Source organism: Akkermansiaceae bacterium (assembly GCA_017798145.1).
GTDB lineage: Bacteria > Verrucomicrobiota > Verrucomicrobiia > Verrucomicrobiales > Akkermansiaceae > Luteolibacter.
Genome location: CP059069.1, coordinates 1 through 230686 on the forward strand (window position 1 = coordinate 1; position 230686 = coordinate 230686).

At 60.7% G+C, this 230686-nt stretch carries 201 protein-coding genes and 5 tRNA genes (1 of these 206 cut by a window edge); 131 read left to right on the forward strand and 75 right to left on the reverse strand.

Annotation, left to right across the window (positions count from 1 at the left end):
• Positions 1 to 1428: a sulfatase gene (locus HZ994_00005; GenBank protein QTN30777.1), complete on the forward strand. Its 1428-nt coding sequence runs from the start codon at positions 1 to 3 to the stop codon at positions 1426 to 1428.
• A gap of 15 nt (positions 1429 to 1443) precedes the next feature.
• Here HZ994_00005 and HZ994_00010 read toward each other — a convergent pair whose 3' ends face one another.
• Positions 1444 to 2295 (reverse strand): hypothetical protein, encoded by an 852-nt coding sequence (locus tag HZ994_00010; GenBank protein QTN30778.1) that lies wholly within the window; start codon positions 2293 to 2295, stop codon positions 1444 to 1446.
• Positions 2296 to 2415: 120 nt separating this feature from the next.
• On the opposite strand from HZ994_00010, the gene HZ994_00015 reads away from it, so the two are divergent.
• Positions 2416 to 2874 carry a tRNA (cytidine(34)-2'-O)-methyltransferase gene (locus tag HZ994_00015; GenBank protein ID QTN34279.1) on the forward strand — a complete coding sequence of 153 codons (459 nt, stop codon included), beginning with the start codon at positions 2416 to 2418 and terminating at the stop codon, positions 2872 to 2874.
• A 10-nt stretch (positions 2875 to 2884) separates the two neighbouring features.
• Here the strand turns inward: HZ994_00015 and HZ994_00020 are convergent, their stop codons facing one another.
• Both HZ994_00020 and HZ994_00025 read right to left on the reverse strand, forming a co-directional pair.
• Positions 2885 to 4357: a hypothetical protein gene (locus HZ994_00020; GenBank protein ID QTN30779.1), complete on the reverse strand. Its 1473-nt coding sequence runs from the start codon at positions 4355 to 4357 to the stop codon at positions 2885 to 2887.
• Positions 4358 to 4408: 51 nt separating this feature from the next.
• Complete coding sequence (locus HZ994_00025) at positions 4409 to 5011, reverse strand: hypothetical protein (GenBank protein ID QTN30780.1); 603 nt, start codon at positions 5009 to 5011, stop codon at positions 4409 to 4411.
• Between the two features lie 132 nt (positions 5012 to 5143).
• Here HZ994_00025 and HZ994_00030 point away from each other — a divergent pair, with 132 nt between their 5' ends.
• The 4 genes from HZ994_00030 (at position 5144) to HZ994_00045 (ending at position 9530) form a co-directional block, all read left to right on the forward strand.
• Positions 5144 to 5896 carry a DUF1287 domain-containing protein gene (locus tag HZ994_00030; protein ID QTN30781.1) on the forward strand — a complete coding sequence of 251 codons (753 nt, stop codon included), beginning with the start codon at positions 5144 to 5146 and terminating at the stop codon, positions 5894 to 5896.
• 73 nt (positions 5897 to 5969) lie between these two features.
• The gene (locus HZ994_00035; protein QTN30782.1) at positions 5970 to 7676 is read left to right on the forward strand and encodes a transglycosylase domain-containing protein; all 1707 of its coding nucleotides are present in this window, start codon (positions 5970 to 5972) and stop codon (positions 7674 to 7676) included.
• A gap of 148 nt (positions 7677 to 7824) precedes the next feature.
• Positions 7825 to 8817 (forward strand): glycosyltransferase, encoded by a 993-nt coding sequence (locus HZ994_00040; GenBank protein ID QTN30783.1) that lies wholly within the window; start codon positions 7825 to 7827, stop codon positions 8815 to 8817.
• An 89-nt stretch (positions 8818 to 8906) separates the two neighbouring features.
• A complete protein-coding gene (locus HZ994_00045) occupies positions 8907 to 9530 on the forward strand; it encodes a L,D-transpeptidase (GenBank protein QTN30784.1) in 624 nt (207 codons plus the stop codon).
• 74 nt (positions 9531 to 9604) lie between these two features.
• On the opposite strand, the gene HZ994_00050 is transcribed toward HZ994_00045, so the two are convergent.
• The 4 genes from HZ994_00050 to uvrA all read right to left on the reverse strand — a co-directional run bounded on the left by HZ994_00050 (position 9605) and on the right by uvrA (position 17088).
• The gene (locus tag HZ994_00050) at positions 9605 to 9937 is read right to left on the reverse strand and encodes a hypothetical protein (GenBank protein ID QTN30785.1); all 333 of its coding nucleotides are present in this window, start codon (positions 9935 to 9937) and stop codon (positions 9605 to 9607) included.
• A gap of 24 nt (positions 9938 to 9961) precedes the next feature.
• Positions 9962 to 10381: a rhodanese-like domain-containing protein gene (locus HZ994_00055; protein ID QTN30786.1), complete on the reverse strand. Its 420-nt coding sequence runs from the start codon at positions 10379 to 10381 to the stop codon at positions 9962 to 9964.
• 66 nt (positions 10382 to 10447) lie between these two features.
• Positions 10448 to 11308: a bile acid:sodium symporter family protein gene (locus HZ994_00060; protein ID QTN30787.1), complete on the reverse strand. Its 861-nt coding sequence runs from the start codon at positions 11306 to 11308 to the stop codon at positions 10448 to 10450.
• A gap of 176 nt (positions 11309 to 11484) precedes the next feature.
• A complete protein-coding gene (uvrA, locus tag HZ994_00065) occupies positions 11485 to 17088 on the reverse strand; it encodes an excinuclease ABC subunit UvrA (GenBank protein ID QTN30788.1) in 5604 nt (1867 codons plus the stop codon).
• Positions 17089 to 17215: 127 nt separating this feature from the next.
• Between uvrA and HZ994_00070 the strand changes: the two genes are divergently transcribed.
• The 7 genes from HZ994_00070 (at position 17216) to HZ994_00100 (ending at position 23233) form a co-directional block, all read left to right on the forward strand.
• Positions 17216 to 17290, forward strand: a tRNA-Cys gene (locus HZ994_00070).
• A gap of 192 nt (positions 17291 to 17482) precedes the next feature.
• Positions 17483 to 18337 carry a class I SAM-dependent methyltransferase gene (locus HZ994_00075; protein QTN30789.1) on the forward strand — a complete coding sequence of 285 codons (855 nt, stop codon included), beginning with the start codon at positions 17483 to 17485 and terminating at the stop codon, positions 18335 to 18337.
• Positions 18338 to 18527: 190 nt separating this feature from the next.
• Entirely contained in the window at positions 18528 to 19529 is a 1002-nt protein-coding gene (locus HZ994_00080; protein QTN30790.1) for a ketoacyl-ACP synthase III, read from the forward strand.
• A gap of 307 nt (positions 19530 to 19836) precedes the next feature.
• Entirely contained in the window at positions 19837 to 20604 is a 768-nt protein-coding gene (locus HZ994_00085; GenBank protein QTN30791.1) for an aminotransferase class IV, read from the forward strand.
• 142 nt (positions 20605 to 20746) lie between these two features.
• The gene (locus HZ994_00090; GenBank protein ID QTN30792.1) at positions 20747 to 21790 is read left to right on the forward strand and encodes a sugar phosphate isomerase/epimerase; all 1044 of its coding nucleotides are present in this window, start codon (positions 20747 to 20749) and stop codon (positions 21788 to 21790) included.
• 18 nt (positions 21791 to 21808) lie between these two features.
• Complete coding sequence (locus HZ994_00095) at positions 21809 to 22891, forward strand: Gfo/Idh/MocA family oxidoreductase (protein ID QTN30793.1); 1083 nt, start codon at positions 21809 to 21811, stop codon at positions 22889 to 22891.
• Positions 22892 to 22897: 6 nt separating this feature from the next.
• The gene (locus HZ994_00100; protein ID QTN30794.1) at positions 22898 to 23233 is read left to right on the forward strand and encodes a divalent-cation tolerance protein CutA; all 336 of its coding nucleotides are present in this window, start codon (positions 22898 to 22900) and stop codon (positions 23231 to 23233) included.
• 3 nt (positions 23234 to 23236) lie between these two features.
• Here the strand turns inward: HZ994_00100 and nth are convergent, their stop codons facing one another.
• Positions 23237 to 23857: an endonuclease III gene (gene nth / locus HZ994_00105; protein ID QTN30795.1), complete on the reverse strand. Its 621-nt coding sequence runs from the start codon at positions 23855 to 23857 to the stop codon at positions 23237 to 23239.
• Positions 23858 to 23899: 42 nt separating this feature from the next.
• On the opposite strand from nth, the gene HZ994_00110 reads away from it, so the two are divergent.
• A complete protein-coding gene (locus tag HZ994_00110) occupies positions 23900 to 24667 on the forward strand; it encodes a hypothetical protein (protein ID QTN30796.1) in 768 nt (255 codons plus the stop codon).
• Positions 24668 to 24763: 96 nt separating this feature from the next.
• Positions 24764 to 26395, forward strand: a complete 1632-nt coding sequence (locus HZ994_00115; GenBank protein QTN30797.1) for a fumarate hydratase — start codon at positions 24764 to 24766, stop codon at positions 26393 to 26395.
• 9 nt (positions 26396 to 26404) lie between these two features.
• Here HZ994_00115 and HZ994_00120 read toward each other — a convergent pair whose 3' ends face one another.
• The 3 genes from HZ994_00120 to thiD all read right to left on the reverse strand — a co-directional run bounded on the left by HZ994_00120 (position 26405) and on the right by thiD (position 31901).
• Complete coding sequence (locus tag HZ994_00120) at positions 26405 to 27127, reverse strand: metallophosphoesterase family protein (protein ID QTN30798.1); 723 nt, start codon at positions 27125 to 27127, stop codon at positions 26405 to 26407.
• Positions 27128 to 27374: 247 nt separating this feature from the next.
• A complete protein-coding gene (locus HZ994_00125) occupies positions 27375 to 30968 on the reverse strand; it encodes a DEAD/DEAH box helicase (GenBank protein ID QTN30799.1) in 3594 nt (1197 codons plus the stop codon).
• A 105-nt stretch (positions 30969 to 31073) separates the two neighbouring features.
• Positions 31074 to 31901 carry a bifunctional hydroxymethylpyrimidine kinase/phosphomethylpyrimidine kinase gene (gene thiD, locus HZ994_00130; protein ID QTN30800.1) on the reverse strand — a complete coding sequence of 276 codons (828 nt, stop codon included), beginning with the start codon at positions 31899 to 31901 and terminating at the stop codon, positions 31074 to 31076.
• 41 nt (positions 31902 to 31942) lie between these two features.
• On the opposite strand from thiD, the gene HZ994_00135 reads away from it, so the two are divergent.
• The gene (locus tag HZ994_00135; protein ID QTN30801.1) at positions 31943 to 32329 is read left to right on the forward strand and encodes an ApaG domain; all 387 of its coding nucleotides are present in this window, start codon (positions 31943 to 31945) and stop codon (positions 32327 to 32329) included.
• Between the two features lie 55 nt (positions 32330 to 32384).
• Here the strand turns inward: HZ994_00135 and HZ994_00140 are convergent, their stop codons facing one another.
• The gene (locus tag HZ994_00140) at positions 32385 to 33179 is read right to left on the reverse strand and encodes a hypothetical protein (protein ID QTN34280.1); all 795 of its coding nucleotides are present in this window, start codon (positions 33177 to 33179) and stop codon (positions 32385 to 32387) included.
• Between the two features lie 640 nt (positions 33180 to 33819).
• Here HZ994_00140 and guaB point away from each other — a divergent pair.
• From guaB to HZ994_00230, 18 genes are all read left to right on the forward strand, one after another.
• Entirely contained in the window at positions 33820 to 35274 is a 1455-nt protein-coding gene (gene guaB / locus HZ994_00145) for an IMP dehydrogenase (protein ID QTN30802.1), read from the forward strand.
• A gap of 99 nt (positions 35275 to 35373) precedes the next feature.
• Positions 35374 to 36897: a glutamine-hydrolyzing GMP synthase gene (gene guaA / locus HZ994_00150; protein ID QTN30803.1), complete on the forward strand. Its 1524-nt coding sequence runs from the start codon at positions 35374 to 35376 to the stop codon at positions 36895 to 36897.
• 191 nt (positions 36898 to 37088) lie between these two features.
• Complete coding sequence (locus HZ994_00155; GenBank protein QTN30804.1) at positions 37089 to 37787, forward strand: cytochrome c3 family protein; 699 nt, start codon at positions 37089 to 37091, stop codon at positions 37785 to 37787.
• Between the two features lie 37 nt (positions 37788 to 37824).
• Positions 37825 to 41136 (forward strand): TAT-variant-translocated molybdopterin oxidoreductase, encoded by a 3312-nt coding sequence (locus HZ994_00160; protein QTN30805.1) that lies wholly within the window; start codon positions 37825 to 37827, stop codon positions 41134 to 41136.
• Positions 41137 to 41174: 38 nt separating this feature from the next.
• Positions 41175 to 42647, forward strand: a complete 1473-nt coding sequence (gene nrfD / locus HZ994_00165) for a polysulfide reductase NrfD (GenBank protein QTN30806.1) — start codon at positions 41175 to 41177, stop codon at positions 42645 to 42647.
• Positions 42648 to 42710: 63 nt separating this feature from the next.
• Positions 42711 to 43265 (forward strand): DUF3341 domain-containing protein, encoded by a 555-nt coding sequence (locus HZ994_00170; GenBank protein QTN30807.1) that lies wholly within the window; start codon positions 42711 to 42713, stop codon positions 43263 to 43265.
• Positions 43266 to 43303: 38 nt separating this feature from the next.
• Entirely contained in the window at positions 43304 to 43948 is a 645-nt protein-coding gene (locus HZ994_00175) for a cytochrome c (GenBank protein ID QTN30808.1), read from the forward strand.
• Between the two features lie 11 nt (positions 43949 to 43959).
• Positions 43960 to 45276, forward strand: coding sequence for a hypothetical protein (locus HZ994_00180; GenBank protein QTN30809.1), 1317 nt, complete (start codon positions 43960 to 43962; stop codon positions 45274 to 45276).
• Between the two features lie 18 nt (positions 45277 to 45294).
• Positions 45295 to 46068 carry a cytochrome c gene (locus HZ994_00185; GenBank protein QTN30810.1) on the forward strand — a complete coding sequence of 258 codons (774 nt, stop codon included), beginning with the start codon at positions 45295 to 45297 and terminating at the stop codon, positions 46066 to 46068.
• 13 nt (positions 46069 to 46081) lie between these two features.
• Positions 46082 to 47587 carry a cbb3-type cytochrome c oxidase subunit I gene (locus tag HZ994_00190; protein ID QTN30811.1) on the forward strand — a complete coding sequence of 502 codons (1506 nt, stop codon included), beginning with the start codon at positions 46082 to 46084 and terminating at the stop codon, positions 47585 to 47587.
• 41 nt (positions 47588 to 47628) lie between these two features.
• Positions 47629 to 48363 (forward strand): cbb3-type cytochrome c oxidase subunit II, encoded by a 735-nt coding sequence (locus HZ994_00195; GenBank protein QTN30812.1) that lies wholly within the window; start codon positions 47629 to 47631, stop codon positions 48361 to 48363.
• A gap of 42 nt (positions 48364 to 48405) precedes the next feature.
• Positions 48406 to 49173: a c-type cytochrome gene (locus HZ994_00200; GenBank protein QTN30813.1), complete on the forward strand. Its 768-nt coding sequence runs from the start codon at positions 48406 to 48408 to the stop codon at positions 49171 to 49173.
• A 33-nt stretch (positions 49174 to 49206) separates the two neighbouring features.
• The gene (locus HZ994_00205; protein ID QTN30814.1) at positions 49207 to 51108 is read left to right on the forward strand and encodes a cbb3-type cytochrome c oxidase subunit I; all 1902 of its coding nucleotides are present in this window, start codon (positions 49207 to 49209) and stop codon (positions 51106 to 51108) included.
• A gap of 45 nt (positions 51109 to 51153) precedes the next feature.
• Complete coding sequence (locus HZ994_00210; GenBank protein QTN30815.1) at positions 51154 to 52836, forward strand: heme-copper oxidase subunit III; 1683 nt, start codon at positions 51154 to 51156, stop codon at positions 52834 to 52836.
• Between the two features lie 35 nt (positions 52837 to 52871).
• Entirely contained in the window at positions 52872 to 53219 is a 348-nt protein-coding gene (locus HZ994_00215; GenBank protein ID QTN30816.1) for a cytochrome C oxidase subunit IV family protein, read from the forward strand.
• 5 nt (positions 53220 to 53224) lie between these two features.
• Positions 53225 to 53425: a hypothetical protein gene (locus HZ994_00220; GenBank protein QTN30817.1), complete on the forward strand. Its 201-nt coding sequence runs from the start codon at positions 53225 to 53227 to the stop codon at positions 53423 to 53425.
• Between the two features lie 7 nt (positions 53426 to 53432).
• On the forward strand, positions 53433 to 53636 hold the full coding sequence (locus tag HZ994_00225) for a hypothetical protein (protein QTN30818.1): 204 nt from the start codon (positions 53433 to 53435) through the stop codon (positions 53634 to 53636).
• Positions 53637 to 53751: 115 nt separating this feature from the next.
• On the forward strand, positions 53752 to 54546 hold the full coding sequence (locus HZ994_00230) for a cytochrome c oxidase subunit II (GenBank protein ID QTN30819.1): 795 nt from the start codon (positions 53752 to 53754) through the stop codon (positions 54544 to 54546).
• 285 nt (positions 54547 to 54831) lie between these two features.
• On the opposite strand, the gene HZ994_00235 is transcribed toward HZ994_00230, so the two are convergent.
• A complete protein-coding gene (locus HZ994_00235) occupies positions 54832 to 56385 on the reverse strand; it encodes a pyridoxal-phosphate dependent enzyme (protein ID QTN30820.1) in 1554 nt (517 codons plus the stop codon).
• 49 nt (positions 56386 to 56434) lie between these two features.
• Positions 56435 to 56716, reverse strand: a complete 282-nt coding sequence (locus HZ994_00240; GenBank protein QTN30821.1) for a hypothetical protein — start codon at positions 56714 to 56716, stop codon at positions 56435 to 56437.
• Positions 56717 to 56957: 241 nt separating this feature from the next.
• Here HZ994_00240 and HZ994_00245 point away from each other — a divergent pair, with 241 nt between their 5' ends.
• The 3 genes from HZ994_00245 (at position 56958) to HZ994_00255 (ending at position 60952) form a co-directional block, all read left to right on the forward strand.
• Positions 56958 to 57281, forward strand: a complete 324-nt coding sequence (locus HZ994_00245; protein QTN30822.1) for a hypothetical protein — start codon at positions 56958 to 56960, stop codon at positions 57279 to 57281.
• 59 nt (positions 57282 to 57340) lie between these two features.
• Positions 57341 to 59707: a DUF87 domain-containing protein gene (locus HZ994_00250; GenBank protein ID QTN34281.1), complete on the forward strand. Its 2367-nt coding sequence runs from the start codon at positions 57341 to 57343 to the stop codon at positions 59705 to 59707.
• Between the two features lie 378 nt (positions 59708 to 60085).
• Positions 60086 to 60952 (forward strand): 50S ribosomal protein L11 methyltransferase, encoded by an 867-nt coding sequence (locus HZ994_00255; protein QTN30823.1) that lies wholly within the window; start codon positions 60086 to 60088, stop codon positions 60950 to 60952.
• Positions 60953 to 60991: 39 nt separating this feature from the next.
• Here HZ994_00255 and HZ994_00260 read toward each other — a convergent pair whose 3' ends face one another.
• Both HZ994_00260 and HZ994_00265 read right to left on the reverse strand, forming a co-directional pair.
• Positions 60992 to 62335 carry an HlyC/CorC family transporter gene (locus HZ994_00260; GenBank protein ID QTN30824.1) on the reverse strand — a complete coding sequence of 448 codons (1344 nt, stop codon included), beginning with the start codon at positions 62333 to 62335 and terminating at the stop codon, positions 60992 to 60994.
• Between the two features lie 184 nt (positions 62336 to 62519).
• The gene (locus HZ994_00265) at positions 62520 to 63197 is read right to left on the reverse strand and encodes a DUF1080 domain-containing protein (protein ID QTN30825.1); all 678 of its coding nucleotides are present in this window, start codon (positions 63195 to 63197) and stop codon (positions 62520 to 62522) included.
• A gap of 116 nt (positions 63198 to 63313) precedes the next feature.
• Between HZ994_00265 and HZ994_00270 the strand changes: the two genes are divergently transcribed.
• Both HZ994_00270 and HZ994_00275 read left to right on the forward strand, forming a co-directional pair.
• Positions 63314 to 64174, forward strand: a complete 861-nt coding sequence (locus HZ994_00270) for a CPBP family intramembrane metalloprotease (protein QTN30826.1) — start codon at positions 63314 to 63316, stop codon at positions 64172 to 64174.
• Positions 64171 to 65049 carry a thiamine-monophosphate kinase gene (locus HZ994_00275; protein ID QTN30827.1) on the forward strand — a complete coding sequence of 293 codons (879 nt, stop codon included), beginning with the start codon at positions 64171 to 64173 and terminating at the stop codon, positions 65047 to 65049. The genes HZ994_00270 and HZ994_00275 overlap by 4 nt, the downstream gene beginning before the upstream one ends.
• A 6-nt stretch (positions 65050 to 65055) precedes the next feature.
• On the opposite strand, the gene HZ994_00280 is transcribed toward HZ994_00275, so the two are convergent.
• Together HZ994_00280 and HZ994_00285 are read right to left on the reverse strand one after the other, a co-directional pair.
• The gene (locus HZ994_00280; protein QTN30828.1) at positions 65056 to 65982 is read right to left on the reverse strand and encodes a hypothetical protein; all 927 of its coding nucleotides are present in this window, start codon (positions 65980 to 65982) and stop codon (positions 65056 to 65058) included.
• A 44-nt stretch (positions 65983 to 66026) separates the two neighbouring features.
• Positions 66027 to 66230: a hypothetical protein gene (locus HZ994_00285; protein ID QTN30829.1), complete on the reverse strand. Its 204-nt coding sequence runs from the start codon at positions 66228 to 66230 to the stop codon at positions 66027 to 66029.
• Positions 66231 to 66368: 138 nt separating this feature from the next.
• Here HZ994_00285 and hisA point away from each other — a divergent pair, with 138 nt between their 5' ends.
• From hisA to HZ994_00320, 7 genes are all read left to right on the forward strand, one after another.
• Positions 66369 to 67136 (forward strand): phosphoribosylformimino-5-aminoimidazole carboxamide ribotide isomerase, encoded by a 768-nt coding sequence (gene hisA, locus HZ994_00290; protein ID QTN30830.1) that lies wholly within the window; start codon positions 66369 to 66371, stop codon positions 67134 to 67136.
• A gap of 105 nt (positions 67137 to 67241) precedes the next feature.
• Positions 67242 to 69218 carry a transketolase gene (gene tkt, locus HZ994_00295; protein QTN30831.1) on the forward strand — a complete coding sequence of 659 codons (1977 nt, stop codon included), beginning with the start codon at positions 67242 to 67244 and terminating at the stop codon, positions 69216 to 69218.
• Positions 69219 to 69285: 67 nt separating this feature from the next.
• Positions 69286 to 69528, forward strand: a complete 243-nt coding sequence (locus tag HZ994_00300; protein ID QTN30767.1) for a hypothetical protein — start codon at positions 69286 to 69288, stop codon at positions 69526 to 69528.
• Positions 69529 to 69670: 142 nt separating this feature from the next.
• Positions 69671 to 70213 (forward strand): gluconate 2-dehydrogenase subunit 3 family protein, encoded by a 543-nt coding sequence (locus HZ994_00305; GenBank protein QTN30832.1) that lies wholly within the window; start codon positions 69671 to 69673, stop codon positions 70211 to 70213.
• Between the two features lie 18 nt (positions 70214 to 70231).
• The gene (locus HZ994_00310) at positions 70232 to 71944 is read left to right on the forward strand and encodes a GMC family oxidoreductase (GenBank protein QTN30833.1); all 1713 of its coding nucleotides are present in this window, start codon (positions 70232 to 70234) and stop codon (positions 71942 to 71944) included.
• Between the two features lie 155 nt (positions 71945 to 72099).
• On the forward strand, positions 72100 to 73317 hold the full coding sequence (locus HZ994_00315) for a hypothetical protein (GenBank protein ID QTN30834.1): 1218 nt from the start codon (positions 72100 to 72102) through the stop codon (positions 73315 to 73317).
• A gap of 52 nt (positions 73318 to 73369) precedes the next feature.
• Positions 73370 to 73714: a DUF2288 domain-containing protein gene (locus HZ994_00320; protein QTN30835.1), complete on the forward strand. Its 345-nt coding sequence runs from the start codon at positions 73370 to 73372 to the stop codon at positions 73712 to 73714.
• Between the two features lie 9 nt (positions 73715 to 73723).
• On the opposite strand, the gene HZ994_00325 is transcribed toward HZ994_00320, so the two are convergent.
• Together HZ994_00325 and HZ994_00330 are read right to left on the reverse strand one after the other, a co-directional pair.
• The gene (locus tag HZ994_00325; GenBank protein QTN30836.1) at positions 73724 to 74680 is read right to left on the reverse strand and encodes a PhoH family protein; all 957 of its coding nucleotides are present in this window, start codon (positions 74678 to 74680) and stop codon (positions 73724 to 73726) included.
• Between the two features lie 208 nt (positions 74681 to 74888).
• Positions 74889 to 75302: a hypothetical protein gene (locus HZ994_00330; protein ID QTN30837.1), complete on the reverse strand. Its 414-nt coding sequence runs from the start codon at positions 75300 to 75302 to the stop codon at positions 74889 to 74891.
• Positions 75303 to 75406: 104 nt separating this feature from the next.
• On the opposite strand from HZ994_00330, the gene HZ994_00335 reads away from it, so the two are divergent.
• Positions 75407 to 77674 (forward strand): transglycosylase domain-containing protein, encoded by a 2268-nt coding sequence (locus tag HZ994_00335; GenBank protein QTN30838.1) that lies wholly within the window; start codon positions 75407 to 75409, stop codon positions 77672 to 77674.
• A gap of 33 nt (positions 77675 to 77707) precedes the next feature.
• Positions 77708 to 78163: an SRPBCC family protein gene (locus HZ994_00340; protein ID QTN30839.1), complete on the forward strand. Its 456-nt coding sequence runs from the start codon at positions 77708 to 77710 to the stop codon at positions 78161 to 78163.
• Positions 78164 to 78219: 56 nt separating this feature from the next.
• Here the strand turns inward: HZ994_00340 and HZ994_00345 are convergent.
• From HZ994_00345 to ruvX, 4 genes are all read right to left on the reverse strand, one after another.
• A tRNA-Lys gene (locus HZ994_00345) sits at positions 78220 to 78295 on the reverse strand.
• A 67-nt stretch (positions 78296 to 78362) separates the two neighbouring features.
• Positions 78363 to 79061, reverse strand: coding sequence for an HAD-IA family hydrolase (locus HZ994_00350; GenBank protein ID QTN30840.1), 699 nt, complete (start codon positions 79059 to 79061; stop codon positions 78363 to 78365).
• 1 nt (position 79062) lies between these two features.
• Positions 79063 to 79818: a tRNA pseudouridine(38-40) synthase TruA gene (truA, locus tag HZ994_00355; GenBank protein ID QTN30841.1), complete on the reverse strand. Its 756-nt coding sequence runs from the start codon at positions 79816 to 79818 to the stop codon at positions 79063 to 79065.
• The gene (gene ruvX, locus HZ994_00360) at positions 79815 to 80246 is read right to left on the reverse strand and encodes a Holliday junction resolvase RuvX (protein ID QTN34282.1); all 432 of its coding nucleotides are present in this window, start codon (positions 80244 to 80246) and stop codon (positions 79815 to 79817) included. Before ruvX ends, truA begins: the two co-directional genes overlap by 4 nt.
• Positions 80247 to 80351: 105 nt before the next feature.
• Between ruvX and HZ994_00365 the strand changes: the two genes are divergently transcribed.
• From HZ994_00365 to HZ994_00395, 7 genes are all read left to right on the forward strand, one after another.
• Positions 80352 to 80942, forward strand: coding sequence for a DUF1287 domain-containing protein (locus HZ994_00365; GenBank protein ID QTN30842.1), 591 nt, complete (start codon positions 80352 to 80354; stop codon positions 80940 to 80942).
• 63 nt (positions 80943 to 81005) lie between these two features.
• Positions 81006 to 81239 (forward strand): hypothetical protein, encoded by a 234-nt coding sequence (locus HZ994_00370; GenBank protein ID QTN30843.1) that lies wholly within the window; start codon positions 81006 to 81008, stop codon positions 81237 to 81239.
• Positions 81240 to 81340: 101 nt separating this feature from the next.
• A complete protein-coding gene (locus tag HZ994_00375; protein ID QTN30844.1) occupies positions 81341 to 83044 on the forward strand; it encodes a DEAD/DEAH box helicase in 1704 nt (567 codons plus the stop codon).
• 101 nt (positions 83045 to 83145) lie between these two features.
• Positions 83146 to 84084 (forward strand): dihydrodipicolinate synthase family protein, encoded by a 939-nt coding sequence (locus HZ994_00380; protein ID QTN30845.1) that lies wholly within the window; start codon positions 83146 to 83148, stop codon positions 84082 to 84084.
• Complete coding sequence (locus tag HZ994_00385; GenBank protein ID QTN30846.1) at positions 84085 to 85050, forward strand: proline racemase family protein; 966 nt, start codon at positions 84085 to 84087, stop codon at positions 85048 to 85050.
• Complete coding sequence (locus tag HZ994_00390; protein ID QTN30847.1) at positions 85050 to 86300, forward strand: FAD-dependent oxidoreductase; 1251 nt, start codon at positions 85050 to 85052, stop codon at positions 86298 to 86300. Before HZ994_00385 ends, HZ994_00390 begins: the two co-directional genes overlap by 1 nt.
• 46 nt (positions 86301 to 86346) lie before the next feature.
• Positions 86347 to 87633: an MFS transporter gene (locus HZ994_00395; protein ID QTN30848.1), complete on the forward strand. Its 1287-nt coding sequence runs from the start codon at positions 86347 to 86349 to the stop codon at positions 87631 to 87633.
• A 76-nt stretch (positions 87634 to 87709) separates the two neighbouring features.
• Here the strand turns inward: HZ994_00395 and HZ994_00400 are convergent, their stop codons facing one another.
• The 3 genes from HZ994_00400 to HZ994_00410 all read right to left on the reverse strand — a co-directional run bounded on the left by HZ994_00400 (position 87710) and on the right by HZ994_00410 (position 89873).
• A complete protein-coding gene (locus HZ994_00400; GenBank protein QTN30849.1) occupies positions 87710 to 88249 on the reverse strand; it encodes a lipocalin family protein in 540 nt (179 codons plus the stop codon).
• A gap of 34 nt (positions 88250 to 88283) precedes the next feature.
• A complete protein-coding gene (gene der, locus HZ994_00405) occupies positions 88284 to 89681 on the reverse strand; it encodes a ribosome biogenesis GTPase Der (protein QTN30850.1) in 1398 nt (465 codons plus the stop codon).
• Between the two features lie 115 nt (positions 89682 to 89796).
• Positions 89797 to 89873 (reverse strand) — tRNA-Asp (locus HZ994_00410).
• 158 nt (positions 89874 to 90031) lie between these two features.
• On the opposite strand from HZ994_00410, the gene HZ994_00415 reads away from it, so the two are divergent.
• The 8 genes from HZ994_00415 (at position 90032) to HZ994_00450 (ending at position 95822) form a co-directional block, all read left to right on the forward strand.
• Positions 90032 to 90106: transfer RNA gene (locus tag HZ994_00415), tRNA-Val, on the forward strand.
• Between the two features lie 276 nt (positions 90107 to 90382).
• Positions 90383 to 90784, forward strand: a complete 402-nt coding sequence (locus tag HZ994_00420; GenBank protein ID QTN30851.1) for a DUF2721 domain-containing protein — start codon at positions 90383 to 90385, stop codon at positions 90782 to 90784.
• Between the two features lie 29 nt (positions 90785 to 90813).
• Positions 90814 to 91524 carry a YndJ family transporter gene (gene yndJ / locus HZ994_00425; protein ID QTN30852.1) on the forward strand — a complete coding sequence of 237 codons (711 nt, stop codon included), beginning with the start codon at positions 90814 to 90816 and terminating at the stop codon, positions 91522 to 91524.
• Between the two features lie 11 nt (positions 91525 to 91535).
• A complete protein-coding gene (locus HZ994_00430; protein QTN30853.1) occupies positions 91536 to 92240 on the forward strand; it encodes a hypothetical protein in 705 nt (234 codons plus the stop codon).
• A gap of 91 nt (positions 92241 to 92331) precedes the next feature.
• Positions 92332 to 92799, forward strand: coding sequence for a hypothetical protein (locus tag HZ994_00435; GenBank protein QTN30854.1), 468 nt, complete (start codon positions 92332 to 92334; stop codon positions 92797 to 92799).
• Entirely contained in the window at positions 92796 to 93311 is a 516-nt protein-coding gene (locus HZ994_00440; GenBank protein QTN30855.1) for a YbjN domain-containing protein, read from the forward strand. Before HZ994_00435 ends, HZ994_00440 begins: the two co-directional genes overlap by 4 nt.
• 242 nt (positions 93312 to 93553) lie before the next feature.
• Positions 93554 to 95086, forward strand: coding sequence for a transposase (locus HZ994_00445; protein QTN30856.1), 1533 nt, complete (start codon positions 93554 to 93556; stop codon positions 95084 to 95086).
• 298 nt (positions 95087 to 95384) lie between these two features.
• On the forward strand, positions 95385 to 95822 hold the full coding sequence (locus tag HZ994_00450; GenBank protein QTN34283.1) for an NUDIX domain-containing protein: 438 nt from the start codon (positions 95385 to 95387) through the stop codon (positions 95820 to 95822).
• 124 nt (positions 95823 to 95946) lie between these two features.
• On the opposite strand, the gene HZ994_00455 is transcribed toward HZ994_00450, so the two are convergent.
• Entirely contained in the window at positions 95947 to 96735 is a 789-nt protein-coding gene (locus HZ994_00455; GenBank protein ID QTN30857.1) for a hypothetical protein, read from the reverse strand.
• Between the two features lie 106 nt (positions 96736 to 96841).
• Positions 96842 to 97081, reverse strand: coding sequence for a M28 family peptidase (locus HZ994_00460; protein QTN30858.1), 240 nt, complete (start codon positions 97079 to 97081; stop codon positions 96842 to 96844).
• 171 nt (positions 97082 to 97252) lie between these two features.
• Here HZ994_00460 and HZ994_00465 point away from each other — a divergent pair, with 171 nt between their 5' ends.
• Together HZ994_00465 and HZ994_00470 are read left to right on the forward strand one after the other, a co-directional pair.
• A complete protein-coding gene (locus HZ994_00465) occupies positions 97253 to 98257 on the forward strand; it encodes a transposase (protein QTN30859.1) in 1005 nt (334 codons plus the stop codon).
• Positions 98258 to 98458: 201 nt separating this feature from the next.
• On the forward strand, positions 98459 to 99178 hold the full coding sequence (locus HZ994_00470) for a hypothetical protein (protein QTN30860.1): 720 nt from the start codon (positions 98459 to 98461) through the stop codon (positions 99176 to 99178).
• Here HZ994_00470 and HZ994_00475 read toward each other — a convergent pair.
• The 4 genes from HZ994_00475 to HZ994_00490 all read right to left on the reverse strand — a co-directional run bounded on the left by HZ994_00475 (position 99135) and on the right by HZ994_00490 (position 103382).
• Positions 99135 to 100040 carry a hypothetical protein gene (locus HZ994_00475; protein QTN30861.1) on the reverse strand — a complete coding sequence of 302 codons (906 nt, stop codon included), beginning with the start codon at positions 100038 to 100040 and terminating at the stop codon, positions 99135 to 99137. The genes HZ994_00470 and HZ994_00475 overlap by 44 nt on opposite strands.
• Positions 100041 to 100370: 330 nt before the next feature.
• Positions 100371 to 101267, reverse strand: coding sequence for a polyphosphate kinase 2 (ppk2, locus tag HZ994_00480; protein ID QTN30862.1), 897 nt, complete (start codon positions 101265 to 101267; stop codon positions 100371 to 100373).
• Positions 101268 to 101337: 70 nt separating this feature from the next.
• Positions 101338 to 101616 carry a hypothetical protein gene (locus HZ994_00485; GenBank protein QTN30863.1) on the reverse strand — a complete coding sequence of 93 codons (279 nt, stop codon included), beginning with the start codon at positions 101614 to 101616 and terminating at the stop codon, positions 101338 to 101340.
• Positions 101613 to 103382, reverse strand: a complete 1770-nt coding sequence (locus tag HZ994_00490; protein ID QTN34284.1) for a Na/Pi cotransporter family protein — start codon at positions 103380 to 103382, stop codon at positions 101613 to 101615. The genes HZ994_00485 and HZ994_00490 overlap by 4 nt, the downstream gene beginning before the upstream one ends.
• Before the next feature lie 341 nt (positions 103383 to 103723).
• Between HZ994_00490 and HZ994_00495 the strand changes: the two genes are divergently transcribed.
• On the forward strand, positions 103724 to 104290 hold the full coding sequence (locus HZ994_00495; GenBank protein QTN30864.1) for a transposase: 567 nt from the start codon (positions 103724 to 103726) through the stop codon (positions 104288 to 104290).
• Positions 104291 to 104555: 265 nt separating this feature from the next.
• On the opposite strand, the gene HZ994_00500 is transcribed toward HZ994_00495, so the two are convergent.
• The 3 genes from HZ994_00500 to HZ994_00510 all read right to left on the reverse strand — a co-directional run bounded on the left by HZ994_00500 (position 104556) and on the right by HZ994_00510 (position 108663).
• The gene (locus tag HZ994_00500; GenBank protein QTN30865.1) at positions 104556 to 106295 is read right to left on the reverse strand and encodes an FAD-dependent oxidoreductase; all 1740 of its coding nucleotides are present in this window, start codon (positions 106293 to 106295) and stop codon (positions 104556 to 104558) included.
• Positions 106296 to 106584: 289 nt separating this feature from the next.
• Positions 106585 to 107592: a DNRLRE domain-containing protein gene (locus HZ994_00505; protein QTN30866.1), complete on the reverse strand. Its 1008-nt coding sequence runs from the start codon at positions 107590 to 107592 to the stop codon at positions 106585 to 106587.
• Positions 107593 to 107868: 276 nt separating this feature from the next.
• On the reverse strand, positions 107869 to 108663 hold the full coding sequence (locus HZ994_00510; protein QTN30867.1) for a ParA family protein: 795 nt from the start codon (positions 108661 to 108663) through the stop codon (positions 107869 to 107871).
• Between the two features lie 206 nt (positions 108664 to 108869).
• On the opposite strand from HZ994_00510, the gene HZ994_00515 reads away from it, so the two are divergent.
• The 3 genes from HZ994_00515 to HZ994_00525 are packed head-to-tail and all read left to right on the forward strand — an operon-like array spanning position 108870 to position 112134.
• On the forward strand, positions 108870 to 109553 hold the full coding sequence (locus tag HZ994_00515; GenBank protein ID QTN30868.1) for an ATP-dependent zinc protease: 684 nt from the start codon (positions 108870 to 108872) through the stop codon (positions 109551 to 109553).
• A 24-nt stretch (positions 109554 to 109577) separates the two neighbouring features.
• Complete coding sequence (locus tag HZ994_00520) at positions 109578 to 111113, forward strand: UUP1 family membrane protein (protein ID QTN30869.1); 1536 nt, start codon at positions 109578 to 109580, stop codon at positions 111111 to 111113.
• The gene (locus tag HZ994_00525) at positions 111106 to 112134 is read left to right on the forward strand and encodes an alpha-L-glutamate ligase-like protein (GenBank protein QTN30870.1); all 1029 of its coding nucleotides are present in this window, start codon (positions 111106 to 111108) and stop codon (positions 112132 to 112134) included. Before HZ994_00520 ends, HZ994_00525 begins: the two co-directional genes overlap by 8 nt.
• Before the next feature lie 67 nt (positions 112135 to 112201).
• On the opposite strand, the gene HZ994_00530 is transcribed toward HZ994_00525, so the two are convergent.
• Entirely contained in the window at positions 112202 to 113212 is a 1011-nt protein-coding gene (locus HZ994_00530; GenBank protein QTN30871.1) for a DUF2330 domain-containing protein, read from the reverse strand.
• A 69-nt stretch (positions 113213 to 113281) separates the two neighbouring features.
• A complete protein-coding gene (locus HZ994_00535; protein QTN30872.1) occupies positions 113282 to 114127 on the reverse strand; it encodes a phosphodiester glycosidase family protein in 846 nt (281 codons plus the stop codon).
• A 529-nt stretch (positions 114128 to 114656) separates the two neighbouring features.
• On the opposite strand from HZ994_00535, the gene HZ994_00540 reads away from it, so the two are divergent.
• From HZ994_00540 to nuoF, 11 genes are all read left to right on the forward strand, one after another.
• Complete coding sequence (locus HZ994_00540) at positions 114657 to 114860, forward strand: hypothetical protein (GenBank protein ID QTN30873.1); 204 nt, start codon at positions 114657 to 114659, stop codon at positions 114858 to 114860.
• Positions 114861 to 114920: 60 nt separating this feature from the next.
• Positions 114921 to 115538, forward strand: coding sequence for an LON peptidase substrate-binding domain-containing protein (locus HZ994_00545; GenBank protein ID QTN30874.1), 618 nt, complete (start codon positions 114921 to 114923; stop codon positions 115536 to 115538).
• Positions 115539 to 115740: 202 nt separating this feature from the next.
• Positions 115741 to 116463: a MotA/TolQ/ExbB proton channel family protein gene (locus HZ994_00550; protein QTN30875.1), complete on the forward strand. Its 723-nt coding sequence runs from the start codon at positions 115741 to 115743 to the stop codon at positions 116461 to 116463.
• Complete coding sequence (locus HZ994_00555) at positions 116460 to 116915, forward strand: hypothetical protein (GenBank protein ID QTN30876.1); 456 nt, start codon at positions 116460 to 116462, stop codon at positions 116913 to 116915. Before HZ994_00550 ends, HZ994_00555 begins: the two co-directional genes overlap by 4 nt.
• 113 nt (positions 116916 to 117028) lie before the next feature.
• The gene (locus HZ994_00560; GenBank protein QTN30877.1) at positions 117029 to 117667 is read left to right on the forward strand and encodes a hypothetical protein; all 639 of its coding nucleotides are present in this window, start codon (positions 117029 to 117031) and stop codon (positions 117665 to 117667) included.
• Positions 117648 to 117887: a hypothetical protein gene (locus HZ994_00565; protein QTN30878.1), complete on the forward strand. Its 240-nt coding sequence runs from the start codon at positions 117648 to 117650 to the stop codon at positions 117885 to 117887. The genes HZ994_00560 and HZ994_00565 overlap by 20 nt, the downstream gene beginning before the upstream one ends.
• Before the next feature lie 111 nt (positions 117888 to 117998).
• The gene (locus HZ994_00570) at positions 117999 to 118904 is read left to right on the forward strand and encodes a hypothetical protein (GenBank protein QTN30879.1); all 906 of its coding nucleotides are present in this window, start codon (positions 117999 to 118001) and stop codon (positions 118902 to 118904) included.
• Positions 118905 to 118964: 60 nt separating this feature from the next.
• Complete coding sequence (locus tag HZ994_00575; protein QTN30880.1) at positions 118965 to 119648, forward strand: response regulator transcription factor; 684 nt, start codon at positions 118965 to 118967, stop codon at positions 119646 to 119648.
• Complete coding sequence (locus HZ994_00580) at positions 119645 to 120859, forward strand: PAS domain-containing protein (GenBank protein ID QTN30881.1); 1215 nt, start codon at positions 119645 to 119647, stop codon at positions 120857 to 120859. Before HZ994_00575 ends, HZ994_00580 begins: the two co-directional genes overlap by 4 nt.
• 10 nt (positions 120860 to 120869) lie before the next feature.
• Complete coding sequence (gene nadD, locus HZ994_00585; GenBank protein ID QTN30882.1) at positions 120870 to 121409, forward strand: nicotinate (nicotinamide) nucleotide adenylyltransferase; 540 nt, start codon at positions 120870 to 120872, stop codon at positions 121407 to 121409.
• An 83-nt stretch (positions 121410 to 121492) separates the two neighbouring features.
• Complete coding sequence (nuoF, locus tag HZ994_00590) at positions 121493 to 122884, forward strand: NADH-quinone oxidoreductase subunit NuoF (GenBank protein ID QTN30883.1); 1392 nt, start codon at positions 121493 to 121495, stop codon at positions 122882 to 122884.
• An 87-nt stretch (positions 122885 to 122971) separates the two neighbouring features.
• On the opposite strand, the gene HZ994_00595 is transcribed toward nuoF, so the two are convergent.
• On the reverse strand, positions 122972 to 123292 hold the full coding sequence (locus HZ994_00595) for a polymer-forming cytoskeletal protein (GenBank protein QTN30884.1): 321 nt from the start codon (positions 123290 to 123292) through the stop codon (positions 122972 to 122974).
• Positions 123293 to 123421: 129 nt separating this feature from the next.
• Between HZ994_00595 and HZ994_00600 the strand changes: the two genes are divergently transcribed.
• On the forward strand, positions 123422 to 124048 hold the full coding sequence (locus tag HZ994_00600; protein QTN30885.1) for an FHA domain-containing protein: 627 nt from the start codon (positions 123422 to 123424) through the stop codon (positions 124046 to 124048).
• A 12-nt stretch (positions 124049 to 124060) separates the two neighbouring features.
• On the opposite strand, the gene ychF is transcribed toward HZ994_00600, so the two are convergent.
• Positions 124061 to 125176, reverse strand: a complete 1116-nt coding sequence (gene ychF, locus HZ994_00605; GenBank protein ID QTN30886.1) for a redox-regulated ATPase YchF — start codon at positions 125174 to 125176, stop codon at positions 124061 to 124063.
• A 145-nt stretch (positions 125177 to 125321) separates the two neighbouring features.
• Here ychF and HZ994_00610 point away from each other — a divergent pair, with 145 nt between their 5' ends.
• From HZ994_00610 to HZ994_00630, 5 genes are all read left to right on the forward strand, one after another.
• Positions 125322 to 125855, forward strand: a complete 534-nt coding sequence (locus HZ994_00610) for a hypothetical protein (protein ID QTN30887.1) — start codon at positions 125322 to 125324, stop codon at positions 125853 to 125855.
• Positions 125852 to 127114 carry a hypothetical protein gene (locus HZ994_00615; protein ID QTN30888.1) on the forward strand — a complete coding sequence of 421 codons (1263 nt, stop codon included), beginning with the start codon at positions 125852 to 125854 and terminating at the stop codon, positions 127112 to 127114. Before HZ994_00610 ends, HZ994_00615 begins: the two co-directional genes overlap by 4 nt.
• Positions 127111 to 127530 (forward strand): YjbQ family protein, encoded by a 420-nt coding sequence (locus HZ994_00620; protein ID QTN30889.1) that lies wholly within the window; start codon positions 127111 to 127113, stop codon positions 127528 to 127530. Before HZ994_00615 ends, HZ994_00620 begins: the two co-directional genes overlap by 4 nt.
• Positions 127531 to 127580: 50 nt before the next feature.
• Positions 127581 to 128423 (forward strand): carboxylating nicotinate-nucleotide diphosphorylase, encoded by an 843-nt coding sequence (gene nadC, locus HZ994_00625; protein ID QTN30890.1) that lies wholly within the window; start codon positions 127581 to 127583, stop codon positions 128421 to 128423.
• A gap of 199 nt (positions 128424 to 128622) precedes the next feature.
• Complete coding sequence (locus tag HZ994_00630; GenBank protein ID QTN30891.1) at positions 128623 to 129390, forward strand: DUF2459 domain-containing protein; 768 nt, start codon at positions 128623 to 128625, stop codon at positions 129388 to 129390.
• Positions 129391 to 129399: 9 nt separating this feature from the next.
• Here the strand turns inward: HZ994_00630 and HZ994_00635 are convergent, their stop codons facing one another.
• Together HZ994_00635 and HZ994_00640 are read right to left on the reverse strand one after the other, a co-directional pair.
• Positions 129400 to 130890, reverse strand: a complete 1491-nt coding sequence (locus HZ994_00635) for a sulfatase-like hydrolase/transferase (protein ID QTN30892.1) — start codon at positions 130888 to 130890, stop codon at positions 129400 to 129402.
• A 114-nt stretch (positions 130891 to 131004) separates the two neighbouring features.
• Positions 131005 to 131262 (reverse strand): hypothetical protein, encoded by a 258-nt coding sequence (locus HZ994_00640; protein ID QTN30893.1) that lies wholly within the window; start codon positions 131260 to 131262, stop codon positions 131005 to 131007.
• A gap of 421 nt (positions 131263 to 131683) precedes the next feature.
• Between HZ994_00640 and HZ994_00645 the strand changes: the two genes are divergently transcribed.
• Positions 131684 to 131920 carry a prevent-host-death protein gene (locus HZ994_00645; GenBank protein ID QTN30894.1) on the forward strand — a complete coding sequence of 79 codons (237 nt, stop codon included), beginning with the start codon at positions 131684 to 131686 and terminating at the stop codon, positions 131918 to 131920.
• 3 nt (positions 131921 to 131923) lie between these two features.
• Positions 131924 to 132325: a type II toxin-antitoxin system VapC family toxin gene (locus HZ994_00650; GenBank protein ID QTN30895.1), complete on the forward strand. Its 402-nt coding sequence runs from the start codon at positions 131924 to 131926 to the stop codon at positions 132323 to 132325.
• A gap of 392 nt (positions 132326 to 132717) precedes the next feature.
• On the opposite strand, the gene HZ994_00655 is transcribed toward HZ994_00650, so the two are convergent.
• The 3 genes from HZ994_00655 to HZ994_00665 all read right to left on the reverse strand — a co-directional run bounded on the left by HZ994_00655 (position 132718) and on the right by HZ994_00665 (position 135382).
• A complete protein-coding gene (locus HZ994_00655) occupies positions 132718 to 133233 on the reverse strand; it encodes a DUF4145 domain-containing protein (protein ID QTN30896.1) in 516 nt (171 codons plus the stop codon).
• Complete coding sequence (locus tag HZ994_00660; protein ID QTN30768.1) at positions 133226 to 133969, reverse strand: hypothetical protein; 744 nt, start codon at positions 133967 to 133969, stop codon at positions 133226 to 133228. Before HZ994_00660 ends, HZ994_00655 begins: the two co-directional genes overlap by 8 nt.
• A gap of 126 nt (positions 133970 to 134095) precedes the next feature.
• Positions 134096 to 135382 carry a glycosyltransferase family 1 protein gene (locus tag HZ994_00665; GenBank protein QTN30897.1) on the reverse strand — a complete coding sequence of 429 codons (1287 nt, stop codon included), beginning with the start codon at positions 135380 to 135382 and terminating at the stop codon, positions 134096 to 134098.
• A gap of 93 nt (positions 135383 to 135475) precedes the next feature.
• Here HZ994_00665 and HZ994_00670 point away from each other — a divergent pair, with 93 nt between their 5' ends.
• Positions 135476 to 136933 (forward strand): cryptochrome/photolyase family protein, encoded by a 1458-nt coding sequence (locus HZ994_00670; GenBank protein ID QTN30898.1) that lies wholly within the window; start codon positions 135476 to 135478, stop codon positions 136931 to 136933.
• Between the two features lie 212 nt (positions 136934 to 137145).
• Entirely contained in the window at positions 137146 to 137592 is a 447-nt protein-coding gene (gene tnpA / locus HZ994_00675) for an IS200/IS605 family transposase (protein QTN30899.1), read from the forward strand.
• A 122-nt stretch (positions 137593 to 137714) separates the two neighbouring features.
• Here the strand turns inward: tnpA and HZ994_00680 are convergent, their stop codons facing one another.
• Complete coding sequence (locus HZ994_00680; GenBank protein ID QTN30900.1) at positions 137715 to 138389, reverse strand: SDR family oxidoreductase; 675 nt, start codon at positions 138387 to 138389, stop codon at positions 137715 to 137717.
• Between the two features lie 94 nt (positions 138390 to 138483).
• On the opposite strand from HZ994_00680, the gene HZ994_00685 reads away from it, so the two are divergent.
• A complete protein-coding gene (locus HZ994_00685; GenBank protein QTN30901.1) occupies positions 138484 to 140487 on the forward strand; it encodes an ABC-F family ATP-binding cassette domain-containing protein in 2004 nt (667 codons plus the stop codon).
• A gap of 22 nt (positions 140488 to 140509) precedes the next feature.
• Here the strand turns inward: HZ994_00685 and HZ994_00690 are convergent, their stop codons facing one another.
• Positions 140510 to 142525 carry a discoidin domain-containing protein gene (locus tag HZ994_00690; GenBank protein ID QTN30902.1) on the reverse strand — a complete coding sequence of 672 codons (2016 nt, stop codon included), beginning with the start codon at positions 142523 to 142525 and terminating at the stop codon, positions 140510 to 140512.
• Between the two features lie 179 nt (positions 142526 to 142704).
• On the opposite strand from HZ994_00690, the gene HZ994_00695 reads away from it, so the two are divergent.
• The 7 genes from HZ994_00695 to HZ994_00725 all read left to right on the forward strand — a co-directional run bounded on the left by HZ994_00695 (position 142705) and on the right by HZ994_00725 (position 151914).
• A complete protein-coding gene (locus HZ994_00695) occupies positions 142705 to 143115 on the forward strand; it encodes a transport protein RbsD/FucU (protein ID QTN30903.1) in 411 nt (136 codons plus the stop codon).
• 176 nt (positions 143116 to 143291) lie between these two features.
• Positions 143292 to 144101: a sugar phosphate isomerase/epimerase gene (locus HZ994_00700; GenBank protein ID QTN30904.1), complete on the forward strand. Its 810-nt coding sequence runs from the start codon at positions 143292 to 143294 to the stop codon at positions 144099 to 144101.
• Between the two features lie 62 nt (positions 144102 to 144163).
• Positions 144164 to 145102, forward strand: coding sequence for an aldo/keto reductase (locus tag HZ994_00705; protein QTN34285.1), 939 nt, complete (start codon positions 144164 to 144166; stop codon positions 145100 to 145102).
• A gap of 55 nt (positions 145103 to 145157) precedes the next feature.
• Positions 145158 to 147635, forward strand: coding sequence for a HEAT repeat domain-containing protein (locus HZ994_00710; GenBank protein QTN30905.1), 2478 nt, complete (start codon positions 145158 to 145160; stop codon positions 147633 to 147635).
• Positions 147636 to 147723: 88 nt separating this feature from the next.
• Positions 147724 to 148758, forward strand: coding sequence for a zinc-binding alcohol dehydrogenase family protein (locus HZ994_00715; protein ID QTN30906.1), 1035 nt, complete (start codon positions 147724 to 147726; stop codon positions 148756 to 148758).
• A gap of 202 nt (positions 148759 to 148960) precedes the next feature.
• Positions 148961 to 150859: a KUP/HAK/KT family potassium transporter gene (locus HZ994_00720; GenBank protein QTN30907.1), complete on the forward strand. Its 1899-nt coding sequence runs from the start codon at positions 148961 to 148963 to the stop codon at positions 150857 to 150859.
• Between the two features lie 296 nt (positions 150860 to 151155).
• The gene (locus HZ994_00725) at positions 151156 to 151914 is read left to right on the forward strand and encodes a PEP-CTERM sorting domain-containing protein (protein ID QTN30908.1); all 759 of its coding nucleotides are present in this window, start codon (positions 151156 to 151158) and stop codon (positions 151912 to 151914) included.
• A gap of 194 nt (positions 151915 to 152108) precedes the next feature.
• On the opposite strand, the gene HZ994_00730 is transcribed toward HZ994_00725, so the two are convergent.
• Together HZ994_00730 and HZ994_00735 are read right to left on the reverse strand one after the other, a co-directional pair.
• Positions 152109 to 152216 (reverse strand): PEP-CTERM sorting domain-containing protein, encoded by a 108-nt coding sequence (locus HZ994_00730; GenBank protein ID QTN30909.1) that lies wholly within the window; start codon positions 152214 to 152216, stop codon positions 152109 to 152111.
• 207 nt (positions 152217 to 152423) lie between these two features.
• Positions 152424 to 154694, reverse strand: a complete 2271-nt coding sequence (locus tag HZ994_00735; protein ID QTN30910.1) for an autotransporter-associated beta strand repeat-containing protein — start codon at positions 154692 to 154694, stop codon at positions 152424 to 152426.
• Positions 154695 to 154798: 104 nt separating this feature from the next.
• Here HZ994_00735 and HZ994_00740 point away from each other — a divergent pair, with 104 nt between their 5' ends.
• Positions 154799 to 155872, forward strand: a complete 1074-nt coding sequence (locus HZ994_00740) for a substrate-binding domain-containing protein (protein QTN30911.1) — start codon at positions 154799 to 154801, stop codon at positions 155870 to 155872.
• 95 nt (positions 155873 to 155967) lie between these two features.
• Here HZ994_00740 and HZ994_00745 read toward each other — a convergent pair whose 3' ends face one another.
• The gene (locus tag HZ994_00745; GenBank protein QTN30912.1) at positions 155968 to 156672 is read right to left on the reverse strand and encodes a PEP-CTERM sorting domain-containing protein; all 705 of its coding nucleotides are present in this window, start codon (positions 156670 to 156672) and stop codon (positions 155968 to 155970) included.
• 34 nt (positions 156673 to 156706) lie between these two features.
• Between HZ994_00745 and HZ994_00750 the strand changes: the two genes are divergently transcribed.
• Entirely contained in the window at positions 156707 to 157129 is a 423-nt protein-coding gene (locus HZ994_00750; GenBank protein QTN30913.1) for a hypothetical protein, read from the forward strand.
• 169 nt (positions 157130 to 157298) lie between these two features.
• Here the strand turns inward: HZ994_00750 and HZ994_00755 are convergent, their stop codons facing one another.
• A complete protein-coding gene (locus tag HZ994_00755; protein ID QTN30914.1) occupies positions 157299 to 157994 on the reverse strand; it encodes a PEP-CTERM sorting domain-containing protein in 696 nt (231 codons plus the stop codon).
• 157 nt (positions 157995 to 158151) lie between these two features.
• Between HZ994_00755 and HZ994_00760 the strand changes: the two genes are divergently transcribed.
• On the forward strand, positions 158152 to 159222 hold the full coding sequence (locus tag HZ994_00760) for a substrate-binding domain-containing protein (protein QTN30915.1): 1071 nt from the start codon (positions 158152 to 158154) through the stop codon (positions 159220 to 159222).
• 501 nt (positions 159223 to 159723) lie between these two features.
• Here HZ994_00760 and HZ994_00765 read toward each other — a convergent pair.
• Entirely contained in the window at positions 159724 to 161025 is a 1302-nt protein-coding gene (locus HZ994_00765; GenBank protein ID QTN30916.1) for a hypothetical protein, read from the reverse strand.
• A gap of 216 nt (positions 161026 to 161241) precedes the next feature.
• Between HZ994_00765 and HZ994_00770 the strand changes: the two genes are divergently transcribed.
• Positions 161242 to 161802: a transposase gene (locus HZ994_00770; protein QTN30917.1), complete on the forward strand. Its 561-nt coding sequence runs from the start codon at positions 161242 to 161244 to the stop codon at positions 161800 to 161802.
• A 230-nt stretch (positions 161803 to 162032) separates the two neighbouring features.
• Here HZ994_00770 and HZ994_00775 read toward each other — a convergent pair whose 3' ends face one another.
• From HZ994_00775 to HZ994_00795, 5 genes are all read right to left on the reverse strand, one after another.
• Entirely contained in the window at positions 162033 to 163130 is a 1098-nt protein-coding gene (locus HZ994_00775; GenBank protein ID QTN30918.1) for a hypothetical protein, read from the reverse strand.
• Between the two features lie 94 nt (positions 163131 to 163224).
• A complete protein-coding gene (locus HZ994_00780) occupies positions 163225 to 163854 on the reverse strand; it encodes a hypothetical protein (protein QTN30919.1) in 630 nt (209 codons plus the stop codon).
• 50 nt (positions 163855 to 163904) lie between these two features.
• Positions 163905 to 164384 (reverse strand): hypothetical protein, encoded by a 480-nt coding sequence (locus HZ994_00785; GenBank protein QTN30920.1) that lies wholly within the window; start codon positions 164382 to 164384, stop codon positions 163905 to 163907.
• 79 nt (positions 164385 to 164463) lie between these two features.
• Positions 164464 to 164919: a hypothetical protein gene (locus tag HZ994_00790; GenBank protein QTN30921.1), complete on the reverse strand. Its 456-nt coding sequence runs from the start codon at positions 164917 to 164919 to the stop codon at positions 164464 to 164466.
• A 102-nt stretch (positions 164920 to 165021) separates the two neighbouring features.
• On the reverse strand, positions 165022 to 165462 hold the full coding sequence (locus HZ994_00795) for a hypothetical protein (GenBank protein ID QTN30922.1): 441 nt from the start codon (positions 165460 to 165462) through the stop codon (positions 165022 to 165024).
• Between the two features lie 148 nt (positions 165463 to 165610).
• Between HZ994_00795 and HZ994_00800 the strand changes: the two genes are divergently transcribed.
• On the forward strand, positions 165611 to 166861 hold the full coding sequence (locus HZ994_00800) for an IS110 family transposase (GenBank protein ID QTN30923.1): 1251 nt from the start codon (positions 165611 to 165613) through the stop codon (positions 166859 to 166861).
• A gap of 964 nt (positions 166862 to 167825) precedes the next feature.
• Here the strand turns inward: HZ994_00800 and HZ994_00805 are convergent.
• The 4 genes from HZ994_00805 to HZ994_00820 form a co-directional block, all read right to left on the reverse strand.
• On the reverse strand, positions 167826 to 168446 hold the full coding sequence (locus HZ994_00805; GenBank protein QTN30924.1) for a hypothetical protein: 621 nt from the start codon (positions 168444 to 168446) through the stop codon (positions 167826 to 167828).
• Complete coding sequence (locus HZ994_00810; GenBank protein ID QTN30925.1) at positions 168443 to 171115, reverse strand: S8 family serine peptidase; 2673 nt, start codon at positions 171113 to 171115, stop codon at positions 168443 to 168445. The genes HZ994_00805 and HZ994_00810 overlap by 4 nt, the downstream gene beginning before the upstream one ends.
• A gap of 172 nt (positions 171116 to 171287) precedes the next feature.
• Positions 171288 to 171749 carry a hypothetical protein gene (locus HZ994_00815; protein ID QTN30926.1) on the reverse strand — a complete coding sequence of 154 codons (462 nt, stop codon included), beginning with the start codon at positions 171747 to 171749 and terminating at the stop codon, positions 171288 to 171290.
• A 175-nt stretch (positions 171750 to 171924) separates the two neighbouring features.
• Positions 171925 to 172398 (reverse strand): hypothetical protein, encoded by a 474-nt coding sequence (locus tag HZ994_00820; GenBank protein QTN30927.1) that lies wholly within the window; start codon positions 172396 to 172398, stop codon positions 171925 to 171927.
• An 863-nt stretch (positions 172399 to 173261) separates the two neighbouring features.
• Here HZ994_00820 and HZ994_00825 point away from each other — a divergent pair.
• On the forward strand, positions 173262 to 173411 hold the full coding sequence (locus HZ994_00825) for a hypothetical protein (GenBank protein QTN30928.1): 150 nt from the start codon (positions 173262 to 173264) through the stop codon (positions 173409 to 173411).
• Positions 173412 to 174812: 1401 nt separating this feature from the next.
• Here the strand turns inward: HZ994_00825 and HZ994_00830 are convergent.
• Complete coding sequence (locus HZ994_00830; GenBank protein QTN30929.1) at positions 174813 to 174998, reverse strand: hypothetical protein; 186 nt, start codon at positions 174996 to 174998, stop codon at positions 174813 to 174815.
• Positions 174999 to 175344: 346 nt separating this feature from the next.
• Between HZ994_00830 and HZ994_00835 the strand changes: the two genes are divergently transcribed.
• Both HZ994_00835 and HZ994_00840 read left to right on the forward strand, forming a co-directional pair.
• Positions 175345 to 176589, forward strand: a complete 1245-nt coding sequence (locus HZ994_00835) for a hypothetical protein (protein ID QTN30930.1) — start codon at positions 175345 to 175347, stop codon at positions 176587 to 176589.
• A 175-nt stretch (positions 176590 to 176764) separates the two neighbouring features.
• A complete protein-coding gene (locus HZ994_00840; protein QTN30931.1) occupies positions 176765 to 184609 on the forward strand; it encodes an autotransporter-associated beta strand repeat-containing protein in 7845 nt (2614 codons plus the stop codon).
• On the opposite strand, the gene HZ994_00845 is transcribed toward HZ994_00840, so the two are convergent.
• Positions 184596 to 186788 (reverse strand): response regulator, encoded by a 2193-nt coding sequence (locus HZ994_00845; protein ID QTN30932.1) that lies wholly within the window; start codon positions 186786 to 186788, stop codon positions 184596 to 184598. The two genes, HZ994_00840 and HZ994_00845, sit on opposite strands and share 14 nt — an antisense overlap.
• 234 nt (positions 186789 to 187022) lie before the next feature.
• Here HZ994_00845 and HZ994_00850 point away from each other — a divergent pair, with 234 nt between their 5' ends.
• Positions 187023 to 187886: an amidohydrolase family protein gene (locus HZ994_00850; GenBank protein QTN30933.1), complete on the forward strand. Its 864-nt coding sequence runs from the start codon at positions 187023 to 187025 to the stop codon at positions 187884 to 187886.
• A 3-nt stretch (positions 187887 to 187889) separates the two neighbouring features.
• On the opposite strand, the gene HZ994_00855 is transcribed toward HZ994_00850, so the two are convergent.
• Genes HZ994_00855 through HZ994_00865 form a run of 3 tightly spaced genes read right to left on the reverse strand, consistent with a single transcriptional unit; the run spans position 187890 to position 192361 of the window.
• Positions 187890 to 190100 (reverse strand): glycosyltransferase, encoded by a 2211-nt coding sequence (locus tag HZ994_00855; protein QTN30934.1) that lies wholly within the window; start codon positions 190098 to 190100, stop codon positions 187890 to 187892.
• Positions 190097 to 190882 carry an HAD-IIB family hydrolase gene (locus HZ994_00860; protein QTN30935.1) on the reverse strand — a complete coding sequence of 262 codons (786 nt, stop codon included), beginning with the start codon at positions 190880 to 190882 and terminating at the stop codon, positions 190097 to 190099. The genes HZ994_00855 and HZ994_00860 overlap by 4 nt, the downstream gene beginning before the upstream one ends.
• A 54-nt stretch (positions 190883 to 190936) precedes the next feature.
• Positions 190937 to 192361, reverse strand: coding sequence for a glycoside hydrolase family 75 protein (locus HZ994_00865; protein ID QTN30936.1), 1425 nt, complete (start codon positions 192359 to 192361; stop codon positions 190937 to 190939).
• Here HZ994_00865 and HZ994_00870 point away from each other — a divergent pair.
• Complete coding sequence (locus HZ994_00870) at positions 192360 to 193466, forward strand: hypothetical protein (protein QTN30937.1); 1107 nt, start codon at positions 192360 to 192362, stop codon at positions 193464 to 193466. The genes HZ994_00865 and HZ994_00870 overlap by 2 nt on opposite strands.
• Here HZ994_00870 and HZ994_00875 read toward each other — a convergent pair.
• On the reverse strand, positions 193463 to 193966 hold the full coding sequence (locus HZ994_00875) for a hypothetical protein (GenBank protein ID QTN30938.1): 504 nt from the start codon (positions 193964 to 193966) through the stop codon (positions 193463 to 193465). The two genes, HZ994_00870 and HZ994_00875, sit on opposite strands and share 4 nt — an antisense overlap.
• Before the next feature lie 169 nt (positions 193967 to 194135).
• Here HZ994_00875 and bioD point away from each other — a divergent pair, with 169 nt between their 5' ends.
• From bioD to HZ994_00910, 7 genes are all read left to right on the forward strand, one after another.
• Positions 194136 to 194783 (forward strand): dethiobiotin synthase, encoded by a 648-nt coding sequence (bioD, locus tag HZ994_00880; protein QTN30939.1) that lies wholly within the window; start codon positions 194136 to 194138, stop codon positions 194781 to 194783.
• Positions 194784 to 194880: 97 nt separating this feature from the next.
• A complete protein-coding gene (gene rsmB / locus HZ994_00885) occupies positions 194881 to 196116 on the forward strand; it encodes a 16S rRNA (cytosine(967)-C(5))-methyltransferase RsmB (protein QTN30940.1) in 1236 nt (411 codons plus the stop codon).
• A 72-nt stretch (positions 196117 to 196188) separates the two neighbouring features.
• A complete protein-coding gene (gene fabF / locus HZ994_00890) occupies positions 196189 to 197439 on the forward strand; it encodes a beta-ketoacyl-ACP synthase II (protein QTN30941.1) in 1251 nt (416 codons plus the stop codon).
• Between the two features lie 4 nt (positions 197440 to 197443).
• Positions 197444 to 197845, forward strand: coding sequence for an acyl-CoA thioesterase (locus HZ994_00895; GenBank protein ID QTN30942.1), 402 nt, complete (start codon positions 197444 to 197446; stop codon positions 197843 to 197845).
• The gene (rsmI, locus tag HZ994_00900; protein QTN30943.1) at positions 197842 to 198534 is read left to right on the forward strand and encodes a 16S rRNA (cytidine(1402)-2'-O)-methyltransferase; all 693 of its coding nucleotides are present in this window, start codon (positions 197842 to 197844) and stop codon (positions 198532 to 198534) included. The genes HZ994_00895 and rsmI overlap by 4 nt, the downstream gene beginning before the upstream one ends.
• Positions 198535 to 198871: 337 nt before the next feature.
• Positions 198872 to 199165: a hypothetical protein gene (locus HZ994_00905; protein ID QTN30944.1), complete on the forward strand. Its 294-nt coding sequence runs from the start codon at positions 198872 to 198874 to the stop codon at positions 199163 to 199165.
• A gap of 179 nt (positions 199166 to 199344) precedes the next feature.
• Positions 199345 to 199427, forward strand: a tRNA-Leu gene (locus HZ994_00910).
• A gap of 10 nt (positions 199428 to 199437) precedes the next feature.
• Here the strand turns inward: HZ994_00910 and HZ994_00915 are convergent.
• A complete protein-coding gene (locus HZ994_00915; protein QTN30945.1) occupies positions 199438 to 201582 on the reverse strand; it encodes a CHASE2 domain-containing protein in 2145 nt (714 codons plus the stop codon).
• A 45-nt stretch (positions 201583 to 201627) separates the two neighbouring features.
• Between HZ994_00915 and HZ994_00920 the strand changes: the two genes are divergently transcribed.
• A complete protein-coding gene (locus HZ994_00920; protein QTN30946.1) occupies positions 201628 to 202566 on the forward strand; it encodes a hypothetical protein in 939 nt (312 codons plus the stop codon).
• 20 nt (positions 202567 to 202586) lie between these two features.
• Positions 202587 to 203453, forward strand: a complete 867-nt coding sequence (locus HZ994_00925; GenBank protein QTN30947.1) for a FecR domain-containing protein — start codon at positions 202587 to 202589, stop codon at positions 203451 to 203453.
• A gap of 16 nt (positions 203454 to 203469) precedes the next feature.
• Here the strand turns inward: HZ994_00925 and HZ994_00930 are convergent, their stop codons facing one another.
• On the reverse strand, positions 203470 to 206214 hold the full coding sequence (locus tag HZ994_00930; GenBank protein QTN30948.1) for a PD-(D/E)XK nuclease family protein: 2745 nt from the start codon (positions 206212 to 206214) through the stop codon (positions 203470 to 203472).
• Between the two features lie 202 nt (positions 206215 to 206416).
• On the opposite strand from HZ994_00930, the gene HZ994_00935 reads away from it, so the two are divergent.
• The 5 genes from HZ994_00935 (at position 206417) to HZ994_00955 (ending at position 211400) form a co-directional block, all read left to right on the forward strand.
• On the forward strand, positions 206417 to 207214 hold the full coding sequence (locus tag HZ994_00935) for a hypothetical protein (protein QTN30949.1): 798 nt from the start codon (positions 206417 to 206419) through the stop codon (positions 207212 to 207214).
• Positions 207211 to 208275 (forward strand): hypothetical protein, encoded by a 1065-nt coding sequence (locus tag HZ994_00940; protein ID QTN30950.1) that lies wholly within the window; start codon positions 207211 to 207213, stop codon positions 208273 to 208275. Before HZ994_00935 ends, HZ994_00940 begins: the two co-directional genes overlap by 4 nt.
• A 120-nt stretch (positions 208276 to 208395) precedes the next feature.
• Positions 208396 to 210363, forward strand: coding sequence for a right-handed parallel beta-helix repeat-containing protein (locus HZ994_00945; protein QTN30951.1), 1968 nt, complete (start codon positions 208396 to 208398; stop codon positions 210361 to 210363).
• Between the two features lie 12 nt (positions 210364 to 210375).
• Entirely contained in the window at positions 210376 to 210735 is a 360-nt protein-coding gene (locus HZ994_00950) for a nucleotide pyrophosphohydrolase (protein QTN30952.1), read from the forward strand.
• Complete coding sequence (locus tag HZ994_00955) at positions 210732 to 211400, forward strand: spermine synthase (GenBank protein ID QTN30953.1); 669 nt, start codon at positions 210732 to 210734, stop codon at positions 211398 to 211400. Before HZ994_00950 ends, HZ994_00955 begins: the two co-directional genes overlap by 4 nt.
• A gap of 39 nt (positions 211401 to 211439) precedes the next feature.
• On the opposite strand, the gene purT is transcribed toward HZ994_00955, so the two are convergent.
• Positions 211440 to 212633, reverse strand: a complete 1194-nt coding sequence (gene purT / locus HZ994_00960; protein QTN30954.1) for a formate-dependent phosphoribosylglycinamide formyltransferase — start codon at positions 212631 to 212633, stop codon at positions 211440 to 211442.
• Between the two features lie 137 nt (positions 212634 to 212770).
• On the opposite strand from purT, the gene HZ994_00965 reads away from it, so the two are divergent.
• On the forward strand, positions 212771 to 213997 hold the full coding sequence (locus tag HZ994_00965; protein QTN30955.1) for an aspartate kinase: 1227 nt from the start codon (positions 212771 to 212773) through the stop codon (positions 213995 to 213997).
• Here the strand turns inward: HZ994_00965 and HZ994_00970 are convergent.
• Both HZ994_00970 and HZ994_00975 read right to left on the reverse strand, forming a co-directional pair.
• Positions 213994 to 215070 carry a hypothetical protein gene (locus tag HZ994_00970; protein QTN30956.1) on the reverse strand — a complete coding sequence of 359 codons (1077 nt, stop codon included), beginning with the start codon at positions 215068 to 215070 and terminating at the stop codon, positions 213994 to 213996. The two genes, HZ994_00965 and HZ994_00970, sit on opposite strands and share 4 nt — an antisense overlap.
• A 23-nt stretch (positions 215071 to 215093) precedes the next feature.
• A complete protein-coding gene (locus tag HZ994_00975) occupies positions 215094 to 217268 on the reverse strand; it encodes a PQQ-dependent sugar dehydrogenase (GenBank protein QTN30957.1) in 2175 nt (724 codons plus the stop codon).
• Between the two features lie 214 nt (positions 217269 to 217482).
• On the opposite strand from HZ994_00975, the gene cysK reads away from it, so the two are divergent.
• From cysK to HZ994_00995, 4 genes are all read left to right on the forward strand, one after another.
• The gene (gene cysK / locus HZ994_00980) at positions 217483 to 218442 is read left to right on the forward strand and encodes a cysteine synthase A (GenBank protein ID QTN30958.1); all 960 of its coding nucleotides are present in this window, start codon (positions 217483 to 217485) and stop codon (positions 218440 to 218442) included.
• Positions 218443 to 218491: 49 nt separating this feature from the next.
• Positions 218492 to 219103: an OmpH family outer membrane protein gene (locus tag HZ994_00985; GenBank protein ID QTN30959.1), complete on the forward strand. Its 612-nt coding sequence runs from the start codon at positions 218492 to 218494 to the stop codon at positions 219101 to 219103.
• A gap of 7 nt (positions 219104 to 219110) precedes the next feature.
• A complete protein-coding gene (locus HZ994_00990; GenBank protein QTN30960.1) occupies positions 219111 to 219623 on the forward strand; it encodes a hypothetical protein in 513 nt (170 codons plus the stop codon).
• A 214-nt stretch (positions 219624 to 219837) separates the two neighbouring features.
• The gene (locus HZ994_00995) at positions 219838 to 220098 is read left to right on the forward strand and encodes a hypothetical protein (protein ID QTN34286.1); all 261 of its coding nucleotides are present in this window, start codon (positions 219838 to 219840) and stop codon (positions 220096 to 220098) included.
• Between the two features lie 106 nt (positions 220099 to 220204).
• Here the strand turns inward: HZ994_00995 and HZ994_01000 are convergent, their stop codons facing one another.
• Both HZ994_01000 and HZ994_01005 read right to left on the reverse strand, forming a co-directional pair.
• Entirely contained in the window at positions 220205 to 221524 is a 1320-nt protein-coding gene (locus HZ994_01000; protein ID QTN30961.1) for a DUF1501 domain-containing protein, read from the reverse strand.
• Between the two features lie 9 nt (positions 221525 to 221533).
• Entirely contained in the window at positions 221534 to 223585 is a 2052-nt protein-coding gene (locus HZ994_01005; GenBank protein ID QTN30962.1) for a DUF1549 domain-containing protein, read from the reverse strand.
• A gap of 138 nt (positions 223586 to 223723) precedes the next feature.
• On the opposite strand from HZ994_01005, the gene HZ994_01010 reads away from it, so the two are divergent.
• The gene (locus HZ994_01010; protein QTN30963.1) at positions 223724 to 224524 is read left to right on the forward strand and encodes a TatD family hydrolase; all 801 of its coding nucleotides are present in this window, start codon (positions 223724 to 223726) and stop codon (positions 224522 to 224524) included.
• Positions 224525 to 224682: 158 nt separating this feature from the next.
• Here the strand turns inward: HZ994_01010 and HZ994_01015 are convergent, their stop codons facing one another.
• Entirely contained in the window at positions 224683 to 227109 is a 2427-nt protein-coding gene (locus HZ994_01015; GenBank protein QTN30964.1) for a DUF1553 domain-containing protein, read from the reverse strand.
• Positions 227110 to 227280: 171 nt separating this feature from the next.
• On the opposite strand from HZ994_01015, the gene HZ994_01020 reads away from it, so the two are divergent.
• The 3 genes from HZ994_01020 to HZ994_01030 form a co-directional block, all read left to right on the forward strand.
• Positions 227281 to 228141, forward strand: coding sequence for a metallophosphoesterase (locus HZ994_01020; GenBank protein ID QTN30965.1), 861 nt, complete (start codon positions 227281 to 227283; stop codon positions 228139 to 228141).
• Positions 228142 to 228273: 132 nt separating this feature from the next.
• Positions 228274 to 230058, forward strand: a complete 1785-nt coding sequence (locus HZ994_01025; GenBank protein QTN30966.1) for a hypothetical protein — start codon at positions 228274 to 228276, stop codon at positions 230056 to 230058.
• A 281-nt stretch (positions 230059 to 230339) separates the two neighbouring features.
• On the forward strand, positions 230340 to 230686 hold the 5' portion of the coding sequence (locus tag HZ994_01030; GenBank protein QTN30967.1) for a type II and III secretion system protein. The gene runs 2107 nt beyond the window's last position; only the first 347 of its 2454 coding nucleotides appear in the window; its start codon is at positions 230340 to 230342; the stop codon falls past the right edge of the window.

The following is a 230686-nucleotide window of genomic DNA, read 5'->3' on the forward strand; positions in this document are numbered from 1 at the left end:
ATGGCGGACGATCTCGGCTGGGCGGATACCGTGCTTTACGGTCACACCGGATTTTACAAAACCCCGAACATCGACCGCCTCGCAAAGCGCGGGATGGTCTTCAACCGAGCCTACTCGGACAGCCCTCTGTGCTCGCCGACACGCTCTGCCGTCCTCACCGGACTCAGCCCGGCGCGCACCGGCATCACCGCCCCGCAATGCCACCTGCCGCAGGTTGTGACGGAGGCAAAACCAGGGGCCAAGGCGGCACCGAACAAGAAATCGGTCTCGCCCGGTGTGGTGACACGTCTCGCCCCGCGGTATTACACCATGGCGGAGGCGTTCCGGGCATCCGGATACGTGACAGCCCACTTCGGGAAGTGGCACCTCGGCCCCCAGCCTTACTCGCCGCTGCAGCACGGATTCGATGTGGACATTCCGCATTGGCCCGGGCCGGGTCCGGCGGGCAGCTTCGTCGCGCCATGGAAATTCAAGGACTTTGATCCGGATCCCGGCGTGCCGAACCAGCACATCGAGGACAGGATGGCGGCGGAGGCCGTGAGCTTCATGGAAAAGCAAAGGGACGTGCCGTTTTTCCTCAACTACTGGATGTTCAGCGTGCACGCACCATTTGATGCGAAGAAGGCGCTCATCGAGAAATACCGAGCAAAGGCCGATCCGCAATCCGTCCAGCGCAGCCCGACCTATGCGGCGATGATCGAGAGCATGGACGATGCCGTCGGCACGCTGCTGGATGCCGTGGAGAGGCTTGGCATCGCCGACAACACCGTCATCGTGTTCTACTCCGACAACGGCGGGAACATGTACGACGAGGTGGATGGAAGCACGCCGACGAGCAACACACCCCTGCGCGGCGGCAAGGCAACGATTTACGAGGGCGGCATCCGCGTGCCAATGGTCGTCGCATGGCCGGGCCTGGTGGAAAAGGGATCGCGGAGCGATGAGATCGTGCAGGGCTGCGATTTCTACCCCACCTTCGTGAAATCCCTCGGGATCAAGGTGCCGCCCGGGCAGGCCTTCGACGGGATCGATATCACCCCGGCTCTGGAAGGCGGGAGGCTCACCCGCGAGGCGATTTTCAGCTACTTCCCGCATGATCCGCCGGTGCCGGATTGGCTGCCTCCCTCTTGCGCTGTGATCACCGGCGATTGGAAGCTGATCCGGATCTTCCACGGCGGCGAGAACGGCGCACACCGCTGGAAACTTTTTCACCTTACGGAGGACATCGGGGAGAAAAACGATCTCGCGGCAGTCGAGCCCGAAAGGGTCTCGGCGATGGATGCCCTCATCGCAGGATTCCTTGAAAGAACCGAGGCGGTTCTCCCAGTCCCGAACCCCGCATTCGATCCCGCCACCTACGATGCCGCGAAGGAAGGCATCCCGGCGGATCGCACCAGGCCCAAGGCGGGCAGGCGCAGTGGGAAATGATGCGGTTTTTCCCGTTCAGACCTGTTCCTTGAGCCTCCGCTCCAGCTCGCCGATGTTTTCGTCTATTGATTGCAGGTAAGGGTTGGCGATGCCCTTGGGCGATAGGTAGCGGTAGACCGCCTCCGCCTCGCCGTCGAGCAGCGGCAGGACGTAATCCCTCCAGAATCCCGGGGTGGCCTCAAGCAGGCCGCCGAGGCTTTGGAACGGGCGATCTTCCGGTGGGATTCCCTCGTGCCCATAGGCCTCCACGAACTCAAGGTAGAGCAAAGGCAGCTTCTCCAGGTAATCCGCAGCGCTCATCTGTGCAAGGTAGTCCGCCGTCACCAGGAAAAGTGCGACCTGCCGCGCCTCAGCGCTGCGGAAGGCGACGTTCCCGATGCGGTTCCTCGGCCCGGTGCACATCACCGCGGAGCAGATGTCCCCGATCTCCGTTTCCGTGATCCCCATTCCTTGCAGATATTTCCTGGCGAAGGCGCAGCTGCGTTTCTCATGGATGAAAGTGTACTTCGCACCCGTGCCGGAAAGATCCCCCTCTTGCTTGAGAAAGCCGGTGTCATGCAGCAAGGCAGCAAGCAGTGCCAGTTCGCGGTCCCGCACACCGAGAGCGGGCTTGCCCCCCTCCCTGCGATACCCGTCCAGCATGTGCGCCATGCAGACGGTGACCTGCAGCGTGTGGTCGAGGTCATGGTACTCCATGTCGATGGGCTGGTATCCCGGCCAGCCGCCCCCGAACATGCTCACAACATCCCCGACCGCATGGTCGATCAGGGTGATGCTGTCCTTCCCTTCATCTTCCCTAAAAAGCCCCTTCAGCTCCTCCGCAACGGCGATCGGATCCTTGGTGTCAACCTCATGAGGGTTTGTCATACCTATGTATGTTAGCCGTGCGCCGCATCAGACCGCAAGCCCATACATTGCAGATACCGGAGCCCGATGAGCCTCTGTGGGAAGTATGGACAGCACGCCCGCAGGCACCTATGGGAAGGCATGTTCAACATCGTCCTCGTGGAGCCGGAAATCCCGCATAACGCCGGTGCGGCGGGCCGTCTCGCCCTGGCCACCGGCTCCACCCTGCATCTGGTGAAGCCCATGGGATTTTCCCTCGATGACAAATATGTCAGGCGCACCGGCCTCGATTACTGGAAGGATGTCGATTTGCGAGTGTGGGAAAATTTCCCCCAACTGGAGTGCGCCATGGAAGGGAAGGGGAGGTGGTTCCTCTCCACCAAGGCCGGCAAAGCCCATTGGGCGGTGCGGTTCTCGCCCGGCGATTTCCTGATCTTCGGGAAAGAGACCAAGGGGCTGCCCGTGGAAACGCTCGCAGCCGCCGGCGATTCCGCTCTGCGCATCCCGATGTCCCCGGGTGGCACCCGTAGCCTGAACCTTTCCACCGCTGTTGCGATCGTGCTGTTCGAGGCAATCCGCCAGCAATCGCCGGACTGGTGACAACATGGCTTCACTTCACCAGCCTGATGTGATCGAGCGCCTTGATCTTTGCGCATATCCGCCCGCCGGGTTCCTTGAAACATCTGCCGCTGATGATAACCTCCTTGCCGACGAATGGGGCAAAGGTCTGTGGCCGGAAAAAGCCTTGGAAATCAGATTGGTGGATGACCACGACAAGTTGCTCCGGATCCGGCGGATCGGCGAAAAAAAGGTAGATGCTCTTCCCCGTGGAAGAGCTTCCCAGGCCGCGGATGGTTCCACGGAGTTTCACCGTGGAATTCACCTTGATGCCCTTCCATAGCTCGCGGTCTGCCGGCGTGAAAATTTTTCCCCCCACGGCGGGAGGAGTCGCAGGTGTGGCGGGAGGAGTCGCAGGTTTCGCAGGAGTCGCAGAGCCTGGCGGCGTGAAACCAAGCGCCTTGTCGCGTGCGGCGGCTTCCTCGCTGAGTTTTTTCGCAAGCGCATTCGCGCGGTCAGCAGCGCTGTCCTGCTTCGCCTGTTCCGCAGCCGCAGGCTCCTTTGGCACCTCAGGAACCGGTGGTGCAGAGTCTGGCGCAGGCACGGTCTCGCTGGCATTCACCGGAGCCGATTTCCTTTCGATCACCGGAGATATTTCCTGCTCGCTGTAGTCCGCCGCGATCTGCGGGGGCTTGGCCGTCTTGTGCAGGTACAGAAGTGCGCTGCCGATCACCAGCAGCGACACCAGCGCCGCAAAAATCAGCGGCTTGCCCGAGGATGGCTCCTTCACCTTGAAGCTCTGTGGATCCGTCGCCCGCGCGACGAGCACCTCCTCGGCGGGAGGCGGCTCGTTGCCTGTGGATTCCGCCAGCATTTGCAGGGCTTCGGCCAGCCGTGCGTCGGGATTGTTTTTCAGCCACTTCAGCCATCCGCCCAGCCCATGGCCAGCATGGTCGCTGACCAGCTTTCTCTTCCAGCCCGTGAGTTCCTCGCCAAGGTTCACGATGGAGGAAAGCTTGCGCGTTTCGAACTCGGCTCCCAGCCACTTGAAGGGCGAGATCCAGAAAGTGAAGCCCCGTCCGCTCTCCCTCGTCCCAATGATGATGGAATCGACTTCCGTCTCCACCCACACCGCCTCCTCGCCGAGCACGTGCGAGATCACGATGGAGACCTCCAGCGCGATGCGCAGGACGTCGATGACCAGAGCCGGATCCAGCTTTTCGCCCGCGAGGATTTCATTCAGGGGCATGCCTTCCACCCACTCGGTAACCAGGAAGGGGATGCCGTCGATGGGATCCACGGAGCCTGTGATGACGGAACGCAAGGCGATATGGGAAACGTCCGCTAGCCGCATGGATGCGATCCCGAAAGCTTCCGCCTCGTCCTTTTCCAAGCCCCCACCTTCCTGCCCGAACGGCAGGAACCTGCGCAGCGACACGGTCTTTCCGGATTCACTGTCATGCGCGCGGTAAACGATCCCGTGCTTGTCCTGCCCGGCGATGTCTTCGATCTGGAAGCGGTTCATTCCGCGGAAATCCTAATGGTTTGTGCGGTCGCGCCAAGCCGTAAGCTCGGGTCAGTTCAATGTCATCTTGCGCGGGATCAGGCGCGGGAAAAACTTCGGCTGATGGAAGTCCGGCGCATCACCCGGAAGCCTCGCCGCCGTATGGAACGTCTGCGCCGGCGAGTTCAGGATGAAGGCTGCGTTCGCCCGGCTGCCGAGCCCGAAGCGGATCTGCTCCCTGAGGAAGTCCAGCGGCATGCACAGCGCGGCCAGCCACGATGCTGGGTCGGCGTCGTCATGGTAAGTCTTGATCGCGGCAGCGAAATCCGGCTGCCGCTCCGACGGTTTCCTTGCCGTCTCGAACTGGCACGCCCACCAGGCTCCGTTTGCCGCGAGGTTGAGCTCCAGGTAGGCACCGCCGTCAGCGTCTGCGATGAAAAGCTCCGCGACATCATGCTTCCAAAGCTCCGGGGTGAATGCGCCTGGTGCCGCCCCGGGATGCATCTTCGCGGGTGCCTGCCTTGTCGCCACGAACCAAACCTTCTCAGCATCCGCCGCCAGCGCGAAGCCCGCAGGAGGAATCAGCGCCCGCCTGTCCCAATCCGTGGATATGCCCATCAGCGGCAGATCGAGGGAGCCCCATTCCAGCCGTGTCTCCGTGGTGAAAAGTTGCATGACAGATGTTTCACTACGGATTCCGTTGAAAAGCCAGCAGCCATTGACGCGTATGAAAAAATCATCCGAGGCGGATATTTTCATCGCCATCCGGAATCCGCTTTGCTTATCTCAGGTCAAGTTTTTTTAAAAATGTCTCGCCCCCGCTCAGGATATTACAGCGCCATTGAATACATCGGCCCGCGCCCGCAGAAGCCGAAACGGCAGAATTTCTTCGGTGGCTGGGTAATCGTGGCCATTGCGGTGGGCGCCGGGATCTTCTTCGGCAAGCCGCTCATCGGCGGCGCATTCGCGGCGGACAAGGGTCCATCCGGCGAAGACGCGGAGGTCATCGTGTCCCAGCTCAAGGATGCGGGTGGCTTCGGGAACAGCCTTGCCGCAGAGGCGCTGCGCTACTCCGGCACCCCGGTCAGTTACGATCCAGCCTACTATAAAATCCCCAGCCCCGGCGGCGATGTTCCGGCCAACAAGGGGGTCGCTGCGGATCTCGTCGTCCGCTGCTACCGCAAGCTCGGCATCGATCTCCAGCAGGAAATCCAGGACGACATGGCAAGGCATTTCCGCGTCTATCCCCAGCTCTGGGCCGCCCAGGGTCCGGACGCGAACATCGATCACCGCCGCGTCCAGAACCTCCATCGCTTCTTCAGCCGCAAGGGTCAGACACTTTCCACCAACAGCGACCCCTCCGGATACAAGCCCGGCGATGTCGTCGTCTGGGCTCTCGCCAATGCTGCGGACATGCATGTCGGCATCGTCGTCCCCGGCCCTGTCGGCTCCGGGGATGCGCCGTGGATCGTTCATCATCCCGCAGGCGGTGGCGTGAAATGGGAGGAAGCGGTCTTCCAATACCAGATCCTCGGCCATTTCCGTTACCCCGCCGAGTGAGCCAGCCCGGCGCTTTGGTGTTGGTGATCCAGGCTTTGTGTGATTCCGTCCACGCCGGACGATACTTGGAACGATGTCAACCTGGCGACCCATTGCGAAAACCCCACTTTGGAAACGGTGGCTCCCGTCATGGCTCCATGCCCCCTTTGTCATCCTTTTCCAGCTTTCCATTGCGGCCGCACTGATCCTCCTTGGGCTGGCCTTCTTCTATTTCACCATTTCCTCGAGGTTCGACCTCGCGGAGATCGCGAAGTTGCCCGGAGGCATCGTGCTTTATGACCGGTATGGCAAGGAAATCGATGCTCCGGGAGCCACAGGCAGGCGCATCGTCTCCCGCGGCGAGATCCCGGAATTCATGGTCGAGGCGCTCGCCGCCCGAGAGGATGCCCGGTTTTTCGAACACGGCGGGGTTGATTTCCGGGGCCTTGCCCGCGCCACCGTACGCAACGTGAAGGACAGGGATTTCACCCAGGGTGCCTCCACGCTGACGATGCAGCTCGCCCGCAACACCTACGACATGCGCGCCAAGTCCCTGCATCGCAAGGCGCTGGAGATCGCGCTGACCCTAAGGATCGAAGCCCGTTACTCAAAGGACGAGATCCTCACCAGCTACCTGAACCGCATCTACTTCGGCTCCGGTGCCTACGGCGTGGAGCAGGCGGCCCGCACCTACTTCGGGAAAACCGTTTCCCAGCTCAATCCCGGCGAGTGCGCCATGCTCGTCGGCATCATCCGCGGACCGCATATCTTCTCCCCGCTCCGCGATCTGGATGCCGCCGAGGAGCAGCGCGACCAGACCCTCTCCCGCATGGTGGATGCGGGCTTCATCACCCGCGAGAGGGCGGATGCAGTCAGGGTGATCGAGATCCGCCTGGTGAAGGGCACCGCTTCGGAAAACCGTGCCTCCTATGCCGTCCGGCAGGTGAAAGCCAGGCTGGAGCAGGTGATGGCGCAGGAACAGATCACGTCCTCGGGCCTGAGAGTCCACACCACACTCGATGCAGGCTGGCAGGCTCGGCTCGAATCGGAACTCGCCCGCGCCGTCTCCGCGCTGGAAGCCGAGAAGGGCTGGCCCCACCCAAGCCACTCGGCGCATGAGCCTGGAACGGAGGCCGGATACCTCCAGTTTGCCGCCGTCACCACCGAGACGAAAACCGGAGCCGTGCTCGCATTGATCGGTGGCCGGGACTTCGCCGACTCGCGTTACGATCGCACCCGCTCCCAGCGCGATCTCGGCTCCGCCTTCGAGCCTTTCGTCGCCGCCGCCGCGGCAGAAAGGGGGAAACTCGTCCTTCCCGGCAAGCCTGTCCAGACCGGCAGGCAGATCGGCCCGGCGGAGGTGCAAAGGCTGGCGAAACGCTGCGGGTTTTCAGGCCCCTTCCTCGATACGGAAGACCTTTTCCGGGGCGCTGTGGCCGCCACTCCCATGGAAATGTCCGTCGGGCTGGCTACCCTCGGCAACGGCGGGAAAAAGCCCAAACCATACCTCATTTCACGAATCGCGGATGCCGATGGGAAGACGATCTACAATGCCCGCCCGTCCGTAACCCAGGCACTCAGCAAGGAGGCTGCGGCGGAATCCGTCCGAGTGCTGAAAAACCGCTCCGGAACACGCTGTTTCACCGGCGCGACAGGATCTGAGCGCGACGCCTGGACATTGCGCCTCGGCCCCAGCGGTTCCACCGCAATCTGGATCGGCTTCGATACGCCGACCCGCATCGCCGGCGAGGCAAGGCTCAACGCACTCCTCGATGAATTCGTCGAGCGGCTCGGAAACTAGCTCCCTGCACGATGTTTTCCCGCAGGCTGGCATTCGGTCGCATTCCCGCAGCATAACATCCACCAGCCGGCATTTTCCACTTCAGCGATAAGAGGGCATCGCTCGCTTTTGGAAGTGCAAAGTCATCCCGGCTGCACGAGAACCGGATATGCCGCTTGTCTCTGTCGTTCTTCCTTTCCGCGACGCGGTGGTGACCCTGGCGGATGCCGTCCGCAGCATCCTGCGGCAGGAATTCCGCGACATCGAGCTCATCGCCGTGGATGACGGCTCCCGAGACGGCTCCGCCGCGTCCCTGGCCGGGATCGGCGACACCAGGTTCAGGCTGGTTCGCAACCGGCTTCCCTGCGGCGTCGTGGCAGCCACGGCGACAGGGCTTGGCTTGGCCTGTGGTGAATGGTTCGCGCGGATGGATGCGGATGATATCTCGCTGCCACGGCGCATCGGCGAACAGCTCAAGGCTGCGGATGAAAGTGTGGGGGTGGTGACTTGCGGGGTGGAATCCATCGGCTGCAAGGGAGACGGCATGAGGCGCTACGTCGATTGGACGAACAGCCTGGCCGATCACGATGCGATGGCGCGCTGCCGCTTTGTGGAGTCCCCGGTCATCAACCCCACGGCGCTGGTGCGCATGGATTGGATGCGGCGCGTGGGCGGCTATCACGATACCCCATGGGCGGAGGATCATGATCTCTGGCTCAGGCTTTTCGCGGCAGGCTGCCGCTTCGCAAGGGTGCCGGAAATCCTATTCCAATGGAGGGACTCACCGGGGCGCCTGACCCGGCGCGATCCCCGTTATGGCAGCGTGGCAAGAAGCCGCATGCGGGCGCACCATCTGAAAATCCTCCCAGGCGTCCGCGAGAACGGCATCGTCATCGCAGGCGCCGGGCCGATCGGCAAACGGCTCGCGCTGGATCTCCTTGGCGAGGGGGTGGAGGTGAAAGGGTTCTTCGATGTGAATCCGGCGCGTGTCGGTCAGTGTATCCACGGTGCCAGGGTGGCCGCAGCCGGGCAGATGGCCTCGAAATGGCGCGAAAGCATCTTGCTGGGTGCCGTCGGCCTCAAAGGGGCGCGCGACTCGGTTGCCCGAATGGCCGCTTCCGCTGGACGCCGCGAAGGCGAGGACTTCTGGGCCGTTTGCTGAAAAGCGGATATCCGCCTCCCAAAAGAACGTAATTGAACAACGTCCGCCTTCCGTCATATTGGCGCGTAAGAATCCATCCCAAGCAATCCATGAAACAACCAATCCGTATCCTCGCATCCATCGCCCTTGGCGGTGCCGCCATCCTCCTGAGTTCCTGCGGGAACATGAGCTCCAGCTCGGGCACCGCCTTCTCCTTCGACCCACCGGCCAAGAAACCCGGCAACCCTTCCGCCGTGAAAGTCCACATCAGCACAGGTGCCGGTAAACTCTATGTGACGGAAGGGAATGAAGTGCTCCTCGCCACGCCTGTCTGCGTCGGCACAAGCGCCACGCCCACGCCCCATGGGAATTTCAGGATCACCTCAAAGACACGCCACCGCCGCCGTGCTAGCAACCCCGGCGCAGGCTATCCGATGACCTACTGGATGTCATTCTACAGCCCCGCATACGGGATGCACTGGGGTTTTGTGAAACCATATCCCTCCACCCACGGCTGCGTCCGAATGCCGCTCAATTCCGCCCGTAAGGTTTTCGACATGACCCGCGTCGGCACCCCTGTGAACGTCGCCAGCTCCCAGCCATGGGACTCCACCATTGGCGCGAAACTACCCCGCCTCGATGACGGCCCGCTGCCCAATCCACCGGATTCCTACATGAAGAGCGCCAAGGTCTTCGAGGATCACGAAAAAGGCAAGATGTGGGACTTCCGGTGATTTTCCGGATTTTCAAAAAGCCGTCGGGATAGAGATCCAGATCCCGGCGGCTTTTTTGTATTCCGGGGAAACCTTCAGTCCGCCAACGAGAAACCCTTTCGGGAATGCCTGCATCGAAGCGGTTCGCCCTCCTCGTTTGGATTCCAGCCGTTCGCGTTGCCAAAATCGATGGCTTCCCCGACGAGCGAGAGCTTTACGATGCGGGGTAGCTCCGCGATCAGTTCCCGGCCACCGATCGCAGCGTTCGTGTAGATCGAGACCTCGTTTACGCCGTTGCGCTGCTTCATGAGCCAGCGGTATTGGACGTCGCGATGGTTCAGGGTCCTGTAGCCTTTCTGTGAAAATGACATGGTCGTAGCAGCCATCATGAACCACAGCCCGGAGGATGAGAATGCTTTTGTCCGCATTTCTCTGCGGCGGTTCCGTTGGAGCTAGGGCTTGTCCGCTTGCTTTCCGGTATCATGCGGCGTGCCCTTTTCCACCGGTTTCCCGGCCTCAACCCAGGCAGTGATCCCGCCGGATATCTCATGTACGGCATATCCCGCCGCCCGCAGTTTTTCCGCCGCAATGGCACTTCGTTTGCCGCTCCTGCAATAGACAAGCACTTCCTTTTCGGGATCCAGCACGGCCTTGGCCAGGAAATCGTCTTCCGTGACGGTTACCAGCTTCGCGCCTTTCAAATGGCTCTCGTCCCACTCTTCCTTTGTCCGAACATCGATCAACTGGACATTCGCGGCGAGAAGCTGCTCCGCACGGTCGATCTGCAGAGGCTCGGTTTTTTCATTCCCTCTTGCCGGCAACATGAGCAGCGAGGCAATCAGGCAGGAGCGGATGATTTTGTCGATTCCCATGATGGAAACATGGCTTTGATTCGAATCCCGCGCAAGTCCCATGCCACAGTGCGGAACGATTGCCCGCTACCCCCGCACCCTCCTGCGCCAAACCACAAACGGGATGGTGACCAGATACATGATGATGCTGTAGACCGCAGACGGGACGGTGGTGGGAGGCAATGCCTCGGAAGAACCAAGGGCTACCAGCGATCCGACCGCAATCCCCAGCGTGCCGTTCTGCACGCCCGCCTCGATGGATACCGTTGAGGCATCCTCCGATCCCAGCCCCATGACACGGCTGGCTGCAAGGCCTATCGCCAACATGCCGATGTTGAGCAAAACCAGCGCCGGCCCGAGGTTCGGCAGGTTGCCGGAAAAAACCGCCCAGTTGCTGGCCAAGGCCGCCACGATGATGACGAAAAACAGGATCATCGCCGTCCTGGAAACCGCGCCGGAGATGCCCGCAACAAGCTGCGGCGCAAGGGCTGTGACGAGCATCCCCAGCGCCACCGGCACCGCAGTGATGAGGAACATCGTCATCCCCAGCGCCAGGATATCCACATCGGGCGCATCCTTCCCCATGAAATGCCCCACGCTCAGGGCGACGAGAACCGGCACGGTGACGATGGCCGCCAGGCTTGTGACGGCCGTGAGGGAAATCGAAAGGGGCGTGTTGCCATTGCTCAGGCGGGTCAGGACGTTGGAGGTCACGCCGCCGGGGCAGAAGGAGAGGATCATAACGCCCACCGCGATATCCGGCGGAAAGGAGAATGCCGTCACCAGGCCGAAGGCAAAGGCCGGCAGCAGCAGGAGCTGGCAGGCGGCACCGGTCAAAAACGCCCTCGGATACCGCAAGATCCGGGTGAAATCCGTCTTCCGCAGGCCCAGACCCAACGAAAACATGATGAAAGCAAGGATGAGTGGCAGTCCAATTTTGACGATCATTTGGCGCAGGTTTTCTTAGGTCGCACTCCTATCCCGGAGACGGCGCACAGGCAATGCATCTTCTTTGTCCTGGGTTCCAACAAGGATGAAGATGGTGCAACAGCAGGACATCTGGAAGATCCGCGGTGGTTTTTCATGGCAAGCCAACGACACAGGAATATGGGTGGATGGCAAGCTTATGCCTTGTAGCCTTCCAGGGCGTTTTTCAGGAACGGAGCGGTGCGTGAAGTCTTGGATTTCGCCACCTTCTCCGGTGTCCCCTGCGCCACGATCTTCCCACCGTTTTCTCCGGCTTCGGGGCCGATGTCTATGATCCAGTCGGCCTCGGCGGCGACGGCCATGTGGTGCTCGATGACGACGACGGTGTGGCCCTCTTCCACGAGGCGGTGGAGGATGTCGATGAGGCGTTTCACGTCCTCCAGGTGGAGGCCGACGGTGGGCTCCTCGATGAGGTAGAGGTTCCGTGTCTTGAGCTGGGCGTTGTTGAGGGTGGCCTTCATGCCGCGGCCCTTGATGAGCTCGGAGACGAGCTTGATGCGTTGGGCTTCGCCGCCGGAGAGGGTGGGGGAGGCTTGGCCGAGTTGGAGGTAGCCGAGGCCGGTGTCGGCCATGAGTTTCAGGGGGTGGGAGATGCGCGGCTGGGATTCGAAGAAGGCGGATGCCTCGTCGATGGTCATCTCCAGCACCTCACCGATGTTCTTGTCCCGGAAGGTGACCTCGAGGGTGGCGGGGTTGTAGCGCATCCCGTCGCACTCGTCGCAATGCACCCAGGCGGACGGCAGGAAATCCATCTCCAGTTTCACCCGGCCGTTGCCCTTGCATTGGGGGCAGCGGCCGCCATCGGTGTTGAAGGAAAAGCGCGAGGCGTCGAAGCCGCGCATCCGGGAATCGGGAAGCTGGGCGAAGAGGGAGCGGATGTGGTCGAAGACTTTCACATACGTCGCCGGGCAGGAGCGGGACGTTTTCCCGATCGGGGATTGGTCGACCTCGTAGACGGATTTGATGTCCTTGTTTCCGGTGGCGTACCGGAAGGGTTTGTTCTTCGCCTTCTTGTCAAAGGCGGCAGCGATGCACCGGTGCATCAACGTCGATTTCCCGGAACCGGAAATGCCTGTTAGAGCGGTGAGGCGGGCGAGGGGGATGGCGGCGTCGATATCCTTGAGGTTGTTGGCGGTGCAGCCCTTGATTTTCAGGAACTGGTGGGATTTCGGGATGTTGCGGCGTGAACCGCGGATGGGATGGGTGATCGGGTTGGCGAGGGCGCGGTAAGTGGGGGAGGTGGCAAGTGCCGAGTGATCAGTGATCAGTGAAGACCGTGTGCTCTGCTTCTTTCCTCTTCCACTGATCACTGATGACTGATCACTCGGCACTTGCGGCGGCTTTCCTTCGTAAACGATTTCACCACCCAGTCGCCCCGCCCCCGGCCCGAGATCGATCAAGTGATCGGCAGCCGTAATCGTATCCTCGTCGTGCTCCACGATGATGAGGGAGTTGCCTTGGTCGCGGAGGGCCACCAAAGTTTTGAGGAGTGCGGCGTTGTCGCGCGGGTGGAGGCCGATGGTGGGCTCGTCGAGGACGTAGAGGACGCCGCGGAGGTTTGAACCGAGCTGGGCGGCGAGGCGGATGCGCTGGGACTCGCCGCCGGAGAGGGTGTTTCCGGAGCGGTTGAGGTGAAGGTAGCCGAGGCCGACCTCCTGGAGAAAACTCAGACGCTGGCTGATCTCTGGGAGGATGTCGCGGGCGATGAGCTTTTCGCGGGAGCCGGGGATCTTGAGTTTGCTGAAATGGGCGGAGGATTCGTTGATGGAAAGGCTGGATAGCTCCGAGATGGCCGTCCCATTCAGCTGGACGGCGGAGCCGACGGGGTTGATGCGCGAGCCGTGGCAGGAGGGGCATTCGATGAGTTCGTCGTTCTCCATGCGGTCGATCGAGCGGTCGGCGTCGAGCTCGGCTTCGAGGACGGAATCGAAGCGGGAGGTGTCGAGATGGCGGTGGCGCTTCGGGATCTTGCCGTGCCCCCGGCATACCCGGCACCAGCCATGCGGGGAGTTGAAGCTGAACAGGCGGGGATCGAGTTCCTCGAAGGAGCGGTTGCAGGAAGGGCAGCTGCTGCTGGTTGAGAGGAGGGTGAACTTTTTGTCGGCGGTGAAGAGTTTGATTAGGCCTTTGCCGATTTCGAGCGCGCGGGAGATTTGGGTGCCGAGTGCCGAGTGAGAAGTGGGAAGTGAAGAGTCTGCGACGACTACGTCGATATCGTGTTCTACGAAGCGCTCTAGGCGGGTGAAATCCTCCGCGGACTTGAACTGACGGTCCACCAGGAGTGTGGTGAAACCTTGTTTGATGGCCCATTGGGCGATTTCCGTGTGGTAGCCCTTTTTGCCGCGGATGAGGGGGGCGAGGATTTTCACCGGGCTCTTTTTTATCTCAGCACGGATCGTTTTCTCGATGGCGGCGAGGGACTGCTTTTCGACCGGGACGTGGCAGTCGGGGCAGTGGATGGTGCCGAGTTTTGAGTAGAGAAGGCGGATGAAGTTCCAGAGCTCGGTGACCGTGGCGACGGTCGATTTGCCGCCGCCCTGGGAGACGCGCTGCTCGATCGCGACGGTTGGGGGGAGACCCTGGAGCTGGTCGATTTCGGGTTTCTCCAGTTGCTCCGCGAACTGGCGGGCGTAGGCGGACATGCTGTCGAGGAAGCGGCGCTGGCCTTCGGCGAAGAGGATGTCGAATGCGAGGGTGGATTTCCCGGATCCGGAGAGGCCGGAGATGACGACGAGCTTGTCGCGGGGGATGTCGACGGAGATGTTCTTGAGGTTGTGGTGGCGGGCGCCCCGGAGAGTGATCAGTGCCGGGTGATCAGTGATCAGTGGAAGGGCTTTTGAAGCGGGGGCTGAAGCCCGCGGCCCCTTCAACGCGCTGCGGAGGTAGGCGGCGGTCGGTGTGTCGGCTTTTGCGACTGTTTCGGGTGAGCCTTCGGCGATGACCTGGCCGCCGTTCTTGCCCGCTTCGGGGCCGAGGTCTAGGATCCAGTCGGCGGATTTGATGACGTCGAGGTTGTGCTCGATGACGAGGAGGGAGTGGCCGGAATCGACGAGCTTCTGGAAGACGGCGAGGAGGTTCTCGATGTCGGAGAAATGCAGGCCGGTGGTGGGCTCGTCGAGGATGAGGAGTTTGTTGCCGCCCGATGAACCGGCGAGCAGTTGGCAGAGCTTGAGGCGCTGGGATTCGCCGCCGGAGAGTGTGTTGAGCGCCTGCCCCAGCTTCAGGTAACCGAGGCCGACCTCGACGAGTGGGGAGAGGAGCTGGATGATCTGGTGGTGCCGCTTGGCATGTGAAGGTGGGATGCCCTTTTTGTTTTCATAAAATCCGATGGCTTCGGTAACGGTGAAGCTGAGGATGTCGTGGATGGATCTCCCCCTGTATAGATATTCGAGGGTGGAGGGTTTGTAGCGCTTCCCTTCGCAATCCGGGCAGGTGACGTAGAGGTCGGAGAGGAACTGCATCTCCACCTTCTCATAGCCGTTGCCAGCGCAGCGGTCGCAGCGGCCTTCGCCTGAGTTGAACGAGAAGAAGCCGGTTTTCAGGTCGTGCGCCTTCGCGTCGTCCGTGCAGGCGAAGAGCTGGCGGATGGGATCGAAGGCACCGAGGAAGACGGCCGGCGTGGAGCGCGGGGTGCGGGCGACGGCGGTCTGGTCCACGAGTTCGACGCCACATAGATGCTGGGTTCCTAGCATCTCCTTCAGCGGTGCAGGATCTTCGTTGGTCTCGATGCCGAGCTTGCGGGCGATGTTCAGGTAGAGGATCTCGTGGGCGAAGGTGGATTTCCCTGATCCGGAAACGCCGGTGAGGCAGACGAAGAGCCCGAGCGGGATCTCCGCGTCAAGCTTGCGGATGTTGTGGCGGGATGCGCCTTTGAACTGGAGCTTTTGCTTCCCGGGTTTGCGGCGCTTTTTCGGGATGGCGATGGATTTTTCGCCCTTGAGCCAGGGAATCGTGCCGAGTGCCGAGTGAGAAGTGAGAAGCGAAGAGTCTTTTGCGTCGCCGTGGAAGATGACCGTGCCGCCGTGTTGGCCGGCTCCGGGGCCGATGTCCACGAGGTTGTCGGCGGCCTCCATGACGGTCTGCTCGTGCTCGACGACAACGAGGGTGTTTCCCTTGTCGCGCAGGCCTTGCATCACGCCGACAAGCCGGTCGATGTCGCGGGGATGGAGGCCGACGGTAGGCTCGTCGAGGACGAAGAGCGTTCCGGTGAGGGATGCACCGAGGCAGGTGGTGAGGTTGACGCGTTCGACCTCGCCGCCGGAGAGGGTGCGGGTCTGGCGGTCGAGGGTGAGGTATCCCAGTCCGACCTGGTCGAGGTAGTGGAGGCGGGATTGGATTTCTGTGAGGACGAGCCTGAGTGTGGAATCAGTGCTGGGTGCCGAGTGATCAGTGAGCAGCGAAGAGGAGAAGGGGAGGAGTTCGCTGATGGGGAGCGCCCAGAGATCGGGGAGGGATTTTCCTTCGATTTTGAAACAAAGGGACTCGGGCTGGAGGCGTTTTCCGCGGCACGCGTCGCAGGTGGTGTAGGAGCGGTAGCGGGAGAGGAAGACGCGGACATGCATCTTATAGGCTTTGGTTTCCAGCCAATCGAAGAAGCCTTTGACTCCGTACCATCCTCCGGATTGCCAGAGTTCCTCAAGCTCCTCGGGGGTGCTTGTCCTACGGTCTCCGTAGTAGATCCATTCGCGGGTGTCGTTGTCGAACTCCTCCCACGGTGTGTTGAGGTCGATGTCGCGTTCGCGGCAGTTGCGGACGAGGTCGCGCTGGCATTCCTCACCACGGTCTCCTTGGAAAGGCTTGATGGCTCCCTGCCTGATTGAGAGTGAGGGGTCGGGGACGGATTTCTCGAGGTCGATCCCGATGACGCGCCCGAAGCCACGGCACTGGGGGCAGGCGCCGAGGGGGGAGTTGAAGGAGAAGAGGGCGGGGGTCGGGGCGCGGAGGGTGAAGCCGGTTTTCGGGTTGGTCCAGGTGGTGGTGAAGGTTCGCGGGGTTTTCGGGTGGGAGATGGTGGCGTGGCCTTTTCCGAGGTGGAAGGCGGCTTCGAGCGCTTCGAGGAGCCGGGATTGGTTTGCCTTGGTGACCTTGAGCCTGTCCTGGATGACCAGGATCGCGGCGCGGAGGGGAGGCATGTCGGCGGGCGGCGCTTCGTCGGTGCGGCAGGTTTCACCGTTGATGAGGACTCGGAGGTAGCCCTGGGAGCCGAGGAATGGGAAAAGTTCGGCCGGTTCGGTGCCGGACGGGATCGGGATGGGAAAGGTGATCAGGACGTTTTCGCCGGAAAGATTTTCTGTCGCCCATTCGGCGGCGGATTCCGGGGAGTCGGGCTGGATTTTTTCGCCGGTTCTCGGGTCGTAGCCGATGGCGAGGCGGGCGTAGAGGAGCTTGAGGTAGTCGTTGATCTCCGTGAGTGTGCCGACCGTTGAGCGGGTGGTGCGAACATGGTTTTTCTGCTCGATGGCGATGGCCGGCGGGATGCCCTCGATGGAATCGACCAGCGGCTTGTCCATGCGGTCGAAGAATTGCCGGACGTAGGGGGAAAAAGTCTCGACGTAGCGCCGCTGTCCCTCGGCATAGAGGGTGTGGAAAGCGAGCGAGGATTTCCCGGAACCCGATGGGCCGGTGACAACCGTGAGTTTCCCGAGCGGGATATCGAGGTCGATGCCCCGGAGGTTATGCTGGCGGCAGCCGCGGAGTGCGATAACTGGTTGTTTGTCAGGTGTTTTCTTCTTTCCGGGCACGGCGCAGGATATGCCTGAAATTCCTCTCCGCCAGCGGAAGTGCGGCCTGCTGGGAATTTTCGGGGAATCCGGTGGTTGACAGGTTGCTGTCGAGCGCGTAATCAGTCGCCCCGCGTTTTATAACAGCGGCGGAGTAGCCAAATGGTAAGGCAATGGTTTGCAAAACCGTCATGCGTGGGTTCGATTCCCACCTCCGCCTCCAACCTGAAGATGTATGGTTTAGTAGCGAACTCTGGCTGTTAGGAAATCAGCGGAAAAAGCGAAAGACGTTAGCGGGCGTCCGAGGGCGGTCTCTGCTTCCAGCGAGTCAGCAAAGTGTGCCATGGTGGGCTGCCCATGAATGGATTGTGGATTTTCATCGCCAGCCAGTGGGCTTGAGGGAGTAGGATCGTGCATGGAGCGCAAGGATCGCGATGGCAGGAGTGGAGGCGGCTTTTTCCCGAAAAAGACCGAGGCCGGGAAATTTCCGGTAAAACGGTCCCTGGGAAAAGAGCAGGGCTGGGACGGGGTTGCCGGCTGGTATGACAAGCTGGTGGGGGCGGATGGTTCGGACTACCATCAGAACGTCATTTTGCCGGGGGTGATGGATTTGCTTCGGGTGAAACGGGCTGAATCGGTCGTGGATGTCTGCTGCGGCCAAGGTGTCCTGGTGAGGCATTTGCTGGGGGCGGGTGCGTCGCGGGTTTTTGGGGTGGATGCGAGTGTCAAGCTGATCGCTGCGGCACGGCAGCGGCATGGTGGCGGAGGAAATGTTTCGTTCATGGTGGCGGACGCCTGTGCGCCGGGGGATTGGGCGGATGGTAGCTTTGATGCGGCGGCCTGCGTGATGGCAGTCCACGATGTGCCGGACGCGGCGGGACTTATGAGAAACCTGGCGGCGGCGTTGAAACCCGGGGGGCGGGTTGCGATCGTGATGATGCATCCGTGTTTCAGAATTCCACAGGAAAGCCACTGGGGTTGGGATGGGGATCAGAAGATCCAGTTCCGACGCCTCGACAAGTATGGAAAGGCGCTGGAGATCGGGATCAAGACGAGGCCTGGGCTGGGTACCGAGGAGTGCACTGTTTTCCATCACAGGCCGCTGGCGGAAGTGATTTCAGAAATGGGCAAGGCCGGACTGGGTGTGACGGAATGCACGGAACTGTTCTCGCACCGCAGGTCACAGGGAGGCGGGCCGTTCAGCAAGGCCGAACATCTCGCTGCTGAGCAATTTCCGCTTTTCCTGGGCTTGGGGGCGGTGAGGCTTTGAAAGGCGGGCCGATAGAGCATTCCCGGCCTCCACGTGATGGGAGGAAGCTATTGGCGCATAGCTACGCCCCGGAGCTTGTCATGGGACATCGCATGAGCTCTTCCCACCTGTGCAGGACTTCCCCTTCGAGGATGGGTGGCGGGAAATTGGCGCTTGTTTGTGCGCCATCGCGATTCAAGGCTATTGGCACATGAGCGAGGCGGCGACGAATTACCAGGTATGCATTGCGGGGACGGGAAGTTACCTGCCGGAAACGGTGATGACCAACGACGAACTCGCCAAGCGGGTGGATACCAGCGACGAGTGGATTTTTTCCCGCACCGGCATCCGCGAGCGCAGGATAGCGGCCGATGGCGAGCACACCTCCCACATGGCCAGCGCCGCCGCCCGCAACGCCCTTGAGCAGGCGGGGCTCGATGCCGCGGATGTCCAGCTCATCATCGTCGCCACGATCACTCCCGATACCCTCACGCCCGCCACCGCCTGCTACGTCCAGCAGCAGATCGGCGCAAGCAGGGCTGTCGCCTTCGATATCTCCGCCGCCTGTTCCGGCTTCCTCTATGCGATGAAAATCTCCAAGCGCCTGATCGCCGACGGAGCCTTTGAGAACGCGCTCATCATCGGCGCGGAAAAACTCTCCGCCTTCGTGAACTGGGAGGACAGGACGACCTGCGTGCTCTTCGGCGATGGTGCCGGTGCCGCCGTCCTGCGCCGCGCACAACCGGAAGAGGGTTCCATCCTTGCCACGGAAATGGGCACCGACGGGAGCCTCACCCACCTTCTCAACATCCCAGGCGGCGGCTCAGCCTGCCCGATCACGGCTGACAACGTAGGCACCCACCTCGCCACCCTCGCCATGCAGGGAAAAGAGGTGTTCAAGCACGCGGTCAACCGCATGAAAGAGGCGGCGGAAACCGTGATCAGCCGAGCCAAGCTCCAGCCCGAGGACATCGCCTGCGTGATCCCGCACCAGGCGAACCTGCGGATCATCGATGCGATCGCAGACCGCCTCTCCGTCCCGGAAGGCCGCGTTTTCGTGAACCTCGACAAATACGGCAACACCTCAGCCGCCGCCGTCGCCATCGCCCTGGACGAGGCCAATCGCTCCGGTGCCTTCAAGCGCGGCGACAACATCGTGCTTGTCGTCTTCGGAGCCGGCCTGACATGGGCCGCGGCTGCGGTGCGGTGGTAGGATTTCCATAAATCGTTGGAAACAAACGATGTGAATTTTTCCTGTTTTTTTTCGTAAAACCAGTTGACGACACCCCGGAGCCGTGGTTGCTTACAGCCGTCGCAAGACAAGGCGGCTCGACTGAACGTCCCTTTGGGTTTTTGGGTTTTTCCCGGGGATAATCGGTCGGGTCGCTTCTTTTTTTGCCGTTTTCGATCCGACGTTCTCGGTTCTTGCCTGTCGCCGCCTCCACGTTCTTAGTTGGTGCATGGGTGTTGTCTGGTGTGACGGGAAATTTTTGGAAGAGTGCGAATTCAGGGTTTCCCCGTTGGATCGCGGCCTCTGCCACGGCCTCAGCCTTTTCGAGACACTGCTTGCGGTGGGGGGGAAGCCGCGCCTTCTGCGCGAGCACCTCGCCCGCCTCCGCAGCGGTCTTGAGCGTCTCGGAGTGAACAGCATCGCGCTGGATGATGCCGGTCTAGGCAAGGCGATGGCTTTGCTCCTTGAGCGCAACGGCCTCGAAAAAGGCATGGCGCGGATCAGGCTTACCCTCAGCTTCGGCCCGGGGCCGCTCGACCGCACGGATCATGGCACCGCATGGGCATGGATGACAGCAGCACCGGTGGATGGAGAGGTGCAGGACATCCGCATGACCCTTGCTCCGTGGCGTCGCGACAGGGAAAGCGTGTTGCGCGGCATCAAGACCGGGAACTACGCCGAACACCTCATCGCCCTCGATATGGCGCGGCTCGAAGGCTTCGGCGAAATGCTGTTCTACAACACCGCCGACGAGCTGTGCGAGGCCGCCATGGCCAACGTGTTCCTCATCCGAAAGGGTGAAATCTCGACCCCAAGCCTCGACAGCGGATGCCTCGCCGGGGTAACCCGCGCCCTCCTGATCCGCCTTGCGGCCGAGCACGGCATCGCCTGCAAGGAGCGCATCCTCCGCAAGGCGGATCTGGAAAAGGCGGAAGCCATGTTCCTCACCTCCTCCGTGAAAGGGCCGGTGCGCGTCTCCGCCCTGCAAGGAAAAACATTCCCCGAACACCCTCTCTTCGATGCCGTCCGCTCGCTCTGGGCCGAGGCAATGGCTTAGGGAAGCGTCTTTCCAGGCGGCTTCAGGGCCAAGCAAAACCAAGCCTCCCGGATGAATGGCTTTCCCCATTCCCTCTCTTTTTCCTTTTCCCCCCAAAGCCCCGCACCCAACATTCCCCCCGCAACCCAACCACCACCAAACTATGTCACGACCAGTCACACTTTTCACCGGCCAATGGGCCGACCTGCCGCTTGAGAAACTCGCGCCGCTCGCCGCGGAAATGGGCTACGACGGCCTGGAACTCGCCTGCTGGGGCGATCACTTCGACGTTGATCAGGCGATTTCCAAAAAATCCTACGTGAAGGAGAAGTGGGAGCTTCTTTCCGACAACGGCCTCACTTCCTACGCAATCTCCAGCCACCTCGTCGGCCAAGCGATCTGCGACAACATCGATGAGCGCCACAAGGCGATCCTGCCGCCGGATGTGTGGGGCAACGGCGATCCGGAAGGTGTCCGCAAGCGCGCCGCCAAGCAGATGACCAAGACCGGCAAGGCCGCCCGCCTTTTCTTCAACGCGAAGCCCGGCCGCAAGAACAAGGACGAGTTTCCGGCGGTCGTGAACGGCTTCACCGGCTCCTCGATCTGGCACGGCCTCTACGCATTCCCGCCCACCAGCCAGGAATTCTACGACAAGGGATTTGAGGATTTCGCGAAACGCTTCACCCCCATCCTCGACGCCTTCGAGAAAGAGAACGTGAACTTCGCCCTCGAGGTGCACCCGACGGAAATCGCCTTCGACATCGCCACCGCGCAGCGCGCGCTCAAGGCGGTGAAAAACCACAAGCGCTTCGGCTTCAACTACGATCCCTCCCACCTCGGCTACCAGGGCGTGGACTACATCAAGTTCATCCGCGAGCTCGGCTCCCGCATCTACCACGTCCACATGAAGGACGCATGGTGGGGGCACGGCGACGGCTCGGTCGGCGTGTTCGGCGGCAGCACCGATTTCGGCGATTCCCGCCGCTTCTGGGATTTCCGCTCCCTGGGACATGGCGACATCGAGTTCGAGGACATCATCGTCGCCCTAAACGATATCAAATACGCCGGGCCGCTCTCGGTTGAGTGGGAGGACATCCGCATGGATCGCGTGCACGGTGCCACGGAGGCCGCCGCTTTTGTCCGCAACGTCGATTTCCCCGGCTCAAACGTCGCCTTTGACGCGGCTTTCGATAAGAAAAACCAATAACCCGGAATCTCGTACATCATGTCAGTCAAAGTTGGAGTGATCGGTGCCGGTTGGATGGTGAAATACCATGCCGAAGGGTTCAGGAAAGCCGGTGCGGAAATGGTTGCCGTCGCGGATCCCGCGCCGGGCGCTGCGGAAAAGGCGGCGAAGGAATGGGGGATCCCCAAGACCTTCGATTCCGTGGATAAGATGCTGGCCGAGGCATCCGAGCTGGATGCCGTCAGCATCATCGTGCCGAACAAGTTCCACGCCCCGCTGGCCATCCAGTGCCTCAAGGCGGACAAGCACGTTTTCTGCGAAAAGCCCCCCGGCCTGAATGCCGGTGAGGTCGCGGAGATGATCCGGGTGGCGGAGGATTCGGGGAAAACCCTGATGTTCAACTTCAACAACCGCGCCCGTCCCGAGTCCCAGGCGATGAAGGGATACGTCGATGACGGCACGGTGGGAACGATCAACTCCGCGCAGGCAAAATGGATACGCCGCACCGGCATCCCAGGCTTCGGCGGTTGGTTCACCACCAAGGCCATGGCAGGCGGCGGCGCGACGATCGACCTCCTGCACATGATCGACCTTGCACTTTACCTCATGGGCTACCCGGAGCCGGCCCACGTGCTCGCAAACACCTTTAACGACCACATCAAGGATCCCGGTTTCAAGGGGCCGTGGGGCATCCCGGATCGCGAAGGTGGCACCACGGATGTCGAGAACGCAGTCCACGGCTTCGTGAATTTCAAGAGCGGCCAGGTGCTAAGCCTGCAGGTTTCCTGGGCGGAAATGGTCAAGCGCGAGGAGGTTTCCGTCGTTTTCCAAGGCACCAAGGCCGGTGGAAAAGTCGAGCGCCTCTTCGGCCGCGACGGCCTCGACGAGACCGCCATCGACACCTGCGAGCTCTACGTCCAGGAAAACGGCAACAGCGTCAACCGTACGATCATCACCGAAGCCTGCGAGGACATGGGCCGGATCAACTCCGCGGCCAACTTCATCGATGTGATCAACGGCGCCGCCAAGCCCTTCAACACCCCGGACCAGGCGCACAAGCTGATGCTCGTCATCGATGCGCTCTACGAATCCGCGCGAACGGGTGCACCGGTCGCGATCTAACAGGCCATGGGCGGTAACGGCCATGCAGGGGACGGCTTGATGCTTGTCCTCTGCACATTTCCCGATCTGGAAGCGGCGCGCAGGATCGGCAGCGCGCTCGTCTCCGGTGGCCTCGCCGCCTGCGTGAACCTTGTCCCCAAGGTGGAATCCATGTATCTTTGGAAAGGGGAGATGCAGACAGAAAACGAGGTGCTCGCGATCTTCAAGATCGTGGCGGGAGGGTTTGCGGAGTTTGAGCAAGGCCTTTTGGGAATGCATCCCTATGAGGTTCCGGAGATCCTTGGCATTGAGGCGGATGCGGTGAACGCGGGCTACCTCGGCTGGGCTCTTGGCGGGAACTAGCTTTCAGGCTCGGATTTCCTGGCACAGCAGGCAGCTCTTGCCATCGCAGCCGCGGGCGCTGCAGTGCTCACGGCCGTAGAAGATGATCTGGAGATGGAGCTTGTTCCATGATTCCCGCGGAAAAAGTCTCTTCAGGTCGTGCTCGGTCTGCTCGACGTTTTTTCCCTGCGTGAGCTTCCAGCGCTTCGCGAGGCGGTGGATGTGGGTGTCCACCGGAAAGGCCGGAACCCCGAAGGCCTGCGCCATCACCACCGAGGCGGTCTTGTGACCCACCCCGGGTAGCGCCTCCAGATCCCCGAAGCTTTGCGGAACTTCCGAACCGTGCTTCTCGACGAGGATTTTCGAGAGTTCGGAAATCGCGGCAGACTTCCGCGGCGAAAGGCCGCAGGGGCGTATGATGGCTCGAATCTCGTCCACCGGCACATGCATCATTTTCCCCGGCGTATCTGCGAGAGCGAAGAGCGCGGGCGTGACCAGGTTGACGCGGGCATCGGTGCACTGGGCGGAGAGCAGCACGGCAATGAGCAGGGTGTAGGGGCTGCTGTGGTCGAGCGGGATCGGGGTCTCCGGATAGAGCGCATCAAGCCTCCGGTGGATGTGTGCGGCGCGTTCTTTTTTCAGCATTGGGGGATTGATGGGGGCTGCTTTGCCAACGAAGCTACCTGCATGAAGCCCGCCCTGAAAGCCGTTTTGGCAGCGATCCTGCTCGGCGGGATTGTCGCTGTCGGGTGGTGGGTCTGGAAGGCCGAAAGGGATGGCACCTTTCAAATCCTTTTCACCGGGAAACAGCAAGCGGTGCCGGATACGGCGAGATACGAGGTGCTTGTCGCCGAGTTGCAACGATGGCGGGAAGAGCTCGCCCGGGGATACGCCAAGGCGAGGACGGACGAGCAGAGGCAGGCCGTGGAAAAGGACGCCCGGGTGATCCTGGAGATCATCCTCCCGGAAATGATGCGCTGCTGGGTCGGAACCCCCTATGATTTCAACGGAACCGCCGAGAAACCGGGCAAGGAAAGGATCGCATGCGGCTATTATGTCTCGACGGTGATCCGGGATGCCGGTTTCCGGGTGGACCGTTACAAGCTCGCCCAGCAGCCCTCGGAAAACATCCTGCGTACTTTCCTTCCCGGCGATTCCTGCATGCTCAGGGTGGGGGAGGATTATCCGAAATATGCGGATTGGGTGGAACGCCTGGAGCCGGGGGTCTATCTCCTCGGCCTGGACACGCATGTCGGCTTCATCGTCGTGCGCTCTGACGGCATGCATTTCTTCCACTCATCCGGTGCCGACGAGGTAGGGGTGGTGGAGGAAAACCGCGACAATGCCTGGGCGCTGCGGAAGTCGAAATGGCGCATGCTCGGCCATCTGACCGCAGACAGCGGCGTGATGCGCAACTGGCTGACGGGCGAAAAAATCAAGGTGCGGACGCGGTGACTGCCGCCCCTCTCCTGTCGCACGTTTCCCAAATCGCGTCCCTTTCTGGGATTTTCGGTTTCACGTGCGCCATCCTCCGCCTAGGCTTTTCCCGCGATGAGCGACAAAGAATTTTTCTATCAGGATCCGTTCCCCCTGGGGCCGGATGAAACGGAGTACGAATGCATCCGGGAAGGCGGGGTGGAAACGGAGCAATGCTGCGGCAAGACGGTTATCAAGGTCGGTGGGGACTCCCTCACCTTCCTCGCGTCCGAAGCGATCCGGGCCATCAATTTCACCCTTCGCAGCGGTCACCTCGCACAGGTTGCCGCGATCCTCGATGATCCCGAGGCCTCGGAGAACGACCGCATGGTCGCGCTCATGCTTCTGAAAAACGCGGAGATCGCCGCCCACGGGATCCTTCCCGCCTGCCAGGATACCGGCACGGCGACGATCATCGGGAAAAAAGGCCAGCAGATCTGGACGGAGGGAGACGATGCGGAATTCCTGACAAAAGGAATCTACGATACCTACACCAAGGAAAACCTCCGCTATTCCCAGACCGCACCGCTCAACATGTATGACGAGGTCAACACCAAGACCAACCTTCCCGCACAGATCGACCTCTATGCCACGCAGGGCGACGAATACAAATTCCTCTTTGTCAGCAAGGGCGGCGGCTCCGCGAACAAGACCTTCCTCTACCAGGAAACGAAAGCACTGCTGAACCCGAAGCGTCTCAAGGAATTCTGCATCGAGAAAATGAAGTCGCTCGGCACGGCGGCCTGCCCGCCGTATCACCTTGGCTTCGTCATCGGCGGCACCTCTGCGGAGAACAACCTCAAGACCGTGAAGATGGCCACGACACGCTACTACGATGCTCTGCCGACGAGCGGCAACGAGCACGGCCGCGCCTTCCGCGACCTGGAGCTGGAAAAGGAACTCCTCGCCGCCGCGCGTGAGATCGGGATCGGCGCGCAGTTCGGCGGGAAATATTTCGCGCTCGATGTGAGGGTCGTCCGCCTGCCGAGGCACGGCGCGTCCTGCCCGGTAGGGATCGGCGTTTCCTGCTCCGCCGACAGGCAGGCCAAGGCGAAGATCACCAAGGACGGGATTTTCCTGGAGAAGCTGGAGAAGAACCCCGGCCGTTTCATCCCGGAAAAATACCGCGACTGGAAGTTCAAGGGCGTGGAGATCGACCTCGACCAAGGGATGGGCAAGACATTGGAAACGCTTTCCAAATACCCCGTCACCACCGCCCTGTCCCTCAGCGGCACCATCATTGTCGCCCGCGATTCAGCCCATGCGAAGCTAAAGGAAATCCTCGAAGAGACCGGCGAGCTCCCGGAGTATTTCAAGAGATATCCGGTCTATTACGCGGGGCCAGCGAAGACACCGGCGGGGCTGCCGTCCGGATCCTTCGGCCCCACCACTGCGGGGCGAATGGATGGCTATGTGGATCTTTTCCAGTCCCACGGCGGCTCCATGGTCATGCTCGCGAAGGGCAACCGCTCCCAGCAGGTGACGGATGCCTGCAGGAAGCACGGTGGATTCTACCTCGGGTCGGCCGGTGGCCCGGCGGCCTTGCTGGCCACGGAACACATCCGCTCGCAGGAGGTCGTCGCCTTTCCCGAGCTCGGCATGGAGGCGGTCTGGAAAATCAAGGTGGAGAATTTTCCCGCCTTCATCCTAGTGGATAACAAGGGCAACGACTTTTTCCGGACGATCAACCAGTGCCCGGTGTGCTGAGGAGAGCCCCTACCTCCCTTCCGCCAAACGTTCGGCGAGCATTTCAGGCAGGCCGGCATCGAGGATCTTCTTCTGGGTCGTCGCCATGTCGTATTCGATGCGGCGAAACACGATGAGATTGGTGTCGTGGTCGTAGATCGCGTAGCAGGCGCGGGGATCGCCGTCGCGGGGCTGGCCGACGGAGCCCACGTTGATGAAATACTTCGCGTCCGGCTCGATCTCCACGGATTCGGCGGGCACCTCGCGCACCTTGTCGGACTTGATATAAACGCGCGGCACATGGGTGTGGCCGTGGAAGCAGAGCTGAGTGAACTGATAGGAAAAGTTCGACATCGCATCGAAGCGGTTGGTCACGTAATTCCAATGCACCGGCTGGTCGAGCGTGCTGTGGACGATGGTGTAGTCCGAGACCTGGCGCACCATCCTCAGTCGCTTGAGCCATGTCCGCTGATCCTCGTCGAGCTGCTCGCGCGTCCATTTCAGGGCGGTGGCGGCGACGGGGTTCATCGAGTCGAGCGAATGGTTCTCGGAGGCGTCCTTGTCGTGGTTTCCCTTGACGGTGGGGCAGCCCATCTCGCGGATGATGTTCAGGCAGGCGTATGGATCGGCATTGTAGCCGACGACATCGCCGAGACATACGTAGTCGGTGACACCTTGGCCCGCCGCGTCTTCCAGGACTGCCTCAAGAGCCTCCAGGTTCGCGTGGATATCGCCGAATAATGCCGTCCGCATGGGGTGGGGGAAAAGTGTGGCCAGAGGTGGCCTCGTGTCGAGATGAAATCAAGCAAGGCCCTCCTGCTGGCATTGCGGGGGGGCGTAAGCCAAGCCTGCGGCGGGGAAGCTCTTGACTGCGCAGGAGCTGCGGGTGGGTATGGGGTTAGATCCTTCGGGCAAGGGGAACACAAGCATCTGGCAATCCCGTTTCCGGGAGGCTTTTTGATTGGCGGTGGGGCATGGCGGACGGGGTTCGCCTTTCCGATCAGAGGTTGTCCTTGCTCTGCTTCTTCGCGGCCTTTTTGGCGGGTTTTTTCTCTGCTTTCGCGGCCTTGGCTGCCTTGGCTGCCTTTTCCTTTTCCTCATCCATCTCGTCGTCGTCTATGGTGTGGGTTAGGATGAACTGCAGGTCTTCCATGCCGAGGTTGGAGGCGAAGCCCTCGTCGCCGAGCACGTTGGTGACGAGCTGGGTTTTCTGGTGCTGGAGGATGCGGATTTTCTCCTCGACCGTGTCACGGGTGAGCAGGCGATACGCGATCACCTTGTTTTTCTGTCCGATGCGGTGCGTCCGGTCGATCGCTTGGTTCTCCACGGCGGGGTTCCACCATGGGTCGTACAGGATGACGTAGGACGCGGAGGTCAGGTTGAGGCCCGCACCACCCGCTTTCAGGGAGAGCATGAAGACGGATGGGTCTTTGGTGGTCTGGAAGCGCTCGATCTCGCCCTTGCGGTCCTTGGTCTGGCCGGTGAGGTAGTGGAAGGGGCGGGCTTCGAGCTCCAGGCGCGCCTTGATGAGGTCGAGCATGGAAACGAACTGGGAGAAGACGAGAACCTTGTGGCCTTCCTCGTGGAGCTGGTCCAGTAGGTAGAAGAGGGATTCCATCTTCGCGGATTCATCCTTGAGGTATTTCGGGTCGATGAGACCCGGGTGGCAGCAGATCTGGCGGAGACGCATGAGACCCTGCAGGATTGCGAAGGAGTTCTTCTTCACCGCCTCGTCGGAATCGAGTCCGAGGAGGGCTTTCTGGATGCGCTTGAGCTCGTTCTTGTAGAGCTCGAGCTGCACGCCCTCCATTTTCGAATAGACCTCTTCCTCGGTCCTTGGCGGGAGATCCTGGGCGACCTGGAGCTTGGTCCGGCGCAGCAGGAAGGGGCGCAGGCGGGAGGCGAGGCGGGTCTGGGAAAGGGGATCCTTGCGTTTGTCGAAACGCTTCTTGAAGTAGGCGCGGTTGCCGAGCACACCGGGCATTGCGAAAGCCATGAGCGACCACATGTCGAGCAGGCGGTTCTCGATCGGCGTGCCGGTGAGGACGAGGCGGTTCTGCGAATCGAGCTCGCGGGCGCACTTGGCGGCCTTGGAGTCGGGGTTCTTGATCTGCTGGCCTTCGTCGAGGATGGTGGTGAGCCATTTGATGCCGGAGAGTTCCTCGCCGCAGACACGGAGCTGGGCATAGTTCAGGACAAGCATGTCGATGTTGTTCTGGATGTTCTTGACGTTGATGTCGTCCCGGTTCTTGAGGATCTTGACGCGGAGCTGCGGGCAGAATTTCTCCGCCTCGGAATACCACACATCGAGCACGGATTTCGGGCAGACGATGAGGGCCGGCTTGTGAGGCGCGCCGGTGTCCTTGTGCCTTTGGAAAAGCCAGAGCAGGTAGGTGAGGGACTGGATGGTTTTGCCGAGTCCCATGTCGTCGGCAAGGATGCCGCCGAAGTTGTTTTCCGAGAGGTAGGCGAGGAAATGGAAACCATCGACCTGGTAGGGGCGGAGGGTTGCATTGAGCCCTTCCGGAAGCGGGGGCGTGACCTCCAGCTTGATGTCGTTGGCACGGTTCTTGATGCGCTCCCATGCCTTCGGATCGAAGACCTCCGCCGCCTTCGGGTCGGCAAGCTGGAGGGCGTGCATGCGGTGGGTCTCGCCGGAGAGGTCGAAGGGATCGAGCCCGAGGCGTGTGACGGCCTCGCGCTGGTCGGCGTCGAGCTTGATTTCCAGGCGCATCCAGGAGCCGTCGTCCATGCGGACGTAACCGCCGCGGGCGGCGACGAGCTGGCGGATCTGGGACTTGGAGAGATTGACGCCCTGCACATCGATGACGATGCGGAGGTCGAACCAGTCGATGTCCTGCCCGACGACCTCGAAGCGGACGGCCGCAGTGACAGGGTCATCGAGGATGGATTTCAGGCGCAGGTCGATGTCTAGCTCGATTTCGGGAGGCATGGCGCGCACCCACTCGGCGAATTTCTCAGGGAACTGCTTGGTGATGCGGGATTTGAAGGCGTTGAGCTTCTCGTCATAGGCGAGGGCCATTTCCTCTAGGATGGGGGGGATGGGGTGTAGGGGCTCGCGGGCGAAACGGAGGAGTTGCTTGCCCTTGACCGGCTGTTGCTCGACGAGTTCCCAGCCTTCCTTGGTGAGGCGCTCGGTGCGGCGGCCTTTCGCCTCGATCGCGGTGACGTCCGTGACGAGGTGCTCGGTCTCCGCGGCGGTGAGGCCGGCGATGAGCTTGAGTTCCAGCTTGGGCTTCAGCTCAAGGTCGACGACGCGCTTCTTGAGGGATTCCGGCAGTGTTGCGCCGATCTTGCGGAGGAACTCCACGCCCTCGAGGGAGTCGATGACTTTGCGCGGGATGAGGTAGCGGGGCATGACCTCGGTTTCCTCCAGCCAGCGCGGGGGGCCGGGGAAAACGGTTTCGTCGGACTGATAGAGTTCCTTCCGTCCGGGCAGGAGCCGGACGGAGTGGGAGACATTTTCGCCGGAGGCAGTGACGAGCTGGAGGGCGAAGGAATTGGGGTCGAAGGGTTCGTCCTCGCAGACCCAGGAGAGGGACTCCTCGGAGACGCGGAACGGCCTTTCGTCGAGGTTGACGAGGTAGCCCGTGAGCGCGGGTTGCTGGAACACGCGGTTCATGAAGCGGCAGGATTCCTCCTGGTCGAAGTCCAGAGTGGTGTCGCCGTGCTTGCGGTAGAAGGCGAGGAAATGCTCCCAGAGAGTCTGCGAGGAGGCATCCATGAGGAGCGCGCCCTCCTGGTGCAGCGCCACGTAACGGTCAATGTCGGATTTCTCGCGCAGCTGTAAGAATTGTGCGTTCGGCCTGCTTTCGCGGATTTCCATACGGGCTTCGTTGATCGTGGCAACGAGGCGGAAATGAACGGTGAGGGGAGCATCCTGCGGAGGGCGTTCGTTGACCTGCTCGATGCGGTCATACCATGCGGCGACCTCGCGCTCCTGCTCCCACTCCGCCATTTTCTTCTGCACCGCCGAGAGATCGGTGATGACGGACATGAACTCGGGGTAGGGGAGTTTCCGTTTGTAAAATGCGTAGGCGAGGAAGTTCCAGAACTCCATGATATCGCCAGGCGGCATGGGCCAGAGTTCGAGAGGTTCGTAGGTGGTGATTTCCCAGCGCGGGTTGATCCGGACCATGTCGTGGTCGTGGAGTTCGCCCTCGATGACGTAGCGGCGGTAGCGCTTCTCGATTTTCGTGACGTAGTCTGCCTCCTTGTCATCGAGCTCGCGGCCGAGCTTTTCCTCGATGATGTCGAGGACGGGGGTATCGTCGAATTCGTTGGGCGATTCCGGGAGATCCTCCCCGCGGTGCATGCGCTCCATCATCGTGGCGTATTGGCAGGCGCCGGAAACGAGCTCATCCTCGGCGGTGCAGGATCCGAACCAGCGGTTCCCTTGGAGGCGCAGCGAGGTGCGGTGGGTGCCGGTCTCGTCCTCGACGCGACCCTGGATGAAAAGGTGGTTTCCGAAGATCTGGGTGACGCCGCCGTCTTTCTGGAGCATATCGCCGCGTCTTCGTGCGTCTTCCGGGAAAGAATTGAGGAAATTAAGGGTTGCGCGGTCTGGATTCATAAGACTTTAAGGAAAAACCGACGTGTTAATAGCCGGGGGAGGGATTCTAGGCTGGATTCCCTTGGAAGCGCAATAGGAAGTTTGGCTCGCTTAGGGATATGCTCGTTACGACCGTATCAATCCTTGGTTTAGGGCATGGATCGCACCGCCGCCGGGTGAGGTGAATGAATAGGATCCAGTGAGGCAGTCGTTGAGGTAATCCTTGGCGATGCGGACGGCCACCGTGAGTTCCCTGCCGAGCGCGAGGCCTGACGCGACGGCGGCGGCCAGGGTGCAGCCGGTGCCGTGGGAGGCGCGCACGGAGAGGCGGGGCGAGCTGAAGCTCTGCAGGCGCCCTCCGTGAAAAAGCAGATCCGTGCAAACCGCCGCGTGGAGATGCCCGCCCTTGAGCAGAACCGCGCAGCCATATCTATCCGAAAGCTCGCGGGCGGCGGCCTCCATGTCCTCAAGACAGGTGATGCTCCCGCCCAGCAGAGTCTCCGCCTCGGGAAGGTTCGGCGTGATGACGCAGGCGAGCGGGATGAGTTCGCTGCGGTAGCTTTCCACGGCATCCGGCTCCAGCAGGCTCGCGCCGGTCGAGGCGACCATCACCGGATCGATGACTAGCCTGATGTCCGGGCGGGTCCTGAAAATTTCCGCCACACGGCGGACGTGTTCCGAAGAGCCGAGCATGCCGGTTTTCACAACGGCGAGTGGAAATGAATCCAGCATGAGGAGGATCTGGTCCTCCATCATTCCGGGATCGACGGCATCCACGCGGCGCACGGTTTCCGCGGTTTCTGAGACGATGCACGTCACGGCGGTGAGGCCATGCAGGCCGAAGTGCTGGAAGGTTTTCAGATCCGCCTGCAAACCTGCCCCCGCAGAGCAATCGGAGCCTGCGATCGTCATCACGGGGATGACGGGCCGGGTGATGTCGCTTGTTGTCGCCATTGTTCCTTGATTCTTTGCCGTGTCCTTCCAATCCTTACCTCATGCCGAAAGACATCAAGGAATTTGAAGGCCTGCGCGTCAGAATCGACGATGTCATCTACATGCCCAGCTTGGATGCTCCGGCGGAGAGGCCGCACCCTTTCGTCTATTTCATCTCCATCTTCAACGATTCCTCCGTGCCTGTGACGATACGCGGCAGGAAATGGGTCGTGGTGGAGGATGGGGGGGAGACGACGGTGGTCGAGGGGGACGGGGTTGTAGGTCAGCAGCCGGTGATCGCTGCGGGCGAGCATTTTTCCTACAACAGCTATCATGTGGTAGGCAAGGCGGCGGCGGCTTCCGGAGCTTTCTTCGGGGAAACCGCAGCCGGGGAATGGATTTTCGCGAGGATCCCGGATTTCCGTTTGGAGATCCCCGGCTGGGCGTAAAAAAAGGGACTCCCCGCTGCGGAGAGTCCCTTTGGATGGGGTGATGGGCAGGGGATCAGGCGTTCTGCTGTTCCCTGTTTTCCTCGTCGGCCTCGGTCTCATGATGGAATTCCTCGTTAGGGATTTCCGCATGGGGCTCTTCGGGGGTCACCTCGACGGCGGCCACCTCGGCCTTGGGTTCGTCGATGAGGTCAAGAACCTCTTCCTTAGGCTTGATCGGCGCGAGGGCGGGCATGACATTGGCGGCACGCTCGTTGCCACCTTCCTCGTTTTCCGCATTCTGGTGATCCTCGGATTTCGCGCCGGACACCGTGAGTTGCCGACCCATGAAAAACTGGTCGTGCAGGACTTCGACGGTGCGCTTGGCCTCGTCGATGTCGATCATCTCGACAAAGCCGTAGCCCTTCGAGCGGTGTGTGGTGCGGTTGTAAACGATCTCGATGCGGCGCACGGCCCCTACGCCCTTGAAAAGCTCCTCTAGGTCGCTTTCGGTGGTTTCGTAGGAGAGGTTGCCGACATAGACGCGACGGTTCTCCACGGTGGAAGGATCACCTCCGCGCGGGCCGCCTGCACTGCGCTCCCTGCGTTTGCCCCGGCGCGGGGATTCGCCGTCCTCACGGGACTCCGAGCGTTCATTTCGTTTTTCCGAACGCTCGTCCCGGTTTTCCGAACGCTCGTCGCGGTTTTCGGAGCGGGCATCGCGGGTTTTGTTGCGGCGCGGCTCGCGGGTTTTCTTCACTTCGTCCACATCGGGACGGCGCTCGGGGCGCGGCGGGCGGACAGGCTCCTTGTAGAGGCCTATGGTTTTGAGCAGCTTCTGCCACCAGCTGAGCTGGACGGGTGCGGGCATGGGGCGGCGCTGCGGCTTGCCGGAATCCTGGCGGCCGCTGCGGCCGCCCTGGCGTTTGCCGCCTCCGGATTGGCGCCCGTTTTGCTGGCGGCCTTCGGAATTGCGGTTTTCTGAGTCGTTGTTGTTGCGGCGGTTTTGGCCTCCGCGTGAGCGGCGGCGACGGCTATCTCCCGATTGGCGGGAGTTCTGTGTATCAGTTGACATGTTTTGGCATGGGTCGGTGTTGTACGGACGGCCCGGCGCGGCGGGCATGGCTGCCCGGCGGTGCAGGAACGGACCTGCGAGCTATCGGTGCGGCTGCCGGCCGCCAGCGTTATGGTGCTGGGCCAGGCCTCCGCAACCATTGCGGAAAGAAGCCTGGAAGGGCCGGATGCCGGTGATCTGCGCCGCCGTCCGTGAGCCGGGTGGTTCCGTGTCTCCTGGCAGACCCGAAAGATCCGAGTTTCCCGGAGGAAAACGAATGTTTGGAGAAAATGGGTGCCGGATGCGGACATCGGAGGTTGGGGAACTCCCGCTCGGGCGGCAATCTAGGCGGCTCCGGGCGTTTGGCAAGGTTTAAGAACACCAGCGTGGGTTTCATTTTTTTCATCGGGATGGAATCCGGGCTTGCGGAGGCACATTCCGCCCTGTTGAATTTCCCATGGCAGAGATTTCCTTGGGTTTGTCCTTTGACGATGTGCTCCTTGTCCCGGCGCTCAGCGCGATTTTGCCGGGCGAGGCAGAGCTTGCAACGGAGCTTGCAGCGGGTATTCCGCTCAACCTTCCAGTGGTTTCTGCGGCGATGGACACTGTTTCGGAGCATGATCTGGCGATCGCCCTCGCACGTGAAGGCGGTATGGGAGTTATTCACCGCGCCTGCCCGATCGAGGAACAGGCGGCCATGGTTTCCCGGGTGAAACGCTCGGAAAGCGCCGTGATCCTCAAGCCGCTGACCGTCCGCAAGGAAGAGACGGTTGCCCGGGTGCTGGAGATCATGCACGAGAATGGGTTTTCCGGATTTCCCGTGGTCGATCCGGATGGTCGCCTCGAGGGCATGGTGACGGGTCGGGACGTGCGCTATCTGGACAGGCCGGGCGCATTGGTCTCCGAGGTGATGACAGCCCGCGACAAGGTGATCACCGCCCCGCCGAACACGGGCTTGGAGCAGGCGCGGCGCATCCTTTATGAGAATCGCATCGAGAAACTGCCGCTCGTGGATGCAAACAACATCCTCGTCGGCCTGATCACCGGCTCGGACATCGAGAAGCGCATCATGTTCACCAGCGCCGCCAAGGACTCCAACGGCCAACTCCGCTGCGGGGCTGCGGTGGGTGTCGGGCCGGATGTCGAGGAGCGTGCTGCGGCACTCATCGAGGCGGGTGCCGATGCGCTTTTCATCGATGCCGCCACCGGCCACACCCGCCACGTGATGAATGTGATCGATAAGCTCCGCACGATGAGTGACAGGCCGGTTGTCGCCGGAAATGTCGTCACCGAGGCCGGCGCGCGGGATCTGGTTTCCGCCGGGGCGAGTGCGCTCAAGGTCGGGGTCGGACCCGGATCGATCTGCACCACGCGGGTCATCGCGGGCGTGGGGATGCCGCAGTTCACGGCGATCCAGAACGTCGCCGGATACTGCCGCGAGCGTGGGGTGAAAGTCATCGCCGACGGTGGCATCCGCTACTCGGGCGATGTGGTGAAAGCCATCGCCGCCGGAGCCGATCTGGTGATGCTCGGCTCCATCCTCGCCGGAACCCGCGAAAGCCCCGGCCAGAGCGTGTATTTCCAGGGTCGCCGCTTCAAGACCTATCGCGGCATGGGTTCGCTCGGCGCGATGCGCAAGGGTGCCGCGGACCGCTACTCACAGAACAGCTCCGGCAAACTCGTCGCTGAGGGTGTCGAAGGCAGGGTGCCATACAAGGGTCCGCTTTCCGATGTGATTTTCCAGCTCATGGGTGGCCTGAAATCCGGCATGGGATACGTCGGGGCCGCCACGCTTGCCGAGCTCCGCGAAAAAGCCACCTTCACCCGGATCACCCCCGGCGGCCTCCGCGAAAGCCACGTCCACGACATCGTGATGACCGAGGAACCAACCAACTACCAACCGCTGGGCTGAAGCCACCACCTCCAACTTCCAATCTTCGATTCCCAAGGAAAAGGTTGTTCGTTCGGATCTTCATGGAAGTTGGAGTTTGAAATCTGAAAGTTGAATTTTATGCACGATACAAATCACGTCGCCGTCATCGATTTCGGCTCGCAATACACCCAGCTTATTGTCCGCCGCGTGCGGGAGCTTGGCTTTTTCGCGATGCTGTATTCCCTGGATGATTTCCCGCACATCGGCAAGCCGGGAGCCATCATCCTTTCCGGGGGGCCGAAGAGCACGAGCGAGGCGGATGCCCCGGATCTGGATTTCGGCGCATTGAAAGCGTTCGGGGTTCCAGTGCTGGGGGTCTGCTACGGGATGCAACTGCTGAACCTGAAATTCGGCGGTACCGTCGAGAAGAGCGACCGCCGAGAATACGGCTCCGCAAGTCTTTTTCCGGACACCGCATCGGTACTCTACGCGGGAATTTCGGAGACCTCCCAGGTGTGGATGAGCCACTCGGACACGGTGAGAATCATCCCGGACGGTGCGAAGGTCATCGCAAGGAATCAGCACGATACGCCCGTCTCTCTCCAGTGGGACGAGTCGTTTTTCGGGATCCAGTTCCATCCGGAAGTGACCCACAGCCACGAAGGGCAGCGGATGCTCAAAAACTTCCTCGGCCTCGCGAAAAACCTGGAGCCGTTCAAGATCGACGATTTCAAGCGCGAGATGATCGCTGACATCCGCAAGACTGTCGGCGACCGCCAAGTGGTGTGCGGCGTTTCCGGAGGGGTCGATAGCACAGTGCTTGCCGTGCTGTTGAAAGAGGCGGGCGTGAAAGTCCGCGCCATCTTCGTCGACAACGGCCTGCTCCGCAAGAACGAGGCACAGGAAGTGCAGGCGAATTTCAAGCGCATGGGCCTGGAGATCGAGACCATCGACGCCTCCGACCGTTTCCTCAACGCGCTGGCCGGCGAGGGCGATCCGGAGAAAAAACGCAAGATCATCGGCAACATGTTCATCGAGGTTTTCTGGGATGCCGTTGGCGATGCCCAGATGCTTGCCCAAGGCACCCTCTACCCGGATGTGATCGAGAGCGCATCGAACGCGAAATCCAAGGCTTCCGTCATCAAGACCCACCACAACCGCGTTGCGAAAATCCTCGAACTCCAGGCGGAGGGAAAAGTCCTCGAGCCGCTTGCGGAGCTGTTCAAGGACGAAGTGCGCGCGCTCGGCCGCTCCCTCGGGATTGCGGAGGACATCCTCCAGCGCCACCCCTTTCCCGGCCCCGGTCTCTCCGTCCGCTGCCCGGGAGTGGTCGACAGGGAAAGGCTGGAAATCATCCGCGATTGCGATGCGATCTTCATCGGCAAGCTCAAGGAGTACGGTTGGTATGACAAGGTTTGGCAGGCCTACGCCGGCCTCATCCCGGTCAAGACTGTCGGCGTGAAAGGCGACGAGCGAAGCTACGAATGGGCCACCAATCTCCGTGCCGTCGTCTCCGAGGACGCGATGACCGCTGAGTGGGTCGATCTCCCGGCGCAACTGCTACGGGAAACCAGCCAACGCATCCTCAACGAGGTCAGCGGCATTAACCGGGTGCTCTATGACATTTCCACAAAACCCCCGGCCAGCATCGAGTGGGAGTGAATCATGTTTCCGTGCCATGCTGTGCCCGGCACATGGGACTTGCCCATTGCGCTTCCCACGCCAGCCCAATTATTACGGCAATGACGGCGGTGATTTTGCACAAAAGCGAATTTGTCTAAGAAAAACGCTTGTGAAATTTTTCACAAGCTCCCAACCTACGCCCGGCGAACAGCCCTACCCAATCTCCGCTCATGGCAAACATTTTTCCACGCTGGTCCAACCTGCTACCACTAAAAATCGCGTTTTGCCTAGGTACTGTTGGAGCCGGAGTGGTTCTCGGTATCAACTACTACGCGACTCCGAAGGCTCAGGTCGTGGGCTACCAGCCAACCCAACCCATCCCGTTTTCGCATAAGATCCACGTCGACCAGCTCGGCCTTGATTGCCGCTACTGCCACTCCTTCGTGGATGTCGCCGGTCACTCGAACGTGCCGACCGGCAACACCTGCTGGAACTGCCACCAGCACGTCCAGAAGGACAGCCCCAAGCTCGCCCCGCTGCATGTTTCCATGGATCCGACCTTCCCCGGTTACGATGGCAAGCCGATCGAGTGGGTGCGCATCCACAAGTCTCCCGACTACGTCTATTTCAACCACTCCGCCCACGTGAACCGCGGCATTTCCTGCCAGAGCTGCCACGGAGACGTGCATAAAATGGAGGTTGTCTACCAGGCTCAGCCGCACTCGATGGGATGGTGCCTTGAGTGCCACCGCGCGCCCGAGCAGCACCTGCGCCCGCTTGAGGAGGTTTACAACCTGAACTACGGCGATTCCGATGTCGCGAAATACTCGAAGGATGCCTCGGTCGTAACCACCAAGGATCTCGGCAAGAAGCTCAAGGAAACCTTCAACGTGCACCCGAAAACGAGTTGCGCGACCTGCCACCATTGACCCGCTTTCCCAAGAAATTTTCCCCGCAAGCCCTGATATGAGCAAACGCATTTGGAACCACCCGGAAGTCCCGCAGGACGAAACCACCGTCTCATGGCGCAGCGCCGGGCAGCTCCGCGACACCAAGGAATTCCGCACCTGGATGGATCGCGAATTCCCGCAGGGTGCCGCGGAAATGGAGAACCAGGACGAGATGGAGACATCGCGCCGGACTTTCCTCAAGCTCATGGGCTCCTCGACCGCGCTTGCCGGATTCGGCATGGTTGCCTGCCGCCGGCCGGAGGCTTACATCGTTCCCTATACCAAGGCTCCCGAGTGGGTGATCCCAGGGAAAGCCACCTACTACGCTTCCAGTATGCCGCGCGCCGGCGGTGCCGTGCCGCTGGTGGTCACCACCTTCGAAGGCCGCCCGACCAAGGTCGGTGCGAACCGCCTCCACCCGGATTACGAGGGCACCGACGCCTTCGCACAGGCCTCCGTGCTGGATATGTATTCCACCTCGCGCTCACGCAAGGTTCTGAAAAACGGCAAGGCCATGAAGCGCTCCGAGTTCGAGGCAGCGCTCGCAGCGCTCGCCGCCGACAAGTCCGCGAAGATCGGTTTCGTCTTCGGTGCCGATGAAAGCCCGACCCGCCTCCGCCTTGCGAAATCGCTGGCTGCGAAATACTCCGCCGCGAAACTTTATTCCTACGAGGCCCTTTCTTCTGACGACAGCCCCATCCTCGGTGAGGGCGTGAAACTCGTTCCCGATTTCGAAAAGGCCGACCGCATCCTCTCGCTCGACTGCGACTTCGCGGGAACGGATGTGGTGGGTTCAAAGATCGCTTTCTTCAACCGCCGCAAGCCGGAAGGCAAAGGCTACAATTCCAAGGCCGACGCCACCTCGATGAACCGCCTCTACTCGGTGGAAGCCGCCTTCACCTTGACCGGCGGGATGGCAGACCACCGCCTGCGCGTGGCTCCTGGCATGATTGCATCGGTCGCCTCGCAGATCGCACGCGAGCTCGGCGCCGAAGCCGGAAACCTTCCCGAGATCACCGATTCCAAGCAGCTCGAATGGATCCAGGAACTCGCCAAGGATCTCAGGAAAAGCGGAGCCAACACCGCCGTCCTTGCTGGCCCGCGCCAGTCGGCTGCCGTGAAACACCTTGCCCTTGCGATCAACCTCGCTCTGGGGAACATCGGCACCGGTGTGAAAGCTTACCAAACGGAAGCCACCGGGATGGGCGATATCGCCGACCTCACCGCCGACCTCAACTCGGGAGCCATCGAGACGGTCGTTTTCCTCACCCCTTCCAACCCGGTCTATGATGCACCGGCCGACCTGAAATTCCCCGATGCCCTCGCAAAGGCGAAGACCAGCATCCACCTCAGCGACCGCACCAACGCCATGGCCTATGCCTGCACATGGCACGTGCCTGCCGCCCATTACCTCGAGTCGTGGGGTGATGCCCGCAGCGCCACCGGTGCCTACACAATCGTCCAGCCAATGATTCTCCCACTCTATCCTGATTGCGTGGCGGAACTCGAACTGCTCCTCGCATTCCTTTCCGATGACGGCAAGCTCGTCACCGGGGAAGGGGAGGAAGGCGCACCCGCACCGGCTCTCCTCGCGGTGAAAGAGACCTTCAAGGGCGACAAGGCTGCGTGGAAAACGCTCCTCAAGAACGGTTTCGCCGCAGGCACTTCCTATGCCGCCGCCTCGCCAACGCTGGCGGGCAATGCCGCCGCCGAGATCGCCAACGCCAAGGTTTCCAAGGCCGACAAATCCTCTCTCGATGTCATCTTCGCAACCGACGCCTCGGTTTACGATGGCCGCTGGATTGACAACGGCTGGCTCCAGGAAGCACCCGATCCGGTTTCCAAACTGACTTGGGACAATGCGGTGCTCATCGCCCCGAAGACCGCCAAGGAACTCGGCATCTACGACCAGATCATCCAGCTTGAGACGAAATTCGCCTCCCGCTCTCCCGACGATGAGGGTGAGAACCGCAAGTCGCCGATGATCACTGTGAAGGTCAACGGCAAGTCCGTCGATTTGCCCGTCCTTGTCTCCTTTGGACAGGCGGAAAACACCCTCGTCATCCCGCTCGGATACGGACAGGGCTTCAACAGCGAGGATGTCCTTGGACGCGATACGAAAAACGAGAAATTCGTCGGCCTCGTCGGAGTGAACCGCGGGTTTGACGCCTATCCGCTCCGCACCCGGGACAGCGCCTATTTCGCCACCGGCGCGGAAATCACACTGACCGGCGAGAGGTATCCCGTCGCACTCACCCAAGAGCACAACGCAATGTATGGCCGCGCCCTCGCCCGCGAGATCAGCACCGATGCGATCCCGCACAAAGGCGATTTCGCGGCACAGCTCGCCAAGGTCAAGAAGCAGGGCAATGACTCGCACGCCCCGAAGAACATTTCCCTCTACAAGCAGGAGGACCGCAACGGCAATACGCTGCTTTCCGATCCGCTCCACCAGTGGGGCATGACCATCGACCTTTCCTCGTGCATGGGTTGCAACGCCTGCCTCGTCGCCTGCCAATCGGAGAACAACATCCCCATCGTCGGCAAGGAACAGGTCGCGAAAGGCCGCGAAATGCACTGGATCCGCATGGATCGCTACTTCGCCACCCACAAGGAAAACAAGTTCGATCCGGACAACGTCGCCCTCGTCCCACAGCCGGTCGCGTGCCAGCAGTGTGAGTCCGCACCTTGCGAAACCGTTTGCCCGGTCAATGCCACCGTCCACACCGAGGACGGCCTCAACGCGATGGCCTACAACCGCTGCATCGGCACCCGCTACTGCGCGAACAACTGCCCCTATAAGGCGCGCCGCTTCAACTTCTTCGACTACAACAAGCGCAACCCGCTCATCAAGAACAACCTCAACAAGGGCCCCCTTGGAGAAAGGCACGACAGGGAACCGAACCACCTCCAGAAGAACCCGAACGTCACCGTCCGCATGCGCGGCGTGATGGAGAAATGCACCTACTGCGTGCAGCGCCTCAAGGACGCCGTCATCCGCCAGAAGCGCGGCCAGAAGCAGGAAGTACTTGCCGATGGCGGCCTCTCCCCGGACATAAAAGTGTCCAACGAAACATTGCGCATCCCGGTGGATTCTGTGAAAACCGCCTGCCAGGACGCCTGCCCCGCCGAGGCGATCGCCTTCGGCAACCTCAAGGACGAGTCCGCTTCCGAAATGGGCCGCGCCAAGAAACTGGAGCGCAACTACGATCTCCTCAACTACATCGGCACCCTCCCGCGCACTAGCTACCTGGCTCGCGTGAAGAACCCGAATCCGGACATGCCAGACGCCCCATACATCGGGCAGGCCACCATCCACATGGTCTGATCCGAATGTCCTAATTCTTCCTCTCCAATTTCCATTCCATGGCCTCATCCACAGAAACCGCACCGAACACGGGAGTCAAACTTCCGGTCCTGAAGCGTGAAAAGCTGATCCTCAACGACCGCTCCTACCACTGGATCACGGACCGGATCTGCGGGATCATCGAGAACAAGCAGCCGCTGCTTTGGTGGCTGCTTTTCCTGCCCTCCTCGCTCATCGCCCTCATCGGCGTCGGCGGCGGGCTGTTCCACCTCGTTTCCACCGGCGTCGGTGTCTGGGGAAACACGAACCGCGTGATGTGGGGTTGGCCCATCGTGAACTTCGTTTTCTGGATCGGTATCGGCCACGCGGGCACACTGATCTCCGCCATTCTTTTCCTGACCCGGCAAAACTGGCGGACATCGATCAACCGCGCTGCGGAAGCCATGACGATCTTTGCGGTGATGTGCGCGGGCATTTTCCCCGCCTTCCACGTCGGCCGCGTCTGGTTCGCATGGTTCCTCGCCCCCGTCCCGAACGCGAACGCGATCTGGCAGAACTTCAAGTCACCCCTGCTTTGGGACGTGTTCGCCGTCTCCACCTACTTCACCGTCTCGCTGATCTTCTGGTTCCTCGGCATGGTTCCCGACCTCGCCACGATCCGCGACCGCTGCAAGCCCGGCATCCGGAAGATCCTCTATGGCATCTTCGCCCTAGGCTGGCGCGGGGGCAACCGCCAGTGGAGCCACTACGAAATGGCCTACCTGCTCCTCGCGGCGCTTTCCACCCCGCTCGTCCTTTCCGTCCACTCGGTCGTCTCGTTCGACTTCGCCACCTCGGTCGTCCCCGGCTGGCACACCACGATCTTCCCTCCTTACTTCGTCGCGGGCGCCATCTTCGGCGGCTTCGCAATGGTGCTCACGATCATGATCCCAGCCCGTTTCATCTACGGACTCCAGGATCTGATCACCATGAAGCACATCGACAACATGGCGAAGATCATCCTGCTCACCGGAACCATCGTCGGCTACGCCTATCTCATGGAGCTCTTCGTCGCCTTCTACTCAGGCGCGATCTACGAAATGGACGCCTTCAAGTTCCGCATCGCAGGCCCCTACTGGTGGGCCTACGCCGCGATGATGTCGCTCAACGTCCTTTCCCCGCAGATCTTCTGGTTCAAGTCCATGCGCGAGAACCTCTGGGTCGTCATGGCCGTGGCGATGTGTGTCAACGTCGGCATGTGGTTCGAGCGCTTCGTCATCATCGTCACCACCCTCGCCCGCATGTGGCTGCCGGGCGACTGGAAGACCTTCTCGCCATCCGGGCAGGACCAGCTCCTCTTCGTCGGAACGATCGGAATGTTCCTCATGCTCTTCCTCCTGTTCCTCCGCTTCCTTCCCTGCATCAACATCGCCGAGGTGAAATGGGCCAAGGAGGAAAGCGATCCGCACTTCGAGGACAACGAATCCCATCCGGACTCGGGAGCGGAAACCATCCCCGCCTACCAGAAGGAACTCCCGGAAAGCAAAAGCTGAAATCCTGAAAGCTGAAATGCTGACACAAACAACTTCTAACCAATAACTTCCAACCTTTTCCACGTGAGCACCACACGCAAACGAGTTTACGGCTACCTCGCCGAGTTCAAGAGCGCCTCCGCCCTCTACAAGGCGGCGGAGAAAGTCCGTGACGCGGGCTTCCGCAAATGGGACTGCTACACGCCCTATCCCGTCCACGGCCTCGATGCCGCGATGGGCCTCAAGCGCTCTATCCTCCCATGGTTCGTGTTCTTCGGCGGCATCACCGGCTGCGCCACAGCCTTCGCCCTCGCATACACCACCCAGGTAGTCATCTACCCGACCATCGTACAGGCTAAGCCGGTCAACATCTTCACCATCCCGGCCTTCTTCCCGGTGATGTTCGAGCTCACCATCCTCTTCTCCGGCTTCACAGTGCTCTTCGGCCTGCTCGGCCTGATCCAGCTGCCGCGCCTCAACCACCCCCTCTTCGCCAGCAAGCAGTTCCACCGCGCCACAGACGACGGTTTCTTCATCGCCATCGAAGCCCGCGACGCGAAATTCAGCCCGGATGGCACCAAATCGCTCCTAGCCGAGATCGGCGGAGAGAACATCGAACTCGTCGAAGAAGAGAACTGAGGAATACCCAACATCCAATATCCAATTCCCATTCCCCAATGCGCTACTTTTTCCTAACCTACGCCTTGATCGCCGTCCTCATCGTCGGAATCGGCGGATTCCGCGGCCAGCACTTCTCCAAACCGCCTGTCCAGGTCTTCCCGGACATGGACAACCAGGACAAGCTCAAGGCCCAGGCACCCAGCACTTTCTTTGCTGACCGCCAGGGCGGCAGGCTTCCGGTTTCGGAAACGCAGCCCCTAGGCTTCAACGAGGAAGGCGCTAGGGAAATCGGCGGTATCCCCGAACTCGAGTTCGGCGGTGGCACCGGGTATTACTACAGCGGCCACGTCGGCGATTACTACGGTGCGGGGATGCCGGAGGAACTTGAACTCAACCCGGAAAAGGCGGAGGAACTCATCCGCCGTGGCGAGGAACGCTACGGCATCTATTGCGCCGTTTGCCACGGCTCCTCGGGCGACGGGCAGGGCGTCACCGGCCGCTACGGCGTTCCGGGCATCGCGAATTTCCACGAGATCCGCTTCAAGCCCGACGGATATCCTGACGGGCGCATGTTTGAAGTCATCACACTCGGCAAGGGCATGATGAGCGGATACGGCGCGAACATCCCCGTCCGCGACCGCTGGGCCATCATCGCCTACGTCCGTACGCTCCAAGCCGCCAAAGAAGCCGCAGCCCAATAAACTTTTCCCAGATGTCCCATCACGTAACATCCTCCGACATCGCCATCAACGGCGACCACCTCGACAACTCGAAGGTCGCCAAGGTGAAAACCATCTGCCTCGGCATCGCCGGCATCGGCACCGTCATCAGCCTGCTCGGCCTATTCGGCGTCCTCGGCAAGCATTTTGCTGGCACCTATGCCTACTCCTGGGTCTTCGCCTACTACTTCTTCCTCACACTCTCCATCGGCGGCGTGTTCTGGACTCTCCTCCACAACGTATCGAACTCGGGGTGGGGGACTTCCGTCCGCCGCACCTTCGAGAACCTCGGCTCCACCTTCCCCTGGGTCTTCCTCTTCGGCCTCCCCCTGCTTTTCCCGCAGGTGAACCAATATCTCTACGAGTGGATGAACATCCACCGCGCCACCCCCGAGGGCATGAGCCTCAAGGATCACCTCCACCACGCCGACCACCTGCTCTACAACAAGAAATGGTACATGAATATGCCGTTCTGGATCGGCCGCTTCATCTTCTACGGGATCGGCCTCACCGCCGTGATCTGGTTCCTGCGGAAACTCTCCACCGACCAGGACACCGATCCGAAGCCCGGCACGGAGCGCCTTTTCGCCGCGCGCAAGCACTCCACCTACACCCTCATCATCTTCGCCCTCACCATCACCTTCACCGGCTTCGATTTCGTGATGGCCCTGGACTACAAATGGTTCTCCACCATGTGGGGCGTCTATCTTTTCGCCGGCTCCGCCCTGAACTCGATGGCGGTCATCATCCTTGTCGCCACGTTCCTGATAAGCCGTGGCCACCTGAAACATGTCACCGGCCCCGAGCACTTCCATATCATGGGCAAGCTGCTCTTCGCCTTCACCACCTTCTGGGCCTACATCGCCTTCTCCCAGTATTTCCTCATCTGGTATGCTAACATCACCGAGGAAACCTCCTATTTCCTCATCCGCAACACCGGCAACTGGAACACCGCGATGATCGCGCTCGTCTTCCTCCACTTCGTCGTCCCCTTCGTCGTCCTGCTCCAGGCATGGCTTAAGAAAAACCCGAAATACCTGTCCATCGTCGCGGTCTACACGCTCGTCATGCACGCGCTCGACCACTACCTCATCACGATCCCGGAGCGCGGCGTATCACTCGGTAAAATCGACCCGAAGACCTTCGGCGACATCACCACCTCCATCCCCGGTGCCTTCTGGGGCGATATCCTCGCCTTCGTCACCATCGGTGCGGCCTTCGTCTTCTTCCTCCTCCGCGCCCTCGGACAGCATTCTCTCTACCCGAACCGCGACCCGCGCATCCTCGAATCCGCGAACCTCTCCAACTGATCCTTTTTTCCCCGACCCATGGACCCCACCCGCGACAATCCCCTGATCCGAATCAAAGCCTTCTTCGACGGCTTGGGCATCCTCACGCTCTTCGCAGTCATCCTCGTGCTTGTCCTCGGGATCGGCGCGCTCTTCGGATGGTTCCGCAAAGGCGAGGAACCCGAGGATGCCGCCGGGAAAATTCGCTACGGCATCACCAGTGAGGTCCAGGCAGCCCAGAATGCGTTCCTCTCCAAGGAGCAGATCCACGCCGCCGTGGAAGGCGTCGCCCAAACCCTTTCCGCATCCAAGCCGCTCGCCATCGAAAAACCCGAGCAGATGGTTCCCGGCTCCGACACCGCGAAAGCTCTCGCCGACGCACCTGCCGTCGATACCTCCGCCATCGACGCGCCTCCCGCCGATGCCGATGCACCCATCGACCCCGCCCAGATGGAGATCGGGAAAACCCAATACCTTGTCTGCGGCGCATGCCATGGCCAGAACGGCGAAGGCGGCCCCGCCGGTCCGCCGCTTGCCGGTTCAGAGTGGGTCACCGGCCCGATCTCGAACCTCATCACCATCCAGCTCCGTGGCCTCAAGGGGCCCATCACCGTTGCCGGCAAGGAATACAATTTTCCCGCAGGCATGACCCCGATGGCCTACCAGACCGACGAGCAGATCGCCGGTGTTCTAACCTTCATCCGCAATAGCTTCGGCAACAAGGCCTCCGCCGTGAAGCCGGAGCAGGTCGCCGCGATGCGCGGTGAGGTCGGCAAGCCCCAGGCCACCGCCGAAGAACTCATCAAGCCGTAACCCGATTTCCCCGATGTCTTCCCAATCCACAAATCCAACCGGACAGGACGCCCTGCTGCGCGCAGGCATCGACCGTTCGTTGCGCCACCCCGTGATGTTTTTCCTGACCAGCGCCGCCGCATGGCTCGCGGTCTCGCTGATCCTCGGCATCATTTCCTCGGCAAAGGTCCATTCGCCCGGCTTCATGGACGGCTGCTCATGGTTCACCTACGGGCGCACCCAGGCGGCGCACGTAAATGCCCTCGTCTATGGCTGGGGCTTCCAGGCCGCCTTCGGCGTGATCATCTGGTTGCTTTCCCGCCTGTCACGCCAGGAATGCCGCGCCGCCGGCCTCATCCTCACTGCAGGCCACGTTTGGAATTTCGCGATCTCTGTGGGTGTCCTCGGGATCCTCGCCGGCTACGGAACAGGCATGCCATGGATGGAATTCCCCGCCTTCACCTGGCCCATCCTGCTGCTGACCTACTTCGCCATCGTGGTCTGGTCCTTCGTCCAGTTCAAGGTGCGCCCGGTAGGGCACGTCTACATCTCCCAATGGTACCTCATGGCTGCGATGACCTGGTTCCCGTGGATCTTCATCACCGCAAACGTCCTGCTCCACGTGATGCCGGGCAATCCGGTGATGGCCGCAGGCATCAACGCGTGGTACAAATCCTCCCTCATCTTCCTGTTCTTCACACCCATCGCGCTCGGCACCGCCTTCTACCTCACGCCCAAGGTCTCCGGCCGCCCCATCCACAGCTACTCGCTCGCCAAGCTCGGCTTCTGGTCGCTCGCCATCATCATGCCATGGGCCGGGATGCAGAAACTCGCCGGGGCACCCATCCCGTATTTCATCCCCTATGTCGGTGCCGCCTCCACCATCCTGTTTTTCATTCCGGCCTTCACCGCCGCGATCAACATCCTCCGCACCGCCCTCTCCGATCCGGATCTCGTAAACCACAGCCCGACCCTGCGCTTCACCATGGCGGGTATCGTCGGTCTCATCGTCATGGCGGTCGCCGCCGTGTTCCTGAACCTTCCCGGCTCCACCCTAACGTGGACGCAGTTCTCGCTTTCCGGATACGGCTTCGAGATCCTCGCCCTCTACGCGTTCTTCAGCTTCGTGATGTTCGGCGCGATCTACTTCATCGTGCCACGCGTCACCCGCCGCGAATGGCTTTCCCGCCGCCTGATCAAGATGCACTTCTTCTTCTCGGTCTACGGGATCTCCATGATCGCCGTTGCCGCCATCTTCGGCGGCATCCAGCAGGGCATCGGCCAGGAAGCCTTCGACCAGCCATGGCAGGAGTCCGCCGCCCAGCGCGCCGTCAACTATGGCTGGCTCATCACCATCTCCTGGGCCTTCATCCTGTTCTCCAACATCTTCTTCTTCCTGCACCTGACCGTCATGTGGCTGCGCCTCGGCCGCCGCAGCACCCACCCGACCCTGCTCGTCGCCGACCACGGCCACAGCCCCCACGGCGAGGAAGGCGACATCGATAACTGCGGCCCCGGCACCGCCTCCGCCGCCCACTGATTCCAATCTGACCTGAAATCTAGAGTCTAACATTTTCCACAATGAGTTTCCGCACATTCATCCTCTGCCTTTCGGTCAGCTTCGGCGTGGCGTGGCTTGCCATCATCATTGTCCCCTTTGCCAAGATGCGCGGGATCGAACCCCTCGCCGTGGAGGAGGCCGACGGCACCAACGCGGTTTTCATCCCGAAACGCGCGGGCCGCATCACCGACGGTGCCGAGGTCTATGCCGCCAACGGCTGCTACCAGTGTCACTCCCAGCTCATCCGCCCCACTTACGCGGGCAACGACATGTTCCGCCCCGACTGGGCCGGACTCCAGTTCGACGAGGTGCGCGGAGACACCCGCCGCGAAACCAACGCCTATGACTACGCCGGTGAGGACTTCGCCCAGATCGGCGTCGCCCGCATCGGCCCGGATTTCTCGAACCTCGGCCGCCGCATCGAGGCGAACTACGCCAAGGGTGTCGAGCCGGAGCAATGGCTCTACTCCCACCTCTACAACCCCCGTTGGAAGCCAGACCGCCGCAACTCCGCCTGCCCATCCTTCCGCTTCCTTTTCGATATCCGGGAAATCAAGGGCAACCCCTCCGATGAGGCTCTCCCTTTCCCTGTCGAAGACGGCATGGAAATCGTCCCGACACCCGATGCTCGCGCGCTAGTTTCGTATCTTCTTTCCTTGAAAAAAGACCAACCTGTTCCAGCTTCACTCGGCTTCGGCCAAGCGGCGGCGCAAGAAGCTGCCGCCGCCGCCCCAGCACCGGCTCCGGCCCCATAACGACACGGCGCCACCAGCATCATTTCCCAGCAATTTCCGAACATGTCTTCGCCCAGCCAGAATCCGAAACCAGACCTCGACGAAACGATCAACGTCACCCAGGCGCATGGCCGCGTGGAGCGTGAGACCGCCGCTGCAGCCCGCGAGAAACGCATCGCCGACAACGGCCATGAGCAGGTCTCGCTTTGGGTGATCGCCGCTTGTGGCATCGTCCTGCTCATCGCCGGTGGTGTCCTCGGAAATGCCGGAACCCTGTTTTCCTACAACAGCACCTTCAAGGAAGGCTACGTCCGCGACAAGCCCCCCGGCGTCGCCGACGAGGGGCCGAAGCCCAAGACCGCGCTCGCCGCTTACAGCACCAAGGGCGCGAAGATCTACTCGAAATGCAGCGGCTGCCACGGTGCCGACGGCAAGGGCGATGGCGTGAACTTCCCTTCGCTGGCCGGATCCAAGTGGGTCGTAGGCGATACGCAGAAGCTCGCCATGATCGTCCTCAACGGCGTGCAGGGCCCCATCAGCACCGGCAAGACATACGGCGCAGGCATCATGCCCGCCCAGGGTGCCGGAATGAGCCCCGAGGATCTCGCCACCCTGATGACCTACCTGCGCAACAGCTTCGGAAACGAGGTTGGCGATGTCGTGTCCGCAGAGATGGCGCAGGCCGCCATGGATGTGTCCGCCGCCCGCGAGAAAGTCGGCCAGGCGGTCACTTCAGAGGAAATCGTCGCCAACCACATGACCATGCTTCCCGGCGAGACCATCGCCCCTGACACCTTGGTCAACCCCATCACCCTCGCACCCGCCGAGTGATCCGATTAGAATTAAAAATTTAGAATTTCATCCATGAGCGCCCACGCAGCATCCCACGACGGTCACGACGGCCACAGCCATGACCACCACGAAATCAGCTGGATCCGGAAATACGTTTTCTCCACCGACCACAAAATGATCGGAATGCAGTATGGCATCACCGCCATGCTGTTCCTGGCGTTCGGCTTTTACCTCATGATGGTGATGCGTTGGAGCATCGCCTACCCGCACCAACCGCTGCCGGAGTGGATGAGCTTCCTCTTCAGCGATACCTGGAAGTCCCGCTGGCTTCAGGACGGAAAGGTGACGGGCGACACCTACAACATGTTCGGTGCCATGCACGGCACGATCATGGTCTTCCTCGGCATCGTGCCGCTCGGCTTCGGTGCCTTTGGAAACTACGTCACACCCCTCCAGATCGGCGCGGTGGACATGGCCTTCCCCAAGCTGAACATGGTCAGCTACTGGGTCTACCTCGTTGGCGGTCTGATCATGTGCGCCTCCTTTTTCATGGAATCCGGTGCTGCGAAATCCGGTTGGACGAACTATTCGCCGCTCGCCGGTTTCGCCGACGGCCAGATCGTCAACCAATGGCTTGCGGGCCAGACGCAGTGGCTGATAGGGCTGGTGTTCCTGATCACCTCCTCGCTGCTGGGTTCGGTCAATTTCATCACCACCATCATCAACCTCCGCGCCCGGGGCATGACCTGGATGCGCCTGCCCTTCTTCGTCTGGGCGATGCTCGTCACCGGCTTCCTGCTCCTGCTTGCCTTCCCTCCGCTTGAGGCCGCCGGTATCATGCAGCTCATGGATCGGGTGGCGCACTCGTCCTTCTTCATGCCCTCCGGCCTCTTCACCCAGTCCGAAGGTCTCGCCGATCTCTCCGGCGGCGGCTCACCGCTGCTCTTCCAGCACCTTTTCTGGTTCCTCGGTCACCCGGAGGTTTACGTTCTCCTGCTCCCCGCAATCGCCTGCGTGGCGGAAATCATCCCGGTCAACACCCGCAAGCCGCTCTGGGGCTACAAGTCGATGGTCTATTCCGTCCTCATCCTCGGCTTCCTCTCTTTCATCGTCTGGGCCCACCACATGTACATGACCGGCATGGGCTCCGCTGTCTCCACCTTCTTCCAGACCACCACGGTGCTGATCTCCATCCCTTCGGTCATCATCATCACCGCAATGCTGATCTCCCTGTGGGGCGGTTCCATCCGTTTCACGCCGCCCATGATGTGGGCCTGCGCCTTCATCCCGATGTTCGGCATCGGCGGCCTCACCGGTCTGCCGCTCGCCTTCAATCTCGTCGGTCTCCACCTCCACGACACCTATTACGTGATCGGCCACTTCCACTACGTGGTGGCGCCCGGCATCCTCTTCGGCCTCTTCGCAGGGGTGCTCCATTGGTATCCGAAAATCACCGGACGCTACATGAGCAAGTGGCTCAACCACCTGCATTTCTGGCCCAGCCTGGTCTGCATGAACATCATTTTCTTCCCCATGCTCATCCAGGGCATGGCCGGGTTCCACCGCCGCTGGTATAACGGCGGCGATGCCTACCTCGCCAAGGCCGCCGACAGCGCCAACGTCTTCGGCAACACGGTTCGCGAGTACATCGACCTGAACATCGTCATGTCGATGGGCGCCTGGGCACTCGCCGTTGCGCAGATCCCGTTCATCATCAACCTGTTCATCTCCTGGAAGACGGGCAAAAAGGTCGAGAGCGACAACCCATGGGGAGCCAGCACCCTGGAATGGGCCACCCCCACACCTCCGGGTCATGGCAATTTCACCTTCGATGTCGCCGTCTATCGCGGCCCCTACGAATATTCCCGCCCGGACTGCGACAAGGACTACTTCCCGCAATGGGAAGCTCCGAAAAGGCAAGCCGAGGAACCCGCCGAGGAACCCGCCGTCGCACACACCAAGGATCATCACTGAGGCTCGGTCTGAAAACCGCAACCGACCACTAGCACAATCTTAGAAATGGAAATCCCATACATAACAACGCCCCGCAAGGACACGGGACTGATCAACTCCAAGATCGCCATCTGGCTGTTCCTCGCCTCCGAGGTCATGCTATTCGGCGGACTGTTCTCCGCATATGTCTATCTCCGCATGGGGTCGGGCGAGCCGGGCACGGGCTACCCCTGGCCGGAGCGCACCCTTCCCATCCTTCCGGGCCTGATCAACACCTTCATCCTGATCGCTTCCTCCGTGACCGTGGTCTTCGCATGGGTCGCCCTCAAGCTCAGGGAATGGCGCAAGTTCCAGATCTACATGTGGATCACCGTCGGATGCGCCGCACTTTTCATGGTGCTCAAGGGCATCGAGTACAACGTCAAGTTCCACCACCAGGCGGTTCGCTTGCACGATTACTCCGTGGTCGAGGGTCACTTGGGCTACGAGCTCAAGGAAGGTGCCGACAAGCATCATCCCAAGCCGGACGATTACGTGAAGGATCGCAACGGCAAGAAGATCGAGGAAAACATGATCCGCGTGAAGGCGGACAAGCTGACCTTCAGGGTGGATCGTTTCCACACTCCATGGGTTGAGGAAATCGTCGCCGAGGCGGATCACGCGAAGGCGGGGATCACGCTCGCCGAGGAAATCAAGGCGGTGACAGAGGTTGGGGGCAAGGAAGAGACCGTTGCCAAGGCGGGTGAAAAACTCTCGCCGGATCTGCTCAGGAAAATTTTCAAGGTTCACGAAGCCGCGCGGGCGCACAACGCATCCCTGCGCACCGATGCGCTCCGCGAGGCATGGGTTGTCGCTAAGAAGGCGAACCCGGGCAAGAGCAACTGGGAGTACTCGGAGACGGTCAACATCGATGCCGAGGCGCTCAAGCCTGATATGCTCACCGAGATCCCATCGGTCACCTTTGCCGTGGAGAAAGTGGATCCGCCGGTTCAATTCCTGTTCAAGCCCCGCGACATCCGCGAGGGAGCGACGACCTCGACCCTGCGCGACAACACGGTGATCGAAGGCGAAATGGAGGCCAGTCCCATGGTTTTCCATAACACCGATGCCATCGATTTCCAATGGCTTGTCCTGAAAGCCGAGGAGAAGGGCATGGATCCCGACACTGCCATCGCAAACTCGTGGCTCATGAAGAACAGCGCCTTCGTCCGCGAGGTGTGGGCATGGCATCTCGCCCGCAACGAGGAAAAGCAAAAGGATCTGAACGACAAATGGGGTTTCAAGGAAGACGAGGATGGCAATCCCACCGCCGAACCGAAGCGCACCCTGACCCACAAGGAACTCTACCGCATCGGCTGGCACGATTTCGCGGAATGGGGAGAGAAAACCAAGGGTGTCGAACTGGGCGGCACGGCCAAGCTCAAGGAGGAATTCTTCGGCCCGAACTACGTGGCGCGCGGTGACAAAACCTTCCCGCACCTTTCCATCCCCCGCGAGGAAATCCGCCATGCCGCGAAGTTCACACCGGCATGGAACACCTATTATGCGATCTATTTCACCGTTACAGGGCTCCACGGCCTGCACGTCATCGGCGGTGCCATCGTCCTGCTCTACTATCTGCTCTTCGGGCGCAAGATGTATCTTGAAAATCCCGAGTGGCTCGCCAACCGTGTTGAAGTCGGCGGGTTGTTCTGGCACTTCGTTGACCTGGTCTGGATCTTCGCCTTCCCGATCTTTTACCTGATGTAATCCCCTTTCACCAACCTCTTAACCTTCCCCTGAAAATGGCAGATTCGATTGAAGCGATCCAGAAATCCAAGAAAACCTACCTCATGGTCTTCGGTGCGCTGCTCGTCGGCACGGTGCTGACCGTGCTGGTGGCCTCGCCGCCGGATTTCCTCTACTGGCTCGATGTGGGCAAGCACGGCTTTGACATCTACGATGCCATTCTCGGCCTGCTCATCGCCAGCACCAAGGCCACTCTCGTCGCATTGATTTTCATGCACCTCAACCATGAGAAAAAGGCCGTTTACTGGATCTTCGGTTCCGGCCTGATCTTCGTCGCATGGATGGGCTACCTGCTCGCACTCGCCTACCGCAGCCCGATTCACGATCACCTCTTCTACAAATAACCGCCATGTCGCTCCGCAGCTTCCACATCGTCTTCATCACCGTCTGCACGCTCCTCTGCGCGTTCTTGGTGGTCTGGGCATTTGTGCTCTCGCCGGAGCCTTCCGCAATAGCCACCACATCCGGCATCCTCGGTATCGCCGGGCTGCTCCTGATTCCCGTCTATGCCGTGATGTTTCTCAAGAAAGCAACGAAACTACACCTCTGAGCCTACCATGAACCCCATCCTATCCCTCGCCTGCACCACCTGCCGCACTTCTTTCGCCGCCACAGGCGATTCCATCGGCTACTCCATCTTTGTCCTCCTTGTCATGATCCTCGCTCTTCTCGGCATGATCGGCTTCTTCATGGTCCGCCTTGCCCGCCGCGAGAACGCTAATCTCGACCCAGAGCTCCGGGACGACTACGTCCCTCACTAAAGGGTTTCACTTTTGACTCCATTTCATTCCGTCCAAGCCAACAGGCCAAGCGTTCGATAAGATTCGCCGCCGCTCATTCCGCTTCCAGCATTTCAGTTTTCAGCCTTCACCCAATATGACCTTCTCCGAACTCCTCGGCCTTCCCGAAAACTATTCCGCCCACGGCGGCAGCGTCGACCACATGATCATGGTCGTGCACTGGTTCATGCTCGCGCTTTTCGTAGGCTGGACGGCGTTCTTCTTCGTCTGTCTCTTCAAATTCTGGCACAAGCGCAACCCCAAGGCATCCTACGACGGTGTCCGCAGCCACCTTTCCAGCCACATGGAAGTTGCGGTCATCATCATCGAGGCCGTGCTTCTTCTCGGATTCGCCTTCCCGCTCTGGAACGAGCGTGTCGATAGCTGGGAAAAGGTTCAGGAAATGGATCCGGTGCGTGTGCGCGTGGTCGGCTGGCAGTTCGGCTGGACTTATCACTACCCGGGTTTGGACGGCAAATTCGGTAGGGTTGATACCGCTCTCATCACCTCCACCAATAAGCTCGGCATCGACTACACCGATCCGAACGCCCACGACGATTTCATCGACGGCAACCTCAAGCTTCCCGCCCTGCGTCCTGCGGTTCTCAACATCGGTACCCTCGACGTGATCCACAACTATGCGATCGTGCCGATGCGCATCCAGCAGGACGCGATCCCCGGCAAGGAGATCGCCATGTGGTTCACACCCGTTAAGCCCATGGAAACCTATGTGGTCTGTGCGCAACTCTGTGGCCAGAAGCACGGAGACATGGTCGGCATCATGGAAATCGTCACCCAGGAGGATTACGATTCATGGGCGGAAAACAAATCCAAGACTGCTCTTGACGATTTCCGCAAGTCTTCCGACCAAACGGCGGCAATCGGTCGCTGATCCCATCGCAGGGTTCCAGGTGCTGCCAGGCCATTTCCGTTGGAAATGGCAGGATGGTGTCTACGTAGGTATGCAAGGATCATTCATTTCGGCATAGTAAAATTCGGCATGCCCTGGAGGGATTTGCCAGAAAACCATGGGGACTGGAAATACACCCGCCGGCTACGAATGGCCCATGGTCGCATTGTGTCACGAGAAGATCCATCCCTACGCCGCTCGGGTGGTGTTGCTTGGGGTCATGGCAACCTGCGACAGACTGGAGCCAGTCGTCGCCCTCACCTGTGCTTATCGCCTATCGGGAAATGCGAGCCTTGAGGCGGCATCGGCGTCGAGGGGTACGCAGAGACGGTAGCCTTCGCCCTGTGCAGGGATGGCCATGAGGAAGGCATCGCGCTCGAAGGGGGAGGGGAACTCGATGCCGATGAGTGCGCGGCCGATGCGCTCGCCGGAGTGGCGGTAGTTGAAATACATCAGGTTCGCGTTTCCTGTGAGCCGCTGCGCCAGGAAATCGTGGAGGGCGCCGGGGCGCTCGTAGAAATCGAGCCGCAGGAAGGCCGGGTTGTTGAGCAGGTCGCCGCGGAAGGGGATGGCGCGGAATGCGATGTCGGTCGCGCCGGTGATATCCTGCCAGTCGTGGCCCGCGGCATCGAGCTTGGCGGGAATGCTGGAGAGCACGGCTGGATGCTCCGAGGAAAGCGTGAACGCGGGCCAGGCATCGGAGAGATGGGTTTTGCCATATTGGAAATCGGTGATGTCGGTATCTGCGAAGCAGGTGCCTAGCAGCTTGAGCATGGTGCCGGGTGTTTCCGGGATGCGGACTCGGAGGGTGCGGGATTTGCTGTTGGAGGCGCCGCGGGATTGCGCGATGCGCCCGATCTGGAGGAAATCCACGTTGGCGCCGCAGAGGACGACGAGTATGCGTTTGCCGACATAGCGTTCCTTTTCCGCGAGGGCGGCCGCAAGGCCCATTGCGCCGGATGGCTCGGAGATGCAGCGCAGGCCTTCCCAGAGCGTGCGGATCGCGGAGACCACCTCCGCATCGCTGACCACGGCGATGCGGGCGAGGGTGTTCTTGCAGATCTCGAAGGGCAGGTTGCCCGCCCGGCGGACGGCGGTGCCGTCGCAGAAGAGATCGACCTGCGGGAGCGTCTCAGGTTTCCCGGCGGCGATGGCGGCTTTCATCGATGCCTGGCCCTCGCCCTCCACGCCGATGATCTCGATCTCCGGCCAGTAGGTTTTCAGCCATGTGGAAACGCCCGCCGCCATCCCTCCGCCGCCGATCTGCAGGTAAGCGGCATCAAAAGGGCCGTGGCCGGAGAGGACGACCTCATCCGCGAGCGTGCCTTGGCCGGCCATGACCCGGAGATCGTCGTAGGCGTGGATGTACACGGCCTTGGTTTGTTGCTCGTCGGCGCGGGCGGCGTGCACCGCATCGTCGTAGCTGTCGCCCGCAAGGTGGATGGAAACGTATTCCGCGCCGTGGGCCAGCACCGCGTCCTGCTTCACCTTCGGGGTGGAGCGTGGCATGTAGATGCGGGCGCGGATGCCGAGTTTCTTTGCGGCCAGTGCGACGCCCTGTGCGTGGTTCCCGGCGGAGGCTGTGACGACCCCGCGCACCGCCTCAAGCTCCGTGAGCGTTGCCATGCGGTTCGCCGCACCGCGCCACTTGTAGGCCTTGATCGGCGAGAGGTCTTCCCGTTTCACCCAGATTTCCGGGCCGTCCGGGATGGAAAGTTTCTCCATCGGGGTCGGCTGCCCGAAGTGATAGACGCGCTCGCGGGCCAGCAGGATTTCCTGGCGGAGCTGCCTGTCGAGCGGCAGGGATTCGTCGCGGGTCATGGATGGATTAGAGACCAGAAACCGAAGGCCAGAAACCAGAAAAAACGGCTCAGCTCGGGTCGATGGGAACCAGCACCCATTTGGGCTGGGTCTCGGTGGCGATGATCTCGATGGGCAGGCGTTCGGTGATCGGCGGGTTGCCGGAAGCAGGTGCCGAGGTCTCGTTTTGACGGTTGTTCCATGCCCACGCAGAAAGGAGTGGCGCCGAGAGGAAGGCGGCGAGAACGAGTGGCTTGAGTGGATTTGCAGAAGCTTTGATGGGGGCGATTATGGTAAGTTTTTTAAAATAATCAAGCTTTCCGTTGTATTTTTTAAAGAATTTCCCTGGCACGGATTGCGACGGGAGCCCAATCACTGATGGCTCGAATGCAGGCCATCGGGCCCAATTTGGAAGTGGTTGCGGGAATGGGAAGCATCTCTCCGGGGAAGCGACATCCCCGAGGATCGCAACCGATCTTTTCCGCGTAGTCCGTGCTTGAGATTTTCCATGTCCACGGCTTTCACCGCTGCAGGAGCATCTGTTTCTTTGGAACGATCACAGGTTGATTCCCCATCCTTGCCGGGATATGCTGATGCCAGTGGAAGACGACAATACAGCGGTGGATGGGGAAAGCCGGAGCAGGCAGATCCTCGCAGGGAGCGCGATCCTTTTGGGTATTTCCACGGTCACGGTTGTTTTCCTGATGGGATGGAGGCACGTGCCCGGATGGGTTGGGGAGAGCCTGGGCACCGTGGCCGGCATCATGTCCACTCCGTTTTTCATGGAGGCCTCGTTCTTCCTTCTCGGCCTGTTCATCGTCATCGCGCTGAACATCTGGCGCAAGCGCAGGGCGGGCGATGAGTTTGTCTCCATCGAGATCGGTGATCCCGACGATCGCAGCGACAGGCAGGCTTGAGTTTTCCTGCTGGAGCTTTTCGCTGCGTCATCCAAAATGACGCTACGATGAGTGAGGCAGTGTTCGATTACGAGAAGCTGGGTCAGTTCTACCTGGGCAAGGGATATGATCTTGAGAAGAAAGAGGTCACGGGCGATCCCGTGATGTATGATTCCAAGGATCTCGTCACCCACGGGGTGGTGCTGGGGATGACAGGCTCGGGCAAGACGGGACTATGCATCGCGCTGCTGGAGGAGGCGGCGATGGACAATATCCCGGCGATCGTGATCGACCCCAAGGGCGACATCTCCAACCTGATGCTGACTTTTCCGGAGCTTGATGCAAAAAGCTTCCGACCTTGGGTGAACGAGGATGATGCCGCGAAGAAGGGGATCAGCGCCGATGAGTATGCTGAAAAGACCGCGGCGATGTGGAAGAAAGGCCTGGGCGATTGGGGTCAGCCGCCGGTGCGGATCGCGGCGCTGCGGGAGAAGGTGGACATCAACATTTTCACACCGGGCAGCACATCGGGGATTCCGGTTTCCATACTCAGCTCCCTGGATGTGCCGCCGCCGGAGGTGATGGAAGACGGTGAGCTTTACGGGGATAGGATCAGCAGCACGGTCGAGAGCTTGCTCTCGCTGGTGGGTGTCGATACGGACGGTGCGCAGGGGGAGGAGGCGGTTCTGTTGGGTGCGATTTTCCAGGAGGAGTGGAAAGGGGGCAGGGGGCTTGATTTGGAAAAACTCATCCGCCAGATCCAGCGGCCGGGTTTCGGGAAGATCGGCGTGATCGACCTTGAGACATTCTATCCGGAGAAATCCCGTCAGGCGCTGGCGATGAAGTTCAACAGCCTGCTGGCCTCGCCCGGCTTCTCGACCTGGCTGGAGGGGGCTCCGCTGGACATCGGGACAATGCTGCATCGCGGCGACGGCAAGCCGCGCATCTCGATTTTCTCCATCGCCCACCTGAGCGACAAGGAGCGGATGTTCTTCGTTAGCCTGCTGCTCAACCAGATGCTCGGCTGGATGAGGACGCAGCGCGGCACGACCTCGCTGCGGGCTCTGCTTTACATGGACGAGATCTACGGCTTCCTCCCGCCGACTGCGAACCCTCCCTCAAAGCGCCCGATGATGACCATGCTCAAGCAGGCGCGCGCCTTCGGCCTCGGCTGCCTGCTGGCGACACAGAACCCGGTCGATCTCGACTACAAGGCGCTTTCGAACATCGGCACCTGGTTTCTGGGCAGGCTTCAGACCGAGCGCGACAAGATGCGTGTGCTGGATGGGCTGGAAGGCGCGGCGGGATCTCAGAACGCCAAGTTCGACCGCAAGCAGATGGAGGTTCTTCTCTCCGGTCTCGGCAACCGCGTTTTCCTGATGAACAACGTCCACGAGGACGGCCCGGTGCTGTTCCATGTGCGCTGGGTGATGAGCTACCTGACCGGGCCGCTGACCCGCGGGCAGATCAAGGGGCTGATGGATCCGAAGCGCGGGGAGTTCGTCACGGAAAAGGCCGCTGCTGAGGAGGAGGTGAATCCGATGGCAAGGAAAGCATCCGTGCAAAGCACTTCCCGTCCGGCGGTGGGTGCCGGGGTGACCGAGCTTTTCGCCCCTGCCGAGGGGGATGCCTACAAGCCCTTTCTGCTTCGCGAGGCGACCGTCCATTTTTCCCTCAGCAAGGCGAATGTGGAAGGCAGCCGCAAGGTCACGAAGGTGAACCCCATCCTGGAAAAGGAAATCAAGTGGGACGAGACGACCGGCATCGATCCGGCAACGCTGCGTGGGAATCCGGAGGAGGGCATAGGCTTTTCCGAACTGCCCGGCTACGCGATGAACGCGAAGAATTACTCGGCGGTGGAAAAGGATTTCTCTGACGATCTCTACCGCGAGGAACGAGCGGAAATCTGGTATTGCCCTGCGCTCAAGGCGTGGGGGCGCATGGGTGAGGCGGAAGCGGACTTCCGGGTGAGGATCGCCCATGATGCCCGCGAGCAGCGCGACGGGGCCTTTGGAAAAATCCGTGATGCGGCGCAAAAGAAAATCCAGGCCTTGGAGGGAAGGATGCGCACCGCAGAGACCCAGCTCGCCAAGGAGCAGGCGGAGTCCAGTTCCGCGAAAATGCAGGCGGGTATCTCGGTTCTCGGAGGCATCATGAAATCCGTTTTCGGAAGGAAGGCCGGGATGGGCGGGCTGATCAGGGGCACCAGCACCAGCTCCGTGACAAAGGCCACAACCGCCTACAAGCAGCACCAGGACGTGGCCAACGTGAAGGCGAAGATCGAGGGTATCGCCGACGAGATGGAGCAGATCGGCAAAGCCCTTGAGAAAGAGATTGCCGAGATTGGGGAGAGCTTCGACCCATCGCAGCTCGCGCTGGAAAAGGAAACCCTCAAGCCAACCCGCACCGATGTCGTGGTGGACCGGGTGGCATTGCTCTGGAAGTGAGCCTCCGGGCTTGCGCGCGAATGACGACTCCATGACCTGTTGCGGCGACATTCATGATCGTCCCGGAAAGCTTTTCCAGCGAACATGCCTGCCCCGGAACGCCAGCCAGTCCCGCCGCATCGCTGTTCTGTCCCCGACTGGCTGAAGAAATTCGGCTTGGAGTATATCGAGGGTATTGATGCGATGGTTCGTTTGCCAGGGACTGGGATCTTGGGTTTGATCCTTTTCGCTCATGTGCGGTCTGTGTTTCTCGTGATGCTTTGTCTGCCCACTGAGGATGATGTGGGGGGCTTTTGGCAGCCCTACCTTTTGGGACTCGGGAATTTCCAGCTTCTCAGGGCTTGCATCGGGTTATGAAACCGTGATGTTTCCGCGCGTATGTATCTTTGGTCGAAATTATCCGGTGAGCAGTGGATCGATGCTTGGGAAGAGCGGTTTTCCGGGAACGCGAATTTCGTCTTGGAATACATCAAGGGAGGAAAGTCCGTGCGCCTGCAGGTGTATTGCGGGACCAAGAAGGAGGCGGATGCGATCGCAGGACAGTTCGGTGGATCGGTGCGAAAGGTGAAGGATGCGGATTGGAAAAAAACGCCCGAACCGCCGAGGCCGCTCAAGGTGAGGGATGCCTTCCTCGTCACTGCAGAAACGGATGGGAAGAGGCTGGCGGCTTTGCGCAAGGAGCATGGCGAGCGGGAGATCATCGTGATCCCGCCGGAGATGGCCTTCGGCACGGGCGATCATGCCACGACCTCCACCTGCATGAGGTTCCTCGTCGATATCTCGCGGGAGAGGAAGGGCGGGAAGTGGAGTGTCGCGGATCTCGGGGCGGGCACTGGCTTGCTGGCCATCGGCGCAGCGAAGCTCGGTGCCGATGAGGTCTGGGGCTGCGATTTCGATCCCTTCGCCGTTGCCGTCTCCCTGCGCAACGCGGAGCGCAACGGCACGCCCGGTGTCACCTTGGTGGAGCAGGATGTCCTGAAGTGGAAGCCGCGCAAGAAAGGCTACGATGTGGTGCTGGCGAACCTGTTTTCCACCGTCCTGATCCAGGCGTGGCCGGTGATCGCGAAGTCGCTGGCGAAGGGCGGTGATCTCGTCGTTTCCGGCATCCTCGCCAGCCAGGCATGGGATGTCTTCGAGGCCGCCGCGAAGGAAGGCCTGGGTTTTCCCAAGATCGTTAGGAAAGGAAAATGGGTCACCGCCCGGGGTGGGTGGTTCGAGGATCTCGCCGATACGGATGCCAAGTAGTTTCCTGCCTATCCGGTGAGCGTATGGCACGTTGGCGGTTCATTCGCCGGGCAGCGGGCCTGCTGAGTCCTCGGCTTGTCCGCCTTCGGAGGGCTGAATGCTGCGAATCAGGACTTTGTCGATCCGTTGGCGGTCCATGTCGATCACCTCGAATTCGAAGTCACCCTCGCGGAACGATTCACCTTCGGCGGGGAGGCGGTCAAGGCGGTGGACGATGTATCCGGCGAGTGTCTGGAAAGGTTCGTGCTCGCGCTCCACAACTTCCTTGAGCGCGGGGAGATGCTCGATGACATCGTCGATTTCCATGAGCCCGTCGATGATCCAGCAATTTTCGCCGGAGGGGCGGAAACTTGCGGACTGGGTCGGATCTGTGCCGGGACGGAGTTCGCCTACGATTTCCTCGACGAGGTCCTCTAGGGTGATGAGGCCGCGTATGGTTCCGAACTCGTCGGTGACAAGCGCGGCTCCGAGCGGGGATGCGCGGAGGGTTTGCATCAGGCTCAGGGCGGGTTGGTTCTCAGAGACGAAGATGGGGGGAGTGATGAGCTCCGCAAGGGACTTGCAGTTTCCGCTGGCGGAGTTCGCGAAGAGATCCCTGAGCGAAACCAGTCCGCAGATTTCATCGTGCGAACCTTCGTGGACGGGAAAGACGGTCTGCCGGCTGGCGGCGACGCGTGGCCAGAAATGCTCGGGCGTATCCGCGAGCAGGAGGAAAAGAACCTTGGGCTTCGGGCGCATGATCTCCTCGGCCAGAACCTTGCGGAGATCGAAGACACCTTCGACCATGTCGTATTCGTCGGCATCGACCATGCCGGTGATGATGCCCTCGCGGACGAGGACGCGAACCTCCTCGCGTGTGGGGCCGGAGGGAAGGTTGCCGGAGCCGCCGAAAGACCGCATCAGCAGGCGGGTGCTGAGCTCGAGAATCCAGACGAGGGGGCTTGCGAGCTTCGCGAGGAGAGCCATGGGGCGGGACATGGTCGAGGCGATCGCTTCCGGGTGCCTGAGCGCGATGCCTTTCGGGGCAAGTTCGCCGACGACCAGCGAGAGGTAGGTGATGGCCACGACGACCAGGGCGAAGGCGATGGGAGCCGAGTGGGGTTCGAGCCAGGGGATGGCGGCGATCCAGGGCTGGATATGGCCGGAGAGGGCGGCGCCGCCGAAGGCGCCGGAGAGTACGCCGACAAGAGTGATGCCGATCTGGACGGAGCTGAGGAATCGCTCCGGATTTCCGAGAAGTACGAGTGCCTGCCTGGCGCCTACGCTTCCTTCGTCGGCGAGTTGGCGGAGCCTGGCTTTCCGGGCTGAGACAAGCGCGATCTCTGTCATGGCGAAAACACCGTTGAAGACGAGAAGGACAAGGATGAGGATTACTTCGATCATTGGAGCGGCGGAGTCCGGAAGGAAAAATTGGAAAACACCACGGGGGGCATTACGCGGAGCCACGCGGGAATGCAACTTGTTTGCGAAAAATTCGCGGAATGCCCGGGTGGGCGCGCGCTGCGGAGCCAATCACGGCGCCGGGCCTCATCGGGCGCCCAGCGCGTTTCTTTGAGGGGATCCTATCCTACTGGCCGGCCAGCGGCGTCAGCTCGATCTTGCGGAACTCGACTTCCGAGCCTTCTGCCTGGATGGCGATCCTGCCCTTGGTGGCGGTGGCGTTGGTGCCGTGGTTGACGAGGTCGCCGTTCACGTGGACGATGATCTCTGCTCCACGCGCCTCGATGGTCATGGTGTTCCATTCGCCGACGGGTTTTTCGGAACCGTCGGTTAGGTTGAGGATCTGTCGGGCGTCTTCCTTCGCGCCGCCGAATTTCTGGCCTTCCTTGTGCGGGCGGCGTTTCTCCATGTCCGGAACCTCTATGTTCTCCTGGATGCACCAGAAGTCCCCTGCGCTCTTGTGGGCCATCTGAACCTCGATGGACTGCGGGAACATGTCGTAGAGCGCACGAGGCTTGGAGGCGTGGATGAGGACACCGCAGTTGCCGGGCTTATCGGAGAAACGGTATTCCACGGTGAGCTTGTAGTCGGAAAATTCCTTGTCGGTGATCAGGTGTCCGCCGGGGCTGCCGAGCGAGACGAGCAGCCCGTCGCGGACGGTGAAGCTCGGGTTCTTGTCCTCCTTGTCGTCGGCTGCGGGGACATCCGCATGCCATCCATCGAGGTTTTGCCCGTTGAACAGGGCGATGGGCTCGGCGGCATGAAGGGCGGCGGCGGACAACAGGAATACTCTCAGGAATTTCATGATGAGTATGTTCGCGCCTCCTTCCGCGCCGGGCAAACGAAAACCGCAGCGACCCGGGCTTTGGAAGAAATATGGTGGCGCGGTGGGCGGGGAGCGGGCAGCTTAGCTGCGGAAACATGGAGAACATCACTTTTCTGAGCGTGAACGTGGCCTACGGTGCGGCTCTGGCGTTGCTTGTGCTCGCGGCGCTCTTTCGGCAGCGGCTCGCCGCAGGCAGGCCGGCCGGGGAGCCTCCGGCGCATCCTGCCGGCAAGGTGGCGGTTTGGCCTTACCGGGGGCTGGACTTGCTCGGCTTCCTGATGGTGATCGGGGTGTTTTACATGATGGCCGCCCTCAATGCCGTCGCCGGGGATTCGGATGCCGCACCGAAGATCAATGCGGTGGCCGTGGCTTTCTCCATCGGGTTCCAGTTTTTCATGGCGGGGATTGTCATCATCGTGGTGATCGGGCGGGTGAATCCTGTGGCATGGCTGGGGCTGGCATGGAAGAAATGGCCGATGGCTTTCCTGATCGCGCCGATGGCCGTGGTGTCCATGTGGGTTCTCTTCGCGGGGCTGCAGGTGGCGGGTTACATGGATCTGCTCGACAAGCTCGGGGTGGAAAAGGTCCAGGATACGGTGACCATGTTCCAGACCGAGAAGGACATCGTGGTGTTGGTTCTGCTGGCTGTTGCGGCAGCCTTGGTTGCTCCGATCTGTGAGGAAATCGTTTTTCGAGGTTACCTCTATCCGGTGGCGAAAAAGTATGCCGGGCCATGGGTCGCCGCGCTGGCCACGGCGCTGATTTTCTCCGCAGCGCACGGCAGTTTCTCGGCGCTGCTGCCGCTCTTTGCCTTTGGTCTCGCGCTGGTGGCGATCTATGAGTTCACAGGGTCGATCTGGGCGCCGATGGCAGTGCATTTCCTTTTCAACAGCGCGACGGTGGCGGCACAGTTCTACATTCGCTTCGCGGATATCGATGTGAAAGCGCTGCAATGAGCCTGCTGTCAGAGACCGGCGAGGATGCCTTGATCGAGAGGCTGGTGCGGCTGGTGCCGACGCACCAGGGAGCCGGGGGGCCCGGTGATGACTGTGCGGTGGTGGACACCGGCGGCGGCAGGCTCATCCTGCTCAAGGCGGACGGGTTGGTGGAGGGCGTGCATTTCCTCAAAACCGCCGACTCTGAGGCCGTCGGCTGGAAGGCGGTGGCGCGGGTGATTTCGGATTTCGCGGCGATGGGTGGGGTGGCGGAGCGTTTCCTGGTGACGCTGGCCCTACCGGGGGCGATGGAGCTTTCCTGGATCGAGGGGGTTTACAGGGGGATGGGAAAATGTATGGAAACGTACGGGGCGAATCTGGTGGGCGGGGAGACCTGCAGGGTGCCGGATGGATCGGCGGCGGTGCTTTCCATCGCGGCGACAGGTTCCGTGGGGCGCGAGAAAATCGTGCTGCGCTCCGGAGGAATGCCGGGTGACTGCCTTTGGGTGACGGGGCGGCTGGGCGGATCTCTTGCCGGGAAGCACCTGGCGTTTTCCCCGAGGGTGGAGGAGGCGCAATGGATCGCAGAAAGGATGGCCGCGACCGCGATGATGGATGTTTCCGACGGGCTCGCGAAGGATTTGCCGAGGCTGGCGAAGGCATCCGGCTGCGGTTTCCTGTTGGAGATGGCCGATGTTCCGCTGACGCAAGGCTGCACGCTGGAGCAGGGGCTTTGCGATGGGGAGGACTTCGAGCTGCTCTTCGCCGCTCCGGCGGATGCGGTGGCCGGGGGATGGGAACAGCGATTCCCGGGGCTGGAACTCACACGCATCGGGCGGCTGGTGGCGGCGGGGGAAGGGCAGTCGCTCGCCGGAGGCTGGGATCACTTTTCCTGAGATCGTTCAGGGGGCGCCCTCAGCGGGTGCAGCCTGGAGGAGAGACTTGAATTCGTCAGTCCACTTCGGGGCATCCTCATGGGTGAGGTTTTCCTGGATGTGGGCGAGCATGCGCAGGGCGGCGCCGCGCTCGTCGCCATACCTGAAGAGATCTTTTTCCGCATCCCACCTCAGCCTCGGAAGCGTCTCGGAAACGAACTTCACGTAGGCCGGCCCTTGCTGTCCTGCCTTTCCTTTGCCGTCCCCGGAGCTGTCCCATGTGTCCAGAAGGGTGCTTTCCTGAACCATGCGCTTTTTCCATGCATCGCTCAGGGAGGCAAGGCGGTCGGAGCGGCGCAGCGGCGGCAGGATTACCTGCTCGTAGACCGCCGCGATGGGGATGGGGGAGGGCGGCCATTGCTCCGCCTTGACCCCGTTGATGTCGTAGGCACGTGCGAAGACGCTGCCGGTGCCCGGTTGCTGCAGGACGTTCCGGTGCTTGGTGAAATCCTCCGCCTGGGAGACGATGGATTCAAGCACCCTGGATGCCTCCGCAGCCAGCTTGTCGCGATCCGGATCCTCGGAGGCGGCCTCCAGCGTGAGCACCAGCCAACGGAGCTGCTGGCGGAGGGCTTCCCGGAAATCCTTGTCGGAAAAAACCTCCGCGTTCCTTTTTTTCCACTCGCGGAAATCGGCTCCCTTCTTCTGCATTTCCTCAAAGTTCACCTTCTCCTCGCATTTCAGATAGAGATCCATCGCCGCATCATCGCTTGCCATGGCACTGCGGTATGCCGAGATGGCCGTGCGGAAGCGCGCATCGACCTTGGAACTGGCCTCCTCGCTGATTTTTTCGAGCCGTTCCAGGAGCGCCTCGCGGTCGGAATTGCTGAGCTTCTGGGCGGAGGCCGTGTGGCAGCATGCGGCAAGCAGAAGCAATAGCTTGAGTGGGTTCATTTCCATAGGACTACTCCCACCTGCCTATCCCGCCAAGCACGAAGCTAGCGAGCCTTGGGCAGGCTTCCTGCAACGGGGAGGATGCCGCAACCACCGATTGCTAGCATGATCACGGACCAGGGGTTTTTTGCTTCGGTGATTTTCGTGCTGGCCAATGTTTGGGGTTCCTGATATTTCAGTTTTACGTAAACAAAAAACGATATGATGAAGATGATTTTTGCGACAGTGGCATTGTGCATGGCGGGCATGACGGTTTCCTGCAGGGTGAACCCGCCCCTCGATCCCATGACCATGAAACCTTCCTGCAAATGCTGCCCGGAAAATTACAGGCACGGCTACACTTCGGCTTGCGGGAAGTGCGAAGACGGCGCGATTGTCGGCTCGAAATGAGCTGCCGCTTCCGCCCCTGCATCGACCTCCACGGGGGAAAGGTGAAACAGATCGTAGGCGGCAGCTTGCGCGATGATGGTTCGGCCCCCAAGGAGAATTTCGTCTCCGAGCATCCGCCCGCATGGTTTGCCGGGAAATTCCGTGAGGATCGCCTCATGGGTGGCCATGTGATCATGCTCGGTAAGGGCAATGAGGCCGCCGCAGCCGAGGCGCTTGCCGCCTGGCCGGGCGGTATGCAGATCGGTGGCGGCATCCATGCGGGGAACGCGGCGGAATGGATCGACGCCGGTGCCAGCCATGTCATCGTCACTTCCGCGCTGTTCAGCGCGGAGGGGGAATTTCTCCCGGATTCGCTGGCGGCCCTCGTCGCCGCAGTGGGTGCCGGGAAACTGGTCATCGACCTTTCATGCCGCCGCACCGCATCCGGCTGGACGGTTGCGATGAACCGCTGGCAGACGCTCACGGACATGGATGTGACTGCGGAAACACTCGATCTCCTGCTGCCCTCCTGTGCCGAATTCCTGATCCATGCCGCCGATGTCGAAGGGCTTTGCGGCGGGATTGATGAGGATCTCGTGGGGCTGTTGGGTGGCTGGGGGAAATGCCCGGTAACCTACGCCGGCGGAGCCGCCACGATGGCGGACGTGGAGCTTGTGGCCTGGAAGGGCAGGGGGCTTGTCGACGTCACGGTGGGCAGTGCCCTGGATCTTTTCGGAGGCAGCGGCATCCGCTACGCCGATCTCGTGGCGATGAACCGCGCCTGAGCGAAACGCCGGAAAATCGGCGATGCAGGCTTGTCAAGCGGCGGTGGATTCCTAGGGTATCCGCTCTTCTCCGGCAGATGAACCGCCGGGGATCCCATGCACTTTATGAACACGACCGCACTATCCACCGCCGCCAACGAAGCCCGCGGCCTCGCCATGGACGCCATCCACGCCTGCAACTCCGGCCACCTCGGCCTTCCGCTAGGCTGCGCCGAAATCGGTGCCGTCCTCTTCGGCCAGGGCATGAATTTCAACCCGGACGCCCCGCGCTGGCTCAACCGCGACCGCTTCATCCTCTCCGCAGGCCACGGCTCCATGTTCCTCTACGGCTGGCTCCACCTCTCCGGATACAAGGTTTCCAAGGACGATGTCGCATCCTTCCGCAAGCTCCACTCCATCACCCCGGGCCACCCCGAATATCATGAAACACCCGGAGTGGAGGCCACCACCGGCCCGCTCGGGCAGGGCATCGCGAATGCCGTCGGCTTCGCCATCTCCGGGAAACGCGCCGCCGCGAAGTTCAACACCGCCGATCACACACTCTTCGACCACCACGTCATCGCCCTCCACGGCGACGGCTGCCTCCAGGAGGGCGTTGCCAAGGAGGCCATCGCCTTCGCAGGCCACAACGCCCTCGACAACCTCATCCTCATCTACGATTCCAACGACGTCACCCTCGACGCCATGGCGGATCTCACACAGAGCGAGGACGCGAAGATGTATTTCGAGTCGCAGCAATGGGATGCCGTGGAAATCGACGGCAACGATCTCGCCGCCGTCGCCGAAGCCCTCAAGGCCGCCAAGGCAAACAACAACGGCAGGCCCAAGGTCATCATTGCCAAGACCCTGATCGGGAAAGGCATTCCGGAAGTCGCCGGCACAGCCAAGGCACACGGCGAGGGCGGCGCGAAATTCATCGCAGAAGCCCGCGCCGGGCTCGGCCTTCCCGCCGATGAGCACTTCTTCGTCTCCGAGGGAACGAAGGCCTTCTTCGCCGAGCGGAAAGAAACCCAGGCGAAGGCCTTCGCCGAGTGGCAGGCCACCTACGACGCATGGGCCAAGGCGAATCCGGAACTCTCGGAAGAACTCTCGCAAGGTGTTGCTTCCACGGTTCCCACGGATCTTTCCGGAATGATCGCCACCTTCCCAGCCGACTACAAGGACGCCACCCGCTCCGCCGGCTCGAAGGTCATCAACGATGTGGCAAAGGCCATGCCGCAGTTCCTCACCGGCAGTGCCGATCTCTTCGGCTCCACGAAAAACTACCTCTCGGGCGAGGGTGATTTCTCCGCAAAAAACCCGCTGGGCCGCAACATCTGGTTTGGCATCCGGGAGCACGCCATGGGCGCGATCTGCAACGGCATCGCCTACGATGGCATCTTCCGCGCCAGCGGTGCGACCTTCTGCGTCTTCGCCGACTACGTCCGCCCCGCGATCCGCCTCGCCGCGCTTTCCGGGCTGCCCGTGAGCTTCATCTTCACCCACGACTCCGTCGGAGTCGGCGAGGACGGCCCGACCCACCAGCCGGTGGAAACGGTCAGCGGCCTCCGCGTGATCCCCGGCCTCGATGTCATCCGCCCCGGCGATGCGGAGGAAACCGCCGGCGCCTTCATCGCCGCGATGCACCGCACCGACGGCCCGAGCGCCCTCATCCTAACCCGCCAGGCCATCCCGATGCAGAATTCCGTCTCCGCCCAGGAGCGCCGCGACGGCGTGCTGCGGGGCGGCTATGTCCTCGTGAAGGAAACCGAAGCCCTCACAACCATCCTCATCGGCACCGGCTCGGAGCTCCAGCATTGTGTCGAGGCCGCCAAGCAACTCGGCGGCGGAGTCCGCGTCGTCTCCATGCCCTGCACCGAGCGCTTCGACCGCCAGTCCGCCGAATACAAGGAAAGCATCCTTCCGAAATCCTGCACCAAGCGCATCGCCATCGAGGCCGGTGTCACCGATCTCTGGTGGAAATACGTCGGCACCGAAGGCAAGGCGCTCGGTATCGACCGCTTTGGCATCAGCGCCCCGGGCGATGTGGTGATGAAAGAACTCGGCATGACCGCCGCAGACGTCGCCGCCGCCGCCAGGTAAGCGCAACACGACCCTTCCCATCCCCCCTGTGGCCTACTGCCGCAGGGGGGATTTTTCCTTGGCACGGATGGCACTCCGTGCCCTCCGGAAATGGTTGCGGACAGCTCATGGAAGGTCGCGCCCGACTGCCAAGCAGTTTTCCCATTATGCGAATGTGGGTGTGGAGGAGCTGGATGCGAAGAAGCTGACCCCGCTGCTGAAGCTGAAGTATCATGACTCCATCCCGGATGCGGTGAAGGATCTAGGCGTGCCTGCGGAGATCGCGGAAACGAGGCGAAATTTATGGATAAGGGTGTGGTCGAGGGCTTGATGGCGCTCAAGTGGGTTGCTTGAGCGGAGCTGTTTTGCGCGGAATGGTTGTGAGCAAAGGAGTCGCGGCGCAAAGCTGGCCCTGCGTTCCGGGCTTTTTTCCTCGCAGCCCGTGGCTTTGCGCTTAGGCTTTGGGCAAACCTATGGAACGCAGGGAACTGTTGAAAATCATGGCGATGACATTCGGGGGAAGTGTCGCACTTCCGGAAAGCGCCTTTGCAAAAATGGGCGAGCCTTTCGATCCGAACGAACTGGATTTTTTCAGGCCCGCCGAGCGGCAGCAGGTGGCGATCCTGGCCGAGGCGATCATTCCGAAGACCGATACGCCCGGCGCGATCGAGGCCGGGGTGCCGGGCTGGATCGAGGTCATCGTGAGGGATTGCCTCGAACCGGGTGCGCAGGCGCTCATCAAGGAAGGCCTGCCGAAAACCATGATGTCTTGCGCCAAGGAAAAAGGCGCAGGTCTCGGCGATCTTCTGCCCGAAAAGCAGGTGGAGTTTCTCAACGAATACAATGCCGGGGGCGGGAAGCAGGCGGAGTTCCTCCAGAAGTTCAAGGAGCTTGCGAAATTCTGCTACGTGAACTCCGAGGTCGGCGCCACGCAGGCCTTCGATTACCAGCTGGTGCCCGGGAAATGGGTGCCGGACATGCCGCTCGAAGCGGGCATGAAACCCTCCCCCATGTAACCCGAAATTTTTCCAAACATGAATCTCAACACCAAGGGGAAAGCGAAGCGCACGTATGATGCGATCGTCGTCGGCTCGGGGATCTCGGGCGGCTGGGCTGCCAAGGAGCTCTGCGAGAAGGGTCTCAATACGCTGGTGCTGGAGCGCGGCCACAAGCTCGAGCACATCACCGACTACACCACGACAAACTCCGCACCTTGGGAACTCCAATGGCTGAACAAACCCTCGCGGGAAATGCTTTCCCAGCAGCAGAAACAAAGCCGCACCGGCTACACGATCGCACCTGCGCAGAGCCACCTTTTCGTCGATGACATCGATCACCCCTACGAGGAGAAGAAGCGCTTCGACTGGATGCGCGGCTACCACACCGGTGGGCGCTCCATCATGTGGGGCAGGCAGAGCTATCGGCTCAGCCCCATGGATTTCGAGGCGAACGCCAAGGAAGGGATTTCGATCCCGTGGCCCATCACGTATGATGAGCTGGCTCCCTGGTATTCCTATGTGGAGAAATTCGCGGGCATCAGCGGATCGCTGGAAGGGCTGGAGCAACTGCCTGACGGCGAGTTCCAGCCGCCGATGGCGCTCACCCCGCCGGAGCTCGATCTCAAGGCCGCCATCGGGGCGAAATGGAAGGGGCGCACCCTGATCCCCGGCCGCTGCGCCCACCTGACGGCTCCCACCCGGGAGCAAACCGCGCTGGGCCGCTCCTCCTGCATGTACCGGAGCCTCTGCATCCGCGGCTGCCCCTTCGGCGCTTATTTCAGCAGCCAGGGGGCGACCCTGAAAGCGGCGGCAAACACGGGCAAGCTGACCCTGCGCACGCACTCCATCGTCCACTCCGTGATCTACGACGAAAAGGCAGGAAAAGCCATCGGCGTCCGGCTCATCGACGAGGTTACCATGGAGACCACCGAGTATTTTGCGAAAATCATTTTCCTCAACGCCTCCGCCGTCGCCTCGACCGCGATCCTGATGAATTCCAAGTCCGGGCGGTTTCCGAACGGGATGGACGAGAGTGGATCGCTCGGCGGCTACCTGATGGACCATCATCTCGGGGTCGGCGGCAGGGGGCGGGTGGAGACCCACGCGGACAAGATCCACGTCGGCCGCCGCCCGAACGGCTTCTACATCCCGCGCTACCGGAATTTCAGCGAGAAGCCGGAGAAGGCGAACTACCTGCGGGGCTACGGATTCCAGGGCGGCGGGATGCGCCAGGGATGGTTCCGCAACATCGAGGGTTTTGGCGCGGATTTCAAAAAGGAGCTAACATCCTTCGGCCCGTGGAGTGTGGGCATGTATGGTTTCGGCGAGTGCCTGCCCTATGAGAACAACCGCATCTCACTCAGTCCGGACAAGACCGACAAGTGGGGCCTGCCCATCGTGGTTGCGGACGCGGAGTTCCAGGAGAACGAGCGAGCCATGCGCGCGGACATGCAAAACGATGCGGCCGAGATGCTTGAGGCGCTGGGGGCGAAGGACATCAACACCTACGACCGGGATTTTGCCATCGGCCTGGGCATCCATGAGATGGGCACCGCCCGCATGGGGGGCTCGCCGAAGGAATCCGTGCTCAACAGCCACAACCAGGTCTGGGGTGCACCCAACGTTTTTTGCACCGACGGCGCGGCGATGGTTTCCTCCGGCTGCCAGAATCCCTCGCTCACTTACATGGCTCTAACAGCTAGGGCGGCGGACCATGCCGTCTCGGAAATGAAGAAGGGGAATCTCTAGCAAGGGCGGAGGATTTCTTCGGGCGGATTGAAGGTTCCGAATGTCCATCCGCGGCGCAGCGGCGTACGGGATGCGGTGTGTGCAGGAATTGCGCTTTGCTGCCTGTATCCCAGCATGAGCTTTGTTTTCCTGTGCTCTTATGGTTGCTTGCTGGCATGAGGTTGCTCCTGATCTTGCTGTGGATGCGGCTTTGGCTTCCGGCGGCGGCGGATGTGGAGGCGGGGGACTGGTGGAAGCATTGGCCGGAGGGCGGAGGCCTTGTCTTCGAGGATCAGGAATCGGCCTGGCTCCAGTCGCTCCATGTGGGTGGCTATGCGCATGTGCAGGCCGCGCACGTGGATGGCGATGCTGGGGGCGGCGGCTTGTCCTACACGCGCCGGTCGGATTGGCGCCGTGTGAGGGGCGTGGTGAAGGGGCGTGTTTTGAGAGCTTTGGATTTCAACATCCATCTCAATCTGGTTCAGGACGAGGGGGCTGCGGGCGGCGGGGTGGAGTTCGATTACCATTCGGTGTTCTTGGCGGAACTGGCGGTGGATCTTGCGCGGATGATCGATCTCGGTGACATCTCCTCGCTGCAGCTCGGCTACGGCAAGCGCAAGCTGGTGGAGCTCAGCGAGGAGATCGACACCTCGGTGAATTCGATCCTGAGTGTGGAGCGATCCGCGCTGGCGGGCTTGCTTGTCCCTTTCCGCCAGTCAACCGCGCCGACGGGTGCTTGGGTAAGGATGACGCGGGGTGATGAGCTGGTTTCGCTGGGGGTTTTCACAACGGATTCCTCGCCCGAATTCGGCGGCTGGGGCGGGGGCAGGGTTTTCCTGGCAAGCTGGAGGCATGATTTTTCCGAGAGCTGGGGGCTGGATGAGGCTTTGGTTTCGATCACTGGCGGGTGGCAGGATGCTGCTGCTGCGGATGAGCTTTACTCGCAGTGGGAATGGGTGGCGGCACCGTGGATGCGCCTTGGGCAGGGGCGGTGGGGCTTGCGGGTTAGCGGGGCGGTGGGGCAAAACGACGGAAGGTTGCCGGGTGCCGGGGGGGCTTTTGGCGGAGCGGTTGTCATGCCGAGCTTCTGGCTGGTGGAAGGGCGTTTGCAGGGCGTGCTGCGCTATGCCGTGATGGCCTCGGAAGGTGAGGCCGGGCTGCGGCTGCCGTCCAGGTATCTGCGGGAGGCCGGGCTGGCGGAAAACGGCGGGCTGCCGCTCCTTGCTGCGGGGGCGGGGGATTTCCATGAGTCCGCCTATGCAGGGCTGGTCTGTACCATCGTGCCGGAGCATTTCACGCTGCTCGCCGGGCTGGAATGGGAAAGGCTGGAATCAAGGGATGTCAGGGTTTTCCAGGGTGTCACGGCATGGTTTTCGACACGGCTGATTTTCTGAGGCGCTCTTCTCGGGGCTTGCCCGCAGTGGCCGGGCGGGCTAGGGAATGGGCATGGTTTCACCGAATCCAGATCCCCCCGGGCGGCTCAAGTACGCGATGCTAGGGAACGATGAATCGAGCACCGCCGAGAAGCTGGACAAATACACCGGGCAGGTGGATTGGACATACCTGCGCCCGCATCATCTGAGCGGCGTGTTGTATTTCGTGGATCCCTCGCTGGCATTGGCGGAGGTTGGCGCTGCGTTTTCCGAGGATGGCAAAGCGCGGGTCGAAGCGTGGATCAAGGCCGGGGATATCGTGAAAATCGGTGATCTCCATGCCAAGCAGTGGGAAAACGGCGGAACGCAATTCGAGGCGCTGGTGGTCTCGCCCTTCGTGCTCTGCCGTCCGGTTTGAGCTTGCCCGCTAGGCGCGGAATTTTTCGTAGGCGTTGACGATGTGCTCCACGATGGGGTGGCGGACGATGTCTGCCGGCGAGAAGCGGCAGAAGGCGATGCGGTCTATGCCTTCCAAGGCGTGCTCCGCCTCATGGAGCCCGGAGCGGACGCCGGGCTTCAGATCGACCTGAGAGGCATCCCCGGTGACGACGATCTTGGATTCCTCGCCGAGCCTGGTGAGGGTCATGAACATCTGCTCGCGGGTGGTGTTCTGCGCCTCGTCGAGGATGACGAAGGAGCGCGAAAGCGTCCTGCCGCGCATGAAGGCGAGCGGGGCGATCTCGATGATGCCCTCGTCGAGGTAGCGCTGGGCCTCCTCGGGGTCGAGCATGTCGTGGATCGCGTCGTAGAGCGGGCGGAGGTAGGGCGCGACCTTTTCCTTGAGGTCTCCGGGAAGGAAACCGAGAGCCTCGCCGGCCTCGACGGCGGGTCGGGTGAGGATGATGCGGTGGATGGCTCGCTTCTTGAGCATGTGCAGGCCGGCGGCCATGGCGAGGTAGGTTTTGCCCGTGCCTGCGGGACCGAGCCCGAAGGTCACATCGTTATCTTGGATGGCTTTTACGTAGGCAAGCTGGTTCGGCGTGCGCGGGGACACGGCCTTGCGGTTCTTCGAGCCGACGAGACGGATGGTGGAGAGCGAGTTCAGCGGGGTGTCGCCGGCATTTTTCGCGACATCGACGGCGAGCCGGAAATCCCTGTCGGAAATGTGGAGGCCGTTGCGCTGGGTGGATTCCAGATCCTCGAAAACCTTTCTCGCAAGCATGGTGCCATGCTCCGCGCCGGTGAAGCTGATCCATCCGTCGCGGGTTACGGCTTTGACCTCCAGCGCGCCCTCCAGATAGGAGAGGTTGCGGCGGTCGTTCGCGAACAAGCCGTTGAGGAACTGCGGGGTGTCGTATTCGATCTTGAGGGTGACGGGTTTCATAAGCCGGCGGACGTTTGCTTGTATGGCAGGTTGTTCTTGGCAGGTGGCGGCCCTATCGTTCCCCGCTTCCTAAAAATTGCCTTGGCGGGCGCCCGGGGGTGGGGCGGGCGCAGTCAGCCTCTGCGAGGAACCGGTCCAGTGGCTATCAAAAAAGACCCGCAGGATTTCTCCGGCGGGCCCTATCGGTGGAATCAAAGCCGGGGAGGGATCACTCGTCCTCCATGAACTTGTCGTGGCCTTGTTTTTTGATGTCGCGCATGGACTCGACGATCTCCTTGACCTTGGCGAGGTCGCCATCGAGGAAGGCGAGTTCCATCCCGGCGAGGGTGGATATGAGATTGCCCATCATCTTGCGGTATTCGGCGGATGCCTTGGCCTTGTCGGCACCTTCGGGCATGGCCTTGACCATTTCGGGGAGTTCGGTGATGGCCTTGACCATGGCGTCCTGTGCCTCGCGGGCCAGGGCTGCTCCCTTCGACGGATCCTCCTCGCGGCGCATGGCCTTGTAGGCGTCGTTCATCACCTCCATCTCCTTGGCAAGCGGGGAGTCCTCGTCGGCCTTGGCGGGCTGGACGAACATCAGTGTGGCGGCGAGGCCGCAGAGCATCATTTTCATTTTCATGCGGGGTGATTACGGGGGCAAACTGGCGGTTCTTCCAAGGCAAAAACACCGGAAGCCAATTTTGCGGAATAAAACTGCAAACGGGTCGCTTCCGGGTTAGTTCCATGGACGTGCAAACGGAGCAATGCAGGCCGATCCGCAGGCGCCGCTGGAAGAAACCTGCGGTGTTTCTCCTTTCGCTTGTGCTTGCCGCAGCGCTTGCATGGTTCGCGCTTCCCTGGGCCTTCTCCTTGCCCCCCGGGCTCTCCAGCGATCCCGCCGCCACGCCGGTTCTCACGGACAGGAACGGCAGGGCGATCCGCCACCTTGCCGCGGAGGATTTCACGCGATCCGCGCCGGTTCCGCTCTCGGAAATCCCCCTGATTTTCATCGACTGCACGCTGGCCGCCGAAGACAAGCGCTTTTACAGCCACCAGGGGATCGACCTGCTGGCGACGGGTCGCTCGGCCTTCGATTTCCTGAGGAACAGGCGTGTGGTTTCCGGCGCATCGACCGTGACCCAGCAGCTTGCGAAAATCTCGTCCCCACCTGCACCGCGCAACCTGGCCTCGAAATTCCGCGAGGCGATGATAGCCCGCCGCCTGGAAATGAGCTGGGGGAAGGATCGAATACTCGGGACGTATTTCGCGCGGCTTGATTACGGGAATCTACGCATCAGCCCCACGGAGGCGGCGCGTTTCTATCTGCAGAAGCCGCTCTCCGATCTCTCGCTGGGCGAGTGCGCCCTGCTCGCCGGGCTGCCGCAGGCACCCTCTCGCCTGAACCCGATCCGCAATCCGAACAACGCAAAGGCGCGCCGCGACATGGTGCTCGACCGCCTTGCAAGGACCGGGAAATACGGGGCGGAGGAGATTGCGCTCGCCCGTGCCGAGCCGCTAAGGCTGCGCCCGCTGCGGGAATCCACCGCCGCACCCTGGCTGAACCGCAGCCCCGGCTCCAGCACCCGCACAACGCTGGATCTTCCGCTCCAGCGGGAAATCGAGCGCATCGTGCGCGAGGAAACCGCAAAGCTGGAATCCGCCAACCTACGCCATGCCGCCGTGGTGATCATCGAAAACGCGAGCGGCGATATCCTTGCGATGGTCTCTTCGGCCGATTGGGATGATGCCCGCGGCGGACAGCTCCACGGCGCGCTGACCCCGCGCTCGCCCGGCTCCACGCTCAAGCCGTTCACCTACCTGCTCGGCTTCCGCCACCTCGGGCACTTGCCATGCACCGTCATCGCGGATATCCCCACGACACTCCTCACCGAGCAGGGCCTCCAGCTCCCGGAAAACTACGACCGCCGTCACCGCGGTCCGGTGACGGTGAGGCATGCCCTGGCCTGCTCGCTCAATGTCCCGGCCCTGCGCGAACTCAACGAGCTCGGCGGGCCGGAGAAGCTGTACCGCTTTCTCGGTGAGCTTGGCATTTCCAGCCTGAGCCAGCCTGCGGAGACCTACGGCCTCGGCCTGACGCTCGGAAACGCGCCGGTGAAACTCCTTGATCTGACAAACGCCTATTCCACCCTGGCCCGGCAGGGAAGCTATCTTCCCACCCGCCTTTTCATGGATGAGGAGATCCCCGCCGGGAAGGATCTGATCGATCCGGTGAATGCCTGGCTGATTTCCGACATCCTCTCCGACAAGGCCGCGCGTGCGCCGGCCTTTTCCACCGGCGGCCCGCTCGACCTGCCTTTTCGCAGCGCGGCGAAAACAGGGACCTCCTCGGATTTCAGGGACAACTGGTGTGTGGGCTACACCCCGGAATATACAGTCGGTGTCTGGGCTGGTAACTTCGAGAACAAGCCGATGAAAGGCATCTCAGGTGTCTCCGGTGCCGGTGCCATCTTCCACCGCAGCATGGTTCGGGCGCACCGCGAACACCCACCTACATGGTATCCGCGCCCTGCGGGAGGGAGCCTGGTGGAAGTCGATGTCCGGAACGGGAAAAGGCTCGATAACCGCCAGCATCAAAGGTTTTCCCTTACGGAATGGCTGCCTCCCTCAATCGGGATACCCGCCGCCGCCGCGTCCGATTACGATGCCGAAGGCCGTGCCAAGCTCCCACCCATCTACGCCGACTGGTATGCCAGCCCGCAGAATCTGCGCCGCCATGAGCTAGTGATGGATGAAGCGGCGGAAAACACGATCCCGCTTCAGATCCACAGCCCGCGCAACGATACCACGATCCTGCTCGATCCCGAGATCCCCGGGAATAATTCATATCTGCGCTTGGAGACAAATCTCCCCGCGCTGGTGCGGTGGTCTTGCGAGACGCTCGTGATTGAGGGTGATGTCGCGCTGCTGGTGCCCGGAACCCATACCCTCATAGCCACGGACACCCGCGATGGCACGGAGCACATGGTGACGGTGACGGTGCGGAAGCTCTAGTTGCGAAAGCCCGGAAGCTCGCCACCTTCCTGCATGATCCACACGCTCACCCAAGAACAGTTCCTCCCCATCACGCTCGACGAGGCATGGGCATTTTTCTCAAGCCCGGCCAACCTCGACGAGATCACGCCCTCCGATCTCGGCTTCAGGATCGTCTATCAGCCCGGCGACAAGATGTATGAGGGGCAGGTCATCGAATACCGGGTGATGATCGTTCCCGGTGTCTGGGTGCCGTGGGTCACGGAAATCAAATGTGTGCGTGAGCGCGTATCCTTTGTCGACGAACAGCGCTTCGGTCCCTACAAGTTCTGGCACCACCTGCACACCTTCGAGGAAAAGGACGGAGGGGTGCTGATGAGGGATCTCGTCCACTACGCGCTGCCGCTCTGGCCTCTCGGGGAGATTGGGCACGACATTTTCGTAAGGCCGAAGCTCGAGCGCATCTTTGGGTTCCGCAAGGAAATCCTCTCAAAGCGGTTTTCCAAGTAGAGGCAAACCGATGCAAAAAGCCGCGGATCGGTCAAAGATCTACGGCAGCAGGAAAGTGGTACGAGGACTGGGACTCGAACCCAGGACCAATTGGTTAAAAGCCAACTGCTCTACCAACTGAGCTATCCTCGCAATTGGTGATTGCCGCTTTTCGGCGGCGGGGCGGCAAACTAGGGGAGGAGGATGGAAGTTGGCAAGCTCATTTTGGGAAAAACCTCGCCTCGTGCCATTCGGCGAAAGCGGCGAGGTCGGTGCGTGGGCGGTCGATGTGGAAGAAGGGCATCGCGGCGGCCTCCGCTGCGCCGCCGTCGGCCGTCAGGGAATCGCCGACCAAGCAGCAGTCTGCGGGGTTGGCCGCAGTGGTCTCCATGAGTCTACTCAGGATGGTGGGAGAGGGCTTGCGTGCGCCGACATCGGCTGAAGTGATCACATGGTCGAACTGGGCGGCGATGCCAAGCTCGCCGAGTATCCCGTGGAGGCGGGAATCGAAGTTGGAGACGATGGCGAGGCCTATGCCCTTCGCCTTGAGCGAGGATAGGACGGAATGTGTCTCGGGGAAAAGTTTCCATGCGGACCCGGATGCGAAGTGGGCGAAGAGCTCGCCGAAGGCATCGTCCATGGTGGCGGGGTCGGGGCGGATGCCGCTTGAGATCGCGGCATTGCCTACGAGGTCGCGCCACCATTGTTTTTCAGCCGCATCCCAATTCCCGGAGTCCCCGTACATGGGATCCGGGGTGATCTCGTAAGCCCTGTGGAAGGCGGTTTTCCAGGTGCTCTCGGGGAGGCCGAAGCCGAGCGTGGAGAAGCAATCGGCATAGACGTTCTCTACCGGTTCGGCGGTTTCGAAGAGTGTCCCGGCCGCATCGAATGCGATCCATTTCCTGTCATTTGTTTTCATATCAGTAGATGACTGTTTCGAGATACAGCCCGTCCGGCGGGGCGCACAGCGGGGATTTGCCGAGGGGCAGGTTTTGCGGCTGGTCGAGGTAGGCTGCAAGGTCATCGAGACGAAGCCGGCCTTGGGCTGCCTTGATCGCGGCGCCGGTGAGCATGCGAACCATCTTGTAGAGGAATCCATCGCCGTGGAAGGACATGCGGTAGCCGTCGGGGAGGGTGGTGAGTAAGGCGGAGTGGACGGTGCGGATGTAGTCGGTGTCCTCCAACTCGTTTCCCCGGTAGGCGGCGAAGGCGTGGAAATCGTGTTTCCCGGCGAACAGCGATAGCGCCTGTTGCAGGACGTCGGCATCGAGCAGGCGCGGCAGGTGCCATGCAAGGCCGGCCTTGAGCGGGGGGAGGACGGGATCGGTGCAGATGTCGTAGAAATATTTCTTCCCGACCGCGGAGAAACGGGCGTGGAAATCCGGCGGGACTTCCTCGCATTCCATCACACGGATGGTGGCGGGTAGCTTGGTGTTGAGGGCGGGCACCCAGTTGTAGGGGTTCATCGAGGTGCCGTCGGGCGCATCGAAGTGGGCCACCTGGCCAAGCGCGTGGACGCCGGTATCGGTGCGGCCGGAGCCCTGGAGGCGGAGGGGTTCCTTCGCGACGGATTCGAGGGCTTCGTGGAGGAGGTCCTGGATGGTGTTGCCGCCGGATTGGGATTGCCAGCCGAGGAAGGGGCGGCCGTCGTACGCGATGGTGAGCTTGAGCCTCATGAGATTCCCCCGATCCAGCGGTTCAGGATCTCGACGGCGGCAACCTGATCGATGATGTGTTTCTGTTTATGGGCTTTGCGGCCGGCCTCGCGGAGTTTCTCGGTGGCATCGGAGGTGGTGTAGGTCTCGTCCACGAAGAGCATGGGGATGCCCGGTAAGGTGTCGGCGAGTTTTTTTGCGAAAATCCGCACCTTTTTCGCGGAGTCCCCCTCGCTGCCATCTAGCCTAAGCGGCAGGCCGATGACGAGGGTCTGGATTTTCCGCATCGCGGCGATCGCGGCGATCCTGCCAAGGGGATCCTTTCCATCCGTGGCGATGGTTTCCACCGGATGTGCCATGATGCCGAAGTCATCCGTCGCCGCAATGCCGATGCGCGAGTCACCGTAGTCCACGCCAAGTGCGGGGTGTGGGGATGGCGGCGGAGATATGGGGCAGGGGTTGGTTTTCAAAATGCTCCGGGAGCATCATCCGGACAGGTGCCGGAGATCAAGACAAGTGATAGCGCAGGGGCGGAATGTCCGTAGGAAGCGGGAATGACATCCTGCGGGCTCATCGGATCATTTGTGCTGTCGATTTCGATGGCGGCTTCCCTTGCCGCAGGCACGGGTGGTAAAATCGTAGATGCCGCGCGGAAACAGATCGGGGTGACGGTGAGCTACGATCCGGCCTACGTCGGCCTGGAGTATCCCGGCGGCGATGTGCCGAGGGAAAAGGGTGTCTGCACCGATGTCCTGATCCGCGCCCTCCGCGACGGACTCGCGCAGGATCTGCAGAAGCTCGTGCATGAGGACATGAAGGCGAACTTCGCCAAGTATCCGAAAAACTGGGGTTTGAAGGGGCCGGACAAGAACATTGATCACCGCCGGGTTCCGAACCTGATGGCGTTTTTCGGAAGAAAACACACGGAGTTCGCGGTTCCGAAAGCCGGGGATAAGGCGAAATTCATGCCCGGCGATATTGTCACTTGCACAGTTCCCCCCCACCTGCCGCACGTCATGATTGTCAGCGACCGCAGGAATGCGGACGGGCTGCCACTGGTGATCCACAACATCGGCGGCGGGACGCGTGAGGAGGACAGGCTCGGCGATTTCAAGCTAACCGGGCACTTCCGCTGGAAGGAGTGAGGCGAATGATAAAAGAAAACCTGGTTTCCTAACCTCCCTTCCGACTCAATCGAATTATGCGAGGTGCTCGCCGACATAAGGCCTTGGATCGGCTGGGCGCGCGCTCGGCCTGTCAGTTCGGATTTGGAGCAGGAATTGCCCTTGGTCGGCGAAAAAGTGAATCATGAAGCCGGTGCCCTGCTGGATCACATCCGCAAACATCCCAACACTGCGGAACGCAGCCTCAAGGGCTTTGAGTCCCGGCTCGCGGCTGCCGCGACAGGACAAATAGGCCGGTTCTCACGAATTCAGGGTTGAATCTCCGATCTGGCAATGGTTTCTCCCGAATCGGAGCTTGTATTTTCCTCGAAACGTGTGCAACCGTCCTCCTCCCCGCGAAGATTCGCGGTTTTTCTTTTATGGACATACCTCCCTTTTCCGAGCTCGGGCTTCCCGATGACCTGCTCGCCGCCATCGAAACCCTCGGCTACGAGCGCCCCTCTCCGATCCAATGGAAAGCAATTCCTCCCGCCCTCGAAGGCAAGGATATCCTCGGTCTTTCCGCAACCGGATCCGGCAAGACGGCCGCCTTTGCCCTGCCGGCTCTGGCCAACGTAAATGTCACCGAGCGCTTCCCGCAGGTGCTGATCCTATGCCCGACCCGTGAACTTGCCGTGCAGGTCTGCGAGGAAGTGCATCGCCTCGGTGCCAAGAAAAAAGGCCTCCAGGCGACACCGGTTTACGGTGGTGCGCCGATGGACCGACAGCTCCGCGCATTGCGCGACGGCGCACAGATCGTGGTCGGCACGCCCGGCCGTTTGCTGGATCACCTTCGCCGCGGTTCCTTCGATGCCAGCCGCATCCGCATGGCAATCCTCGACGAGGCCGACCGCATGCTCGACATGGGCTTCAAGGAAGAGATGGACGAGATCCTCGCCGCCCTCCCGAAGGAACGCCAGATCCTGTTCTTTTCCGCCACGATGAATGCCGGGGTTTCGCGTTTCATCAAGAAATTCGGCAACAACCCCGAGGTCATCGAGATCGAGCAGAAGGCGATGACCGTCTCCACCGTCGATCAATCCTACTTCGAGGTGCGCCAGCGTTCCAAGGTGGAGGTTCTTTCCCGAATCCTCGACATGAACCCGCCGCGCCTCGGGATCATTTTCTGCAACACCAAGCGCTCCGTCGATGAGTGCACGGAAGACCTCGTGAACCGTGGCTACGCCGCCGACCGCCTCCACGGCGACATCACCCAGCAGATGCGCGAACGTGTCCTGAAACGCTTCCGCGACGGTGCCGTCGAACTTCTCGTCGCCACCGATGTCGCCGCACGCGGACTCGACATCGATGAGATCGATATCGTCTTCAACTACGACCTCCCAACCGATCCCGAGGACTACGTCCACCGCATCGGCCGGACGGGTCGCGCAGGACGCTCCGGGCGTGCGGTTTCCTTCGTCTTCGGGAGGGAAATCTACCGCCTGCAGTCCATCGAGCGCTACACCCGCCAGGTCATCAAGCGCGACAAGATCCCCTCCGTTGAGCAGGTGGAGGGACGCCGCGCGGACATCATTTTCGAAAGCCTCAAGGAGCGCCTTGAGACCGGAGGCTTCGATTCCTACCAGGAAAACATCGACCGCCTGCTCGAGCAGGGCCACACGCCGACGGACATCGCCGGTGCGCTGATCACCATGCTACGCGAATCGAGCGGCAGGGAAGGGGAGGCGATCCAGGAAGACCGCGAGCCGCAATTCCAACAAAAGGAAAACCGCAAGGAAAGGGGCGAAGCCCGCCCACACCCCGAGAAGCGCGAGTTCGCACCCCGCGAGAAAAACTACGAGCGCGGCGGGATGCGGGATGCCGGTGCCATCGAGGGCGGGATGACACGCCTGTTCATTTCCCTCGGAAAGGGCGCAGGCATCATGCCCAAGGACATCGTGGGAATGATGTACCGCGAGGCCGGCTTGCCCGATGGGTCGCTGGGTCGCATCACCCTCTTTCCGAAGCATTGTCTCGTCGATGTCCCAGAAGGCCTCGCCGACCAGGCGATCCAGAAGACCCGCAACGCCAAGCTGCGCGGCAAGACCTTCCGCATCGACCACGACCGCGGGCCGAACCAGTGATCCCCGCGATAGGCGTTCCTTTTTGACAAGTCGGGGGTGAACACCTACGAACTGCGCCGCGACGGCGATGTGCCCGAACTCACAGAACGATTTACACAACCATGAACGAGCCGATTTTCACCGGAACCATCCCCGCCCTGATGACACCCTGCAACGAAGCGGGGGAAATCAATTATGACGCCCTCGTCGAGACCGCCAAATTCCTGATGGGAAAAGGCATGCGCGGTGTCGTGTATTGCGGCTCCATGGGTGACTGGCCGCTGCTCACAGATGCCCAGCGCCAGGAAGGCGTGCGCCGCCTTGTCGAGGCCGGAATCCCGACGGTGGTTGGAACCGGTGCGCAGAACTCGAAGATCGCCGCCGAACACGCGGCACATGCGAAAGAGGTCGGCGCCGACGGCCTGATGGTCATTCCCCGCGTTCTCTCGCGTGGCAGCTCACCCGCTGCCCAGAAGGAGCATTTCCGCGGGATCCTCAAGGCTGGCGGAGACCTTCCGGCGGTCATTTACAACAGCCCCTACTATGGTTTCGAAACCAAGGCCGACCTCTTTTTCGCGCTGCGTGCGGAGTTCCCTAGCCTGATCGGGTTCAAGGAATTCGGCGGTGCGAAATCGCTGAGCTACGCGGCGGAGTTCATCACCAGCGGCGACGACGAGCTCACGCTGATGGCGGGTGTGGACACCCAGGTTTTCCACGGTTTCGTCAACTGCGGTGCGACGGGCGCGATCACCGGCGTGGGCAACGCGCTCCCCGCCGAGATCCTGCGTTTTGTGGAGCTTTGCAAGTCCGCCGCGAAGGGCGATAACCAGGCTCGCAGATACGCCCTGGAGCTTTCCGAGGCGCTCACCGTCCTCTCCACCTTCGATGAGGGTCCCGATCTGGTGCTGCATTACAAGGAACTCATGGTGCTCGAAGGCCACGATGCCTACCGCCATCAGATCTACGGATCAGACAAGCTCAGCGCCAGCCAGAAGCAGTTCCTGCACACCCAGTGGAAGCTGTTCCGCGAATGGTGGTCAAACTGGGACGGCCGCGCCTGAATGAAACGTCTTCGCGTCATCGACTCCCACACCGTCGGCGAGCCGACGCGCGTGTTGATTTCCGGCGGGCCCATCATGCCGGAAAGGGGCGCAGCCTTCGCCCGCAAGTTCCTACGCGATGAGGCCGACTGGATGCGCCGCTGCCTCATTGATGAACCGCGCGGATTCGATGCCGTGGTGGGGGCTTTCCTCTGCGAGCCGGCCGATGGATCCTGCGTTTCCGGCGTGGTTTTTTTCAACAACGGCGGCTACCTTCCGAGCTGCATCCACGGTACTATCGGCGTGATCCGCACCCTCCAGCACATGGGGCGCATCGATGTGGGCTCGCACCGTTTGGAGACCCCTGTCGGCATCGTGACGGCGGTTCTTTCCAAGGATGGAAACGTGACGGTGGAAAATGTCCCGAGCTACCGGACGCGGAAGGATGTCCTGTTAGATGTGCCGGGATACGGAGAAATCACCGGCGACATCGCCTGGGGAGGGAACTGGTTCTTCCTCATCGAGGGACAGGGGCCGCCGGTCAGTCAGTCCGGCATCGCGGAGCTCATGGCCTTCACCACGGCAGTAAGGCGGGCGCTTGATTCCTCCGGGATCCGCAGCGAAGAGGGGGATCTCATCGACCATGTGGAGGTTTTTGCGGAGCCACAGGAAGGTGTGATTGCAGACAGCCAGAATTTCGTCCTCTGCCCGGGCGGGGCGTATGACAGGTCGCCGTGCGGGACGGGGACAAGCGGGAAGCTCGCCTGCCTCGCGGCGGATGGCGATCTTGCCGAGGGGCGGGTTTTCCGGCAGGCGGGCATCGTCGGAACGGTTTTCGAAGCGAGCTACCGCCGCATCGATGCGGAGAGGATCACGCCCATCGTCACCGGCAAGGCATGGATCACGGCGGAGAGTGAGATCATCATGGAACCGGACGATCCATTCCGGCACGGCATCGGGACGGAAACCATTTTCGGGAGAATCTGATGGGCGCGGAGAATGTGGTGGTTGTCGGCGGCGGTGTGATCGGCTTGGCGAGCGCTTATTACCTCGCAAAGTCCGGGCGCAAGGTGACGGTGCTTGAGCGCGATCCATCGCTGCTTTCCGGCTGCTCGGCGGGCAACGCGGGAATGGTCGTCCCAAGCCATTTCATTCCTCTCGCTGCACCGGGCGTCATCGGCCAGGGGCTACGCTGGATGCTCGATCCCAAGAGCCCGTTTTTCCTGCGCCCGCGCATCGACCTCGACCTCGCACGCTGGGTATGGACTTTTTTCCGCCACGCGAACGCCCGGCATGTCGCTGAAAGCGAAGAACTTTTGCGCGATCTCAGCCTGGAGAGCCGTCGCCTGCACCAGGAGCTTTCCAAGGCGGAGGGATTCGATCTGACGGAACGCGGGCTGCTCATGCTATGCCAGGGCGAGAAAGGTCTGGAGGACGAGAGTGAGGTTATCGCGGCGGCGCATCGGCTCGGGCTTGAGGCGGAGATTTTCGGAAAGGAAAAACTTCGGGAGTTCGAGCCGGAGACGGAGGTGAATGCGATCGGCGGCGTCTGGTGGAAACAGGATTGCCATCTCTCTCCCGTGGATTTCGCGAATGCACTGATACGCGGAATTTTACGCGACGGCGGGACTTTTGTAGAGGGCGAAGCGGTGGATTTCATCCGCGAAGGAAAGGATGTGACAGGTGTGAAAACGGCAGCGGGTGAAGAGATCACAGGCGGCCGCATTGTCCTGGCCGGTGGGATCGCCACCATCAAACTCGCCCGCAGGCTCGGGCTGCGGATGCCGATGCAGGGCGGGAAGGGTTACAGTTTCACCCTGCCGAAACCTCGCAAATCCCTGCGCCTTTGCAGCCTGCTCAAGGAAGGCCGCGTGGCGGTGACACCGATGGGAGAAAAGCTGCTCGTCGCCGGGACGATGGAAATCTGCGGCTCGGACACTTCGATCAGCCGCCTTCGTCTGGAAGGGATCATTGACCATTTCTGCCGATTCTATCCGGATTTCCGCAAAGAGGATTTCGATGGCATCGAGCCATGGGTCGGTCTCCGCCCCTGCTCGCCCGATGGGCTCCCATACCTCGGATACATCCCCGGCCAACCGCGGGTCATCGCCGCAACCGGCCACGCCATGATGGGCCTCAGCCTCGCCCCTTCGACGGGTTGGCTGGTTGAAAAACTTGTCTCCGGCGAGCCTGGCCCCATCCCGCTCACGCAGCTCGATCCGGCGAGGTTCGGGTGAACATAAGCGTTTCCCGTCGGTGATTCCCGGCTAGCTTCCAGGAAGGATGAGCGACGAAACCAGCAAGAATCCCGGCAGGTATGTCTGCTTCACCACCCTCTACAACGCCCGCGCCTACTACCCGGTGCTCGCCATCCTGTTCCTCGATCTCGGCCTCACGCTCGACCAGTATGTGATGCTCAACCTCGTCTGGGCGGCGACGATTTTCCTCTTCGAGGTTCCTTCCGGGGCACTGGCCGACACCCTCGGGAGGAAGACGCTTCTTGTCACCGCCTCCGTCCTGATGATCGTGGAAATGTCATGCCTGCTTTTCGCGCCGAAGGACGGCGGGTGGATCCTCTTTTCCCTCTGTGTGGCGAACCGCCTGCTCTCCGGCCTTTCCGAAGCTGCCGCCAGCGGAGCGGATGAGGCTCTGGCCTACGATTCCTTGCCGGAGGAAAACCGCGAACAGGCATGGGATGATGTCCTTGCAAAAGCCATGCGCTACCGCGCCGCCGGTTTCGTGATCGCGATGATCGCCGGAGGCTTTCTCTACGATCCCTCCATCGCCAACCGCATCCTTCCGGATGGGATGGAGATCTCGGCAAGCTTCGCCCACCGCCTTCCGGTAGCGCTGGTGCTGCTCCAGGCGATCGCCTGCCTTGTCATCACCCTGCGCATGGTGGAGTCCACCAAAACCCACTTGGAAGGCACGTGGGAAGCCTGCCGGAAAGCCATAGCCCTCACCCTGGAGACGGCGAAATGGGTCTTCACACACCGGGCAACCTGCGTGGTGGTCATGATCGGCCTGTCGATTGATGCGGTGGTCAGGAATTTCGCGACGATCACCTCCAGCTATTATCGCCTGATCGGTCTCCCGGAATGGACGTTCGGTTTCCTCGGTGCTCTCGTCGGGCTTGCCGGGTTTGTCGTTCCATCCATCGCCGCGGAGCTCAACAAGCGCTTCGGCACCCTCGCGAACCTCGGTTTTGCGGCCGCTCTGGCGCTCATCGGGCTATCCGGGATTGTCTCGGGAAACTCCCTTTGGTGCCTCATTCCGGCCATGCTCCTGATGATGACCATGGGCTTCCTCGGATTCACCATCAGCCGCTCTCTCAACCGCGAGTCGGACTCCTCCCGCCGCGCCACCGTCCTTTCCGTCAAAGGCCTTGCGTTCAACCTCGCCTACGGCGGCTTCAGCCTCGGCTTCTCCCGCTTGCTCGCATCCAATGACGGCCCCGGCGACGATGCCCTGCGCCACGCATTGCTCTGGCAGGTGCCGTTTTTCGCCCTTCTCACCGCTTGCCTGCTGATGTGGGGGAAATGGCAGATGGGAAAAGCGAGGGCATCGTAGCATTCCGCGCCATCAGCGTGCCATCCGGGGAAAATGGCGTGATGAAGCTCCCCGCCATTCGGGACTGATCACGTGATCAGTCGGGGATCCGCTTCGGGTTGAAAATGAGTTCGCCGGTATTGTAACCCAGTTGTTCGGCCTTGCGGATCTGCGGCTGGTAGTCGCCCTTGTCCATGGGATTCCTGTCGAGGATCCACAGGAACCTGTAGTCCGGCGAGCCTACCAGGGCGCGGGTGTAGCCAGGGTTGATGTCGAGAATCCAGTAGTCGCCCTCGAAAAGGTTGGCCGGAAATGCATCAAACCGGACGAGTAGCTTGCCGGGAGCGGAAGGGTCGGCTGGTCTGGCCGTGCCCTTGATGGACGTAAGTTTCCCATCGCTCCTGAGCCCTTGGTTATGGACGCTGATGCTGCCGTCGTCGTTGACCCCGTAGCTTGCCTTGGCTGCGACCAGGCCTTTCTCAAAGAAATTCGGAAGGCGCGCGATCTCGTGCCATTCCCCCGCATAACGAGCCTTGTCCAACGATGAAACCGTGGCCGGCGGGCGGGATCCCGTTCCGGAGCAAGATGCCAATTGAAACACGAGCGAGGCGAGGACTGCGGCAGCGGTTGGCTTCATGGTATCCTATTACGCTTGGAGATCGCCTTACCCTTCAATGCCCCTGCTTGCCCTTCTTCGGCGGCTCCCATTCGCGTCGGCGGCGGGAACGGCAGGAGAAGATCACCGGAATGCCGGGGGCGGGGTGCGCCTCGCGGAACTGGTTGGTCAGGTAGGCCTCGTAGGAATCCGTCAGCAGGGTCTTGTCGTTGACGAAAAGCACGATGGTCGGCACGGGGATGACCGTGTATTTCTCGTTGAGCGCCGTGGTGGTGTAGAAAAGCTTGAGGCGCTTCGCCTTGTTGTCAGTGGGCGGCGGATTCTTCGCCATCGCCGCCTGGATGATGCGGTTGAGCTTCCCGGTGCCGGGGATGTCCTGGGCTCCCTTTTTGATGGCGATGGCTTTTTTCAGGACATGCTCGGTGGAGTCACCTGTCTTCGCTGAGCAGGCGACGAAAGGCGCGTAGGAAAGGAAGAACAGCTCGCGGCGGACATGTTCCTCCGCCTCCGCAACGCGATCCTTGTAGTCCGCTCCGGGGTGAAAGAGGTCGAATTTGTTCAGCACGATGAGGCAGGGCTTTTTCTCCTCCAGGATGAGCTGCGCGATCTTTCGATCCTGGGCGGTGACACCGGCGGCGAGGTCGATGACGAGCACGCATAGATCGGCGCGGCGTATCGCCTTTTCCGAGCGGATCGCTGAAAATACCTCCACGGAGTTGTCGCGCTTGCCGCGCGGACGCAGGCCGGCGGTGTCGATGAGGGTGAAATTCTCGCCCGCAAAGGAGTAGGGGAGATCCACCGCGTCCCGCGTTGTCCCTGCGATGGAGGATACGATCGTGCGCTCGTCCTTGAGGATCGCATTGATGAGCGATGATTTCCCGGCATTCGGCCGGCCGACGATGGCAAGCTTGATGCCGACCTTTTCCACCACTTCCATGATCTCGGCATCCTCGGTGGCCAGCGGTTCCAGCACCTCATCGATCTTTTCTATCAGTTCGCCGAAGTTACGCCCGTGCTCCGCGGAGACGAATACGCTGTCTCCCAGGCCGAGCCGCGAGAAATCCGAGAACGATGCCTCATGCTTGTCGTGGTCCACCTTGTTCAACACCAGCAGCACCGGCGGCTTCGCCTTGCGCAGCTTCTGGGCGAGCGCCTGGTCTATGGAAGTCAGCCCTTCCTGGGCATCGACGAGGAAAAGGATGAGGTCGGCCGTCTGCATCGCGATGTCCGCCTCGATGGCGACCTGCTCGCCGAAGCCGTCGTCAAGCGTCGCGCCGATCCCGCCGGTGTCGATCAGCGTGCAGGGATGGCCGGTGAGGGTGCAAGGCGCGGCGATCCGATCCCTGGTGACTCCGGGCTGGTCGTGGACGATGGCGATCTTCCGCCCGGCAAGGCGGTTGAAGAGGGCGGACTTCCCGACATTCGGGCGGCCTACTATTGCTACGGTGGGCATGATCAGGGAATTCTAAGCTCTAAATTCGAAAGCCGAAATGAAGAAGATTGTTGAAAAGAAAAACCCCGCCTTGTGGCTTTTGAGGGCCGTTTGGCGGGGTCAACTCGAATGGGAATGGCGGAGCGGACGGGGCTCGAACCCGCGACCTCCAACGTGACAGGCTGGCGCTCTAACCAACTGAGCTACCGCTCCATCCCGTTCGGGTGGGCGGGACGCTATGGAGCTGCCGCGGTGCGTGCAATCTCTTTTTTGAAAGGAGACGAATTTTTTTGGGAGGTGCCTGAGAAAAAGTGGTTGCGCAGCCCGCGCCTTTGCCCCTAGCTTCGCCGCCCGGAGGGAAACCTCTTCAAGCGCGGTTAGCTCAGTGGTAGAGCACCTCCCTGACACGGAGGGGGTCACTGGTTCGAACCCAGTATCGCGCACCATCCTTTGTTTATAAGGATTCCATTCGAAGAGCGGTCTGGAGAAGGGCTTTCTGGCAACAATTAGGCAATATGCCAAACAGGCTGGCACTCAGTCAGCCAGATGCATCGCGATGCTTTGCGATGCTGCCAAACGCCGAGTTTTTGATTGGTGCCGGCGGTTCCCGTGAGGTCGATGCCTGACAACGCGGTAGGTGGTTTGTGAGCTTTCACCGGAGTTCGGCGGGTGGCTTCCTGCCATGACGGTTGCAAAGTTCGGCTGTCCGGGTAGAAGGGGAGATGACACTTGAGGTCTCCACCCCTGCGCTGCTTTTTCCGGCGATCAGCCTGCTGTTTCTTTCATATACGAACCGCTTCCTGCACCTCTCCGCGCTGATCCGCACCCTTCACCGCGAGTGGCTGGAGCGTGGTGACTGTGTGGCGCGCAAGCAGATCGACAATCTCCGCCGCCGCCTCGTGCTGATACGCGGGATGCAACTGCTCGGTGCCGTCAGCCTGCTGCTCTGCGTGGTGGCAATGGTCACCGTGGTGCTGGATATGAATGCTCTGGCGATCCTTGCCTTCGGCGTGGCCCTGCTGCTGATGGGAGCCTCGCTGACCTGCCTTGTCTGGGAAATCTGGATCTCCGGTGGCGCGCTGAACATCATGCTTTCCGCCGTGGAGGCAGGGGACACAGAATGATTTCCGACAAAGCCATCCCACACACCGCGATGAGCATGGATGCGAGCAATGTCATCGCCCTCCTTGCTGTTCCGGGCCTGTTCGCTGTTGCCATTGGCGCAGTTTTGTTGCGGCGGGCATTTTCCTTGCGGAATCCGCTTCCCGAGGAGTTCGCGTTCGCGGTGGCATGGGTGTTCCTTGTCGGCAGCCTGGTCTGGCTGGGGGTGTATCTCAGCGGATCGGTCTTGCTGGGATTCGGCCCGCCATGGAACTGGCTTGCGGCGGCGCATTTTGCGACAGCCGGTTTCGGGGCGCTGACAGTCACTGCGTTCTGCTGTCGCGCCGTGAGCGGCAGCGGGGCCTTGCGAGCATTGCGCATCCTGTTGCTTGCCCATCCGGCAACTTATCTCGTGACCGCCGCCGGAATTTACGGATTCCGCTTTTGCGATGAGCTTGGTTCGGCAGGATACGGGCTGATTTTCTTGATCCAGCTTGCGGCGTTCCTTTGCGGGCGTCCGCATCGCATGCGGCGTGGGGCTTGTATCATGGCCACCGTGGCGTTGCTCGTGCCGGTGTTGACGGTGATTCCCGCGATGGCCTGGGCATGGGGCAGGCCTATCCTCGACATTCCGGAGATGATCCGATATCACGGCATTGTGAATGCAATCGGCCATGTCGGGCTGGGGCTTGCCGCATTTGCATGGGGCAAACCGCCGTCTCATTCCGCTTTGCCTGATAAGACAAATGCCCTTCCGGGCTGATGCAAAACGCCATGAGGATTTTCAGTTACCATCTTGCGACTACGAGTCCCGCCACGACGCTACGCGCCATGTGCCGCCCTCCCACCAGGCACACCAGCCCCGGCCTGCATCACGCGGAGTGCATGGCGACCATGGCGCTCGGCGCACCCATCCTTTCCCCGGAGAGGATGCAGTTGCGCAGCCTGGCGGTCTTTGCCTCGTGGGAAAGCGAAGCGGCCCTTGAAGATTTCCTATCATTCAGCGAGCTAGGCTCCACCCTCTACAGCGGCTGGCATGTTCGCCTCCGCTTCCTGCGTCGCTGGGGGAATGTGCCTGAATTCGATGGGCTCCCGGAGGGCGATGGGAAGACGGATCCCGCCCTGCCTGTCGTCGCAGTGACATTGGCGCGGCTGAAGCTTCCACAAGCATTGCGTTTCATCCGCTGGGGCAGGCCGGTGGAAAAGCTCGTGCGGGATCATCCGGCCACCACCATGGCTCTTGCCGCGCTTCGTCCCTTGCGGACATTCAGCACATTCTCCGTGTGGCGCTCCCAACGGGAAATGACCGACATGGTCCGCGGCCATGGCTCCTCCCCAGACGCTGCGCATCACGCGGGTGCTATGGCGGAGCGCGAGCGGAAGGATTTCCACCACGGCTTTGCTACCTACCGTTTCCGCGCCATTTCGGAACACGGCCAATGGGATGGGCGCAGCCGCATGGTGCCGGAGGGAAGTTAGGCAGTCCGGGCCGGATCAGGGCTGACCTGCCGAAGCGCCGCCGCCCCGCTAGGCGCTTGCGGAATTTCCCGGAAAGGGCTATGCCCGCACCATGGTCAGCGAGCCGCACAAGGAACTGAGGTTCACCCGCGCCGGCCAGGCGGCGGGCTTCTGTGTTGCAGGTGCCGTGCTCGCTGGGATCGCCGTGACGCTGGCGGCGACAGGATACTACCGGCCAATCAATCCCGCCGTGCCACACCCGGCATGGGCCTTGCCCTTCGCTGCAGCTTCCGCCGTTTTTTTCCTGCTCGGGTGGCATCTCACGAAGCACGCCTACCTGATCCTGACCCCGATGGGGCTGGAGGTTTTCCCGTTCTTCCGCCCCTCCAAGGGGATGCAGGTGGTGATGTGGCAGGAGATCGATGCGGCGGAGGTGAATGACACGGAAACGCGGCTGTCCTTGCATTACAACCCGGACAAAACCGCCGGGATGCACCTTTCGCTGCGCCCCCTTCGCAGAAAAACCCGGAGCTTGCTTGCCAAGGCGGTGCTCGGGCGGGTATCGGGTGTCGCCACATGAGACCGCATTCAAGGCAGATCCTTTCGGTGGAAGAGGTTTTTGGGAAAAACGGCTGGCACGCCGAGCTCGTCGAGGGGCGCGATGTCCTCCGCGCGGGCTTCGAGGCGCACCATACCCGCGTCGATCTGGTGGTGCAGGCTTTCCCGGAACTCAATGCGCTGAGCATCGTCGGCGAGACTCCGATGTTCGTCGCCGAGCCGCAGATGCCCGCTCTGCTGGAGTTGCTGATGCGCGGCAACAAACAGCTTACCCTCGGCGGCTTCGAGTATGACATCGACCGCGAGATGCTGGTCTTCCGCGTGACGAACCTTTTCGAGCGCGAGAAATTCGATGCGGACATCGTGGTCTCCATGGTGCATTGCGCGATCGCGGAGCTGGATCGCATCGTGCCCTACGCAGCCACCGTCAGGAGCACGCCCGCCGACCTGATTGCGGATCTCGACCTACAGCGGCTGTTGGAAAGGGAGGATCTCATCCCGCCGGTGCCGGGCGAGGAAGAGGAGGAGTATTGAAACTCTAAACCCCAAGGAAGAGTTACTTCGCCGCGAGCAGCGGGCCGACGCGGGCGTGGCGGACCAGAAATTCTTCGGCGAGCTGGCCGTAGGCGGCGGCACCGAGACCCGTTGGGTCGTGTTCGAAGATGGTTTTTCCGCGTGAGGGATGAACTCTACCACACCTACCCTAACTTTCCCCATATCCGATCTATCACCACCGATCTTGCCCAACTCATTGTATGTTCTTATGAGCACTCTTTGTGCCGTCCATCTATCAGCCCCGCCGCCCCCGAGCCTCACCTCTCCGGCAGCTTGTCAATCATGGCTGGAGTTCCTTTGTCGCTGATTACGAAAAAACACACCGCCCCATACTCGGTCCTCTCAAATCGGCCGCCGTCGCCACCGTCGAATCCTTCCTCCGCTGCGGCGACCTCGCCTCCGGATTCACGCGCCCCGAATGCTCCGATTGCGGCCACGAGCGCCTCCTTGCCTTCACCTGCAAAACCCGCCACTTCTGTCCCGCCTGCCACCAACGACGCGTGCGATCCACCAGTGAATGGATCGCGGGATCTGTATGCCATCAAGTCCCGCATCGACAGGTGGTTTTCACCATTCCCAAAGTGCTGCGCGGCATCTTTCGCAAACGTCGCCCATTACTCTCTCTTCTGTTCCAAAGTGCGATCGATACCCTGACCGAATCATTTCGTCTGCAACTCGGTCTTGCCGAAGGCAAACTCGGAGCCGTCGCCGCCGTTCATACCTTTGGCGATTACCTCGTCTTCCATCCCCATCTCCATGTGCTCGTCGCCGACGGCTTGTTTGCCCCCGACGGGCGCTTTCACTGCCTGCCGCAAGGAGCCATCGGCCCCATGACCGAGTTGTTTCGCCATCGCTTCCTCGCCATCCTCAGGGAAAAGAAACTCATCAGCCCTAGTAAACTCAGCGACCTGCTCGGTTGGAAACATTCCGGATTTCACGTTCACGACGGCAGAGACGATCTCATCGCCGCAGATAACCGAGACGGACGCAAGCGGCTTGCGGAATACCTGCTCCGCCATCCTTTTTCCCTCCAGAAAATCACCTGGAACGCCACCAGCAAAACCGTCATCTACCGCTCCAAGCGCCATCACAACACCAAACGCAACTTCGAGATCTTCAAGGCTCCCGGTTTCATCGCCGCCGCCCTTTTGCACCTACCGCCCAAGGGACAGCAAACAGTGCGTTACTACGGCGTTTATTCCAACAAGATCCGCGGACGAGTTAGGGACAAATTACCGTCTTTGATCAAGGAGAGTGCTATTGGTCCTTCGGCTAATTCTGAAAATCAAACATCAACAATCGTCAATCATCAATCGGAGTTCCTGCTCGTGGAGCCACCACCCAAGCGCAGCGCCCGCATGATGCGTCCTTTGTGGCGTGATCTCATTCTACAAGTCTGGGGTGGTGATCCTCTCGAATGTCCCTGCTGCCACGGAACGATGAAAATCAAGCGGCCTGTGCTGCGCCGTGAGGAAGTCGAATTCTTTCTGCGTCTCCACGGGCTATGGGAAGGTGTGGTCAACTTGCCTCGACCGCCACCGCCACCTTTCGACATCGAGAACCTACAGCGCATCGAGCCGCCTTGGAGAGCCATCAAGGAATGGATCCCCGACGAAGAACCCGACCTCGATTGGTTCAACCGTCCTCGGAATTCTACAAATCCTGATCCTGACGGCATTGATCAGCGCCAGGAATGGAAACCCAAGGAAATCCAATTGGAGGACGGTCGGACTCTGGTTCTCGAATACACCTGACAGGCAGCAAGCTCACCAGCCGAAAAGCCGCGACCAAAAAAGATCTTGGCAAAGCGGTCTGGAGATCTACGCTCGCGGCGATTGAACGTCGCAGTAAATTCTCCCGATCTCGCCAATCTCGGCGTTCTGCGGAGCATTCTTCCTTTCAGCGTTTCAGTTTTCAGCATTTCAGCTCTACCCAAATCCCCCTTTTCCCCCGCAACCCCCTTTTCCCCGCCTCCGGTCTGGCCACCGACTCCCTTAACGGCCTCAACCCCAAAAGCAAATTCCTAGCATTCATTAATTCCTAGCATTTCTCATCCACCGCGCCGTGCATGTCTTCGTCCTGAACAGGAACGGCGACCTCTATCTCCAGAAGCGCTCGCGCCTCAAGGACATGAATCCGGGGGTATGGGACTCAAGTGTCTCCGGCCATCTCGATGCCGGGGAGGATTATCTCCACGCCGCCGTCCGCGAGGTGGGTGAGGAAATCGGCATAGCGGGGGCGAATCCGGATGAGCTTGAACTTGTGGCAAACCTTATGCCATCGGAGCAAACCGGCTGGGAACACATACACCTTTTCCTCATACGTCACTCCGGTGCCGTGAATTTCCCGGCTTCTGAAATCGAATCCATGCTGCCGTTCCCGATCATAGAGATCGAAGCATGGATGGCCGCCAGCCCGGAAGATTTCTCGCCGGCTTTCCGGCTGATTTTCGGGGAATTTCTGGTTAAGACAAGCTCTGCAACCATTTGACCCCGCTGTGGGGCAGGCTGTGCAGGCTTGGAGCCACAGTTCCAGTCCCGGCCAGTTGCAACGCCTGATAGGCCCCGCGCTGCCACCCGAACCTGCTTTGGGCTTTGGCACCTTCGGATTGGTTCTACGGCCTGAAGAGCCTGTAAAACTGTTTTGGCAAGGTGGCAGGCAAGACGACGGGATTCGTCGCCCCACTGGGAGAATTCTCCCACGAGACTGGAGACAAAATCAAGCTCTCCTGCAATACAAAGCCCGGAGAGGGCGGATCCCACGAGATTGTAACCTGTCCCGGCGCGGAAGAACGGATCGTGAGCTTGGGGATAACAAAATAGTTGAACTGGTAAAAGGCATCCGGCGTCCCATCCCCGGCCAATCCGGATCCGTCGGCAATGATCCGAATCCGGTCCGCCGAGAGCCCCGTCGCCGAGACCGTCACGAAGTCGCCCCCCGGCAGTGCGAAACTGGCAAAAACGCCGCTGGGCGAAGTGGGATCCGGGAACACGACATTTTGGGAATAGGTTACGCCATCCAGCACGAAAGAAATCGATCCCGGCCCGATGTGCGCCCCGAAGTTGCGGAATGATATCGCGTAGTAGCTTCCGTAGCTGAGCGTAATGGTTGAGTCGCTTTCGTTCAAAAAGGGTTGTGCAAGGTCAGCCGTTGGCGTGAACGCCAGCGGGGAAGTGCTCCCATTGACAATGGTGTCGTTGATGTAGGCCCCCTCGTTTGAAGTCCAGGTAATGTCCGAAATGCCGGCAGCAATGGCCGGACCCGCCGCCACCCCAAAAGCCAGAGCCCACAATCCGATACGGTGATATGCATTCATCTGTAATCCATCTGTTCTGCCTGATCGATTGCTTGCGCCCTCCCCGGTATTGCAACAAGCCGATCGCTGATTGGCGGTTGGGGTCATGCAATCAATCTGGGGGCGAGATCCTAACGGGAAGTTGGTTGCTCCGTCCAGCCCAAAAGTCCCGCCGTAAGCGGGATCAGTTTGTCAAAACGACCTTTCGCGCTTTCTAGTCCAACAGTTCATCCAGCATCCCGAGCACCACGCCGATGGAGATGCCCAGCGATTCTGCGGATATGATCGCGGCGTTGTCGCCGGTGTTGTGCCACCATGCTTTCCGCGGGAAATCGCCTATGATGTCGATGGTGGGGATGCCGACGAGGTTGAGCGGCACGTGATCATCGAGGATTTCACCGGGAGCCGTTCCGAAGTGGCCGGCGACCCCCTGTTTCTTGGCCTCGGAAAACATCAGTTCGGCGAGCTTCTTCGGCGAGTCGGAGGGGATGTATTTGTATTTGGGGTCAGGTGTCGCATTTCAACATTTTCCTTGATTACTGGTAGAAGCTGCGTGTATTTGGGGTCAGGTGTCGCATTTCAACATTTTCCTTGATTACTGGTAGAAGCTGCGGATGCTCGCGGCATGCCGAGGGCGTTGCGACACGAGTATCCGGGCGCGGTCTATCATGTGATGGCACGCGGCGACGGCGGGAAGGCGATCTTCGAGGGCGACGACGATCGCAAGGCTTTCCTTTTCCGGCTCGGGCAGGTTTGCGGGAGCCACGGCTGGCGCGTCCACGCGTGGGTGCTGATGGGGAACCATTTCCACCTCCTCCTCGAAACCCCGGAACCCAACCTCGTCACGGGGATGAAATGGCTGCTCGGCACCTTCAGCCAGGGATGGAACGCCCGGCGCTCGCGGCGCGGCCATGTTTTCCAGGGACGCTACAAGGCGGTGCCCGTAAGCGCGGCGGCGGGGAGTCCGCATTATTTCCGGATCGTGGCGGATTACATCCACCTCAATCCCGCGCGGGCGGGGCTGGCGGGCGGGCAACGGGGCAAGCTCGTTTCGTGGAAATGGAGCAGCCTGGGCGATTACGCGCGGGGCAAGGGGCCGGGCTGGCTGGTCTTCGACAGGTTGCTCGCGGCGTTCGAACTCGCCAAGGACGGGCGTGGGAGGCGGGCATACGTCGCTTGGCTTGAGGAGCGGGCGGCTGACGGCGGGGATGGGATCGGCGCTGAGGCGATGGCGGCGCTGAAGCGGGGCTGGTATCTGGGTGACCCGTCCTTCGCCGACAAATTGCGCTCGCTGGTGGAGGGCAAGCGCAGCCGGGTGACCGGGGCCGATCCCGTGGCTCGTTCGCACGATGAGGAAGGGGCGGAGGATCTTGCCGTGCGGGCGTTGGCCGCAGTGGGGCTTCCGGCGGACACCGGATCGCTTTCGGAACTGCGAAAGGGGGATGGAGGCAAGATCCTTGTGGCGGCTCTCCTCCGGAAACACACATCGGCTGGCAACCGCTGGCTTGCACGCCGCCTCGCGATGGGGCACACGGGAAGCGTGAGCCGGCTGGTAGGGGCTTTCGGCAAGGGCAAGGCGAACCTCGCGAAACTGAGCGAACTGGAGAAAATGTTGAAATGCGACACCTGACCCCAAATGACGTGACCCCAAATGACGGCAATATTTTCAAGAACGTGGAATGTATCGCGGCGAAGGCCTACCCGAAGGCGAAACGCTTCACGCATACCCTTTTTGTTGCGGATCGGGATTGAGGCAAAATAGCCGTTGTCACCTGATTCCACCGGCGGAATCCCCTTGACTCTTTTCCCGGAACGACCGTGATTTGCGGCGATGAGATTCATTGCTGTTATTCTTACGGCCTCCGCAATCCAAGCCGATGCCTTCCAGCTTTTCCTAACAACCAAAACCGGCGAAACGATGAGCTTCGAGGTCGAGGCAAACGAGGCGATCGAGAACGTCAAAGCCAAGATTTTTGATGGGGAGTTGATCCCCCAAGACCAACAGCGGCTTTTCTTCGAGGGCGTATATCTCGAAGACGGAAATACCCTTGATTACTACAATGTGATGAAGGGGGCGACCCTCGATTTTGGCGCGCCTTTTGCAAATATCCATATTGCTGGAACGGGTGAGCTTCCAGCGGGGGGAGCCCGGGGAATCATCATTTCCGCTGGAAACGGAAGGAGCGACACGCTGATCTATTCGGATTCGCTGTCCATATCCTCCACCGCGCTCAACCCGTTCACGATCCGGCTCGCCGGTTGGGCAGGAGATGTTTTCGACGTCTCGATTGCCGGAACCTATACCCTGTTTGATTCGGACGCCGCTGTTGGGGCATTCGATCCGGATCAGTTCGTGATCGATACCAGCGGCCTAACCTTCAGCGGCACGCCCGGCACGTTTCAGATCGTGCAGGGAAGCATCGCCCTCGCCTACACCCCGATCCCGGAACCTTCAGCTGCGTGCCTAGCCGGGCTGATGCTCGGAATGATAGCAATTTTCCACCGCCCTAACCGCCCGACAGCTCGAAGATCCCAAGGCACTTGGCGATGACTTCGGTCTGAAAGTCGGGAGGGAACAGCCAGCCCAAAGGCAGCGCAACGGCAAGGAATGCCGGGATTTTCCCCAGCGGCCGCCCCCGTTTCCTTTCCACGACGGCCAGCAATCCGTGGAGGGTGAAAAAGAGTGTCGGCAATCCGAAGCCGGAGCGGACGGGAAGGGTGATCGCCAGTTCGTGCAGCAGGCCGGAAATGACGAACACGGCCATGATCCCGGCGTTTTCACCCAGGAGTGCCCCGCATGGACGCCCGACGCAGCGCTGCATCATCTGCGAGTATCCGGTGTTCCAGCGCCTGCTCCAGAAGTCGCCGGTGCCTTGCGTTTCGAGAGGGTTTGGGAAAAGCGTCCTGACCGGAAATCCCGCGGACCGCAATCCGCCTTTCAGCACCCGCAGCGCGCCGAAGTGGAAGCCGAGGCTCATCGGGAGAAACATGACAAGGATGTTCCGCCAAGCCATCGCCCAGACCAGCCATGCCCCGAGTGTTCCGATCAGCATCAGGAGCAGGCCGATCGCGGTGTCCCGCTTCCAGCTCAGCCCATTCCGCCTGACCCGGAAACTGCCCGGATCCATGCCGAACCAGAGGAACGCGAAGATCCCATAGCGGGGAAGGGGAAGCGGTTGAGAACCCGCCCACTCCGCATAGACGAGCCCTTTCATGCCGCCCAGAAGCACGCAGCAAATCGCAACCATTCGCCAGAGCGGTTCCACATCCCTGACGGCAAAATCGGCAGCCACGATGATCGCCGCCAGCAGAAGCCAGCCGGTGCTGCGCCTCAGTGCAACTGACCCCAGCCTCGCCAACAAGGGGCCGGCGGAAACACCGGTTAGGACAAGCAGTGGGATCGCTGCGGTCATCGGGTCGGCCATCCGAGGTTCCAGCAAAGCAGTCCGCCGAAGAGTGCGACCAACCCGCCGAACAGGAGGGTCAGCAGATGCTTGGCGACGCGGTTGAAACAGGTTGCATTGATCTCGTCAACCCCCTTTTCCCCGCCCTCCGGTTCGACCCAATGGCTCTTTCAGGAGCCTCTCGCAGAAAGCAAATTCTTAGCAGTGCGGCCTGTTCGAGGTGGAGGTCGCCCGGACGAAATTCATTTCCAGCTTCGAGCACGAGAAGGACTGGCTTGCGCTTGCCGGGGCCGTTGAGCTAGAATCCAGATTCCTTTTTCATCCTGTCGGCCATACCCCTCAGTGCGAGGAGTCCTGTTCGTAGAATTTCGAGGCCGGAAGAACGATTTTCGGATCCGGCTTCCGCGCGATTTCCTTGTCCTTGCCCGGGTAGTCGAGGGAGTGGAGGAAGTGCCGCAGGCAATTGATGCGGGCGCGCTTTTTGTCGTCCGATTTGATCACGGTCCAAGGTGCGTAGGGCGTATCGGTGTGCTGGAACATGGCCTGCTTGGCTGCTGTATATTCGTCCCATTTGTCCAGCGAAGCCCGATCGACCGGGCTGAGCTTCCATTGTTTGAGCGGGTTGCTCTCGCGGGCATGGAACCGCCGGCCTTGCTCCATGCGGCTCACCGAAAACCAATATTTGAAAAAGGTGATCCCGGTTTCGACGATGACCTTTTCGATCAAGGGGGCGTGCCGCAGGAATTCCTTGTACTCGCCCTTATCACAGAAACCCATGACCCGCTCCACTCCCGCCCGGTTGTACCAGGAGCGGTCGAAAAATGCCATCTCGCCACGGCTCGGAAGGTGTTCGATGTAGCGCTGGAAGTACCACTGGCCGCGTTCGTAGTTTGTCGGCTTCTCAAGGGCCACGACCTGGGCAAGCCGCGGATTGAGGTGCTCCATGAAGCGCTTGATGGTTCCGCCCTTGCCCGCCGCATCCCGGCCTTCGAAAAGGGCCACCACACGCCGGGCATCGTCCTGGACCCACTTCTGGACCTTCATGAGCTCCGCCTGGAGGAGCGCCTTCGTCTTCTCATATTTCTGGGTTCCCATGGGCTCCGCATACGGGTACGCGCCGGCCTCATGGAGAGCCTGGAGGGTGGCGGCCCTGGAAGTCCGCTCAGCGTCTTCCGGGGGATTAGAGAGGAAATCGCGGGGGATTTTCACCGATTTACGATCAGACTTTTGATTCATGGTTTTGTGAAAGTGATGGGCTGTGGATTCTCTTCACGGCTGATGGCTCTGCCTCTGCGAGTCCGGGAAATCAGATCTCAATGCTAGGCGGCAAGGAATTTTTCCCCTTCTTCAACGCCTTGAGGATCTTGAGAGCCTTCTTACGGTGGGCATGCGCGAGTGTGATTTCCTTCCCGATGCTATCCTTGGCCTGCTCATCGACCTCAGCGTCGAGCTGCTCACCCAGTTTTTTCTCATGCTTTTTGAGCTTCCTGATCACATGCTTGAGATGCTTGCGCTTCTCCTTGCGCTTGCGCTCTTCCGCATTGAGGAATGCCCCGGCTTTCTCTAACAGTTTTTGGATATTCATTGCGGTGTATCGGGTTGCGGGTTGTCGGAATTCTCAACGATCTCGTCGATCTCGCCGCTATCCAGCGAGACGCTGCGCTCCGCTTCACGGAGGCGCATTTCCCCGGTGGAGAAAAAGGCTTCACCCATCTTGACGAGGTTTTTGGTGACATCGTAGGCGTATCCGCTGTCGTTCATCAAGGAAATGGACATCGGCGCACTGATGAGACCTTCCCGGATCAAGGTGTTCAATCGGAAGTCCAGGTCACGGTCATACTCCTTCATGGCAATTTTCAGCGAATCGAGGGAGAGAACGGCGGCCGAATCACCCCCTTGTTGCCGCACGGCATCGAGCTTCCGCAGAACCGTGGCCAGGCTTGACCGGATCCGGTCGTATTCCTTCCGGATCTCCCTGTTCTCGCTCACCATGTAGTGGGAAAGGTTCTTCTGCAGGTGCTTGGTGTCCTTGATCGCCTCCACGATGTCCCGGCCTGCGGCCCGCAGCACGAAGAGTTCCTCGGATTGCGCGGGTGTCATTGCCCCCTGTGCGCGGCTGATGAATTGCACGATTTCCCCATACAGCCCTTTCACGCATTCGTTGTAGTTTTCGTCGATGTCGAATGTCACCGGCCTTCGTGCCTTTGCAACAATCTCGTCAATCGGCCGATCCGAGAGGATCTCCGCCAGATTCAGGCTGAGTCCGGCTGCGATGATCTCGGAGGCATTGTCAAAGAGGTGCAAGGTCTCCCGCCTGACGGCTTCGATGGCGGTGTCCGGCAATTCAATGGACACCGCATGGAGATACCGCGGCTGGGCTTTCGACCGCGTGCGGGGTTTGATGATCCGCTGCAAAAATCGGACCATCAGCTTGATGAAGGGGAGCATCAGGAGGATGCCGAGCAGATTGAAGATGGTGTGGAAGACCGCCAGTTTCAGGGTGTAATTCTCGCTTCCGATCCCGCACCAGGCACTCACCACATCGACCAGTTGCGTCAGTTGGTGGATCATCCCGATCGCGACGATCGCCGTGACCAGGTTGAAGATCAGGTGGGCTCCGGCGAGGCGCCGTCCATTCACATTGGAACCGATCGATCCGATGATGGCGGTGATGGTTGTCCCAATGTTGGCTCCGATTGCCAAGGCGAGCGCGTTCTCATAGGTGATCTGCCGCGCTGCCAGGGCCGTGATGGTAAGGACCAGGGTGGCGTGGCTGGACTGCATGACGACGGTCGCCGCGAGCCCGATCAAGGCGAAGAGAAAGACGCCGGGATAACCTTCCACGGCGTAGGCCGTCAGATCGATGGTCTCTTTGAACGCCTCAAAACCCTCTTTCATGTGATGGATCCCAAGGAACAGGAACCCGAGCCCCGAAAGGATGTAGCCGCACCCCTTCAGTCCCTTGCCTTTCTGGAAAACCAGGATGATGCCGAAGACAAGCATCGGCATGGCATAGGCGGCGATATTGACCTTGAGCCCGAAGCCGGCAACCAGCCATGCCCCGGTCGTTGTCCCCAGATTCGCACCGAAGACGATTCCCACCCCGGCAACGAGGGAAATGAGGTCTGCGGAGATGAAGGAAATCGCGATCACCGACACCAGCGAGCTGGACTGCATCAGGGTCGTCGAAATCACCCCGAAGCTGAGGCTTTTCCAGAGCTTGTCAGTCGTCCTGCGCAGAATGCGCTCCAGCACCCCGCCGGTGAACGCCTTGAATCCCTCCTCAAGGGAAAGCATGCCGAACAGGAAGATCGCCACCCCAGCCGCGATTTCCTTGAAATCCGGACTCATCCAAAACCCGTAGGTCAGGATGAGAAATATCGTCGGCAGGATGATTTTCTTAATCACGGATTGATCTGGGTGTGGGCGGGCGGCAACGGGGCTTTATCGAGGCGAAAGGGTCGAATCCGACTCGAGGGAGAGGAGCAGGGTTAGATCATGCGGGCGCGATGCCCCTCCGCGCCACAACTGACCATGCATGCATTGTGACCGGGAAACAACCGTACAGCTCCCCGTCATCTGGTAAATGCTACGCGAATCCTATCATCTGAGCCGGGAGTGAATGGCGATGACCATGGGACAGGTGGAACGGACCCAACCTCAAGGCCGTCGACGGCAGCTCCGTCCAGCTCATGGACACGGATGAAAACCAGGCGGCCTATCCCCAGCCGACGAGCCAGAAGGAGGGATGCGGCTTCCCCCACATGGGCATCGTCGGGCCGGTCAACCCCGGCCACGGCGGCTGGGAGCATGTCGAGACCTGCCCGCAATCGCGCCCTGAGTCCATTGCCGCGGCGGCGCTCACAAGGCACCTTGCGGAAGGCGACCTGCTTCTCGGAGACCGCGCTTTCGGCTCCTACGAACTCATCTGCCGCTGCCGCGCCCAAAAAGCCCACGTGCTCATGCGCCTGCACCAGGCGCGCGACCGCGCCCTGGACTGGAGGAAGGGGGAAAGGATCTCGCCACATGAAAGGCTCGTGACCTGGAAGCGCCCGCAACAACCGGCCGGAACCTCCATGTCCCGCGGGGAGTGGGAAGCGCTGCCGGAAAAGATCGAAGTCCGCCTCATCAAGGTCTCCTACGGGAACCGCGCCAAGGAGAAGGGCGGCTGGTTCTCGTCACGACACTCACCGGCCACCGGAAACACGACGGCATCGAGCTGGCAGACCTCTACGCCCGCCGCTGGGACATCGAGCTGAAGCTGCGCCACCAAGCTGATCGAGATCCGCCCCTTCCGAAGCGAGCCAAGGGCGGTGAAACGACGACCGAAGAACCACCCGCTTCTCAACGCACCGCGCCACGAATACGTCGAGGTGTTCCACCGCTCACGGTACTTTCGGAAAACTGCTTAATCCCGTGCCATTCCACCTGACCCCAAAATCGAACTTCTGAGAAATGGTCTAGGATCGCATGGGAATGGCCGACTGCGCCTAGTGTTAGGCCGGTTTTAGGTGCCACATACGCTCATCGATCCGCTTCCTTGATCTTCGCCTTGGGCTTTTTCACACGGATTTGTGATGCGGTCAGGATCTGTTTCGCGCCCAGCAGCCTCTCACGCAGAGCAGGATAGGGAACGTCATGGGTGGCGACGCCCTGATCGATCGCAAGACCCGCCGCCACCGCCGCGCTTTCCGACAGCGCCATGAACACTGGCTCCATACGTATCGAACCGTGCGCGACGTGCGAGGCGCCGAGGCAGATCGGCGCGAACAGGTTTTCGCACTCGCCTTTGCGTGGGATGATGGAGCGATAGGAGATTCCATACGGTTCGGGCGGCACCCGCCAGATGACGCCCTCATTCTGCACCGTTCCCTTGTCGGTGACGAAATGCTGGACGCAGTGCGAGTCCATCCCGAAGGAACCGAGCGCCACCGGGTCGGGCGCGGTCTTCTGGCCCATGCAATCGTGCTGCGTCATCACGTAGTCGCTGACCATGCGTCTCGCCTCGCGGATGTAGATCATCCACGGCCAGCCTCGGTTGTCGGTGAATTCGTCTTTGCTCAAACCGTAAGCCGCCGTCCTCTTGCGGATGGCCTCGGGCACGCGCGGGTTGTTCGCCATCGTCCACAGGAACCCGCGGATGTAGGTTTCGTGCTCCTTTTCGATCTCTTGGCGGCGTTCGTAGCTGGCTTCGGGGTAATCCCAGTTTGCGCCGGGTAGATCCGATCCGACGGCGTGCATGTTGTTCCAGTCCACCTTTTGCCGCCCGCCCGCGAGCGGCTCAATGAGCGCCGGCATCCGTTCATCGCCCGCTTCGAAGTTCCGCAGCAGCAATTCGTGATCCATCTCCCGATAGCCCTCGGGCTTTTTGATCGGAATGCGCAGCTTCGGGTCGCTCGTGAGGCAGACGCGATAATTGTAAGCTTGGATCTTCTTGTCGCCCTGCCCGTTGGCCAGACCGTCGATTTTGAAAACGTGCGGCAATAGGCCGCTGCCACTGTCGCCGGGCTTGATGTGGGGATCCACGTCCTTGACGAAATGATCCTTGTCGCGCTGCGTGTAGTGAAGGCGCGGCTTGGTGTCGCCGCGCCGGACTCCCGCCATGTCTTCACCGTATTGGCTCTCCGGTTCGCGGCCCACGGTGTAGGTGATCCCCGCCGCCGCCATCAGGTCGCCCACATACGTCGCATCGATGAACATCTTGCCGCGATACGTTTTCCCGCTGAGCGTGGTGATGGAATCGATCCGGTTTCCGCTCATCTTCACGCCCTTGCCCGGCGTGCGGTCGAGCAGCTCGTTGTAAACGACCGTAACGCCGGAATCGGCGATCATCTTCTCGAAGACCTGCTTGCCCACGTGCGGCTCGAAGCTGCGTATGTGCTCGGCCCCGTAGGCTGTTGCAATGTTGTCATAGAACTCCGAAGCGATGCCGCCGAACGTGTTGCGGTGCCCGAGGAAGTCGGTTGCGCCGAGGCCGCTCGAACTCATTCCACCGGGAAAGCCTGTGGGATTCACGAGTATGACCGAGCGCCCTTGTCGCTTGGCCGAGATGGCGGCGGTGACCGCGCCGGACGAGTCGCCGTAAACGACCAGATCGTAAGCCGATGGTTCATCGGGACTGGTGGCGGCAAGCTGTGGTTGGGGAATGATTTCGGCATGGGAAAGCCCGCCCAGCAAGAGCGGCAGACCGATGCATCTTGCGGCGGAGGACGCCCGTTCATTGAGAGCGCTCGTAAGGTTTCGGGCAGGGCGGGGGATCTTCATGTCGGTGGATCGTAGTGTTTTGAGTCCCGATGGGAAGGGACTTCATTCGATGGCGTGGACGTAACCATCCCCGGCGAGGACGAAGACCTTGTCGCGGTAGATGCAGAGGGTGGATTCCTCGATGCGCTGGTTGAACTTGTGGATCCAGATGGGCTTTCCAGCGAGGGCGTCTGTTTGGGGTCATCTGACCTCAAAAGCAGACCCCAAAAGCGGTGGGATGATCATGCTGTTTTGGAGCCCGTGCGAGGTGCGGCTTACGGTTGGGGGCGGATTGCGTGGGCCGGGATTTTCAGGGAATCAGGCTGGCTTCGATGCGCAGGAAGCGGGGTGATTCCGAAACGGGGATGCTTGCCGTGGTCACCCCGGCTTCATCCGGTGTCCCCTGGCTGACCCCGCTTTCCGTCCATGGATCGCCTGTGCCAAGGTCGGAGGAGGCTTTCACCGAATAGTTCACATATGCCTGCTGCGCGCGGGTGTAGGTAAGGCTGAGGACTCCGCTCTGATTTGCGGCAACGGGAAGGGTGCTGTGTGCCATTGGCGGGAGTCCGAGGGCGAATTCCAGGAGATTCACCACCCCGTCCTTGTCGGGATCGTCAAACGCCCCGCGCTGATCGGAGGGGACGTCGGCCGCGACAAGGTAATTTTCCAAGGCGACCTCGGGAGTCGGTCCCGTTGCAGGAGTGAACCTCAGGTAGGGTGCATTGCTGCCGGCATCCGCAGAGGTGATCGTGAAGCCGGAATTCCTGAAGTATCCTGCGGTATTGTAATTGAGGCTGAATGCCGCATGGGAATATCCGGCTGTCAGGTCATTCATGACCTCGGAGGTGACATCTATCGACAGCCAGCCGTTGGGTACGTCCTTGATCTCCGCAACCTGGACATCCCCTTCCAGTCTCTGCGAAGCGAGGCCGTTGGCGGTGCTTGAGTTCGTCCGATGCCTGACGTAGCCGGCCGATGTGCTGTCGTCATGATAATAGTTGTTCGTTATGTGAAGGTTCAAAGTGATCGATTCGTATTCGACCCCACTCGGCAGGCTCCCGAGCGCGAACTGAAGGTAGCCGGTGTTCTGATTCACCGTATCACTCGTCCCCGCGAAATAGTAGGACACACCGATCGAAGCGGATGTGCTGTCGAAGAAGTCGTAGGCGGTCCCAAGTTCGTTGTGATAAAGCCCATCGCCTGTCGGTGTTGTGGGGATATCCGTCGCCGCATTCCCAAGCTGCGGGGAAAGGGCGAGAATGGAGAGGAGTCCTGCGGTGGGAAGCAGGCGGGATGATGGGAATGGATGGGTTTTCATATTTTCGTGGTTGCTGTGGAGTTGGAAAGGAAGCGAATTGCTTGATTCCCCATGGGACTTCCCCATGTGTCACAATATAGGGTGGCAACAGTGCAGAAGCTCCGCAGAAACCGCCGGAAACTCAGCATTGCATATCATTCCGGGGTGACGAGGCCCGCTCTACACGAACCACGCGCGGGATCTTCTTCCAACCCCCTTTTTCCCCCTCCGGTTCGGTCAACGGCTCTTTCAAAGGCCTTCACCCCAAAAGCAAATTCCCAGCGAAAAACGGGATTTTCACTTCGCCGCAAGCAGCGGGCCGACCCTTGCGTGGCGGACGAGGAACTCGTCGGCGAGTTTTCCGTAGGCATCTGCGCCGAGACCGGTGGGGTCGTGCTCGAAAATGGTTTTCCCGTGTGAGGGGGCCTCGCCGATGCGGATCGTGCGCGGGATGACGTTCTGATAGATTTCCTCGGGAAAATAGTTCGAGACCTCCTCGACGACCTGCCGGGAAAGCAGGGTGCGGCCGTCGTACATCGTCATCACGATGCCTTCGAGAACGAGGTCGGGATTCGCCCCGGAACCGCGGATCTCATCAAGCACGCCGACGATTTTCGCCAAGCCCTCAAGGCCGAACCACTCGCATTGCAGCGGGATGAGGATCTCATCGGCGGCGGCGAGGGCGGCGGTCATCAGCACGCCGAGCGAGGGCGGTGTGTCTAGGATGCAGTATTCGAAAAGGTCGTTCGGCTTCAGCCCCTGCAGGATGCCGCGCAGACGGGTGAGGTGGTCGTCGGAGCGCGCAAGCTCGATCTCGATGCCGGCGAGATCCATTTCGGAGGGGACGAAAGTCAGGTTCTCGCGTCCGCCGGTGACGAACTGCTCGCGGATGTCCTTTTCGCCTAACAGCACAGGGTAGATCGACGACATGGGGGCGGCCTCGATGCCCAGGCCGGAGGTGCAGTTCGCCTGGGAGTCGAGATCCATCAGCAGCACCCTCTGCCCGCGCAGGGCCAGTCCGTGCGAGAGATTCATGGCGGTGGTGGTTTTTCCAACCCCTCCCTTCTGGTTTGCGACGGCGATGACTTTCACGGGGAGCAAAGAATGGCCGGGAAATATTTTTTTGGAACGCAAAACTTCATGGCCCCCCCCCTTGCACCCCCTTTGCCGGGTCTGGAAGCGGCCCGCTGCCTGGTTCGGGGGCGCAAAATTCCGGTGCAAGTGTCGGCACCGCCCGGATAATTCCGTTGCAATCCCTCGCGCTAGCGGTGATTAGTCCGTGCCCGGACATGCCTTCCATGACACTGAACAAAACACGAAGCCTTGCGACGCTGCTGCTGCTGTCGCTCATTGCGTTGCCTGGGTTAGGGCAGGAAACCGATAAGGATGCAAAGCCCGCCGCCGAGGAAGCCGGGAAACAGGAACCCAAGGGCGATGCGGAACCCGAGGATGCGAAGGCTGGCGAGGACAAGCCCGAGATCGATCCGGACGACGAGGCGGCCCTTGAGGAGGAGGAGGCGGCTGCGGTCGCCAGACCGGTTCCCGCGGAGCCGGTGCAGGTCTATGGATGGCGCGAAAAGGTCACCATAGACGGGATGGAGAAATCGATCTACGCGAAGCTCGACACCGGGGCCTACACCAGCTCGATCCATGCGGAGGAGATGGAACTCTTCGAGCGCGATGGGAAAAAGTGGGTTCGTTTCATCGTCACCGAGCCGCGCAAGAAAGACTCGCCGCGCGTCCGCATCGAGGCACCGCTTGTGCGCATCGCCAGGATCAAGAACCCGGGCGGTGAATCCGAATCCCGCGAGGTCGTCAAGCTGGCCTTCAAGATCGGCGAGAAGAAACTGCGCGGTGATTTCACGCTCAACAACCGCTCCAACATGCTCTCGGCTGTGCTCATCGGGCGGACAACGATCAAGGAACTCGGCTGGATCGATCCTTCCCGGACGAATCTTGCCGATGACGAGATCATGCGCTGATTCGGCGCTTCCTGAGATACCCATATGACCCCACAGGGAAAATTGCTCACGGCCGTGATCGGCCTCACGGCGCTCGGCGGCGGGCTTGCCGCCTACAAGTCCCATAAGCTCGGCGTCCCTTTCTGGCAGGGCGAGCGAGTGGACGAGTGGCTGGTGGAGGCGAAGGTTTCCTTCCTTGCCACCGGGAAGCAGGTCAAGGCCAGGCTCTCGCTGCCAACGGATGCTGTCAGGAAAGGCTCGGGCCAGGAATCGGGATCGCTCGGCTACCATTACGACGAGGAGGAAAACCAGGACGAATACACGGCCGTCTGGTCCGCCCGCGAGCGCGAGGACACCCAGGCGCTCTACTACCGCGTGCGTTTCAAGCAGGGGCTTGCCAGCGGTGGCGAGCCAAGGCCGGCCTTGGAGAAACCTGCGGCTCCCGATGTGCCGAAGCTGCCGGGCTCCCTCGGGGCCGCCGCACAGAACATCGTCAACCAGGCCAAGAGCGTTTCCGCAGATCCCGATTCGCTTTTTGTGGCGCTCTTCCGCCAGATCAACGACGCGAGCTCTTCGCAGGAATACGTTCTGGTCAAGAGGCACTATGAGAAGGAAGCCGTGGTGAACCCGAACATCGCGATGGGCATCGATCTCCTGGGCCTGGCCGGTATCCCCGCGCGCCTGGCATACGGTGTCAGGCTGAGCGATGAGAACGCCGGCCAGGCTCCCATCCCTCTGCTTGAGTATTATGATGGAGCATTCTGGAAAGTCCGCGATCCGCTGGAACCTTCCAAGCTCCCCGATGGCCGCGAGATGTTCGTCTGGCACCGCGGCGGCGGGCCGCTGCTCGAGGTCAGCGGCGGGGTGGAGAACTCGCGCGTCACCTTCACCGTCGCCAAAGACCGCATCCCCCTGGCCACGCTCACTGACCTGAGGGATTCGCCTTTCCTCATCTCCACGATCCTCGCGCTTCCGGTTTCCGAGCGGGCGGTGTTCCGCTACATCGTCCTCATACCGCTCGGGGCTTTCGTGGTGGTGATCATGCGCAACCTCATCGGCGTGCCCACCCTCGGCACCTTCATGCCGGTGCTGCTTGCGCTTGCGTTGCTGGAGATCGCGCCGCTCAAGGCCATCCTGATGTTCTCCATCCTGGTGGGTGCCGGCCTGTGGTTCCGTTTCCTGCTTTCGCGGATGAACCTGCTCGTGGTGCCGCGTGTGGCCGCCTGTGTGGTCATCGTCACCCTGCTGATGATGCTGATGGGCGTGGTCAGCTTCCAGCTCGGCTTCAGCGTTGGCATCAAGATCACCCTCTTCCCGATGATCATCATCGCATGGACGCTGGAGCGCATGTCCCTGATCTGGGAGGAGGAGGGGAAACGCAGCGCCCTCGTCCAGGTCACCGGCTCGATGGTCGTCGCGGTCTGCGCCTACTATTTCATGAACGTTTCGCAGATCCAGTACTGGGCGTTCTATTTCCCCGAGATGCTGCTCATCCTTCTCGCGGGCATCCTCCTCATCGGGCGCTACACCGGCTACCGCCTGTCGGAACTGATCCGCTTCAAGACCTTCAAGAATGCCTGATGCAGCTGAAAAAACCGCCGCGGAGGACACCGGCGAGCGCTGGTGGCACCGCTGGTTCCGCACCCCGCGCGAGCTGCGCGAGCTGGGCGTCGTCGGCATCAATATGCGCAACGCCCGCTTCCTCCTTCCTAACAACCCGCGCCGCCTCTATGACCTTGTGGACAACAAGCTCCGCACCAAGGCGCTCGCCGAGGCGGAGGGCATGAAGGTCGCGGAAACCTACGGCGTGCTGCTATCCCCCCACGATGCGAACCGCGTCGAGAAATTCGTCGAAGGCCGCGATGCCTTCGTGATCAAGCCGACCCGCGGCTCGGGCGGCAAGGGGATCATGGTCATCGACAAGCGGGCTGGGAAAAATTTCGTGAAACCCAGCGGGGCGGAAGTCACTCCCGGCGACCTGAAGAACCACGTTTCCAACATCCTCGCAGGCCTGTTCAGCCTCGGCGGAAAGCGCGACTACGCCCTCATCGAATACCGCGTCCAGCCGGCGAAGCTGCTCACGGCGCTGAGCTTCCAGGGCGCACCGGACATCCGCGTGGTCATGCTCCACGGCTATCCGGTCATGGCCATGCTCCGCGCCTCCACCAAGGAGTCCGACGGCCGGTCCAACCTCCACCAGGGAGCCGTCGGCATCGGCATCGACATCGCCACCGGGATGACGGTCCGCGCCATCCACCACGGCAAGCCCATCACCGAGCATCCGGATCTCGGCATCGGCCTCATCGGCGTGCAGATCCCGGACTGGGACACCATCCTGCACATGGCCGTCACCTGCCAGCTCATGACCGGCCTAGGTTACCTCGGCGTCGATATCATGATCGATGAGACCCTGGGGCCGCTGATGATCGAGGTGAACGCCCGGCCAGGCCTCGCCATCCAGATGGCCAACGGAATCGGCCTGCTGCGGCGGCTTGAGCCCGTGGTGGCTCAGCATTTGAAACATCCCACCGCCGATCTCGAGGCGAAGATCGCGTTTTCCAAAAAGCATTTCCGCGCGAAGCTCCCGCCCGCAAGGGATTGATGGCCGGGTTTTGGCGAAGCCAAGGGCACTGCGGAGAGCTTCCCCCACATCACGGTGAAATAAGGCATCATCCGCGTTTTCTCAATCCGATCACCCAGACGAAACACGCCAGCATCGCGATCGCGGATGCGTCAGTATGCGAACGATTCCGTGCATCGTTCCCGGCGATGGTCCTCGGCCTGGCAACCGGCGAGAAATACACGTCACCGGCGGCTTTCCTGTAAGGCCACCGATCCTCGATTTCCGTCAGCCACCACTCCGACGGGCCGCTTGATTCGGGGAGATTGAGTTTATCCAGCAAGGATTGGCGGTGTTGGGTGATCCTGCCCGACCACTTTGTTTTTCCAGTCCATGGCCGGTTTCCGCCTATCTTCCCTTCGTATTGGGTGTCGGCGATGAAATAGATGCGCAGCAGGCGGTTCTTCGCATCGAGGTTTCCTGTGGCTGCCATGGAGTCAGGCTCGCGATAGGGGAAAAGCGGGCGATCCGTCCTGAAGCTGATGCGCAGAGCGGCGGCCTTGACCTCATCATTCCCTCTGTTGTTTTTCGCGACCTTCAATGCGGTGAAATGCCAGTCGCCGCCCAGGTAAGGCCGCGCCCAATCGGCGACGGCTGGCGAGTAGGCGTAGCCGTTTTTCCTCAGCCATTCCACCAGATCATCGCCGGAGCGGGCGGTGAGGACGGTTGCGTCGAATCCGGCGACGCGCTTTTCCTCGATGACCGTTACGCGGGATTGCAAGGTGATTGCCTGCGGCGCCGCGGAGCATCCAAGCGGGAAACCACCGCCATGGCTTGCCTTCGGTGCGGTGATGGCGGCGAGTTCGGAGAACGCGCCGTTGCCGGACTCATCGAGCTGCGGGCGGGACGGGGAGGGGACAAGGAAGCCGATCTCATCGGCATCCGTTCTGAAATCCGCCTTGCGGATGAAATGCTGGGTCTGCCGCTTTTTGTCCCAGACCATGATGACTGTCTGGTCTGCGTTCAGCACGTGGTTGAGCATTCCCGCTACGGCGCAGCAGCCTTGGCCGGGCATCGGGGAGGATGCCAGGAGCATGCACACCACAGCTGCGGGTTTCATCGACCGACTGGATCTCATTGCTCAGACACTATCAGGGATGTCGCTGCCTGCACAATCGGAAAGGCTGGCTTACCTCGCCTTGAGGATCAGGAAATTCCTAACGGGGCGGTTCAGCATGCCCCTGCGGTTCACCGGGCCGCCGGGTATCGAGGCGGAGATGAAAAGATCGGTGGAACGGCCTCCGTCCAGGTTGAGGGCGTTGCGGATCCCCCATGCTGCGGGGGATGCGGTGGCCAGTGCGGAGCCGAGCTCGGCAAGTGTGCAGGAGGATGTCCTGCCGATCCACCAGCGCCGGCCGCCATCGGTCAGGACAATGGAGCGCAGCGCCGACTTGCTGGCTTCCAGTCCGCCGATGCTCTTCCCGTTTTCCAACAGCAGCGGGCCGGCCTGCAGAAGCTCCAGGTAATCCGATGTGACCGGGCGCAAGTTGCGGCGTGAGATCGAAAGGCTGCCATTGCGGGTTTCGCGGAAAACCCCGTTGCCCAGGGATGAGGAGGAATTCCATGCTCCGGCAGCCCTGCCGTTTGATACCAGCAGACCAAGCGGTTTCCCCTCTGGGGTGAAAAAGCCGGCATTGATGGCGAGAAGTGCGTTGTGCCTCTGGGCGGCATCCGCAGCGGAGGTGAACTCCGATCCCGGCCCGGCTGCCTGATCCACGACGAGGAGGCGATGTGTCCGCGAATCGAAAGCCACCCCCTCGAACTCGATGCCCCGTATCGTTTTGCGCGATAGTGCGGGAGCGGCTGCGGTGGTTTCGCCGGGCGGCGTGGACTCGTCTGGTGCGACCGTGTCCCTACCCTGGATCGGTGTGGGTATGGCTGCGGGGCTTGCCAAACGCTTTGCGAGTGGCACCGCAGGCTGGCAGGAGCAGAGCAGAAGAATCGCAAGCGGCAGGGATCTTTTCGGGCTACACATGTGTCCAGCTAATTGGGTAATGGGGTGAGTGGCAAGGGCGTGGAGCTGGTCTCATCCGCTTTTCGATGGGGAACAACCAGGCATCTATCATCCCCCGTTTCATGCTCTTCTCCCGACCCCGAAAATTGGTTGTGAAATTTCTAGTGCAACCATGCGCTCCGGATAGGTTCGCGTGTTAGCCCCCTGACCGCAAAAGCCCATCGGCTTTCCGGAAATTCGCTGCTTCCGACAAACCAGTTTCCACCGCCCCATCCGGTCATTCGGAGCCCTTCGCCTCACTCCTGTTTGTGCGCAGACCGACTGCCTTGCACCCAAATCATGCATTTTTTGCAAACCCAATGAAAACACACACACTCATTTCCGCTGATGCGATCCTTGCCTGCCTCGGGCTTTCCGCAACGTCCGCCCCCGCCGAGAAAAAGGCGCCGAAGAAATTCGGGAAAGGCAATTCGTCCCAGGTCGAAGGGCTTCCAAACGGGGAACTCAAAACCAAGCTACGCGCCCCAATGCCAAGAAGCGCGACAAGGCGATGGCATGGCCGCACTCCATTCAGGATGAGGAATTGCGCAGGGAAACCGCCCGCGCGATGGCGGGTGTCATCCTCCGGCAGACGCGGGAAATCCAGGACGACCGGCTCCGTCACGCCGATGCGCGCATCCTTGGCGAACTCGAGCGGCAGCGGGAGCAGGCACTCCTTGATGTGGGGGATGACCTTCCCAGGCCTTCGGAGTGAGCTGTCAATCTGACCCATTGGCGGTTGCGGGCACGCCGCGACGGTGCAAGGTTGTTGAAAATGACCGGCCTGAACCTCCCGAAGAAATGCGGCGTGATGCTGCTCCCCGATTGCACGCTCTTTCCGCACGGCGGCCTTCCGCTCTACATCTTCGAGCAACGCTATCGCGACATGCTGGACGATGCCCTCGCCGGGGATTGTGTGTTCGCGGTGGGGCGGGTGCGGGAAGGCGATGATGGAAAGGAGGAGATTGCGGAAATCGGCACCGCAGGACTTGTCAGGGCATCGCGCCTGGGCGGGGACGGCACCTCGCAGCTGCTTTTGCACGGTGTCATCCGCGTCAGGTTCTGCGAATGGCTCGATGAGGGCAAGGCATATCCCCTTGCCCTCATCGAGCCGGTCATTCCTGAACCTCTCGAAGGCAAGCGGGGCGAGGCAGCAATGAAAACCCTGCGCGGGGCGGTGGAGGACGGCATCTCCGGCCTGCCCGGCGACGTGCAGGCCGGCGTCCTCGCCCTGCTCGACCAAGCCGATGAGCCAGGCCTCATGGCGGATCTGGTGGCACAGCAGTTCGTCCACGAGCCGGATCTCAGGCAGGAGCTCCTGGAAACGGCCGCCGTGGGGGACAGGGTGCGCATGCTCTGCGGATTCTTTGCAAACCTGCGGACGGATGCCTGATAGCCGGGCGTGTTTCTGCCGGAGCCAACCGGGCCACCAAGGAATCATCGGCAGGTATGGATGACCCGATCTCTTGATGCCATGGGGCTTTCCATTGCCTTTGGCGGGAGTCCGGAAGATGCCGACCCATCGGAAACCGCCGTGTTCGCATCCATTTTTCGGGATTGCTAGGCGGGATGGCGCGGGCTTACGCTGCGGCAGCATGATTTTGGCTTCGTGGGAGGTATCGGGACTGGTTGAGAAGGGCGGGCCGCTTGTATGGGTGCTCTTCGCGCTCGGTTTCTTCGGCTCCGTATGTGTCGTGGAGCGCATGTTCTTTTTCCACAGGTCCAGGATCAATGTCAGCACCCTGCTTGTCGGGCTAGGACTCCATGTGAAACGGCGCGCCTTTGCGGAGGCTGTCCATGAGGCTGCCCGGGCTCCCGGCCCTGTCGGCAGGGTGGCACATGCGGGGCTGCTGAGATATTACCTGGAGCGGCGAGATCTCAACGATGTCGTCCGCGAGGCCGGGCAGCTTGAGGTGCCCCGTATCGAGAAAAACATCCGTGCCATCCTATCCGTCGCCCTGCTGGCACCGCTGATCGGGATGCTGGGCACGATGCTGGGGATGGTGGATGCCTTCCAGAGGGTCAGCGAGCAGGGAGGCATCTCCAGCCCGGGGGAGCTTTCCGCAGGTGTCATGACGGCGCTCATCACCTCCGTGACGGGGCTCACGGTGGCGGTGCCCATGTATGTTTTCTACCTCTACTTCGTGGGCCGGTCGAAACGCCTGGTCAGCAGGATCGAGCGCGCCGGGATCGAGATCGTCAACATGATCGCCGACGCCCGGGAGGAAGAGGAATACGCCCCTTTCCGCGGTGAGGTTACCCACGGCCGGAAAAAGAAGCTGCCCTCCGGCAAAACCCCCGGGACGCAGGCACCATGAGGCTGGAAACGACACTCGATGAGCGCCCCGGGTTCCTACACGCGCTGCCTCTCTTCGACCTTTTCTCGCTCGTCACCATGCTTCTCCTGCTCGGGCCCATGTTCCTGAGCCAGAGCGGCATCGGCGTGGAGGTGCCCGCATCGCGTTTTCAGATGCAGAGATATTCCAAGAGCATCGTCATCACCGTCGGTCCCGGCGGAAAAGAGGCCAGCCTCTACCTCGGACGGCAGGCGGTCACGCTCGGAGATCTTCCTGGCAAGCTTGCCGCGCTCAAGGCCGATGAGGCGATGTCGCGTGCTGTGGTTTTGCTTAAAACGGATGTTGGGACTTCCGTTGGGATGGAGCGAAGCGTGGCCGAGCTTGTGCTTGGCGCTGGGTTTGACCTGGCTCTGGTCGGCGATCCACAGAAGGAAGCGGACGTTTCAAAGGAGCGGAAAGGGGAGCGGGAATGACCAGGGGGGAGCTGCTTTACGACTGGCAGAAATCGGAAGGGTCATTCCGGATCAAGATCATTGCATTTACATTGGTTGGGATCATTTTTACATTTTTTCTGGGTTTCTTGGATGTGCGGATTGTATCACCCACGCAGGAGCGTTCCTCAAGCGCCTCGGTGTTGCTGTTCAAGGATGACGAAGTGGGGCGCTCGTGGAATCTTCAGGCGGAGGAAGGTGGCCCCTTCCCGGGGCGGATGGAATTGGAGGGTTTTGGTGGAAGGCTGGATGGGTTTGGGGTCGAAGGTAGCTTGGGGTGGAGCGATTACCAGAGCGAGCTACGGAGCATCGGTGATGAGGGCGGTATCGCCCCCGAGCGGATTGCGGCAAAGGGCGGGAGGGTCTTTCCTTCCCTCGGCGGATCGGGCGATGGCCATGATGCGGCTCCACCAGCAGTCGCCGGGATGAAAAAGGTGCCGCGGCTCATTCCCTATGATTCCGCCTCGCTGGCCTGGATGCCGGATCGCTTGCCCGCGTTCGTGATGCCGGAGGGGACGGAGAAGGTTTCCGCGTCATGGCGGTTTACCGTCAACCTGCGGGCTGATGGCTCTGTCCGGGAGTCCATCTCGCTGGGCGGCGGTGATGACGCAGGCCAGGCTGCCATGGAGGACTGGCTCCTCGGCGTGCGTTTCAAGGAAGGGGCCGGCGACCGCTGGCTGGGGCTGCGCGTCGAGTTCGTGAACATACCTGGAGATGGAACTGGGGCTGAGTGATTTCGTCGTTGCGGTGCTATGGGGGGCGCTGCTGCTGGTGGGGTTCTTTTCCGTGGTTTCCAGATTCCTGCATGGCAGGGCGGAGCGGCGGCTGGCGGCGACGAGGACGGTATGCCGGCTATGCGGGCATGTCTTCGCGACCTCGCATTCCGGCGGAGTGGCCGAATGCAAGTCTTGCGGCAAGCCGAACCTGCACCGCCACAACGGCAGCCTGGGCTGAACTGCTGGAGCGCTGGCTTCCGGCAGGCCTGGCGGATTGCGGGAAAATGGGATTCCGCCGAAGAATTTTCGTGTGTCCCATGGTTGCAAATGCTTTGATCCATTCCAACCCATGCAAGCGTCCCTCCTTCCAGCTAGAAATCCGGTCTTCTGCGCTCCGATCACCGCAAACCGGGATCTGGGAGCCTGCCTGATCGCAAACGTGCCGATGAAAGACCTGCTATCCGCAGAGTTGGTGCGCGCCGGCTTCCAGCTGGTGGAGCCTGAGGATGCCAGCACCAGAACCCTGCGTGTCCCCATCGACACGTGGATCGAGCTCGGCGCGCTTCTCATGCTGGGAAGGAACACGAAAACGGCTCGCTTGTGCGACTCGGATGGGGTGGTGCTGGCATGGAAGGGATTCGAGAAACCGGAGGAATGCGAGGAGGAGATACGCACCGAGGCGGGCTGTTTCCCCATCGCCTATCCGTGGGACCTGCTGCGCATGAACGAGGAGGTTCTGGAACTGATGGACGAGAGCTCGCTCAACGGCGATGTCAGCCCGCTCGCCACGATCTCCGGGTGCGTGCGCCTCGGCCAGGGCGCCCGGATCCACCCCGGAACTGTCATTGAGGGGCCTGTTGTCATCGGCGCCGGTACGCAGATCGGCCCCAACGCGCTGATCAGGGGAGCCACGAGCATAGGCGCGAACTGCTACATCGGGCAAGGGGCGGAGGTGAAAAATTCTGTGATCTATCCGAACACCTACATCTCCAGGCATTGCTACATCGGGGATTCCATCATCGGCTCGCACGTGACCCTGGGTGCGGGCACCAGAACGGAAAACCACCGCCACGATGGCAGGCACCACATTTCCATGGTGCGCGGGAAAGCGGTGGACACCGGTCGCGTCAAGCTCGGCGCCATCGTTGGGGACGGGGTCAGGACCGGAGTGAACACCTCGCTTGAGGCCGGCGTGAAAATCGGCGTCGCCCGCACCACGAAGCCGGGCAGCTACGTCGAGAAAGACATGCTGTGACCAAATCGTCACAATCCCGCCGTTCCCGTGATGACAGACGACGCGCTAGACCACTTGCATATGCAGAGGGTTTTGGTCGTCGAGGACGAGGTTGATATCGCGGATCTGATCATGTTCAACCTCCAGCGGGCGGGTTATGAGGTGTTGAAGGCGCACGACGGCATCGCCGGCGCCGAGGTGGCGATCCGCGAGCGGCCGGATCTCGTGGTGCTCGACCTGATGCTGCCGGGCAGGGACGGATATTCCGTTTTCCGGGAGATCCGGAGGGATGCCCGCACCTCGCACATCCCGGTGATCATGCTCACCGCGCGCGCCCAGACGGAAGACCGCATCCAGGGCCTTGAGGCGGGCGCGGACGATTACCTGACCAAGCCCTTCAGCCCGAAGGAACTCGTCCTGCGCGTCAATGCCATACTGCGCCGCTCCGATGCGCCCCCCGGAGCCGCCCTGTTCGACTTCGGCCCCTTCCGTTTCGACAAGAATTCCGTACGCTTCTACCTGGAGAACGAGCCGGTCGATCTCACGGCCACGGAGTTCAAGCTCCTGCTCTATCTCTGCGAGCGCTCCGGCAAGCCCCAGGATCGCAACGATCTCCTCCGCACCGTCTGGGGATACAGCGATGAGGTGCACAGCCGCACGCTCGACACCCACATGAAACGGCTCCGCCAAAAGCTCGGGCCGCATGGGGCTTTGGTTGAAACGGTGAGGGGAGTGGGTTATTGCGTGGCGAGCCCCGTCACATGACAGAACACTTCGCAATCTTCGCAAGCCTTGCCGCATTCGCAGCCCTTTTCATCCAGGTCATCCGCATCAAGCGATCCAGGAAGGAATACGAATCCGAGGTGAAGTCATGGAAGCTGCGCCTGGAACTCGATTTGAAACATGCAAAGGATGAAAGAAACCGCCTGCTCGACGCCCTTGGGGATGCCTTCCTCATCGTGGATTCGCGGGCGAACATCACCTTTGCAAACGCCGCCGCCCAGGAGCTTTTCCGGGGCCGCGCGCTCACCGGCCGCCCCGTGCGTGAGGCCTTCCTCGACACCCGCCTTGCAGAGGCCTTGCTCACCTGCCTGGAGACCGGGGAACCGGTCCAGTCCCGGGTCGTCCTTCCACAGCAAACTTCGCCGCTCGGCGACCTCGAGACCCGCGGCAACAACGCATGGGTCATCGATGCCGCGCAGCTTTCCGATACTCCCGATGGCAACCCCAGCACCCGAGTCGTGATCCGTGACGTCACATCCGAGCACCAGCTCGACCAGATCCGCAAGGATTTCGTTGCGAACGCCTCCCACGAGCTGCGCACACCCTTGGCCATCATCAACGGGTATCTGGAAAACCTGCTCGAAGACGGGGTCTTGGAGGAACCGGAAATGGCGCGGCGTTTCCTCTCCGTGATGAAAAAGCACACGGAACGCATCTCCCGCATCGTGGAGGACATGCTGGTGATTTCCCGGCTGGAATCCGGCGAGGCATCCGCGATCAAGATCGAGCCGTTCAGGCTCCGCTCCTGCGTGAAGGATGTCCTGGAGCGCCTTGAGTCCGTGGTGCAGAGCCAGAAGGCGATTGTTGAGGTCAATCTCCATGACGATGCGGCGTCCCTGAACGGCGATCGCTTTTACTGGACGCAAGTCCTTTTCAACCTCGTGGAAAACGCCCTCAAGCAGAACCCGCACATGGATCTGAAGGTAGAGGTTGGATCATCGGAAAACCGTGAAAATGTCCAGATATGGGTTAAAGACAATGGGATAGGTATTCCTAGTGTCGATCTTCCTCATATATTCCGGCGATTCTACCGGGTGGAAAAGCATCACTCCCAGCTAGAGATCAAGGGCACCGGTTTGGGCTTGTCCATCGTGAAACGGGCGATTGAAGCACACCATGGGATCATCACCGTGACATCCGTTCCCGGGCAGGAAACGAAATTCCTGATGACGATCCCCAAAGATACGGCGTAGTGTCGCAGCCATGAGGATAGGGATTTTCGGAGGATCGTTCGATCCGGTGCATGAGGGGCACATCCACCTCGCGGGTCTGGCGAGGCGGGCGGCATCGCTTGATGAGGTCTGGTTCCTGCCGTGCCGTATTTCCCCGCACAAGGCAGCCAGCCCTCCCACTGCCGGTGAGACCCGCGTGAGATGGCTTGAAATCGCCACCGCGGATCTGCCGTGGGCGAGGATCGAGAACTACGAGCTGCAAAGGGAAGGGGCGTCATATTCCTACAAGACCATGCAGGCTTTGGCGGAAATGCATCCCGGCCATGAGTGGTTCTGGATCATGGGCGGCGACCAATGGACAGCGCTCCCGACATGGAAGCATCCCGAGATCATCGCGGGGCTGGCGTCCTTCATCGTCCTCGCGCGCAATGGCTCCATCGTTCCGGAAAGGCCAGGCTACCGCCTCCAGACTGTCACCGGCGAGCACCCCGCCTCCGCCACCGAGATCCGCCGGGCTCTTGCGGCCGGGGAAACCGGGATCCCTTTCCTCGATCCGCGGATCGGGGCTTGAAACTCACCTTGTGAAAAATTTCACAAACCGGGAAAATCGCATTGGCCATCTTGCCCGCAGACTCCATATTCCCGCCGCCGCTTATGATTTCCTACACGAAACAGCCCCACGAACGCGAGCATAGGCTCATTTTCAAGAACATCGACCGCAAGGGCTGGGATCCGTCCATCGCCACCTACATGTCGGATGGGGGTTATGATGACCTCAGGAAAGCCATTGCGATGGCGCCCAAGGACATCACCGAAGAAGTCAAAAAATCAGGACTGCGGGGCAGGGGGGGCGCGGGATTCCCGACCGGCATGAAGTGGACTTTCATCCCGCCGAACAACACCAAGCCCGTCTATCTGATCTGCAATGGCGACGAATCCGAGCCAGGCACGTTCAAGGATCGTTACATCGTCCACCAGGATCCCCACCAGCTCATCGAGGGCATGGTCATCTCCTGCTTCGCCACAGGCGCCCACACCGCCTACATCTACCTGCGCGAGGAATTCCCCGAGGCTGCGATCATCGTTGAGAAGGCGATCGAGGAGGCCAGGGAAAAAGGGTTCGTCGGGAAAAACATCCTCGGCTCCGGCTTCGACCTGGAGATCTACGTCCACCGCGGCGCGGGTGCCTACATCTGCGGCGAGGAGACCGGCCTGATCGAATCGCTGGAAGGCAAGCGCCCCTATCCGCGCATCAAGCCTCCCTATTTCCCGGCCGCACTCGGCCTCTACATGTGCCCGACCATCGTCAACAACGTCGAGTCGCTCTGCCACGTGAAGCACATCATCCGCATGGGTGGCGATGAATACGCCAAGCTCGGCGTAGCGCGCAACACCGGCACCCGCATCCTCTGTGTCTCAGGGGATGTGAGGAACCCCGGCTACTTCGAGGTCGAGGTCGGGAAAGTCACCATGCGTGAGCTGCTTTACGACATGTGCGGCGGGCCGAAGGACGGCCGGGAGATCAAGGCGGTCATCCCCGGCGGATCTTCCTCGAAAATCCTTAAAGCGGATGAGGTTTTCAAGCTCAGGAATCCCGACGGCACGGAGCGCGAGCTGGCCTTCTGGGATATCCCGATGGATTTCGACTCACTGGCTGCCTGCGGCTCCATGGCCGGCTCCGGCGGTGTCATCGTTCTGGATGACACCCGGAAGATGTCCTGGGTGCTGAACAACATCAATGCCTTCTACGCCCACGAATCCTGCGGCCAGTGCACCCCGTGCCGCGAGGGCTCCACATGGATGAAGAAGATTTCCGACCGCCTCGTGGAAGGCAAGGCGACCCCCAAGGACATCGAGACCTTGGAAAGCGTGGCCTACCAGATCGACGGCCGCACGATCTGCGCCTTCGGCGAGGCCTCCTCCTGGCCTGTCGAGGCGATCATCGCGAAGTTCCGCGACGAGCTGCTCTCGGAAACCAGGGAATCGATCCCGGAAGGTGAAACGAATCCCGAGGCGGCGGAGCAGCGGAAGTTCTTGGTATCGTGAACTTCCGTCCCTGACCGGGCATGGGGCAAAGAAAAAGGCGAGCAGATTCGCTCGCCTTGGTCACCTGTTGGATGAGGGGGGATGAAATCAGCTTCCGATTTCGGTGCGACCTGTGAGCTGGGCACCTTCTTCCATGGAGAAGACCTTGGATTTGATATCGCCGTTGATCCTGGATTTGTCCTTCAGCTCGCAGCGCTGGGAGGTGATCTTGCCCTCGACGTTGCCATAGACCTTGACCTCGCCTGCGGTCACATCGCCCTTGATCCTCGCGTTCTCGCCGATGGTGACCTTGCCCTTGTCCGAGGTGATCTCACCTTCGATCTTGCCGTCGATGATCATGTCGTTGGAGAAGCGGATGGAGCCGGTGATTTCGATTCCGGTGGAGAGGACGTTGGTAGCATTTGCCATGGCGGGGCGCATCAAAGCAGAGGGAGGGGTGGCTGGCAACCCGAAAGAATTTGCGGAATCCCGGTTTTTTCGCGTGTGGGGAAATGAAAGTTTTCGCTAGAATGTGCGAAATCTGTCCGTTCACATACCATGCCCAGAGTCATCATCACCGTCCCGGAGAAGAATCCCCAGCCCTACCGTTTCCAGTTGGACCGAAAGGTCGTGAGCCTCGGGCGGGGCAGCGACAACGACATTGTCATCGACAGCGGCTCGGTATCCGGGAGGCACGCGGAAATGCACAGGGTGGAGGGTGGCTACGAGCTTGCGGATCTCGGATCGACGAATGGGATCAAATACGACGGCGCCCGCGAACGGGTTCTACCACTCCGTTCCGGGATGTCGGTGAAGCTGGGGGATGTCAGCTTCGATTTCAGCCTTACGGAGGAAGAGCTGGAAACCCTGGGTCGTGAGAAGCCTGCCAACGAATCTCCGGTGCGGAGGGAGCAGGAGATTCCCCGGCAAGCGCGGGATCAGGAAGATGCTCCGAAACCCAGGCCCAAGGCTGTGCCGCGCCCGTCCTTGCCGCCCGCAGCCGAATCCGGTGTGAGCGCCGGCATGATCGTTCTTTTCCTCATCCTTGCAGCCAGCGCCTTCTTCGCCGGGCTGGAAATCCGCCACCGCAAGGAAACCGGCGGCCAATCCTTCCTCAACGGGCTAAGCAGCGCGCCGGAAGCGCAGAAACCAGATCCGCAGCCCGCCGGGGGGGCGGCCGAATAGCTTTCCGCGTGATCAGACGTTGAAGCGGAACTCGATCACATCGCCGTCCTTGACGACGTATTCCTTGCCCTCGATGCGGACTTTTCCGGCAGTCTTCGCGGCGGTCTTGGTTCCGGCTGCCACAAGGTCATCGTAGTGGACGACCTCCGCAGCGATGAAACCGCGTTCAAAATCCGTATGGATCACGCCGGCGGCGGCCGGTGCCTTGTCACCCTGGGTGATGGTCCAGGCGCGGGTTTCCTGCACCCCGGTGGTGAGGTAGGTGCGCAGGCCGAGCAGGTGATAGACACCGCGGATCAGGCCGGAGACACCGGAGTCCCTGACTCCCATCTCGGCGAGGAATTCGTTGGCCTCCTCCTCGGGCATTTCGCTCAGTTCCTCCTCGATGCGGGCGGAAATGACAACCGCCTCCGCCCCGGAGTGCTCGGCGGCGTATGTGCGCACCTTGGCCACCTGTGCGTGGGAGTCGGGGTTTTCCGTGGCTCCCGCCAGCTCGTCCTCGGAGACATTGCAGGCATAGATCGTGCGCTTCGAGGAGAGTAGGAAGAAATCCTTCACCACCTCGGCATCTTCCACGGAAAAATCCAGGGTGAGCGCGGGCTTTCCCTGATCCAGGTGCGGCAGGATGATGTCGATCAGCTCGACCTCCTTCTTGGATTCCTTGTCGCCGCCCTTGGCCTTCTTCTCGCGGGACGCACGGCGCTTTTCCAGCGCGGCCATGTCGGCGAGGATCAGTTCCGCGTTGATGATCTCGATGTCGCGGATCGGATCTACGGAGCCGAGCTCGTGGATGATGTCGTCGTTTTCAAAGCAACGGACGACCTGGACGATGGCATCGGTTTCGCGGATGTTGGCGAGGAACTTGTTGCCCAGCCCCGCGCCCTCCGAGGCACCCTCCACGAGTCCGGCGATATCGACGAACTCAATGGCCGTGGGGACAAGTTTCTGGGAGCCGGAGATTTTCGAAAGCACGGCGAGGCGCTCATCCGGCACCATCACGATGCCGACGTTCGGATCGATCGTGCAGAACGGGTAGTTCGCGGCCTCCGCCTTGCGGGTGCGGGTGACGGCATTGAAAAGGGTGGATTTCCCGACGTTTGGCAGACCTACGATTCCGGCTTTGAGCATGGCGGGCGGAGGTTGTCCGTGCCGGGGGGCTTGGGCGAGAGAAAAATGCCGCGCAGGCTGGCGGGAGGGCCTCTTCCGGCTTCATGCAGATGGCCGGATCGAATCGCAGCTTGCAGGGAGGCGGGAACGAGGCTTTGATGAATGGATGAAATTCCTGCGCCTCGCCATTCTCTGTGCCTGCGGAATGCTGCCCGTTTTCTCTGAGGAAGCGGGCTTCGACTCGGTGGACGGCCCCAACGTGCGGGTGATGCGGCATGACGACGGCTCGCGGACGATATTCACCCGCAGCCCGGACAACCGCGTGCTCACCAAGAAGACCTTCACCGCGAACGGTGCGCTCTTCCTTGTCACGATCTACCGGATGGATGCACACGGCAACCCGATGAACTGCAAGATCTACGACGGGCAGCGGAACGAGATGTTCAAGTCCAGCTACGGCTACAGGAATTCCGACGGCCTGTTGGTCGAGGAGCGGATGTTCGACTCGCGGGTCAAGCGGACGGCACCTGGCACGGATGTTGAGATACCGGTGCGCATTTTCAAATACACCTACGATGCGCTCGGGAACCGCAGCAAGCCGATCGCGACCACCCTGATCCCCGGTGCCACCGCCGAGGATGTGTTCGGTGGGCCGAGCGCACTGGATGTGAATCCGTTTTCGGTGCCGGGTGGCAGATGATTTCCGCAGGGATGATTTCCGGGAAACACTTGCTGCCGCTGCTGGTGGGGACGGCCATCGCCGCCGCAGGCTGGATGCGCCCGGCGGGAGCGCGCTCCCAAGGGGACGCGGCTGGCGATGCGGACCTGCTGCAGCGCATAGGGATCCTTGAAAAGGAAAACGCATCCTTGCGCTCGCTGGCACAGGGTGGGGGCGAGGTTGCGGTGCCACCGGAAATGATCGCGCAGGTGGAGAAGGACTACGGGCTTGCGTTTCTCTCCAGCCCGGTGTTCCACAGGATCGCCACCGAGGAGCTGGGATACCGGATCGAGGCCGCGCTAGAAAGCAGGCTGGGTCCGCAGGGGGCGGATGACAGGCAGGAGGCGTGGCGGTGGATGGGTTTGCTCAAGCCTGGGGACAAGCTCCTGGAGCAGTTGGTGGCGGTGAAATCGGTGGGTGCCGTCGGGTGGTTCGATGAGGTGACGGGCGAGGCATGGGTGACGGACCGCTTCGATATCGCGAACATCCCGGACCAGGCGGCGATGCTGCGGCTGCTTGTGAGGGTTTTGCTGAACCAGAATTTCCCGCCGCCCCCGGCCTATCCGGGCGACGATGCGGCGAGGGCGCGGGAGGCGCTGCATGCCGGTGCGGCAAAGGGTGCGGAATCGCGATTCTATGCGGCGAGCGCAAGGGGCATCGGTTTCCTGCCGATGAACGACGATGGGCCGGCGGCGCGGTTGCTGCTTTCGCTGCCGGCGTTTGTGCAGGGGCTGGTGCAGTTCCCGGCGCTCGAGGGGAAGGGGCTGGCCGACACGGCGTTTGTGAAAGGGACGGCGGAATTTTCCAAACGGATGCGTGAGGCTCCGCAAAGCACCTACGGGGTGGCGTTTCCAGCGGAGCCGCATGAAGGGGTGGACATCGTGTTTCCGGAAATTTCCGATGAGGTCTATCTGGAGGAAAGCGCCGGATATCTCGGGCTGCGGCTGTGGCTTGCGGAGGGTGGGGACGCGGGGCTGGCTGCGGAGATCGCAGGGGAATGGGTGGCGGATCGCTACGTGCTCTTCGCCGATGGGGAGATGTCATCCGGGCTCGCCTGGGATGTGGTGCTGGGGAGCGCGGAGGCGGCAGGCCGTTTTGAACATGCCTGCCGGGAAAGGCTGGGGGCATATGCCGAGGAGGGACGTCTGCTCGATATCGAAAGGGTGGGGGAAAGGCGGGTGCGTTTCCTGAATGTGGCGACCCCAAAGGCGATGGAAAATTTCAAGCAAGGGAAGAAATGAAGGTGCATGTGGCGGAGATGACGGTGAGGACGCGGGGAAAGGGCACATACGAGATTTCCGATGAGGTGATGCGGATCGTCCGTGAATCGGGGGTGAGCGATGGGCAGGTGACGGTGTTCCTGCGCCATACCAGCGCGAGCCTGATCCTTATGGAGAACGCCGATCCAAGCGCGCGGCGCGACCTTGAACGCTGGTTCGACCGGCTGGTGCGCGAGGACGATCCCGATTTCATCCACACCCACGAGGGGCCGGATGACATGCCGAGCCACATCCGCATGGCGCTGACGAGGTCCAGCGAGGTGATTCCCATCCATAGCGGGCGGATGACGCTGGGAACTTGGCAGGGGATCTTTGTTTTCGAGCACCGCAGGCAAGCCCACTCGCGCAGGATCGCGGTGACGGTGATGGGCGTTTAAAATTCGAAATTCCAATTTCAAACTCTGGGGGAAAACGGATAGAAGTAAACATGTCGCACGATCTGATCATGATGGCGCTGGAGGAGGATATCGGTGAGGGCGATGTCACGGCTGGTTATTTTGTCCCTGAGAACAAGGTCGCACGGGCGTTTGTGACGGTTCGCAAGGGGGGGGTGGTCTCGGGAGTGGGGCTGGCGGCGGAGGTCTTCCAAGAGGTCGATCCAAACCTTCGGGTGCAAGTGCTGGTGGAGGATGGCAGCCGCGTCGGCACAGGGGCGATGCTGATGCGCGTGGAGGGCAAGGCACGATCCATCCTCACGGCGGAGCGGACGGCGTTGAATTTCCTCCAGAGGCTCTCGGGTGTTGCGACCCTGACCTCTCGCTACGTCGATCTGGTGAAGCATACGAGGGCGCAGATCCTCGATACGCGCAAGACGACGCCGGGCTACCGCGCGCTTGAGAAAAAGGCGGTGCTCGACGGCGGCGGCACGAACCACCGGATGGGGCTCTACGACCGCGCGATGGTGAAGGACAACCACCTCGCCGCCGAGGGCGGGCTGGAGGCATTGCAGCAGGCCATTCGCCTGGTGAAAATGGAGAAGCCGCATGTCCAGGTGGAGCTGGAGGCGGATCGACTGGAACAGGTTGCGGATTTCCTCAAGCTCGACGGGGTGGACTACATCCTTCTGGATAACATGTCGCTGGAAGAGCTGCGGGAGGCGGTAGGGATGCGTGCGGAAAACCACCGGGTGTGGCTTGAGGCGAGCGGCGGGGTGAATCTGGACACCGTTGTGGAGATTGCGGAGACGGGAGTGGATTTCATCTCTGTCGGTGCACTGACTCACTCGGCTCCGGCGCTGGATATCGGGTTGGATTTTGTTGCAGGGGAATGATTTTGCCTGTTTCCGCAGGATCGCATCCCCCTTGTCGCTGCCAATCGCCGGTCCCGGAGATAAGATCTTGCATGCGGCGGCGGGCGCTGCGAGAAAACCGCCACCGGGATTGGTGCCGGGAACTTTCCCTTTGCCGTCCGTATCGGCGCGGTCCAGGTTTCCGGAGCCCAAAAGCATCTCACCCGCAAGCCACAACAAAATGCCTGCCCGTTCCAAGGGCTTTCCCATGATGCCCAGCCTCCGCCATCTGCCCGCCTGCGCTATCCTCGGCTTGCTCACATCCTGCAATTTCGTGAGCCTGCCGCCCGCCGCAGAGCCGCCGGCCGGGCTTGTCAGAAAGAACACGGTTTCCACCTACACCCCGGAGCGCCCGCCGGAAGTTCAGGTCTGGCTCATCGCTGACAAGCTTCACACCGGCATGGTTTTCCCCTACGATTGGCTGTTGGAATCCGGCTTCGTGCCGCCGGAACATTTCCCTGACTGCAAATTCGTGACTTTTTCATGGGGTGACCGCATGGCCTACGTGAACAAGCGATGGCTGACCGCGCCGGAGATCGTCAGTGCGATCTTCCTGCCATCCAGCTCGGTGATGGAGTGCATCCCCATCCAATGGAACGTCACCGAGGTCTCGCCCAACCAGCATATCTGGATGAAATCCATCCCCGCGAGCGCGGGCCCATACATCGCTTCCTTCCTGAACCATTGCACCATACCTGGCGAAGATGGGAAACCGATTGCCATTGGTCCGGCGAGCTGGGGTGGGGGGGTGTTGCTGGAGTCCCCGCACTCGTATTATTTCCCGCGCATCTGCAATGTCTGGACCGGGCAGGCGCTGGAGGCGTGCGGGGCGGATATCTTCCCCCTGATGTCCATTCACCGCGACACCCTGGCCTTTGAGGCCCAGCGCAATGGCTTCGTCCAGATCTGGGACGGCTCCGGGAACAAGAATGCCGCGGCCCGGCGCTGATCCGCGGCTTCACGGCCCGCCGATGGCTCCCACCTCGGCGGCAAGCTGACGGCAGCGTTTCCTCATCTCTTCGAGAATGCCCGAATGTGCCGGATCCCGCGCGAGATCGGATAGCTGGTCGGGGTCTTCCGTAAGATCGAAGAGCTGCTCGTATGCCGGACTTTCGGATGTGTAGCGGGTATAGCTCATGGTTTCCGAGCGGACACCGACGGTGGTCGGGATGGCTCCATTGTGGGCATAGGGATGCTCGTAGTAGAAATCCTTGCGCCAGTCGGCGGCGGCGTTCTCCGCGAGAGCGGAGAGGCTCATGCCGCTGACACGCTCCGGCACCGGCAGCCCGGCCAGATCGAGCATGGTTGCGGAAAAATCGGTGGTGATGACCAGTCGGTCGCTGAGCTTGCCGCCTTTCCGGCGCGGATCCGCCATGAATCCCGGTACCCGCAGCGACGGCTCATACATCAGCCATTTCCCGGATAGCCCGTGCTCGCACTCGAAGTAGCCGTTGTCCGAGGTGAACAGCACCACGGTGTTTTCCGCAAGCCCGCGCTTCCCCAGCTCCTCCATGATGCGGCCCACGCCGAGATCCATGCTCGATACGCTGCGGTAGTAATCGCGCAGGAACCGGTCCCTTTCCGGCGGAATCCTCAGGAAACGGTTCCCTGTTGGCCAACCGAGCGATTTCCTGATGATCTCCGGTTCCTTCATCGCGTTTTCCAAAGTCCCCGCAGCGGTCTTCGGGATGGCCTTGCCCTTGAGCATGTCCTTCACTGCAGGATCGAAATCGCCGACGGGAGAGTGCGGGGATTTGAAAAAGAGCATCATGCAGAACGGTTTTGCATAGTCCCTTCCCTCCAGGAAACGCGCCGCCTGCATGGGTATGATTTCCGAATCCATGTGCAGCGGATCCCGGAGGTTCGCCGCGCCGATGCGGTTCCTGTATCCGACCTTGCCGCGGGAGTCCGCCGGGCAATCGCAGAGGTCATCGAGTGTTTTGGAAAATCCATCGTAACGGACATACCTGCAGTCCGGCTGGTGGAAGAAGCAGGTCTGCATCGGCTGGCCCGCCCAGTAATCGAAGGCAGCCGCTCCACGGTGGGTTTTCTCCGGCGAATCGCCTATCCCCCATTTCCCGAAAAACGCCGTCTGGTAGCCGCTTTCCCGGAGAAGGGCGGGGACGGTATCGGATAGCTGCGTGCCGCTGAATTCCTTGTGGAAATCGTCGATCCCATGCCGCGATGGATACTGGCCGGAAAGGATGTTGGCCCGGCTGATCGCACAGATCGAGGTGTTGACGAAGCAGTTGCGGAAGACCACGCCGGATTTCGCAAGCTTGTCCAGGTTCGGCGTGCGGACGACGGGATTGCCGGCATATCCCACGGCATCGTACCGTTGGTCGTCGGTGTAGATGAGAACGATGTTAGGCCGTGCCGCCGGCGCCGCGCTTGCCAGCGGCAGCAAATGGAGGACTGCCAGGAAAATGAACGTGACACATGGTTTCATTGGTTGTCCAAAAATGGCAGATGGTTCGGATCCACCAATGACAATTTTTGGCCATACCGGATGAGTGACCCACGCATCTACCCTTTGCGGGGAGCAAACTCCGCACCCGGCGGCTTATCCGAGGCTCAGGAGCCAGATCACCGCCTTGATGATCGCCGCGATCACACCAACAAAACTGAGGATCACAGCCAGGATGCTGAGGCCGCCGCCGCGGGTGTTCGGCCCCAGCGCCAGGATGATGCCGAGCGCTCCACAGACGAATGCCACGGCGGCAAAGATGAGCCCGAGGATGGCTCCGAACTTGAAACTCAGGATTGCGGCGATGATCGCAACGATGGATGCAATGCTGAAAGATGCTTTAGACGTTTCCATGATATCGGCAAGATATGCCGACCTCCGCAGCGTGCAAATCACTTTCTGCCAAGCCAGCCCCCCCTCCAGATGCTCCCAATCCAGAAAACCGAAAAGCTCACCCCCTCGCCTTCCCCCTCTGGGCCGAGCGCCTACAGGCCACCCATAACGGGGCCGATGCAGTGACAGGGCTGGAGGCGATGCTCAGGGAATAAGATACCGCCTAAGAGTGAGAAAATAGAACCACGGATGAACGCGGATGGACTCGGATAAGAGATTTGGGGAACTTCGTTTTCGGGCATCATCCGTGTCCATTTGCCGGAGGGATCGGAGCTTTCCCGCTATCTCCGCTTCGCTCCGGTTGTGGTTCGAATTCTTCTCGTCCCTGATGGAGGTGCCCTCCCAACTTGACAACTTGTCAACTTCACCTCATCTTCCCCACGTGAAATCCGTCACCATCGCCGAATTCAAACGCCACCTTCCCGCCCTGCTCGGCGAGGTTGCCAAGGGCGATACGATCATCCTCCAGAAAGGCAGGAGCCGCGAAAATGTGGCCATTCTCGCGCCGGTGGATGCCCTTCCGGCAAAGCCGCGCAAACTCGGGATCCTGGCCGGACGCGGCAAGCCGGTTTTCAAGGACTGGGAACTCACCGAAGAGGAATTCCTCGGATCGCGCTGAGACATGGACTACCTCCTCGACACCCACACCCTCCTCCGGGCGCTTTTCGAACCCACAAAGCTCGGGAAAAAGACCCGGAAACTGATCGAGGATACTCTGAACTCCATCCATGTCAGCCCGATTTCCTACTGGGAGATCAGCTTGAAGCATGGCCTCGGGAAATTGATCCTTCCAAAAACCGATCCCTCGGAGATCCCGCAAGCCTGCCGCGACCAGGGCTTCACCGCATCACCGGCCTCGGCGGATGTCCTCTCCACCTTTCACCAGTTGCCGGTCAACGCCGATCACCGCGACCCCTTCAAACGCCTCATCATCTGGCAGGCGATCCAAAACGGCCATGCCCTCGTCTCCCGGGATCGATCCATGGCTTTCTACATCGACCACGGACTCAAGCTCGCGAAGTAGAATCCTGGCGTGGCGGCGGATTTCAGCCGCCAAGCCAAACAATGCCAAGTCTTGGCATTGCGGATGAAATCCGCCGCCACGGAAGTCTCCGATTACCTCGCCCAATCCGAACGCGAGATCCTCGAGCGCCAGCTCGAACTCACCCGCCTCAACGCCTCCCTCCGCAAGATCGAAACAACAACCCTTCCACCTCCAGGAAACCGAAAAACTCACCCCCTTCGCCTTCACCCTCTGGGCGGAACGTCTGCAGGCAACCCATATCGGGGCCGATGCAGCGACACGGCTGGAAGCGATGCTGCGGGAGCTGAATGAGGTGGGTTGATAAGTAGAAAGCTTTATTGCGTCGAACGCGTGACGCTGCGACAGCCATTCTCATCACCGTCTTTTTCGTCTTATTTGAGTTTTGCGAGGTAGAGCAACTCCTGAGTGGCTACACGAAGATCATCGACTATTTTCTCGATGTCTTTCTTATTGGCCGTGTAACGACGACTGTGGGCCGAACGATCGCCAATATCTTTTAGTTTGGGTAGAGCCTGCTTACAATTACGGCCGATTGTCCATCCTGTTTCTCCTAGCATCGACGTAATCAGATCTCTAAGAAAGAGGTAATCTCCATTCTGGTCTTTTATGTTTTGCTGGAGACCGTGGCTCTCGTAGCACTCGATAATGAGAGTCTCAACTAGCCTTCTGATCATTACCGCGCATCCGTCAAACCAACCCTTCTCGAAGCAGCCATTGATCTGATTTGCAATCTTCTCAATGTAGCCGCGTGTGCCGCGCGTAAGACTGCTTGCAAGCACTTGATGCGTCTCGGCAGGGAGCCCTTCTTCAGGCACATTAGCGAAGCGTAAGAAGTCACTTTGGAGCTGCTGAGAGCGTTTGAAGTAATCTATCCCGAGGTCACTCATTTGGGCGCTCATACAAGTGTTTGCGCATGCTTTCGAAGATTTTTTCAATCTGCTCGGGTGTGCTCTCAGGACTGATATGCACTTGCACATTGATATGAATCTCAGGGGATCCGCTTGACCGGTTATTCGTTGAATCTCCGTGATACATCTCCTTCTTGACGCTTACTGGGTCAGGTTCCGGATCCGAATCGGGATCTGATTTAATTTCCTCTTTCTCATCCGCAGGTTGAACCGTTAGGGCATCTTCATGAACGACGTATTTGCCATCGTCCTGCTTGAGTAATTGAGCCTTCTCGAAAATGTCGGTAAGCGTGTTGATGCCAGTTTTCGTGGTTGGATTGACCACGAGTCCTAATGCTGATGCAACCTTAGCGGTAAATTGGGATTTTGTGATCCCTTTCTGAATCTTTACCATATCAAGAACCGACTTGGTTCGTTCACACCCAAGGAAGACCTGCTTCCAGTTTTGCTTGATATCCTCATCGATATTGTTGCCGATGGCAATAGCTAGATCACGTCCGGGGCCAGTTAATTCCTTATCTCGTCCACCTTGAAGTGCTCCGATGCTTAGAAGGAAGCCGTTGTTCCTTGAAACCATTGTGGAATCGATCCCCGCCTTCGCAGCCACATCTCCTAGACTTGCCTTTCCTTTGCCGCAGACAACATACGCGTGCAGCACCTTGCATACCACGTCGTAACCACTTCCAGGTAATTTGAATTCCTTGTCCTTGCTCATAAATTTATTGTCGTACAGCTTTACAATTAAGCCCCATTACATCTCTAGATCCAAAAACCAGATCCACAACGGTTCTAGCCAGTAATAGAGAGGTAGTGAGAAATTCTGAGTCAGTTCTAGATGGACTCACGTGGAGAGTCGAGGCGATTGTGATGCTGAGATTGGCTGAGGTTTTTCCCTTCCGCCAAACACCCCTCGCATCCTCCCCTCGATCCACCCCGCCAACTCCCCCTCGTTCTTTCTCCCTTCCGTTTTCCCCTTCAACACCTCCGCCGCATCCGCGAACGATTCGTCGTCCAACAATCTCCGCAGTTCACTGGTCACCCGCTCCGTCGTAAAACTCCTCGGAGTCAGGCCGATTCCGGCGCCCAGTTTCTCCAGCCTCGCCGCATTGTCCGGCTGGTCGTGCGCCATGGCCATGACGAGTTGCGGCACCCCGGCACGGAATCCCTGCGCCATCGTCCCGACCCCTCCGTGGTGGACAAATACCGATGTGTGTTCCAGCAGTTTTCCGAAGGGCACGAAATCGACCTGCAGGATTTGATCCTCCATTCCCGGCGGCACACGGTTCTCCATCCGCGTCACGAAGACCGCCCGGATCCCGAGCCGCTTCACCGCCTCCACCGAGGTTTCGAAAAACCTCTCCGCCTGGACATTCGCGCTTCCGGGCGTGAACACCACCGGCTTTTCGCCTGCGGCCAGGAAGTCAGCGAGTTCCTTCTGCATCGGCATTTCCGCACCCAGATCTTCCATCGGGAAATCCCACTGGAGCAGATTTTCCGGCCAGTCCGGCTGGGGCTTCCCGAACCACTCCGGGAACAGCGCCAGCACCCCGTCGGGCGAATCCCACCACTCCCGCCAAAGGCTTTTGGGCGGATCGATCCCATGTTTCGCGCAGATTTTCCGGAGTCCGGGGAGAGCCATCATGTCGATGGGATTGGGCAGGGAAAACAGGAGCCGTTTCACCCAGACCGGCAAGGCTCGGAACCAGCCAAGCCACGGATGCAGAACCGGGGTCTCATGAGCGCTGACGAAAACCATCGGCTGCAGGTGCACGGTGATAAGCGGGATGCCGTGTTTCTGCCTGGCCATCCTCGCACCGAACGCTGTCAGCGGAGCCATCAGCAGATCGACTTTCCCCAATTTCCCGACCTCCTCCAGATACCGCTTCGACCATTTCACCGCGTAATCCATCACCACCTTGGAGCCGACACCGAGCTTCCAGATCCTGCGATCCTTCCCGATCGCCTCCACCTCTTCCATCGTCCCGAGCCCCACGAAATCGATCCCCGCCGCTTCCGCCGCATCGGAGAAGATGCAGGTCGTGACCATGGTCACCCTGTGACCCCGCGCCTTGAGCAGCTTCCCCAACCAGATGAAGGGGAACACATCCCCGGCACTCCCGAACGGCATCAGAACAACATGTCGCATCCGCCCTCAGCCTAGCTCCGGAAAACAATGCGGCAAACCCTTTGCGGAATCGCGGATACGGGCCGAGCATCCGCCATGGACAGCGCCACACTGATCTTCCCCCACCAGCTTTTCGAAACCAACCCTGCGGTCAGCAGCGGCCGCTCGATCTATCTCGCCGAGGATCCTTTGTTTTTCGGAAACGACAGCCACTACCCGGTCAAATTCCACAAGCACAAGCTCGTTCTCCACCGCGCCTCCATGCAGGCGTACACGGACGAACTCCGCGCGGCCGGCCACGCGGTCAACAACATCCCCCACACCAACACCTACCAATCGGCGCTGCCGTCCGGCCTCAAGGAACTCCACGTCACCGATCCCCACGATTTCATCCTGGAGAAGCGCCTCCGTGCCTTCGCCGGAGAGCGTGGAATTGCACTCCACATCCATCCCACCCCCGCCTTCCTTTCGCCCCCGGAATTCCTGGAAGAGCATATCGGGAAAAAGAAAAAGCCCTTCATGGCATCCTTCTACCAGGCGCAGCGGAAGCGCATGGGCATCCTCATCGAAAAGGACGGTTCCCCCACCGGCGGCCAATGGTCCTTCGACGAGGACAACCGCAAGAAGCTCCCCAAGAACTACGAGCCGCCCGCAGCGCCCGAGACCAAATTCAACCACTACACGGAAACCGCCTGCAACCATATCGACGAGTTTTTCCCGGAGAACCCCGGCTTCTCCCATGATTTCCGCTACCCCGTCACCCGCGCCGACGCGAGGGAATGGCTTAAAGTTTTCATCGATGAGCGGTTCGAGGACTTCGGCGCATACGAGGACGCCATTTCCACCGCCCATCCCTTCATCAACCATTCCGTCCTCACCCCGATGCTCAACATCGGCCTGCTCACGCCGCAGGAAATCATCGGTGCGGCGCTAGCGAAAAAGGGAATCCCGCTCAACTCGCTCGAAGGCTTCGTCCGCCAGATCATCGGCTGGCGGGAATTCATGCACGGGATCTACCGGCACCGTGGTACGGAGATCCGGAACATGAATTTCTTCAACCACACCCGCCCCATTCCGCAATCCTTCTACAACGCGACAACAGGCATTCCTCCCATCGACCGCATCATCCGCCAGCTCGATGACGAGGCCTACTGCCACCATATCGAGCGCCTCATGATCCTCGGGAATTTCATGCTGCTCTGCCGCTTCGACCCTGACGCGGTTTACAAATGGTTCATGGAGCTTTTCATCGACGCCTACGACTGGGTCATGGTTCCCAATGTCTACGGCATGTCGCAATTCGCCGACGGCGGCACCTTCACCACCAAGCCATACATCTCCGGATCCAACTACGTCCTGAAAATGTCCGATGAGAAGAAGGGCGACTGGACCGACACCTGGGACGCCCTCTTTTGGACATTCGTCGCCGACCACCAGGATCTTTTCCTCAAGAACCCTCGCTCCTCCATGATGGCCCGCACCTGGCAGAAATTTTCCAAGGAAAAACAGGAATGCTACCGCGAGACCGCGGATGGATTCCTTGATACGCTTTGACGGAAGAAAGCCCCCCAAGGAGCGGCGTTCCCTGACCACAGGACAAACCGAGCATTCTTCCTAACGAGCCGTCGCGGGTCGCGCCACCCTATTCTCGAAACTGCGGGTTCCACAACCCCGGAGGGGTGCCACGAACGTAGCCGGGGGTGCAACCCCCGGAAAAAAGGTGGAAATTTCCTCGCGCCCCGGAGGGCCGCCGGAAATGTTGCTCCATGCCATCGACGCACAGCTCCCTGGTTTTTCACATCGTGTTCTCCACCAAGAACAGGGAGAGATGGTTTTCACCGGATTTCCGCCAAAGGCTCCACGCTTACCTCGGAGGGATGATCCGCAACGCCAGCGGCACGCCGTACGCGGTTGGCGGGACGGACGACCATATCCATCTCCTTGTCGGATTGAAACCGGCCGATTCGATTCCTGATCTCATCCGTGCGCTAAAGGCCGAGTCGTCGAAATGGATCAAAGCGGAGCTGGGGCGGACGGCTTTCGCATGGCAGGAAGGATATGGGGTCTTTTCCGTGAGCGCTTCGGCATTGGAGAAGGTGCGCGAATACGTGCTGGGACAGGAGGAGCATCACCGGACGCGGACGTTCAAGGAGGAGTATGTGGCGATGTTGGAGAAATGCGGGGTTGAGTATGATGATAGACATCTGTGGTAAGCGCCTCTCCGGCGGCCCTCCGGGACGCGATGTCGTTCGGATCACGTGAACCGGGGGTTGCACCCCCGGCTACGTTCGTTGCCACCCCTCCGGGGCGAGAAGAATTCCGTTGCGCGGTCAATCTACGGAGCCGTGACAGCCCTGCCGTTGTCGGCCACGGTGAGCGAGAGGATGAACGGCGCGGCGGTCTCCGCCCACTGCTCGGCGTTTCCGTAGGCCGAAGCGCCCTCACCGAACGCGCTCCGCAACATTTCCGTATCAATGATGCCCGGGTTCATCGCCACCGTGGCAAGCCCTTCCGGAAGTTCCTGCGCCAATGCCTGCGTGAGTCCCTCGATCGCCCATTTGCTCGCACAATAGGGAGCTACCTCCGGCGAGGTAGACCGACCCCAGCCCGATGACATGTTCACGATCATCCCTTTCCCCTCCTCGCGCATCAGGGGAACCACATGCCGGATCACATTCGCCGTGCCGCAGACATTGATCGCCATCAGCCGGTCGAAATCCTTCGCCCCGATCTCCCAGAGCGGGGCGGGCGGATTGATCATCGCAGCGTTGTTGATGACAAGATCCGGAGCACCCGTCCGTCCGAAAGCCTCCGAGCAAAAATCCCGAACCTCATCGTCAGAGGACACGTCACATGTGGAAAAAAAATGGTTGCCCGGAAACTCCCCGCGAAGTTCAGAGATTTTCCCCTCTCGCCTCGCACATCCCGAAACCGTGTGCCCGCCATCCACGAAACGCCTGACTAATGCACGCCCCAATCCTGAAGAACATCCTGTGATCCAAATCGTCATTCCCCATTCTAGCACAGGTGGCGCCCACAGGGGAGCTTGAAGATCCGGTTCCGCCATTGACCAACGCCCGAGCCTGTGCAACCTCCCCGCGTTCATGATTTCCGTCCAATCACTTCGCGTCGAGTTCGGGCCGCGCGTCCTCTTCAACAACCTCTCCTTCTCCGTCCAGCCGCGCGAGCGCATCGCCTTCGCCGGGCACAACGGGGCCGGGAAATCCACGTTGATGAAATGCATCGCCGGGATCATCCCGCCATCCGGCGGCCAGATATCCGCACCGAAAGGCACCAAGGTCGGATACCTCCCGCAGGAAGGCATCCACGTGAAAGGCCGCACCCTCTGGAAGGAAACCGAATCCGCTTTCGGCGAAATCATGGCGCTCAAGGAAAAGGTCGACCGCCTTTCCGACGAGCTCGTCAAACTCGATCCCCGATCCTCACCCTACGGGGAGCTGCTTGAGGAGATCGGCGAGCTTGAGCTCAAGCTCTACGCAAACGACCCATCGCTGATGAAGCCTAAGATCGAGTCCGTCCTGAAAGGGCTCGGCTTCATGGATAAGGATTTCAAACGCGATTGCTCCGAGTTCTCAGGCGGTTGGCAGATGCGCATCGCCATGGCCAAGCTTTTCCTCCAGCAGCCGGAAGTCCTCCTGCTCGATGAGCCGACCAACCACCTCGACATCGAAACCCAGCTCTGGGTCGAGCAATACCTCGTCAACTACCCCGGCGCGATCCTGCTCATCTCCCACGACCGCGCCTTGCTCGACACCCTCTGCACCCGCACCATCGCCTTCGCCCACGGCCGCGCCGAGGAATACGCCGGGAACTTCTCCTACTTCGAGCGCGAGTCCGTCCTGCGGAAGGAAATCCAGCTCAAGCAATACACCGCCCAGCAGCGCGAGATCGCCGAGTCCCAACGCTTCATCGACCGCTTCCGCGCCTCCGCCAACAAGGCCACGCTCGTCCAGTCCCGCATCAAGCTCCTCGCCAAGGTCGTCCGCATCCCCGAACCGGAGCGCGACGACGCGGTCATGAATTTCAAATTCCCGCCGCCACCGAACTCCGGCCACACGGTCGCGAAGGTCGAGAACGTCTCGAAAGCCTACGGCCCGCTCCAGATTTTCAACGGATTCGATTTCGAGATCAACAAGGGCGAGAAGTTCGCCATCGTCGGCCCGAACGGCGCGGGGAAATCCACCTTCTGCCGCCTCGTCACCGCCCAGGAAGATCCGGATGCCGGTGAGGTCGTTCTCGGACACAACGTGAAACCCTCGTTCTTCTCCCAGAACCACGCCGACGAGCTCGATCCCGACCTCACCATCCTAGAAACGGTCCAGGCAGTCGCCTCCCGCGATGCCGCCCCGCAGGTGCGCAACATCCTCGGCTGCTTCCTTTTCACAGGCGATGACGTTTTCAAGAAAATCGGTGTCCTCTCCGGCGGCGAGCGCTCACGTGTGGCGCTCACCTGCATGTTGCTCAAGCCCGCGAACTTTCTCATCCTCGACGAGCCGACGAACCACCTCGACATGCAGTCGCAAGGCGTCCTCCAACGTGCGCTGCTCAACTACCCGGGCTCGGTGATGATCGTTTCCCACAACCGGGATTTCCTCGATCCCCTCGTCACGAAAACCCTGGAATTCCGCCCAGGCGAGGAACCGCGACTATTCCACGGGAACATCGCCTACTACCTCGACAAGAAAGCCGAGGAGAAATCCGCCGGAACCACCCCGACCCGCAAGCCCCCCGCCACCACCGCCGACGCGGAGGTGCGGAAGGACGCCCCGAAAAGGGAATCCACCCCCGGCGTCAACCGCAAGGAGCAGCGCCGCATGGAAGCCATGGCCCGCGAGGCGAAGACAAAAATCCTCGCACCCCTCGAAAAGGAACTCGAAAGCCTCGAAGCGAAGATCGCCGAGCAAGAAGCCGCCCAAGCCACCCTCACCGCCGCCCTCTCCAGCCCACAGATCGCCGAGGATTCGGATAAGCTCCGCCAGACCACCAACGCGGTCGAGAAGATCACCAAGACCCTCGACCTCGCCTACACCCGCTGGTCCTCCCTCACCGAGGAGATCGAGAAGGTGAAGGAGAAGCACGGGCTGTGAGCATGGCGGGCATGCCGCCCTTTCAGTAGCCCGGCGGATACACTTCGAACTCGTTCAGACCGCTCCAGTGGCTGCCACCGACCACGTTGTAGAGCAGGTAACGATAGCTCCGGGCATCAACCGGCAGGATGATATCATCCGATCGGCCTTCGTAGTCCGCGGTGTCCACGAGCGTGCCGGTGGCGATCAGGGTGTAGTCGCTGTCGTCCTGGCTGCCATAAAGTTCATAGACATTTGTGTAATTGGGATACTGCCCGTTGTTGTAGACAAACCAGAGGAAAACCCTCCCGATCTCCTGGACACGGCCGAGATCAAGTTTCAGCCAGTTGGGGTCCCCGGCTGATCCGTGGTCGGTTGATGACCACTGGGTTGCGCGGTCGCCGTCGATCGCGAGTTCAACGCCTTGGTTCGGATAGGAAGCATTCGTCGTGATCGCTTTCCCCAGCGCCAGGTTCCAACCGCTTCCGAGGAGCCTTTCAACCCTGTAGAACCGGGTCGGAGCGGAAGCCGTGGCGGCGGTGTGGGAAACCCGGTTCTGCCCCGCCGGCCCGATGATCAGCGCACCGGGATTCCATGCTTTCAGATCCTCGCTATCCCAGACCCGGAAGCGCGCACCCGGCGTGCTGTTCCATTCCAGCGCCGCCGCCGAGACGGGCACACCTTGCGGAGACAGGCTGAGGCCGAAATCCGTCGGGTGCGCGGAGGCGAGCAGCTGGATCTCGGCCAGATCCAGCGCACGGTCGTAGAGGAACACGTCGTCGATTTTACCCTTCCAGTAGTTCTGAGCCGCGAATGGATGCGATCCCAGCTTCGCGGGTGGCGCCCCGGCAACGAGGGTGCCGTTGGCCACGTGGCTCACTTCCACGCCATCGAGGTAAAGGATTGCCTCCGTCTCCGTCCACACGCCCGCCACATGCGTCCAGCGCCCAAGGTTCGGCAGCGGCCCGGCCGGATTGACGAAGCCGCCGTCCGAACGGTGGCGGAGAACCCATTGCCCGTCCGCGCCAATCGAGGAATCGCCGAGTCCTATCTGGAGGTTGTCGTTTTGCCCGAAGATCAGGTTGAGCTGGTTGAATCCCGTATCATATCCATCGGCCGTAACCCAGGCGGCGAAGGTGCCGGTCGGGTGGTTTCCGGTGAATCCGGGGATGTCGATGGAGTCGTTCCCATCGAAGCGGAAACAGCCATTGGCATGCCCATCCGCATCATCGGAGGGCGTCGCGCCGTTCACCGTTCCGTGGTTGCCGTTGCCGCTGGTGTCGTCCGCGTTGCCATCGAGCGGATAGTGGGCGAGCAGGCCTGCGAGCGGAAACGGCGGCTTGCTGATTGCAATGATTTCCGCCGGGCTCAGCGCCTCGTCGTAGATCCTCAGGTCGTCGACGGCTCCCTTGAACGCGTAGTTCCTATGAACCGAATTCACCCCGATGGCAAGCAGGGCGCTGCTTGGGGAGATCGGCCCGGTGAAGGTATTCGTTTCCGGGAGTTCGGATCCGTTCAGATAGTGGCGGACCGTTGTGCCGTCCCACGTGCTCGCAAGGTGCACCCAAGCACCCTCGGGAATGGTTCCCTGATTGCGGTCAGCAAGGTTCCAACTGCCGTTTGCCGAGAGGAGAACCCCGAAGTTGCCGGCAACCGCACCCTCGGCCGAGCGGTTGTTGACGCCGAACCAATAGGAATTCGCGCCGCTCCTTTCCTTCGCAAGGATAGGTCCATCGCGGTTGATGTCATCGCAGCGCACCCAGGCAGCAAAGGTGATGGCATTGGCGGTGCGGAGGGAGTCGGAGTCGGGGATATCGACCCGCGTGGATCCGCTGCCGGTGGTGCCCGGGAAATATAGCGCGCTGCCGTGTATGCCGGTGATCCAGGTGTCAGGCTGGGGATTGACCAGGGTGCCTGGGTTTCCCATGCCGGAACTGTCCCCGATCGCCGTGCCGGAAGCCTCGTCAAAGGTCCAGTGGCCGATCAATTTGGCATGGGCTGGCGGAAACAGGAGGATGCTCCCGATTACGGCCGCGAGATGACTTAGGGGCTTTTTCATACCATAACAAAGCCCAGCAACGGGAGCCATTCCACGCATCGCTTGCGATTGATCGTGCAGGATTTGCCTACGAGCCTGCATCCAGCCCGCGATCCAATATTCCCGGAACGCAGGAAAATCCTTACAACTCCCGCCCGATCCGGTTTAAGACATTTCCCAGCAACCAACCCACCGCCGCCATGCTCCAAAAAGGAATCCTCAATCCCGACATCCTCCACCTCCTCGCCCGGATCCGCCACACCAACACCCTGGTCATCGCCGACTGGGCCTTCCCCTACTGGGACGAGATCGAAACCGTGGACATCACCCTCTGCCGCGGCATCCCCACCATCACCGATCTCCTCGATCTCCTGCACGACAACTTCAAGGTCGGCCGCATCTGGCAGGCCGAGGAGTTCCTGACCACCAACCCCACCGATGTCGTTGGGAAATACGAAACCTCCTTCAACGGCTTCAAGGGCCTCTATCCCGATGTCGAAGTCACCCGCCTGCCGCACAACGATTTCAAGAAACTCGTCCCCAACGCCATCGGCCTGATCCGCACCGGCGACACCACCGCATACGGCAACGTCATCCTGGAGTCAGTTTAAATAATTATCACCGCAGAGACGCAGAGGTCGCAATGGGACGCAGAGCTTTTCTCAAAGACATTTAAAAACCAAAATCCACCTCTGTGAACTCCTTGTCCTCCGTGGTCAAAAAATCTTCTCCGCGACCCTCAGCGACCTCTGCGCCTCTGCGGTGAACTCTTCTAAATCGAAAAATCATGCGCACCGCCGTCACCCTCTCCCAAGTCCCCGAAGCCGCCGCCGGCCCCTTCGTTTTCCGCCAACCCCTCCCCGAAGCCTTCGCCCTCGCCAAGGAAACCGGATTCGACGATGTCGAACTTTTCCTCCCGGGTCCCGGCCACGTATCGGTCGATGAAATCAAAACCCTCGCCCAAACCCACGGCCTCGGCATCGCCGCCGTCGGCACCGGAGCCGGCATGGTGAAACACGGCCTCTCCCTCACCGATACCTCCCTCGACAAACGCGTCGCCGCCCTCGACTTCCTCGAACAGATGATCGCCTTCGGCGGCCAGCTCGGCGCCCCCGCCATCCTCGGCTCCATGCAGGGGAAATGGGGCGGTGAGGTTTCCCGTGAGCAGGCTCTCGAATGGCTTTCCGAAGCCCTGACCATCGCCGGTCGCACCGCCGCGAAATATCATGTCCCCTTCATCTACGAGCCGCTCAACCGCTACGAGACCAACCTCATCAACCGCCTCGCGGACGGAGCTTCGTTCATTGAATCGAACTCGCTCGAAAACATCGTCCTGCTCGCCGACATGTTCCACATGAACATCGAGGAGCAGGATCTCCCCGCAGCGATCCGCGCAGGCGGCAAGCATGTCGGCCATGTCCACTACGCCGATTCCAACCGCCGCGCCATGGGCTTCGGCCACACCGACCCGAAACCCGTCATCGCCGCCCTAAAGGAAATCCACTACACCGGCCACCTCTCCGCCGAAATATTCCCCCTCCCAGACCCCATCACCGCCGCCAACCAAACCATCCAATCCATCAGCAGCGTTCTCTGACCACCGCAACCCAAGTCTTCCACTGATCACTGATCACTCGGCACTTTCCACTCCTCACCATGATCCCCACCCGTCCACTCGGCAAAACCGGCATCGATCTCCCCATCCTCTCCTTCGGCGCCTCCTCGCTCGGCGCGGAGTTCCGCTCCATCACCCTCGACGAGGCGATGCGCTCCACCAAAACCGCCCTCGACCTGGGCATGAACTTCATCGACACCTCGCCGTTCTACGGACGCGGCATGTCGGAGATCATGCTCGGCCTCGGCCTCAAAGGCGTGCCCCGCGATTCCTACATCCTCGGCTCCAAGCTCGGCCGCTACTCCGACATCCACTTCGATTTCTCCGCGAAACGCGTCGAGGAATCCTGCCACATTTCTCTGCAGCGCATGAAGACGGACCACCTTGACATCATGCTCATGCACGACGTCGAGTTCGTCCCGCTCCCGCAGATCTGGGAGGAAACCCTGCCAGCGCTCATCAATCTCAAGGAACAGGGCAAAGTCCGCGCCATCGGTTTCTCCTGCTACCCGCTGAAAACTTTCCACACCGTCCTCGACCACATCGAGGACGAGATCGACTGCGTTCTCAGCTACAACCGCTACACGCTGCAAAACACCTCCTTCGCGACCGAACTGCTGCCCAGGTTGGAGGCGAAAAACATCGGCGCGATGAACGCCGGCCCCTTCTCCGCCCGCCTGCTCACCAACGCGGAGCTGCCCGAGTGGCTCAAGGAGCCCGAAAACGTGAAACAAGCCGCCAGCGACGCCGCGAAGCTCTGTGCCGACAACGGCGTCGATATCGCCCAGCTCGCCATCCAGTTTTCCTGCGAACACCCTGGCATCGCCACCACCATCGCCGGCTCCGCCAACCCGAACAACATCGCCAAATGGGCCGAATGGCTCGCCAAACCCATAGCCCGCGAGCTCATGGACCAGGTCATTTCCATCTTCGAACCTGTCAAAGACATCGGACACAAGGAAGGCCTCGCCGAAAACAATTAGCCTTGCCGCAAACTGAACGCTGAAACCTAGCAGACTCGTTTCAATCCACCACACCATGACAACCTCCTTCAGGAACTGCGTCTTCTTCTTTGGCCTGATCCTGATCGTAGCGATCCGAGTCCACGCGAATCCTCCGGATCTGACAAAGGATGCCCAGTCCGTGGATCGCAAGCTCACTTACAACCTCGGCGCCACAGGTCTGCGTGGCTGGATTTACACTAAGGCGGAAAATAACCTGGATGCCGCGCAAGGCCGCACGACGCAGGCCAGCCGACAGATCCTCGTCACACATGTTGGCACGGCATCACCGGCGGATGGGATACTACAGGTGGATGATGTGATCATCGGCGTGAATGGAAAGCCATTCTCTGACGATGCCCGCAAAAGCATCGCCATTGCGATCCAGGAAGCGGAAACGGAGGCGAAGCAGGGTGTGCTCAAGCTCCTCATCTCGCGCGGCGGACAAACCAAGGAGATGGCGCTGAAGCTTTCCGTGATCGGAACCTACAGCAAAACCGCCCCTTGGGATTGCCCGAAATCGAAACGCATACTCGATGACGCCGTCCGTATCCTCGCGAAGGAAGAACCCACCGTTGATTGGAAGGGATCAATCCAAGGACTCGCCCTGCTATCCACGGGACAGCCCGAGTTGCTGGCCAAGGCAAAGGAACTCGCCATCAGGATCGCGGCGAAGGAGGTTGATCCGGACAAGAAGCCCGATAGCCCGATATGGGGTGAAACCTGGAGCCAAGGCTACCAGAACCTGTTCCTGTGCGAGTATTATCTCCTCACCAAAGACCCCGATATCCTGCCAGCCATTGACAGGCTGTCGCTGCTTCTCGCACGCGGCCAAGGCATGTACGGCACCTACGGTCATGGTTTTGCGGCTCTGACAAAGGACGGGGAATTCAACGGCTCCGTCCCTCCCTACGGCCCTGTCAACATGGCCGGGCTTCCCGCCAGCTTGTCGATCGTGTTGGCAAAGAAGTGCGGAGTGAACCATCCGGAGATTGATCGGGCCATCGCACGCTCGGCCGGTTTCTACGGATATTTCACGGACAAGGGAGCTATCCCCTATGGGGAACACGAACCATGGCCGTATCATGAAAACAACGGCAAGAACTCAATCGCGGCCGTCATGTTTTCCGCGATGGGCAACAAGCCCACCGAAACCGAATTCTTTGCCCGTATGGCGACGGCGGGATATGCCAACCGCGAGTACGGCCACACCGGGCAAGGCTTCAGCTACGTATGGAGCGCCCTCGGCGCCGCCGCAGGCGGACCGGAAGCGGCCGCCGCGTTTTTCCGCAAGTCCTCATGGCATCTCGACCTTGTACGCCGCTCGGACGGCTCCTTCACCTACGATGGCGGCGAGCAATACAGTCCCGGCCAAACGGATGACGACACTTACTTCGGCAACAGCGGTTACAATGGGCTGAGTCCCGCCGCGACGTATGTCCTTACCTATGCCTTGCCTTTGCGCAAACTGGTCATCACGGGTCGCGATGCCGATCCGTCCACACACCTGAACAAGGATGAAGCCAACGCGACGATCGCAGCGGGGCGCTTTGATCTGGATCGCCGCGCCATGTCTCCACAGGAATTGCTGCAAGCCTTCGACAACTGGTCGCCGATCGTCCGCAGTTGGGCTGCGGAAGAGCTCTCAAGAAGGCCGGAAGCCACATCCATGGTCGCAGAACTCGTCCAGCTCGCCGATGGCGACAGCCCGCACCGCATCCAAGGCGCATGCGAAACCCTCGGAAGGATCAAGGCACCGGAAGGTTTGCCGGTTCTGGTCAAACAGCTGGCTCACCACGATCGTTGGGTGCGCTACAAAGCCGCTCAGGCGATCCGCAACATGGGCGGCGACGCCAAGCCGGCGATCGAGGACATCCTAAGGGCGGTCGTTGCGACCTCGGAGCCGGCCTGGCCGATCCGTTGGGAAGACCCCGTCCAGATCGCACAAGGCCAATTGGCTGCCGCGGTCTTCAACGGCCCCCTGAAGGAAGAGGTCAATAATATGGACCCGAAGTTGCGATACGCCGCCATCCGTGCGGTATCGCAGAATGCGGATGGGATGGCACGCGCCACACTCAGGGATTTCTTCGAGAATCGCCTGAGCGAGGAGGATGTCAGCGCGCTGGCCCCCACGATTCTCGCCGCTGTTGAAACACCCAGTCCGGCGGATACCATGTTCAACAACGAGATCCGGATGGCCGGATTGAAGGCGCTCAGCAAATACAATTTCAAGGAATGCATTCCCGCCGCGGCCGCGCTTGCGAAAACCCAAGGCGGGCACGGCAGCGAACACAGAACCAAGGAAATCATGGCCATCATCACCGGATATGGTTCGGCGGCAAAGCCGGTGATTCCCGCATTGAGGGAAGTGATCGAAGTTTTCAACCGCGACACCGCAGCCAACCTGTTTCCACCATCCTTGAACACGGTTCGTGTTGGCGATATCGAAAATGCCATCCGTACCATCGAGGAAGCGACCACCCAGCCCGAAATACGCAGCATCAAAACCCGTTGATCGCCGACAACAAATTTCCCGAAATGACCGGCTTCCACACCATCAAGGATTGAAACAGCCACAGTCTTCCCTGAAAACTCGCAAACTTATGCACGCCATCGAATTCACCGAACCGAAAAAGATCACCGTCATCGACCGCCCCAACGAGGACAATCCCGCCCCCGGCGAAGCCGTCGTCCGCACCCACCGCATGGGCATCTGCGGCACCGACCTTTCCTGCTATCTCGGGAAGTTCCCGTTCTTCGCCTACCCCCGCACACCCGGCCATGAACTCGGGCTGGAGGTCGTCGCCGTCGGCGAAGGCGTCACCAACGTGAAGCCAGGCGACAAGTGCTCGCTCGAGCCCTACGTCAACGACCCGGAAACACCGACCTCGAAAAAGGGCTCCTCCAACTGCTGCCCCGGCGTGCAGGTGATCGGAGTCCACAACAACGGCGGGCTACGCAAGGGCACTTTCATCGTCCCCGCCCGCAAGCTCCACCCCGGCAACGACCTTTCCTACGACCAGCTCGCCCTCGTCGAGACCCTCGCCATCGGCTACCACGCCGTCCAGCGCGGCAATCCGAAGCCCGGCGAAACCGTCCTCGTCATCGGCGCCGGCCCCATCGGCCTCGCCTGCCTGGAGTTCCTGAAACTCATGGAAGGCGTGAACGTGATCGTCATGGACATGGTGCAGGGACGACTCGATTTCTGCGCGAAGAACCTCGGCATCAAGAACGGAGTCCTCGCCAAGGCCGACGGCTCCCACCTTGCGGATCTTGAGAAAATCACCGACGGTCACCTCGCCGACGTGATCATCGATGCCACCGGCTCGCCGCGCTCGATGTCCACCTGCTTCGAGTTCGCCGCCTTCACCGGACGCGTCGTCTATGTCGGCATCACCACCTCGGATCTACAGTTCCCCCACGCCCCGGTCTTCCACCGCCGCGAGCTCACCCTGCTGGCCTCCCGCAACGCACTCCCCTCCGATTTCCCCGAAATCATCGATCTCATCCGCCAAGGCAAAATCAACACCGACATCTGGATCACCCACCGCATCTCCTTCGAAGATGTCCCCGAAAAATTCGACCAATTCACCGATCCCAACCTCGGAGCGATTAAGGCCATCATTGAAGTCCGGTAACGGCGATCTTCGGTCGCCGTTTAAATGAAAATGAATGAATACTAGATATTTGCTTTTTCATTCAGGGCGGAGAATACGCTGGTGAGCCGGACCGGGAAGGGGATAAGGGGGGGTGGAGCCACCGCCCTCACCACACCATTTCGCGCTAGCCAGACAGCCCGTAAGGTGCTTAGCAAGCCGTGCGGGAGAGGCTCCCGAGCGTATGAATCCTGCAACCTCCGGACAACCCGGCCATACGCCGAAAATCGCTGCGACAACAATTGCCGCCCTTGGGATTGTATTCGGGGACATCGGCACCAGCCCGCTCTACGCCTTCCGCGAGTGTTTCTCCGGCCCCCACGGAGTGCACATCGACCCGCGCAACCTCATCGGCGCGGCCTCGCTGGTCGTTTGGTCGCTGCTGCTCGTGGTATCGGTCAAATACCTCTTCATCATCCTGAAACTCGACAACAAGGGCGAGGGCGGCATCCTCGCCCTTTCCGCCCTGATCCGGGGTGCGACAAAGCAGGACAGCGGCAAGAGGGCGAAAAAATCCTGCTTCTTCGGCCTCGCGGGAGCCGCGCTGATCTACGCGGATGGCATGCTGACTCCCGCCATTTCCGTACTGAGCGCCGTGGAAGGCCTTTCCGTCAGCGCACCCATGCTCGCTCACTGGGCAGTGCCAGCCGCCGTAGGTATCCTTGCAACGCTGTTTGCCATCCAGCGCTTTGGAACAGGCAAGGTCGGCGTCCTCTTTGGCCCCATTGTCCTGCTGTGGTTCGCAACCATCGGGTTCCTGGGACTTAGGGGAATCATCAACCAGCCGCAGGTGCTGCTCTCGCTGAGCCCTGTCGAAGGGCTTGGCTTCCTCATCCGCGAGTGGACCCACGCATTTCCCCTGCTTGCCGCCGTGTTTCTGGCTGTCACGGGAGGGGAAGCCCTTTACGCGGATCTCGGGCACTTCGGTGCGCGCCCCATCCGCATCGGCTGGTTCAGCCTGGTGCTGCCGTGCCTCGTGCTTAATTACCTCGGTCAGGCCGCGCTGCTCACGGCGGATGCCGCCGCCATCCGCAGCCCCTTTTTCCTGCTTGCACCGCAAGGCCTGCGCTTCCCACTTACCCTGCTGGCCACCGCCGCCGCCATCATCGCCAGCCAAGCCCTCATCACCGGAGCGTTTTCGCTAACAACCCAGGCCATCCAGCTCGGCTGCCTGCCGCGTTTCCTCGTCCGCCATACCTCGGTGCACTCCGCCGGGCAGGTCTATGTGCCCATGGTGAATTGGATGCTCGCCTTCTCCTGCATTCTTCTCGTCGTCACTTTCGAGACATCCGCCGCGCTTGCCGGTGCATACGGCATCGCCATCGCACTGACCATGGCCATCACTTCCATTCTCTTCTTCTCCGCCGCGCGCGCCTACTGGCACTGGTCTTTCGCCAGGGCATTCCTCCTCACCGCCGCATTCCTCGTGATCGATGGCGCGTTCCTCGCCGCAAATGCCCTGAAAATCGCCCACGGCGGATGGCTGCCACTCGTCGTCGGCGGCGCGGTGATGGGGCTGATGCTGATCTGGATCTGGGGCAGGGAACGGCTTTACAAGCGCATCATGGCCGGCGCTCTCCCAGTCCGCGACCTTCTCGCCGAACTCGCAAAGGGCAGGATACACCGCGTCGGAGGCACCGCCGTTTACATGAGCGGGAAAGACACGAAAATCCCCAATGCCCTGCTCCACAACCTAAAGCACAACCAGGTCCTCCACCAGCAGGTCATCCTTCTCCACGTCTCCACATCCGACGAACCGCACGCCTCCGGCCCCGATACCCTCAGCCATGAGGATCTCGGGGAGGGAGTCCACCGCATCACCCTCCAGTTCGGCTTCGCCGACACGCCCGATGTCCCCCTGGCGTTCAAACAGCCGCTGCCCGATGGCCTGCAATTCAACCCGGCCAAGGCCACCTATTTCCTGGGCCGGGAAACATATGGAATCGGCAAGAACGCGGGCCTCTTCGACCGCGCACGTCTGTTCCTCTTCGCAATCATGGCGCGCAACGCCTCGCCCGCCACGGCGTATTTCAAGCTGCCGCCCGGCCGGGTCGTCGAACTCGGCTCGCAGGTCACGCTCTGAATGGGTCAGATATTACCGAAGCCACCCGGATGAAACCAACATCTGGCGCTGGTGGCAGGCATGCACTCCCCTTCAAAGGCTTGCAGCGCTTCTTCAGGTCGGTGAGCCCGGCTACGACAGCGCAGAAGAGCGCTAGCGGTCGTTCATCGGGTCATTCCTCCCCCTACCTGGATGACGTGGTTTCTCCTGAAAAAATCCTTGTAATCATCAATGGATGATATCGAATGAACAAATGAAATAGGTATGAGTGTTCTCCATAAGAGAACCATACCAGGCAAAAAATTCAGAGACGTATCATGAAGAACGCATCCAAAACCCCTCGACTCATGCTTCCCACCCTTGCCGTGGCACTCATCGCGGGTTCATCGGCCAGTGCAGCCGTGATCTACGCCGATGATTTCAACCGCGCCAATAATGGAGCCATCGGAACCACTTCGGTCGGAGGATTCAGCTGGGTCCAAACAGGCCGAACAACCGCAACCTCTACCTTGGCAAACGAGCTGCGCGCAGGGAATGGCGGTGACCAATCCGACGGGGCTGCGTATGTCAACTTTGACCTCAATGCAGTGGAGACTTATACCGTCTCCTTCGCCCTAAGGATCGACTTGATCCAGGTGAACGGCAACTTTGCCTTCAGCCCCCGCATCCAGAACACGACCGCCGATGGCACCGCAGCCCACTGGTATTTCGATACGGATGCGAACCTCAACGGCAGCGGTTCGGCGGATTTGTTTTTCAACGGGGTGTCGGTCCTTGCGGATGTGCTGCCCATGGGCACGACGGTCGATGTTTCGATGGAGGTTTCCGGCAACAACGCGACGCTGCAGATCAAAAACGGAGCGACCACCCTCGTCACCGACACGCGCAGTCTGGGTTCTTTCTACAACAACTCGACGGCGGATTACGCCGTCTTCGCCTATAACAATACAGGGGGATCGTCCCGAGGGTTGAGTGCGTATGTCGATGACCTGAACGTGATCCCCGAACCTTCCTCGATCGCCCTTCTCATCGTCGGGTCGCTCGGCTTGCTCTGCCGGAGGCACCGCAAAGCGTGATCGTCTGTCGCGGAGCCTGTATCCGCCTCCAAACCTACCCTGGCCGAGACAAACCCAAGTATGGGTTTTCGTCGCGATATGTTCCCGGCTTCATGTCAATGAATGCCAGGAATCTGCTTTGGGGGAGAAGGCCGTCGAAAGAGCAGGGTGGCCGGACCGGAGATGGGGAAAAGGAGGGTGTCGGGAAATTGAAATTACTTCCGGCGGCGGCGGAGGAAACCAAGCCCCGCAAGCCCGAGAAGGGCTGCGGACGAGGGCTCCGGAACTGGATCCGCAGTTATTCGCTTTTGGGGGGAAGGCACCTGATGGAGCAAGAGGCCAGCCTGGAGGGCGGGGGAATGGGGTGTTTGGGTAAAGCTGAAATGCTGGAATTTAGAAATCACGCATGCAGTTTGCCTAGCCCTTTGAACATGCCTTTGAGCATTCTGAGAAGACCCGCCCGGGCGGTGGATCCCCTGGGTTCCGATCCGAGAATCCGCGCCCGGATCGGGCGCGGGGATGCAGGCGGCTCAGCGCTTGCGGCGGAGGAGTGCGGCGGCACCGAGCAAGGCGAGGAGCGAGGTGCCGGGCTCGGGAATCGCGGTGATCGTGATGAAGCTCGTGCCGGTTCCCCCGTTGAGTCCCGGCGAGCTATCGAAGTAGTTGATCATCCAATCGCCACCTGCGTCGGTGAAGAGCGCGCCGTCGGCAAGGCCTGCGAAGGTGTTGGTCAGGTTCCCGGTCTGGTAGGCGAAGAGGGTGAACTTGTCGTTGGGCGTGTAGCTGCCCAACTGGACGAGGTTCAGGGTCGCCCCGCCGAGATCGAGCGTGGCGGAGACGTTGCCGAGATCCGCGGTGTTGGAGCCGCCGGTCATGTCGTAGAGGAAGGTGGAGCCGGAGCCGAGCGTAAGGGCTGAGAAATCAACGGTTCCGGGCGAGCTGCCGATCGCAAGCTGGGTGCTGACAGTGAGCGAGCCCAGGACCGCGCCGTTGCCGGAGAGGTTGGCCACCGTGTAGCCACCCGATTTCGCGGAGACATCGAAGGTGCCGCCGCCCAGAACCACGCCGCTGGTGTTGTCGATCGTCCCTGTGGAGCTCAGGGCGAGGGTGCCGCCGTTTACCGTGGTGGCACCGGTGTAGGTGTTGGTGCCGCCGAGGGTGAAATTGCTCAAGCCGGTCTTGGTAAGGGCGAGAGTGGCGCCGGCACCGGTGTTCCGGATCGCGCCGGCGAAGGTACTGTTGGCGGTCGCGTTCACCGTGAGGGTGGAGTTGGTGGAGGCTGCGGTGTTGTCCACCACGCTGTTGCCGGCGGTGTTTGTAATGAGGCCGCCGACCGTCTCGTTGAAGCCGTTCATTTCAAGCGTCGAGGTGACGCCCGTTGCGGGGCTGAAAACCACGGAGGTCGCGTCCGGCACGACACCGGAGTTGCCCAGGCGCAGCGTGCCCGAGAAAATCGTGGTGTTGCCGGTGAAGTCGTTGCCGGTGTTGCTCAGGGTCAGCCTCGGATTGCCCGAGCTCTGGATGTTGATCACGGAGCCGCCGCTGATCTTGCCGCTGATCGTGGTGTCGGTGTTGGCGCTGTTGACGTTGATGGAAGCTAGGCCGGAGACCGCCCCCGCCAGGGTCGCATTCGTTCCGGAGTTCAGGTTGATCTGGCCGAGGCCGTCGCCGCTGATCGTGCCGTTGTAGACCCAGCCCACCGTGTTCCGGATGTTGAAGTTGCTCGGGTTGCCATTGATGACCACGTTGTTCGAGCTTAAGATCGTGCCGTTCGGTTGGAGGCGAAACACGGAGCCGTTGCTGATCGTGGTGGTGCCGGTGTGGTTCGTCGCCGCGCTGAGTTCCAGGGTGGCTCCGTCGACGTTGAAGTTCACTCCCGTGCCCGTGATATTGCCGTTGATCCTGTTGGTTGTGGAGGATCCGTTGGAAGTGAAGGTTGCCCCGTTGCCGATGGCCAGCGTGCCACCGATGGTGACCCCGCCGGTGCTGCCATCCGAATAGATGGTTGAACTTCCGGTTGTGGTAATATTGCCATTCCAGGTCAGCAAGCGGCTGTTGCCCCCGCCCTGCCGCAACCAGGCGTTGTTCAATTCCAGGTCGTTGGCGAAAGTGTAACTTGCTGCCGTCGGATAGATCGTGCCGGCGTTCATGACCACCTTGTTGGTGCCGAAGGCGCTATTGTTGCCCGGTTGGATGGTGCCCCCGTCGCCGGTGATGATGCCGGAGTAGCCGGTGCTGGCGCCGTTGAGGACCAAACTGCCTGTGCCGAGCTTCTGCAGGTTGCCGCTACCTGATAGGGGTCCAGCCACGATGAGCGCGCTGGTCGAGTTGTTGGTCCAGGATTGGTTGACGTTGAGAATCGTAGTGAGTGTTCCGTAGCTACTGACCGGAGTCTGGCTAATTGTCACCGGTCCCGCACCCGAGTTCATGGTGATCCCGCCGCTGCCGATCGTGAGAGAGCCGGTGGAGTTGGCGCCTCCCGCGCGGAGGTTTGTGGCTCCGCTGGTGCTGAAGGTGACGGAATTCGCGGATCGAGCGCCGCCTGCCAGGCTGACGGTGGCGGCGGTGGTGTTGTTGGGGTCGATGTTAAAAAAGACATTGTCCGCTGCGCCCGGATTCCCGGCCGGATCCGTCCCACCAGCCGCCGTGGTCGCCCATGCGGTGTTGGTGGTCCAATTTGCGGCGGCTGCGGCGTCCCAATAAAAATCGGCGGCGGATGCGGACTTGATTGCGAATAGTGCGGAGAGCGCGGTGGCGAAGGATGCGGTCAGTCGGGAAACGGAAGGGTTTTTGGGTTTCATGGATTTGATGTCGTATTCGACAGTGGGTTTCTCGCATTTCTTAGTGCCCCGTCAAATCTTCTAGTCTGGACAACTGCCTTCCGGATCAGGTAGATTCATCCCGCATGGGACGATTGGTCATCACCACGGCGGCGGAGCAGGTGGCTTGGCACCTTCGGGCGGAGATTTTGGCCGGGTTGAGGAGGGGGAAGATGCCGGGCGGTGACAAGCTGGCGGCGGAGCTGGGGATCGGCTGCAACACGGCGGAGGCTGCGCTGGATTTGTTGGAAAGGCAGGGCTTGCTGTTGAGCCGGGGCAGCCGCCGCGGGCGATTGATCGCGGAAATCCCCGCGTCCGTGAAAAACCGGTCATTGCGGGTGGCGATCCTGACGAGCGAGTCCGTGGATCGGGGCATCGACTACATGATCGAGATCGAGCACGAGCTGGCAGGCCGGCCACATACGGTGATCCAGGTGGCGAGGGGGATGGTGGAACTGGGTATGGATTTGCGGAGGATATCGAGCTTGGTGGAGCAGACGGAGGCGGACGCGTGGTTGGTGTTGGCCGCGCCGCAGGATGTGATGGAGTGGTTCGCGGCAAGGGGAACGCCGTGCTTCGCGATCTTCGGACGGCGGCAAGGCCTGCCGGTGGCGGGTGCGGGGCCGGACAAGCGCGCGGCGCTGCTGGAGGCGACGCGGCGACTGGCGGGGCTGGGGCACCGGCGTATCGTGCTGTTCGCGCGGCCGCGGCGGCGTTTGCCGACACCCGGTCTTTCCGAGCAGGCCTTCCTGGATGAGTTGGAGGCGCTGGGCTTGCCGGTTGGGAATTACAACCTGCCGGCGTGGGAAGAGAGGCCGGAGGGTTTCCATGCGAGGCTGGACTCGCTGTTCCGTGTCACGCCGCCCACCGCGCTGATCATCCAGGAAGCGCCGTCCTTTCTCGCGACGCAGCAATTCCTGTCCATGCGGCGGATCAGCGTGCCGGGCGATGTTTCGTTGGTCTGCACGGATCACAGCCCGGTCTTCGATTGGTGCCGGCCCTTGGTTTCGCACATCCGCTGGGAAAGCAGGCCGCTGGTGAACCGGGTGCTGAAATGGGCGTCGAACGTGGCAAGCGGCAAGGCGGACAGGCAGCAGTTGGAGATCGCGGCGAAGTTCGTGGAGGGCGGGACGATCGGGCCGACGGCGAAACGGCAGTGAGCGGGTCGCCGGGCGGTTGACCCGCGCGGCAGATGCGGCGGTTGTCTACAAGGTGAGAGACATTCCGTTTATGAACAACGGCCGGAACCTTGCCCTTACCGCCTGCGACGACGCAACAGGCAGACTCCTCCGAGTCCAAGCAGGGCGGTCAATGACGGCTCAGGAACCTCAACGATGCTGATGCCGTCGATGTTGAGGCGGCTGCCGGCTTCCTGCATGGTGACGCTGATCGTGCTGGATGCTCCGGAATCGATCCCGAATGTGATTCCCGGGCTCCAGGTGGAATAATTGTTCTGGTTTCCCGCTGTGGTGTATTGGGTGAGGAAGGTGCCGGCCGAGCTGGTGCCCTCGTAAAAGTTATGCTTCATCTGCCCGGATCCCGCATTGTAAACGAACATGGTGATCTCATATACGGTGTTCGCTTTCAGGCCGGTGAATGTGAATGCGGCTTCCGCATTGGCGTTGGTGGTGTGATACCATTGCCCGAAATCCATCACCAGGTTTCCCGCCGCGGCGTTGTTGCGGTTACGGTGCGCGCTGGCGTTGAAACCAGTAACGGCGAGATCCATGGTGATGCCGTTATTCGTAGCGCTGTAGGTGCCGCCGCTGCCGGGCGCGATGGAGGTGAACCCGGACTGGTTGGGGCCGCCCGCTCCATTGAAATCGAAACCAGCGGTGACGTTGGCAAAAAAGGTGGTTGGATCAAAGGACGTCAGGGGTGTGATCGTGGTGGCCCCATGGGCGGTCACGGTCAATACGGCCAGCGGAATTATCGAGACGAGCTTGTTGTGGGAGTTCATGTGCTAATTCTTCTAAATAAAAACAGTGCTTATTATGGATTTGCCGCCACTCACGTCAAGAATAAAAGGGCAGAAAAAGGGGCTGCGTGATTGCCTCGTTGAAACGGACAATGAAACGATTTTCCGGGATCGCGCTGGAGGGTTTGTTTCTATGGGGTCATTCTATGGGCTCAGGTCTTTCGGATTGATATTTCCAGAGATTTTCCGGCATTCATCCGACCGGTACGGCATCACCATTCCGCAGAAGACCCTGCCTGCACTACCAATCAATCCAAGAATCAATCCGAAAGGACTGACCCCAATAAGAAACCATTCATTGCACGCCGGAGGTGTGCCCGCCGGGCGTGTCGGCCATGGGGAGCCGGGATGGAAATTCGCCGAGACATTCGCGCCAATGTTTCGGCGATTCATTTTGGCAAACGGCATAAGCCAAGAGGCAGGGACTTTTTATCCCTAAAAGTCCATATCTGACGGCCGTATCCATTCAGTCGCTTGCTTCCCGTGCATCGAGCCGCGAGATATGGACGGCAAGGATTGCCATCCCTGCCGACAGGCCAAGGCATGAAAAAACCCACTCCCCATGAGGGAAGTGGGTCTCAATGAAGTTTCGATCGAACGAAGTCAGATCACTTGCGGCGGCGCATGATCAGAGCAAGTCCGGCGAGCCCGAGAAGGGCGGAGGAGGATGGCTCAGGCACGGCAGTGATTAGGATGTTGTCGTAGGTATGTGAGGTGCCGTTTGCTCCGCCGGTAGTGCCGACGGGACTGGGGCGAAGCTTACGGATGCGGAAGTAGGCAGTGTCAGTAAGACCCGTGGTAATCGTATAGGATTTGGAGAGCCAGACTCCTAAATCCGTGTCGCCGGTGAAGGTATCCAGAAGGACAGGACTGGTGAACGCTTGGTCGCTGGAATACTCAACCACTTGGTGGTAGTTTGCGGTGTTCTGCTTCAAATCAAACGAGAAGGTGACTGAAGTATAAGCGCTGAGAGCAAGTGCGTTGCGGTTCAGCCACGCGCCGTTGGAGGATCGGATGCGGATTGCGCTGCCGGCATTCGTGCCGACGCCGTATGTGCCACCGAAGCCGCCTTGGTCAAGGAGAACGTTCCCGCCTGACCCAGCCCCATTCAACGTGGTCGGGTTGTCTTGGTTTAGCCCGTAACCCACCGATGAGTGCAGGGTTGAGTCGACGTTGATGTCGGTGCTGGTTTTCGTGTACTCCCAGGTTTCGCTGAGAATAGTGACAGCTGCGTTTGCAGAGCCGACGGTCGTGACGAGGCCGGCGAGAAAACCAAATGCTTTCATTCTTGCTTGGATATTCATAGTTGGTTTTGGATACATTGTTGATTTGTCTATGCTGCGAAGGAGGCAATCACCTTCCATGACTAAGACATTCAAGCCAGAGTGCGTGGGCACCGCAATCCTGCTTTCAGTGTTTTCTCTCGCCATCTACCACTAAAACAAGGTAGATGACCACCCCATGAGAAACATAAGGATCCTTTCCTCGTCTGAGCAGGTCGCAGCGCATCTGCGCGGTGAACTGGAGAACCGGACATGGAGCGGCATGATGCCGGGTGGCGATCTTTTGGCGCGGGAGCTGGGGGTTGGCGCGAACACGATGGAGGCCGCATTGAAACTGCTGGAGCTGGAAGGCTGGCTGGAGAACCGGGGACGGAGGCGCGGCAGGAAGATCATCCTGCAGCCCCGTGAGTCAGGAAAAGGCAAGATACGGATCACCGTCCTGCTGGGTGAGACCTCGGATCGGGACCAGGCCTCCATCCTTGATCTGGTGAATGCCCTTGAAGATGAGGGGCACTCGGCAAAGTTCGCATCAAAAACGCAGGAGGAGCTGAAGGATAGCGTCGAACTGATCTCCCGTTGCGTCGGGGAGTCTGCAGCCGATGCCTGGATCGTGTATTCCGCCACGAAGGATGTGCTGCAGTGGTTCGCGGAATCCGACATACCCAGCTTTGCCCTCGCCGGGCGCGCGAACCGGATCGCGCTCCCGAGCATCGCCCCCGACAAGATCACGCCGCTGCGCACCTGCCTCCGGAGACTGGTCGGGCTGGGTCACCGCCGCATCGTGATGCTGTGCCGGCCGATGCGCAGGATTCCGGAGCCGGGATTGTTCGAGCGTGCGTTCCTGAAGGAAATGGAGGCGCTGGGCATCAGTACAGGGAAATACAACCTCCCCGACTGGGAGGAGAACACCGGGGATTTCCACAGGGTTCTGGACTCCCTGTTCGGGGTCACGCCTCCGACCGCCCTTCTCATCGACGAAGCACCTTTCGTGACGGCGACCTTCCAGTTCTGTATGAGGAGGGGGCTGGATGTGCCAAAGGATTTCTCGCTGATCTGCACCGATTCCGATCCGTCATTCGCGTGGAGCACACCGAGCATCTCCCATATCAAGTGGGACCGCCGCCCCATCTTGAAACGCATCGTCCAATGGGCTGATAACATTGCACGGGGAAAGAAGGATCAGCAGAAAGGGTTTTCCAATGCGGAGTTGATCGAAGGGGGCACCATCGGCCCGGCTCCCGGGGCTTGATCCCCAAGGAGGGGATGCATTCTGATGCCCGGCAAGCCAAGTAATCTATGGGGTCAGATACGAATTGCGCTGTTTTAAGCGCATTTCATGAGGGAGTAGGCGCGTCTCCGCGCCTTGAGTTCAAGCGGGTGTCTTCACCCGCAGCAGGAATGCCACTTGCACGGGCGGCAGAGACGCCACCCCGAACGCAAGGCGCGGAGACGCACCTGCTCCTTATCGGAAAGCGACTATGGCCTGGGTCTTCACCCCGAAAAGCGGCTTAAAACAGCGCCATTCGGGTCAGATACGGCATTGAGATCAAGGGATAATTTCCGCTTTTTGTGGTGGTTGGGGGTTGAAGGGTTGGCCGTGCTTTAGCACGCCGTAGATAATGTGCAGGAGCTTGGTCATCACTGCTCCGATGATGACGATGGGCGGCTTGTTCTGCATCTTGAATTCAGAAAGTAAGTGCACCGCTCGACCCTTGCAAGAGGTCATGGAAGTAGCCGGAGCAAAAGGCTATCAGGGCTCTCTTGGCTCCATCTTCAAGATTGCCTCTGCGAACGCATTGCCTGCTTGGGCATGGAACTTGGCGGTGCCGAAATAGTGGATCGAGCCGCCCGGACCGGTAGCGCGTTTCAAGTATGCCTCGTCCTCTTCCGTGAACAGTTCGGCGCGCAGCTTTTCCAGGTGTGCCTTCTTCTCTTCATTCAGTTCGTTCTCCCGTTTCCTCCTCTCGTCCGCAGGCAGTTCCTTGAGCTTGGTGCGCTCCTCCATCTGCTGTTTGTCGAGGCGTTGACCCGCCCAATTGATCTGGAGGCTTTTCATGCTCAGAGCACCGAGCTTCTCGTCCCAATACGGTGCCGTTTGAACCGCTGCAACAGTCCCCTTGAACTCAGGCATCTCAGCGGGTGCCGCCATGGCCTTGCGAAACAGCCTCATCCATCTCTCCGGCCCACCTCTTGTATCATAGGTTCCCGGAGTGAAATTGCCGTTCTGTCCGGCCACGCCGATGATGAATGGAAGATCGGGTGCATTCAGATCCTTGCGCACATCGCGAATGAACTGAGCCAGCAAAGTGCTGTATTGATCGTAGCGGCTGTCTCCCAATCCGGGTGGATAGGTGTGGCCGTCGATCAAATCATTGAATCCCTGAAACCAAACAAAACCCGCCAAGTGATACCCCTGGCTCCCGTCATAGTCCGGATAGACACGCTTGATGTCGGCAAGGACTTTTTTGACGTGGTCCATCATCCAGCGGTAGTTCTGGCCCGTTTCCTTTCTCTGTCGTTCCGACACGCTATCAAGAATCCCTCGCTTGGCGTAATCATCCTTTTGCCAATCGTTCAGTTCATAGGGTCCGGATCCGGGCGAGCGGAAATGGGTGCTCAGGCTCTGGCCGCCCCAAGCCGTCTTGATGATCAGGACCGGCCCCTCATAAGCCTGTTCCATGGTGATGCCGAAGAGATACTCGGGACCGATATGATCCCACGGCTGATCGTGCTTGTCCTTTTCCCGCAGTCCGTATCCGGCGGTCAATCTACCGATTCCCTCGCCGCCGTATTGGTTCTGCCTGCCGTTGAGATAGGAAATCCATACACGCTCGCAAACATAGGGCTTACCATCCTTGCCGCGCATCTGTTCGAGCAAAGGAGCAGTCTGTGGGTCCTCGCCAATATGGTCAAAGGTGCTGATGGCCCCCGTTCCGACCATGTTGGATTGGCCGGCCATTATGTAGACTCTTATCGGCTTGTCTGCTGCCATAGCTATGCCGCAACAGAAGGCTGTCAGGAGTGGCAGTAACAATGATGAGATCCGCTTCATAACTATTGCATACAACGTCAGAGGTGTGGCAGCGCCTACCGGGAGCGCACCATCGACTTGAGGTTTATGGTTGTAGCTACGGAAATCAGTTCGACTCGGAGCGGGTAGCGGGTCATTTGCGTCAACTCAAGGCCGTAAGTGATTGGTTTTCAATGGATTAAATCGTTATTACTTCGAGAAAAAGCTTGGTCTGCCGGTGACCCGGGCAAAATCGACATGTTCGGTACACTCTTTTCACTGAGCTTCTCAGATCTCGATTCCATAGCAAGAAAATCAGGACTCATCCGCAGGCGCTCCCGCAAATTGAGTGCCTCGGGATTCCTTCTCGCCCTCCTGCGCTCCGTCACCAAGGGGGACGCCTCGCTCAGCCATCTCGCGATGCAACTCGGCACCCTCCAGTCCAGCGCGATGTCGCGCCAATCGATGCACAAGCACTTCTCACCCGCCTCCACCTCCTTCCTTCTCACCGATCTCCCCAGCGGAGACGTCCTCTCCTCCGCTCTCCACAACGCCCGCGATTCCGACCAGGCGCTCGGACGGGAAATCCTCGACCACTGCCGCCAAGCCGACCTGATCGTGCGCGACATGGGCTTCTTCAATCTCGAATCCCTCCATGTCATCGAAGCCCGCGAAGCCTTCTGGATCAGCCGTTTCAGCGAAGCGCCTCAACGACAACTACGCCCTGCGTTGGGGCATCGAGATCCAGTGCCGCTCCCTCAAGCAATCCTGCCAGATCAGTCGGGCGCTCACACACAAAAGCGACTTCTTCCATCTTGAGGCGCTCGTCCTCACCGCCCTCCTCTACCAACTCCTCACAACGAAGATCCACCGCGACCTATGCCGGAAGCACGGCTCAAAGGGCTGGCTGAGCATCGAAAAAACATGCGACTCCTTTTCCATATATCTCCTCATCGTGAGTCATCCCCACAAAGGCCCGCCCTTCGATCCCGACCTAAGACACCTCAGATTCGAACGGGAAAGCGCGCAAACCATTGGCAGGCAATCGTTTACTCCTTGGGTTGACGCGATTGGGTAGGCGCTTGTCCAGCACCGTCTTGTCGGGCATTTTGTGGGTCATGCTTTCTGTCGGCCGGAGGCGATCCGATCCGCCGGGCCCGAATGTGTTCTCCGCCATTCCTGGTGAACTTTTCCACCGCTCCGACGTTGCCCTCGACGACCCAGTAGTTGATGTCGCCAATGCCGAGGTTTTTGGGATCGTAGATATTGAAATCGGTTGCCTGCCACCTGTTGTCTTTATCGGTCTGCCCATGGCCGGCTATTTCCATATCCAGCTGCTCAATGCAAAAACCGTGCTTGCCCGTCACCGTGACGCTGCGGGTGCAGCGCTGAGCGCCCACACGGCCGAACCTGGAGGCGTGATTGGCGAAGGCGAATTCCAGGCCGTTGACGTTGGAGGCCAGATTGATGTTGTCACCGTCGGTGTGCTCGTTGACGAGGATGCCGGAATGATACCCGGTCACGATCACATTGCGCAGGATGGTGAGGGCTGCGTTGTTGCAGGCTGGGGTAATGATGCCCGCCGTGCCGTGGGTGGGCTTGGACGCCTGCACGTTGTAGCGATCGGTGTTGACGAAGACGTTCTCAAGCTTGCACTGCGCCGCGTGCTTCAGGTCGATGCCGCTGATGCCTGGATTGTCATATGTGCGCACACCCAGATTCTTGAGACTCACGTTGGCCCCAGAGAATGAAAAGTACAGCTTCTCGGGCGTGTTTGCCGCGGAGATTACCGCGGCACCCGTCTCCGACAGGCACTTGATAATCGTGCCGTTCTTCGGAAAGGGAAACGCACCGATTGTCCCGAAGACCGGCGTCGGTTCGCTCTCACCGACGATTTCGACGGTGATCCACTCTTTCGTTCCGGGAATGATGATTCTACCGCGGTAGACTCCGTCGGGTATCAACATGCGCCCCCCTCCCTCTTGAATCACCGCATCGAGGCAGGCACTGAAGGCTTCAGTATTGTCGCTTTTGTCATCGCCGACTGCACCGTAGTCCTTCGCGTTGAATAAACGTTCTTCTCCTGCCGCGACAATTACGGTTCCCGTTATCAACAGGCACCAGAAAATGGCAGTCAGTTTTGTCATATCGAATAAATTTTTTCTAGCCCAACGTTAGATGTGGTGGCACCCGCTACCGGGAGCGCCATTTCGATTCAGGGTATAGGGTTCTAGTCATGGTTCAATCTCCAACTCGCGGCGGGGTAGCGGGTTGTCCACCCACGCCTTGTTCTGTGTTGTTGTTTTTGCGCCAGATCTCGAAGGTTGCTTCCGATGTCGACGCCATCGCTTCCATGAACTTCTCGCTGTTAAAATTTGGGAGTTGCTGAAGCCGCTCAAGCAGCTTTCCATCCCCCGTCGCACCCTGTGGGATGATGCAGCCTCGCCCGTCGCCGTGCAAAATCCAAAACACGTCAGGAGCAAACGGTCCGAGCGAATTGGTCTCGATGTCGAAGCGGGAAATCTCGTCCCACATGATCTCCTCTACCGTGCCGTCAGGTCGTGTCGTCCGAACACAGGAGTCGCTCACCTCCACGACATAATCAGATTCGGGCTTCAATGGGCCGTAAGGCTTCCGCTCTCCTCCCACCATGTGGAATACTCGATCAATCACTGGGCCAGTAAGCCCTGGAAGCCATCGATCAGTAATTCGTCCCGTTAGGAGCGCCCAGATAGGAGCGATTAAGATCACCCACCACAGGGGAATCTGAATGAGACAGCATGCTGCGACTGGAATCCCCACGATCCAGACAAGCGCGACTGGAAAGTTCACCGCGGCATGCCAGTTTGGCGGTGCGGATTGGAGATTCATTTTTTCACAGAACGTTATAGGAATGGCGGCGCCGGCTTGCACGCACAAAATTAATCAGACGGCTTCCTCGGCGTCGCCATCTCCGTCTTGTTCGCCTTGTTGTTTTCTGGCTTCAACCATTTACCGTTGCGATAGGAAAAGACGACTTCTTCCGTTGGACGTTCGCCGACCTGATATTCGAATAGCAAGCCATCAAACACCTGCAACGTTTTTAAAAGCTTCAAGCCAGGCGTCCTTCCATCTCCGGCATCTCCTACAGTCGGAATAATCTTCCTTCCGTCTCTAACAAAGTAGGCTGACGATGATACCCCACTATTCGGATGAGTCCTCTTGTCCTTGAAGAATAGTGCAGTCCAATCTCCATCGGTTCCGATCGAGAAAAGAAAGCTCTCGGTCTCGCATCGCAGGTTCTCTTTGCGCGTGGCTGAATCTCGATAAAATGCCTGTGACCACTTCTCAAGCGATGGGTTGTGATCCGCTGTTGATTGTGTCGATGCCTTAGGATCGGAACAACCAGTCGTGGCAATCATGCCAAGTAGTAGCGCGTGTCGTAGCATTATTTCTGTGGCGAACGTTAGAGGAATGGCGCGCCGGGGTAAAGCTCCGAATTTAATCAGACGGCTTCCTCGGCGTCGCCATCTCCGACTTGATAGACGATTCTTTTGGTTGCTTCGTAAATATGTTTATCTCCGCGCTATCATCAGGCAACTTCAGTGGACTGATTACAGAAAATTGGCCTCCGTCCTCAAACGAAAGCCTGATAAAGATTCTGTTGGCGTAGGTGTAGTTCTCCTCATCTGCCAAATCACTCCCCACCATTACGTATGATACCCTTACGATGTAATTCCCAGACTTATCCTTTTCGATCTCTCGCCATCCACCTGCATCTTCTAGACTCTCGCCCTCGTAAATGCTCTTGTACTCTACGCTGACCAGCGGTATATCGCCCTCTATGCGAATTGGCACGCTGAATGCCCCACTGCGTTCGTGCATAGGATTTAGCAATCCGATTAATATCGATGCTAGGATTACTGCAAAAATTCCAATGAGGATCTTTTTCTTCATTCTAGTCTAACGTCTAAGGAATGGCGGCGCCGGGGTCAACTTCCAAAATGATCAGACGGCTTCCTCGGCGTCGCCATCTCCGCCTTGTTCTGCTTCTTTTTGTCATTCTTTGACTGCTACCCGCGTCCTTGTGACTTTGACTGGTGCGCTCTCGGGAACTGCGATTCGTAAACGCTCTTCCATCATCGGATCACCCTCAAACGGATCGCCTCCAAACATGTCACGAAAGCTAAGATCGAAGTATATCGTGTGTCCGCCCAACTGTTTGTATCCTCCCTCGTGCGAGATTGAGACCTTCGAATAGATCATGTGCTTTATCTTCGCCATCTCGGATTCGGGAATCTCGATCTCCCTGCCGAAAGCGGTAATCTTGACGGTATCGATTGATCCCTTGGGTGACTCGATTTGGATGCGGACTCCACCAGCAACTTCGATCCATCCTTTGATATCCGCCGATGCTAAAGGGAGTGGAATCTCTTCCGATCCTAAACAAATGGCCGTCATAAACCCAAGGATAGCAACGAGTTTTTTGATGGTCTTCATTTTCTTGCAGAGACCCTATGGCTGCCCGTTGACCACGGCGCAGCATTTCAGATCCATTCTTTATTGGTTTGAAAGGTGGCGTGTCCGGTTCAATCCGTGGGCTATCCCGAATGAACGGGACCTATCCAACATTCATATGAACAAACAAATGAAAACGAACTCGGACACGCCACGCGCACTCTACCTCGGACTCGACGTCCATAAAGAAAAAACATCCATCGCCATCCTCGAAGCGGAGCGCGACGCCGAGCCACGCCTTTACGGCGAGATCGGCACCACCCAGCACGCACTCGAACGCGCCATCCGTAGGATTGCCAAAAGCAACGGGCGCAAACTCTCCGACCTCCACGTCTGCTACGAGGCGAGCGGATGCGGGTTCTGGATCGCCCGGCGGCTTTTGCAGATGGGCGTCCGCTGCGAGGTCATCGCCCCTTCCCTCATCCCCACCAAGTCCGGCGACCGGGTCAAGACCGACAAGCGCGACGCCATGAAGCTCGCCAAAAACCTCCGCTCCAACGACCTCGTCCCGGTCAACATCCCCGACAGCGTCGACGAGGCCGTCCGCGACCTCTGCCGCGGCCGCACCGATGCCGTCGACGACCTCCGACGCGCCAGGGCCAGGCTCCTCGCCCTGCTCCGCCGACTCGGCTACAAGTACGACGGCAAGACCCACTGGAGCCAGGCGCACATGAACTACCTTCGCGGCCTCAGGATGCCCGACAGCGCCCACCACATCGTCCTCGAGGACAACCTCACCCTCATCGACTTCCATGAGAAACGAGTCGAACGCATCGAGGCGGAAATGCTCAACCTCCTCGGCGGCTGGCAGCGCAAACCCCTCGTCGACGCACTCATGGCCTTCAAGGGCTTCAAGCTCGTCGCCGCCATGGTCACCGTCTCGGAGATCGGCACGTTCAGCCGTTTCGAACACCCCAAGAAGCTCATGGCATTCCTCGGCCTCGTGCCTTCGGAAAACTCCAGCGGGGGCAAACAGAGGCAGGGAGGCATCACCAAATGCGGCAACCCGCACGCCCGCTGGCTCCTGATCGAACAGGCCACCCACTACCGCTACCCGCCCAAAGTCAGCGAACAGCTCTCGCGCCGCCAGACCGGGCAGTCCCGCTGGATCCTGGAGCTTTCATGGAGCACCCAGCTGCGGCTCAGCACCCGCTTCATGTCGCTGGCCAAGCGCAGGCTGCACCACAACAAGATCAAGGTCTCCGTCGCCCGCGAGCTCTGCGCCTTCATCTGGGAGCTGGGCACCAGGATCGAATCCAAAACCCCCGATCAGGAAAACGTCCGAAACCCCCGCCAGGCCCGCCCGCCGCAAGGACCGATAACCGCACCACTCCACCTTCCCTTTTTCAAATCCCCCGGCGTCCCTTGGGGGGGGATTTGAAAAACGAAAGTTTCCGTTACCAGGGACATAAGAAACCACATAAGAAAGAGACATATACCGGTCATCTGCGTTGCAGACCGGGATGGGAAGCGCCAGCCGGCCCAATCCTCGATAGACGTTCTGGGTTAGTTCAGCATTGCTGAATGAGCACCCGTGCAGAGACTGAAACAAGGGCCACAAACGTGAATAAAGAAACTGTTGGAAAGGCTCCGAAAGGAGCAGCCCACGAATAGCAGCATACCAAGCACTAGGCGAGATCAAGGTATCGGTCGCCAGGGAGCTCTGCGCCTTCATCTGGGAGCTTGGCACCAGGATCGAATCCAAGACACCAATCAGGAAAACGTCCGAACCCTCCGCCATGCCCGCCCGCCGCAGGAACCGATAACCGCACCACTCCACCTTCCCTTTTTCAAATCCCCCGGCGTCCCTTGGGGGGGGATTTGAAAAATGAAAGCTTCCGTTACCAGGGACATAAGAAGCCGCATAAGAAAGAGACATATACCGGTCAACTGCGTTGCAGACCGGGATGGGAAGCGCCAGCCGGCCCAATCCTCGATAGACGTTCTGGGTTAGTCCGGCATTGCCGGGCGAGCACCCGTGCAGAGACTGAAACAAGGGCCACAAACGTGAATAAAGAAACTGTTGGAAAGGCTCCGAAAGGAGCAGCCCACGAATAGCAGCATACCAAGCACTAGGCGAACCTGCTGATCACAACTGGATCAAACAACGCCATTCCCATCCCGGCCTACAGCATAGAAAAACCGGAAGAAACCTCATCAGATACCATCGATGACATAGAGAGACTTTTGCCCATTGACAAACAGGCAGCCATAGCAACGTCAAAGCTCTGGCACAGATGGGGCGAGGGGGAGTGTTGATAGCTGTAAAGACTCACGGACTACAATAACGCTCCGCAAACAAGGCCGCCCCATCTGTTGTCCAGCAGCGTCTTGTTCTCCGGTCTTCATTTTCTTCGGCGACGTGATAGAAGGCACGCTGTAGTTACACCAGCCAAGGTCAAAGCGGAAGGCTCCGGAACATGCGCTACCGATATCGATATTCCCGGCTGTGATTCGTATGCCCAGCCATAAAGTGTGATCCCGGCGTATCCTGGCCCCGCACTGATATCAAAATAACCATAATGAATCCCATCGTCTGCGCGGAACTCAAGACCGATAGCCCCGCGTCCGTTGAACTCACTAGCTGATCCAGTACTTAAAACCTGAACAATGCTCATGTCACTGTCATCCCAGAATAAATTATTGAATTCTGATGGTGTTAAAGTCGCTCCAATGATGTAGCCGATTCCCAAAGAAACTGGAGGACCTCCAATATTTGGCGGAGGATCAAGACGTATAACTGCACGATTCAAATCTGGTGTCTGAAACCCAGTTCCAGAAAACGTGCTAACAAACGTGTAATCGACTATGCCGTTGCCGTCCAAATCGATGGGATCATAACGTCCAAAGAACTCGTCACGTATCTCCAATGGTGAAGACAAAGCCGTGATTACCACAGCGGCATGAGCCGCCGGGCCGAAGGCCAAGGCGGCTGCAATGCCTGCGGTGAGTAGTCTGCGGCTCATTGTCCTCTCCTCATGCGCCAGAACAGCTTAGGATTGCCCACACCCGACGTGACGATCACCGAGTTCGTCACGGTCTCAGCTAGAACCGATCCTACATCTGTCCACGTGACTAAATCCGGCGAACTCTGGATCGTGAAAAACGCGCCCGGATCCGCCGTGAAACTCAGAATAAACTCAGTCGCAGTCGGTGATGCCGCCAGAGAGGTGATCGTCGGCAACTCGGGTGTTACGCCGCTAAGGGCGGCGGAAACAACCTGTGTGCTTGGAGCCGGATTGCCCTGTAGCCCGCCTGAGTGAGTGACAGTGATGCGGTAACGGCCAGCCGCAGGACTGGCGATGGAAACCTTCTCAACGTTGTTGCGGTTGTCCACGCCGCGAACTGCGGGTAAAGCGCGAGTCGTCGCGCTCTTGGTCGTCAAATCGGGGTTGAGAGTCCACGGAAGGAAAGTCGAAACAACCGCAGTCGGAGCAGGAAGAGTCGTCACATCCGGGCCAAGATACTCGACTTTCAGGTCGAGATTGTTGACCAGCATTGCGTTCTGCGCGTCCGGTCCGGTAATGGTCGTCAATGCGGGTCCGGGAACATCACTCCATGGCAAAGTGACAGAAAGCGGCTGTGTGCCATCGCACTTTACTACCCATGAAGCCGATTGGCTGGGAGCGAGGCTGAACTCCTTGATGAGGGAGCCGCGTCCGCTTACATGATCTGCATCAACCGCAAGAGCCGCTCTCCGGGCATTCATCACGCCATAGCCAAGGCGGTAGTCCGGTCCTTCCGCTCCCACGTCGTCGCAGGTATTGATCGCAATGGCCTTCAGCGTCGATCCGCGCCACGCCTGCGAAGCAGGTAATGTCGGATAAAGCTGCGCCCTGCGCTGCATCACAAGTCCAAGTGCGCCAGTCACCGCAGGTGCCGAGAAACTGGTGCCTTGGATGCCGACCGAGTAGTTGTTGTTCGTGGCTGAGTTGGGGGCTGTGATGACAGGCGCAAGTGGGCTACCACTCATCAAGCCGAGAGGCTGACGGATCGTCTGCGAAGGTGAGCCAACGGCTACCAAATCCGGCTTGATACGGCCATCGTCAGTCGGACCCGCTCCGCTAAATGATGAAGCGTTGACGACGGAAGTAGGGCCAAAGCCAATGAATAGATTTGACCCGACAGTGTTGAATACATCGTCACAAGAACCAACCGTAAGCACATTCTTTGATGTGCCCGGAGGAGCGACGGTATCGTAGAAACCCGCGTCACCATCATCCCAATCGCGGGGGAAGGTGGTGGCGTTGACGGGCGTCCAAGTAGTCGCTCCGGTTCTGTAGTAGTAGGTTCCCGGAGAGACACCCGGGCCTTCAGTCCGGTCATTCCCGCAGGAATAAACCATTAAGTGCTGAGGAGCTTGCGACTGAAGAAATAGATCAAGCTGCGTTGAGCCAAAATCGAATGGTGAAGGCTGGTCGGGCAGGTAAAATCCAAACTTATGATCCTCTTGAAAACTAGATAAAGTGGCTCCATACCAAACCCACTGAAGGTTTGTTCCAGCTGTTGGATCAATATCCTCACGCCGCCAACCGCACGTTAAACCCCAAGAATGGTTTGCTGCGCGTATGGGTGGATCGGTCGCATTGCCTGCTGCTGCAGCTTCTCTCTCGGCCTTAAAATTCGTGCTAGTCTCGTAAGCAAAAACATTCGCCTGATAGGCGACACCGCGGCTCTCAAAGAACTGCCCAAACAGAGATCCCACGCCGCTAGCGGCCATTGTGCCAGCGACGTTAGTCGCGTGGCTTGTCGGGTCGAGTGCGGCCGCGTCCCTCTGAAAAATCCGTGCCGCACCCATCTCGATATGTGCCGGGCGCACTGCACCGTCTACCTCCCACATTCCGAGGGTTTGGCCAGCACCTGTAAGATTGAGTCCGGTATTGCTCTCAGTGTAAGGCCATGGAAAAAAGCCCGGTAGCGATGAGTTGTTCTGAATCGGCCAAAGCTCGTCCGCGCTGATTCCTGCTGCGGACAAAGTATCATTCGCTTGGATGAAAATCGGACCAAGCGACTCGCCAGCAAGCTTTAGCTTCTTGCCGTCTTCATCCTGAAACACCTTTTCTACCCCATATTTACGGGCAAGGTCATCAAGCGCACGCTCTTTGCCAGCCGTGAGCAACTTAGATGCGGCAGCGTCGCGGCGGAGGGCGGCGGAGCCGTCTTCCGCCTCTACGATCTTCGCATCTGGATCGCTCTGGCCCGGTGGCAGAAGCTGGCGAAGAAGCGGAGCCGCTTCCGTCTTCTTCTTCTCCCATGCTTCTTGAGCGATAACGAGAGCGGCGGCAGCGTCACGCTCGGCTTCTGCGATTTCTTCGGGTGTTAGCTCGCGCGGGAGTGGTCCCGCAACAAAAGGATCACGCCACATAATCATCTCTTCATAGTCCGTCAGCTTGTCGCCGTCGGTATCTATCGATTTGTTCCGATGCTTGAGATCGGGGTGCAGGATGCACCATAGATCATCCCAGCCATCTCCGTCGCCATCGAAGAGCGTTCGCTCCTTCCCGAGGTAGTCTTTTACGGTGATGATGCCGTTCTTCGTATCTTGTTTGGCTTCGTCTTGCGCGTGTGCGTTAAAGGATGTGATGAGCAGTGCGGTTGCTAGAAGCGCGCTGCGTGTTGAGTGTGGACAGGTCATTGTGGTTTGTTGGTTGGTGTGTGTTTGACGGTCTGGGTCTTCATTTCTTGGAGAACGTCAAAGTGATGGCGCACCCACTAGCGGGAGCCAACGTTGATCGAGGGGTTAATGTTGAAACTACGTGGGAGCATCGAGAACAGAGTGGCTAGTGGGTGTTGCCATGCACGGCTTGTTAGCTTTCTTTGATTGCTCTTTCAAGCTGTGCCCACGTGTAAAAGTCGTGCGGTAGGCATCCAAGCGGAACCTCGGTAAAGCGGTAATCAACAAGCGTCTTCCCATCGGCGGCGTATTGGGGTCCAAGGAATAGAATGAAGTCTCCACCCACATTCATCCCGAATGGATCGCCGCGCAACGAATCGTGGTCTCTCATGGGAAGCCGAATGACTACCCTAATCCGCTCCTTCTTGCTGAGCTTGCCCTTGGCCACCTGGAACACCTCTGCCTGAACCACGAACTCCTTGCTCTGATCGCTGATGGCCACGCCGGGCTCTAAAGTGACGATTCTCGCGCGAACGATTATCGGCGCTTGCTTGCATAACTCCGTGAACTGATCGGCAAAGGTGGCTCCCATCCCAGCGCAGGCGAAGAAAGCGATCACGAGGAGCCGACCCACGATGTTCTGAGGAGTGATCATTCTTATGCTAACGTCAAAGTGCTGCCACAGGCTGCCTGGCGGCGCGCTCCGAGTTCAAGGTTGATGGTTGAATTATCATGACGTTTTCGACTCGCTGCGGGCAGCCTGTTGGCAGCCACGCCTTGTTATCCCAGGTTGTGGGTTGTTTGGAGTGGTCCTGAATCCCAACATAATCTCACACTTCGAACCAGAATATATAAATGGTGAGGGTTCCGTCTCCATTATCGACGTATCCGACACGCATGACGTCATCACCGACGCCGTCTGAACCCCCGATGAGGCGGCGTTTGTCAGCATCCCACCAAGCGTCACCGATCCAGTCCACCTTGAATTCGTATCCATCCCGAGTGAACTCGGACGTGTCTACCCTTGAGGTGTCGAACACCTCGTCAATACCCTTCACCCTGACGGTGAACTTGCTCCACATCGCGGCATCCATTCCCCATGGCGAGTAGCGTAGATGCTCATCAATAACCACCAGTCCGGGACGAAGACACATTTTCTCTCGGTGGGAATCAAAATCGCTCAGTTGCCTGTTTATAAAATATACTACACCGGCAATTCCCAGCATGACGACCACAGCGACAATAGTGCCAGCAATGAAGCAGCCGGACTTTCGGCTTTTTTGTCTCTCTTGGTTGTTCGGCATATAGATTTTTCCGTTTTTGGATAACGTCGAAGTGGTGGCACCCGCTACCGGGAGCGCCAGTCCGACTCAGTGTAAAGGGTTCTAATCACGGTTCAATCTCCGACTCGCGGCGGGGTAGCGGGTTGTCCACCCACGCCTTGTTCTCCCGGATTTTTTTCGTTTAGGGCCGCGGCGAGCGAAGGGTTCCGGAAATGCGCAACCAAGACACTGTCCTGAGCTCCAAGTTGGAATTCGTCGGATTCGTTGAGAGTCAGCTCGGAACGCTTCACCCTATAATTGGTGGTGACCTTCACTAGGTGGCTGAAATAGTGGTATTGCGAATCGCTACCACGATACCAAAGTGTGCTCAGACTCCCTCCCGATGTGAACTGTCCAAGGTAAGACGGCTCAACAACGTATCCGCCTGGTCTCAATGCAGGCAATCCTCCCGAACATCCCACGAGCATTGCGATCGAAATTGAACTGACGGCGATACGCAGTTGTCGGTGATTGACCGAAGGCCTTGGTTTAGTGGACGGCATTTTTGGGGAGAACACCTAGCAAAGCCGCGCCGGTATGGACTCTAACCTAATCACACAACTTCCTCGGCGTCGGCTTCTGCGCCTTGTTGTGCTTCTTTGTAACGTATGCAGCAAGGATGGGCTGGAGCCAATCGGCTGGGCCACTCCGACGAATCCAGCTATGCGCGGTCGTCACGGGGCAATTCAGATAGGCTGCAAGCTTCGTAGCTCCCAGGGCAAGGCATTCGTTCCAGGTCATGCGTGGATACTACCCCGAAAAATAAAATGCGCAATGCGTAAAATAATCCTTGCGTTGCCCTACGCAATGCGTATTGTGAACGCATGTCCAACAACAACACCGAAATGAACCGCCAAGACCTAATCAACGAGCTCAAGCAATACGACAACGGATCTATCTGCCGCTCCGACAACGAATGGGATGCAATCAGAATCCGCCAATCTGAAATCTGCGAACTTCTCGAAATCGAATACCCCGAAGACGCATGGCTCTAAACATCTGCGAAACCTGCGCCCGCCCTACCGACTGTAGTAGGGCGGGACGGTGCTTGGGTGATGACTGCCCGACATGCTACGGACAAGGACGGATCGCGGCAATGTGGGATTCCGACCTAGACGGGCGCGACTGCCCAGACTGCGGAGCAACCGGAAAGGCTGATATTTCCGTTTGCGCTGCGATGCGCGGTTCTCTGCACAACGTCCAAGTCCTCCTACACCTGCCCGGGGGCGAGGTTTCGACTGCGGGTTGAAGGTTGAATAATCATGGCGGATTGAACTCGCGGCGGGGCAGGTGTTAGGAGCGACGCCTTGTTGTGCCTGTCTTTTTCCTGCTCTCTTGGAAGCTGGGACTACTCAGGCAAGCTCTTGGCAGTCGAAGGCTTGCGACGCGTCAGTTTGTGGAGTGCTTGGAAGAGGCCTGACAGCGACGCCAAACCCACAGCCGTCCACCCATAAACGGGAACACGGTCAGCGAGAGCGAGAAGACCATCAGCATCCTGTCCGAATGCGGGGGGAATCATCATAAGGACAGGAACAAATGCGAGGACAAGAAAGAGTTTGGCTCCCGCATTGAACCAACCTGGATGCTCTGACGAGGCTAGTGCACTTTCGATGCGTTCTTGGGTTGTGGGCTTTGGTTTCATGCTGGTTGATTTGGAGCTTCAGTTTGGATTACGTGATTGTCTTATGAGTTCGATGCGGTTACTGCAAATAGAGTTAGGGGAGGCGCATGGTCTTTGGTGGGCAGATCAGGGAATTTCTATTCTTTGGCACAACAGATGTATTAGTTCCGCCCAGCTTGTGATATCGGGCGGGATAGTCTTCCAGTATGGGAGCGGGAAATCGCTGGAAGATCAAGGCTTTTCGCGCGGGGGCGTGTCCATATCGGGCGGCGGAGGGTGGCGGTTTTGCGCGGGGTTGCGGTGCGGGCGTTCGTTCCGTCAGGCATCTGTGATGGTCATAGATGGTTGAATACCAGAATTTACGAAGCGTGATGAAAAACCTTGATTGCAAACACCTTTCAAACGAACAGTGTTCTGATGATAGGTTCGCATGCCGACTGGAGATCGGATCTCGAGGCTTCCCGGGATCTCACGGATCAGGAAAAGCAAAACCACGTGTTTTTGGTGGCGTGGTATGAGCACTGGAGGCTGGGGCAGGGTTTGGAGCCGGTCAGGGCATCGGCGGTGAGATTCTGGAATGAGCAGGTGATCACCAAGCCGCGCAAGGATTGGCAGCTGGAGCGCTGGGCGGTGGCGATGCGCTGGCACAGGCGGTGGCTGGAGCTATGTGCTGAGAACGGGCGCGAGCCGCGCTCACTGGGAGAAAGGCTGCACCGTGCGGTGATGCTGGCGGGTGCGCGGCGCGGGCTTGTGAATGGGGTCAGGACTTGCGGATTCACATCCGGCTTGCGTCCTTTCCGGAACCGGCCTGCCACGGGACATGGCAAGACCACTGCGATTTCAGTATCCTGGAGCGATCCACCACATCATGGCCCGCGGAGATGGCGGCAAGGTGATTTTCGAGGACGACGACGACCGCAGGAGCTTCATCCACCGGCTCGGACAGGTTTGCGGTAGCCATGGGGCGGCGTGTCCATGCGTGGGTGCCGATGGGCAACCACTTCCATCTCCTGCTGGAGCCCCCCGGGGAGAACCTTTTTTCCGGGATGAAGCGGCTGAAGGGCACTTTTTGCCGCAGGACTGGATGGAAAAGGTTGCGATTTGACGGAAATTTTTCGGTTTTCTAGTCCGCCCATCTACGCTTCGGTGACCATGCAACGCGAACATGATCGATTCCCCACAAGCCAATCTCTTCATCCCGTGTCTTCTGTGGCAAAAAATCCCCACTACCCTGGCCTTGGCGATCTTAGCGAACTTGGCGGTGAAAAATTATTCCCAACAACCAACAACAAATAGCTTCTAACAAAATGAAACCCTGCCCCAAATACACCTTCGGAGTCGGCGACCGCTTCGCCAACGGCGTGCACGCCCAGCTCAAGGCCTTCATCGCCGCCAAGGAACTCGGAATCGACATCACGCCGGTCTGGAACAAATCGAACCGCGAGCATGACATCATCGGCTCCCAACCGCAATCCACCCGCGACGCCGCCGACAAGGCCGTCGCCGACCTCGGATGGACGGGCGAGTACCTGTTGGATGCCGACCACATCAACCTCAAGACCGTCGACCGTTTCATCGCTCCCTGCGACTTCTTCACCCTCGACGTCGCGGATGACATAGGAGAGGCGGCGGATCCGGCGGATGTTTCAGCGTTCATAGCCCGCCACCCGGAACTCATCGGCACGGTTTCCATCGCGGGGATCGATAAGCCGTTCGAGATCACCCGCGCGGATGTGGAGAAAACCGCGAACCAGTTCCTCAAAGCCACCCAGAAAGCGAAAGCGATTTATGACCATATCGCCGCCGCGAAAGGCACGGATTTCGTGACGGAAGTATCCATGGATGAAACCGACAGCCCGCAAACCCCGCCGGAGCTTCTCGTGATCCTCGCCGCCATCGCCGACCAAGGGATCCCGATCCAAACCATCGCGCCGAAGTTCACCGGCCGCTTTAACAAGGGCGTCGATTACGTCGGCGACACGGCGCAATTCGAGAAGGAATTCAACGACGACCTCGCCGTCATCGCCCACGCGGTCAAGGCCTACGGACTGCCGGAGACCCTCAAACTCTCCGTACATTCCGGCTCCGACAAATTTTCCATCTACCCAGCCATCAAGCGCGCCCTCGCCCGCACCGGCGCCGGACTCCATATCAAGACCGCCGGTACGAACTGGCTGGAGGAAGTCATCGGACTCGCCGAATCCGGCGGCACCGGCCTAGCGCTCGCCAAGGAAATCTACGCCCAGGCGCTCGCCAAAAAGGAAGCGCTCTGCCAGCCCTACGCGACCGTGATCGACATCGATTTCGCGAAACTGCCCTCGGCGGAAACCGTGAACGCATGGACGAGCGAACAATTCACCGGCGCCCTCCGCCACGACCAAAGCAACCCGCTCTACGATCCCAACGTCCGCCAGCTCCTCCACGTCGGCTTCAAGATCGCCGCGATGCTGGGCGACACCTACATCCAGGCTCTCCACGACAACCGCGCCATCGTCTCCCGCTGCGTCACCGAGAACCTGCTCGACCGCCATATGAAGCCGCTTTTCCTGTAATGGGAAGAAGAGCCAACGCCAGGGATTTGTATCTTCAGCCATCGCAAAGCATAGCCCGAAGGGCTGCGCCAAAATCATCGCCTCCATGCGCTGAAATCGGACATTCTTCGCCACCCGGCGGACATGGGAGCAAATTCGATGGCATCGGTCTCCCACCCGATGGCAATTGGATTCCATGGGAAATTTTAAGCCTTTGGAAAACGGCATCGTGGGGGTCGCCACGATCCTTGGTCTCATTGCGTGCGGCGGCTCCGCGTCCGCACAGGACATCCGGGTCACCGGCTCCCTGAGCTCCTTCGCTGGGACGGTCACGCAGGCCGACGTCACCCAACCGTTCTGGGGCACGAGCGATCTGACGGTCGGCTCCTCGGGTTCGGGGACGCTTTCGATCAGCGGCGCGGGGGAGGTCACCCTTGGCGGGATTACAAGCATTAATGGCGGGTTTACCCAGAGCTTGATCGAGGTTATGGGCGGGAAACTTACAACCCAAGGCGAACTGCGCGTATCCGGCGGATCGCTTTCGATCAACAATGGCGGCACGGTCGTCAGCCAGGGGGTCGTTTTCCTTGGTGATAACGGCGCGGGATCGGCCACGGTCACCGGCGGAAGCTGGAGCCTTGGGACCGATCTGCGTGTGGGTTTCTTCGGTGCCGGCAGCCTGGAGATCGGCGGCACGGGATCGGTGATCAGCAACAACGTTTACATCGGGGGACGCACTTCGAACGCCGACAGCGTGGCGCGGATCAACGCAGGGAGCTGGAACAACGTGACCAATATCCTCGTCGGCTCCGGATTGAATCAGAGCCGGGGCACCTTGGAGGTGGGTGGGACAGCGAATGTCACCACGGGAGGTGTGATCGTCGGCCTCGATGCGAACACCACGGGCATTTTCCGCCTGAACGGCGGGATCCTGAGCACGAACCAGGTCTCCAAAGGTGCCGGTGCGGGCTCCGTTTCCTTCGATGGCGGCACGCTGCGCCTGCTTCAGAACCAGTCCGCCCTTTTCAGCGGCTTCGCTCCCGGTGAACTCACCCTGAATGCCGGTGGTGGGAAAATCGATACCAACGGTTTCGCGGTGGCGACGGATCGCGTTTTTTCCGGCGCGGGCGGGCTTACGAAATCCGGCACCGGCACCCTCACCCTGAGCGGTGCAAACTCTTACACCGGCACCACCTCCATCGAGGCGGGGACTCTCGCGCTCAACGGCGGCCAGGCCTTGGGCGACTCCAGCGCCGTGGTGATGACGGGCGGCACCCTGCTGCTCAACGCTTCGGAAACCATCGGCTCGCTTGCCGGCGCGACGGGTTCCGTGAGTCTTAACGGGCAAACGCTCACCACCGGTGCCAACAACGGAACGTCGACTTTCGGCGGTATCATTTCGGGCAGCGGCGGCCTCACCAAGGCCGGCACCGGCACCTTTGCTCTCACCGCCGCGAACACCTTTGCGGGAAATACCATGGTGCGCGGCGGAGTCCTCCGGGCGGAGGGTGCGGGCGCGTTCAACACCCCCGGCCACACCCTTTCCGTGGGGGTTGACAGCGGTGACAACGGAACCTTCGAGCTGGCGGGCGGGGCGAATACCTTCGGCTCGGTCGCCGTGGGCGTGAACAGCGGAGCCACCGGTGCGCTGCGGCTGCTTGGCGGCTCGCTTTCCACTTTCCAGATTTCCAAGGGCGCGGGCAGCGGCTCCCTGCTGTTCGACGGCGCTCTCCTGCGCGCCACGGCGAACAACGGCAATTTCTTGAGCGGCTTCGGGGCGGGAGATGTACAGATCGGCGCGGGCGGCGTCCGGATCGACGACCAGAGCTTCAGCGTCGGCGTGACAGCAGGGATCGGCGGCAGCGGCGGGCTGACGAAAGGAGGGAGCGGAACGCTGACTCTTTCCGGCAGCAATGCCTATACCGGCACCACCACCGTGGAGGGCGGAGTCCTCGCGTTGGGCGGTGGCGCGGCCATCAGCGATTCCGGAGCCGTCCACCTCGCCGGGGGCACCCTCCGCCTCCTTTCCGGGGAAACCATCGGCTCACTCTCCGGCGCGGCTGGCACGCTGCTGGATCTCTCATCGGCGGGGCTGACGGTCGGCTCCAACAACGCCACCACGACTTTCTCCGGCAACATCAGCGGCGGCAACAGCTTCATCAAGGTGGGCGGCGGGACGATGACCCTTGATGGCGCCACAAACACCACGGCGAGCAACTTCATCCGCGAAGGCACCCTGCGCGTGACATCAGGCGGCTCCTTCTTCCAGCCGAGAACCACCTCACAACTGGTGAACATTTTTCTCAATATCGGATCCCTTACCGGTGATCCGGCGACATTCCTGATCGACGGAACCGGGACCTTCTCAGGCGGAGCCAATGTGCGGGTGGGGGACGCCCTCGGATACAACGGTCTCCTTGCCATCGACGGCGGGTCTTTCACGGCGGGCAACCTCTCGGTCGGCTACGAGGCTAACGGAAATCTCCGGGTTGCATCAGGCGCGGTGGTCAACGCCAATACCTTCCTACTGGGCGACAGGGCCAGCGGCAGCGGCTCCGCCACCATCAACGGAACCCTCAACATGACCGGCGGGTCGGGAATCATCGTGGGGCTGAACGGATCCGGCGCCCTCACCATCGGCAACGGCGGGTTGGTGAATGCGCCTTCGGTAGGTCTCGGCGCGTTTTCCGGCTCGTCAGGCTCGGTTCTTCTTTCGGCAGGCGGTGTCCTTCAGACCGGACAGATCGGAGGAGCCGCCGGAACGGCCTTCACCTTCGACGGAGGAACGCTACGCATCACGGGCAACCAAAGCATCCTCTTCGGCAGCTTGGGCACATTGCCACCGGCCATCACCGGAAACGGAGGCATCATCGATACCCAGGCCTTCGCCGTGGCGACCAACGCGGGCTTCACCGGCGCGGGCGGCCTCATCAAGAGGGGCAGCGGCTCCCTGACCCTCAACGGGGTGGCTGGAAACACCGGCACCACCACGGTCGATGCCGGTTTGCTCATTTTGGGCGGCGGCGACGCCATTCACGATACCGCCCCCATCATCGTGAAGGGTGGTGGTAGCGTCCGCCTCGAAGCCAGCGAAACGATAGGCTCCCTTGCCGGCCTCGAGGCTTCCGGTCTTGTTCTCAATGGTGGCAGCACCCTCACCACCGGTGGGAATCACAATACGACCGCTTATTTGGGCAGCATCACCGGCACCGGCTCATTGGTCAAAACCGGCACCGGCACCCTGACCCTCGAAGGCGTTGTCTCGCACGGGGCGGGCACCACGGTGAGGGGCGGCGCGCTTAGCATCGCAGGAAACGGCTCCCTCACGCATGCTGCCCCCATCGTCGTTGGCTCGCAGAGTGGGGATATCGCCCTGTTCGTCGCGGGTGGTTCTGCCGAGGTCACCACCGATGCGTTCGTGCTCGGTGCGGTAGGCGGCTCTTCAGGAACGCTTGGGCTCAATGGGGGCCGCATCACTGTTGGCCAAGTCTTGGCAGGCGGCGGGGGAGCGGGTGTGAGCTTTAACGGCGGCATTCTCCGTCTCGCGGGAAATCAGGGAAATCTTTTTTCAGGTTTCGGCTCCAGTGGGATCACCCTGGGCGCAGGTGGCGGCACACTGGATACCCAGGGATTTGACGTCGCCCCCGCGGTGCCCCTTTCCGGCACAGGCGCGCTCACCAAGGCTGGCACGGGGCGGCTCACTCTCGTAGGCGCGAACACCTATTCCGGCGGCACCGTCATCCAAGCCGGCACCCTGCGGATCGGGACGGGCGCATCGATTTCGGGAAACGTAAGCAACAGTGGATCGCTCGTTTTCGAGCGCACGGATGCCCACATTTTCGGTGGGGACATCTCCGGTTCCGGCTCCCTTAGCAAGACCGGCACCGGCACCCTCACCCTCGGCGGAAACAGCAGCTACACCGGCGGCACTACCATCCAACAGGGCACCGTGATCGCCGGCCATGCCAACGCCCTCGGCACCGGCACGGTCACCTTGCAAGGAGGGAGCCTGCGGGTGGAAACGGCCAATCTCGCCACCGGCGTCATCACCGTGGGCAACGGCTCCGCCACCGTCACCGGCAGCACCGCCGCCGCCCTCAGCAGCAACTTCATCGAGATCGGCAGCAACGGCACCGGCACCCTCGACATCACGAACCGGGGAACCGTCCGCTCGACCACCTCCTTCGTTGCCGGGATCAACGGAACCGGGAACGGAGCCGTCACGCTTGACGGGCAGTTTTCCAACCTCCAGGTCGGCACATTCGCCGGGCTCGGCTTCACCCCGGGCACGAGCGGCAGCATCACCCTCAACAACGCCTCGAATGCCACGGTGGCGCAGTTTGCGCTCGTGGGCGGCGAAGGTTCCGGGACCCTGTCCGTGCACGGCGGATCCTTGTTCCGGACAGAACAGGATCTGAACATCGGCTTTGGGGCGGCAAGTGTCGGTGCGCTCAATGTCCAATCCGGGGGCCTTGTCACCACGCGGGGAAATGCCTACAGCGGCTTTGCGGGACAAGGCAGCGCCAGCCTGGAAAACGGCAGCCGCTGGGACATCACCGGTTTCGCGGAGGTCGCCCACGCGTCCACCGGCTCCCTTGCCATCGCCAGCGGGAGCGTCGTGAATGTGGGTTCATCGCTGGCCATTGGCGTTGGCGCTGCGGCCAATGGTCAGGTCAGTGTGAGCGGTGTCAGCACTTCGCTCAATACCGGGAGCATCCTCGTCGGGCAGGCCGGGCAGGGCTCGCTCTCGATCACGGACCGATCCTTGGTTTCCGCGAGCGGACCCATCACCATCGGCGGCCTGGCAGGCGGCGCGGGAACGCTGAACATCAGCTCCGGCAGTATCCTTTCCGTAGGCGGGACGGACGGGCTTCGCGGCGGCGCGGGAACCCACAGCGTCAGCCTGTCCGCCAGCACCCTCCGGGTCATCGGCTCCTCCCTCACCTCCTCGCTGGACATGGCACTGGCACAGCAGGTCGTGTTCGATACCAATGGCTTCAACAACACGCTCAACGGCAGGCTCACCGGCAGCAGCTCCGTGCGGAAAATCGGCGCCGGCACCCTCACCCTCGGCGGGGACAACAGCTTCGACGGCGGCCTCACCGTGGCGGCGGGGAACCTCTCCCTGACCAGTGCCAACGCCGTCGGCACCGGCACCCTGACGCTCCTCGCCGGAAGCACGAACCTCGGCGGCGCGACCCCGAACATTTCCAAAATCATCTTCAACGGCGGCATCCTCAGCGGCGGCTCCACCTCCAACGTCGGCGCCTTCGAAGCCCGCACCGGATCGCTCACCTACGATCTCACCGGAGCCGCCGCCCTCACGAAAACAGGCACCGGCACCTTCGCCCTCAGCGGAAACAGCAGCTTCACCGGTGGGGTCAACCTCCAGAACGGCACACTCAGCATCGACTCCGGCACCGCCCTAGGAGCCAGCAGCGGAGTGCTCAGCCTCGAGGGAGGCGTCCTCAGGACGACCGGCTCCTCCACCACCCAGCAGTCCGTCCTTGTTTCGGTTCCGGAAAGCATCGTCGAAACCCAGGCGAACCTCACCTTCAACGGCCCGGTCTCCGGCAGCGGATCCTTCCGGAAAACCGGCTCCGCCAACCTCACCCTGGGCGGCGAAAACACCTTTGCCGGAGGCCTTGTCCTCGCGGCCGGAAGTCTTGCGATCACCCACGCCAACGCCATGGGTCCGGGCACCCTGACCTTGCTGGCCGGCAGCGCCGATCTCGGCGGCGTGACCCCGAACATTTCCAAAATCATCTTCGACGGCGGCATCCTCAGCGGCGGCTCCACCTCCAACGTCGGAGCCTTCGAAGCCCGCAGCGGATCGCTCACCTACGATCTCTCGGGAGCCGCCGCCCTTACGAAAACCGGCAGCGGCACCTTCAGCCTTGGCGGAAACAGCAGCTTCACCGGCGGGGTCTTTCTCCAGGGCGGTGTCCTCAGCATCGATTCCGGCAGCGCCCTCGGGGCGAGCGGCGGGTTGGTCAATTTCGAGGGAGGCAGCCTGAGGACGACCGCAGCCTCCACCTCGCTGCAGGACTTTTTCATTCCGGTCACGGGCGGCATGATCGACACCCAGGCGGATCTCACCCTCGCGGGCACGCTGACCGGCAGCGGGCTTTTCACCAAATCCGGAGAAGCCAGCCTGATCATAAGCGGCGAGAGCACCCATACCGGCACGTTCCATTTGACGGCTGGAACCGTTCAGATCGGAAACGGCGGCACTACCGGATCGCTCGCTTCCGAGAGTTTCACCGGCAACGGCATCGTGCGGTTCAACCGCGCCGACAACGTGACCCTGAACAACGTGATTTCGGGTCGCAACCAGGTTATCAAGGATGGCCCGGGCACCCTCACCCTCGCGGGCGTAAACCCCTACGCTGGCTCCACCTCGGTCATTGGTGGCACCCTTGCGATCTCCGGCTCGCTCACTGCGGGAAGAACGATCAATGTAGCCGGTGCCTCCACCTTTGAGATCGTTGACGGAGGATTCGTGAGAAGCGAAAACACAAGAATCGGCACAACCGCCGGATCCAACGCATTTGCGGTTGCGAGCGGGGGGACCTGGAACGAGTTTGTGATCGATGTTGGTCCGATCGGCGGCGGCACCGGCACTCTGCGGATCGGCGGCAGCGCCGTGGTAACAACAGGTGACCTGAACATCGGCTCGGCGTCAGGATCGAACGGTTTGGTTGAGATGGATTCCGGCCGGCTTACCGCCAGCCAGACCACTGTGGGCGGGTCATTTCTGGGCTCTAGTGGAGAGGGAGCCACGGGAAGCGGTAGCCTTGAAATCGGCGGCACCGCGGATTTTTCGTCCGGTTCCCTGTTCGTCGGCTCGGCATCCGAGGGCAGCGCGAGATTCACCGGTGGGACGACCAACGCGTCTCTCATCCTCGTGGGATTGTTTGGATCAGGAAGCATGGATGTCAGCGGAACGGCTCGCGTTTTGTCAAACTCCCTAACCGTTGGACTTTTCCGTAACGGCGTGATGGATGTCAGCGGCGGTTCGGTGGAAAGCCCCCAATTTTTCATCGGCAGCAACGCTTCCGGAACCGTGAACATCAGCGGCACGGGTGAGGTGATTGCCGGAATGACCCAAATGGCTGGAGCATCGGGATCGTCCGCAGCGCTTAACCTCCTTGGAGGGCGGTTGACCACCGCGGGATTCGCGAATCCCGTGGGCTCCTCCGCCATTGGCTTTGCTGGGGGCACGCTACGGCTTTCCGCCAATCAGGCGGATCTTTTCAGCGGCTTCGCGCCCGGGACGGTGAGCCTCGGCACCGGCGGCGGCACCATCGATACCCAAGGCTTCAGCGTTTCCACCCAATACAACCTCGGCGGCAGCGGCTCGCTGACCAAGCGGGGCAGCGGAACCCTCACCCTCGGCGGGGCGAACACCTACGGCGGCATCACGACGGTGAGCAGCGGTGCGTTGCTGATCGCAGGCTCCCTGCAAAGCCCTGTCATCCACATCGAATCCGGCGGCACACTCGGCGGATCGGGAACCATCCTTGGCGATGTGAACGTGATGGCAGGGGGCGCCCTCTCGCCAGGCAGCAGCCCCGGCACCCTCAGCACCGGCTCGCAAACCTGGGCGGGCGGAGGCAGCTACATCTGGGAAATGAGCGATGTCCTCGCGGGAAAAGGCATGCCGCAGGGCTGGGACTGGATGTCCCTCAGCGGCGCGCTGAACATCACCGCCACCACGTCCACCCCGTTCAACATCAACATCACCTCCCTCGCACTCGGCAACTCGCCGGGTCAGGTGCACAACTTCTCGGACTCGACGGCTTATTCGTGGATCATCGCCAGTGCATCCGGGGGGATCAACGGCTTCGACGCCTCCGCCTTCAATCTCGTAACCTCCGGCTTCGCGAACCCGCATACCGGCAGCTTCGGCATCGGCTCGGACGGCAGCGATATCTTCCTCACCTACACCCCCATCCCGGAGCCATCCTCCTCCCTCGCCCTCATGCTCGGCGCGATGCTCACCACGCTCCGGCGCAAAAGGCCAATCACCGGGAAATGAGGCCGCGTTCCCCGTCTCTCGAGCCGTATCTCTTCCGGTAGCACCTTGAAAGGTACCCCGGCGTCAGGCCCACCTCCGCCGCGACCTCGGAAAACGTCGCAAAGCGCTTGCAGCAGATCAGCTCGTGGGCGCGCTGCAGCCGCCGCGAGAGGATCACCGCAGACGGCGATTCCCCGGCGATCCCGATCACCTTGCGCCGAAGCTGCCTGTCGCTATAGCCGATCTGCTGCGCCAGCACCGCCACGGTGAAATCCGGAGAGGAAAGCCGCGCGTCGATGTGCGCGATCAGATCCTCCCACCACAGGGCGTTCCCGTCGTTTTCCCGGAAACCCGCAGGCAGCCGCACCCGCAGCCGCTGGTGCAGTTCGGCGATCGAAAACGGCTTGGAAAGGTAATCGTCCGCACCCGCCGCCAGCCCCTCCACCCTGTGATCCACCCCGCCCTTTGCGGAAAGCAGCACCACCGGCACTTTCCCCCACTTCGGCATCGCCCGCAGCCTGCGGCAGAATTCCAGTCCGTCGATCTGCGGCATCATCACATCGGAGAGGATGATGTCCGGCTTCGCCTTCCCCAATATCTCCAGCGCCTCCGCCCCGTTTCCGGCCACCTCCACGCGATAGAATCCCTCCAGATGCAGCCGCAGATACGTCCGCATGTCGAAGTTGTCCTCCACCAGCAAAAGCCTCGGCGCGTCATCCATCGCCCCGTTTCTCGCGTGCAACGGGCTCGTGCCGCCCACCGCCAATGGCCGCGGCACGGGCGGGGCGGAGAGATCCACATCCTCGGGATCGAAGTGCTCGCAGCCCGTCGGCAGGGTGAAACGGAACACGCTGCCCTTGCCCGCCTCGCTCTGCACGGAGATGCGCCCGCCGTGCAGCTCCACCATCTCCCGCGCGATCGCCAGCCCTATCCCCATGCCTTCCCTGGCCCGGTTTGCCCCGGAATCCCCTTGGTAAAACCTCTCGAAAACCCGCCCGAGCGTCTGCTCGTCCATGCCGATCCCCTCATCGGAGACCACCACCTCCGCCAACCCGCCTTCCCCCGGAGCGACGTGCACCCGCACCTTGGAGCCCTGCCCGGAAAATTTAAGCGCGTTCCCGATCAGGTTGCAGAGCACTTTTTCCAGCTTGGATTCATCAAAGAAAACCTCGCAAACCTCGGGGGCCGAAAACTCAAGCGCGATTCCCCGCTCACCCGCTGCCGCCACGAAATCATCCGCGATCTCCCTCGCGAAGCCGGCCAGATCCCGCCGCTTCACGTTCAGCGAAAACGCCCCCGCATCCAGCAACGCCAGATCGATCAGCTCGGTCAGCAGCCCGTCGAGCCTGCCGATGTTCCGCGCGACCATCTGCCAGGCCGCCGCCCGCGCCGCATCCGGTTCCTCCCCGTTCTCCAGATCCGCCAGCGGCCCGCGGATGAGCGCCAGCGGGGTCTTGATCTCGTGGGTCAGGTTCGCCAGCCAGTTGCTCTGCCGCCGGTAGGTTTCCTCCGCCGCCGCCTTCGCCCGCCGCAGCTCGCGCTCCGTTTCCAGACGCCCGGTCACATCCCGGAAATTGTTCACCAAGCCGCCGATCCGCGGGTCATCCGTCGCGTTGAGCACCGTCCCCTCCAGATAGATGTAGTGCCCCGCCTTGTGGCGGAAACGCACGATCTCCGTCTCCACGATCCCCGGTCCCTCCGCGAGGTGCGCGAAGCGCGGCATCACCCGCTCCATGTCATCCGGGTGGCAGAAATCGAACAGGTTTTTCCCCTCCATCTCCTCCGCCCGGTAGCCGTGGATGCGCTCGTTCGAGGGGCTTTCATACAGGATGTTCGCTCCCGTATCGAAGATCGATATCCCCTCGGCCGACCTCTCTATGAGCGCATGGAAATGCCGTCCCTCGCGCAGCATGCGCTCGGTTGCCTGGTGCCCTGCGGTCACATCCTCCGAATTGAGGAAATCCCCGTGCCGCCGCAGCCGCAGCCAGCGCTTCCCGCCTTCCGCCGCCGCCACGAGCGCGGTCCCGTCGCAGCCATCCCACCAGAGCATCGCGGACTCCACGTCGTCCAGCGCCAGTTCCTCAGGCCAGAGTCCGCCGGATCGCCCCTCCAGGCGTCCCGCGACGACATGACAAAGCGAAAGACCGGGAAAAACCATCTGATCCGGGCAGCCGTTGGCGATCTCATCCATTTTGCTCACGGACAACACATCGCCCCAATCATGGGGATTTCACTTAATTTATCGCACGCATCCGTACATTTGGCCGGGGTTGCCCCTCCGTGAGAACCCGGCTCGGGGAGCGCCTCGGTCTCGTATGTGATGGGCGTGGCGGGTGGACGGGGATTTTTCGGTTTTCCAGTCGGTGCATTTCCGCTTCGCTCCGGGAAGGAGAAGCGTGCGTCCCGCCGCTTTTCCACAACCCGGGCCATCTCCTTGTCCTCCGCAAAGGGGCTGGAAGCACCCTTCTCCATAACCATGATCGACTCCCACCATCATCTCTGGCGCTACTCGAAGGAGGAATATCCTTGGATCCCCGAGGGCTCGCCGCTTGCGCAAGACCAGCTCATTCCCGAACTCGAAACCGTTGCATCCGAATCCGGCGTGACGGGAACCGTCGTTGTCCAAGCCCGACAAGTCACCGGGGAATCCGATTTCCTGCTCTCGCTTGCGGATCAAACGGATCGCATCAAGGCGGTCGTCGGCTGGGTGCCGCTGATCGATGAAAACGTATCCGAGGAACTCGCCCGGCTTTCGCCGCATCCGAAGTTCAATGCCGTCCGCCACGTGCTCCAGGAAGAGCCCGACGAATATTTCCTCCGCGACGATTTCCACCGCGGACTGTCTCAGCTACCGTCCTTCGGACTGAACTTCGATCTTCTCATCTTCCAGCGGCAACTTCCCGTTGCCATCCAGCTTGTGGATCGCCAGCCGGATCTGCCCATCGTCCTCAACCACATCGCAAAGCCGGAAGCCCGCAACGGTCGGGTCGAATCCGGATGGCGCGAGGGCATGAAGGAAATCGCGAAGCGCGAGAACGTGGTCGGCGTGAAGTTCTCGGGACTGCTCACCGAGTTTCCCGAGGGCGAAGGCGATGCCGAAACCGTCTCCGCGTATTTCCACGAAACGCTCGAAATATTTGGAGCCGACCGGGTCATGTTCGGCACGGATTGGCCGGTTTGCTTGCTACGCACCGGCTACAAATCTTGGGCGGACACCGTCCGCAATCTCGCGGAAGGCCTTTCCGAACGTGATGCGATCCTTTCGGGAAACGCCGCACGCTGCTACGGGATTGCCTGAAATTCAGGGATGGAGTTCGATGGGAGGCACATCCTCCTCGCTCAACACCTCGTTCTCATGTGGTTTCGGAGGCTTGGAGCCCTCGATGAATTCGTAATGATCTAGGCCTTCGAAGAACCCTTCGAGGCCTTTTCCCTGCGCATGGTAGAGACGTGGGCGGGAATGGAGCTGCCTGAGGACACGGTCCGCATCCCCTGCCAGCACCGAAAGGTTCCTGCCGCGCACCGCGGAAATGTCGTTTCCGTATGTGCCGAAATAAAAGATGCGCGAGGGATCGATCCCCCACCGGTTCTCAAGATAGCGGAGCGCGACATCCTTTCCGCTGCGGATCGGGATCACATCGACGAATGCCTTCGCGGTCACGATCACCTTTGCGGAAATGCCCCTTTCCCGGAGCCTGCGCTGCAGGGCAAGCCTACCGGAGGCATGGTTCGCATCCATGAGGAACGACACCTTGAACTGGTGCTGGAAGCGCTCCTCCTGCATGCTCAAGCCTTCAACGGAGGAAAGCGCCTCGACAACCGCGCCACGGTTCCATCGGGTGCCGATCTGGTTCTGCCAGCGCTCGTCGGGAACACCGCTCTCGCCGTAGCGGATCTCGGCGCCGAGCCCGGAGATCACGAAACCCGGCAAAGGCATCCCGCAGCGCCGGATCACCTCCCATGCCTCGTCGAATGAGAGCCCTGTTGCGATGCCGAAACCGATCGGCTGATCCGTGAACACACGGTTCCAGCGCTCGACCAAGTCGGGAGGTTGGTCCTCGATGCGCGGCAAGAGATCCATGACCACCCAGCGTTCGCGTTCCACAAGCGATCCACGGGATTTGCTGCCGCGGACAACCGGTTTAGGTGGCAGGATCCGGAAAACCTCGGTCAGGTAGGTATCGACGTGCGCGGCCCATGAGTAGTGGTTCCTCACCTCCAGATGGCCCGTTTCGGAAAGTTCCCTCTGACTTGCCGGATCGGAAAGGATTGCCTCGATGGCATCGCCCATCGCCTTCTCGTCGAGCGGGTCGACAAGCGTGCCGTTCCGGCAGTTTGCGATGATATCGCGTGGCCCGCCGTCGTGGGTTGCAACAAGCGGCAGGCCAGCTGCAGCGGCTTCCAGAAGCGTTAGCCCGAAGGGTTCCGTGAAGGCTGGGTTGACGAACACACCCTTGCGCTCGGAAGCCCAGCGGTAGAAACCGGCGACCTCCGGCGCCTTGTGGGTCTTCGGATATGCGATGGAGCCATAGAGGCCTGCGTCGTCGAAAGTCCTGAGGAGTTCGAGCCACACCTTGCGTGTTCCCGGGGGGAGTTTGTCTAGCGTTTCACGGTTGCCCCCGATCACGATCAGGTTCGCGTTTTCACGGAGCCATTCGTTTCCGGCGAAGGCGCGGACGAGGCCTGGGAGATTCTTGCGCTCGTCGGCTCGCGCGATCGTCAGCACGGCGGGCTTTGAGGCATCCTGGAGAAACGGGGCGAGCTTCGCATCGATCGCCGATGCCATTTCAGGCGCGCCCGGCCCGTCGAAGCGGGACAGGTCGACCCCGGGAGGGATCACGCGCATGCGGCTCTCGGAGTGCTGGTCGTAGAGGGCGTATTGCTCATCCACTTCCTGGCGGGTGCTGGTGCATACCATGCTCGCGGCATCGAGGCTGAGTTCCTCGGCCTCGATGCGGGCGGCGAGGTTGTAGCGTTTTTCCATTTCCTCCGCATCGACGCCTCCCTCGACCAGCCGCTGTCGCTTGACCCGGCCGAGCGAGTGGCCGGTGAAAACAAACGGGCAACCGAGCACGGCCGCGATCTGCCTGCCGACGTAGCCTGCATCGGCGTAGTGGGCATGGATCAGGTCGGGCACGCGTTTTTCCCTGCGCAGGTAGGCAAGGGTGCCGTCGATGAAGGCATCGAGGTGCCGCCACATGACCTCCTTGCGGAGGTAGCGCCGCGGGCCGGCCTCGATGCGGATGATGTCAGCGTTTTCATCGAGGATTTCCCGCAGCTCCGCGTAGTCCGGGGAAAGCTTGGGATCGAACACCCGCCGGGTGACCAGGGAAACGCGCCCGACGCGTCCATCCTTCGCCAAGGCCTTGACGAGTTCCAATACATAGAGGCACTGCCCGCCCGTATCGGGATCACGCCCGAGTTCCATGTCCTTGCCGCGGATCAGGCCATGGATGGAGATGTGGATGATATCCAGCTTCCTCGTCTCCGTGAAATCGATGTTCGCGCTCATGAGGCAGACGGGTGTTGCTTCTTCGCCGGGAGGATTTCGGGGAAAACCCCGTAATGCAAAAGGCCTTCGAGGACGCCCGCCGCGCATTTTCCGGATGCATGATATGCCCGTGCCTCGCCAAGTATCCCAAGCAATTCCGGCTCCGCGTTCCCCGGTGCGATGCCGCGCACGCCATCGAGCAGGAACATCGAGGAATCGTTCCCGGTGTCGCCCGCCACGACGATCTCGTCGGATCCGATGCCGAGGTGGGCGCAGAGCCAGGTGACGGCGTTGCCCTTGTTCGCGCGCAGGGGCAGGATGTCGAGGTCGCGCGAGGAGGAATAGATTGCCTGGGCATCCACACCCGCCGCGTGGATCTCCTTTTGAAGCTCCGTGATGTCGCCCATGGTTCTGCCATGCCAGAACCAGCTGTTCTTCCAAGCGTGCTGCTGCTCGGGAGGCTGCTCGGTGATATCCGGTTTCCTGGAAACAATCCGCCTGGCCATTTCAAGGTCCCAGCCCTCGTTGAGGGCTTCCGCGAAGCCGTCCATCATGCCGCCGGAGGAAACATCGTAGATCATCGTCCCCACGCCGGTGATGTAATAGTCCGGCTCAGGCAGGCCGGAAATTTTGATCATGCGCTGCGCGTCGCCATGCAGGCGTCCGGTGCTGTAAACCAAAACAGGCCGCAGCGTCCCGCCGGACATCCATGTTTCCGCAAAATCCGCCGTGGCTTCCGGGACACCCAAGAGGGTTCCGTCAAGATCCGAGCAAAACAGCCGGACGTTCTTTTCCTGTGACATCGCGCCAAGGCTAACACCCCTTGGCAAAGCCCTCAAGGGATTCCCCCTAACAGATCATTCCGCGGTGGGTGGCGCGCCATCCTCGGGTGGCTTCGGGAGCAGATCCGTCCAGGCATGGAGTTCGTAGCCATTGCCAAGCCCGCCGATTTCCTGCAGCAGCTCGTGGCATTTTTGACGCCATGCCTCGTAATCCGGCGGCCCGGCCTTGGGCTCGCGGGTGCCGGGGAAAACCACGTAGCTCACGCTGAGATCGGAGACCGGGCGGCTGTAGGGGCTGGCCCTGTCGTTGATTTCCTTGGCGAGCCGCAGCGAGGCCTCGCCCACCTTGAAGGTTGGGCCGCCGTCGCCGACGATGCACGGGTAGGCTTTCCCCGCATGGATGACGACCGCGTAATCCCCGACTTTCGGGGCGTAGGGGTCGCTGCGGTCGGTGAGCAGGTTCACGGGGATGACGATGAAGGGGTCGTACTCGGCGATGAGGTAGCTGCGGGCTTTGAGGTCGGAGATGCCGCGCCTGAGCATGGCGATCCGATCCGTCAGCCAGCGTTTGCGGTCGGCGGTGGTGGCGGGATCCTTGAGTTCCTTGGTGCCGTTCTCGATGCGTTTTTCCCAGCCGGCGACCATGGGGTTGGGGGTCTTGGTGCGTTTCGGCCAGCCGTAGCTGGTGAAGGGTTGGTAGTGGGTGGAGTTGACGATGGAATCCGGCATCGTGGCGAGGCGGTCGCCATCGGAGCCGTCGGAGACCACATCCATTTCCGCCTGCATGAAGAACACCTTGCGCCCGCCTGCGGAGCGGAGATGGAGGATGGTGTTGCAGTCGAAGACGTTGTGTTTGGTCAGGAGTTCGTTGAGGGCGTTCGCGTCACGGCGGATGCGTTCCGACTTGTTCTTGTAGAGTGTGACGTACCAGGGGGAGATTTTCGCATCCGGGAGCATTTTCGTGAGGCCGGGGAGGATTTCGGAGAGCTTGGGGTGCCCTTTTCCAGGTTCCGAGATGTCTTGTGCGGCCTTCGGGAGGCGGAGTTTCAGCTGGTAGCTGGCGGTGAAGCTGTCCTCGAGCTTCCTTTCCACAACAGCGGTCTGCCCCTGTGAGAAAACCACCTCTGTCTCAAACGGGATGCCGATGCCGAGCTTCCTCACGTCGGTCACTTTTCCCTGCGGCATGACAGGTGCGGGCGGGGCTGGCTCGGAGGGTTTCACCGGCTGCTTCGTCGGCTTGAGGGCGGCGAGCTCGGCCTTGAGCTTTTCGTCATATTCCGTGCGCAGCCGCTGCTCGATCTGGAGGGCGAGGGTTTCCTGTTCGGCATCATCCGCAGCCTGGGGTGCACTGCGCAGGATCTCCTTGAGGTGACGGCTGATCTTCCCGGGGATGCTCGTGAAAAGCAGGCCGACTCCAGCCAGCACCAGGATCACAAAGCCGATGCCGAACCACGGGATGCCTTTCCCGCCGCTTCCCCTGTGCACATTCTTGCCTTCCATGGGGCAAACACTAGACACGGCAGGCGGTGTGAATCAACCGATCTTCTCCTCTCCCTGCTTGCCAGCATGGCAGGCATTCCGCATCCTCGCCCGCGTGTCCCAGTCCGCCGAGAAAGCCTTCGAACTCATCAAATCCGCCCATGGCAGGGGAAGGCTGGCCCATGCGTTCCTGATCACCGGGGCGGAAGGCTGCGGTAAAGAGGAGCTCGCCTCGAAAATCATTTCCCTTTTGAACGGAAGCGGCGATTCCGGCGGGATGGATCTTTTCGGCGATCCTGTGGAGGAAAAAACTCCTCCGCTCGATGAGCAGGAAGGCGGATGGGTGCGCATCATCCGACCCCGCTCGAAAAGCCGCCAGATCACCCGCGACGATATCCGTGACCTAGAGCACACCCTCCATCTCGCCGCGCCTAAGGGTGAGACCAAGATCGGGGTGATCGCGGATGCCGACAGGATGAACGAGAATGCCGAGAACGCTTTCCTGAAAACGCTCGAGGAGCCACCGGATCGCACTTTGCTGATGCTGCTTTCCACCAAGCCGCAGCGTTTGCTGCCGACGATCCTTTCCCGTTGCGTGCAGGTGAAGCTGAGCGGCGGGCGGCCGCTCGGAGAGGGCGGGGGGGATGAGCTGGTCGCGGAGCTCAACAAGGTCGCGGGGCGTGGCTTCGGCACCCCCATGGCGGCGCTCCACATGAAGGCGGTTTTCAGTGATTTCCTTGCCGAGAAAAAAGCCGATGCCGAGGCGGCCGCGAAGGCAGCCGCCAAGGAGGAATCCGCAACCTACAAGGACGGCACCGACGGCACCTGGCTGAAGGAAAGGGAGGACTACCACAAGGCCGCCGCCGAGGCCGATTACCTCGATGCGCGCAACCGCTACCTCGACGTACTCATCGCATGGCTCGCGGATCTCATCCGCATCAAGACCGGAGCGGGCGGCCTGGATTTCCCCGCGTCCGCAGCCCAGCTCTCGAAAATCGCCGAGACGGAGACGGTTTTCCAGATCGGCAAACGGCTGGATGCTCTCGATCGCCTGCGCCAGACCCTCGATACAAACGCTTCGGAGCCGTTGGCGCTGGAGGTCGGCTTCCTGCGCGCCTTCGCCTAGAACTCGTTTTCGGCAAACTCAATGCCCTCATCGACGGTGCTGACGGATTCGAGGAGCTGCTCGAGCCCTTCGAGCAAAACCTCCAGCCCAAGCTGCCATTTCGCATCCTGGAAAGCGGGTCCGGACATTTCCAGGAGATGATCCAGCGCCTCCTGCTTGAGCAGGGGCTCCAGGCCGTAGCCGGGGACGATGGCGGACTCCTGGCGGTAGGGGTCGATGAGGATGAGCAATGCGTGGTTGTCCTTGCCGCGTTTCGCCTCGCCAGCAAAAGCGCCGGCATTGAACAGCCAGAAGGCATGCATGGTGAAAGGATGATCCGCCGGAAACGCGTGCATCACGACCTGGATGACAAGCTGCGGAAACCGCCGCTGGATTTTCTGGATGATCTTGCAGATTTTCCCCGCCACCCCGTTCTTGAGCTGTCCCGTGGTGTCGGCGACCATGGTGTTGAGCCGGGGAAGGGCGCCCACCAATGCGGTGGTGCGCGGGAAAGTGAGCATGCACGCCGGGCATTCCGGGGCGTTGGACCAAATCGGGGTCTGGCAGTAAGGGCAGCGCGTCACTGGCGGAAGATAGGCAGGAATCCGGGGCGTGGTCGAAGAGAAAAGACAGCCCGGGGGTTGTTCCATGCTTGACCGGAGCACGCCCTGCAAGCTCCCTCAGCGCAGAGTGAACTTTTTCATAACGGGAACGGATACGGAGGTTGGCAAAACCTATCTCACCAAGCTGATGGTGGAAGCCTTGCGCTCGGAAGGCCACAGCGCGGCCGGCTTCAAGCCCGTCTCCTGCGGCGATCGGGATGACGGCCGCATCCTCGCGGCCGCCTCCGGGGATCTGCCCATCGATGAAGTGAACCCCGTCCATTTCAATGCCGCCCTCGCCCCGCACACCGCCGCCTTGCTGGAGAACAAGCGCATCGACCCGGCGAAGCTCGTCGGCTGTTTCCAAGACTTCGCGGGGAAGCACGAAATCGTGCTCGTCGAGGGAGCGGGCGGCTGGGAAGTGCCCATCACCGAAAGCTATTTCATCTCGGATCTCGCCAAGGATCTCCGCCTGCCCGTAATCCTCGTCGCGGCGAACCGTCTTGGCGCGCTCAACCACATACTCCTCACCCTCGCCGCCATCAAGGCCAAGGGACTGACCTGCGTTGGCATTGTCCTCAACCAGCTCGAGGACGAAATGGACACCCCCATGATCACCAACAAGGGCATCCTCGAATCCCTCACCGACATCCCGCTGCTCGACCACATCATCCACGGCCAGGATTTCCTCTCGCCTGAGATCATGGATGTCCTGACCGCGAACGGACGCAAATGAACGCGAATCTCGAGATGATGCCGATCAGTTCATGCTTTCTTATTGGCGTCCAATCGCGTCCATTCGCTGTTCCCTTCTCCCTGGAGGGTTGAAAGCCATGCCCGCCAAGAACTTCCATGTCCGCCAAGCCGCCGTCTCCGCCCTGCGCGCGTGGGCGAAGGGCCATGACTATGCGGAGAGCCTCGTCGAGCGCCACGCCCAGCGGCGCATGCTTTCCGCATCGGATCGCGGTCTCCTGCAGGCCATTCTCTTCGGTGTCCTCCGCCACCGCCGTGTGCTCGATCATTGGATTTCAAAGCTCCGGCAGGGCAAGCTCGATGCCGAGACGCGCGATGTGCTGCGCGTCGGACTCTGCCAGATCCTGATCCTCAACATCCCGGATCACGCCGCGGTGAACGAAACCGTCGAGGCGGGCAAAGCCCCAGTCCGGCCCCTCATCAATGCAGTCCTGCGCAAGGCGATCACCTCCCGCAAGCGGCTGATGGATGAGCTTGATGAGATGAACCCCGCCACCCTCCATTCCCACCCGGACTGGCTTTACAAGCGCTGGCGCAAAACCTTCGGGAAGGAACAGGCCATCGCCATCATGGAGTGGGACAACCAGCCTGCGGAAACCTTTTTCCGGATCAATCCGATCTCACCCACCGATGCCGCAATCCCTGGCGAACCTCTCGACAACGCCCCGGACTATTTCCGGCTTGAGGGCAAACTGCCGACCGAGCTCCTCGCCTCCGGTGCCATCTATATCCAGGATCCCGCCACCCGCCACTGCATAGCCCTGCTCGACCCGCAGCCCGGCGAAAAGATCCTTGATGCTTGCGCCGCCCCTGGCGGAAAAGCCTTCCTCATCGCCGCCGCCCTCGGCTCAGGGGCCGGCCTCACCTGCACGGACTCCAACGAGAAACGCATCCCACGTCTTGAGGAAAACCTCTCCCGACTCCACATCGTTCCCGACGAAATCTCCATCCACGACTGGCGCAAGCCCGCCCCGGAAAGATTCCGCGGTGCCTTTGATGCCATCCTTCTCGATGTGCCCTGTTCGAACACCGGTGTCATCCGCCGCCGCGTCGATGTTCGCTGGCGCCTCCAGCCGCAGGACATCGAAGACCTCACGAAAATCCAGGCCGAGATCCTCGCCAACGCCCTCCCTTGCCTCAAGCCCGGCGGGCGCATCGTCTATTCCACCTGTTCCATCGAGGATTCAGAAAACATCGATCTCGTGAAAGCCTTCGCCGGGGAGAACAACCTTGCCGTCGGGAAAACCATCCAGATCACGCCGGGCCAGCACGCCACCGACGGAGCCTTCGCGGCGCTGCTTGGGCGGAGAGGCTGATCGCAGTGCCGGCGCAGGGTATTTCTAGTGCTTGCGTGGTGCTTGGTTCCGCGTCTAGGCTTTCCCCACGATATGAGCGAACGACGGGTTGTAATTACGGGCATTGGTTGTATCTCCCCACTCGGGAATGATCTGAAAACGACCTGGGATGGCATGAAAAACGGTCGCAGCGGCGTCAGAAGGATCGCGGGGATCGATCCGGAGCCGTTTGACTGCAAGATCGCCGGAGAGGTTCGCGATTTCGATGCCGACGGATATTTCCGAGCCCCGAAGGATGCCCGCCGCTCTGACCGATACGTCCAATATGCAGTTGCCGCCTCGAAAATGGCAATGGAGGACTCCGGCCTGGACACCGGTCAGATCGACTCCCGCCGCTACGGCGTGATGGTCGGCAGCGGCATTGGCGGCCTCTCGACCCTTGAGCGCGAGCATTCGGTCTTCATCGAGAAGGGTCCGAAACGGGTTTCACCGTTCACCATCCCGATGATGATTTCCAACATCGCCTCGGGCATCATCTCCATGGAGCATGGCCTGCACGGCCCGAACATGGTGATTGTGACCGCCTGCGCGACCTCCAACCACAACATCGGTGAGGCATGGCGGATGATCAAATTCGGCGATGCCGATGGTTTCCTCTGCGGGGGGGCGGAGGCTGCGGTGCTGCCCATGGGATTGTGCGGATTCTCCAGCATGAAGGCGCTGAGCACCCGCAACGACGATCCGGAGAGGGCTTCGCGCCCCTTCGACAAGCACCGTGATGGCTTCGTGATGGGCGAGGGTGCAGGTGTGGTGATGATCGAGGAGCTCGAGACGGCCAAGGCTCGCGGGGCCAAGATTTATGCGGAACTGATCGGCTACGGCGTCAGCGCGGATGCCTACCACCTCAGCGCCCCGTCCCCTGACGGCAGCGGCCCGGCGTATGCGATCGGCATGGCCCTGAAGCATGGCAAGATCAATCCGGAGGAGGTCGATTACCTCAATGCGCACGCCACCTCGACAGGACTCGGCGACATCGCGGAGACGAAAGCGATCAAGGTTGCCTTCGGCGACTACGCAAAGAACGGCCTGATGGTCAGCTCCACGAAATCCATGACCGGGCACATGCTCGGAGCGGCGGGCGGCATCGAGCTGATCGCCAGCGTGATGGGCATCGTCGATGGAGTGGTGCCGCCGACGATCAACATCGAGGAGCAGGATCCGGAATGCGATCTGGACGTGGTTCCGAATGTGGCCCGCGAGGTGCCGATCAGGGTGGCGCTGAGCAACAGCTTCGGCTTCGGTGGTCACAACGCCTCGGTTCTTGTCCGGAAATTCGAGGGATGATCTGGTGAATGGCACCTGTCACCGCTATGAGCGCGTAGTCGCCTTTCCGGATACGGATGCGAGCGGATGGGTGCATTTCACGAAGATCCTCGCCTATGCGGAGGAGGCCGAGCACAGCTATCTGCGGCAGTGCGGCCTGCCGGTCTTCGATCCTGCGAAGGGCGGCTGGCCGAGGGTCAAGGTTTCCTGCGAATACCGCAAACCGCTGCGTTTTGAGGATCGCATCGAGGTGAGGCTGGCGCTTTCCAGGATGGGCGGGACATCCGTGACCTGGAATTTCGAGATCGCAAAAATGGATGGGGAAATCGCGGCGAGAGGGGAGATGACCGCCGTGAAAGTGAATGCTGCCGGCCTGCCGGAAACGATTCCAGGGGAGGAGCGGAAACTTCTGGAGGGCGGGAAATGAGCGGTGCCGAAACAGCGGGGCGCATCGTCCTTGTGCCGACGCCCATAGGCAATCTGGGGGACATTACAGTCCGCGCCCTGGAGGTTTTGAGGACGGCGGACAGGATCGCCTGCGAGGATACGCGGCGCTCGGGGATCCTGCTTGCCCATCATGGGATATCCGGCAGGCGTCTGGTGGCGCTGCACGAGCACAACGAGGTGCGGAAAGCCCCTGAGCTTGTCGCGGCGGCGAGGGCAGGGGAGGTGATTGCCTTCATCAGTGATGCGGGAATGCCCGGCATTTCCGATCCCGGCTACCGTCTCGTGCAGGCCTGCCTGGAGGCGGATGTGCCCTTCGATGTGCTGCCCGGCCCCTCGGCGGTGCTGACGGCTTTGATCGGCTCAGGGCTGCCCTGCCATGCGTTCCGTTTCGGCGGATTCCTTTCGGTGAAAAAAGGGAAACGGAAAACCGAAATGGCAACCACGCTCGAAAGCGGGGAGACGGGGATATTTTTTGAAAGCCCGCACCGGATTGTTTCCACCCTGGAGATCCTTGCGGAGATTGCGCCGGAGGCGAGGGTCTGTGTTGCCCGCGAGCTGACCAAGAAATTCGAGACCTACCACCGCGGCACGGCGGCGGAGCTGCTGGAATGGTTCGGAGCGCACGGCACCAAGGGCGAGATGGTGATCCTGATGAACGGGGCGCATTGAAACACAGCCAAGGCGAACATGAAAGGGACGGAACCCCACAGCGAACCGACGCGCGCCGGAGCCTTGGCCTTTTTCCTGAAATCGCGGATCTTCATCGTGAGGCGCTTTCTCAGGGATGCCGGCCAACCTGTCCGGCGTCATCCCAGCAGTGGCTGCCACCGGATGCACCCATCGCTGTGGAAATCCGTGCCCCGCTATGGACGCAGACGGCGGCTGCGGAGCTGCCCCTTACGGCGCAGCCGCTCCTTTACCTCGTGCCGGAAGGCGATGTGGACGCGCTGAAAATCGCGATGGCCCGCCATCGACAAAGTGGCGATCATGCGCGAAAAGCACCGCCATGAAGAAATCGTTCCCGCTCGAAGACCCGAAGCACAAGCCCGCCCGCGTGGTGGAAGCGATCAAGGCGGAGATCCGGAAATATCTCAAGAGGGAGCGCCGCAAGGAGCTTCCGGAGGGAGCGGATTTCTGGGATTTCCATTGCCGGGCTGGGAAGGATGCGGAGAGCGCGGCCACCGTTCATGTTTCCGAAATCACCAAGCCCGTGGATCTTGCCCGGGGCGAAAATTGGGATGCCGTTTATATCGAGATCCTCGCCAAACCGGGGCACCGCACCAAAGCCCAGGAGGACTGATCACGAGGGTTTGAGTTGTTTCACACGAAGGCACGAAGGATTTCTGGGAATGAGGGGCTTCGTGCGTCTCGGCTTCGTGGCTTTGTGCGAGCATCCGGAAACCAGCATGTAGAAACCAGACCCGTGAATCACCTTGCCTTCCATGCGCCGGGGAAATCAAATCACCGCGTTGCAGGAAAGCCGCCGTGGTGGAATGGTAGACACTACGGATTTAAAATCCGTTGCCCTCACAGGCGTGCCGGTTCGAGTCCGGCCGGCGGCACTTTCGCATGTCATTTCTCCGTGAAACGGATGATGCCCTCCCATTGGGCGGGCTTGAGCTCTTGGTGGAACCTGATGTGCTCCAGCAGGTGCGGGGCGACCTTGTCATCCGGGTATCTCCGCAGATAGGCTTCGATCTTTTCCATGGCGGCATCGAAATCGCCCGTCTCGAATTCCGCCAGCACCTCCGCGTAGGCTGCACGCGCCTCTTCCGATGGGGCGTTCGTCCAGAGATCGACCGGCTCCTCGCGGCCTTTCACGCGCACCCTTGCGATGCGGCGCAGGCCGCTTCCCCCGCCGCTTGCCTCGATGAACTGCCCGCTGCCGAGCCATGGGCAGGAAAACGCCTTGGTCATGCCCTCAAGCCGGGAGGCGAGGTTCACCGCATCCCCGATGACACCGAACTCCGTGCGCTGCTCGGATCCGATCTCGCCGGCCAGCACCTCGCCGAGATGCAGTCCGATGCCTATCCCAAGCACCGGCAGCCCGCGCGAATCCCAGTCCGCATTGAGCCTGTCAAGCTCAGCGATCATGTCCTTGGTGGCGGCCAGTGCGGAGGAGGCGAACGCCGAATCCTCGCCGTCCTCAAGCGCCCCCCAGTGAGCCAGTATCGCATCGCCGATGAATTTATCCAAGGTGCCCTTGTGGGTGAAAATGATCCTGACCATGGCGGACAGGTATTCGTTGAGCTGCTCGAAAAGCTGCTCCGGGCTGACTTTTTCCGAAAGCGACGTGAAGCCGCGTATGTCCGAGAAAACCACGACCACCCGCCGCTTCCTGCCGCTGGCGGCGAGCTGATAGATGTTCGGGTTGTTCACCAGCGAGTCCGCCACATCCCGCGAGACGAAACGCCGGAACTGCTGGTTGAGCCGTGAGCGCTCCAGCCTCTCGCTGACAAGATCGTAGGTCTGCCCGGACACCGCACCAAGGAACACCGCGAAGGCGAAGGGGCTGGGGCCAATCCACGTCGCGCCCCAGCGGGCGTAGAGATAGGTGCCGAGGTAGGCCCCGGCGATGATCAGGGCGGTTGTCGTCAGCGCAACGAGAGGTCGCCGCACCTTGAAGATCATCAACGCCGACACCAGGCCGCCGATGATGCCCGCCCAGAAGATGGCGCCGCGCCAGCCCCGGAACGGGCGGTGGACGAAGCTGTCGTTGAGCCCGGCAGCGATCGCCTGCAAGTGCAGCTGCGGACCCATGAGCTGGCCGACGGGGGTCTGGTGGGTATCCTGGAAGACAGCGGCCGCCGGGCCGATGAGGACGGTCTTGCCCTTGAAGAAATCACCGTTCCCGAAGCGATGCTGCCAGTCATCCGGGACGAAAATGCTACAGACGGGATAAGGCGGATAAACCCGCGAAGCCTTGTTATCGAGCTCCAGCATGTTTTTCCCCGTCTCCGGGTCGACGGTGATCTCCGGAGCGAGGATGCTGTAGCGCGGCTGCGCGTTTGCCGAGGATGCCGGTTTGCCAAGTGCCCTCAGCGCGGCTCCCGAGAGCGAGTCGAAGCGGGTTTCACCGGGCAGGGGGGGATCCATGTTCTGCTCGTTGAGCGTGCTGGAATACTCGACGTCACGGACAAGGCCGTCCTCCTGGTCCGGGCGGAAATTCACGAACCCGAAGCGCGGCGCGGGATCGCTTTCGATGAATTGCTCGCAGGGAAAGACATGCCGGAAGCCGTCGTATTCCATGGACATCGGGGCGAACTGCGAGCCGAGTATGATGCGATCCGCATGCTTTGCCATCACGGCGGCGAGTTCCGCATCGGCTTCCGGATCCGAGGGATCGGCCAGCACGAGATCGAGGATGACGAGCCGCGCACCCGCGCCGATGAGTTTCTCGAAGACATTTGCATAGACCCGCCTGTCCCACGGGAAGCGCTGCGCCATGCGCGACAATGTCGGATCGGCCGCAACAAGATCCGGCTCATGGGAGTTGAGCGTGAGAATTTCCTCGTCAATGCCAAGGAAAACGAGGTCTTCGCGTGGCGGCGGGGAGCCGGGACGATAGAGCGAATTGTCGCCGAGCAGCCTGTCGATGGAGATCAGGCCGTCGGAAATGCCGGGGATGAAAGCGGTTGCAGCGACAAGCAGCCCGCCGAGGAAGGCAAGGCCTGCGGAGATCTTTCTTTTGTCAAATGCCTTTGTCCTTGCCTTCATATCATAAGTTTCTTTAATGCGTATCAACCAACAACCATTTAATTTGTGAATCACCTCATACTTCCATTATCCATACTCGGCGGTCTGGTCGCGCAGGCGGATGTCCTCACCTCCACCCAGCGTTTCTTCGGGCTTGGGGGACAGGTTCCGAATTATTCCGGCGAAGACGGGCAGACAAAGGCTTCCGCCCTGGATCAGGCTCCCTATTCGCCTGCGGATTCCGATCTCGGGGTCCAGGAAATCCTGGTGGAACGCCCCGACAGGGAGCCGGTGATCTTCGATTTCCACAGATCCGTGATGTTCACGGACACCGCGCCAAGCGGGAATCCGGCGACGGATCGTTCCTCATGGGTGTTCGGCTCCAGTGCTGCGGCAGCGTGGCGTCCGCACATTTCCAGGGGCTGGTTCGCCGATCTCGGGGCAGGAGTGGATATCCTGCGGTATGACAGGACCAACGCGGTGGATTTTGAAAATTTCACTGCCCGCCTTGGGGTGTTCCGGATCTTTCCCGAGCTCGATGACACCATCCTGTTCACACGCCTCGAGTTCCAGCGCATCACCTCCACCTCGCTGAGCGAGGGCGATTACAACGCGCAGCGCATCCGCACCGGTCTCCAGAAAGTCCTATGGTCCATGCCGAGGCATCAGCTGGTCGGGACGGTGAGCGGAGCCTATGAGTGGAGCGCCCGTCCGGAGGCGCTGATGCGCAACGAGTATGCCGCGGAACTCGCCTACAGCTACTCGATCACGGACTCCATCTACACGGTGCTCTCCGCCCGGGCGTCGCGCTTCAACTTCGACCAGTTCGGTCGCGATGACTGGACCTACAGGATGGCGGCGGAGCTGGTCTGGCAGTTCACCGAAAGGTTGAGCGCCAATGCCTCGCTTTCGTTCGACAAAAACCAGTCCGACACCTTCGGGAACTTCAACGAGTATGAGGCCTGGTCCGGCGGACTCGGGATCGGCATGCAGCTCACTTTCTGAAACTCCAAACAGCCTACCCCATGAAACGATTTTTAGCTCCAGCCTTGGTGGCGATTTTCCCGCTAAGCATTACCGCCGCCCCGTTGAAAACGGCCATCGTCACCACCGTGGTCAAGGACGTGAAAATGAGCGAGAACCGCGCCGCCCCGCGCAGCATCGGCGAAGGGACGAAAATGACCGGTGCATCCACCATCCTCACCGGCAACGCCTCCCGTGCCGCGATGACATTCCCTGACAGGACGGTCACCCGCGTGGGTGCGAACTCGGTGTTCCGGTTTCGCTCCGGCTCGCGCGACATGGAGATCGCCCAGGGTTCTTTCCTGCTACAGGTTCCGAAAAACTCCGGTGGGGCGAAGATCCGCACCGCCACGGTAACGGCGGCCATCACAGGCACCACCACCCTGATGGAGTTCAGCCCAGGGAAATACATCAAGTTCATCTGCCTCGAGGGCACTGCGGAACTGATCAACCGCAAGGGCGAGAAGGTCTCCATCCCGGCCGGCTACATGCTGGTGATGCACCCGGATGACGAAAGTTTCCCGGTTCCGGTGCAGATCAACATCGAGAAGACGATGAAAACGGCCTTGCTTGCGGACAGGGGCATCTTCGGGGATCTTGATGAAGCCGCCAAGGAAGCGATCGACAGGACGATCGCCGCACAAAGGGAGGGTAGGATCAACGGAGACCTTCATCCCTCCGGACTCATCAACCGCGGTCCCGGCAAGGAAAACGGCTATACGCGCTCCCTGATGAGCGAGCTGTTCTACGTCCATGGTTCAAACGGGAACGAGCAGCCGCCACCGTCTGCGGGCGGGGGGGGCTTTTCGGGAGGGAATCTTTCTCCGGGTGGTGGGTCGTTTCCGGATACCTTCCCGAACAATCCCTAGTTCGGCTAAGGTTTCCTCAGCCGCCAAGGGATGCGATTGCTTCCGCCAGGGGGCGGCCCTGGGATAGGATGGAGTAGTCGTCGTAGGTGACTTTTTCCGCGGGTGGCCAGAAGTTCCGCTGGGCGATTTCCGAGACGATCCAATCGGCGCAGGCTTGGGCGGAGATCATGTCGCTTTCGGAAAAGGTGTCCCAGGTGCTGAATTTCACGTTGTCCTCGGTTTTGCCGAGGTGGATGTAGCAGGGGATGGGGATGCCGCCGTCACTGGACTCGGCGAGCGCGTAGAGGGGGAGCTGGAGGTTCTGCCAGAGGAAAGCGGCGGGCTTGCCCTTCGGGTCGAATCCTTGGTGGAAGGGAGGACCGGCTTCCGGGATGTGGGACGGAAGGCTTGCGGCTGGCGTGATCTTGCGGCGGTGCTCGCCCTCGACTCCTTTTTTCACGTCGCCGGTCTTGTAGTCAATGACGCGGATCTGGCCGGTGCCGCGGTGGCGGTCGATTCGGTCGATCTTGCCCTTGATGGTGAGTTTGCCGGAGGGGATGGTGAAGCCGCGCTCGGTGGCGACGATCTCCCAGCCCTCCGCTGCGGACTCCGCCTGGCGCTCGGCGAACCACTCGAGGCGCTGGCGGATGGCTGCAGCCTGGATGCGGATGGCGAGGGGGGGCTTTTTCCCGAACTCCCGGAAAATCGCTGTCTCCAGCGCGGAATCGAGATAGTCGCTCAGCTTGGTGGGATCTGTTAGTTTGTTGGCCTCCTCATCCTTGCCCCAGTTCTCGACGACGTGGTGGGCGATGTTTCCGAAATCCCGGGCATCCATCTCCCTGCGATCCGGCGCAGGTTCGGACATGCGGGCGAGGTGCTTGAGGTAGAAACGGAAGGGGCATGAGAGGTAGTCGCGCAGGGTGGTGACGCCGAAGTGATCCGGGACTTCGATGTGTGGCGGCTGCCATTCGAAATCCCGGGTCCAGATGAGATCGGACTCCGGCGGGGCGATCTCGCGGAAGAGGTGCCTGACGGTTTCTGGCAACTCCTTGCGCGGCACCTGGAGGAGCAGGCGTGAGGGCAGGTATGGCTCGCCGCCCGCACCGTTCTTGCCGCAGATGAGATGGGCGGAGCCGGTGTTTCCACGCATCATCAGCATGGCGTGGAGCAGGTAGGCGTCGCGGGCATGGCGGTCGGCATCCGAGGTGAGGCCGAGGATCTTGCGGGTGTTTTCGGAAAGCCATGGGTCGCCACTGGAGCGGGCGGGGACGAAGCCTTCGTTCATGCCGCAGATGACGAGGTGCTCGCCCGGCTCGAAGAGGAGTTCCAGCCAGCCCTGGACATCAATGGCACGGTCAGCGGGTGGGCGGGCGGTGGGTGCAGGGAGTTCTGAGAGGAGTGTCTGGAGCCAGAAGGTGTTGCTGCGCCGGACGATTCCGAAAATGGGTGAGGCGGCGGCGAGGAAGTCCTCGATGGCGGTGAGTGTGGCGGCGGAACTTTCCGCGACGGGTTGGAGATCGCGGAGGTGGGAGGAAAGCGCTTCCGCGAAGGTGGAGCTGAGGAAATGCTCGCGGCGTGCGGACAGCCCGCTCACGGTGAGCCATAATTCCCCGTTTCGTGAGTTTTCCGCTTCATCGGATGGGGGGAGGTTTTTCAGGCGATATAGGATTTCCTCGGGCTCTATGGTCGGGTGCTTGTCCCGCAAACGATTCAGGGTGGTGAGATTTGCGGAGCGTTTCCCGTTGGCCATGGGATTGCACTCCGGCAGGGAAAGCAGGGCGGCGAGGTGGCGGGAGGAGGGTTTGGAAAGCCAGTTTTTCCAAGCACCCAGCCAGCGGACAAGAGCGGGGAGGGGTTGGGCGGATGCGGGGTGGAAGGCGCTCCAGCCGTTCTCTGTGAAAACCCGGGCGAGGGCGGCTCCCGTTGGCTCATCCGCGCTGCCGAGGGCGATGTTTGGTGAAGGCGATCCGGTGGCGGACACCGCTTCGAGAGCGCATTTCGCCTGGGCGGCAGGATCGGCAACGATGCTCACGGAGGCGTGCGGCGGGAGCTTGCGGATGATCCACGGTTCAAGCGGAAGGCCGAGTTCCGAGAAATGCTGCGCCTCTGACTCCGGGGCGGCGATGATGGCTGTCACATCGCAGTGCGTTTCCATGAGCGCCTTGGCAAGGCAGGGCGGCATTTCGGTGACTCCGGCGAGGATGATGGTGTGGAAATTTGCGGGCAGGGCGAAGGATTCCCTGAGCATGGTGGAGCGCGAGGTGAATCCCCAGGATGCCAGGAGTTTCTCCACGAGCACCTCCAGCCTTGATAGATCCTCCCAACGTGCGGACTCCGGTGTGGATGCGAGGAATTTCGAGGCGGAGAAAAGGTTGTGCAGGTTTTCCTGAAGCCCGGCGCGCAGCAAGGCCAGCTCGGAGGCAAGGGAAACAGCCCAGTCGGAACTGCCGCCGGCACTGGCTGGGGATACCGGGAAAAGGCCGGAGAAATTTTGCCAATCGGCGGGGGCTATGGATTCGAGGGCCTCGATCCATGCGAGTTTCTCCAACCATGCGGTGGCTAGCGATGGATCGCCGGTGTGGAGCATCGCGCCAGGGGTGGAGACGGTCGGTGCGAGGATGGAACCGGCGGCGGCTGCGAGTGACTCGCGCAGCGTCCTGCCGCTCTGGCCGGTGGGGACGATGACGAGGGTGTGCGCCAGCGTATCCGGGTCGCCAAGGAGGTGGGAGACCAGATTGGGCAGGAAGGGTGAATCGTATCCCAGGAAGATCCGCTTTGGCATGTCGCAAGCATTGGGCTTCCATCGGCGAACATCAAGAATTCGAATCGGTGCGTTACGATTGTTGTCCGCATGCTTCGATCCGCCGGGCTGATGGATGCTGCGCCGATGCACCTTATCAAGCTCCCGCCTGCCGTCTCCATTGGATCAAGCAGCTCCGCAGAAATGACTTGGAGGGGTGATTCCGGCTGCTAGACATGTGGCGATGAAAGTGCTGTCATGGTTATGCTCGATTGCCTTGCTCGGAGCCGGATGCCTGCTCGGTCAGGAAGTCCCGCCCGCTTTTGAAAGAGAGGATTCGGGGGAGGGAAAAGCTGCCGGCAAGGAGATGCTCGATCCGTTTGACCCCGCGGTGGATGCCCCCAAGATGGTGCGGGTGCAGATGGAGTTCATTGAAATGGCGCACAAGGATCTCACCCGCCTGATGATGCAGGAGAGGTCGGACAAGGCGGATGCGACCGCGCTCCGGATGAAGTTGCAGGAGATGGTGGATGGACAAAAGGCAAGTGTTCTCGATACCCAGATCGTCATGGCAAGGAGCGGGCAGAAGGCGACGGTGGAGTCCATCTCTGAATTCATGTATCCCACGGAATACAAACCTCCGGCCTTGCCAAAGTCTCAGGAAGGAGAGGTGAAGGGCACGGATTTCCCCGCCATTTCCGAACATCCCACCGCCTTCGAAACAAAGAACCTGGGCAGCAGCCTGGAAATCGAGCCCACCATTGGTGAAAATGATGAGATCATCGACCTGCGGTTTTTGCCCGAACTGACCTGGCACACGGGGGAGACGGTTTGGCAGGAGAGGAAGGATGGGCATGGGAATATCACCAAGGTATCCATGCCTGATTTCTACAAGCTCAGCATCAACACCAGCCTGACCTGCATTTCAGGGCAGTATGTGATGGTCGGGGTGGCATCACCGAAAAACGGGGCGGGAAAAATCGATCTGGAAAGAAAGGTGATGATACTCGTGAAATGCGACGTGCTGTCGGTGATCCCATGATGCGCATCCTAACAGCTCTGCTCGTTTCCCTGCATCCGATCCGTGCGGAGGTGCTTACTGCGGCTCATCCTTCCGATGAGCTGGCGGTGGGGAAAACGGTGGTGTGGTCGCCGCTTTTCCAAGCGACATGGGACGCGATGAACGCGGAGCTCGGCGGCAAGCCCCTCGACGTGGATCCGCCCAACGAACTGATGACCCGGCTCGACTCATTCCAGTGGCAGCCGGACAAGGTGATGCCGGAGGGTGCCTGGAAGGTGTGGGCCGGGAAGGCGACGAAAGGGTTCCTTGAAACGGTGAACCGGGAAGCGGCGGCGATCACCGGCGAGGCGCAAGGTCCCTTCAGGCTGCTGGAGGAGGTGCCAGGCGGTTTGGCCTGCTTCGGGCTGCTTGACAGGGAGGTGGAATTCCAGACGGCCTTTTTCAGGAGCCGCACGGTTCCGATGAGGTTCGGCACGAAGAAAACGGAGGTCAGTTACTTCGGAACGAATGGCCGCCTGAGCGGGGGCTATGGCGAGAGTGTCAAGGTGCTAGCTTTCAGGCCGGTTGATGGGTCGCACGCGCTGGAGGTTTCCTGCAAGCATGGGGATGACCAAGTGGTCTTCTACCGCCCGCCCGTGGTGCAGGATTTCTCAACCGCGTGCAAATGGCTGCGGAAATGGAAAAAGGATTACGTCGCGAACGAGGAACTGCCGGGAGGCTGGGCGGACAGGGTGCTGCATGAGGGCGATGTGGTGCAGGTGCCATATGTATCGCTAGATGTGACCGAGGACATGGCAGGCCGTTTGCAAAGCAGGCGCTCTTATGGGGGGGAGGGCGATCCGTGGACGATACGCCGGGCGGAGCAGGTCACTAGGTTCGAGCTTTACGAAAAAGGCGCACGGGTGCGGGTTGAAACATCCATCGAGGTGGATCCGTTTGGAGGCAACTCCGCGCCCAAACCGGTTCCCAGAAAATTCATCTACGACCGCCCGTTCTTCGTCTTCCTCTGGCGTGAGGGGGCGGAGTGGCCATACTTTGGGGCGTGGATCGGTGACGATTCGGCGCTGAAGGTGTTCAAGTGAGTGTTGGGCCGATTGCCTGGAGACCAGCGCCCCGTTCGATTTCCAACCAGTTCCGGCTTCCATTTTCCGTGTGTGGAGGGGATAAGGGGCGGGATGACGTTGACGGAGGCCAGAAAGATCTTGGGACTCGGACCCGATGAGGATCCGAGGCCACATCTCGATGAATTCCGCGCGGTGCGGGAACGGATCGCCGATATGGTGCGGACGGCGCCGAACGAGATGCTGGCGGCGAGGTATCAGGAAGGGCTGGTGGAGTTCGACAGGGCGCTGGCGGCGGTGCGCGAGTATCTGGAGGCGTTGGGCCTGATCGCTCCGTCGGAGGATGTGAAAGTCGTTGAGGTGCCATCGGCGGCGCGCGGCCACGCGGTTTTTGTTCCTGAGAACCTGGTCGCGGAGCCGGTCGGGCTGCCTGTGCTTTCGCAGCCTCTGCCGGATCTGCCGGAGGAAGAGGTGCCTCCTGCGGGTGGCTTTTTCCGGGCTGTTGCCTGGTCGCTGCTGTTGCTATCCCTCATCGGTTTCGGTGGTTGGGCTTATCTGAAAATCGAAGGGGAGCGGGAACTGATGAAGCAGCAGCGCGTCGCGTTCCTTGAGCGCCAGGGGGCGATCTTCATCGAGAACCGACGCTGGCCGGAGGCTGAGGAGGCCTTTGCTGAAATCGAGGGCATCTATCCTGAATCCGATCTGGTGACGCTGGGACGTCGCAGCATCGAGGCCGGGATGGCGGAAGAGCAGAACCAGTTCATCGGCTACTGGAAGGGGGAGGCGATCGCGGCTTTTGAGGCGAGCCGGTGGGACGATGCTGAAAAGGCAGCACGGCAGGTTCTGGAAAAGTTTCCTGGCGAGAAGGAAGTGAAAGGGCTTATTGCGAGGATTGCGGAGGCGAAGCGGGGGGAGTTGCGGGAGGATGCCATCGCCGCGGTGCGGAAAAGCATTGCGGCAAGGGACTTCGACGCTGCGATATCCGGCGCACGGTCGCTGGCAGGGACAGATACTGAGGATGCCGAGGCGGCGGAGCTTCTGCGCGAGGCGATAGCCGCGAAGGATAAGGCTGAGGCCGACCTGTTGCGTGCCCGCGACCTGGCCGCGCTGGCCGCCGGGAAAGATACGGGCGAGTTCGACGAGGAGGGGTTGGAACTGATGAGGGAGGCCCTGGCCCTGGCTCCGGATGATGAGGCGATCAAGGCGCGCTACGAGAGGATGGCCTCCTATACCCGCACGATCCGCGTGCCGGTTGATGTGGAGACGGTTGGCGAGGCTTTGGCGACGGCGCGGGACAGGGATCGGATTGTCATAGCGGAAGGCACTTGGGAAGGGCCGTTCCTCATCGGGGCGGCGGTTGAGCTTGAGGGTGTTTCCGGAAAACGATTTTTCCAATGCGCGGCGGATGCCGGCAGCGTGCTCGGATTTGCACCTGGCGTGAAAGGCGTGCGTGTAAGGGGCCTGACCGTGCGGCACCTGTCCTTTGATGCGGGCGAGGAGCGCTTTTCCCTGGCTCATGTGCGGGGCGCGGGTGTGGAGTTCTCGGATTGCCGCTTTGAGCTGGGCAGCGGGCACGGGATCGCCGTAACGGAGAGCGGACATGCGAAGGTTGTGCGCTGTCGATTCACGGAGAACGGCTGGAACGGGATCGGCGTCTCAGGCTCCGGCAGCCTGCTGGAGGCGGAGAAAAACATGCTCAAGGGGAATTTCCAGAATGGCATCGAGGCTTGGGACGGGGCGGCGGTGATCCTCACCGGCAACGAGTCCAGTGGCAACAGCCGCAACGGCATTCACGTCGATTGCGGGACGGCATCCGCGACGGTGTTGGACAACAAGCTAACGGGGAACCGGGAATTCGGAATGGTCGTGACCAGCGCGGGCGAGGGCGAGGTCACGGGGAACACGATGGGGAATAATATCTTAGGAGGGATGGTCGTGAAGGCGGGTGGTGCAAAAGTTACGGTGAAGGACAACGCGATCAGCTCCAACGGCGGCCCCGGCCTTGTGCTCGAGAAAGGTGTCCCGGAGGATGGCTACGCCGCCAACCGAATTTCCGGCAACGGCGGCAAACAACTCATCTCAGGCATCGACTTCTCTGCCGGGGAATGACTCCGAATCGAAATGAGCCTACAGGAAATCACCGAAAAAATCCGCGCCTTCCGCGATGAGCGGGATTGGGCTCAGTTCCACAACCCCAAGGATATGGCCATCGCGATCTCCCTGGAGGCAAGCGAACTGTTAGAGCACTTCCTGTGGAAAAATCCGGAGGAAGTGGAGCAACGCATCGCCGAAAAACGTGGTGAGATTGAGTCGGAGATCGCCGATATCGCCATCTACCTGACAGAGCTGGCGGACAACCTCGGCATGGATCTGCTCAAGGCGATGGAAAACAAGATCCGCGCCAACGCATACAAGTATCCGGCGGAGCGGGTGAGGGGATCGTCGAAGAAATACACGGAATACGGCGAGAGCGCGGAATGAAAATCACCACCACCCTGGCCACGTCGACCACCCCGGATGGCGAGCCGCTCATCCTCCAGGAGCACGATGGGCAGCATTTCATGAAGGTTAGGGGAGTGCCGCTGATGAGCACCACCGCCTCTTCCTCCGAGCAGACGATGGCGGAGCTTGGTTGTGCGAATCTTCCGACAAAGCCGCGTGTCCTGATCGGCGGGTTGGGCTTCGGATTCACCCTGCGGCGGGTGCTTGAGCTTTGCCCGGCGGATGCAATCGTAGATGTCGCGGAATTGCTGCCGGTGGTGGTTGAATGGAACCGGGTGTTTCTGGCAGGGGTGAACGGACTGCTCGTGGATGATCCGCGCGTGCGCATCCATATCCGGGACGTCGCCGAGATCATCAGGCGTGCGGGCGCTGAGCGCTATGATGCGATCCTGCTGGACGTGGACAATAGCCCGGATCCTTTGGTACAGGAAGGCAACGCCGGGCTTTACGGTATGAACGGCATCGCCCTTGCGAAGGCGGCCCTGAATCCCGGGGGGCGGGTGGTTTATTGGTCGGCGAACCAGGACAAGGGTTTCGCGAAAGCCCTCGGAAAGGTTTTCGGAAACTCGGAGAGCGTCGGGGCGAAGGCGTATCCGAAGGCGAAGCGTTTCACGCATACGCTGTTTGTGGCGCAGCGTGCGTGATCGCATGCTGCATCGGGAGGCCGGGACGCCACCTTGGCCCTAGAGCTTCACCTTGATCGCGGCGACTGAGTTGCGCGCTCTCTCCCGCGCCTCCTTGATCGTTCCTCCGCGTGCCAATGCAACCCCCATGCGGCGTTTCCCCTTCACCTCCGGCTTTCCGAAAAGGCGGATCTGCGTGTCCGGCTCCGCCAGCGCTTCCGCCAGATTTTCGTAGGCGACCCTCTCCGAAACGCCTTCCACCAGCAGCGCCGCGGAGGCCGAGGGCCCATGCTGGACGATGTTCGGGATTGGCAGGCCGAGGATGGCTCTGGCATGCAGCGCGAACTGGCTCAGATCCTGCGAAACCATCGTGACCATTCCCGTGTCATGCGGGCGGGGCGAGACCTCGCTGAAATAGATCTTGTCGCCCTTGACGAAGAGTTCAACCCCGAAAACACCATACCCTCCCAGATCATCCGTGACCGCTTTTGCGATACGCCGGGATTCCTCAAATGCGGCCGCGCTCATCGGCTGCGGCTGCCAGCTCTCGCGGTAATCCCCATCGACCTGGAGGTGACCGATGGGCTCCAGGAAACTTGTCCCCCCCACGTGGCGCAGGGTGAGTAGCGTGATCTCGTAGTCGAAATCGACAAAGCCCTCGATGATCACTTTCCCGTGCCCCGCCCGCCCGCCTTCCTGTGCGTATGCCCATGCGGGTGAGATGCACTTGTCCTCGCGTACCGTGCTCTGCCCCTTGCCGGAGCTGCTCATGATCGGTTTTACCACGCAGGGCATGCCGATCTCTGCCACGGCGGCGCAATATTCCTCCCAGGTGGCGGCGAAGCGGTAGGGCGAGGTGGCAAGTCCTAGCGTTTCCGCCGCCAGGCGGCGTATCCCTTCGCGGTTCATCGTCAGCTGAGTCGCGCGTGCAGTAGGGATCACCGTGGCCAGCCCTTCGGCCTCGATCTCCGCGAGGGTGCCGGTTGCGATGGCCTCGACCTCCGGCACCACCAGATGAGGCCGGTGTTTCACGATCGCTTCACGCAGCCGTGCCCCGTCCAGCATGGAAAACACCTCCGCATGATCCGCCACCTGCATGGCCGGTGCGTCCGGATAGGAATCGCAGGCGATTACTTCCACACCGTATCTCTGGAGTTCGATGGCGACCTCCTTGCCCAGTTCCCCGGAGCCACAGAGCATCACGCGGGTCGCGGTTTCGGAAAACGGGGTGCCTATGCTTGGGGTGTCGCTCATGCGGGCTAGTAAAGTGCCGGGGCTGGCCTCTGGGAAGTCGATTTGGCGGCTTCCGGTTCGCGCCGCGCCCGGCATCGCCGTTTGATGATTTGGGGGTTGAAGTTTCAGGCGGCTGCCCCTTGAATCCGCCCCTCTCCATGCCCCTGATCGTACAGAAATACGGCGGAACCTCCGTCGGCTCCATCGACCGCATCCGCAATGTCGCCGCACGCATGAAGCGCACCCGCGACGAGGGCAACAAGGTTGTCGCAGTGGTCTCGGCCATGTCCGGCATCACCGACAAGCTCATCGGCATGGCCAAGGAGCTTGGGGAAAACCCCTCCGAACGGGAACTCGATGTCCTGCTTGCCACCGGCGAGCAGCAATCCATCGCCCTGGTGGCCATGGCCCTGCAGTCGCTCGGGGTCGACGCTGCCTCCATCACCGGCAGGCAGGCGGGGATTTTCACCACCGGCAGCCACACCCGCGGACGCATCTCCAACATGGATCCGTCCCTGATGAACAGGTTTCTCGATGAGGGGAAAACCCTGGTTGTCGCCGGATTCCAGGGGATCACGCTCGAAGGCATGGTGCACACCCTCGGGCGGGGAGGGTCCGATCTCACCGCAATCGCAGTGGCCGCCTCGCTCAAGGCGGATGTATGCCAGATCCTCACAGACGTGGACGGCGTCTACACCTGCGATCCGCGGGTCGTGAAGAACGCCCGCAAGCTCCCGGAAATTTCCTACGATGAGATGTTGGAAATGGCCTCCTCCGGATCCAAGGTCATGCAATCCCGATCCGTCGAGTTTGCGAAAAAATTCGGGGTCATTTTCGAAGTCCGCTCATCCCTCAACGACAACCCAGGAACCATCGTGCTAGAAGAACATCCCAACATGGAAAACGTAGTCATCCGCGGAATCTCCATCGAGCGGTCGCAAGCCCGCGTGACCATATCCGGCATTCCCGACGAACCGGGCATGTCCGGGAAAATCCTCGGGGCTCTCGCCGATGCGGAGATCAACCTCGACATGATCGTCTCTAACATCTCCAACGACGACCGCTCGAAGCATTCCTTCACCATGCACTCCACCGATCTCGGGAAAGCCCAGGCGGCGCTCAAGCCAGTGCTCGCCGAGCTTTCCCCCGACGCGCGGATCCAGACGGAGGCGGGCATCGCAAAGCTCTCCGCCGTCGGCATCGGCATGCGCTCCCACTCCGGGGTCGCCGCCACCATGTTCAAGGCGCTCGGCGCAAAAGGCATCAACATCGGCATGATCTCCACCTCGGAAATCAAGATCGCGGTCACCGTTGACGAGATCCACATCGAGGACGCCGCCCGTGCCGTGCACGATGCCTTCGGGCTGGACAAGGAGCCGGCCTAATACAGCTCCACGACGTAGCCCTCGCGTAGTCCGCCGCCCTTGACTCGCACCCAGTAGATGCCCCGCCCGGTGATGGGCTGAGGCTGCGGCTCGAAGTTGATCGCGTTTCCGTAGACCGATATGTATTCCACGGGCAACGCCTTGCCCGGGATCTCCTCGCTGTTGGAAAATGGTTTTTCCGGCCGTTTCCTCAATTCGTAAACCTCCACGGTTATGTCCTCCCTTGGGGGAGACTTTTCTGTTAGGTAGAGGGACCATGCATTCCCGTGCAGGTATTCCTTCGGGAAAAAACCCTTGCCCGGATAGGCCCAGCTATCCTTCATCCTTGTGCGTCCGGAGGAGTCCATCGCGACCATGGCGGAATACGCCCCGTCCTCCCCGAATCCGGTTTTCCCCATCGGCGGGTTCAGGCACCAGCGGCGGTGGCCGCGTGCCTCGCGGTTGTTGGCACCGGCATCGTTGATGTATTGCTGGACGCTGGAAAGCATGTTGCTGCCGTTGGCGAGGTTGCAGAGGTTGGTGGAGTGGCCTAGGTCATGGGACAGACCGCCGTTTCTCTTGCAAGCCTGCGCCGCATCCGTGGCCTGAGCGACCATTTCCGGATCCGCCTCGACCTCGTCCGGCACGCCAGAGAGATAGCGGTAGCTGTTGAGCCGGTTGATTGTTTCCTGCTGGTCGCGGCTGATGCCCGTCGGCCCCACGCGCTTGTCGATCTCACGCAGGCGCTCACGGATCTCTTCCTTGCTCCTGGGGTAGAGACGGGAGGAAGCCTCTTCCTCCTCCTCGCTTTCGGCGGGTTCTATCTCGGCGGGTTCCGGTTCGTCCACCTGACCAGGCTTCCAGGTGCTCAGGTAGGTGAGATCGCGTTCCGAGAGGACGCTCAGATCCATCGTTGCCTTGGTGTTGGTTTTCCTGGTGAGTATGGTCGCCGTCTTGAAATTTTCGTGGATGGAAATCACGCGCCCTTCGAAGGAGCGGCCGGACTTGTCGGTGAATGTCCGCCAACCCTGGGCCGCCCCGAGCGGGAGGGAGAGCAGGATCATCAAGGCCAGGCGGAAAATCCGGGGTTTCATGGGTTTGGGGAATGCATGTGCGTTCACTGCGCAGCGACGCGTATCCTGGCGGCGGAAAAACCGGGAGCCTCAGCGGAAAACTCCCATGCGCCGCCCGGCTGTGATTCGCCCTGCGGGGACAGCTTGATGCTTCCTTGCAGGGTCCCCCTTGCCTCGCTAATGCCCTTTGACAGGCCGAGGATGGCGGCGATGAGTTTCCCGGAATCTTCCGGCTTCAGCGCGACCTGGGGTGGCATTGGCACATCACCCCAGACACCACCGCCGCCGGTTTTGAGTTTTCCCGCAAGGTATGCGGCGGCATCCCCGCGCCCGGAATATCTCAGCGAGACATCCAGGTAGGAAGGGCCGACCGATGCCCCGTCCACCTGGTGGCAGGCGAGGCACTGGCTGCTTTTCGCAAGTTCCGCAATGTCTGCGGTGAATTCCGGGCCGCCGGAATCGTGCCCCGTCGGCTCGATGTAGCGGGCGCGGAAGACGATTTGCTTGGCGTCCGGCGTGACCTTGGAACTCACCTTGAATTTCACCTCATCTCCGAATCCGCGGGGCTTCTTGGGGCTATCGATCTCAAGGGCAAGTTGCGGCATTTCCTTGGAGTGATCCAAGGCGATACGCGCGAATGCCCTGGCGCCCTTGTCATCCGTGGCGACTGCGCGGATGTCGCTGAAAACACCTTCCGGCAGCGTCATGCCGGAGCCGCTGCCAAGCTCGCGCTCTGTCACTCCCTCGGTGGCATACCAGGTGACGGTGATCTTGCCGTTCTCCGGGTCTTCCGCCTTGTCGACGGAGTACCCGTTGGAAACCCCGGGAGTCGGCTTGATGGCGAGCGTCGGCGGCTTGTTGCCATCGTCGGGAATGAGGCGTGAGACAGATCCGTTGGTGTTGAAATACCAGCCGGAGCCGTATTCGAGGAGGATGAGGGAGCCGTCCCTGTCCATCTCCAGATCCATGGGGTGGACGAGCTTGTCCATGAGCATGTCGAGTTTTTCCAGTCTCTCATCTGCGGCTAGCTTTGCCTTGAAGATATTCCCACGAATCCAATCGTAGGTGAGCAGCGTACGGTCATCCCCTTTGCCGAGGATGTTGGTCTTACGCGAGGGATCGTGGTAAAACACCGGGCCGGCCATGGCGTTGCGGCCGCCCTTGCCCATGACGGGGAATTCCTGGCTGTCACCATACGGATACCAGATGAGGGCGGCCTGGGCGGGCGGGAGGTCTTTTAGGCCGGTGTTGCGCTGGCCGGGGTTTTCCGGGGCGGAGGGATCGGTCATCTTGCCAACCTTGTTGCCGTTGAAATCCACGATGGGATAGGGCTTGTTGTCCGCGATCACGAATGGCCAGCCATAGTTGCCGGCTTTTTTCGCCTGGTTCACCTCGTCATGGCCCATTGGCCCTTTCGGGGAATCTCCCTTCGCATCGGGGCCTACCTCGCCCCAGTAGAGGGTCTTTGTTTTCGGGTCAATGGAGATTCGGAACGGATTACGGCAGCCCATCACATAGATCTCCGGGCGGGTCTTTTCGGTGCCGGGCTTGAAAAGGTTCCCGGCCGGGATCTCATAGCCCGTTTCGGTCGGCTTGATGCGGAGGATCTTGCCGCGAAGGTCGTTGGTGTTGCCCGCGCTACGCTGCGCGTCCCGTTCCGTGCGGCCTTCGCGATCGTCGATGGGGGCGACACCGCCGCTCTCGAATGGATTGGTGTTATCTCCGGTGGAAACGTAGAGCAAACCGTCTGGGCCGAACTCGACCGAGCCGCCGTGGTGGCAGACCTTGTGCTCGCGCTCGGTGGGGATCTCCAGGAGTTTCAGCTCGGAGGCGGGGTCGATTTTCCCGTCTTTCAGGGTGAAGCGTGAAAGCCTGTTCGCAACGACATCCGGGGCGCTGTAGTAGAGGAAAATGCGTTGGTTGGCTGTGAAATCCGGATCAAGGGCGATGCCCAGCAATCCGTCCTCGCGGGCGTAGTTGCTTTTCGGATCGGAGGAGCGCAATGCTTCGACGGTGATGTTACCGATCTCGAAAATCCCGCCGGTCTGCGGGTTGATGCGAAGCAGCCGACCCTCACGCTCCGCTACGAAGAGATTCCCGTCCGGCGCGATGGCCACTTCCATTGGATCGAGCAGGCCGGTGGCGAGTGTTTGCTTGATGAGCGGGGCCGCAGGGGCTGCGGTGAGGATGGCGAGGAAAACAGCAGGAATCGGGTTCATTTTGGAGCTGTGGAAATATGGCGTTTTTCGATGGGATGGCAATTCGGTTTCCCGGTGTTGCGAAACGGCGTGATATCGCACATGATACTCCCATGGAAACGGGATTCTCTCTTGGGAAAATGGTTTTCCCTCGGCTCGCACGGTTTGCACTGGCGGCTTCGGCCGCGGTTCCTTACAACCTGCCGGAGAATCCACACTGACCCAAGACACCATCATGAACATCGCAGAAAACATGGTTGCCACTGTCGGCAACACCCCGCTCGTCCGCCTCAACCACATTACCAAAGGCCTGGAGGCCGAGATCTGCGTGAAGGCGGAGTTTTTCAACCCCCTCTTCAGCGTGAAAGACCGCATCGGGAAATCCATGATCGAGGCGGGCGAGCGCGATGGCCTGCTCAAATCCGGTGGCCTCATCATCGAGCCGACCTCCGGCAACACCGGCATCGCCCTTGCCTTCGTCGCCCGCTCCAAGGGCTACCGCTGTATCCTGACCATGCCGGAGAGCATGTCGGTGGAGCGCCGCGTTCTGCTCCGCTTGCTAGGTGCCGAAATCGTCCTGACCCCCCGCGCCAAAGGCATGGGCGGCGCGATCGCCATGGCGAAAAAACTTCTCGCCGAAACCCCCGGCGCGTTCGGCCCCGGGCAGTTCGATAACCCGGCCAACCCACAGGTTCACCGCGAGACGACGGCCGAGGAAATCTGGCGCGACACCGACGGCCAGATCGACGCCTTCGTGGCCGGGGTCGGCACCGGCGGTACGATCACCGGGGTTTCCGAAGTCCTCAAGTCCCGTTGTGCCATGAAAACCTTCGCCGTCGAGCCTGCGAACAGCCCTGTCATTTCCGGCGGGCAGCCCGGTCCGCACATGATCCAGGGGATCGGTGCCGGCTTCATCCCGGGCAATCTCAATGTGGGCATCATCGACGAGACCATCCTTGTCAGCAACGAGGACGCCTTCGCCACCGCGCAGGCTCTCGCCCAGCAGGAAGGCCTGCCTGCGGGGATTTCCACAGGAGCGAACGTCTGGGCCGCCATGCAGATCGCCAAGCGCCCGGAGTTCAAGGGCAAGCGCATCGTCACCATCGGATGCTCGTCGAGCGAACGCTACCTTTCTACGCCCCTGGCGGAAAAGCTCCGCGAGGAGTGCGCCGCCCTGCCGGTGCATGAGATCTAGTAGGCTATCGACAAGCCGCAGGATGCGTGCCTATATTCCTTCGGAAACCATGAAATTTTCATTAAGCTTACTGTGGATCGCGCTGACGGTGATGTCACCCGCAGCCTCGAAGCTCGCGGTCGTCCGGGTCACGGACATCTACCGTGAGCTGCCTTCCACGGCGGCGATGCAAAAGGAAATCCAGGGTCAGCGTGATGCCATCCTGCTCAACAAGCGCGCCGAGCAGCTGCGCGCCATCATCGGGCAGCTGCAATTGATCCAAAGCCAGCTCCAGGCGAAAAAGGATGAGTTGGAATCCGAGGACGGCAGGAAGCTGGTGAGGGAATACGAGATCAAGCGCCAGGAAGCGGAAACGCTCAGGCAGGAGTTCGAGAAATTCCGTGAAGCCGAGGACAAGCGCATCAACAGGATGATGGTGGAGGCCATGCGCGCCTCGCTGGGACGCATCATGGGCGCTGCGGAACAGCTCGCGAAGGAGCAGAACCTGGATGGGGTGCTGGATATCTCCGGGAGCTCGAACACAGGCGTGCCATTCGTGCTCTACGTGAAGGATCCTGTGGATTTGAGCGACGGCGTCATCGCCCTGCTTGATGAGAAACCGTTGGACGAAGCGCCAAAAGAGCCCGAAGCTCAGGCAGAAGCCGATAAACCGGAAGGTTAGGAACACCATGGATTTTCAGGAAATCATCAAAAGTCATTTCATCTGGGGCTTGGCCCTCGGATTGCTCGTCGCCGGATTCATACTCAAGAATTCCATCGGAGCAAAAATGGGGCTCAAGCGGGAGATCAGGCGCATCGAGGCGGAGAAACGCGAGATGCAGTCCCACCTGAACACCCAGATGAAGATCACCGCCACCGGAAGCGACTCCCTCACCAAGGAGATCGAGAAGCTCAAGGAGCATAACGAGAACCTCCGTGTGAACCTTGCCGCTCTCCAGAACAAGCCGGACAAGTCCGAGCAGCGTCAGTTCCGCATGCAGGAGATGGCGATCAGCTCCATGCGCGAGCAGGCGCCGGGATTTGCCGGGGCTTGGGAAAAGGCGATGCGCCAGGCCGAGTCCGAGATGGCCTCCGCCGAGAGCGGGTTTTCCAAGCTCGTCCGCAAGGTCGTGCCAGGTCTCGGCTACTCCGGTGGAAAAACCGCCGATGCGCAGGTGGTGGAGAATGTGGAGCCATCCTGACTTTTTCCGGTGCCGGCCTGAAAGACCCCCTGCGCCACAGCGTATGAATGCTTGTCGTTGGAAAAATCTTCAGGGCGGCCACCGCTCAGCGTCTCACGGGCAACCGAAAACGCGGAGCGACGGCGGCCCGAACAATTTGCCTCGCGGTGGAAAGCATTTCCGCCGCGAGGTTTTCGTTTCAAAGCGTCAGAACCCGGTTTAGCATGACCCCATGTTGAGCAAGAAGGAACTCCTTGACCTCCAGTTTATCGATGCCCGTGCGCGGGTGATCGACCTCGCGGCATTTCTCGACCGGATGGACCGGCACAATGGCGAGGCGGATATCCGCCTCGCATATTTCGAGAAAGCCCTCGCTGTGCTCCTGCAGGACAGGCCGGATCGTGCCAAGGCCGTGCTGGAGGTTTTCTCGGACATGACTCCGGAAATCTCCGAGACCGCACCCTTCCAAGGTGCGACGGGTGCGCCGGTGGAGTGAGCGGCGGGAGAAGCGTGATTTTTGAAAAACGCGGTCGGCGAGGGCTGTGAAGTCCAAGGACGCCCACCCATATATTCCGCGATTTCCGAATCGCGGTTCCATTCCCCTATCCGAACAGCGCCCCGATCGGCTTTCCATCCTTGCCGCCCATCTTGAAGGGGCGTTTGGAAGGGGACATTAGGACGAGATCATGTGGGATGCCCATGGCGTGTGCGATGGTGGCGTTGAAATCGGATGCCCCGACCTTGTCCTCGATGACGTTGGATGCGGTTTCATCGGTCTTGCCGTATGCCATGCCGCCCTTGATTCCGCCGCCTGCCATCAGGCAGGAGAAGGCTTTCGGGAAATGGTTGCGCCCCGCCCTGTCGGCGACGATTTTCGGGGTGCGGCCGAATTCCGTGGCAACGACAACCAGGGTTTCCCCCAGCAGGCCTTTTGCGGAGAGATCTGTTAGGAGGGTCGAGAGCGCCTGATCGAGGATGGGGATTTTCTGCTCCATCTGGTCGAAGTTCGAGTCGTGCCAGTCGAAGCCGCCGAACTCCACCTCCACGAATCGCACACCGCGCTCAACGAGGCGGCGTGCGAGCAGTACACCCTGGCCGAAGCGGTCGCTGCCGTAGGCGGCACGGGAGTCGGCGGATTCCTTGGAGAGATCGAAGGCTTCGAGATCCTTGCTGTGCATGAGCTTGACGGCTGAGTCATAGACCTCGCCGTATGCGCGGACTGAGCGTTGGCCGCTGTGGAAGCGGGAGTCGAAATCATGGTCAAGCTCCTCGCGTAGGGAGAGCTGGCGGTTGAAGGATGCATCGTCGGTGTCGCGGCGCATCCTGACGTTGCGGAGGCCTTTTTCCGGATCCCCGATGGGAAGGGGGGAGTATTTCGGTTCGAAGAAACCGCCGCCGGGATGGTTGTTGCCACCGCCTATCAGGACGAAGGAGGGGATGGTTTCGTTGATTGCGGAGGAGAGCCGCGAGACCCATGCGCCGGAGGAGGGGTGGGCGATGCTGCCGCGCTGGGTGTAGCCGGTGTGCATGACGTATTTTCCCTGCTCATGTGCGCCTTGTGTGGTGTTGAGCGAGCGGATCAGGGCGACTTTGTCCATGTGCTTGGCAAGCATGGGAAGGCAGTGGCCGAGCCGGATGCCATCGACGTTGGTCTTGATCGCCTCCGTGGGGCCGCGGTATTCGGCGGGGGCGTCCGGCTTGGGATCGAAGGTGTCGATGTGGGTCATGCCTCCGGACATGTAGAGGTAGATGACATGCTTTGCCTTGCCGCCGCCTGCTTTCACGACGGCAGGGTCTGCCGCAAGGGCGCGGGGGTTGAACAGCTCCGCGGCGGAGCCGGCGATGGTCAGGCCGAAGCAGGTGCGCGCCGTGCGGGTGAGGAAATCCCTTCGGTTGAGTTCGGTGAGTTGGTTCGGATTCATGGCGGAGTTCTACTGTATGAAGATGAAGCGGTTTGACGTGAGCATGGCCCGGGTGAGTTCGCGGAGGGATTCGTTGTCCTTGGCGAGGGGCGCGAAGCGCCGGTTTTCCGCAATTGTGGGCGGGCGCGAGTAGAGCAGCAGGAAGATGAGATCGAGCCGTTCCTCGGGGGATTTCAGGGAAGAGAGGCGGCCCGCCAGGTCGGAGCGCCTGTCGCCGAGGATATCTGTTTCATAATCATTCAGCAGCGCAAGCGCCTGGGGCACCGTGGGGATCGTGTCACCGGAGGAGGGTGTCTCGCGGTCGCTGCCACCGAATTCGCGGACGAGGGTGCCGGGATTGAAAGGGGCGGGCAGCTCGGAGGCGCGGGCGGTGGATTTTCCGGCGCGCTTGCCTTTGCTGCGTGAGTCCATTTCCATCATCGACATGCCCATGGAGCTGAGCGGGTCGCTCTGCCTCCTGAACGCAAGCTCCTTGTTTCGTGCGGTGACAAGCGCTTGGTAGATTTTTCTCCGCTCTTCCGGGGATCCGGCCTTGGCGACCTTTGCCTGGAGGGCGCGGGTCTCGGTCCTCGCCTCGCGGTATGCGGCCTCCGCCTGCGAGGCGGACTCGCCGAGGACGAGAAGGTCGCGGGAATCGGCGGACATGAGTTTCGCGACCGACTGGGTGTAGCTTTCCCAGCGGGATTCGTTGGTATCCAGGGGTGAGTCGTTGATCTCCCCATGGGTGAGGACGACCATGGAATCGTGGATCTGCTCTGCGGACATGCGCTGCAAGGCGGGGCCGCGGACGAGGTGCGGGGTGCCGGGCTGCGGCTCCGTGGGATCGCACTCGCGCTGGAAAAGGTTTGTCAGGAAGAGGATGCGGCAGAATTGGCGGAGATCGTAGTCCACGGCTTTCATGGTGACCTCAAGGAATGCGAGCACCTCGGGATGTGCGGGGTTGCTGCTATCCGTCCAGTCATCGATGGGATCGTGGAGGCCGTGTCCAAAGGTGCGTGCCCATAGACGGTTGGCGATGACCTTGGTGAAAAAAGGGTTTTCCGGAGACGTCACCCATTTGGCGAACGCCTCGCGGCGCTGCTCCGGCGGGACATCCTTGAGCTGGACGCCGAACAAGGTTTCCGCATCGACCTTTTGGCCGGGTGCGCCGTCCTTGTATTGGTAATCTTCTGGCAGGTGCAGGGATTTCGCAGGATCGTCGATGAGGGCGTTCTTGTTGAAGTCGCCGAAGAGCGGGGCGATTGTCCTGGAGATCGTCCTCGCTTCGCTGCGCTGTCTGTCCATCGAGGCGCGGAGAGCTTTCTTATCCTTCTTTGCGCCTTTGCCGCCTCGCTTATCCTGCGTTTCCGGGCGTGTGTCGGCAATGACCCTGCGGACGGTTTCCTTGGCATCCTCGCTGCGGTATTCGAAGCCGCCTCCGAAGGCCGCCATCCGGTAGTATTCCATCTGGCTCCAGTCATCGAAGGGGTGGTCGTGGCACTGGGCGCAGCCGATCTGGCGGCCGAGGAAGACCTGCATGGTGTTGCTGAAATTATCCAACTGCATGTTGCGGTCTCGCAGATAGTAGCCGACGGCGGGGTTTTTCGCCGTGTGTCCGGTTGAGGAGAGCATCTCCCTGACGAGAACGTCCCACGGCTTGTTCTCCGAAAGGGATTTGCGCAGCCAGACATGCCAGCCGAGGCCGAACTGTTCCTGCCTTGTCTGCAGGCGCAGGAGATCGCCCGCCCAGTTGAAAAGGTGGCTGTCGAAGCCGGGCGAGGAGGTGAGCGAATTCACCAGGGCGGCTCGTTTGTCCGGTGACGGATCGTCCAGGAATGCCCGGGCTTCCTTCTCGCTTGGGATACGCCCGATAATGCCAAGGTAGGCGCGCCGGAGGAAGGTGCCGTCGTCGATGCGGCCGGTGGGCGAAAGGTTGGCTGCCTTGAGATCGGCGGACAAAAGGTGGTCGATGCGCGCCGCGGCATCAAGTGCCTGTTTTTCCGTCAGGGTCTTTGCGGATGTGGACGCGATGCCGAATGCGACCAGCGGAAAGAGGGCGAGTGATTTTCCAATGAAAAGCATGGGATAGCTTCGATAACACCACCGACGGTGGAAAGTTTCATTTTTACGCGATTTTCGTCCTAGGGAGAGGGCTTGCAATCGGCTGCAAGGGGCGTGAAGGTTGGAGCAAGAGCGGTTGTCCCGGAATTCCAAACACCCATGCGCTACATCGAACCCCACGCCCACATGGTCAGCCGCACGACGGATGACTACGAAAAGCTCGCCATCGCAGGCTGCGAGGCGCTCTGCGAACCGGCTTTCTGGGCGGGCTTCGACAGATCTTCCGCAGACGGTTTTTACGACTACTTCCGCCAGCTCACGGAATATGAGCCGAGGCGCGCGGCACGCTTCGGCATCAGGCATTTCTGCTGGCTCTGCATCAATCCCAAGGAAGCGGATGATCCGGGTTTCGCCCGCGAGGTCATGGCACTGATCCCGGACTTCATCGAAAGGGAAAACGTGCTGGGGATCGGCGAGATCGGGCTGAACAAGAACACCCGCAGCGAACTCCAGATCTTCGAGGAACACGTCCAGATCGCCCTCGACCACGACCTTCCTGTGCTCATCCACACCCCTCACCTTGAGGACAAGCTCAAGGGTACGAAACTCATCATCGACTCGCTGGCTTCCTTTTCGAAGCTGGACCGGTCCAAGGTGATCATCGACCATGTCGAGGAACACACAGCCGGGCTGGTGCTTGATGCCGGTTTCTGGGCGGGCATGACCCTGTATCCGGAGAGCAAATGCACGCCGAACCGGGCCATCGACATCCTTGAGATTTTTGGCAACGAGCGGATCTGGATGAACTCCGCCTGCGACTGGGGTGTTTCCGACCCCATGGCGGTTCCGAAATGCGCGCTTGAAATGAAGCGCCGGAAATACAGTGCGGAACAGATCGCGAAGGTGGTCTATGACAACCCGCTCGAATTCCTCCGGCAGTCACCGCGTTTCAACCTTTGAGCCATGCGCCTCAGGCTTCCGGACTGCCGCGATGTGGCAGCCAGTTCCTAGTGAGACAGGTGCGGGGTGTTTTCTCGCCTGGGTGCTTGTTGAGGGGGATACCTATGGCGTTGCCCCAGGCTAGGCCAGTATGAGATGCCCAGTTGGGCATGGGGGGGCTAGGGCACAAATCGGAATTCGTTGCAGTTGAGCAGTGCCCAGCGGAGGTCAGCCATGCCTTCGTGGGGGTTTTCGGAAAGGAGCTGGAGGGCTTCGGATTTTTCCTCCGGGGTGGGCAGGCGGGTGAGGATTTCCCGGTAGGCGAAGTCGATGGCCAGTGCGGTGTCTTTTTCGAGGACGCGGTGGATCGGCTCAAGCGGCCCGACGCGGGATGCCTCGTGGGTCATGCGGCCGTTGAGCATCATGAGTTGCTGGCGGAGGGAGGATGAGGGATCGCGGAATTCGCCGAGCCCGGTGCGGGCGGGCTGGCCGAAGACGCGGAGGAAGTGGGCGGGCGGCGCTGGCGTCGCCATCCGCAAGGCGCTGTCGAAGCGCGGGTTGTCGTCCACGGTCTCGGTGACGGTCTCGGTGCGGAATTTCATCACCCTTTGATCCCTCTCTTTCTGCATCGCAGCCATCTCGCGTGCCTTGATCTGCTCGTCGGATTCCTTTCGCATCGTATCAAGCTCGTTGCGTTCGTCGGCGGAGAGGATGGAGTTGAAATCGAGTTTCAGCGAGGATTCGAGGTCGTAGCCGTCGCCGCGCATCTTGGGTGCGGCGGCTTCCATTACGGGCGCTGGTTCCGCGCCGTTTTCGGCCATGATGTATTCCCCGGTCGGCACCCGGATCTCGCGGCTGATTTCCTTGTTGTTCGCTCCGGCGGGCCATTTGAAATCCTCGAGGTGCCCGGCAATGACGATGCTGTCGTAGATCACCTCGCCGAGCATTCGGCGGGCCGGGGCGGCGGTGAAATTCCTCTCGCTCAGCTCGCGGATTGTCAGCGGCACCTCGGCGGTGAGCTGGGAGCGGCGGTAGGCATCGGACAGCGTGATGATGCGGATCAGGTGGCGGATGTCGAAGCCGCTGGCGGTGAACTCATGGGCGAGGAAATCGAGGGTGGAGGCGTGGTTGAGATCGACGTACGGGGAAAAGTTGTCGAGCGGCTCGACGAAGCCGCGGCCGATGAGTTCCGCCCACATGCGGTTTACGAAGGCGCGGGCGAAGAAGTCGTTGCGGGGGTTGGTGATGAGGCCGGCGAGCTGGTTGCGGAGTTCGCTGGCACGGTAGATGTCGCCGTGGACATCGAGCAGGCGGCTTTCCTTTTTCGCTTCCTCCAGAACCTCGTTTTGCCTCCGCCCGACCGTCGGGCCGGGGGCGTCGAGGAGGGCGTCGAGCTCTGCGTTTGCATCTTTGCCGGATGATTTATCCTCAAGCGCCGTGCGGGCTTTCTCGAAGCGGGCGATGTGCGGCGGGGTCTCTTTGACCGCAGCAGACTTGAACGGGAAACGAGGTCGGACGGCTTCGCGCTTGCCTTCCTTGGCCTTGTCCTCGGGCGGCCACATGACCGCCATGGTGTCGCCTTCGGTTGCATAGACCATGCCGCGGTCGCGGTTGCCGACCTTCTTGGTTTTCCCGAAGAACGCGGCGAGGTCGTAGAAGTCTCGCTGCTGCCAATCGTCGAAGGGATGGTCGTGGCACATTGCGCAGCCCATGCGGACGCCGAGGAAGACCTGGGCGGTGGCGGCGGCGAGTTCCATCGGGTTCACGTCGTCGCCGAGGATGAAGCCTACGGCGGGGTTCGAGTTCGCGCGGCCGGATGCGCTGATGAGCTCTCGGGCGATGAGGTCGTAGGGTTTGCCTGCGGCGAGGGAGCCGTTGACGTAGGCGAGGAGCTGGTTGCCGCCCTCGATGTCGGAGCGGATGCGGAGCATGTCCGCCATGAAGATGGTCCAGCGGTCGGCGTAGCGCTTGTCGGAGAGCAGGCGGTCGATGAGTTTTTCCCTGCGGCCTTCGCCCATTGCCTCGAAGGCACGGATCTCATCCATCGTCGGGATGCGGCCGATGATGTCGATGGTGGCGCGGCGGAGGAAAACGGCATCGCCGACGGGCGGGGTGGTGATGGCCTCGGATCCTGCGTTTTCCCGGGCGAGTATGTCATCGATGATGTTTGCGGCGTCGGCGGCGGAAACGGGGATGCGATCCGGGATGGGGACGCGTTTCACGGGGGCTGGCTTCTGCTCGGTGAGGGTTATGCCTTTCGGCCAATGCGCGCCTGCTTTGACCCATTCATCGAGCAGCGCGACCTCGGCGGGCTCAAGGGCGCGGCCTTCGTCTGGCATCACGCCCTCGTCGATGGGGCGGAGGTGGATGCGGACGAGGAGCTCGCTGGCGGCGGGATCGCCAGGGACGATGGCATCGGCGGTGTCGCCGCCCTCCATGATCAGCTCGTGGGTGTCCATGCGCAGGCCCCCCTTGGTCTTGTCCGCGTTGTGGCAACGCACACAGTTCCGCTCGAGGATGGGCTGGATGTCTTTCACGAAATCCGGCGCTGCCGTTGATGCCTGCATGGCTAGCGCTGTGAGGGCGATGATTCGTGGGATGTGCACTTTCGGGATGGGAAATATGGTTTGCTTGAATCCTACCTGGTGGCGGATGGAAGGGAAGATGATTTTCCCAAACAAGAGGGCTTTAAGTGATTACGGCGGGATTTGAGGGCAATTTGCACAGTGATGGTTTTTTCCGCTTTTGTTGATCGGAAGTAGGGTTAGCCTAGCCTGATGAAACGCAGGGACTTCATCCGGATCACATTGCCGATCGCCCTCGCCGGCAGGGCTGCAGGCGCAACTTCGGAAACGCCGGACCTCACCTTCGGCGTCATCGCGGATCCCCAATACGCGGATGTGGAAACACACGGCAGCCGTTTTTACCGGAACTCGCTGGCAAAGCTGGAGCATGCCATCGCGGATCTCAACACCCGCCCCCTGGATTTCACCGTCACCCTCGGCGATCTCATCGACCGGGATTTCAAGAGTTTCGGTTCCGTCATGCCGATCTATGAAAAGCTGAAATCGAGGCATTTCCCAATTCTTGGGAACCATGATTTTTCCGTGGAGGACGGGGAGAAAGGCAAGGTGCTTGCGGCTCTTGGAATGGAGAAAGCTTACCACTCCATGGTCATCAAGGGCTGGCGTTTCCTTTTCACCGATGGAACGGACGACGCGATCTGGCGCTACCCCGCCTCTGATCCGCGCACGCTGGCCGCCAAGAAGCCATATCGGAATTCCGGGATCTGCGCGGAGCAGATGGCATGGATTGCAGAGGAACTCGCCGCCGCCAAGGAATCCGGCCAGCGCGCCATCGTCTTCAACCACTACCCGGCATTTCCCGAAAAGGGGCCGAACATCACGAACAGCAAGGAACTCGTCGCCCTGATCGGGAAACACGGCAACGTCGCGGCCTACATGAACGGCCACCACCACGCCGGGAACTACGCGGAAAAGGGCGGCTGCCACTACGTGAATTTCAAGGGCATGGTGGAAACCGAGAAGGAAACCGCCTACGCAACCGTCAGCTGCTACTCAGACCGCCTCGTCATCGAGGGGATGGGGTTGGAGCCTGGCCGTTCCCTCGGTGCGTGAGCCGGGACAACTCTCCGCAATAGGCAGGCAAGGGATCCGGAAACCCGGTTGCTCGCAATCCGCCGCCAGCATTCCCCTTACGCGGGAATTGGCTGGACGGGGCGGGCTACGCTGATATTTTCAAAAACACACATGTCAGACATTCACCATCGCGTTTCCGGGAAACTTGTCGTGGCATGTTTCATCGTCGGTTTATCCGGAAATGCGCTCGCCCTGAAGGATGCGGAAAACCAAGGCCGCTGGAACCAGCCGTGCAAGGATGGCCCGGACAAGGAGGTGCCGGGCTTCCTTGTGAACATGGGCCCGACGGGTGCCCGGGGCGTTCTCAGGGAAAGCTCCTACGTGGTCGGGCATGTTTTCAGGAAATCCCCTGCGGCAGGCGTGCTGGAGATCGGGGACGAGGTCTATGGCGCGAACGGGAAAAGGTTTTCCAAGCACACCTTCGGGGGCGGCCACCACGGGATCGAGGGCCCCATGCAGGATCTCGGGCTGGCCATCGAGGACAGCGAGGGTGAGGACGGCGTGCTTAGGCTCATGGTGGATCGGGGCGGGGAGAAGCTGGAGCTTGCAGTGCAGCTTGAGGCGCTCGGGCGCTTCGCCGACAGCTTTCCGGTGGACTGCAAGAAGACCGCGATCCTGCGCGACCGGGCCTACGGGTATCTCATGGATAACCCCGGCGGCCTCGATTCCCAGGGCCGCTGCATCGCGACACTTGCCCTGCTCGGATCCGATGACAGCAAGGTGCAGCGAGCAGGAAAGAAAATGGCGCTGGACTGGAACAGGCCCTACGGCCCGGAGACGTGGTCATGGCACCTCGGCTTCCAGGGCATCGCCCTTGGCGAGTATTATCTCCTCACCGGAGACAAATCCGTCCTGAAAACCATCGAGCACACCATGGGCCTGTTGGGCGAGGCCCAGTGGAAGGGCGAGATACGCCACTGGAAGTCGGAGCAGATCAAGGGCATAAACCAATCGCTCATCGACAAGCACCAGGCATTGTATGAGGGCGGTTTCGGCCATGCACCCTATTCCGTCATCGTCGAGCGCGGCGGCGGCGGCTACGGGCCCATGCAGTGGCCGACCTGCCTTGCCCTCATGACATGGCAGCTCGGGAAACAATGCGGCCTTGAGGTGGACGGGGAGGCGGTGGAGAGGAGTTTCACTTTCCTGGACTACGGGACGACAGCTGCGGGCAGCATCGCCTACGGCGGCGAGTTCACACTGAACAACGGGCCTGTCGATTGGGACAAATGGAAGGCCAGCACCCGCAACGGCGGCTCCCACAAATCCGGGCTGGGCTACCTCGTCCACCTGCTTTCCCCAGAAAGGAGCGAATCGAAAAAAACCATGAAGCTCCACCTTTCAAACATCGACGCCGCCTACAAGGACATGCCTGACGGCCATGCCGACGCACTCATGGGTCTCACCTGGGGCTGGGCCGGCACCTTCGCATCCGACGACAAGAAGCTCAGGAAAAAGGTGGCCGACTACTACAAGGCTTGGATCAACCTCGCCCGCTGCCACGGCAGCGATTCCTATGTCATCCTCCCTGGTCGCGACTACGCGGATCTCGCCTACTACCGCGGCAACATCCGCAACCACACCACTGCGGCCGTGGCTTTCCTCTACAGCTACTCGACCCCCAAGCTCAGGATGCACGGCGCGGACGGAACGGAAGGCGGCACACCCCGGGAAAGCGCAGGCCGCCTGCCGGATCTTCCATATGGCGAAATCCGCAGCTTCTACAACGCCGACCGCAGCAAATCCTTCGAGGGCAGGCTGGTGGTCTTCGATCCATCGGTGGGTCTGGTGCGGGTGCGGCTTGAGAACGGCAGGATGATCGACTTCGAGTTCCTTTCGCTCAGCAAGGAGGATCAGGCCTACGTCATCGGGCACGGTGAAAAGGACGAGGACTGAAAGTTGACGCTTGACCTTATGCTGTTACCTTGAACAGCATTCGGGATGGACTTGTTTGGATACTTTGGATTGCGCTGGAAACTGAGGATCATCGAATGGAGGCGGAGACTCAAGAGGCAAGTCCGCAGATTCCGGAAACCTGCGGGACGGCGGCGCGAGGAGCAGCTCGACTTCGGATGGTGATCGGGCGGTTTCCCGGCTGTTGCCGGAAAGATGAATTTTCCCGGATTTTACGCTTACCCTTTGGATGCCGGGCGGCTACAACCTTTCAAAACCTCCGCATGGAAATCCCTTTTCTCACGAAACACACGGGCCGCATTATCGCGGTGGCGGCTCCCATCCTCTTCGCTGGAGCCCTTCTGGCACAGGATGGGACTGCGCTGGCAGGAAAGGAACTCGAAAAGCGGCTGGCGCTTGTCCAGGAAGGGCAGATGTTTTTGGAAAAAGGCGATGATGCCTACAATGCAGGGAGATTCCAGGATGCGACGGATGCCTACTCCGCCGCGCGCAGTGCGTTTCCCGATGCCCCGGCGACCGCTGACCTGAGGGATGCCGCGACACGGCGACTGATCCTCGCAAGCGTCGAATACGGTCGCGAGCTTTCACGAAAGGGCGATGTCGCCGGCGC

What these genes read in the sequence shown, in the direction of transcription:
- HZ994_00815 (QTN30926.1), bottom strand. Translation starts at nt 171,749, where the DNA reads ATGATCACTCCTCAGAACATCGTGGGTCGGCTCCTCGTGATCGCTTTC.
- HZ994_00665 (QTN30897.1), bottom strand. Translation starts at nt 135,382, where the DNA reads ATGCCGTTCGGGAGTGCCGGGGATGTGTTCCCCTTCATCTGGTTGGGG.
- HZ994_00420 (QTN30851.1), top strand. Translation starts at nt 90,383, where the DNA reads ATGACACTTGAGGTCTCCACCCCTGCGCTGCTTTTTCCGGCGATCAGC.
- HZ994_00500 (QTN30865.1), bottom strand. Translation starts at nt 106,295, where the DNA reads ATGAAGATCCCCCGCCCTGCCCGAAACCTTACGAGCGCTCTCAATGAA.
- HZ994_00595 (QTN30884.1), bottom strand. Translation starts at nt 123,292, where the DNA reads ATGGCAAATGCTACCAACGTCCTCTCCACCGGAATCGAAATCACCGGC.
- HZ994_00380 (QTN30845.1), top strand. Translation starts at nt 83,146, where the DNA reads ATGAACGAGCCGATTTTCACCGGAACCATCCCCGCCCTGATGACACCC.
- HZ994_00620 (QTN30889.1), top strand. Translation starts at nt 127,111, where the DNA reads ATGAAGGTGCATGTGGCGGAGATGACGGTGAGGACGCGGGGAAAGGGC.
- HZ994_00530 (QTN30871.1), bottom strand. Translation starts at nt 113,212, where the DNA reads ATGAAACCCGCAGCTGTGGTGTGCATGCTCCTGGCATCCTCCCCGATG.
- HZ994_00110 (QTN30796.1), top strand. Translation starts at nt 23,900, where the DNA reads ATGAAGCCCGCCCTGAAAGCCGTTTTGGCAGCGATCCTGCTCGGCGGG.
- truA (QTN30841.1), bottom strand. Translation starts at nt 79,818, where the DNA reads ATGAGGCTCAAGCTCACCATCGCGTACGACGGCCGCCCCTTCCTCGGC.
- HZ994_00860 (QTN30935.1), bottom strand. Translation starts at nt 190,882, where the DNA reads ATGTCACAGGAAAAGAACGTCCGGCTGTTTTGCTCGGATCTTGACGGA.
- HZ994_00750 (QTN30913.1), top strand. Translation starts at nt 156,707, where the DNA reads ATGGATTTGCCGCCACTCACGTCAAGAATAAAAGGGCAGAAAAAGGGG.
- HZ994_00160 (QTN30805.1), top strand. Translation starts at nt 37,825, where the DNA reads ATGAGCAAACGCATTTGGAACCACCCGGAAGTCCCGCAGGACGAAACC.
- HZ994_00680 (QTN30900.1), bottom strand. Translation starts at nt 138,389, where the DNA reads ATGACGATTTGGATCACAGGATGTTCTTCAGGATTGGGGCGTGCATTA.
- HZ994_00970 (QTN30956.1), bottom strand. Translation starts at nt 215,070, where the DNA reads ATGAAACCCCGGATTTTCCGCCTGGCCTTGATGATCCTGCTCTCCCTC.
- HZ994_00555 (QTN30876.1), top strand. Translation starts at nt 116,460, where the DNA reads ATGAGGCTGGAAACGACACTCGATGAGCGCCCCGGGTTCCTACACGCG.
- HZ994_00100 (QTN30794.1), top strand. Translation starts at nt 22,898, where the DNA reads ATGGGCGGTAACGGCCATGCAGGGGACGGCTTGATGCTTGTCCTCTGC.
- HZ994_00035 (QTN30782.1), top strand. Translation starts at nt 5,970, where the DNA reads ATGTCAACCTGGCGACCCATTGCGAAAACCCCACTTTGGAAACGGTGG.
- der (QTN30850.1), bottom strand. Translation starts at nt 89,681, where the DNA reads ATGCCCACCGTAGCAATAGTAGGCCGCCCGAATGTCGGGAAGTCCGCC.
- guaB (QTN30802.1), top strand. Translation starts at nt 33,820, where the DNA reads ATGGCAGAGATTTCCTTGGGTTTGTCCTTTGACGATGTGCTCCTTGTC.
- nadD (QTN30882.1), top strand. Translation starts at nt 120,870, where the DNA reads ATGAGGATAGGGATTTTCGGAGGATCGTTCGATCCGGTGCATGAGGGG.
- guaA (QTN30803.1), top strand. Translation starts at nt 35,374, where the DNA reads ATGCACGATACAAATCACGTCGCCGTCATCGATTTCGGCTCGCAATAC.
- HZ994_00095 (QTN30793.1), top strand. Translation starts at nt 21,809, where the DNA reads ATGTCAGTCAAAGTTGGAGTGATCGGTGCCGGTTGGATGGTGAAATAC.
- HZ994_00020 (QTN30779.1), bottom strand. Translation starts at nt 4,357, where the DNA reads ATGAACCGCTTCCAGATCGAAGACATCGCCGGGCAGGACAAGCACGGG.
- HZ994_00045 (QTN30784.1), top strand. Translation starts at nt 8,907, where the DNA reads ATGAAACAACCAATCCGTATCCTCGCATCCATCGCCCTTGGCGGTGCC.
- HZ994_00745 (QTN30912.1), bottom strand. Translation starts at nt 156,672, where the DNA reads ATGAACTCCCACAACAAGCTCGTCTCGATAATTCCGCTGGCCGTATTG.
- HZ994_00495 (QTN30864.1), top strand. Translation starts at nt 103,724, where the DNA reads ATGGACACGGATGAAAACCAGGCGGCCTATCCCCAGCCGACGAGCCAG.
- HZ994_00335 (QTN30838.1), top strand. Translation starts at nt 75,407, where the DNA reads ATGGACGTGCAAACGGAGCAATGCAGGCCGATCCGCAGGCGCCGCTGG.
- HZ994_00505 (QTN30866.1), bottom strand. Translation starts at nt 107,592, where the DNA reads ATGAAAACCCATCCATTCCCATCATCCCGCCTGCTTCCCACCGCAGGA.
- HZ994_00465 (QTN30859.1), top strand. Translation starts at nt 97,253, where the DNA reads ATGCCGAGGGCGTTGCGACACGAGTATCCGGGCGCGGTCTATCATGTG.
- HZ994_00670 (QTN30898.1), top strand. Translation starts at nt 135,476, where the DNA reads ATGGACAGCGCCACACTGATCTTCCCCCACCAGCTTTTCGAAACCAAC.
- HZ994_00230 (QTN30819.1), top strand. Translation starts at nt 53,752, where the DNA reads ATGACCTTCTCCGAACTCCTCGGCCTTCCCGAAAACTATTCCGCCCAC.
- nth (QTN30795.1), bottom strand. Translation starts at nt 23,857, where the DNA reads ATGCTGAAAAAAGAACGCGCCGCACACATCCACCGGAGGCTTGATGCG.
- HZ994_00080 (QTN30790.1), top strand. Translation starts at nt 18,528, where the DNA reads ATGAGCGAGGCGGCGACGAATTACCAGGTATGCATTGCGGGGACGGGA.
- nadC (QTN30890.1), top strand. Translation starts at nt 127,581, where the DNA reads ATGTCGCACGATCTGATCATGATGGCGCTGGAGGAGGATATCGGTGAG.
- HZ994_00840 (QTN30931.1), top strand. Translation starts at nt 176,765, where the DNA reads ATGGGAAATTTTAAGCCTTTGGAAAACGGCATCGTGGGGGTCGCCACG.
- ppk2 (QTN30862.1), bottom strand. Translation starts at nt 101,267, where the DNA reads ATGAATCAAAAGTCTGATCGTAAATCGGTGAAAATCCCCCGCGATTTC.
- HZ994_00435 (QTN30854.1), top strand. Translation starts at nt 92,332, where the DNA reads ATGGTCAGCGAGCCGCACAAGGAACTGAGGTTCACCCGCGCCGGCCAG.
- HZ994_00950 (QTN30952.1), top strand. Translation starts at nt 210,376, where the DNA reads ATGAGCCTACAGGAAATCACCGAAAAAATCCGCGCCTTCCGCGATGAG.
- HZ994_00215 (QTN30816.1), top strand. Translation starts at nt 52,872, where the DNA reads ATGGCAGATTCGATTGAAGCGATCCAGAAATCCAAGAAAACCTACCTC.
- tnpA (QTN30899.1), top strand. Translation starts at nt 137,146, where the DNA reads ATGCCATCGACGCACAGCTCCCTGGTTTTTCACATCGTGTTCTCCACC.
- HZ994_00075 (QTN30789.1), top strand. Translation starts at nt 17,483, where the DNA reads ATGGAGCGCAAGGATCGCGATGGCAGGAGTGGAGGCGGCTTTTTCCCG.
- HZ994_00630 (QTN30891.1), top strand. Translation starts at nt 128,623, where the DNA reads ATGCCTGCCCGTTCCAAGGGCTTTCCCATGATGCCCAGCCTCCGCCAT.
- HZ994_00740 (QTN30911.1), top strand. Translation starts at nt 154,799, where the DNA reads ATGGGACGATTGGTCATCACCACGGCGGCGGAGCAGGTGGCTTGGCAC.
- HZ994_00025 (QTN30780.1), bottom strand. Translation starts at nt 5,011, where the DNA reads ATGCAACTTTTCACCACGGAGACACGGCTGGAATGGGGCTCCCTCGAT.
- HZ994_00300 (QTN30767.1), top strand. Translation starts at nt 69,286, where the DNA reads ATGGCACTCCGTGCCCTCCGGAAATGGTTGCGGACAGCTCATGGAAGG.
- HZ994_00010 (QTN30778.1), bottom strand. Translation starts at nt 2,295, where the DNA reads ATGACAAACCCTCATGAGGTTGACACCAAGGATCCGATCGCCGTTGCG.
- HZ994_00220 (QTN30817.1), top strand. Translation starts at nt 53,225, where the DNA reads ATGTCGCTCCGCAGCTTCCACATCGTCTTCATCACCGTCTGCACGCTC.
- HZ994_00770 (QTN30917.1), top strand. Translation starts at nt 161,242, where the DNA reads ATGTTCGGTACACTCTTTTCACTGAGCTTCTCAGATCTCGATTCCATA.
- HZ994_00515 (QTN30868.1), top strand. Translation starts at nt 108,870, where the DNA reads ATGACACTGAACAAAACACGAAGCCTTGCGACGCTGCTGCTGCTGTCG.
- HZ994_01025 (QTN30966.1), top strand. Translation starts at nt 228,274, where the DNA reads ATGTCAGACATTCACCATCGCGTTTCCGGGAAACTTGTCGTGGCATGT.
- HZ994_00115 (QTN30797.1), top strand. Translation starts at nt 24,764, where the DNA reads ATGAGCGACAAAGAATTTTTCTATCAGGATCCGTTCCCCCTGGGGCCG.
- HZ994_00470 (QTN30860.1), top strand. Translation starts at nt 98,459, where the DNA reads ATGAGATTCATTGCTGTTATTCTTACGGCCTCCGCAATCCAAGCCGAT.
- HZ994_00545 (QTN30874.1), top strand. Translation starts at nt 114,921, where the DNA reads ATGACCGGCCTGAACCTCCCGAAGAAATGCGGCGTGATGCTGCTCCCC.
- HZ994_01005 (QTN30962.1), bottom strand. Translation starts at nt 223,585, where the DNA reads ATGCTTTTCATTGGAAAATCACTCGCCCTCTTTCCGCTGGTCGCATTC.
- HZ994_00140 (QTN34280.1), bottom strand. Translation starts at nt 33,179, where the DNA reads ATGCCCGCACCCGTCCAGCTCAGCTGGTGGCAGAAGCTGCTCAAAACC.
- HZ994_00935 (QTN30949.1), top strand. Translation starts at nt 206,417, where the DNA reads ATGAAAGTGCTGTCATGGTTATGCTCGATTGCCTTGCTCGGAGCCGGA.
- HZ994_00570 (QTN30879.1), top strand. Translation starts at nt 117,999, where the DNA reads ATGCAAGCGTCCCTCCTTCCAGCTAGAAATCCGGTCTTCTGCGCTCCG.
- HZ994_00755 (QTN30914.1), bottom strand. Translation starts at nt 157,994, where the DNA reads ATGAATATCCAAGCAAGAATGAAAGCATTTGGTTTTCTCGCCGGCCTC.
- HZ994_00120 (QTN30798.1), bottom strand. Translation starts at nt 27,127, where the DNA reads ATGCGGACGGCATTATTCGGCGATATCCACGCGAACCTGGAGGCTCTT.
- fabF (QTN30941.1), top strand. Translation starts at nt 196,189, where the DNA reads ATGAGCGAACGACGGGTTGTAATTACGGGCATTGGTTGTATCTCCCCA.
- HZ994_00825 (QTN30928.1), top strand. Translation starts at nt 173,262, where the DNA reads ATGAACCGCCAAGACCTAATCAACGAGCTCAAGCAATACGACAACGGA.
- HZ994_00155 (QTN30804.1), top strand. Translation starts at nt 37,089, where the DNA reads ATGGCAAACATTTTTCCACGCTGGTCCAACCTGCTACCACTAAAAATC.
- HZ994_00835 (QTN30930.1), top strand. Translation starts at nt 175,345, where the DNA reads ATGAAACCCTGCCCCAAATACACCTTCGGAGTCGGCGACCGCTTCGCC.
- HZ994_00565 (QTN30878.1), top strand. Translation starts at nt 117,648, where the DNA reads ATGGAACTGGGGCTGAGTGATTTCGTCGTTGCGGTGCTATGGGGGGCG.
- HZ994_01010 (QTN30963.1), top strand. Translation starts at nt 223,724, where the DNA reads ATGCGCTACATCGAACCCCACGCCCACATGGTCAGCCGCACGACGGAT.
- HZ994_00310 (QTN30833.1), top strand. Translation starts at nt 70,232, where the DNA reads ATGAATCTCAACACCAAGGGGAAAGCGAAGCGCACGTATGATGCGATC.
- HZ994_00535 (QTN30872.1), bottom strand. Translation starts at nt 114,127, where the DNA reads ATGTGTAGCCCGAAAAGATCCCTGCCGCTTGCGATTCTTCTGCTCTGC.
- HZ994_00660 (QTN30768.1), bottom strand. Translation starts at nt 133,969, where the DNA reads ATGAGCAAGGACAAGGAATTCAAATTACCTGGAAGTGGTTACGACGTG.
- HZ994_00925 (QTN30947.1), top strand. Translation starts at nt 202,587, where the DNA reads ATGAAACGATTTTTAGCTCCAGCCTTGGTGGCGATTTTCCCGCTAAGC.
- HZ994_00710 (QTN30905.1), top strand. Translation starts at nt 145,158, where the DNA reads ATGACAACCTCCTTCAGGAACTGCGTCTTCTTCTTTGGCCTGATCCTG.
- HZ994_00780 (QTN30919.1), bottom strand. Translation starts at nt 163,854, where the DNA reads ATGAATCTCCAATCCGCACCGCCAAACTGGCATGCCGCGGTGAACTTT.
- HZ994_00735 (QTN30910.1), bottom strand. Translation starts at nt 154,694, where the DNA reads ATGAAACCCAAAAACCCTTCCGTTTCCCGACTGACCGCATCCTTCGCC.
- HZ994_00725 (QTN30908.1), top strand. Translation starts at nt 151,156, where the DNA reads ATGAAGAACGCATCCAAAACCCCTCGACTCATGCTTCCCACCCTTGCC.
- HZ994_00280 (QTN30828.1), bottom strand. Translation starts at nt 65,982, where the DNA reads ATGAACCCACTCAAGCTATTGCTTCTGCTTGCCGCATGCTGCCACACG.
- HZ994_00700 (QTN30904.1), top strand. Translation starts at nt 143,292, where the DNA reads ATGCGCACCGCCGTCACCCTCTCCCAAGTCCCCGAAGCCGCCGCCGGC.
- rsmI (QTN30943.1), top strand. Translation starts at nt 197,842, where the DNA reads ATGAGCGGTGCCGAAACAGCGGGGCGCATCGTCCTTGTGCCGACGCCC.
- HZ994_00210 (QTN30815.1), top strand. Translation starts at nt 51,154, where the DNA reads ATGGAAATCCCATACATAACAACGCCCCGCAAGGACACGGGACTGATC.
- HZ994_00475 (QTN30861.1), bottom strand. Translation starts at nt 100,040, where the DNA reads ATGACCGCAGCGATCCCACTGCTTGTCCTAACCGGTGTTTCCGCCGGC.
- HZ994_01020 (QTN30965.1), top strand. Translation starts at nt 227,281, where the DNA reads ATGAAACGCAGGGACTTCATCCGGATCACATTGCCGATCGCCCTCGCC.
- HZ994_00875 (QTN30938.1), bottom strand. Translation starts at nt 193,966, where the DNA reads ATGCTCACTTTCCCGCGCACCACCGCATTGGTGGGCGCCCTTCCCCGG.
- HZ994_00975 (QTN30957.1), bottom strand. Translation starts at nt 217,268, where the DNA reads ATGAACCCGATTCCTGCTGTTTTCCTCGCCATCCTCACCGCAGCCCCT.
- HZ994_00575 (QTN30880.1), top strand. Translation starts at nt 118,965, where the DNA reads ATGCAGAGGGTTTTGGTCGTCGAGGACGAGGTTGATATCGCGGATCTG.
- HZ994_00805 (QTN30924.1), bottom strand. Translation starts at nt 168,446, where the DNA reads ATGAGCCGCAGACTACTCACCGCAGGCATTGCAGCCGCCTTGGCCTTC.
- HZ994_00430 (QTN30853.1), top strand. Translation starts at nt 91,536, where the DNA reads ATGAGGATTTTCAGTTACCATCTTGCGACTACGAGTCCCGCCACGACG.
- HZ994_00235 (QTN30820.1), bottom strand. Translation starts at nt 56,385, where the DNA reads ATGACCCGCGACGAATCCCTGCCGCTCGACAGGCAGCTCCGCCAGGAA.
- HZ994_00940 (QTN30950.1), top strand. Translation starts at nt 207,211, where the DNA reads ATGATGCGCATCCTAACAGCTCTGCTCGTTTCCCTGCATCCGATCCGT.
- cysK (QTN30958.1), top strand. Translation starts at nt 217,483, where the DNA reads ATGAACATCGCAGAAAACATGGTTGCCACTGTCGGCAACACCCCGCTC.
- HZ994_00905 (QTN30944.1), top strand. Translation starts at nt 198,872, where the DNA reads ATGAAGAAATCGTTCCCGCTCGAAGACCCGAAGCACAAGCCCGCCCGC.
- HZ994_00990 (QTN30960.1), top strand. Translation starts at nt 219,111, where the DNA reads ATGGATTTTCAGGAAATCATCAAAAGTCATTTCATCTGGGGCTTGGCC.
- HZ994_00015 (QTN34279.1), top strand. Translation starts at nt 2,416, where the DNA reads ATGTTCAACATCGTCCTCGTGGAGCCGGAAATCCCGCATAACGCCGGT.
- HZ994_00655 (QTN30896.1), bottom strand. Translation starts at nt 133,233, where the DNA reads ATGAGTGACCTCGGGATAGATTACTTCAAACGCTCTCAGCAGCTCCAA.
- HZ994_00330 (QTN30837.1), bottom strand. Translation starts at nt 75,302, where the DNA reads ATGAAAATGAAAATGATGCTCTGCGGCCTCGCCGCCACACTGATGTTC.
- HZ994_00615 (QTN30888.1), top strand. Translation starts at nt 125,852, where the DNA reads ATGATTTCCGCAGGGATGATTTCCGGGAAACACTTGCTGCCGCTGCTG.
- HZ994_00005 (QTN30777.1), top strand. Translation starts at nt 1, where the DNA reads ATGGCGGACGATCTCGGCTGGGCGGATACCGTGCTTTACGGTCACACC.
- hisA (QTN30830.1), top strand. Translation starts at nt 66,369, where the DNA reads ATGAGCTGCCGCTTCCGCCCCTGCATCGACCTCCACGGGGGAAAGGTG.
- HZ994_00865 (QTN30936.1), bottom strand. Translation starts at nt 192,361, where the DNA reads ATGGAAGGCAAGAATGTGCACAGGGGAAGCGGCGGGAAAGGCATCCCG.
- HZ994_00205 (QTN30814.1), top strand. Translation starts at nt 49,207, where the DNA reads ATGAGCGCCCACGCAGCATCCCACGACGGTCACGACGGCCACAGCCAT.
- HZ994_00325 (QTN30836.1), bottom strand. Translation starts at nt 74,680, where the DNA reads ATGAAACCCGTCACCCTCAAGATCGAATACGACACCCCGCAGTTCCTC.
- HZ994_00440 (QTN30855.1), top strand. Translation starts at nt 92,796, where the DNA reads ATGAGACCGCATTCAAGGCAGATCCTTTCGGTGGAAGAGGTTTTTGGG.
- HZ994_00795 (QTN30922.1), bottom strand. Translation starts at nt 165,462, where the DNA reads ATGAAGACCATCAAAAAACTCGTTGCTATCCTTGGGTTTATGACGGCC.
- HZ994_00395 (QTN30848.1), top strand. Translation starts at nt 86,347, where the DNA reads ATGAGCGACGAAACCAGCAAGAATCCCGGCAGGTATGTCTGCTTCACC.
- HZ994_00855 (QTN30934.1), bottom strand. Translation starts at nt 190,100, where the DNA reads ATGAGCGCGAACATCGATTTCACGGAGACGAGGAAGCTGGATATCATC.
- HZ994_00285 (QTN30829.1), bottom strand. Translation starts at nt 66,230, where the DNA reads ATGCCCGCCATGCACAATGCCACTGTCGCAAAAATCATCTTCATCATA.
- HZ994_00385 (QTN30846.1), top strand. Translation starts at nt 84,085, where the DNA reads ATGAAACGTCTTCGCGTCATCGACTCCCACACCGTCGGCGAGCCGACG.
- HZ994_00760 (QTN30915.1), top strand. Translation starts at nt 158,152, where the DNA reads ATGAGAAACATAAGGATCCTTTCCTCGTCTGAGCAGGTCGCAGCGCAT.
- HZ994_00650 (QTN30895.1), top strand. Translation starts at nt 131,924, where the DNA reads ATGGACTACCTCCTCGACACCCACACCCTCCTCCGGGCGCTTTTCGAA.
- HZ994_00765 (QTN30916.1), bottom strand. Translation starts at nt 161,025, where the DNA reads ATGAAGCGGATCTCATCATTGTTACTGCCACTCCTGACAGCCTTCTGT.
- HZ994_00225 (QTN30818.1), top strand. Translation starts at nt 53,433, where the DNA reads ATGAACCCCATCCTATCCCTCGCCTGCACCACCTGCCGCACTTCTTTC.
- HZ994_01000 (QTN30961.1), bottom strand. Translation starts at nt 221,524, where the DNA reads ATGAATCCGAACCAACTCACCGAACTCAACCGAAGGGATTTCCTCACC.
- HZ994_00305 (QTN30832.1), top strand. Translation starts at nt 69,671, where the DNA reads ATGGAACGCAGGGAACTGTTGAAAATCATGGCGATGACATTCGGGGGA.
- HZ994_00520 (QTN30869.1), top strand. Translation starts at nt 109,578, where the DNA reads ATGACCCCACAGGGAAAATTGCTCACGGCCGTGATCGGCCTCACGGCG.
- HZ994_00180 (QTN30809.1), top strand. Translation starts at nt 43,960, where the DNA reads ATGTCCCATCACGTAACATCCTCCGACATCGCCATCAACGGCGACCAC.
- HZ994_00915 (QTN30945.1), bottom strand. Translation starts at nt 201,582, where the DNA reads ATGAAGGCAAGGACAAAGGCATTTGACAAAAGAAAGATCTCCGCAGGC.
- HZ994_00965 (QTN30955.1), top strand. Translation starts at nt 212,771, where the DNA reads ATGCCCCTGATCGTACAGAAATACGGCGGAACCTCCGTCGGCTCCATC.
- HZ994_00550 (QTN30875.1), top strand. Translation starts at nt 115,741, where the DNA reads ATGATTTTGGCTTCGTGGGAGGTATCGGGACTGGTTGAGAAGGGCGGG.
- HZ994_00350 (QTN30840.1), bottom strand. Translation starts at nt 79,061, where the DNA reads ATGAAAACAAATGACAGGAAATGGATCGCATTCGATGCGGCCGGGACA.
- HZ994_00790 (QTN30921.1), bottom strand. Translation starts at nt 164,919, where the DNA reads ATGAAGAAAAAGATCCTCATTGGAATTTTTGCAGTAATCCTAGCATCG.
- HZ994_00320 (QTN30835.1), top strand. Translation starts at nt 73,370, where the DNA reads ATGGTTTCACCGAATCCAGATCCCCCCGGGCGGCTCAAGTACGCGATG.
- HZ994_00485 (QTN30863.1), bottom strand. Translation starts at nt 101,616, where the DNA reads ATGAATATCCAAAAACTGTTAGAGAAAGCCGGGGCATTCCTCAATGCG.
- HZ994_00775 (QTN30918.1), bottom strand. Translation starts at nt 163,130, where the DNA reads ATGACAAAACTGACTGCCATTTTCTGGTGCCTGTTGATAACGGGAACC.
- HZ994_00270 (QTN30826.1), top strand. Translation starts at nt 63,314, where the DNA reads ATGGAGAACATCACTTTTCTGAGCGTGAACGTGGCCTACGGTGCGGCT.
- HZ994_00870 (QTN30937.1), top strand. Translation starts at nt 192,360, where the DNA reads ATGGGGCAAACACTAGACACGGCAGGCGGTGTGAATCAACCGATCTTC.
- ychF (QTN30886.1), bottom strand. Translation starts at nt 125,176, where the DNA reads ATGCTCAAAGCCGGAATCGTAGGTCTGCCAAACGTCGGGAAATCCACC.
- HZ994_00460 (QTN30858.1), bottom strand. Translation starts at nt 97,081, where the DNA reads ATGTTTTCCGAGGCCAAGAAACAGGGGGTCGCCGGCCACTTCGGAACG.
- HZ994_00580 (QTN30881.1), top strand. Translation starts at nt 119,645, where the DNA reads ATGACAGAACACTTCGCAATCTTCGCAAGCCTTGCCGCATTCGCAGCC.
- tkt (QTN30831.1), top strand. Translation starts at nt 67,242, where the DNA reads ATGAACACGACCGCACTATCCACCGCCGCCAACGAAGCCCGCGGCCTC.
- HZ994_00930 (QTN30948.1), bottom strand. Translation starts at nt 206,214, where the DNA reads ATGCCAAAGCGGATCTTCCTGGGATACGATTCACCCTTCCTGCCCAAT.
- HZ994_00315 (QTN30834.1), top strand. Translation starts at nt 72,100, where the DNA reads ATGAGGTTGCTCCTGATCTTGCTGTGGATGCGGCTTTGGCTTCCGGCG.
- HZ994_00265 (QTN30825.1), bottom strand. Translation starts at nt 63,197, where the DNA reads ATGAAATTCCTGAGAGTATTCCTGTTGTCCGCCGCCGCCCTTCATGCC.
- HZ994_00175 (QTN30808.1), top strand. Translation starts at nt 43,304, where the DNA reads ATGCGCTACTTTTTCCTAACCTACGCCTTGATCGCCGTCCTCATCGTC.
- HZ994_00375 (QTN30844.1), top strand. Translation starts at nt 81,341, where the DNA reads ATGGACATACCTCCCTTTTCCGAGCTCGGGCTTCCCGATGACCTGCTC.
- HZ994_00245 (QTN30822.1), top strand. Translation starts at nt 56,958, where the DNA reads ATGCCAGTGGAAGACGACAATACAGCGGTGGATGGGGAAAGCCGGAGC.
- HZ994_00830 (QTN30929.1), bottom strand. Translation starts at nt 174,998, where the DNA reads ATGGCTACCGCAAACCTGTCCGAGCCGGTGGATGAAGCTCCTGCGGTC.
- HZ994_00455 (QTN30857.1), bottom strand. Translation starts at nt 96,735, where the DNA reads ATGACCCCAACCGCCAATCAGCGATCGGCTTGTTGCAATACCGGGGAG.
- HZ994_00490 (QTN34284.1), bottom strand. Translation starts at nt 103,382, where the DNA reads ATGAGTCCGGATTTCAAGGAAATCGCGGCTGGGGTGGCGATCTTCCTG.
- HZ994_00685 (QTN30901.1), top strand. Translation starts at nt 138,484, where the DNA reads ATGATTTCCGTCCAATCACTTCGCGTCGAGTTCGGGCCGCGCGTCCTC.
- HZ994_00055 (QTN30786.1), bottom strand. Translation starts at nt 10,381, where the DNA reads ATGGGAATCGACAAAATCATCCGCTCCTGCCTGATTGCCTCGCTGCTC.
- HZ994_00540 (QTN30873.1), top strand. Translation starts at nt 114,657, where the DNA reads ATGGCATGGCCGCACTCCATTCAGGATGAGGAATTGCGCAGGGAAACC.
- HZ994_00060 (QTN30787.1), bottom strand. Translation starts at nt 11,308, where the DNA reads ATGATCGTCAAAATTGGACTGCCACTCATCCTTGCTTTCATCATGTTT.
- HZ994_00810 (QTN30925.1), bottom strand. Translation starts at nt 171,115, where the DNA reads ATGACCTGTCCACACTCAACACGCAGCGCGCTTCTAGCAACCGCACTG.
- HZ994_00365 (QTN30842.1), top strand. Translation starts at nt 80,352, where the DNA reads ATGACATCCTGCGGGCTCATCGGATCATTTGTGCTGTCGATTTCGATG.
- HZ994_00720 (QTN30907.1), top strand. Translation starts at nt 148,961, where the DNA reads ATGAATCCTGCAACCTCCGGACAACCCGGCCATACGCCGAAAATCGCT.
- thiD (QTN30800.1), bottom strand. Translation starts at nt 31,901, where the DNA reads ATGGCGACAACAAGCGACATCACCCGGCCCGTCATCCCCGTGATGACG.
- HZ994_00800 (QTN30923.1), top strand. Translation starts at nt 165,611, where the DNA reads ATGAAAACGAACTCGGACACGCCACGCGCACTCTACCTCGGACTCGAC.
- nrfD (QTN30806.1), top strand. Translation starts at nt 41,175, where the DNA reads ATGGCCTCATCCACAGAAACCGCACCGAACACGGGAGTCAAACTTCCG.
- HZ994_00200 (QTN30813.1), top strand. Translation starts at nt 48,406, where the DNA reads ATGTCTTCGCCCAGCCAGAATCCGAAACCAGACCTCGACGAAACGATC.
- HZ994_00820 (QTN30927.1), bottom strand. Translation starts at nt 172,398, where the DNA reads ATGCCGAACAACCAAGAGAGACAAAAAAGCCGAAAGTCCGGCTGCTTC.
- HZ994_00525 (QTN30870.1), top strand. Translation starts at nt 111,106, where the DNA reads ATGCCTGATGCAGCTGAAAAAACCGCCGCGGAGGACACCGGCGAGCGC.
- HZ994_00135 (QTN30801.1), top strand. Translation starts at nt 31,943, where the DNA reads ATGCCGAAAGACATCAAGGAATTTGAAGGCCTGCGCGTCAGAATCGAC.
- HZ994_00195 (QTN30812.1), top strand. Translation starts at nt 47,629, where the DNA reads ATGAGTTTCCGCACATTCATCCTCTGCCTTTCGGTCAGCTTCGGCGTG.
- HZ994_00390 (QTN30847.1), top strand. Translation starts at nt 85,050, where the DNA reads ATGGGCGCGGAGAATGTGGTGGTTGTCGGCGGCGGTGTGATCGGCTTG.
- HZ994_00695 (QTN30903.1), top strand. Translation starts at nt 142,705, where the DNA reads ATGCTCCAAAAAGGAATCCTCAATCCCGACATCCTCCACCTCCTCGCC.
- HZ994_00040 (QTN30783.1), top strand. Translation starts at nt 7,825, where the DNA reads ATGCCGCTTGTCTCTGTCGTTCTTCCTTTCCGCGACGCGGTGGTGACC.
- HZ994_00030 (QTN30781.1), top strand. Translation starts at nt 5,144, where the DNA reads ATGTCTCGCCCCCGCTCAGGATATTACAGCGCCATTGAATACATCGGC.
- HZ994_00640 (QTN30893.1), bottom strand. Translation starts at nt 131,262, where the DNA reads ATGGAAACGTCTAAAGCATCTTTCAGCATTGCATCCATCGTTGCGATC.
- HZ994_00635 (QTN30892.1), bottom strand. Translation starts at nt 130,890, where the DNA reads ATGAAACCATGTGTCACGTTCATTTTCCTGGCAGTCCTCCATTTGCTG.
- HZ994_00785 (QTN30920.1), bottom strand. Translation starts at nt 164,384, where the DNA reads ATGATTGCCACGACTGGTTGTTCCGATCCTAAGGCATCGACACAATCA.
- HZ994_00190 (QTN30811.1), top strand. Translation starts at nt 46,082, where the DNA reads ATGTCTTCCCAATCCACAAATCCAACCGGACAGGACGCCCTGCTGCGC.
- HZ994_00275 (QTN30827.1), top strand. Translation starts at nt 64,171, where the DNA reads ATGAGCCTGCTGTCAGAGACCGGCGAGGATGCCTTGATCGAGAGGCTG.
- HZ994_00600 (QTN30885.1), top strand. Translation starts at nt 123,422, where the DNA reads ATGCCCAGAGTCATCATCACCGTCCCGGAGAAGAATCCCCAGCCCTAC.
- nuoF (QTN30883.1), top strand. Translation starts at nt 121,493, where the DNA reads ATGATTTCCTACACGAAACAGCCCCACGAACGCGAGCATAGGCTCATT.
- HZ994_00340 (QTN30839.1), top strand. Translation starts at nt 77,708, where the DNA reads ATGATCCACACGCTCACCCAAGAACAGTTCCTCCCCATCACGCTCGAC.
- HZ994_00610 (QTN30887.1), top strand. Translation starts at nt 125,322, where the DNA reads ATGAAATTCCTGCGCCTCGCCATTCTCTGTGCCTGCGGAATGCTGCCC.
- HZ994_00955 (QTN30953.1), top strand. Translation starts at nt 210,732, where the DNA reads ATGAAAATCACCACCACCCTGGCCACGTCGACCACCCCGGATGGCGAG.
- HZ994_00255 (QTN30823.1), top strand. Translation starts at nt 60,086, where the DNA reads ATGTATCTTTGGTCGAAATTATCCGGTGAGCAGTGGATCGATGCTTGG.
- HZ994_00050 (QTN30785.1), bottom strand. Translation starts at nt 9,937, where the DNA reads ATGCGGACAAAAGCATTCTCATCCTCCGGGCTGTGGTTCATGATGGCT.
- HZ994_00400 (QTN30849.1), bottom strand. Translation starts at nt 88,249, where the DNA reads ATGAAGCCAACCGCTGCCGCAGTCCTCGCCTCGCTCGTGTTTCAATTG.
- HZ994_00185 (QTN30810.1), top strand. Translation starts at nt 45,295, where the DNA reads ATGGACCCCACCCGCGACAATCCCCTGATCCGAATCAAAGCCTTCTTC.
- HZ994_00715 (QTN30906.1), top strand. Translation starts at nt 147,724, where the DNA reads ATGCACGCCATCGAATTCACCGAACCGAAAAAGATCACCGTCATCGAC.
- HZ994_00090 (QTN30792.1), top strand. Translation starts at nt 20,747, where the DNA reads ATGTCACGACCAGTCACACTTTTCACCGGCCAATGGGCCGACCTGCCG.
- HZ994_00260 (QTN30824.1), bottom strand. Translation starts at nt 62,335, where the DNA reads ATGATCGAAGTAATCCTCATCCTTGTCCTTCTCGTCTTCAACGGTGTT.
- yndJ (QTN30852.1), top strand. Translation starts at nt 90,814, where the DNA reads ATGAGCATGGATGCGAGCAATGTCATCGCCCTCCTTGCTGTTCCGGGC.
- rsmB (QTN30940.1), top strand. Translation starts at nt 194,881, where the DNA reads ATGCCCGCCAAGAACTTCCATGTCCGCCAAGCCGCCGTCTCCGCCCTG.
- HZ994_00690 (QTN30902.1), bottom strand. Translation starts at nt 142,525, where the DNA reads ATGAAAAAGCCCCTAAGTCATCTCGCGGCCGTAATCGGGAGCATCCTC.
- purT (QTN30954.1), bottom strand. Translation starts at nt 212,633, where the DNA reads ATGAGCGACACCCCAAGCATAGGCACCCCGTTTTCCGAAACCGCGACC.
- HZ994_00985 (QTN30959.1), top strand. Translation starts at nt 218,492, where the DNA reads ATGAAATTTTCATTAAGCTTACTGTGGATCGCGCTGACGGTGATGTCA.
- HZ994_00125 (QTN30799.1), bottom strand. Translation starts at nt 30,968, where the DNA reads ATGAATCCAGACCGCGCAACCCTTAATTTCCTCAATTCTTTCCCGGAA.